At 39.6% G+C, this 230,686-nt stretch carries 224 protein-coding genes, 5 tRNA genes, 1 other RNA gene, 5 pseudogenes and 1 riboswitch (1 of these 236 cut by a window edge); of the genes and pseudogenes, 110 read left to right on the forward strand and 125 right to left on the reverse strand.

Translation table 11 applies throughout. The features are described from left to right. Positions 1 to 15 precede the first annotated feature (15 nt). From NMG88_RS06470 to NMG88_RS06520, 11 genes are all read right to left on the reverse strand, one after another. Positions 16 to 267, reverse strand: coding sequence for a UPF0175 family protein (locus NMG88_RS06470; RefSeq protein ID WP_254035228.1), 252 nt, complete (start codon positions 265 to 267; stop codon positions 16 to 18). A 27-nt stretch (positions 268 to 294) separates the two neighbouring features. Next, a complete protein-coding gene (locus NMG88_RS06475; RefSeq protein WP_254035229.1) occupies positions 295 to 540 on the reverse strand; it encodes a hypothetical protein in 246 nt (81 codons plus the stop codon). Beyond that, positions 537 to 800: a BrnT family toxin gene (locus NMG88_RS06480; protein WP_254035230.1), complete on the reverse strand. Its 264-nt coding sequence runs from the start codon at positions 798 to 800 to the stop codon at positions 537 to 539. The genes NMG88_RS06475 and NMG88_RS06480 overlap by 4 nt, the downstream gene beginning before the upstream one ends. Positions 801 to 929: 129 nt before the next feature. Further along, entirely contained in the window at positions 930 to 1,304 is a 375-nt protein-coding gene (locus NMG88_RS06485) for a clan AA aspartic protease (RefSeq protein WP_042152820.1), read from the reverse strand. After that, positions 1,301 to 1,747 (reverse strand): addiction module protein, encoded by a 447-nt coding sequence (locus tag NMG88_RS06490; protein WP_042152825.1) that lies wholly within the window; start codon positions 1,745 to 1,747, stop codon positions 1,301 to 1,303. Before NMG88_RS06490 ends, NMG88_RS06485 begins: the two co-directional genes overlap by 4 nt. A gap of 179 nt (positions 1,748 to 1,926) precedes the next feature. Continuing rightward, positions 1,927 to 2,322, reverse strand: a complete 396-nt coding sequence (locus NMG88_RS06495; protein ID WP_042152828.1) for a hypothetical protein — start codon at positions 2,320 to 2,322, stop codon at positions 1,927 to 1,929. Continuing rightward, positions 2,319 to 2,693: a DUF433 domain-containing protein gene (locus NMG88_RS06500; protein ID WP_227350292.1), complete on the reverse strand. Its 375-nt coding sequence runs from the start codon at positions 2,691 to 2,693 to the stop codon at positions 2,319 to 2,321. Before NMG88_RS06500 ends, NMG88_RS06495 begins: the two co-directional genes overlap by 4 nt. 314 nt (positions 2,694 to 3,007) lie before the next feature. Further along, positions 3,008 to 6,091 carry a type ISP restriction/modification enzyme gene (locus tag NMG88_RS06505; protein WP_254035231.1) on the reverse strand — a complete coding sequence of 1,028 codons (3,084 nt, stop codon included), beginning with the start codon at positions 6,089 to 6,091 and terminating at the stop codon, positions 3,008 to 3,010. Between the two features lie 117 nt (positions 6,092 to 6,208). Further along, positions 6,209 to 8,440 carry a hypothetical protein gene (locus NMG88_RS06510; RefSeq protein ID WP_254035232.1) on the reverse strand — a complete coding sequence of 744 codons (2,232 nt, stop codon included), beginning with the start codon at positions 8,438 to 8,440 and terminating at the stop codon, positions 6,209 to 6,211. An 88-nt stretch (positions 8,441 to 8,528) separates the two neighbouring features. Then, positions 8,529 to 10,406 (reverse strand): GtrA family protein, encoded by a 1,878-nt coding sequence (locus tag NMG88_RS06515; RefSeq protein WP_254035233.1) that lies wholly within the window; start codon positions 10,404 to 10,406, stop codon positions 8,529 to 8,531. 45 nt (positions 10,407 to 10,451) lie between these two features. Further along, the gene (locus NMG88_RS06520) at positions 10,452 to 12,206 is read right to left on the reverse strand and encodes a hypothetical protein (RefSeq protein WP_254035234.1); all 1,755 of its coding nucleotides are present in this window, start codon (positions 12,204 to 12,206) and stop codon (positions 10,452 to 10,454) included. 254 nt (positions 12,207 to 12,460) lie between these two features. Here NMG88_RS06520 and glmM point away from each other — a divergent pair, with 254 nt between their 5' ends. The 6 genes from glmM to NMG88_RS06550 all read left to right on the forward strand — a co-directional run bounded on the left by glmM (position 12,461) and on the right by NMG88_RS06550 (position 19,624). Further along, positions 12,461 to 13,936, forward strand: a complete 1,476-nt coding sequence (gene glmM, locus NMG88_RS06525; RefSeq protein ID WP_254035235.1) for a phosphoglucosamine mutase — start codon at positions 12,461 to 12,463, stop codon at positions 13,934 to 13,936. 275 nt (positions 13,937 to 14,211) lie between these two features. Next, positions 14,212 to 15,279, forward strand: a complete 1,068-nt coding sequence (locus tag NMG88_RS06530) for a 2OG-Fe(II) oxygenase (RefSeq protein ID WP_254035236.1) — start codon at positions 14,212 to 14,214, stop codon at positions 15,277 to 15,279. Between the two features lie 38 nt (positions 15,280 to 15,317). Continuing rightward, positions 15,318 to 16,934 (forward strand): hormogonium polysaccharide biosynthesis protein HpsL, encoded by a 1,617-nt coding sequence (gene hpsL, locus NMG88_RS06535; RefSeq protein WP_254035237.1) that lies wholly within the window; start codon positions 15,318 to 15,320, stop codon positions 16,932 to 16,934. Positions 16,935 to 17,030: 96 nt separating this feature from the next. Continuing rightward, a complete protein-coding gene (gene hpsN, locus NMG88_RS06540) occupies positions 17,031 to 18,017 on the forward strand; it encodes a hormogonium polysaccharide biosynthesis glycosyltransferase HpsN (protein ID WP_042152850.1) in 987 nt (328 codons plus the stop codon). Positions 18,018 to 18,110: 93 nt separating this feature from the next. Beyond that, the gene (gene hpsO, locus NMG88_RS06545; protein ID WP_042152851.1) at positions 18,111 to 19,283 is read left to right on the forward strand and encodes a hormogonium polysaccharide biosynthesis glycosyltransferase HpsO; all 1,173 of its coding nucleotides are present in this window, start codon (positions 18,111 to 18,113) and stop codon (positions 19,281 to 19,283) included. A gap of 267 nt (positions 19,284 to 19,550) precedes the next feature. Continuing rightward, positions 19,551 to 19,624: transfer RNA gene (locus tag NMG88_RS06550), tRNA-Val, on the forward strand. Positions 19,625 to 19,682: 58 nt separating this feature from the next. On the opposite strand, the gene NMG88_RS06555 is transcribed toward NMG88_RS06550, so the two are convergent. Continuing rightward, positions 19,683 to 20,405, reverse strand: coding sequence for an N-acetyltransferase (locus NMG88_RS06555; RefSeq protein ID WP_235751194.1), 723 nt, complete (start codon positions 20,403 to 20,405; stop codon positions 19,683 to 19,685). Between the two features lie 155 nt (positions 20,406 to 20,560). Here NMG88_RS06555 and NMG88_RS06560 point away from each other — a divergent pair, with 155 nt between their 5' ends. The 4 genes from NMG88_RS06560 to NMG88_RS06575 all read left to right on the forward strand — a co-directional run bounded on the left by NMG88_RS06560 (position 20,561) and on the right by NMG88_RS06575 (position 26,064). Then, on the forward strand, positions 20,561 to 20,866 hold the full coding sequence (locus NMG88_RS06560; protein ID WP_026789122.1) for a YkvA family protein: 306 nt from the start codon (positions 20,561 to 20,563) through the stop codon (positions 20,864 to 20,866). Positions 20,867 to 21,328: 462 nt separating this feature from the next. Then, a complete protein-coding gene (locus NMG88_RS06565) occupies positions 21,329 to 24,721 on the forward strand; it encodes a response regulator (protein WP_227366076.1) in 3,393 nt (1,130 codons plus the stop codon). Positions 24,722 to 24,838: 117 nt separating this feature from the next. Continuing rightward, positions 24,839 to 25,660 carry a hypothetical protein gene (locus NMG88_RS06570; protein WP_042152854.1) on the forward strand — a complete coding sequence of 274 codons (822 nt, stop codon included), beginning with the start codon at positions 24,839 to 24,841 and terminating at the stop codon, positions 25,658 to 25,660. A 20-nt stretch (positions 25,661 to 25,680) separates the two neighbouring features. Next, positions 25,681 to 26,064 carry a phage holin family protein gene (locus tag NMG88_RS06575; RefSeq protein ID WP_026789120.1) on the forward strand — a complete coding sequence of 128 codons (384 nt, stop codon included), beginning with the start codon at positions 25,681 to 25,683 and terminating at the stop codon, positions 26,062 to 26,064. A gap of 54 nt (positions 26,065 to 26,118) precedes the next feature. On the opposite strand, the gene NMG88_RS06580 is transcribed toward NMG88_RS06575, so the two are convergent. From NMG88_RS06580 to NMG88_RS06590, 3 genes are all read right to left on the reverse strand, one after another. After that, the gene (locus tag NMG88_RS06580; RefSeq protein WP_227350300.1) at positions 26,119 to 26,550 is read right to left on the reverse strand and encodes an acyl-CoA thioesterase; all 432 of its coding nucleotides are present in this window, start codon (positions 26,548 to 26,550) and stop codon (positions 26,119 to 26,121) included. Between the two features lie 259 nt (positions 26,551 to 26,809). Further along, entirely contained in the window at positions 26,810 to 27,223 is a 414-nt protein-coding gene (locus NMG88_RS06585) for a tellurite resistance TerB family protein (protein WP_026794349.1), read from the reverse strand. Between the two features lie 83 nt (positions 27,224 to 27,306). After that, on the reverse strand, positions 27,307 to 28,626 hold the full coding sequence (locus tag NMG88_RS06590; protein WP_227366072.1) for an ATP-binding protein: 1,320 nt from the start codon (positions 28,624 to 28,626) through the stop codon (positions 27,307 to 27,309). 191 nt (positions 28,627 to 28,817) lie between these two features. On the opposite strand from NMG88_RS06590, the gene NMG88_RS06595 reads away from it, so the two are divergent. Continuing rightward, positions 28,818 to 29,141 carry a TMEM14 family protein gene (locus NMG88_RS06595; protein ID WP_042152863.1) on the forward strand — a complete coding sequence of 108 codons (324 nt, stop codon included), beginning with the start codon at positions 28,818 to 28,820 and terminating at the stop codon, positions 29,139 to 29,141. Positions 29,142 to 29,477: 336 nt separating this feature from the next. Continuing rightward, the gene (locus NMG88_RS06600) at positions 29,478 to 29,849 is read left to right on the forward strand and encodes an Hpt domain-containing protein (protein ID WP_214560665.1); all 372 of its coding nucleotides are present in this window, start codon (positions 29,478 to 29,480) and stop codon (positions 29,847 to 29,849) included. Positions 29,850 to 30,123: 274 nt separating this feature from the next. Here NMG88_RS06600 and NMG88_RS06605 read toward each other — a convergent pair whose 3' ends face one another. Beyond that, positions 30,124 to 30,843 carry a response regulator gene (locus NMG88_RS06605; protein WP_026789114.1) on the reverse strand — a complete coding sequence of 240 codons (720 nt, stop codon included), beginning with the start codon at positions 30,841 to 30,843 and terminating at the stop codon, positions 30,124 to 30,126. 126 nt (positions 30,844 to 30,969) lie between these two features. On the opposite strand from NMG88_RS06605, the gene NMG88_RS06610 reads away from it, so the two are divergent. The 4 genes from NMG88_RS06610 to NMG88_RS06625 all read left to right on the forward strand — a co-directional run bounded on the left by NMG88_RS06610 (position 30,970) and on the right by NMG88_RS06625 (position 34,887). Next, positions 30,970 to 32,121: a sensor histidine kinase gene (locus tag NMG88_RS06610; protein WP_227351467.1), complete on the forward strand. Its 1,152-nt coding sequence runs from the start codon at positions 30,970 to 30,972 to the stop codon at positions 32,119 to 32,121. 176 nt (positions 32,122 to 32,297) lie between these two features. Further along, positions 32,298 to 34,088 carry an aspartate--tRNA ligase gene (gene aspS, locus NMG88_RS06615; RefSeq protein WP_227350302.1) on the forward strand — a complete coding sequence of 597 codons (1,791 nt, stop codon included), beginning with the start codon at positions 32,298 to 32,300 and terminating at the stop codon, positions 34,086 to 34,088. Positions 34,089 to 34,165: 77 nt separating this feature from the next. Continuing rightward, positions 34,166 to 34,474, forward strand: coding sequence for a BMC domain-containing protein (locus NMG88_RS06620; RefSeq protein ID WP_042152872.1), 309 nt, complete (start codon positions 34,166 to 34,168; stop codon positions 34,472 to 34,474). Positions 34,475 to 34,545: 71 nt separating this feature from the next. Beyond that, on the forward strand, positions 34,546 to 34,887 hold the full coding sequence (locus NMG88_RS06625) for a carbon dioxide-concentrating mechanism protein CcmK (protein WP_026789109.1): 342 nt from the start codon (positions 34,546 to 34,548) through the stop codon (positions 34,885 to 34,887). A 129-nt stretch (positions 34,888 to 35,016) separates the two neighbouring features. Here NMG88_RS06625 and NMG88_RS06630 read toward each other — a convergent pair whose 3' ends face one another. Continuing rightward, complete coding sequence (locus NMG88_RS06630; protein ID WP_042152875.1) at positions 35,017 to 36,351, reverse strand: dihydroorotase; 1,335 nt, start codon at positions 36,349 to 36,351, stop codon at positions 35,017 to 35,019. A gap of 128 nt (positions 36,352 to 36,479) precedes the next feature. Here NMG88_RS06630 and lepB point away from each other — a divergent pair, with 128 nt between their 5' ends. The 3 genes from lepB (at position 36,480) to NMG88_RS06645 (ending at position 38,113) form a co-directional block, all read left to right on the forward strand. Then, the gene (gene lepB / locus NMG88_RS06635) at positions 36,480 to 37,082 is read left to right on the forward strand and encodes a signal peptidase I (RefSeq protein ID WP_042152877.1); all 603 of its coding nucleotides are present in this window, start codon (positions 36,480 to 36,482) and stop codon (positions 37,080 to 37,082) included. Between the two features lie 110 nt (positions 37,083 to 37,192). After that, positions 37,193 to 37,276 (forward strand) — tRNA-Leu (locus NMG88_RS06640). A 57-nt stretch (positions 37,277 to 37,333) separates the two neighbouring features. Continuing rightward, positions 37,334 to 38,113 carry a TrmH family RNA methyltransferase gene (locus NMG88_RS06645; protein ID WP_026797240.1) on the forward strand — a complete coding sequence of 260 codons (780 nt, stop codon included), beginning with the start codon at positions 37,334 to 37,336 and terminating at the stop codon, positions 38,111 to 38,113. Between the two features lie 6 nt (positions 38,114 to 38,119). Here the strand turns inward: NMG88_RS06645 and NMG88_RS06650 are convergent, their stop codons facing one another. Next, entirely contained in the window at positions 38,120 to 38,386 is a 267-nt protein-coding gene (locus NMG88_RS06650; RefSeq protein WP_026794358.1) for a hypothetical protein, read from the reverse strand. 339 nt (positions 38,387 to 38,725) lie between these two features. On the opposite strand from NMG88_RS06650, the gene NMG88_RS06655 reads away from it, so the two are divergent. The 3 genes from NMG88_RS06655 to NMG88_RS06665 all read left to right on the forward strand — a co-directional run bounded on the left by NMG88_RS06655 (position 38,726) and on the right by NMG88_RS06665 (position 41,337). After that, positions 38,726 to 39,136 carry a hypothetical protein gene (locus NMG88_RS06655; protein WP_081846341.1) on the forward strand — a complete coding sequence of 137 codons (411 nt, stop codon included), beginning with the start codon at positions 38,726 to 38,728 and terminating at the stop codon, positions 39,134 to 39,136. Between the two features lie 78 nt (positions 39,137 to 39,214). Then, positions 39,215 to 39,550 carry a hypothetical protein gene (locus NMG88_RS06660; RefSeq protein ID WP_158442878.1) on the forward strand — a complete coding sequence of 112 codons (336 nt, stop codon included), beginning with the start codon at positions 39,215 to 39,217 and terminating at the stop codon, positions 39,548 to 39,550. Beyond that, positions 39,547 to 41,337: a putative bifunctional diguanylate cyclase/phosphodiesterase gene (locus NMG88_RS06665; protein WP_042152884.1), complete on the forward strand. Its 1,791-nt coding sequence runs from the start codon at positions 39,547 to 39,549 to the stop codon at positions 41,335 to 41,337. Before NMG88_RS06660 ends, NMG88_RS06665 begins: the two co-directional genes overlap by 4 nt. 109 nt (positions 41,338 to 41,446) lie before the next feature. Here NMG88_RS06665 and folB read toward each other — a convergent pair whose 3' ends face one another. Further along, entirely contained in the window at positions 41,447 to 41,797 is a 351-nt protein-coding gene (folB, locus tag NMG88_RS06670) for a dihydroneopterin aldolase (RefSeq protein WP_026789102.1), read from the reverse strand. 55 nt (positions 41,798 to 41,852) lie between these two features. Between folB and NMG88_RS06675 the strand changes: the two genes are divergently transcribed. Continuing rightward, a tRNA-Arg gene (locus NMG88_RS06675) sits at positions 41,853 to 41,925 on the forward strand. Between the two features lie 112 nt (positions 41,926 to 42,037). Here the strand turns inward: NMG88_RS06675 and NMG88_RS06680 are convergent. The 3 genes from NMG88_RS06680 to NMG88_RS06690 all read right to left on the reverse strand — a co-directional run bounded on the left by NMG88_RS06680 (position 42,038) and on the right by NMG88_RS06690 (position 44,048). Further along, complete coding sequence (locus NMG88_RS06680; RefSeq protein WP_042152887.1) at positions 42,038 to 42,295, reverse strand: hypothetical protein; 258 nt, start codon at positions 42,293 to 42,295, stop codon at positions 42,038 to 42,040. Positions 42,296 to 42,572: 277 nt separating this feature from the next. Next, entirely contained in the window at positions 42,573 to 43,337 is a 765-nt protein-coding gene (locus NMG88_RS06685) for a DUF1350 family protein (RefSeq protein WP_026789099.1), read from the reverse strand. Positions 43,338 to 43,457: 120 nt separating this feature from the next. Next, entirely contained in the window at positions 43,458 to 44,048 is a 591-nt protein-coding gene (locus tag NMG88_RS06690; protein WP_042152891.1) for a rhomboid family intramembrane serine protease, read from the reverse strand. A 114-nt stretch (positions 44,049 to 44,162) separates the two neighbouring features. Between NMG88_RS06690 and NMG88_RS06695 the strand changes: the two genes are divergently transcribed. Beyond that, the gene (locus NMG88_RS06695; protein ID WP_042152894.1) at positions 44,163 to 44,732 is read left to right on the forward strand and encodes a hypothetical protein; all 570 of its coding nucleotides are present in this window, start codon (positions 44,163 to 44,165) and stop codon (positions 44,730 to 44,732) included. A gap of 190 nt (positions 44,733 to 44,922) precedes the next feature. Continuing rightward, positions 44,923 to 46,266: an AAA-like domain-containing protein gene (locus NMG88_RS06700; RefSeq protein ID WP_254034334.1), complete on the forward strand. Its 1,344-nt coding sequence runs from the start codon at positions 44,923 to 44,925 to the stop codon at positions 46,264 to 46,266. 44 nt (positions 46,267 to 46,310) lie between these two features. Here the strand turns inward: NMG88_RS06700 and dnaN are convergent, their stop codons facing one another. Then, the gene (gene dnaN, locus NMG88_RS06705) at positions 46,311 to 47,486 is read right to left on the reverse strand and encodes a DNA polymerase III subunit beta (protein WP_227350304.1); all 1,176 of its coding nucleotides are present in this window, start codon (positions 47,484 to 47,486) and stop codon (positions 46,311 to 46,313) included. A gap of 196 nt (positions 47,487 to 47,682) precedes the next feature. On the opposite strand from dnaN, the gene NMG88_RS06710 reads away from it, so the two are divergent. From NMG88_RS06710 to NMG88_RS06730, 5 genes are all read left to right on the forward strand, one after another. After that, the gene (locus tag NMG88_RS06710) at positions 47,683 to 48,963 is read left to right on the forward strand and encodes an HhoA/HhoB/HtrA family serine endopeptidase (protein WP_042152899.1); all 1,281 of its coding nucleotides are present in this window, start codon (positions 47,683 to 47,685) and stop codon (positions 48,961 to 48,963) included. Positions 48,964 to 48,992: 29 nt separating this feature from the next. After that, on the forward strand, positions 48,993 to 49,535 hold the full coding sequence (gene def / locus NMG88_RS06715; protein ID WP_227366066.1) for a peptide deformylase: 543 nt from the start codon (positions 48,993 to 48,995) through the stop codon (positions 49,533 to 49,535). 199 nt (positions 49,536 to 49,734) lie between these two features. Next, on the forward strand, positions 49,735 to 50,304 hold the full coding sequence (locus NMG88_RS06720) for a TerD family protein (protein WP_026789092.1): 570 nt from the start codon (positions 49,735 to 49,737) through the stop codon (positions 50,302 to 50,304). A 55-nt stretch (positions 50,305 to 50,359) separates the two neighbouring features. Then, positions 50,360 to 50,929: a TerD family protein gene (locus NMG88_RS06725; RefSeq protein ID WP_026789091.1), complete on the forward strand. Its 570-nt coding sequence runs from the start codon at positions 50,360 to 50,362 to the stop codon at positions 50,927 to 50,929. A gap of 22 nt (positions 50,930 to 50,951) precedes the next feature. Beyond that, positions 50,952 to 51,548, forward strand: a complete 597-nt coding sequence (locus NMG88_RS06730) for a TerD family protein (protein WP_026789090.1) — start codon at positions 50,952 to 50,954, stop codon at positions 51,546 to 51,548. Positions 51,549 to 51,691: 143 nt separating this feature from the next. On the opposite strand, the gene NMG88_RS06735 is transcribed toward NMG88_RS06730, so the two are convergent. Beyond that, positions 51,692 to 52,444 carry a phycobilisome rod-core linker polypeptide gene (locus NMG88_RS06735; protein WP_026789089.1) on the reverse strand — a complete coding sequence of 251 codons (753 nt, stop codon included), beginning with the start codon at positions 52,442 to 52,444 and terminating at the stop codon, positions 51,692 to 51,694. 283 nt (positions 52,445 to 52,727) lie between these two features. Between NMG88_RS06735 and NMG88_RS06740 the strand changes: the two genes are divergently transcribed. The 4 genes from NMG88_RS06740 to NMG88_RS06755 all read left to right on the forward strand — a co-directional run bounded on the left by NMG88_RS06740 (position 52,728) and on the right by NMG88_RS06755 (position 55,138). After that, positions 52,728 to 53,459, forward strand: a complete 732-nt coding sequence (locus tag NMG88_RS06740; protein WP_052369390.1) for a DUF3120 domain-containing protein — start codon at positions 52,728 to 52,730, stop codon at positions 53,457 to 53,459. A gap of 115 nt (positions 53,460 to 53,574) precedes the next feature. Then, the gene (locus NMG88_RS06745) at positions 53,575 to 53,952 is read left to right on the forward strand and encodes a translation initiation factor (protein WP_042152912.1); all 378 of its coding nucleotides are present in this window, start codon (positions 53,575 to 53,577) and stop codon (positions 53,950 to 53,952) included. 15 nt (positions 53,953 to 53,967) lie between these two features. Further along, positions 53,968 to 54,582, forward strand: a complete 615-nt coding sequence (locus tag NMG88_RS06750; protein WP_254035238.1) for a 7-carboxy-7-deazaguanine synthase QueE — start codon at positions 53,968 to 53,970, stop codon at positions 54,580 to 54,582. A gap of 88 nt (positions 54,583 to 54,670) precedes the next feature. Next, complete coding sequence (locus NMG88_RS06755; protein WP_235751201.1) at positions 54,671 to 55,138, forward strand: 6-carboxytetrahydropterin synthase; 468 nt, start codon at positions 54,671 to 54,673, stop codon at positions 55,136 to 55,138. Between the two features lie 55 nt (positions 55,139 to 55,193). Here the strand turns inward: NMG88_RS06755 and NMG88_RS06760 are convergent, their stop codons facing one another. Continuing rightward, positions 55,194 to 55,970 (reverse strand): hypothetical protein, encoded by a 777-nt coding sequence (locus tag NMG88_RS06760; RefSeq protein ID WP_227350307.1) that lies wholly within the window; start codon positions 55,968 to 55,970, stop codon positions 55,194 to 55,196. 135 nt (positions 55,971 to 56,105) lie between these two features. Between NMG88_RS06760 and NMG88_RS06765 the strand changes: the two genes are divergently transcribed. Next, positions 56,106 to 56,579, forward strand: a complete 474-nt coding sequence (locus NMG88_RS06765) for a type IV pilin-like G/H family protein (RefSeq protein ID WP_227366058.1) — start codon at positions 56,106 to 56,108, stop codon at positions 56,577 to 56,579. A gap of 62 nt (positions 56,580 to 56,641) precedes the next feature. On the opposite strand, the gene NMG88_RS06770 is transcribed toward NMG88_RS06765, so the two are convergent. From NMG88_RS06770 to NMG88_RS06820, 11 genes are all read right to left on the reverse strand, one after another. Continuing rightward, positions 56,642 to 57,019, reverse strand: a complete 378-nt coding sequence (locus NMG88_RS06770) for a HEPN domain-containing protein (protein ID WP_026789083.1) — start codon at positions 57,017 to 57,019, stop codon at positions 56,642 to 56,644. Further along, a complete protein-coding gene (locus NMG88_RS06775) occupies positions 57,016 to 57,339 on the reverse strand; it encodes a nucleotidyltransferase domain-containing protein (RefSeq protein ID WP_027249075.1) in 324 nt (107 codons plus the stop codon). Before NMG88_RS06775 ends, NMG88_RS06770 begins: the two co-directional genes overlap by 4 nt. A 74-nt stretch (positions 57,340 to 57,413) precedes the next feature. Beyond that, positions 57,414 to 58,772 carry a hypothetical protein gene (locus NMG88_RS06780; RefSeq protein WP_254035239.1) on the reverse strand — a complete coding sequence of 453 codons (1,359 nt, stop codon included), beginning with the start codon at positions 58,770 to 58,772 and terminating at the stop codon, positions 57,414 to 57,416. Continuing rightward, the gene (locus NMG88_RS06785; RefSeq protein WP_254035240.1) at positions 58,772 to 62,443 is read right to left on the reverse strand and encodes a CHAT domain-containing protein; all 3,672 of its coding nucleotides are present in this window, start codon (positions 62,441 to 62,443) and stop codon (positions 58,772 to 58,774) included. The genes NMG88_RS06780 and NMG88_RS06785 overlap by 1 nt, the downstream gene beginning before the upstream one ends. 111 nt (positions 62,444 to 62,554) lie before the next feature. Continuing rightward, positions 62,555 to 62,956, reverse strand: coding sequence for a type II toxin-antitoxin system tRNA(fMet)-specific endonuclease VapC (gene vapC, locus NMG88_RS06790; protein ID WP_227350308.1), 402 nt, complete (start codon positions 62,954 to 62,956; stop codon positions 62,555 to 62,557). Next, positions 62,953 to 63,192 (reverse strand): AbrB/MazE/SpoVT family DNA-binding domain-containing protein, encoded by a 240-nt coding sequence (locus NMG88_RS06795; protein WP_227382585.1) that lies wholly within the window; start codon positions 63,190 to 63,192, stop codon positions 62,953 to 62,955. The genes vapC and NMG88_RS06795 overlap by 4 nt, the downstream gene beginning before the upstream one ends. Positions 63,193 to 63,283: 91 nt before the next feature. After that, a complete protein-coding gene (locus tag NMG88_RS06800; protein WP_042152927.1) occupies positions 63,284 to 63,799 on the reverse strand; it encodes a hypothetical protein in 516 nt (171 codons plus the stop codon). A gap of 204 nt (positions 63,800 to 64,003) precedes the next feature. Then, positions 64,004 to 64,207, reverse strand: coding sequence for a hypothetical protein (locus tag NMG88_RS06805; RefSeq protein ID WP_227350310.1), 204 nt, complete (start codon positions 64,205 to 64,207; stop codon positions 64,004 to 64,006). Between the two features lie 100 nt (positions 64,208 to 64,307). After that, positions 64,308 to 64,916 (reverse strand): hypothetical protein, encoded by a 609-nt coding sequence (locus NMG88_RS06810; protein WP_052338649.1) that lies wholly within the window; start codon positions 64,914 to 64,916, stop codon positions 64,308 to 64,310. A gap of 116 nt (positions 64,917 to 65,032) precedes the next feature. Then, positions 65,033 to 65,413 carry a response regulator gene (locus tag NMG88_RS06815; RefSeq protein WP_027249072.1) on the reverse strand — a complete coding sequence of 127 codons (381 nt, stop codon included), beginning with the start codon at positions 65,411 to 65,413 and terminating at the stop codon, positions 65,033 to 65,035. Further along, on the reverse strand, positions 65,410 to 70,206 hold the full coding sequence (locus NMG88_RS06820; RefSeq protein WP_254035241.1) for a PAS domain S-box protein: 4,797 nt from the start codon (positions 70,204 to 70,206) through the stop codon (positions 65,410 to 65,412). Before NMG88_RS06820 ends, NMG88_RS06815 begins: the two co-directional genes overlap by 4 nt. Before the next feature lie 313 nt (positions 70,207 to 70,519). On the opposite strand from NMG88_RS06820, the gene NMG88_RS06825 reads away from it, so the two are divergent. Beyond that, a complete protein-coding gene (locus tag NMG88_RS06825) occupies positions 70,520 to 70,945 on the forward strand; it encodes a hypothetical protein (RefSeq protein ID WP_042152931.1) in 426 nt (141 codons plus the stop codon). A gap of 23 nt (positions 70,946 to 70,968) precedes the next feature. Here the strand turns inward: NMG88_RS06825 and NMG88_RS06830 are convergent. Continuing rightward, positions 70,969 to 71,157: pseudogene (locus NMG88_RS06830) on the reverse strand (GNAT family N-acetyltransferase); the annotation flags it as partial. 335 nt (positions 71,158 to 71,492) lie between these two features. Between NMG88_RS06830 and NMG88_RS06835 the strand changes: the two are divergent. Continuing rightward, entirely contained in the window at positions 71,493 to 73,763 is a 2,271-nt protein-coding gene (locus NMG88_RS06835) for a RelA/SpoT family protein (protein ID WP_042152934.1), read from the forward strand. Positions 73,764 to 73,859: 96 nt separating this feature from the next. On the opposite strand, the gene queG is transcribed toward NMG88_RS06835, so the two are convergent. The 6 genes from queG to NMG88_RS06865 form a co-directional block, all read right to left on the reverse strand. After that, positions 73,860 to 74,789, reverse strand: coding sequence for a tRNA epoxyqueuosine(34) reductase QueG (gene queG / locus NMG88_RS06840; protein WP_042152937.1), 930 nt, complete (start codon positions 74,787 to 74,789; stop codon positions 73,860 to 73,862). Positions 74,790 to 75,268: 479 nt separating this feature from the next. Beyond that, positions 75,269 to 75,700 carry an ATP-binding protein gene (locus NMG88_RS06845; protein WP_254035242.1) on the reverse strand — a complete coding sequence of 144 codons (432 nt, stop codon included), beginning with the start codon at positions 75,698 to 75,700 and terminating at the stop codon, positions 75,269 to 75,271. Beyond that, the gene (locus NMG88_RS06850) at positions 75,690 to 77,381 is read right to left on the reverse strand and encodes a SpoIIE family protein phosphatase (protein WP_227382593.1); all 1,692 of its coding nucleotides are present in this window, start codon (positions 77,379 to 77,381) and stop codon (positions 75,690 to 75,692) included. The genes NMG88_RS06845 and NMG88_RS06850 overlap by 11 nt, the downstream gene beginning before the upstream one ends. Before the next feature lie 90 nt (positions 77,382 to 77,471). Then, the gene (locus NMG88_RS06855; protein WP_042152943.1) at positions 77,472 to 77,729 is read right to left on the reverse strand and encodes a hypothetical protein; all 258 of its coding nucleotides are present in this window, start codon (positions 77,727 to 77,729) and stop codon (positions 77,472 to 77,474) included. A gap of 15 nt (positions 77,730 to 77,744) precedes the next feature. Continuing rightward, entirely contained in the window at positions 77,745 to 78,011 is a 267-nt protein-coding gene (locus tag NMG88_RS06860; protein WP_042152946.1) for a hypothetical protein, read from the reverse strand. Between the two features lie 75 nt (positions 78,012 to 78,086). Beyond that, positions 78,087 to 78,332: an HNH endonuclease gene (locus NMG88_RS06865; RefSeq protein ID WP_042152948.1), complete on the reverse strand. Its 246-nt coding sequence runs from the start codon at positions 78,330 to 78,332 to the stop codon at positions 78,087 to 78,089. 452 nt (positions 78,333 to 78,784) lie between these two features. On the opposite strand from NMG88_RS06865, the gene plsX reads away from it, so the two are divergent. The 4 genes from plsX (at position 78,785) to NMG88_RS06885 (ending at position 82,646) form a co-directional block, all read left to right on the forward strand. Then, complete coding sequence (plsX, locus tag NMG88_RS06870; protein ID WP_026789062.1) at positions 78,785 to 79,828, forward strand: phosphate acyltransferase PlsX; 1,044 nt, start codon at positions 78,785 to 78,787, stop codon at positions 79,826 to 79,828. A 47-nt stretch (positions 79,829 to 79,875) separates the two neighbouring features. After that, complete coding sequence (locus NMG88_RS06875; protein WP_042152954.1) at positions 79,876 to 80,868, forward strand: beta-ketoacyl-ACP synthase III; 993 nt, start codon at positions 79,876 to 79,878, stop codon at positions 80,866 to 80,868. Between the two features lie 58 nt (positions 80,869 to 80,926). Continuing rightward, positions 80,927 to 81,784: an ACP S-malonyltransferase gene (gene fabD / locus NMG88_RS06880; protein WP_026797222.1), complete on the forward strand. Its 858-nt coding sequence runs from the start codon at positions 80,927 to 80,929 to the stop codon at positions 81,782 to 81,784. A 70-nt stretch (positions 81,785 to 81,854) separates the two neighbouring features. Further along, positions 81,855 to 82,646, forward strand: coding sequence for an alpha/beta fold hydrolase (locus NMG88_RS06885; protein WP_042152957.1), 792 nt, complete (start codon positions 81,855 to 81,857; stop codon positions 82,644 to 82,646). 20 nt (positions 82,647 to 82,666) lie between these two features. Here NMG88_RS06885 and proX read toward each other — a convergent pair whose 3' ends face one another. The 11 genes from proX to NMG88_RS06940 form a co-directional block, all read right to left on the reverse strand. After that, on the reverse strand, positions 82,667 to 84,610 hold the full coding sequence (gene proX / locus NMG88_RS06890) for a glycine betaine/L-proline ABC transporter substrate-binding protein ProX (RefSeq protein WP_227357827.1): 1,944 nt from the start codon (positions 84,608 to 84,610) through the stop codon (positions 82,667 to 82,669). Between the two features lie 136 nt (positions 84,611 to 84,746). Next, positions 84,747 to 85,940, reverse strand: coding sequence for a quaternary amine ABC transporter ATP-binding protein (locus NMG88_RS06895; protein ID WP_254035243.1), 1,194 nt, complete (start codon positions 85,938 to 85,940; stop codon positions 84,747 to 84,749). Between the two features lie 38 nt (positions 85,941 to 85,978). Continuing rightward, entirely contained in the window at positions 85,979 to 87,565 is a 1,587-nt protein-coding gene (locus NMG88_RS06900; RefSeq protein ID WP_254035244.1) for a mechanosensitive ion channel family protein, read from the reverse strand. A 98-nt stretch (positions 87,566 to 87,663) separates the two neighbouring features. Then, positions 87,664 to 88,995 carry a 5-histidylcysteine sulfoxide synthase gene (ovoA, locus tag NMG88_RS06905; protein WP_254035245.1) on the reverse strand — a complete coding sequence of 444 codons (1,332 nt, stop codon included), beginning with the start codon at positions 88,993 to 88,995 and terminating at the stop codon, positions 87,664 to 87,666. Positions 88,996 to 89,040: 45 nt separating this feature from the next. Next, positions 89,041 to 90,165 carry a mechanosensitive ion channel family protein gene (locus tag NMG88_RS06910; protein WP_042152969.1) on the reverse strand — a complete coding sequence of 375 codons (1,125 nt, stop codon included), beginning with the start codon at positions 90,163 to 90,165 and terminating at the stop codon, positions 89,041 to 89,043. A gap of 316 nt (positions 90,166 to 90,481) precedes the next feature. Further along, a complete protein-coding gene (locus tag NMG88_RS06915; RefSeq protein WP_026789054.1) occupies positions 90,482 to 91,237 on the reverse strand; it encodes a metallophosphoesterase family protein in 756 nt (251 codons plus the stop codon). A 45-nt stretch (positions 91,238 to 91,282) separates the two neighbouring features. Next, complete coding sequence (locus NMG88_RS06920; protein WP_254035246.1) at positions 91,283 to 92,026, reverse strand: DUF1995 family protein; 744 nt, start codon at positions 92,024 to 92,026, stop codon at positions 91,283 to 91,285. Between the two features lie 52 nt (positions 92,027 to 92,078). Continuing rightward, positions 92,079 to 92,633, reverse strand: a complete 555-nt coding sequence (locus NMG88_RS06925) for an ApaLI family restriction endonuclease (protein ID WP_227350318.1) — start codon at positions 92,631 to 92,633, stop codon at positions 92,079 to 92,081. After that, positions 92,633 to 93,949: a site-specific DNA-methyltransferase gene (locus tag NMG88_RS06930; protein WP_227366035.1), complete on the reverse strand. Its 1,317-nt coding sequence runs from the start codon at positions 93,947 to 93,949 to the stop codon at positions 92,633 to 92,635. The genes NMG88_RS06925 and NMG88_RS06930 overlap by 1 nt, the downstream gene beginning before the upstream one ends. 32 nt (positions 93,950 to 93,981) lie before the next feature. Beyond that, positions 93,982 to 95,157: a cysteine desulfurase family protein gene (locus NMG88_RS06935; protein ID WP_254035247.1), complete on the reverse strand. Its 1,176-nt coding sequence runs from the start codon at positions 95,155 to 95,157 to the stop codon at positions 93,982 to 93,984. Between the two features lie 81 nt (positions 95,158 to 95,238). Beyond that, the gene (locus NMG88_RS06940; RefSeq protein WP_026797214.1) at positions 95,239 to 95,640 is read right to left on the reverse strand and encodes a DUF7682 family zinc-binding protein; all 402 of its coding nucleotides are present in this window, start codon (positions 95,638 to 95,640) and stop codon (positions 95,239 to 95,241) included. A gap of 457 nt (positions 95,641 to 96,097) precedes the next feature. On the opposite strand from NMG88_RS06940, the gene NMG88_RS06945 reads away from it, so the two are divergent. Both NMG88_RS06945 and NMG88_RS06950 read left to right on the forward strand, forming a co-directional pair. Continuing rightward, entirely contained in the window at positions 96,098 to 97,753 is a 1,656-nt protein-coding gene (locus NMG88_RS06945; RefSeq protein WP_042152979.1) for a DUF655 domain-containing protein, read from the forward strand. A 229-nt stretch (positions 97,754 to 97,982) separates the two neighbouring features. Next, positions 97,983 to 99,077, forward strand: a complete 1,095-nt coding sequence (locus NMG88_RS06950) for a sensor histidine kinase (RefSeq protein ID WP_042152982.1) — start codon at positions 97,983 to 97,985, stop codon at positions 99,075 to 99,077. A 256-nt stretch (positions 99,078 to 99,333) separates the two neighbouring features. Here the strand turns inward: NMG88_RS06950 and NMG88_RS06955 are convergent. Beyond that, positions 99,334 to 99,696: pseudogene (locus NMG88_RS06955) on the reverse strand (transposase); the annotation flags it as partial. Positions 99,697 to 100,158: 462 nt separating this feature from the next. Here NMG88_RS06955 and NMG88_RS06960 point away from each other — a divergent pair. Then, positions 100,159 to 101,535 carry a cation:proton antiporter gene (locus tag NMG88_RS06960; RefSeq protein ID WP_042152986.1) on the forward strand — a complete coding sequence of 459 codons (1,377 nt, stop codon included), beginning with the start codon at positions 100,159 to 100,161 and terminating at the stop codon, positions 101,533 to 101,535. 94 nt (positions 101,536 to 101,629) lie between these two features. Further along, positions 101,630 to 101,752, forward strand: a complete 123-nt coding sequence (locus NMG88_RS22470; RefSeq protein WP_268951526.1) for a type II toxin-antitoxin system Phd/YefM family antitoxin — start codon at positions 101,630 to 101,632, stop codon at positions 101,750 to 101,752. Between the two features lie 57 nt (positions 101,753 to 101,809). Here the strand turns inward: NMG88_RS22470 and recF are convergent, their stop codons facing one another. Then, positions 101,810 to 102,967, reverse strand: coding sequence for a DNA replication/repair protein RecF (gene recF, locus NMG88_RS06965; protein WP_042152991.1), 1,158 nt, complete (start codon positions 102,965 to 102,967; stop codon positions 101,810 to 101,812). A 233-nt stretch (positions 102,968 to 103,200) separates the two neighbouring features. Here recF and NMG88_RS06970 point away from each other — a divergent pair, with 233 nt between their 5' ends. Continuing rightward, positions 103,201 to 104,826, forward strand: coding sequence for an adenylate/guanylate cyclase domain-containing protein (locus NMG88_RS06970; RefSeq protein ID WP_320060326.1), 1,626 nt, complete (start codon positions 103,201 to 103,203; stop codon positions 104,824 to 104,826). Between the two features lie 41 nt (positions 104,827 to 104,867). Here the strand turns inward: NMG88_RS06970 and NMG88_RS06975 are convergent, their stop codons facing one another. The 3 genes from NMG88_RS06975 to NMG88_RS06985 form a co-directional block, all read right to left on the reverse strand. Further along, positions 104,868 to 105,926 (reverse strand): glycosyltransferase family 4 protein, encoded by a 1,059-nt coding sequence (locus NMG88_RS06975; protein WP_254035248.1) that lies wholly within the window; start codon positions 105,924 to 105,926, stop codon positions 104,868 to 104,870. Between the two features lie 206 nt (positions 105,927 to 106,132). Next, complete coding sequence (locus NMG88_RS06980; protein WP_254035249.1) at positions 106,133 to 108,328, reverse strand: sulfotransferase; 2,196 nt, start codon at positions 108,326 to 108,328, stop codon at positions 106,133 to 106,135. Positions 108,329 to 108,382: 54 nt separating this feature from the next. After that, positions 108,383 to 109,468: a glycosyltransferase family protein gene (locus NMG88_RS06985; RefSeq protein ID WP_042152996.1), complete on the reverse strand. Its 1,086-nt coding sequence runs from the start codon at positions 109,466 to 109,468 to the stop codon at positions 108,383 to 108,385. Between the two features lie 161 nt (positions 109,469 to 109,629). On the opposite strand from NMG88_RS06985, the gene NMG88_RS06990 reads away from it, so the two are divergent. Together NMG88_RS06990 and NMG88_RS06995 are read left to right on the forward strand one after the other, a co-directional pair. Beyond that, positions 109,630 to 111,219 (forward strand): tetratricopeptide repeat protein, encoded by a 1,590-nt coding sequence (locus NMG88_RS06990; RefSeq protein WP_227382600.1) that lies wholly within the window; start codon positions 109,630 to 109,632, stop codon positions 111,217 to 111,219. Positions 111,220 to 111,247: 28 nt separating this feature from the next. Then, positions 111,248 to 111,448 (forward strand): hypothetical protein, encoded by a 201-nt coding sequence (locus NMG88_RS06995; protein ID WP_227366028.1) that lies wholly within the window; start codon positions 111,248 to 111,250, stop codon positions 111,446 to 111,448. A gap of 66 nt (positions 111,449 to 111,514) precedes the next feature. Here the strand turns inward: NMG88_RS06995 and NMG88_RS07000 are convergent. Continuing rightward, a tRNA-Pro gene (locus NMG88_RS07000) sits at positions 111,515 to 111,588 on the reverse strand. 91 nt (positions 111,589 to 111,679) lie between these two features. Here NMG88_RS07000 and lipA point away from each other — a divergent pair. The 3 genes from lipA (at position 111,680) to NMG88_RS07015 (ending at position 115,051) form a co-directional block, all read left to right on the forward strand. Next, positions 111,680 to 112,549, forward strand: a complete 870-nt coding sequence (lipA, locus tag NMG88_RS07005) for a lipoyl synthase (RefSeq protein WP_254035250.1) — start codon at positions 111,680 to 111,682, stop codon at positions 112,547 to 112,549. 128 nt (positions 112,550 to 112,677) lie between these two features. Continuing rightward, on the forward strand, positions 112,678 to 114,612 hold the full coding sequence (locus tag NMG88_RS07010) for a serine/threonine-protein kinase (RefSeq protein WP_235751219.1): 1,935 nt from the start codon (positions 112,678 to 112,680) through the stop codon (positions 114,610 to 114,612). A gap of 220 nt (positions 114,613 to 114,832) precedes the next feature. Beyond that, the gene (locus NMG88_RS07015; protein ID WP_202807008.1) at positions 114,833 to 115,051 is read left to right on the forward strand and encodes a type II toxin-antitoxin system HicB family antitoxin; all 219 of its coding nucleotides are present in this window, start codon (positions 114,833 to 114,835) and stop codon (positions 115,049 to 115,051) included. A gap of 112 nt (positions 115,052 to 115,163) precedes the next feature. Here the strand turns inward: NMG88_RS07015 and NMG88_RS07020 are convergent, their stop codons facing one another. Both NMG88_RS07020 and NMG88_RS07025 read right to left on the reverse strand, forming a co-directional pair. Further along, a complete protein-coding gene (locus NMG88_RS07020) occupies positions 115,164 to 115,550 on the reverse strand; it encodes a type II toxin-antitoxin system VapC family toxin (protein WP_227350327.1) in 387 nt (128 codons plus the stop codon). Continuing rightward, complete coding sequence (locus NMG88_RS07025; RefSeq protein ID WP_042153010.1) at positions 115,547 to 115,759, reverse strand: hypothetical protein; 213 nt, start codon at positions 115,757 to 115,759, stop codon at positions 115,547 to 115,549. Before NMG88_RS07025 ends, NMG88_RS07020 begins: the two co-directional genes overlap by 4 nt. Before the next feature lie 148 nt (positions 115,760 to 115,907). Here NMG88_RS07025 and NMG88_RS07030 point away from each other — a divergent pair, with 148 nt between their 5' ends. From NMG88_RS07030 to NMG88_RS07040, 3 genes are all read left to right on the forward strand, one after another. Further along, entirely contained in the window at positions 115,908 to 116,237 is a 330-nt protein-coding gene (locus tag NMG88_RS07030; RefSeq protein ID WP_227350328.1) for a type II toxin-antitoxin system RelE/ParE family toxin, read from the forward strand. Next, positions 116,224 to 116,583 carry a hypothetical protein gene (locus NMG88_RS07035; RefSeq protein WP_042153014.1) on the forward strand — a complete coding sequence of 120 codons (360 nt, stop codon included), beginning with the start codon at positions 116,224 to 116,226 and terminating at the stop codon, positions 116,581 to 116,583. The genes NMG88_RS07030 and NMG88_RS07035 overlap by 14 nt, the downstream gene beginning before the upstream one ends. A gap of 112 nt (positions 116,584 to 116,695) precedes the next feature. Further along, the gene (locus NMG88_RS07040) at positions 116,696 to 116,911 is read left to right on the forward strand and encodes a hypothetical protein (protein WP_042153017.1); all 216 of its coding nucleotides are present in this window, start codon (positions 116,696 to 116,698) and stop codon (positions 116,909 to 116,911) included. Between the two features lie 262 nt (positions 116,912 to 117,173). On the opposite strand, the gene NMG88_RS07045 is transcribed toward NMG88_RS07040, so the two are convergent. After that, positions 117,174 to 117,247, reverse strand: a tRNA-Asp gene (locus NMG88_RS07045). Positions 117,248 to 117,405: 158 nt separating this feature from the next. On the opposite strand from NMG88_RS07045, the gene glsA reads away from it, so the two are divergent. From glsA to NMG88_RS07085, 8 genes are all read left to right on the forward strand, one after another. After that, on the forward strand, positions 117,406 to 118,326 hold the full coding sequence (gene glsA, locus NMG88_RS07050) for a glutaminase A (protein ID WP_042153018.1): 921 nt from the start codon (positions 117,406 to 117,408) through the stop codon (positions 118,324 to 118,326). Between the two features lie 175 nt (positions 118,327 to 118,501). Further along, positions 118,502 to 119,410, forward strand: coding sequence for a pentapeptide repeat-containing protein (locus NMG88_RS07055; RefSeq protein ID WP_227366019.1), 909 nt, complete (start codon positions 118,502 to 118,504; stop codon positions 119,408 to 119,410). 27 nt (positions 119,411 to 119,437) lie between these two features. Then, complete coding sequence (cutA, locus tag NMG88_RS07060) at positions 119,438 to 119,761, forward strand: divalent-cation tolerance protein CutA (protein ID WP_042153022.1); 324 nt, start codon at positions 119,438 to 119,440, stop codon at positions 119,759 to 119,761. A 496-nt stretch (positions 119,762 to 120,257) separates the two neighbouring features. After that, positions 120,258 to 120,743, forward strand: coding sequence for a helix-turn-helix domain-containing protein (locus NMG88_RS07065; protein WP_254035251.1), 486 nt, complete (start codon positions 120,258 to 120,260; stop codon positions 120,741 to 120,743). Next, positions 120,743 to 121,312 carry a PIN domain-containing protein gene (locus NMG88_RS07070; RefSeq protein ID WP_278047053.1) on the forward strand — a complete coding sequence of 190 codons (570 nt, stop codon included), beginning with the start codon at positions 120,743 to 120,745 and terminating at the stop codon, positions 121,310 to 121,312. The genes NMG88_RS07065 and NMG88_RS07070 overlap by 1 nt, the downstream gene beginning before the upstream one ends. A gap of 157 nt (positions 121,313 to 121,469) precedes the next feature. After that, the gene (locus NMG88_RS07075; RefSeq protein ID WP_254035253.1) at positions 121,470 to 123,182 is read left to right on the forward strand and encodes a DUF262 domain-containing protein; all 1,713 of its coding nucleotides are present in this window, start codon (positions 121,470 to 121,472) and stop codon (positions 123,180 to 123,182) included. Between the two features lie 208 nt (positions 123,183 to 123,390). Next, positions 123,391 to 123,639, forward strand: coding sequence for a DUF2281 domain-containing protein (locus NMG88_RS07080; protein ID WP_254035254.1), 249 nt, complete (start codon positions 123,391 to 123,393; stop codon positions 123,637 to 123,639). Beyond that, positions 123,636 to 124,052 carry a type II toxin-antitoxin system VapC family toxin gene (locus NMG88_RS07085; RefSeq protein ID WP_254035255.1) on the forward strand — a complete coding sequence of 139 codons (417 nt, stop codon included), beginning with the start codon at positions 123,636 to 123,638 and terminating at the stop codon, positions 124,050 to 124,052. Before NMG88_RS07080 ends, NMG88_RS07085 begins: the two co-directional genes overlap by 4 nt. Here NMG88_RS07085 and NMG88_RS07090 read toward each other — a convergent pair. Further along, positions 124,039 to 124,278: a hypothetical protein gene (locus tag NMG88_RS07090; RefSeq protein WP_254035256.1), complete on the reverse strand. Its 240-nt coding sequence runs from the start codon at positions 124,276 to 124,278 to the stop codon at positions 124,039 to 124,041. The two genes, NMG88_RS07085 and NMG88_RS07090, sit on opposite strands and share 14 nt — an antisense overlap. Next, on the reverse strand, positions 124,271 to 124,570 hold the full coding sequence (locus NMG88_RS07095; protein WP_254035257.1) for a hypothetical protein: 300 nt from the start codon (positions 124,568 to 124,570) through the stop codon (positions 124,271 to 124,273). The genes NMG88_RS07090 and NMG88_RS07095 overlap by 8 nt, the downstream gene beginning before the upstream one ends. On the opposite strand from NMG88_RS07095, the gene NMG88_RS07100 reads away from it, so the two are divergent. From NMG88_RS07100 to NMG88_RS07110, 3 genes are read left to right on the forward strand one after another with little or no spacing between them, the layout of a single operon-like run. Next, complete coding sequence (locus NMG88_RS07100; protein WP_254035258.1) at positions 124,569 to 124,712, forward strand: hypothetical protein; 144 nt, start codon at positions 124,569 to 124,571, stop codon at positions 124,710 to 124,712. The genes NMG88_RS07095 and NMG88_RS07100 overlap by 2 nt on opposite strands. A 44-nt stretch (positions 124,713 to 124,756) precedes the next feature. Next, positions 124,757 to 125,116, forward strand: a complete 360-nt coding sequence (locus NMG88_RS07105) for a restriction endonuclease subunit S domain-containing protein (protein WP_227350331.1) — start codon at positions 124,757 to 124,759, stop codon at positions 125,114 to 125,116. After that, positions 125,113 to 125,532 (forward strand): HNH endonuclease, encoded by a 420-nt coding sequence (locus NMG88_RS07110; protein ID WP_254033364.1) that lies wholly within the window; start codon positions 125,113 to 125,115, stop codon positions 125,530 to 125,532. The genes NMG88_RS07105 and NMG88_RS07110 overlap by 4 nt, the downstream gene beginning before the upstream one ends. A 267-nt stretch (positions 125,533 to 125,799) precedes the next feature. On the opposite strand, the gene pruA is transcribed toward NMG88_RS07110, so the two are convergent. Then, on the reverse strand, positions 125,800 to 128,775 hold the full coding sequence (gene pruA / locus NMG88_RS07115) for an L-glutamate gamma-semialdehyde dehydrogenase (RefSeq protein WP_235766204.1): 2,976 nt from the start codon (positions 128,773 to 128,775) through the stop codon (positions 125,800 to 125,802). Between the two features lie 329 nt (positions 128,776 to 129,104). Between pruA and NMG88_RS07120 the strand changes: the two genes are divergently transcribed. Then, positions 129,105 to 130,025 (forward strand): transposase family protein, encoded by a 921-nt coding sequence (locus tag NMG88_RS07120; protein ID WP_042154442.1) that lies wholly within the window; start codon positions 129,105 to 129,107, stop codon positions 130,023 to 130,025. A 211-nt stretch (positions 130,026 to 130,236) separates the two neighbouring features. On the opposite strand, the gene NMG88_RS07125 is transcribed toward NMG88_RS07120, so the two are convergent. Beyond that, on the reverse strand, positions 130,237 to 130,419 hold the full coding sequence (locus NMG88_RS07125; RefSeq protein WP_026789021.1) for a hypothetical protein: 183 nt from the start codon (positions 130,417 to 130,419) through the stop codon (positions 130,237 to 130,239). Positions 130,420 to 130,580: 161 nt separating this feature from the next. Between NMG88_RS07125 and NMG88_RS22805 the strand changes: the two genes are divergently transcribed. The 7 genes and pseudogenes from NMG88_RS22805 (at position 130,581) to NMG88_RS07150 (ending at position 134,203) form a co-directional block, all read left to right on the forward strand. Continuing rightward, a complete protein-coding gene (locus NMG88_RS22805) occupies positions 130,581 to 130,712 on the forward strand; it encodes a helix-turn-helix domain-containing protein (RefSeq protein WP_488168649.1) in 132 nt (43 codons plus the stop codon). Next, positions 130,705 to 130,770 (forward strand): annotated as a pseudogene (locus NMG88_RS22810) (hypothetical protein); the annotation flags it as partial. The gene NMG88_RS22805 and the pseudogene NMG88_RS22810, both read left to right, overlap by 8 nt. A gap of 303 nt (positions 130,771 to 131,073) precedes the next feature. Next, the gene (locus tag NMG88_RS07130) at positions 131,074 to 131,988 is read left to right on the forward strand and encodes an NB-ARC domain-containing protein (RefSeq protein ID WP_254035259.1); all 915 of its coding nucleotides are present in this window, start codon (positions 131,074 to 131,076) and stop codon (positions 131,986 to 131,988) included. 27 nt (positions 131,989 to 132,015) lie between these two features. Further along, entirely contained in the window at positions 132,016 to 132,345 is a 330-nt protein-coding gene (locus NMG88_RS07135; protein WP_026789019.1) for a hypothetical protein, read from the forward strand. Positions 132,346 to 132,371: 26 nt separating this feature from the next. Continuing rightward, a complete protein-coding gene (locus NMG88_RS07140) occupies positions 132,372 to 132,587 on the forward strand; it encodes a type II toxin-antitoxin system HicB family antitoxin (RefSeq protein ID WP_043937990.1) in 216 nt (71 codons plus the stop codon). Positions 132,588 to 132,652: 65 nt separating this feature from the next. After that, the gene (locus NMG88_RS07145) at positions 132,653 to 132,889 is read left to right on the forward strand and encodes a type II toxin-antitoxin system Phd/YefM family antitoxin (RefSeq protein ID WP_026797191.1); all 237 of its coding nucleotides are present in this window, start codon (positions 132,653 to 132,655) and stop codon (positions 132,887 to 132,889) included. Between the two features lie 447 nt (positions 132,890 to 133,336). Continuing rightward, positions 133,337 to 134,203, forward strand: a complete 867-nt coding sequence (locus NMG88_RS07150; protein ID WP_346732942.1) for an alpha/beta hydrolase — start codon at positions 133,337 to 133,339, stop codon at positions 134,201 to 134,203. A gap of 164 nt (positions 134,204 to 134,367) precedes the next feature. On the opposite strand, the gene NMG88_RS07155 is transcribed toward NMG88_RS07150, so the two are convergent. The 3 genes from NMG88_RS07155 to NMG88_RS07165 all read right to left on the reverse strand — a co-directional run bounded on the left by NMG88_RS07155 (position 134,368) and on the right by NMG88_RS07165 (position 136,860). Continuing rightward, the gene (locus NMG88_RS07155) at positions 134,368 to 134,547 is read right to left on the reverse strand and encodes a hypothetical protein (protein ID WP_254033362.1); all 180 of its coding nucleotides are present in this window, start codon (positions 134,545 to 134,547) and stop codon (positions 134,368 to 134,370) included. A gap of 37 nt (positions 134,548 to 134,584) precedes the next feature. Next, a riboswitch (Glutamine riboswitch) is annotated at positions 134,585 to 134,673 on the reverse strand. Positions 134,674 to 134,968: 295 nt separating this feature from the next. Further along, positions 134,969 to 136,189 carry an HhoA/HhoB/HtrA family serine endopeptidase gene (locus NMG88_RS07160; protein ID WP_235753723.1) on the reverse strand — a complete coding sequence of 407 codons (1,221 nt, stop codon included), beginning with the start codon at positions 136,187 to 136,189 and terminating at the stop codon, positions 134,969 to 134,971. A 236-nt stretch (positions 136,190 to 136,425) separates the two neighbouring features. Then, the gene (locus tag NMG88_RS07165) at positions 136,426 to 136,860 is read right to left on the reverse strand and encodes an Hsp20/alpha crystallin family protein (RefSeq protein WP_042153056.1); all 435 of its coding nucleotides are present in this window, start codon (positions 136,858 to 136,860) and stop codon (positions 136,426 to 136,428) included. Positions 136,861 to 137,205: 345 nt separating this feature from the next. Here NMG88_RS07165 and NMG88_RS07170 point away from each other — a divergent pair, with 345 nt between their 5' ends. Next, the gene (locus NMG88_RS07170) at positions 137,206 to 139,068 is read left to right on the forward strand and encodes a chloride channel protein (RefSeq protein WP_042153059.1); all 1,863 of its coding nucleotides are present in this window, start codon (positions 137,206 to 137,208) and stop codon (positions 139,066 to 139,068) included. A gap of 82 nt (positions 139,069 to 139,150) precedes the next feature. On the opposite strand, the gene serS is transcribed toward NMG88_RS07170, so the two are convergent. The 4 genes from serS to NMG88_RS07190 all read right to left on the reverse strand — a co-directional run bounded on the left by serS (position 139,151) and on the right by NMG88_RS07190 (position 143,951). Beyond that, positions 139,151 to 140,428: a serine--tRNA ligase gene (serS, locus tag NMG88_RS07175; RefSeq protein WP_042153062.1), complete on the reverse strand. Its 1,278-nt coding sequence runs from the start codon at positions 140,426 to 140,428 to the stop codon at positions 139,151 to 139,153. A 142-nt stretch (positions 140,429 to 140,570) separates the two neighbouring features. Beyond that, complete coding sequence (locus NMG88_RS07180) at positions 140,571 to 141,917, reverse strand: YegS/Rv2252/BmrU family lipid kinase (RefSeq protein WP_042153064.1); 1,347 nt, start codon at positions 141,915 to 141,917, stop codon at positions 140,571 to 140,573. Positions 141,918 to 141,956: 39 nt separating this feature from the next. Next, positions 141,957 to 143,090, reverse strand: a complete 1,134-nt coding sequence (gene ruvB, locus NMG88_RS07185; protein ID WP_227350340.1) for a Holliday junction branch migration DNA helicase RuvB — start codon at positions 143,088 to 143,090, stop codon at positions 141,957 to 141,959. Positions 143,091 to 143,465: 375 nt separating this feature from the next. Next, positions 143,466 to 143,951, reverse strand: a complete 486-nt coding sequence (locus NMG88_RS07190) for an allophycocyanin subunit alpha-B (protein ID WP_042153071.1) — start codon at positions 143,949 to 143,951, stop codon at positions 143,466 to 143,468. 791 nt (positions 143,952 to 144,742) lie between these two features. Here NMG88_RS07190 and rlmD point away from each other — a divergent pair. Beyond that, the gene (gene rlmD, locus NMG88_RS07195) at positions 144,743 to 146,134 is read left to right on the forward strand and encodes a 23S rRNA (uracil(1939)-C(5))-methyltransferase RlmD (protein WP_042153073.1); all 1,392 of its coding nucleotides are present in this window, start codon (positions 144,743 to 144,745) and stop codon (positions 146,132 to 146,134) included. Positions 146,135 to 146,275: 141 nt separating this feature from the next. On the opposite strand, the gene NMG88_RS07200 is transcribed toward rlmD, so the two are convergent. Both NMG88_RS07200 and NMG88_RS07205 read right to left on the reverse strand, forming a co-directional pair. Continuing rightward, positions 146,276 to 146,383: a type II toxin-antitoxin system HicA family toxin gene (locus NMG88_RS07200; protein WP_254035260.1), complete on the reverse strand. Its 108-nt coding sequence runs from the start codon at positions 146,381 to 146,383 to the stop codon at positions 146,276 to 146,278. Continuing rightward, positions 146,380 to 146,589 (reverse strand): hypothetical protein, encoded by a 210-nt coding sequence (locus NMG88_RS07205; protein ID WP_042153078.1) that lies wholly within the window; start codon positions 146,587 to 146,589, stop codon positions 146,380 to 146,382. The genes NMG88_RS07200 and NMG88_RS07205 overlap by 4 nt, the downstream gene beginning before the upstream one ends. Before the next feature lie 119 nt (positions 146,590 to 146,708). On the opposite strand from NMG88_RS07205, the gene NMG88_RS07210 reads away from it, so the two are divergent. Continuing rightward, entirely contained in the window at positions 146,709 to 146,888 is a 180-nt protein-coding gene (locus tag NMG88_RS07210) for a hypothetical protein (protein WP_227350341.1), read from the forward strand. Here the strand turns inward: NMG88_RS07210 and NMG88_RS07215 are convergent. Both NMG88_RS07215 and NMG88_RS07220 read right to left on the reverse strand, forming a co-directional pair. Beyond that, positions 146,856 to 147,071 carry a type II toxin-antitoxin system HicB family antitoxin gene (locus NMG88_RS07215; protein WP_042153080.1) on the reverse strand — a complete coding sequence of 72 codons (216 nt, stop codon included), beginning with the start codon at positions 147,069 to 147,071 and terminating at the stop codon, positions 146,856 to 146,858. The two genes, NMG88_RS07210 and NMG88_RS07215, sit on opposite strands and share 33 nt — an antisense overlap. A 40-nt stretch (positions 147,072 to 147,111) precedes the next feature. Continuing rightward, positions 147,112 to 147,714, reverse strand: coding sequence for a Uma2 family endonuclease (locus NMG88_RS07220; RefSeq protein WP_227366007.1), 603 nt, complete (start codon positions 147,712 to 147,714; stop codon positions 147,112 to 147,114). 273 nt (positions 147,715 to 147,987) lie between these two features. Between NMG88_RS07220 and NMG88_RS07225 the strand changes: the two genes are divergently transcribed. Next, positions 147,988 to 148,173 carry a hypothetical protein gene (locus NMG88_RS07225; protein ID WP_227398286.1) on the forward strand — a complete coding sequence of 62 codons (186 nt, stop codon included), beginning with the start codon at positions 147,988 to 147,990 and terminating at the stop codon, positions 148,171 to 148,173. Positions 148,174 to 148,616: 443 nt separating this feature from the next. On the opposite strand, the gene NMG88_RS22570 is transcribed toward NMG88_RS07225, so the two are convergent. Continuing rightward, positions 148,617 to 151,403: an SUMF1/EgtB/PvdO family nonheme iron enzyme gene (locus NMG88_RS22570; RefSeq protein WP_346732943.1), complete on the reverse strand. Its 2,787-nt coding sequence runs from the start codon at positions 151,401 to 151,403 to the stop codon at positions 148,617 to 148,619. 109 nt (positions 151,404 to 151,512) lie between these two features. Beyond that, positions 151,513 to 152,214: a hypothetical protein gene (locus NMG88_RS07240; RefSeq protein WP_227366005.1), complete on the reverse strand. Its 702-nt coding sequence runs from the start codon at positions 152,212 to 152,214 to the stop codon at positions 151,513 to 151,515. Between the two features lie 284 nt (positions 152,215 to 152,498). On the opposite strand from NMG88_RS07240, the gene lpxD reads away from it, so the two are divergent. Next, positions 152,499 to 153,548: a UDP-3-O-(3-hydroxymyristoyl)glucosamine N-acyltransferase gene (gene lpxD, locus NMG88_RS07245; RefSeq protein ID WP_254035261.1), complete on the forward strand. Its 1,050-nt coding sequence runs from the start codon at positions 152,499 to 152,501 to the stop codon at positions 153,546 to 153,548. Positions 153,549 to 153,900: 352 nt separating this feature from the next. Here lpxD and NMG88_RS07250 read toward each other — a convergent pair whose 3' ends face one another. Beyond that, positions 153,901 to 154,161, reverse strand: coding sequence for a hypothetical protein (locus NMG88_RS07250; RefSeq protein ID WP_254035262.1), 261 nt, complete (start codon positions 154,159 to 154,161; stop codon positions 153,901 to 153,903). Between the two features lie 251 nt (positions 154,162 to 154,412). Here NMG88_RS07250 and NMG88_RS07255 point away from each other — a divergent pair, with 251 nt between their 5' ends. From NMG88_RS07255 to NMG88_RS07265, 3 genes are read left to right on the forward strand one after another with little or no spacing between them, the layout of a single operon-like run. Beyond that, on the forward strand, positions 154,413 to 154,811 hold the full coding sequence (locus tag NMG88_RS07255; protein ID WP_026788990.1) for an AbrB family transcriptional regulator: 399 nt from the start codon (positions 154,413 to 154,415) through the stop codon (positions 154,809 to 154,811). Positions 154,812 to 154,834: 23 nt separating this feature from the next. Then, on the forward strand, positions 154,835 to 155,728 hold the full coding sequence (locus NMG88_RS07260) for a CPBP family intramembrane glutamic endopeptidase (RefSeq protein WP_254035263.1): 894 nt from the start codon (positions 154,835 to 154,837) through the stop codon (positions 155,726 to 155,728). 6 nt (positions 155,729 to 155,734) lie between these two features. Then, entirely contained in the window at positions 155,735 to 156,556 is an 822-nt protein-coding gene (locus NMG88_RS07265; RefSeq protein WP_042153098.1) for a radical SAM protein, read from the forward strand. A 136-nt stretch (positions 156,557 to 156,692) separates the two neighbouring features. Here NMG88_RS07265 and NMG88_RS07275 read toward each other — a convergent pair whose 3' ends face one another. From NMG88_RS07275 to NMG88_RS07300, 6 genes are all read right to left on the reverse strand, one after another. Next, positions 156,693 to 157,733, reverse strand: a complete 1,041-nt coding sequence (locus tag NMG88_RS07275) for a tRNA guanosine transglycosylase family protein (RefSeq protein ID WP_227365999.1) — start codon at positions 157,731 to 157,733, stop codon at positions 156,693 to 156,695. 7 nt (positions 157,734 to 157,740) lie between these two features. Then, entirely contained in the window at positions 157,741 to 159,333 is a 1,593-nt protein-coding gene (locus NMG88_RS07280) for a hypothetical protein (protein ID WP_254035264.1), read from the reverse strand. Then, positions 159,323 to 159,799 carry a DUF6884 domain-containing protein gene (locus tag NMG88_RS07285; RefSeq protein ID WP_254035265.1) on the reverse strand — a complete coding sequence of 159 codons (477 nt, stop codon included), beginning with the start codon at positions 159,797 to 159,799 and terminating at the stop codon, positions 159,323 to 159,325. Before NMG88_RS07285 ends, NMG88_RS07280 begins: the two co-directional genes overlap by 11 nt. 106 nt (positions 159,800 to 159,905) lie before the next feature. Next, positions 159,906 to 160,334 (reverse strand): type II toxin-antitoxin system VapC family toxin, encoded by a 429-nt coding sequence (locus NMG88_RS07290; protein WP_254035266.1) that lies wholly within the window; start codon positions 160,332 to 160,334, stop codon positions 159,906 to 159,908. Beyond that, positions 160,331 to 160,582, reverse strand: coding sequence for a hypothetical protein (locus tag NMG88_RS07295; RefSeq protein WP_026794448.1), 252 nt, complete (start codon positions 160,580 to 160,582; stop codon positions 160,331 to 160,333). Before NMG88_RS07295 ends, NMG88_RS07290 begins: the two co-directional genes overlap by 4 nt. 32 nt (positions 160,583 to 160,614) lie before the next feature. Next, entirely contained in the window at positions 160,615 to 160,782 is a 168-nt protein-coding gene (locus tag NMG88_RS07300; protein ID WP_235758083.1) for a hypothetical protein, read from the reverse strand. 117 nt (positions 160,783 to 160,899) lie between these two features. Between NMG88_RS07300 and ssrA the strand changes: the two genes are divergently transcribed. Next, positions 160,900 to 161,290, forward strand: a transfer-messenger RNA (tmRNA) gene (gene ssrA / locus NMG88_RS07305). A 113-nt stretch (positions 161,291 to 161,403) separates the two neighbouring features. Here the strand turns inward: ssrA and NMG88_RS07310 are convergent. From NMG88_RS07310 to NMG88_RS07325, 4 genes and pseudogenes are all read right to left on the reverse strand, one after another. Further along, on the reverse strand, positions 161,404 to 161,640 hold the full coding sequence (locus tag NMG88_RS07310) for a hypothetical protein (protein WP_227350347.1): 237 nt from the start codon (positions 161,638 to 161,640) through the stop codon (positions 161,404 to 161,406). A 407-nt stretch (positions 161,641 to 162,047) separates the two neighbouring features. Beyond that, a pseudogene (locus NMG88_RS07315) lies at positions 162,048 to 162,489 on the reverse strand (IS701-like element ISPlag1 family transposase); the annotation flags it as partial. Between the two features lie 22 nt (positions 162,490 to 162,511). Next, entirely contained in the window at positions 162,512 to 163,078 is a 567-nt protein-coding gene (locus NMG88_RS07320; protein ID WP_042153108.1) for a Uma2 family endonuclease, read from the reverse strand. 344 nt (positions 163,079 to 163,422) lie between these two features. Then, the gene (locus tag NMG88_RS07325; protein WP_158442881.1) at positions 163,423 to 163,584 is read right to left on the reverse strand and encodes a hypothetical protein; all 162 of its coding nucleotides are present in this window, start codon (positions 163,582 to 163,584) and stop codon (positions 163,423 to 163,425) included. A 100-nt stretch (positions 163,585 to 163,684) separates the two neighbouring features. Here NMG88_RS07325 and NMG88_RS07330 point away from each other — a divergent pair, with 100 nt between their 5' ends. The 4 genes from NMG88_RS07330 to NMG88_RS07345 all read left to right on the forward strand — a co-directional run bounded on the left by NMG88_RS07330 (position 163,685) and on the right by NMG88_RS07345 (position 170,070). Continuing rightward, positions 163,685 to 164,194 carry a hypothetical protein gene (locus tag NMG88_RS07330; protein ID WP_227350348.1) on the forward strand — a complete coding sequence of 170 codons (510 nt, stop codon included), beginning with the start codon at positions 163,685 to 163,687 and terminating at the stop codon, positions 164,192 to 164,194. A 341-nt stretch (positions 164,195 to 164,535) separates the two neighbouring features. Then, positions 164,536 to 166,263, forward strand: coding sequence for a bifunctional 3,4-dihydroxy-2-butanone-4-phosphate synthase/GTP cyclohydrolase II (ribBA, locus tag NMG88_RS07335; protein ID WP_254035267.1), 1,728 nt, complete (start codon positions 164,536 to 164,538; stop codon positions 166,261 to 166,263). Between the two features lie 251 nt (positions 166,264 to 166,514). Further along, the gene (locus NMG88_RS07340) at positions 166,515 to 168,281 is read left to right on the forward strand and encodes a helicase HerA domain-containing protein (RefSeq protein ID WP_042153113.1); all 1,767 of its coding nucleotides are present in this window, start codon (positions 166,515 to 166,517) and stop codon (positions 168,279 to 168,281) included. Positions 168,282 to 169,071: 790 nt separating this feature from the next. Continuing rightward, entirely contained in the window at positions 169,072 to 170,070 is a 999-nt protein-coding gene (locus NMG88_RS07345; protein WP_042153116.1) for an RNA polymerase sigma factor, RpoD/SigA family, read from the forward strand. Between the two features lie 240 nt (positions 170,071 to 170,310). Here the strand turns inward: NMG88_RS07345 and NMG88_RS07350 are convergent, their stop codons facing one another. Both NMG88_RS07350 and cobQ read right to left on the reverse strand, forming a co-directional pair. After that, entirely contained in the window at positions 170,311 to 170,544 is a 234-nt protein-coding gene (locus NMG88_RS07350) for a 2Fe-2S iron-sulfur cluster-binding protein (protein WP_026788975.1), read from the reverse strand. Between the two features lie 36 nt (positions 170,545 to 170,580). Beyond that, on the reverse strand, positions 170,581 to 172,047 hold the full coding sequence (gene cobQ, locus NMG88_RS07355) for a cobyric acid synthase CobQ (RefSeq protein ID WP_042153119.1): 1,467 nt from the start codon (positions 172,045 to 172,047) through the stop codon (positions 170,581 to 170,583). A gap of 115 nt (positions 172,048 to 172,162) precedes the next feature. On the opposite strand from cobQ, the gene upp reads away from it, so the two are divergent. The 3 genes from upp to NMG88_RS07370 all read left to right on the forward strand — a co-directional run bounded on the left by upp (position 172,163) and on the right by NMG88_RS07370 (position 173,558). Then, on the forward strand, positions 172,163 to 172,840 hold the full coding sequence (upp, locus tag NMG88_RS07360) for a uracil phosphoribosyltransferase (protein ID WP_042153122.1): 678 nt from the start codon (positions 172,163 to 172,165) through the stop codon (positions 172,838 to 172,840). A gap of 31 nt (positions 172,841 to 172,871) precedes the next feature. Further along, the gene (locus NMG88_RS07365; RefSeq protein ID WP_042153125.1) at positions 172,872 to 173,168 is read left to right on the forward strand and encodes a ssl2009 family thylakoid membrane protein; all 297 of its coding nucleotides are present in this window, start codon (positions 172,872 to 172,874) and stop codon (positions 173,166 to 173,168) included. Between the two features lie 102 nt (positions 173,169 to 173,270). Then, positions 173,271 to 173,558, forward strand: coding sequence for a YggT family protein (locus tag NMG88_RS07370; RefSeq protein WP_026794466.1), 288 nt, complete (start codon positions 173,271 to 173,273; stop codon positions 173,556 to 173,558). 140 nt (positions 173,559 to 173,698) lie between these two features. Here the strand turns inward: NMG88_RS07370 and trxB are convergent, their stop codons facing one another. Further along, entirely contained in the window at positions 173,699 to 175,060 is a 1,362-nt protein-coding gene (trxB, locus tag NMG88_RS07375; RefSeq protein ID WP_254033355.1) for a thioredoxin-disulfide reductase, read from the reverse strand. Positions 175,061 to 175,493: 433 nt separating this feature from the next. After that, a complete protein-coding gene (locus NMG88_RS07380; RefSeq protein WP_254035268.1) occupies positions 175,494 to 175,670 on the reverse strand; it encodes a hypothetical protein in 177 nt (58 codons plus the stop codon). Between the two features lie 318 nt (positions 175,671 to 175,988). On the opposite strand from NMG88_RS07380, the gene NMG88_RS07385 reads away from it, so the two are divergent. Both NMG88_RS07385 and NMG88_RS07390 read left to right on the forward strand, forming a co-directional pair. After that, positions 175,989 to 176,171 carry a CsbD family protein gene (locus tag NMG88_RS07385; protein ID WP_027255065.1) on the forward strand — a complete coding sequence of 61 codons (183 nt, stop codon included), beginning with the start codon at positions 175,989 to 175,991 and terminating at the stop codon, positions 176,169 to 176,171. 230 nt (positions 176,172 to 176,401) lie between these two features. Next, the gene (locus NMG88_RS07390) at positions 176,402 to 177,016 is read left to right on the forward strand and encodes a GerMN domain-containing protein (protein ID WP_235751230.1); all 615 of its coding nucleotides are present in this window, start codon (positions 176,402 to 176,404) and stop codon (positions 177,014 to 177,016) included. Here the strand turns inward: NMG88_RS07390 and accB are convergent. Then, the gene (accB, locus tag NMG88_RS07395; protein ID WP_042153134.1) at positions 177,013 to 177,549 is read right to left on the reverse strand and encodes an acetyl-CoA carboxylase biotin carboxyl carrier protein; all 537 of its coding nucleotides are present in this window, start codon (positions 177,547 to 177,549) and stop codon (positions 177,013 to 177,015) included. The two genes, NMG88_RS07390 and accB, sit on opposite strands and share 4 nt — an antisense overlap. A gap of 118 nt (positions 177,550 to 177,667) precedes the next feature. Next, the gene (gene efp, locus NMG88_RS07400; protein ID WP_042153136.1) at positions 177,668 to 178,225 is read right to left on the reverse strand and encodes an elongation factor P; all 558 of its coding nucleotides are present in this window, start codon (positions 178,223 to 178,225) and stop codon (positions 177,668 to 177,670) included. Between the two features lie 134 nt (positions 178,226 to 178,359). Between efp and NMG88_RS07405 the strand changes: the two genes are divergently transcribed. The 5 genes from NMG88_RS07405 (at position 178,360) to NMG88_RS07425 (ending at position 180,969) form a co-directional block, all read left to right on the forward strand. Next, the gene (locus NMG88_RS07405; protein ID WP_042153138.1) at positions 178,360 to 179,493 is read left to right on the forward strand and encodes a peptidylprolyl isomerase; all 1,134 of its coding nucleotides are present in this window, start codon (positions 178,360 to 178,362) and stop codon (positions 179,491 to 179,493) included. Between the two features lie 86 nt (positions 179,494 to 179,579). Beyond that, a complete protein-coding gene (locus NMG88_RS07410; RefSeq protein WP_042153141.1) occupies positions 179,580 to 179,894 on the forward strand; it encodes a hypothetical protein in 315 nt (104 codons plus the stop codon). Between the two features lie 27 nt (positions 179,895 to 179,921). Continuing rightward, positions 179,922 to 180,158, forward strand: a complete 237-nt coding sequence (locus tag NMG88_RS22815) for a hypothetical protein (protein ID WP_488168650.1) — start codon at positions 179,922 to 179,924, stop codon at positions 180,156 to 180,158. A gap of 35 nt (positions 180,159 to 180,193) precedes the next feature. Beyond that, positions 180,194 to 180,517 (forward strand): hypothetical protein, encoded by a 324-nt coding sequence (locus NMG88_RS07420; protein WP_042153144.1) that lies wholly within the window; start codon positions 180,194 to 180,196, stop codon positions 180,515 to 180,517. A gap of 227 nt (positions 180,518 to 180,744) precedes the next feature. Next, the gene (locus NMG88_RS07425) at positions 180,745 to 180,969 is read left to right on the forward strand and encodes a hypothetical protein (RefSeq protein WP_026788959.1); all 225 of its coding nucleotides are present in this window, start codon (positions 180,745 to 180,747) and stop codon (positions 180,967 to 180,969) included. Positions 180,970 to 181,015: 46 nt separating this feature from the next. On the opposite strand, the gene NMG88_RS07430 is transcribed toward NMG88_RS07425, so the two are convergent. Then, the gene (locus NMG88_RS07430; RefSeq protein ID WP_027255070.1) at positions 181,016 to 181,240 is read right to left on the reverse strand and encodes a ferredoxin-thioredoxin reductase variable chain; all 225 of its coding nucleotides are present in this window, start codon (positions 181,238 to 181,240) and stop codon (positions 181,016 to 181,018) included. A gap of 190 nt (positions 181,241 to 181,430) precedes the next feature. After that, entirely contained in the window at positions 181,431 to 181,712 is a 282-nt protein-coding gene (locus tag NMG88_RS07435) for a DUF3288 family protein (protein WP_026797164.1), read from the reverse strand. Positions 181,713 to 181,874: 162 nt separating this feature from the next. Between NMG88_RS07435 and patX the strand changes: the two genes are divergently transcribed. After that, positions 181,875 to 182,054, forward strand: a complete 180-nt coding sequence (patX, locus tag NMG88_RS07440) for a heterocyst-inhibiting protein PatX (RefSeq protein ID WP_227350352.1) — start codon at positions 181,875 to 181,877, stop codon at positions 182,052 to 182,054. 194 nt (positions 182,055 to 182,248) lie between these two features. Beyond that, positions 182,249 to 182,485 (forward strand): hypothetical protein, encoded by a 237-nt coding sequence (locus NMG88_RS07445; RefSeq protein WP_227381738.1) that lies wholly within the window; start codon positions 182,249 to 182,251, stop codon positions 182,483 to 182,485. Between the two features lie 65 nt (positions 182,486 to 182,550). On the opposite strand, the gene NMG88_RS07450 is transcribed toward NMG88_RS07445, so the two are convergent. Next, positions 182,551 to 183,951 carry a TldD/PmbA family protein gene (locus NMG88_RS07450; protein ID WP_227397654.1) on the reverse strand — a complete coding sequence of 467 codons (1,401 nt, stop codon included), beginning with the start codon at positions 183,949 to 183,951 and terminating at the stop codon, positions 182,551 to 182,553. Positions 183,952 to 184,262: 311 nt separating this feature from the next. Here NMG88_RS07450 and NMG88_RS07455 point away from each other — a divergent pair, with 311 nt between their 5' ends. Next, entirely contained in the window at positions 184,263 to 186,458 is a 2,196-nt protein-coding gene (locus tag NMG88_RS07455) for an O-linked N-acetylglucosamine transferase, SPINDLY family protein (protein WP_254035269.1), read from the forward strand. Positions 186,459 to 186,683: 225 nt separating this feature from the next. Here the strand turns inward: NMG88_RS07455 and NMG88_RS07460 are convergent, their stop codons facing one another. From NMG88_RS07460 to NMG88_RS07475, 4 genes are all read right to left on the reverse strand, one after another. Further along, the gene (locus tag NMG88_RS07460) at positions 186,684 to 188,426 is read right to left on the reverse strand and encodes a trypsin-like peptidase domain-containing protein (RefSeq protein WP_081846344.1); all 1,743 of its coding nucleotides are present in this window, start codon (positions 188,424 to 188,426) and stop codon (positions 186,684 to 186,686) included. A 36-nt stretch (positions 188,427 to 188,462) separates the two neighbouring features. Then, a complete protein-coding gene (locus tag NMG88_RS07465; protein ID WP_026788951.1) occupies positions 188,463 to 188,726 on the reverse strand; it encodes a hypothetical protein in 264 nt (87 codons plus the stop codon). 43 nt (positions 188,727 to 188,769) lie between these two features. After that, entirely contained in the window at positions 188,770 to 189,003 is a 234-nt protein-coding gene (locus NMG88_RS07470; RefSeq protein WP_042153154.1) for a DUF167 domain-containing protein, read from the reverse strand. Positions 189,004 to 189,085: 82 nt separating this feature from the next. After that, complete coding sequence (locus NMG88_RS07475; RefSeq protein WP_313658186.1) at positions 189,086 to 189,472, reverse strand: dTDP-4-dehydrorhamnose 3,5-epimerase; 387 nt, start codon at positions 189,470 to 189,472, stop codon at positions 189,086 to 189,088. Between the two features lie 225 nt (positions 189,473 to 189,697). On the opposite strand from NMG88_RS07475, the gene NMG88_RS07480 reads away from it, so the two are divergent. The 6 genes from NMG88_RS07480 (at position 189,698) to NMG88_RS07505 (ending at position 197,122) form a co-directional block, all read left to right on the forward strand. Beyond that, positions 189,698 to 191,479, forward strand: coding sequence for a peptide ABC transporter substrate-binding protein (locus NMG88_RS07480; protein WP_254035808.1), 1,782 nt, complete (start codon positions 189,698 to 189,700; stop codon positions 191,477 to 191,479). 65 nt (positions 191,480 to 191,544) lie between these two features. Next, the gene (locus NMG88_RS07485; RefSeq protein ID WP_254035270.1) at positions 191,545 to 192,501 is read left to right on the forward strand and encodes an ABC transporter permease; all 957 of its coding nucleotides are present in this window, start codon (positions 191,545 to 191,547) and stop codon (positions 192,499 to 192,501) included. A 9-nt stretch (positions 192,502 to 192,510) separates the two neighbouring features. Further along, a complete protein-coding gene (locus NMG88_RS07490) occupies positions 192,511 to 193,428 on the forward strand; it encodes an ABC transporter permease (protein ID WP_235760440.1) in 918 nt (305 codons plus the stop codon). Positions 193,429 to 193,690: 262 nt separating this feature from the next. After that, positions 193,691 to 194,218 (forward strand): pentapeptide repeat-containing protein, encoded by a 528-nt coding sequence (locus NMG88_RS07495; RefSeq protein WP_081846345.1) that lies wholly within the window; start codon positions 193,691 to 193,693, stop codon positions 194,216 to 194,218. 85 nt (positions 194,219 to 194,303) lie between these two features. Further along, positions 194,304 to 195,095 (forward strand): SDR family NAD(P)-dependent oxidoreductase, encoded by a 792-nt coding sequence (locus NMG88_RS07500; protein WP_227365981.1) that lies wholly within the window; start codon positions 194,304 to 194,306, stop codon positions 195,093 to 195,095. Between the two features lie 458 nt (positions 195,096 to 195,553). Continuing rightward, on the forward strand, positions 195,554 to 197,122 hold the full coding sequence (locus NMG88_RS07505) for an NAD(P)H-quinone oxidoreductase subunit N (protein WP_042153167.1): 1,569 nt from the start codon (positions 195,554 to 195,556) through the stop codon (positions 197,120 to 197,122). Between the two features lie 380 nt (positions 197,123 to 197,502). On the opposite strand, the gene NMG88_RS07510 is transcribed toward NMG88_RS07505, so the two are convergent. From NMG88_RS07510 to NMG88_RS07530, 5 genes are all read right to left on the reverse strand, one after another. Next, a complete protein-coding gene (locus NMG88_RS07510; RefSeq protein ID WP_026788929.1) occupies positions 197,503 to 197,730 on the reverse strand; it encodes a ferredoxin family protein in 228 nt (75 codons plus the stop codon). 125 nt (positions 197,731 to 197,855) lie between these two features. After that, entirely contained in the window at positions 197,856 to 199,088 is a 1,233-nt protein-coding gene (locus NMG88_RS07515; RefSeq protein WP_027255075.1) for an ATP phosphoribosyltransferase regulatory subunit, read from the reverse strand. A gap of 255 nt (positions 199,089 to 199,343) precedes the next feature. After that, entirely contained in the window at positions 199,344 to 200,252 is a 909-nt protein-coding gene (locus tag NMG88_RS07520) for a J domain-containing protein (RefSeq protein ID WP_027255076.1), read from the reverse strand. Between the two features lie 177 nt (positions 200,253 to 200,429). Continuing rightward, entirely contained in the window at positions 200,430 to 200,573 is a 144-nt protein-coding gene (locus NMG88_RS07525; protein WP_026788925.1) for a hypothetical protein, read from the reverse strand. A 78-nt stretch (positions 200,574 to 200,651) separates the two neighbouring features. Further along, on the reverse strand, positions 200,652 to 201,443 hold the full coding sequence (locus NMG88_RS07530) for a mechanosensitive ion channel family protein (RefSeq protein WP_235751237.1): 792 nt from the start codon (positions 201,441 to 201,443) through the stop codon (positions 200,652 to 200,654). 114 nt (positions 201,444 to 201,557) lie between these two features. On the opposite strand from NMG88_RS07530, the gene NMG88_RS07535 reads away from it, so the two are divergent. Further along, a complete protein-coding gene (locus NMG88_RS07535; RefSeq protein WP_202806319.1) occupies positions 201,558 to 202,121 on the forward strand; it encodes a GAF domain-containing protein in 564 nt (187 codons plus the stop codon). 22 nt (positions 202,122 to 202,143) lie between these two features. On the opposite strand, the gene NMG88_RS07540 is transcribed toward NMG88_RS07535, so the two are convergent. After that, positions 202,144 to 203,421, reverse strand: coding sequence for a sensor histidine kinase (locus NMG88_RS07540; RefSeq protein ID WP_026788923.1), 1,278 nt, complete (start codon positions 203,419 to 203,421; stop codon positions 202,144 to 202,146). 49 nt (positions 203,422 to 203,470) lie between these two features. Next, the gene (locus NMG88_RS07545; RefSeq protein ID WP_042153182.1) at positions 203,471 to 206,239 is read right to left on the reverse strand and encodes a hybrid sensor histidine kinase/response regulator; all 2,769 of its coding nucleotides are present in this window, start codon (positions 206,237 to 206,239) and stop codon (positions 203,471 to 203,473) included. A gap of 316 nt (positions 206,240 to 206,555) precedes the next feature. On the opposite strand from NMG88_RS07545, the gene NMG88_RS07550 reads away from it, so the two are divergent. Together NMG88_RS07550 and NMG88_RS07555 are read left to right on the forward strand one after the other, a co-directional pair. Then, entirely contained in the window at positions 206,556 to 208,394 is a 1,839-nt protein-coding gene (locus tag NMG88_RS07550) for an aspartate kinase (protein ID WP_254035271.1), read from the forward strand. 227 nt (positions 208,395 to 208,621) lie between these two features. Then, positions 208,622 to 209,464, forward strand: coding sequence for a metal ABC transporter permease (locus NMG88_RS07555; RefSeq protein WP_026788920.1), 843 nt, complete (start codon positions 208,622 to 208,624; stop codon positions 209,462 to 209,464). Between the two features lie 39 nt (positions 209,465 to 209,503). Here the strand turns inward: NMG88_RS07555 and thiS are convergent, their stop codons facing one another. Together thiS and NMG88_RS07565 are read right to left on the reverse strand one after the other, a co-directional pair. Then, positions 209,504 to 209,716 carry a sulfur carrier protein ThiS gene (gene thiS, locus NMG88_RS07560; protein WP_026788919.1) on the reverse strand — a complete coding sequence of 71 codons (213 nt, stop codon included), beginning with the start codon at positions 209,714 to 209,716 and terminating at the stop codon, positions 209,504 to 209,506. 13 nt (positions 209,717 to 209,729) lie between these two features. After that, positions 209,730 to 210,800 (reverse strand): thiamine phosphate synthase, encoded by a 1,071-nt coding sequence (locus NMG88_RS07565; RefSeq protein ID WP_227350358.1) that lies wholly within the window; start codon positions 210,798 to 210,800, stop codon positions 209,730 to 209,732. A 296-nt stretch (positions 210,801 to 211,096) separates the two neighbouring features. On the opposite strand from NMG88_RS07565, the gene NMG88_RS07570 reads away from it, so the two are divergent. Next, on the forward strand, positions 211,097 to 212,890 hold the full coding sequence (locus NMG88_RS07570) for a DUF1565 domain-containing protein (protein WP_254035272.1): 1,794 nt from the start codon (positions 211,097 to 211,099) through the stop codon (positions 212,888 to 212,890). Between the two features lie 85 nt (positions 212,891 to 212,975). Here the strand turns inward: NMG88_RS07570 and NMG88_RS07575 are convergent, their stop codons facing one another. The 8 genes from NMG88_RS07575 to NMG88_RS07610 form a co-directional block, all read right to left on the reverse strand. Beyond that, positions 212,976 to 213,809 carry a carbohydrate ABC transporter permease gene (locus tag NMG88_RS07575; protein ID WP_430204114.1) on the reverse strand — a complete coding sequence of 278 codons (834 nt, stop codon included), beginning with the start codon at positions 213,807 to 213,809 and terminating at the stop codon, positions 212,976 to 212,978. Next, positions 213,809 to 214,387, reverse strand: a complete 579-nt coding sequence (locus NMG88_RS07580; protein WP_042153194.1) for a 5-formyltetrahydrofolate cyclo-ligase — start codon at positions 214,385 to 214,387, stop codon at positions 213,809 to 213,811. Before NMG88_RS07580 ends, NMG88_RS07575 begins: the two co-directional genes overlap by 1 nt. A gap of 135 nt (positions 214,388 to 214,522) precedes the next feature. Then, a complete protein-coding gene (locus NMG88_RS07585) occupies positions 214,523 to 215,410 on the reverse strand; it encodes an alpha/beta fold hydrolase (protein ID WP_227351474.1) in 888 nt (295 codons plus the stop codon). 140 nt (positions 215,411 to 215,550) lie between these two features. After that, positions 215,551 to 215,748 (reverse strand): hypothetical protein, encoded by a 198-nt coding sequence (locus NMG88_RS07590; RefSeq protein ID WP_026788914.1) that lies wholly within the window; start codon positions 215,746 to 215,748, stop codon positions 215,551 to 215,553. Positions 215,749 to 216,399: 651 nt separating this feature from the next. Continuing rightward, complete coding sequence (locus tag NMG88_RS07595; RefSeq protein ID WP_254035273.1) at positions 216,400 to 217,701, reverse strand: hypothetical protein; 1,302 nt, start codon at positions 217,699 to 217,701, stop codon at positions 216,400 to 216,402. 38 nt (positions 217,702 to 217,739) lie between these two features. After that, a complete protein-coding gene (locus tag NMG88_RS07600; RefSeq protein WP_227397660.1) occupies positions 217,740 to 218,315 on the reverse strand; it encodes a DnaJ domain-containing protein in 576 nt (191 codons plus the stop codon). Between the two features lie 308 nt (positions 218,316 to 218,623). Continuing rightward, positions 218,624 to 219,376 carry an ABC transporter ATP-binding protein gene (locus NMG88_RS07605; RefSeq protein ID WP_329604055.1) on the reverse strand — a complete coding sequence of 251 codons (753 nt, stop codon included), beginning with the start codon at positions 219,374 to 219,376 and terminating at the stop codon, positions 218,624 to 218,626. A gap of 220 nt (positions 219,377 to 219,596) precedes the next feature. Next, positions 219,597 to 220,850 (reverse strand): FtsX-like permease family protein, encoded by a 1,254-nt coding sequence (locus tag NMG88_RS07610; RefSeq protein WP_042153206.1) that lies wholly within the window; start codon positions 220,848 to 220,850, stop codon positions 219,597 to 219,599. Between the two features lie 597 nt (positions 220,851 to 221,447). Between NMG88_RS07610 and NMG88_RS07615 the strand changes: the two genes are divergently transcribed. Further along, positions 221,448 to 223,679, forward strand: a complete 2,232-nt coding sequence (locus tag NMG88_RS07615; RefSeq protein WP_227365976.1) for a hypothetical protein — start codon at positions 221,448 to 221,450, stop codon at positions 223,677 to 223,679. 75 nt (positions 223,680 to 223,754) lie between these two features. Here the strand turns inward: NMG88_RS07615 and NMG88_RS07620 are convergent, their stop codons facing one another. From NMG88_RS07620 to NMG88_RS07635, 4 genes and pseudogenes are all read right to left on the reverse strand, one after another. Further along, on the reverse strand, positions 223,755 to 225,587 hold the full coding sequence (locus tag NMG88_RS07620) for an ABC transporter ATP-binding protein (protein WP_254035274.1): 1,833 nt from the start codon (positions 225,585 to 225,587) through the stop codon (positions 223,755 to 223,757). A 227-nt stretch (positions 225,588 to 225,814) separates the two neighbouring features. Then, positions 225,815 to 226,552, reverse strand: a complete 738-nt coding sequence (locus NMG88_RS07625; protein WP_026788907.1) for a 16S rRNA (uracil(1498)-N(3))-methyltransferase — start codon at positions 226,550 to 226,552, stop codon at positions 225,815 to 225,817. A gap of 63 nt (positions 226,553 to 226,615) precedes the next feature. Further along, positions 226,616 to 228,617, reverse strand: a pseudogene (gene sir / locus NMG88_RS07630) (sulfite reductase, ferredoxin dependent). A 243-nt stretch (positions 228,618 to 228,860) separates the two neighbouring features. Then, positions 228,861 to 230,686: the 3' portion of an Eco57I restriction-modification methylase domain-containing protein gene (locus NMG88_RS07635; RefSeq protein WP_235751243.1), read on the reverse strand. The gene runs 1,780 nt beyond the window's last position; only the last 1,826 of its 3,606 coding nucleotides appear in the window; its start codon lies beyond the right edge, outside the window; the stop codon is at positions 228,861 to 228,863.

Here is a 230,686-nt window from a genome sequence, read left to right on the forward strand (position 1 = left end):
ATTGGTGAAGTATTACTAACTACGAGCATAAGTCAAATCATCATCTAATTCTTCTGGTGTGTAGTGTCGTAAAACTCCACGCTCTCCCAATAGTTGCCCAAATTCATATTTATCCATAACAGCCAGTTCTCGTGCTTTACCAAAGGATAATAGATCCTGGGTATAGAGAGCGATCGCTAATTCTTGTCGTAATTCCTGTTCAACACGCTGTTCTGGTAAACGAATTGCTTGTAGAACAGAATCAGAAATTGAAATTTGTATTCCCATAAGCGCGATTATTTCTATTAATAATTGTTATTCTGTTCGCGTAATTTTGGTATTTGATTGCTGGCGCTGTGCAATTTCAATTAACATTCTTAATGCCTCATTGACAGCTTGGTCATTGGGAAAAGCTTGGGCAATATCGGGGTCTAAAAGCACTAAGTTTGTCCCAGCACGATACCGCTCAACATACTTACCTTTAACACCTCCTTCCAATTGCTGAAAATCATACTCAGACAGCAATTCATCTTCCATTTCGTTCGGTTTATCCTTGTTCATAAAACCTCTGCTCCTGTCGCGAGCGCTTTTCGGGCGCTGATGATTCGTACCCTTTCTAATCGATCAGTGTGTGCAACAATTAAAAGTTGCCCAAACCTAGATATACCTATGATAATATAGCGGCTTTCTCCGATGGAATGGTTAGGATCGGGAAAAGTTACAGAAAGGGGATCATTAAATACAGTAACAGCTTCCTGAAAGGAAACACCATGTTTATCTAAGTTTCCTGTTGCTTTATCTGGATTCCACTCAAATTCCATACTTAGCTTGCTTCATGACAGCTTGGATGTATTGAAGATTCTACCTTGAAATACTAATCCTAGAGCGATCGCTTTTATTGATATAAAAGAAGCGATCGCACCCAAAATTATAATCAAATTCATCCTCACTCACGATCGCAAAATATCATCCACAAGAACCGTACCACCATCACAGAAGTCTATACTGAGATGATAATCTTCAAGTAGCGCAGTCCCGATGAGCGGACGATGACCCATTCCTAGCACTGCAACATCCTTTTCTGCACCATTCCACAGAATAGTTGCCAAATAAACGTTAGTTGCCACATCGGAATTATCGGCTAAATTTGCATTAATTTCGCCAAGGTAAGGCAACCCAAGTTTGGCGATCGCAGAAGATGGCAAAGTCAAGAAACCTTCAAAACCTGTATCAACAACACACTCAATTTCTATATCTAAATTTTCTGGCAGACGCAAAATTAAACTAATTCGAGCTTGTCGCCCAACTACATTTCCTTGTATCATTCTGCCGTCCTGACCAATGTACCACCAACGGCATAAACCGCATTAAAACCAATCCGTTCCGCCCAAATTATTGCATTAGCCTGTTTAGCCTGTAATTTGCGACTCGTTACTACCAAGTCTTCACCAATTTCATATTCACCCGTCTCCACATTAATTGAAACAATCTTGCCAATATTCTCCGGTGTTTCTACTTGAGCGCGGATAACATTCTCATAAAGTTCTTTACCCCGTGTTTTATCAAAGACTTGTTCGGCCGGAATGCCAGTAACTTCACCACTATCCATTTCGCGATCGCGTCTTTGGGCTTCCTCACTCCAGCTAGATACAACTTCTGCATCGTTTTCCCTACTTTGTCCCAAGTGTTTTAGAAGTCGCGAGAGCAATATTACTTGAGCATCCCTTGGCAATGCCATAACTTGAGCTTCCAGATTTTCAATAGTCATAGTATTTAAGGATTTTATCATAGATCAATTCTATCATACTTGGGAATCAACAACTGCTGATTACTCCATTAACTGCTTTTCTCGTTTCAAGATTCTACCTTAAAATACTAATCCTAGAGCGATCGCATTTATTGATAGAAAAGAAGCGATCGCACTTTTTCAAAAACCTCAACTTCACTTTATGGGATAAAAAGCCGACTTACACCCATATAACTATTAATATTAAGCATAATCTCAATTAGACGCTCAACACAACGTTCTCGATATTCCGAATCATTCAGTAATCTATCAGCGTTTCCAATCGTAATCACAGGTAATGAATTAGGGGTATTTTCTTCGCGCATTACTTGTTCTAAAGAATCCTTGCCTTTCATACTGCGATTAGCTGTGAGCAAAATCATCTGATTTTCTTGAGCCAGTCGCCAAACAACTCTATCATCGCTATCAATAGGCAATTCCATTTGTGCAAAGGTAACAAAACGCATGGGAATGATATCAAGCCAACCTTGATTAGCAATAGAGCCAAAGAAAATCATGGCGTGTCCATTGAGATTATGATCTATCAAAAAAATCATGCTCTAGCCTCACGTTTTGCCTTAGCTGCTCGCAGTTTTTCCCATGCAGCTTCGGTTCCAGGTTGGGGAGGTTGCACCGCAATTCTAGCAATCAGATCACGATTTTTTTCTTCATAATATAGTCGCAGTTCTTCAGCTTCTTTAAGAACAATTTGATACTCAGCTTCAACATCAGGACGATTTGCTTCAATATAAGCTAAAGCCGCGTTAATTTGTGCCTCCGTCAAATCAAATAATCCCCTGATAAATTTAGGTGGATATTGAGCCGTTACATAGTCCATAATATCGTAGATAGTGATGCGTGTACCTGCGATTGTTAATCCTCTTTCTGTACGAATAATAGCTGTTTGTTCGTTAGATAAGGTTGTCATACTTATAGTCTCCTAGAAGTTATTTATATTTTAACTCACCGCGACTCCAACATTTCCTCAACTGTCAAGCCAATATCAATTGCAATTTTTCTTCTAGGATACGATAAAATAGAGAGTAAGAAAACTTGGGCAAAATCACCCGACGAACAAAACTTCTAACGTTTGAACCAGCTTCAGGATATAGCATGAGGAAGTTTACTGTCTCTTTGACTTCTCCTAAAAACTCTACCCAAGCCCAGGTTTTTGTTCCTCGTAATAAGCGGTGGAATCAATTAAAAATAATAAAAGTAGTAAGCCCTTTAGGGCTTTCTCCATCAAACTAATCCCAAATCGGGCAAACTATCAACAATTTTAACGGTTTCTAAACTAACAGTGATCACTTGACCAATTAACCTAACAATATATTGTTCATCATCTAAACGGTTAGGATCATTGACAATTCCACTGCGTTTATCGGTTTTAATTTGATATTGATCAATTATCCAATCTAACGCCGAACGATTTCCTAAACGATATTGAAAGACTTCAGGAGGAATACCACTCAAGGTGAGAAATTCATTATAAATAATTTGGGTTTTGTCTTTACTAAGTTTCATTTTTTCCACTCGCCAATCTAAAGGAACTTGATCATTTTCAATAAATTTAAGCGGATATTCGGGTTTTTCTTCATAGTTAAGATGCAGGTCTGCTAATTGTTGTCCCGCATCAGCAAAACCGCGAAAATCTGGGGCGTAGGGAATGCGAGGAAGTTCCCGTTTTAGGTTGGCGGCGTAGCGTTCTCGATAGCTGGGATGATGCAATAATCCATAAGTATAATAGAAGATATCCCATTTTGTAATAGTCTGATCTTGGTAATAATTTCTAAATTGTTCAAGTGACCAGTCGGTGATATTTTCTTTTCGGTTTGTTCCGTCTTGGTCGTAGGTGTAGAAAGGGAAACATTGAGCTTTTTCAAAAGCAAAGTCTAAAGCAATAATAAATTTACTGATAAAACAACCAAATTCTTTTCTATTTCCAACTCCTGGAATAGTAATAACTAAATTTTCTTTTTGAGTATCGGGTGTAGGAAATATGTAAAGAAAGTGACCTCTACGATCATTTAAAATTTCATCGAAGTATAAAAACTGATTACAAAAAGGACGATATAAAGATGATCTAATTTTGGAAAAATCAGATTGGTGTAATTTACCCCTTTTAAGATATATTTTAAGAGTGCTACTCCAACTAATTTTTGTATCATCATAATTTACAAAATCATCGATTGTAAGAGATTGATTAGCTTTTTGCTTCCATCCCATTACCTGTTCATTATAAGTGTCAATTGTTCGTTGAATATTTGTTTCCAACTTTTGAAGGCTATAGTTATAAACCCAAGTATCACGGCTTGAATGCACAGCATTACTAAATAGTTTGAAGATACAATTTATAACATCTCCTTTTTCATACTTAGCATCTTTATTCCCGATTGAAATAAAATCATTGAATTCATCTTCTAAGCCATTTGTAAGCCAAATATGTTTCCTATCTGGTCTAATTTCGATCCAGTCTACATTGCCAATATTTTCAAGATTTTCTAGTTGATCTAATTTTTCTTGTTTTCTCCAAAATTCGTCCATTCTAGCATAATATATTTTGAGTGATTTATGCTTAGAGCATTTCACAAAAATATTAATACTCACCCCAACCTGAATCCCAAATACATTATGAGTTGTACCTGATAGTTTTGGATTTTTTCTAATATTTCCTCCTAAATCCAGCACATAAATTTTATCAAATTCTAACTCTAAATATTGACGCATTCCATCAAAAGCAATACCATCAATGAAACTATTATTGGTTACCAAAGCAACAATGCCATCATGTACAAGACGATCTGAAGCCCAACGAATTGCTTTAACATAAGGATCAGAAAGCGAATTTTTTAAAGTTGCCTTTGAAACTTTGGAATAAGTTGCTGCAACTCGATCATCAATTCCGGTTTTATCTTTATTGGTATATTTTCTATTTTTATTATTATCATTTTCATTAACCTGCCAAGCATTATAAGGAGGATTTCCAATAATTACAAAAATCGGTGAACTTCTTTGACGGTGAACCCTGGCGGTATTTTCAGGCGTAAATAAAGATAACTGTTGAACCTGTTGGTCAGAAAAAGTATCCACTAAACAAATACCTTCAAAAGCTTTATAACCTCCCGTTGCTTCAAAATATTGATGCTCAATATTCATCGAAGCAATATAATAAGGCAATAACATCACCTCATTGCAGTGTAATTCCTGCTCATATTTATAGGGAAGGGCAGTTTTTCTAATTTCCTGCATCACCCGTAAAATAAAATTACCCGTCCCCACAAATGGGTCAAGAATATGCACTCCTTTGTCATTTAAGGACTTCCCAAACTCTTTTTGTAAGATATCCTCAACACTTTTTACCATAAAATTAACAATGGGTTGCGGTGTGTAAACAATTCCGTGGGTATCCGCAACTTTAACCGCAAACCCTTGAAAGAATTTCTCATAAACCGTATTCAGAAAATGCTGTTTATCGCTAAATTCATCAATAGTTTGAGCCGCATCTTCCAAAGCGCGGTAAAAATAATCAACTTCCCCTAAAAAATGATCTCGACTAAAAGATTTAGAAGTTAATGCTTGAATTACCTTTTCAATTTCCACCGCAATAATATTGCGACGGGTGAAATCAGGATTATTAAAAATTTGTCTAAAAATTCGTTCTGTCAGCAGATGTTGGATTAACATTTCTTCCACCGCAGCTTCAGAAAGATTCGGGTTAATTGCTTGACGGCAAATTTCCGTAAATTCACTAAACGCTTGAATAAATTTCGGGTTAATTTTGCGTTGGGTTTCGATTAAATCAATCAATTTACCCGATAAATCTTTAACCCGTCCGCCAAATTCTGCCGCCGCTATTTCCCATTGGGCAATTTCCGGGGTGCGATATTCAAAAAATAACTTTAACGTCTCAACTAAAATCTGCGGTTTTGTGATATCTTGATCACAGATTTGTTTTCCTCCTTGCCATAAAATTACTCGTTCAGGAGATTGAAAAATAATATTTTCTTTAGGATAACCTAACGCAAACTTTTGTTTAACTTCGCGCTCTAATTTATCGTGACCATCTTTCGCTTCCCAAACGCCATATCTAATACTTCCATCCCGAACTAAAGCACCATCAACCCGAATACTTTTACCGTTGGGTAATTTAATTTGTTTTTCAGGAATCAAGGTTAACTCAAATTGCGGACAACAGGCTTTTAACAGGTCTGCAAAGGCGTCTTTAACCGCTAATTCGTGGGAAACTCCCAATTTTGCAAACTGTTGTAAAGCGTCATAATAAGCTCTAATGGGTTTATGGGTGGGTTTCAGGTTTAGCGTCGCCATAGGAAACAATCTTTCAGATTTTCTCTGTTAATTATGTCATATTAAACTCAATAAAATGTTTAATTTAATAAAAGTTATTTTATTGAGTAAGAGTGCGCTCAAGCGCAACAACGGGGGTTAGGAGAGAATTTCTAAATTGAAACCTTTTCCAATTTGAGTAAGTTGATTTTTTTTAGAGTCATAACTCCAGACTTTCATTTGATTATTTCCTTGGGGTAAAATTGCTGTTGGAACTCGAATTATCCAGCCGGATTTTTCATATTTAGGATTAGATAAAACTTGGACTACATCGGGTCTAGGAATATTAACTTGACCAACAGTAATCAGTTGATTTTTTTTCCCTAAACTTAAATAAACTGCATCCGCAGGTTGGGAAGATTCAGGAAGAATTGACCAACCACCAATGGATAAATTATCACGTTGATGAATAGGTTGGGTAGGAAGGGATTCTATATTACCATTTAAAGATTGAGTTTTAGTTAATTTTAATGGTTGATTATTACGTTTCCAAAACCAATGGGATTGAACGGTTTTATAGGGTCGATAGGTGGTTAAAACATTCTGATAAATTAAAGAAGCGGATTCGGATTTTAAAATCTCATCCCAAGGATTTTGATACCACATTTCATTAGTTAATAATAGGATATCGGGTTTAGTTTCATTAAGTTCTTGAATAACTTCCTGTTGAGCAACGGTAGGTTTAGCATAGAGAACATAACTATATTTAGAACAGGATGGTTTATCAAATAAATAATACCATAATCCCTCGGAAGTTAAGGTAAAAAAGCAAGATTGTTGCTCAATTTCGGGTTTCAGGGTATTCCATGCTTCTAAATAATCTGGTTTTAAGAGTTCTTGATTAGGAGTTGATAAAGCGTCAGGGAGTTGAGTTATTTTTTCCATCCCTCTAACTAAATTAAAACCGGGTTCTGATAAAATAATTACAATCAAGAGAAGAACGGTTAAACTTTGTTGAATTGGAGTTATATTAAGTTGGGATAATTGCGGTTCTATTTCATGTTTATATACCAGATAAATTAGGTAAATAACTAAAAATGTGGTAATTAATGCGCCATGATAGGCGTGTCCGATATCACTTCTATCAAGGGTAATTCTCATGTAAACGGATGCAGGAATTAAGAGTAAAATAATTAAAGTATTTTTTTGAACAAAGGGACGGAGTTTTAATTCTTGATTTTTAAAGTCTAAAATTAGATAAACTAAAACCCCACTTTGAAAAAACATTGATAACCAAAAGGTTTGGGAAGTCGAGCTTAATTCTAAGGGGGGAAGGGGAATAAAAGAAATATAGCGTCCATATTTTCCCCAATATAGAACTTGAGAGATAATGGCATTAATTTGTTCAAAACCCAGGAATATTATACTAATAATAGTAACAGAAATAATACCAATTAACGTTCCTCTAAGCCAAATAATTGTAGTTTTTTTATCAAGAAATAATGATAAAATAGAAGCACAAAGATAAACGGCAATAAAATAAATAGCCCGGTCATAGATATAGAAAAAACTACTGGGAATTGAAGCACCAATTAAAACCGATAACCACTGTGCTTGTTTGGGTTGAGTTTTAGCTATTCTAAAAAAACGTAAGGTTAAAGCTAATTGAATAATGAAACTGGTTCCCCTGCGTCCATCGAATTTATAGAAAATTCCATCAAAAACACAAAAAATAATACAAGAAATTAAGAATATTTTTAATTTATTTTTATTGATTTCTGCCAGATTAATTAATTCCCATAATATCCAAAAATAGCCTACACAGGTAATTACATTTTCTAAGTTTACGAATAACCGAGTTAAAGCAATTCCATTATTTTGAGTAGCGAGATTTTTGGCTAACCAACTGGGAAGAACATCTACGCCATATCCATGAATTAAAACGGTATCAATAAAGGGTTGTTTGAGTTGTATAAAGTTAGGTAAAAATCCTAAAAATTCCCCTTCATGGAAAGAATCAATTAAGGTTGAATTAATTCTAAATTGGTTAAAGGGAGTATTAATTAACCAAGTTAGTAATAGAATAGAACTAATTCCTATCCAAGTATAACGATGGTTAAGAATCTTTAAAAGTATTCCCAGGGGTTTTTGATTTAGGTTTAAAACTAGAGTTGCAATTAAGGGGGGAGTTAGGAGTAAAATAATATATTTGAGATAGTCGGTATAGGGACTAATATTATTAATACTAGCTAAAGAAATGACTCCTTTTGTATTTTCTCCCAAGGGAATTTTTATCGAATTAACGAAGGGAACTAGAATTAACCAAGTGGCTAAAGTAATCGTAAAAATAGCGATTAAATTCACTTTAGCCTGTTGTTTTTGTTCAGACATTTTTAAGAAGGGAACAGGGAAGAAAGGTATTTACTATCTGGTTTGCTAAATCAGTCTATTTCCTAGCTGCAAAGGACGACTACTATAGTTAAGATTGCAGTTCGGAAACTTGATTATTTGATTGATTTGAGGATGAGAAGGAATATAATTTATGTCCGGTAAAACTAATTGTGGCGACACAAGCCGCACTGACTAAACGGGATAGGGTTGGATGCCATCCTAATTCATTAATTAACAGTTGTAATAACCCTAAATTAGCGAGTAAACTGTTTAAAGCAACGGTCGCAAACACGCCATATTGAACAAACCAGTTTTTCCAATAAATCCCAAATACAAACCGACGACTGAGCCAAAAGTTGGTACTTAATCCGATAAAATAACTAATTCCTAATGCGAAAACATACCATAATTCTGAATGGATGAGAATAGAAAAAATCAGAACATCGACAATAGTAGCCGCGCCACCTGTGAACAAATAGCCACCAAATTCTCGTAAGGTTTTTAAGGTTTGGCGACGTCGGGATAGACGAGTATTTGTGGCGGCGGTTGTGGCGGTTTCTGCACTAGCTTCTTCCACATATTCGCTATCACTATTGACATTCCAGAGGTTATGTTTACCCGGAGTTAAAACGTTCTCCGCCGCAAAAATTCCCATTAATAAACTATGGTCTTGGTTATTATACTTAAATGCACCATAGCGTCCGACTAATTGCAAGTTTTGGAAGGTTTGTAAATAGCCTTGAATTTCCGATAACGCCGCTTGATAATTTCCCGCATAGATAGGATAAGTACGGGGTAAACGAAGAATAAACCCATCGGAAACCGCTTGATTTTTTAATAACCCAATTTTGCGTAAGTCTTTTTCAGCTAATATTCTCAATTCATCCTCTGGACATTGCCATAAATCATCGCCAAAATTACACCAATATTCACAACAGAGGGGAGTTTGTTCGGTATTGGCTAACATTTCTGGCGACCAGTTAGCGAAATTTGTCACTCGTCCAACTTGCACCCTGGGGTCATTAATATATAACCAATTATCAGGGAAAATATTGCCTCCTTCTACAATTAAATAGACTAAAATTGTATTTCTAAATTTCAGAGATTTAGCAGCATCAATAACTTTTTCAGGAGGGGAAGATTGCAATTGTTGAACCAAATGGGTCAGAGGAATAGAGGAAATTAATCCTCCACAAGCCACGGTATTTTCCTTTTTGGTGATGCGGTTTTTTAGGGTAATATGGGTGACTTGAGAATTGTGATGATGAACTTGAATTACTTCTGTATTTAATAAAATTGGTTGTTGATGTTGTTGTAAATAGTCAGCGATTTTTTCATACAGTTGACCCGAACCCAAACGGGGAAATTGAAACTGGTCTATGAGGTTTTTAACTTTCCCATCATTGCCTAAAATAGCGTTTTTAATTGCTTTTGATAAGGATAATCCTTTAATGCGTTGGGCGGCCCAGTCGGGACTAATTTCTGTACAAGGAATACCCCATAATTTCTCGGTGTAACCTTCAAAAAATATCTCTGATAGTCGTTTGCCAAATTTATTTTCTACCCATTCAGCAAAATTATTAGTTTGGGGTTTAGGAAATAATCTAACAGATAAATAGGATAGCACAATTCTTAAACTTTCAATTAATCCTAATGCGGATAAAACTTGTTTGGCTTTTAAGGGATAACTAAAATATTTTCCCCCATAATAAATCCGAGTTAAACGATTAACTGTAACTTGTTCATCCCCTAAAACTTCATCCCAAAGTTGCAAAACCGGAGCAATTTTTGTATAAAATCTATGGGGGCCATAATCTAAGATAAAGCCTTGATATTCTATACTTTTGGCTAATCCTCCGACCTGACCATCCCGCTCAACCACAACCACGGACTGACCTTGCTTGGTTAAAGTATAAGCCGCCGCGAGTCCGGCTGGGCCAGCACCTAAAATATAAATTGGTTCCATCACACCTAATATTATCGTTTGATAAATTGTTTCTATAATACAAGATTAATCGGATAATTTAACAAACTCTCCCGACGAATACAATAATAAATCCTGAAAACGGTTAGGATTGTTGAGGGTTAGGGTATAGCTTTGGGGTTGTACATCACTAACTTGATAGTCTTTGGTGACTAATGTATTTTTTGGGGTGGGAAAAAATAGGGTTTGGGGATTGGATAATTGAAATTGATATTGGTTAGGTTGGGGGGAATTAACAATAATTTTATCGCTGGGTTCTCGTAGGGTATTCATCATTACTAATAAAATATTATTGCTATAAAATCTCACGGTTTCAAAGGGTTTATCCGTGGATTTCTGTTCAAATTGAACATTAAAACGATTATTAAGATCAAAAAGATAGAGTCCTTGAATTAATCCGGTTCTGTATAGATAAGCTCCTCTAAAGTTATCAGGAACAGTGGTAATAATAGGGGATTCTATCGTTGTTTTTTGCATACTGGTTAATAAACCTTGGGAGAGTTCTCCGGCGAATTTCCAGTTTTGGTTAACGGTATTGAGGGATAATCCCAAACTCACTAATAAAATTGAGGATAGAATTAAACAGAGTTGAAAATGACTGACCAGAATGGTAAAAATTAAGGCGATATAAATAGAGGTAAAACTAGACGCCCAATATAAATACCTTTCTCCTTGACTATCAAAAGGAGAGACGGAAACATTAATGGCGGGTAAAACACAAATCCAAAATCCTACAATAATTAAAAGTAAGGTTTGAGGAATTTGAGATTTTAGTTGATGTTTATAGTAACCTAAAATTAGAGCAAATATGGATATTAAAACTAAACCTATAAAAGTTAAAATCCAGAAGGTTAAACTAGAGTTGAATTGTCCAGTTAAAACGCTTCGTGTTGGATAAATAATTAAGTTATATAAAATTTGTATGGGATTAAATTTAAGATGAATTCTTTCTCCATATCCTCCCACTAATGTTCCTAATTTGAGATATCGCCAAATAAAATAAAATCCCAAAACTGCTATATATAGTAAACAATTAATTAAAGGTTTTTTGATATTTCTGGACTTTGTTTGGGAATATTGATAGAGTTCATAGGCTATAATTAAACCTGGAAAACTAACAATAGATTCTTTACATAATAAGGCGGCTAAAAAAGCAGTTAAGGAGATAAGGGTTTTACCCCCCCTAACCCCCCCTTGGTAATGGGGGGAATTGGAAGGAGTTTTAGTTCCTGGTTGGTAAGGGGGGGAACTGGAAGGAGTCAGGTTAGGATAATTAATTGGTATTAAATAGATGGAAAAGGATAGTAAGGCGAAAAAAGTGGCGATAACGTCTGTTCGGGCGGAAATCCAAGAAACAGCTTCCGAATGGGATGGTAATAATAGAAAAATAAATCCCGCGAAATAGGGAATAAACCGTTTTAATTTTAAATCTAATCTTAAATTTAAACTGAATAAAAATGCTATACTTCCCACCAAAAAAGAATTAGCTAAATGAAAGCCAAAATTTGTCAAATGATAGCCGAAAGGGTTCAAACCCCAGATTTTATAGTCTAAAAAACTAATTATTCCCAAAAGAGGACGAAAAAATAATGATTTACCATGCTGTTGATTGAACCATAACCCAAACGGCCCTAATTTAGATAATAGTGCAATTAAAACAAAATCATCCGAGAGAAAAAAACTATTCAGGATATTAGCATAAGCAATAAATCCAGTTAGGGCAATAATTCCGATTAAAATAATTGAATAAAAAGATATTTTTGGAAAAGATTTTATTTTCATTACCGTGTTAAAATTTAGATAACCCGATGCAAAGTAAGTTTTTTAAGTATCTTGTTTTGGGGCCATCCTGTCAAGGGATTGATTTTCCATAATTGATTTAAACTTAAAAAAATAGACCGAGAACGGATAATATAAAATCAGTCAATTTTCACCCTCGTAATTTACATCACCTTGGTTAAGATATTTGACCTATGTTCCTGACGTGCTATGCTCCACATTGAGTGTGTGAATATATATTAAGAGGAGTGAATTTTATGGTCGCAACACCCGCTCGGACTCAGAACTTTAGTTCCCCGCAAAAAGAAGCTAACACCGCCCAACCTCGAACCATATCCCATTTCGGCTTTATTGATCAAGTTGGGGAACTCCCCACTACCCCACTATTTGGAACCGATGGTATCCGAGGACGGGTGGGAGGACTCCTAAATGCGCCCCTAGCTTTACAAGTCGGGTTCTGGGCGGGCCAAGTTCTCCGACAGCAAGCCCACCATCCCGGCCCAGTAATATTAGGCCAAGATACCCGCACCTCCGGCAATATGTTAGCCATGGCCCTCTCCGCCGGATTAATTGCTGCGGGGTTGGAAGTTTGGCATATTGGGGTCTGTCCCACCCCTGGAGTTTCCTATTTAACCCTAACCTCCGAGGCTATTGGTGGAGTGATGATTTCCGCCAGCCATAACCCCCCGGAAGACAACGGAATCAAGTTTTTTGGAAAAGATGGTACAAAATTATCCACCGCTTTACAAGGGCAAATAGAGGCGGGAATTAGAGGAAATTCCGATTTTCCGATTGTTTATGGCGACTGTGGCCAACACTATTATCGGCCAGAACTGATTAGAAATTATGCCCAATCTCTGCATAGGCCATTACTCCCAGTCACGAATTTACAAGGGATGCGGGTGGTTTTAGATTTAGCATGGGGGGCGGCAGTTCCCTTAGCAGCCCAAGTATTTACAGAAATGGGGGCGGAGGTGATTTGTCTCCATGATCAACCCAATGGCCATCAAATCAATGTAAATTGTGGTTCTACCCATCTACAAGCCCTACAACAGACGGTTTTAGAACACAATGCCGATCTCGGATTTGCCTTTGATGGGGATGCGGATCGGGTTTTGGCCGTCGATGGCCAAGGTCGGACGGTGGACGGGGATTATATTCTATATTTTTGGGGCCAAACCCTCAGCAAAGCCGGACAATTACCGGAAAATTTAATTATTTCAACGGTAATGGCCAATCTGGGTTTTGAACGGGCTTGGAAACAGTTCGGGGGTAAAATGATTCGGACTCCCGTAGGCGACCAGCACGTTCACGCGGAAATGAAACGGACGGGGGCGATGTTAGGGGGTGAACAGTCGGGACATATTCTCTGTCACCATTATGGAATTAGTGGGGATGGGTTAATGACGGCATTACATTTGGCCACATTAGTTAAAAGTTCCGGTCAGTCTCTAGCGGAATTAGTTAATAATAGTTTTCAAACCTATCCCCAACTGTTAAAAAATATCCGGGTTGAGGACGTTCATAAACGGCGCAATTGGAAACACTGTGAACCTATTGTTAAAGCTATTGAAACCGCAGAAAAAGCCATGGGAGATCGGGGTCGAATTTTAGTTAGGGCGTCGGGAACAGAACCTTTAATTCGGGTAATGGTAGAAGCTGAAGGTGCTGATTTAGCTAACCATTGGGCCGAAAAGTTAGTATTAGTAGTTCGGCAATATCTCACCTGTTAAGCGGGTGAACAATCTATCCGGGCCAGGAAACACACTTGCCCTACAAGGGTTTGAGGATGATCCAACAGATGATTTAGAGGTTCACCGAGTTAACCCTTTAATAATTGTTTACAAACCCATCGGGTAGGTTCCCAATCGGAATTAGGATAGGCGATCAGCGTCGGCATTTCTTCTTCATACCGGGGCTGATATCGCCCAATTTAGCTTTGCAGAAGGAACAGACAAAATAGCATCTTGGTCGTACCAAGTTAAAGTTGATCGCCAGGAGTAGCAAAATGCCTATATCCGTAGGGGAACCTGCACCTTGGTTTACCGCCGAGTCTACCACCAATCCTAAATATCATTTTCAATCTGTTGCAGGACGCTATGTGTTCCTGTCTTTTATCAAGTCGGCTAGAGATCCCGCCGGTCGTCGGGTACTGGAGGATTTAGCTACCTATCGAACTGTTTTTAATGATGAATTCTGTTGTTTTTTTGGGGTGAGTATTGACCCAGATGATCAACAAACATCCCGACTCAAGGAACAGATTCCGGGGATTCGTTTTTTTTGGGATTTCGATCTTAATATTAGTGAAAAGTTTGGTGTGATTGAAGGCGATCGCTATCGCCAATATACCTACATTATTGATGAACGTCTCCGGGTTTTTGCCGTGATTCCCTTTGGGTCTCAACCAGAAAATCATCTAGCGATTTTGATGGCAATTCTCTCCCGACTTCCTGAAATTCCCCCCCCTCAACCCGCCTCAGTCCAAGCCCCGATTCTAGTGGTTCCCCGGGTCTTCGAGCCGGAATTCTGTCAAGAGTTAATTGCTTACTATAATCTTCATGGGGGGGATGAATCGGGATTTATGCGAGAAGTAGAAGGACGTACCATTGGGATTCAAGACCCCACCTTCAAACGTCGCCGCGACCAAAATATCTTTGATGAAAGATTGCAACAAGCCGCCATAATCCGCATTCATGATCGGTTAGTGCCAGAAATTCATAAAGCCTTTCAATTCAAAGCTACCCGCATTGAGCGACATATTGTAGCTTGCTATGATGGCAAGAGTGGAGGATTTTTCCGCCCCCATCGCGACAATACCACCAAGGGTACTGTCCATCGAAAGTTTGCTGTATCCCTGAATCTGAATACGGGACAGTATCAGGGGGGGCTACTGCGATTTCCAGAGTTTGGCCGTCAGACCTATACTGCCCCTGCGGGGGGAGCCGTGGTCTTTTCCTGTTCCTTGCTGCATGAAGCGACCCCCGTAACTCAGGGACTCAGGTATGCTTATCTACCGTTTTTATATGATGATGCGGCTGCGAAAATTCGGGAAATGAATCTGCAATTTCTGGGTTAACTTTTTTCCTCCTCTGCCGACTCCTATTCCTGATTAAAATGGTTACAAAAGCCAAAAAAAAACCGAAAAAACTCAAAAAAAAGTCGAAATCCAAAAAACCGACTTTAAGTAAAACAGAGATTAAACTTCGGCAAAAGCAACGGTCAAAAGCGATTAAGAAAGTTATATCTTCATCGTCAGGAATTATTACTGCTGCTGCTGTTATTGGGGGGATTTTATTTGTTATTGCTGGCCCGAAATTAGCGATCGCCGGGGGAGGAGGAATTTTAATTGTAGGCCTATCCTATCTTTACCCTGACATGGCATTATGGGGGTTTTTAATTTATTTACCATTTAGTGGCACAGTCACCTACTGGATTGGTGGAGGTAGCCCCATATTTCAACTAGCTAAAGATGGCTTTTATTTTCCCGCCTTATTTGCCAAATATAAGGAATGGAAAAGCAAGCGAATGCCGATGATTGTTCCCAAAGCATTAAAGCAACCTTTGATGGTACTTCTCGCCATTTGTGGTTTAACTTTATTGTTAGTAAATGGATTACAACAACTAAAACCCGAAGGTGGCGACAAACCGATTTTACTCGGACTAATGGGGTTAAAATCATTTATTGGATACCTGCCCTTAATTACCTGTGCCTACTATCAAATTAAAGGCAAAAAAGAACTATTATTTTTAACTCGTTTAACCCTAGTTTTAGCGATTATTTGTTGTTTTTTGGGAATGATGCAATATCAATTTTTAGCCAGTGGTCGCTGTCAGGGAACCGATCACCTCACCGGAGATGATTTATTCAAAGCCACTCTGGATGCTAAATGTTTAGTGGGCGGGTCTTTAGTCTTTAGCCCGTCACAAAATATGATTCGTTTACCCGGAACCTTTGTCGCACCTTGGCAATGGGCTTGGTTTTTAATTGCCAATGCCTTTTTTACCTTTGCAAGTGCCTTTAGTGACCCTTCTCCCCTCTGGCGAATTACGGGTTTAGTGGGCATGGCTATGGTATTTATTAATGCCGTAATTTCCGGTCAACGAATTGCCTTAGCATTGGTTCCAGTAGTCACAATTATTCTATTAGTTTTAACCGGACAAGTTGCCAACTTAAAACGATTTCTTCCCATCCTCGCCGGACTCGGTTTAATATTAGGAATTGCGGCGGCGGCCAGCCCAGCATTTTTACAAGAACGAGTCGATAGTTTTGTCGGCCGTTGGAATGCTTCCCCCCCCACAGACTTCATCTCAGAACAGTTTGGACAAAGTAGCGGAGGGCAAAAAGGGATTTTAGGAAAAGGACTCGGACGAGCTACCAATGCCGCTCGGATTTTTGGGAAAACCGCTTTAATTGAAACCTACTATCCCAAAATGATTTTTGAAATTGGGCTAATTGGAGTCGCAGGTTTTCTCTATTTAGTTACTACCATGGTCGTGATTGGGTTTAAATCCTATCGTTCCGTTAAAGATAAAAATTTACGCAGTTTTGGCGCTAGTTTTTGGGTTTTTGTGTTAATCATTAGCTACAATACCTATTATTACCCCCTAGATGTTGATCCAGTCACGGTTTATTATTGGTATTTTGCCGGGGTACTCTTTAAACTACCCGAAATTGATCGGGAAGAACGAAAAAAACTGATCGAAGCAGGTGAACTAGATCCAGATATCTAAATGATCCTGTTAATAATTAGGTGGGGGCATTTAGATCAATTTTTTTAGACAAACTATCAAATCAATAATTCAAACCTGATATGAGGAAAAAAACTTATGAATTTACCTTTAATTTCTGTGATTATTCCCACCTATAACCGTGAACAAGTATTACGGGAAACCTTAGCAGAAGTATTACAACAAACCTATCCAAATTTTGAGATTTTAGTCGTCGATCAAACCCAAACCCATGAACCCGAAACCCAAGCCTATTTAGAACAATTAACCCAAGCCGGAAAAATTAAATGGTATCATTTAGAATGGGCAAGTTTACCAGGTGCCAGAAATTATGCTGTTCGACGTTCTCAAGGAGATATTCTATTATTTATTGATGATGATGTGCAACTCCCAGAAGGATTTTTAATGGCTCATGCTCGCAATTATATCCCCGGAGAAACCTCCGCACCAGAGAAAATTGGAGCCGTTGCGGGACGAGTTTTTGATCGGATGAAATTAAGCGATTCTGGCGGAGGATTAACCATTAAAAACTTACCTCCCGAAGCTCAAGATCCTGGTATTGCTTGGTATCATCTTGATTTAGTTCATACGATTAAACCCCAACAAGTTATTTCCGCCAGAGGATGTAATATGTCCTTCCGACGAGAAATTTTTGAACAATTTGGTTTAACCTTTGATGAACGATTTAAAGGTAGTGCAGTTCGAGAAGAATCGGATTTTTGTTTAAGAATAAGACAAACAGGTTATATTATTTGGTATGATCCAGAAGCCCATTTAATTCATCTAGGAGAAGAAGCCGGAGGCTGTCATGATATGAGTACCCGTTCTGTACAATATCAGATTACCTTCTACCATAATCACTTCTTTATGGGGTTAAAAAACCTAACTCCGGGTCAATGTTTCCACTTTTTTGCTAAACTATTTGATTGCCACGTTTTAGGACATCCTCCCTGCAATAAAAGTGGTTCTCCCCTCAAAATTATTAGTCGTTTATTCTTCTATAAATTAGGCTTAATTAAAGCCCTAGGAACCTGGATCACCTCCCTCTGGGATCAAGGACAAATCTACACCCAAAAAGACCCTTAACCCGTTGTTGCACCGTTGTTGCGCTTAAGCGCAAATCTTCTAAGAGGGGCTAAAGCCCAACAACAGTAAAAACATTAAAAATAGAAAAAACCTATGAGAATTTTAGTAGCCAGCCATACCTATATTGTGGACTTAAATCGGGAAAAATTTAGAGCATTAGCCCGTTTACAACCCAATATAGAAGTAACAATAGTTGTTCCCAAACGTTGGCGACCCGGAGGAGTTCAGAATAAAATTATTGAATCTGAATATTTAGATGAAGGAAATTTTAAAGTAGTTCCTATTTCTAATTTTAGTCAAAATAATCAAGGTTTACTTACCTTTGGTTTAGATTTAGTATCTCTCCTAAAAACCTTTAAACCCGATATTATTCAAGTGGAACAGGGTTCTAAAGCCCTAACCTATAGTCAATTTATCACCTTAAATCATCTTTTGGGTTTAAAAGCAAAAAACATCTTTTTTACTTGGTGGAATTTGCCTTATGATTTGAAATTTCCCGTTTCTCTCCTAGAAGGATATAACCTGAAATATACTGATGGAATTGTAGTTGGAAATCAAGATGGCAAAGATATTTTACACCAAAAAGGATATAATAAACCGATTGAAGTCATGCCCCAATTAGGCATTGATGAACAGTTATTTAAACCCGAACCTCAACCGGAACTAAAAGCCGAATTAGGGATTAAACCCGATGAATTTGTCGTTGGATTTGTGGGGCGTTTTGTTGAGGAAAAAGGATTAATAACTTTAGCCAAAGCCTTAGCAGGATTAAAAGAATATCCTTGGAAATGGGTATTATTAGGTCGGGGAGAATTGCGATCGCAACTCCTAGAAATAGCCGAAAAATTTGAATTTAAAGATAGATTAATATTAATCGAAAGTGTTCCCCATGATCAAGTACAACGCTATATTAACCTGATGAATACCCTAGTTTTACCATCCGAAACCACCTACAAATTTAAAACCTTAACCGCCGCCGGATGGAAAGAACAATTTGGTCATGTTTTAATCGAAGCCATGGCCTGTCAAGTTCCCGTCATTGGCTCCGACTCCGGTGAAATTCCCCATGTTATTGCAGATACCGGATTAATATTTCCAGAAGGAAATGATCAAGGCTTACAAAACAGTTTAAAACAGTTAATGACAAATCCAGAATTAGCAAAACAGTTAGGAGAAAAAGGTTATCAAAGAGCCATGACCCACTATACAAATAAGGCACTTGCTCAAGAATTGCTAATCTTTTATCAACAATTACTTGATCAATGATTAGGCAATGATCCATAGTATATCCCTCTTTTATCACTACAGGGAATTTGTATACCGCTACCAATTAAGGTGTTGGACAATACTAAATCTTGTAACCTGCTCATAACATACTCTTGCCTGTCCCCTAGAGCAATATGTAGCTACATTTAGGGATTTCATATAAACGACCAGCTAAAACCCATCTGCTCTCCTGGTTACCCACGCAGAAAAAAAGATCTGGAAAAAGCTTGCATGATCTGGGTGGTTGTGCTACATTAATAAATTGTCGGACGCATAGCTCAGTTGGTTAGAGCACCACGTTGACATCGTGGGGGTCGGTGGTTCGAGTCCACTTGTGTCCATTAATTTAAAACTCCTCGGATTCCTGCACAGTATGGATTCTTTCTGTCAAGTATCAAATTATATCAAAGCAATATTATCCTGAATATCCTCAATCCAATTAAAAATAGGTTGATCGGGATGCAGATGATAAACTTCTATATATAACTCTCTAACTAACTTTTGAATAACCTTTTTTTGGATATTTTCTGAATTACTATTATCAATAATCATCAAGATCATTTCTGTAGTTTTAGTTCCATCTAAAGCAGGAAAAATATAAATAATATCTTGTAATTCTTTTGCACCCAACCGTTTATAAAAAGCAATTCTACGCTGCTTTAATTCTCGATTATCTCCAAAATCAGGATGTTCAACTTCTAAGACTAAGGTTTTTGACTCTTTTTTAACTAAATCTATCAGATAATTTAAAAATTGAGAACCGATTTTAATATTTCTCAAATGGGGGACTGTTGCTAAATAAGCTAATAAGATAAAATTGGAATCAGGCAGGGGATATAAAATTGATATTAAAGCTAATTCTTGTTGAAAATAACCTAACCAGAGTTGAGTTTTTTGAGTTAAAACTCCTTCCTGTATCCAAGGTATCGGAATTTGTCCTGGAGATGGGAATGTTTGTTCATAAAGTGCGATCGCGCTTTCAAAATCAGGGTGATCAAGATGCTGAATTGGCTTAAATTCAATTTGAGAATTAGTTGGGTACATAGGATATTTATACAGAAACCCGGTTTCTAGTTTACTTAACTGAACCCTACCATAAATCCGCACACCTCTTGACAACATACTACAGATGTAATATAATAGAACAGTTGAACGTCCAAGGATTACGGAAACAGCAGGGGTGGAACATCCCTACAACCATACAGGGTTTTCTACACTTCTCAATCCCCATAGAATTTGTCATCTTAGATACAGGTAGGCAATATTAGGACTGTAAAATGAAAAATCTGATTCAATCTTTTTATAATTGGTATCGTGTGACGCTACGGAATACAAAATATCGTTGGGTTGTAATTTTAGGAAGTTTAATTTACTTGGTGAGTCCCCTGGATATTTCTCCTGACTTTCTACCGATTGTCGGATGGTTAGATGATGGGATTATTGCTACAATTTTAGTTACCGAAGTATCTCAATTACTGGTTGAAGGGTTAAACCGTCGCAAACAAACCCAGAAGGCGACCGAGGTGAATCCAGTTGATGCAATGGGTCATAATCAAACCGTTGTGGATGTTTCCGTTAGCTAAATAGGGTTGCAATCACTGATCGGATTTCCTGATTATAATATAAATCTAAAAATGCAGTAGAGATAGATAATTGATGATCTCTACTGCATTTTTTATCAGTTTTTGATCTTTATAAATTTTAGATAAAAAAATAAGTCTATCTTTAGGTAGATGCTAAGGTTAACACAATATCTGGTAAATTGCATCTAATGATTCATGATTTTTACATTATTTTATCAATGTTAAAGATCAACAAGCAGTAGTACAATTAACCGATTAAACTCCCTATTGCTTGAATTTATTCCCAGTCCAACTGGCTTTAGAATTGGGTGTGTATTTCTACAATCTTAATCGAGGGCAAAATAGCCAAACTGAACCTTTTCCATTAGGATAAAATTAGATTAGGCAATAATGACATCAAATTAGTCAAGATCTTCCGATCCAATATTTTTCTGAATCACCGAGCAAAATGGGGCCGAACCTGTGAACACTAACCTCTCGAATGCTCAAACCTACGAAGCCGAAAGGCAAAGGGCAGAATTCCTAGGGGAACTCAACCAAGTAAAAACGGCGTTTTTAAGCAGTATTAGTCATGAATTTCGCACCCCATTGACCTTAATTCTGGGTTCAGTTGAAGAAATTCTCCAGGGTGAAGACTGTCTTAACTTCTCTCAACGGGAACAGTTAACAATCGCCAAACGCAATAGTTTACGATTACTCAAACTGGTTAATACCCTCGTTGATTTTTCCAGTATTGAAGCAGAACGAATTCAAGCGGTCTATGAACCTACGGATTTAGCCACTTTAACAATTGAACTGGTTAGTATGTTTCGTTCGAGCATCGAACGGGCGGGAATACATTTGATTATAGACTGTCCGCCCCTACCCGAACCTATTTATATAGATCGAGAAGTGTGGGAAAAAATAGTAATGAATCTTTTTTCTAATGCTCTTAAATTTACATTTAAAAGTGAAATTATACTTTCTTTGCGCTGGGTCACAAATGGTATTGAATTAGAAGTACAAGATACCGGAATCACCACGGCAACCTATTTAGATGAAGTCAAGAGTTGGTCTGCGGAAACCAATGTTGTGGTTCAGGTTCAGCAGATGCCCCCCCCCCAATTACCCCTTCCCCAGATATTGTTAGTGGATGATAATCCGGATCTGTGCAATTATATTCAGCGTTTACTGAGTCAAAAATATCAGATAAAATCGGTGAATAGTGGGTTAGCCGCATTAGAGAGCATTCGGGAACAAAAACCCGATTTAGTGATTACCGATGTGATTATGCCGGAATTGAACGGCTTGGAACTGCTACAAATTCTGCGCCACGATCCTGATACCCAAAGGATTCCAATTATTCTGCTCTCAGCCCGGGCGGAGGAAAATGCCAGGATTGAAGGCCTAGAAGCGAAAGCCGATGACTATCTGATTAAACCCTTTTCTGCCCGGGAACTCCTGGCTCGTGTCCAGTCGATTTTGGAAATGACCCAACTCCGCCAAGAAGCCACAATTCGAGAACAGGAATTAATCAACACCAAAGCCCGGGTGACTGATATTCTCGAAAGCATTACCGATGGCTTTTTGTCCTTAGACCATCAGTGGCGATTAACTTATGTGAATGGAGCATCGGAACGGCTCTCTGGTAAAACCCGAGAGGAATTGTTAGGGGGTAATTTTTGGGATATTTATTCTCATTTAATGGGCTTTGAAGGTGAGGAGAAACTGCGTCAGGTAATCCAAACTCAGGTGGCTGATAATTTTGAAACCTGTTTGGCTCAAGACAACCTCTGGTATGAAGTTCATGTCTACCCCTATGAAAAGGGTTTAGCCATTTATTGGCGAGATATTACCAAACGCAAACAGGCAGAAATAACTTTACTCAAAAGCGAAGAACGATTACGGGTTGCCCTGAAAAGTGCGCCAATTACCTTATTTAATCAGGATCAAACCCTCCGCTACACCTGGGTTCATAATCCCACCCTCAACCAATCCGATCAGGAGATTATCGATAACACGGATTTTGAGTTGTTCCCCGAGGCGGGAGTCGCTCGACTGACTCAACTCAAACGCCGGGTGCTGGAAACCGGGATCGGGACGCGGGAGGAAGTTCCTATTTTCGCCGACGGACAGCAATACTGTTTTGATTTAACCATTGAACCCCTACACAATCCTAACCATGAAATTATCGGGATTACTTGTGCGGCTGTTGATATTTCCGACTACAAACGCATAGAGTTAGCCCTGCGCCAAAGTGAAGCCCAGGCAAGGGCAAGGACTGAGGAGTTGAAAACTTTTATGGAAACCGTTCCAGCCGCGGTCTGGATTGCCCATGACCCCCAATGCCACCAGATGACGGCGAACTGGGCAGCCCATGAATTGGTGCAGTTAGCCTCGGGATCGTTGGTGACGGCGACCCCCGAGGATGGCTCCTATCCCTTTGAATTCAAGATTCAACGCCAGGGCCAAGATATTCCTCCAGAAGATTTGCCCATGCAGCAAGCGGGACGGACGGGAGAAAATATTGAATCGGAATTTGAGTTTGTTTTTGAAAATGGGGAAGTTCGTTATATTTATGGTCGGGCCGTACCGTTGCGAGATGAAGCAGGGGAGATTCGGGGGGTAATTGGGGCGTTTTTGGATGTCAGCGATCGCAAACGAGTCGAACAGGAACGAGAACAACTCTTAATCAGGGAACAGGCCGCCCGGGAGCAAGCCGAAATGACCAACCGGATTAAGGATGAGTTTCTCACGGTTTTATCCCATGAATTGCGATCGCCCTTGAATCCGATTTTGGGTTGGACAAAACTCCTACAAACTCGTAAATTCGATTCCCAAGGCACAGCCCAAGCCTTAGAAACCATCGAACGGAATGCTAAACTCCAAACCCAACTGATTGAGGATTTATTAGATATTTCTCGAATGTTGCGAGGAAACATGGTCTTACATAAACAACCCGTCAATTTAATTACAATCATCACCTCGGTAATAGAAACTTTTAAATTAGCTGCTGAAGCCAAAGGCATTCAAGTCAGATTTGAAATCGCTCAAAATTCTGGTTTCTCCTCTCTTTTAATCTATGTTTTGGGGGATGAAACCCGACTGCAACAGATTATCTGGAATCTATTATCTAATGGAATTAAATTTACTACCCCCGGAGGCATTGTCGAGATTTATTTAAAATCTGGGGAAGATCACGTCCAAATTCAGGTCAAAGACACCGGAATTGGTATTAATCCTCAGTTTTTACCCTATGTCTTTGACTATTTTCGTCAACAGGATGGCACAAATACCCGCAAATTTGGGGGTTTGGGACTGGGACTCGCCATTGTCCGACACCTAACGGAATTACATGGAGGAACAGTCAGCGCCAACAGTTTAGGCGAAAATTTAGGGGCTGCGTTTTCGGTGCAGTTACCCTTAATGAAATCTGTAGAGACGTGCCATGGCACTTCTGTACAACCTCAAAATCCAGAGATCAACTCCATTAATTTAACTGGCTTGCGAGTTTTAGCCATTGATGATCAAGCCGAGACTCGGACTCTAATTGGATCGATCTTAACCCAGGCCGGAGCCCAAGTAAAAATGGCAAGCTCCGCTCAGGAAGCACTCTTGATGATTCAAGAGTTTTCCCCCGATGTCTTAGTCTCAGATATAGCGATGCCGGACATGGAGGTTTATATATTTAGAGATGAGGTCAGAAACACATCATCAATTCCCGTGATCGGATTAACCACAAATCCAGAAGAAACCAACGCCTCTCTCACTAGGGACACCAGATTTCAAATCCACTTAGCTAAACCCATTGTGGCTGATGAATTAGTCGCTTGTGTTGCCACTTTAACCCATCGCATTCGCAACTCCGCAATTTGATCAATATCTGTTAGAATCAAATGACTATTATCCAGAGTGTAGAAATCTTTACTTACACAATCGGAAAAATTTGTTTATCATAGAGGGGAACTGGAGCCTATTATTGAGGATATAGCCATGTCAGAACCCACTCAAAATAAACTCGCCTCGGATTTAGAAAAAGCCCAATCTGAAGGTAAATTACGCGCTGAACGAATTCGGGAAATTGTTAAATCTTCCATCTCAGAAGTTGGTTCAGAATTTAAAGGCGGTTCTCAAGAAATTCGAGATTTAGTTAAACAGGTTGTAGGAACCGTTTTAGAAACCGTCAAAGGAAAAGGCGAGGAAGTTCAAGAAAATGTGACCGCTTCTATTGAAGGAGTAATTGATGGTATTAGTCAAGCAAAACAGGAGTCAATTGCTAAAACTCAAGCGGAAGTGAAACAACTTCAAGCTCGAATTGACCAACACGAACAGGAGTTACAAAATAATATTAATTTGGCTTTAAGCGATATTCAAGAAGTTGGAACTAATAAATCAGATCAGGTTAAAACGGCGATTGAATCCGCGATTACAACCATTAAAAATAGCGAAGAATCTACGTTAATGCAGAAACGTTACGCCCAACTTAAAGCGCAATTGGCAATCGTGAATGCTAACTTAGTTGGACGTTATGGACAACGTTATCAGGAGGTTAAAGATTATTTAGAAGAAGCACAATCTTGGTATGAAAAAGCCAAAGATGAACCCGAAATTCATACCGAAAAAATTGATCATAAACGCAAAGATTTTGAAACTAAATTAGGAGAATCGGGAACGGCGATCGCTCAAAAAGAAAAAGAAATTAAACAGCGTTTAAACGATCTGTGGAAGTCAATTTCTGAAACCTTTACTAATAATCAGTCCCAACCTGATGAAAAAAAAGAGGATTCATCTGATATCAACAAAGATACCCTTTAAAACAATCTGAGGCAAAATTTATGATCGCATCATTATTAACGTTGGTAGCAACAGCCCTAAGTTTATTAGTGGTTGATTTAGTTGTACCTGGGGTAAATTTATCTACTTTTTTAGCAGCTTTAATTGCGGCGGCGGCTATTGGTGGAGTCAATGCTTTTATTAAACCGATTTTATCAACATTATCCATTCCCCTAAATATTTTAAGTTTAGGTGGTTTTTCATTCATTGTGAATGGTTTTTGTTTCTGGTTAGCTTCGGTTTTTATTCCTGGATTTCAAGTACAGGGTTTATTAGCTTTTATTTTAGGCCCTGTAATTTTATCCGCCGTGAATGCTTTTCTCAATGGCTATTTTGTAGAAAAATATCCCCAATTCTTTAATTCTCAGAAGTCTTTAAACCCATAAAAGATTACTGATTAATCAGTAGAGACGTTGCCTGCAACGTCTCTACCGTAGGGGTTAAGAGATCCAACCCTCTTTGTATTTTTCTAACCAGTGAATAATTGCGTGAGGTAAAGGTTGGCGTTGACGAGTTTTAGGATTAATACAAATATGTTTTGTTATCGCTTCAGCAATTAATTGATCAGAGTTATCTAATCTAATTTTATATTGAATTTTGAAAGAATTTTCATTAATTATTTCAGGATTTAGCTCAATCAAAACTTGATCTCCACAGAATAAGGGAAACCGAAAATCAACACTCGCATGAACAATTGGAATCGCAAAATCAGGATTAACAAAAAAACTTTTAAGATTAACTTCTGCCTGATTTAGAGATGCTTCATAGGCTTCATGACCCATAGCTAAAATATTAGCAAAATAAACCACCCCCGCAGCATCCGTATCTTGAAAACGAATAATTCGCTTATAAATGTATCCCAAATCAGTCATCAGTTATTAGTTAAGTAGTTACACAAAATAAATTACCTAGTTGAGAGAGGGAACATCGGAACAGCTCCCCCTAGCCCCCCGTGCACGGGGGGCTAGGGGGGGAGGGAACAGGGTGGAGGATGTGTAATTAATTTTGTTTAGGTACTTATTAGTCTATTACCGATCACGGATTTAAAAGGATTACGCAGATTAACACAGATTAACACAGATTAAATCCGTGAAATCCGTGAAATCCTCTTAAATCCGTGATCAGCTTCTATTATCCTTTATTTTTGATTAACATCACATCAATAATGTTATTAGCCATCGGTTCAGAAATCTCTAAAACATTAAACAGCTTATCTAATAAGGCTTCTTCTTCTTCGGTAATAACTCCATCGGCTAAAGTAATATCAGTAACCACAGCAAAGGCAGTTTCTCTGAGTTCATGGGGCAATTTTTTCACCGCCTCTTTTAATAATATATCCGCTCCTTGTGCTTGTAATTGATTTAGGAGTTGATCAATCATTCCTCGCATTTTTTCCCCGGAATAATCACTAAAAAGCTGCATTCGAGAGAAGGTTGTGGTAATAGCTTGGGATTCACTTCCAGTAATATAACCATCAGCAGCTACCGCAATTAATGCGATCGCTGCAAACGCTTCCGCAGAGTTGAATTGAATCGCGCTTGACATTGTGAAAACCTCCTGAGGTGATTTCGCGTTATCGTAGATTTTTCCCACGTTTATGATTACACTATCTGCGGTTTTTTTCCAATTTATTTTCCAAAAACCGCCAATTCCGCCGTCAAAAAGTCAACAAATTGCCGCGCAGTTCGTCCCGAACGTCCATTATGACGAGTCGCCCATTGTAAGGCGCGAAACTGCAAATCTTCGGGACTGATTTTAATTCCCCCTTGACTGGCTAAATGTCGTACCATATTCAAATAGGTATTCTGGTCAGCAGGTGGAAAGGTTAAGGTTAAACCAAAGCGATCGCTAAAGGATAATTTTTCCTGTACCGTATCCCAAACATGAACCTCATCTTGATCTTTCGGGGAAGGTCGATCTTCAAAATATTCTCGAATTAAATGACGACGGTTAGAAGTAGCATAAACAATCACATTTTGTGGACGGGCGGTTAGGTTTCCTTCTAATACAACTTTCAAGGCTTTAAAAGCATCGTCATCTTCTTCAAAGGATAAATCATCGACAAAAATAATAAATTTCTGCGGCACCCCTCGTAATTGTTCCACCACTAATGGTAAGTCTTTTAAATCGGATTTTGCCACTTCAATTAAACGTAAACCGCGATCGCTATATTCATGTAATAACGATTTAATTAAGGAGGATTTACCCGACCCCCGACTGCCATATAATAAAACATTTAAAGCTGGATATCCGGCTAATAATATTTCTGTATTTTTTAATAAAAGATCCCGTTGATTTTCATATCCGATTAACTGGCTTAAATCTACCGGATCTGGGTGATTAATAGTCAGTAACTTGCCATTCTGCCAACGAAAAGCATCGGCTTGGGCAAATAAACCAGTTCCAAATTGATGATAATGATTTACTAAATTTTCTACTGCTTCCGACCAATTTTCTAGGGTTTTTAATTGATTGCGTAAGGGTGATTCTTGGATTTTTTCTAACGGTTGCGGTTGCGGCTGCCAAATTATGGGGTTTTCCGATAACTGGGCGACGGTTCTTAACCAATGGCTGATTTTTCCCCCATTATATTGATAGAGACTTTGGAGGATTTTTAAATCTTGTTTTGCCGCTTCAATTAATACCGGAGGTAATTGATCAAAAGTAGTTTGTTGGGCCTGTTGGGTAAAGGGATTATCCGCCCTTAAAATTTGATTGATTAGATGTTCCTGCCAACTTTGTTGATATTTGGCTTGGACTTGAAACCAAGTTCCATAGGCTTTTAAACAATTTAAAATACTCGATTCATTATGATGAAATGTTTCTAAAAGATATAGAAATGCTTGGCCAATTTCATGATCAAAAATATCTTGATACAGTAGTAAAGTGGCAACCTGACGCTGTAGGAACCTAACCTGTGAAATAATAGGGCTATTCAGAGAAGACATAAAATAGGATTAAAAAGTAACACATAGTAATTAATGATTCACTTTGCATTATAGCAAAGATTGAGTCAATAATACCATAAACTTTTATAACGTCAAATTTTAATTTTTGATACAATTTAGAAGAATTGTTAATCAATAGATTCCCAGAAGTTGTATAAACAAACTTTGTAATTGTTTTTTGGGCATGGGTTATGATTGATTTTGGAGTAATTGCGGCGATCGCTTACGGTTTATTGGCTTTTATCGGTGGTATTGTGGGTTATACTAAAGCCAAAAGTAAAATCTCTCTATTTGCGGGTTGTTCCACTGGAATTTTGCTAATTTTGGGCGGTATTATCCAAATCCAAGGCGTAAGCTGGGGATTAATATTTTCCATTGTGCTATCGGTTTTTCTGATAATTACTTTTATTTCTCGTTTACTCAAAACCCGTAAATTCATGCCATCTGGATTAATGATTGTTGCCGGATTTGTAGCTGTTACAATGATGGGATATCAACTACAAATGGTTTTATAATCAAATTTTATTTGCTAATCATTCAGGGAAAATATACTTTTTAATTTTCTCTGAATGCGAACTATCACAAGGCAATATTCAATGAGCTTTTAGCAATTTTACCAATATTTTAAATCATTAAAAGTCTGATAGAGATTGCCATATAGCAATCCTAAATGATTTGTGAAAAAATTCCGTAGGGGTTTGGTCTCCAAACCCTCTTTGCTTTCTATAGTATATTAAAATAATAAAATATTACAATATATTCAGGAATTGCTACATGATAGACAAAATGTCTTAGTACGGTTAACCTATAAGCACTGGGATATTACTTTTGCGGAGTTTGAAAGATAAATTATGAATATCTTAAGCATTCCAATTCTTCCAGTGAATTTAGAACGTCTAAATCGTTTACTCAAAGGAAACTTCCCACTTCAACAAAAATTGCTATACCTGTTCCTCAAACAAGCCGAAATCCGAATTCAGAGCTTGCGCCAAGGGATTATCAATGGGGATTTCATCAGTATTAAAGAACAAGCTCATGCTTTAAGAGGATCAAGTGCAACCGCAGCAATATTAATGATCCCAGAAATTGCTAAACAACTTGAAGATCTCGCCGAAGCAGAAAATTTAGAAGGAGCAATGGAGTTAGTCGAAAAACTAGAACAGTGCTTAATTCGAGTTCAGCTTTTTGTACAAGAAGGAATTTTATCTGAATCAACTATTTAATTAAAAAAGTCTCCCAACCCAGGAGCAAAGATGGTTGGGAGACCCAAACCCTACGATAAAATGTACAACCTCAGTCTCGAAGGCAGCGATTGCGATATATAGCAACCGCCAAGGCAGTTAGGACACCAGACGGATCTTAGAACCCAGACAGTTAAGTATTTTCCCCCCTGTTTCCTGTTCCGGTGTTCCCTCCCCCCCTAGCCCCCCGTGCACGGGGGGTTTGAGGGGGGTGTTCCCTGTTCCCTGCTATAACTCAAATTAACCCCAAAAAACCCTAATCAATCCAACCGGAACGCAAAGCCCGAACCGCAGCCTGAGTACGATCATCAGCACAGAGCTTATTCAGAATACTGCGAACATGGGTCTTAACCGTTCCTACCGTAATATAAAGTTTTTCGGCAATTTCAGCATTACTCCGTCCAGCCACAATTAATTCTAAAACCTCTAATTCCCTTTCTGTTAAAGGGCAAGATTTTAAAAATTCTTGATACTCAGGTTCTACCGCATTAATCATCACGGTTTTCTGATCACCGGGTGTCGGAATATCCGGTTGTTTATTCTTCGCTTGCTTGAGAACTGTACGAGCAATTACAGGATCAATCCAAGCATTTCCTTCATAGGTAGTATGAATCGCATCCTTGAGTTTATCAAGACTCACATCCTTAACACTATAGGAATCTGCACCCGCCGCAAAAGCTCCCATAACCGCATCCTCATTATCGTGCATAGTCAGGATCAGAACTTTGGTTTCCCGCGCCCCACTGCTGGCAATATGTTGCTTAAATTTTTGGGTTAATTCAATACCATCCATATCAGGTAAACCAATATCAATAATCGCAATATCGGGCTGGGTTTGTTTGAGAATTTCCAAACCCTTTTTCCCATTAGCCGCCTCCCCAACAATCTTGATATTACTGTCCTGTTGTAACGCCGTTCTCAACCCCACCCGGGTTAAATCATGATCCTCTACTAGAACAATATTGATTTTAGTCATGACATAATTCTCCTAATTGTTGTAAAGTTCTTTATTATTCGCTAATTCGTTGTTAAAATTAATCCCAAATTCAAGGCTGATATTAACCTCATCATAATGTTTATTTCAGAAAAAATTTTCAAAATTATGCCCCGTTCTATTACCCCCCCTGCAAAATCCATTGATCGAATTTTAGCCGTTGATGATTCCCCCGATAACCTATTTTTAGTGGAAGCTATTTTAGCCGAAGAAGGATACGAAGTTATCTGTAAACCCGATGGCATTTCTGCCTTAGCTTTGATTAAAACCGAGCCTCCTGATTTAATATTATTAGATGTAATGATGCCGGGAATTGATGGCTATGAAGTCACTCGACGGATTCGCAAAAATCTCGATCTTCCCTTTATCCCCATTTTATTAATTACTGCCCATGATCATTCTAGTGTGGTTGAGGGATTAGATGCCGGGGCGGATGACTTCATTCGCAAACCCGTTGAGGTTGATGAATTACTCGCCCGGGTACGCTCGCTCCTGAGACTTAAACATAGCATTGATCAACAGAAAGCGATGTCTCGACAACGGGAAGACTTCGTTTCCCGCCTGACCCATGATCTGCGGACGCCTTTGGTAGCAGCCGATCGAATGTTACATTTATTCCAACAAGGTGCCCTAGGGGAAATTTCTTCTACGATGGGAGAAGCGATCGCATCCATGATTAAAAGTAACCAAAACCTTCTGCAAATGGTTAATACCTTACTGGAGGTTTATCGGTATGAAGCGGGTCGAAAAACCTTAACCTTCTCCTATTTTGATATAGGTCAATTAGTCCAAGAAGTAATTGCAGAACTCAGCCCCCTGATTCAAAATAAAGAATTATCCCTAGAATTTACCCCTTCCCAGGATTGTCTAACCCAGACTTCAGTTATTATTGGCGACCCCTTAGAAATTCGGCGGGTTGTCACTAATTTAGTCGGAAATGCGATTAAATTTACCGATCGGGGGAGTGTCAAAATTCGTCTGTATCTAACAGAAATGCAACTTAATATTAGCAATCAACCTCAAAAAGTCATGGTTTTGGAAGTTGAAGATAGCGGAATTGGTATAGCTCCCGAAGATCAAGTTCTCATCTTTGAACGATTCCGTCAAGGCAATAATAAACGTTCCGGTAGTGGATTAGGATTACACCTAATTTCACTAATTGTAGAAGCCCACAAAGGCATGATTCAAATGGAATCCCAAATCGGTCAGGGAAGTCTATTTAGAATTTGTTTACCCATCAACCCCGAATTCGGCAGTTGATATTTTAACTTACACCAAACTGATTCCCAATTCCCTATTCCCAATTCCCTATTCCCAATTCCCAATTCCCTATTCCGGTGTTCCCTGTTCCGGTGTTCCCTGACGAGTGATGTCTCATTGACTTATACTGATAAGTTGCCCTAATTTAAACCTTAGTTTAACTTTCATTAAGAGTCATGCGAACCCACTACTGCGGCAATCTCCGATCCACCCATCTTGGCGAAACTCTCACCCTCTGCGGATGGGTTGATAGGCGTCGCGATCATGGGGGTGTAATATTTTTAGATTTACGCGATCGCACGGGTATTGTTCAAATTGTCAGCGACCCAGAACGAACCGCCGACTCCTACAAGGCCGCCGAAGGTCTGCGAAATGAATATGTAGTTAAAATCACCGGGCGAGTCTCCCAACGTCCCCCCGAGTCCCTCAACCCCAAATTAGCCACCGGGGAAATCGAAATTTACGCCGATCAAATCGAACTACTCAACGGACTCGGAAAACAATTACCCTTTCAAATTTCCGCATCAGAAACCGAAACAGTTCGGGAAGATTTACGCCTCAAATATCGCTATTTAGATTTACGTCGGGAACGCATGACTCGCAATTTACACCTGCGTCATGAAGTGGTCAAAGCCATGCGGCGGTTTTTAGAAGATCAAGAGCATTTTATCGAAGTTGAAACCCCAATTCTTACCCGTTCAACTCCTGAAGGAGCGCGGGATTATTTAGTTCCGAGTCGAGTCAATCCTGGGGAATGGTTTGCTTTACCCCAATCGCCCCAACTGTTCAAACAATTATTAATGGTATCAGGATTTGATCGATATTATCAAATCGCAAGATGTTTCCGAGATGAAGATTTACGCGCCGATCGCCAACCGGAATTTACCCAATTAGATATGGAAATGAGCTTTATGACCCAGGAAGGAATTCTGGCGTTAAATGAAGCCTTAGTTGCTCATATTTTTAAAACCGTTAAAGGTATAGAAATTCCCCTTCCTTTCCCCCGTTTAACCTATAAAGAAGCCCTAGATCGTTATGGGAGTGATAAACCCGATACTCGCTTTGGTTTAGAGTTAGTGGATGTTTCTGATATTGTTAAAAACTGTGGATTTAAGGTATTTTCAGGGTCGGTAGCATCGGGAGGAATTGTTAAAATTTTACCAATTCCGGGAGGAAATGATGCGATTTCTAATATGCGAATTAAACCCGGTGGCGATCTGTTTAAAGAAGCCTGTGAAGCGGGGGCTAAAGGGTTAGCATTTATTCGAGTACGGGAGGATGGTATTGATACCATTGGCGCGATTAAAGATAACCTAACCGCCGAACAAAAACAGGAAATATTAACCCGCACTAATGCTAAAGCCGGAGATTTACTATTATTTGGGGCGGGGGATATTGCCACAGTTAATAAAACCTTAGACCGTTTACGTCTATTTATTGGGAAAGAATTAGAACTAATTGATCCGAGTAAAATTAATTTATTGTGGATTGTTGAGTTTCCCATGTTTGAATGGAATGACGAAGAAAAACGTTTAGAAGCCCTACATCACCCCTTTACGGCTCCCTATCCCAATGATATTAATGATTTATCCCAAGCCCGGGCGCAGGCCTACGATATAGTTTTAAATGGCTATGAAATAGGCGGTGGTAGTCTAAGGATTTATAAACGGGAAATTCAAGAACAGGTATTTTCAACTATTGGATTAACCCTGGAGGAAGCCTACAGCAAATTCGGCTTTTTATTAGAAGCTTTTGAATATGGAACTCCTCCCCATGGTGGTATTGCCTACGGTTTGGATCGATTGGTTATGTTATTATCTGGAGAGGAATCTATTCGAGATGTGATTGCATTTCCCAAGACCCAACAAGCGGGCTGTCTATTAACTAATGCCCCTTCAAGTGTTGATCAAAAACAGTTAAAGGAACTCCAAGTTACTTCAACTTACAAACCCAAAACTGACAAATAAAACAGTCGGAGGGTCTTGAAAGTGTCATTGAGTCGTACAATGATATTGATCGGTTCCGTTTTTACTAGGAGACTTCAATGCCAGAGGCAGTGGGTGTCATACAAACCCTGGGTTTTCCAGGGGTTTTAGCCGCAGCAGATGCGATGGTCAAAGCTGCGCGAGTTACCCTTGTTTACTATGATTTAGCAGAACGGGGTGAATTTATAGTGGCAGTTCGTGGCCCAACATCGGAGGTGGTTCCTGCTGTAAAAGCTGGTGTTGAAGCAGCCGAAAAGACGTTTGGCTGTTCACTAATTACTTACTATGTTGTTCCCAACCCCCCTGAGAACATTGTAGATGTTATGTCTATTGGTTACACAGAACTGAGTGAACGTTTTCGCACTTAATATAATTTCTATTTTGCGAAAAATATTCAATTGCAACACTTTTAAAGTCTAGTTAATTTGGGAGAAATTTAATGGCAGAACAAGCAGTTGGAGCTTTAGAAACGAAGGGATTTCCGGGGGTTTTAGCCGCCGCCGATGCAATGGTTAAAGCGGGTCGGGTGACTTTGGTGGGCTATATTCGGGCAGGAAGTGCACGGTTTACGATTATGATTCGAGGGGATGTTTCCGAAGTTAAAACCGCGATGGATGCCGGAATTGCAGCCGTTGATAAAGCCTATGGTGCGGCATTAGAAACTTGGGTGATTATTCCCCGTCCCCATGAAAATGTTGTTGCTGTTTTACCGATTGATTTTAATGAGGATGTTGAGGAATATCGGGCGGCGGCGGAAGGGTTTACTTTGCCCAGATATTAATATTTACCCTTTTTTCTAGCGGGAAGGGACAACCTTGATTTATCGGTTGCCAGGCTGTCACTTCCCTCAAATTCCCTAAATAAAAGGGGGATTAAGCTATTCAGATTAGAATTTCTTATATTCCCCAAGTTACCCATCAAACCTTAACGCCTGACCTCGAACCTCTGGATTAACTTTTCCATTTCCATAAACGACTTTTCCCCCAACAATCGTATATTCTGGCCATCCGGTTAACTCCCAACCTTCAAAGGGACTCCAACCACATTTACTTAACACTTCTTCCCGCAAAACCGGACGATAATTGTTTAAATCTACTAACACTAAATCTGCATCATAACCCACTTCTATTTTACCTTTATTGGGAATTTTATAGGCTTTTGCCACGGCGGTAGACATCCAATTAGAAACTTGTTGAACGGTGCATTTTCCGGCGATCGCTTGTGTTAACATTACGGGTAAAGAAGTCTCAACTCCGGGCATTCCAGATGGCGTATTTGGATAGCCTTTTGCCTTTTCTTCTAAGGTATGGGGGGCGTGATCGGTAGCAATAAAATCAATCACTCCATCTAATAACGCTTGCCATAATATTTGATTATCTTGAGGCGATCGCAAGGGGGGATTCATCTGGGCTAAAGTGCCAATTTTAGCATAATCTGTTATATTTAATAACAAATGCTGAGGCGTGACTTCTGCTGTCACCCATTCTGGTTTTTCTTGACGTAATAATTCCGCTTCTTCCCCCGTTGATAGATGCAGAATATGTAACCGTCGTTGATATTTTTTAGCAAGTTTTAAGGCGAGTTGACTGGCTTCTAATGCTGCTTGATTATCTTGAATTGTAGAATGAATTGCCGGATCAGTAATTCCAGCAAATTCCTGACGGCGTTGATTAATTCGGGCTTGATTTTCCGCGTGAACTGCAATTAAGCGATCGCCCTTTGCAAAAATACTCTCTAATATTTCTTCTTGATCAATTAATAAATCTCCGTGCATCGACCCCATAAATATCTTAATTCCAGGGGTAGGATTAGCTTCTAATAAATCGGGTAAATTCTCCGCCGTCGCCCCAATAAAAAAACCATAATTAACAATACATTTTTCCGCAGCCCGTCTTAATTTATCATCTAAGAGGGCTTGAGTTGTAGTTAAGGGGCGAGTATTGGGCATTTCTAAAAACGAAGTCACTCCCCCTTTGGCACAGGCACAACTGGCCGTATATAAATCTTCTTTATATTCTAAACCCGGTTCTCTAAAATGTACCTGGGGATCAATCACACCGGGCAATAAAGTCAACCCTTCTGCATCAATAATTTCCCAATCATCTTCCCCTATGGCATGATGATCAATTTCTGGAGCTATCTCAAGGATTTTCCCATCAACAATAGCAACATCTCCGAGTAAAAAATCACCATTTGGCAACAAAATCCGAGCTTGATTAATCAATACACTGTAAAAGTCAAACATAATTACCTTGATCTAATCTGCTATAAAACTATTTAACCACGAATTTGTCGCCGGAGGCAACTATCACCGCCCAATTGTAGACAAATTTGATATAATAAATATAGTTTTTTGTTCTGTGACCACCGATTATGAGTAGCCTACCCAATCAAGAACCAGATCCCTTTAAATCTTCCCCTCAACAGCAAGAAAACCCCTGGGTAGAAATCCTGAAAACCGTCAGTTTGAGTACTTCCTTAGCCTTGGTGATTCGGACATTCGTTGCAGAAGCTCGTTATATTCCCTCTGGGTCAATGTTACCGACTTTAGAAATTAATGATCGATTAATTATTGATAAGGTCGGCTATAAGTTGGTTAACCCCCATCGGGGTGATGTCGTGGTCTTTAACCCCACAGATGAACTAAAAAAACAATATAAGGACGCCTTCATCAAACGAATTATTGGTTTACCTGGTGAAACGGTGGAGGTGAAAAACGGCTCTGTACTTATTAATGGTCAACCTCTCCCAGAAAAGTATATTGCCGAACGACCCGAATATAACTGGGGGCCGGGGACTGTTCCCGAAGGACAGTATTTAGTTTTGGGAGATAACCGCAATAATAGTTACGATAGCCACTATTGGGGTTTTGTCCCCCGGGAAAATATTATTGGTCGGGCAACGGTGCGGTTTTGGCCCCCTGACCGGGTGGGTGGACTCGGTGATCCTGATTATCCCCTAAATGAACGGCAATAGGCACAATTTTCAGCCTTTTCCCCAGTGTTGCCTGAAATTTGTCGATTCTGGGGGATTGACAAATTTCAAAAACTATGACAGGATTAATAACTGTGCAATTAAGTAAAAAAGCGGAACTGGCGGAATTGGTAGACGCGCTAGATTCAGGTTCTAGTGTTTGCAAAGACTTCCGGGTTCAAGTCCCGGGTTCCGCATTGAACGGTTAGGGGTGTGATTTTCGCGCCCCTGTTGTTGTTTAGCCATCAGGTCTTATGTTAACGAGTCTGCAAAATCCATTGGTGAAGCAAATTCGCAAGCTGCATCAAGCCAAGGGACGCAAAGAACACCAGTTATTTTTACTCGAAGGAACCCACTTAGTAGAAGCCGCCTGTGAGGTAGGCTATCCCCTCACCACGGTGTGTTATACCTCCTTCTGGCAAGGGCGTCATCAACCGCTCCTTGAACGTTTAAGCCAAGATACCCCCCGATGTGAATGGGTGAGTCCAGAAGTATTGGAGGCGATGGCCACAACTGTTCATCCCGATGGCGTGATCGCCCTCGCACCTCGAATTCCTTCTAAACCCCAGACCCTTGAGGGTTTAGGGATTGCTTTAGAAACCCTGCAAGACCCGGGTAACTTAGGAACTATTATTCGGACAGCAGCAGCCACGGGGGTAGAGGGGTTATGGTTGAGTGCCGATAGTGTAGATTTAGACCACCCGAAAGTATTAAGGGCTTCTGCGGGGGCTTGGTTTGGTTTAAATAAAACCGTTAGCCCTAACTTAGCCAGGGATATCAGCCATTGTCAGCAACAGGGATTACAAATTGTAGCGACAGTCCCCCAGGCTTCGATGTCCTATTGGCAATTGGATTTGACCCGGCCGACCCTGCTGGTATTTGGGAATGAAGGGGTTGGACTTTCTCCCGATATTCAAGCCCTAGCAGACCATCAGGTTCAAATTCCATTACAGCGAGGGGTAGAATCTCTGAATGTGGGGATTTCTGTCGCCCTTATGCTCTATGAAGCCCAACGCCAACGCCAAGCTATTTAGGGAAAGTTATTCTTGGGGGTTGTCTGAAGTTGAAATGTTTTGATCGTGTAGATATTGTTCAATATCAGAGATCGCAGCCTCCAAATCCGATAGGCTAATGGCTTCGCGGACTTTGGGGGGAGAAGGAACAGAAACAGTTTGTTCTGGCGGTGCGGGCCGAGGGTTAGGAGTCACTGCCTCCGACTCTTGAAATGCACGCAATAATTCTTGATCAAAAGACTCAATAAATTTTTCGGCGGCACTACGACGAAGATCCTGGGGTTTTTGATTCATGACGGGGTGACTCCTGAAACGGTGAATCTTTGCTGCTTGCTACAAAAAACAACCCGATTAACTCAGATTCCGAAAGATAAAACGGTCGGGGAACAGCAAGGCGAGGAAAAAAGGTATAAACAAGCTTATTGCCTAAAACTAACCTAGCACGTTTATCAGGGCAAATTTGTTTTGGTGTCGATTCAAATAGACCTGATATACAATTGGGGGGCATCGGTGGAGGGAAAAATCCTCGATTTCTTAACAATTGGGCTTTTTCAGTCCGTGTGTTGGATTAGAATATTAATCTGAACCTGAACCTGGATTTGTGATATTCAATTTTGATGGAGCCGTTTATTCATGGATGAGAAAACCCCAGCAATTATTAGACCGAAACCGGCACTGGAGATTCGACTCACACCTGCTGGAAGCGAAAAGTCAGTCCGTCCCACCGATTCGCCATCTGATCGGGATAAATCTTCGTTTGATCGGGATAAACCTTCGTTTAGTAAACCCCGTCGCCCCGATGTGACCCCGCCTAAACCTTGGATTGAACTCGAAGAAGCCCAAAATCAAGGGGGTGAAGTGTTTCATTTGGGGGATCTAATTGAGGTGAGAGCGCCCTGGGGAGATGTGGCGATCGCAGAAATTCAAAATTTCTACGAAGTATCTCCGGGCAGTCTGTGGGCCTGTTTTGTCCCCACCGAAGAACGGGAGAACTGGTCATGGAAAGGCGGATCAATTCGGACAGAACTCTTAAAAAAAGCCTAAAATCAGTTATCAGTTATCAGTTAACAGTTAACAGTGTAAGAGTTATCAGTCATTAGTTGACAGTGTAAGAGGTATCAGTTGAGTAAAATAGGTGAATATTTAAAGGTGCAGTATCAATATGCGCCCCCATTTTTATCTCAATCATCGGGATTCCTTACCCAGTCTGATACTAATACTATGGCTCAACCTCTGGTTACTGCTACAGCCTTGGTGATGCCACCCGAATGGGTGAAACAACTCTATCACGTAGCGGCCCAGTGCAGCGATCACTTATTACTCCAGTTGATTAATCAAATTCCTTCTGAATATGAAGCAACGACTCAATATTTAAACCATTTAGTGGATAATTTCCACTTTGATCAAGTAATGGAATGGGCGAAACAACCTGAAGATTCTGGGAAAAACATACAATGATTGAAAACCAATCCGAGATTTCTAAAGGCAATATTTTGATTGTCGACGATAATCCTGAAAATTTGCGTCTACTATCTATAATGTTGATCCGCCGAGGCTATGAAGTGCGTCAAGCGTTGAATGGAATGATTGCCTTGAGAGCAATTGAAATTCAACGACCCGATATCGTTTTATTGGATATTATGATGCCTCAGATAGATGGCTATGAGGTATGTAAACAGATTAAAAATAATCCTGAAACCGCCGATATTCCAGTGATTTTTTTAAGTGCTTTAGACGAAGTTCAGAATAAAATTAAAGGCTTTGCATCTGGGGGGGCTGATTATATTACTAAACCGTTTCAATTTGATGAAGTTTTAGTCCGGGTTCAAAATCAATTGTCGTTACAATTTGCTCGACAAAAAATTGTAAAATTGAATATGGAATTGGAACAACGAGTTAAAGAACGTACCCAAGAACTGGAAGATGTTCATGCTCAATTACTGAAAAAAGCCCTTTATGATGAGTTGACTGCCCTTCCCAATCGAGTCTTATTTATTCGACATTTAGAATTGACTATTAAACAATTACAAGATTGTCCCAATTATCTCTTTGCGGTGTTGTTTTTGGATTGCGATCGGTTTAAAGTGATTAATGATTCTTTAGGACATTCCGTTGGGGATCAATTATTAGTTGCTATTGCCCAACGGTTACAATCTATCGTATCTAATATTGATATTTTATCTCGATTTGGGGGAGATGAATTTGCGATTTTATTAAGGGATTTAACTGAACCGGAAATTGCGATTCAAACGGCCGAGAAAATTATTGAAGTTTTGGCTGAACCGTTTTCTATTCTCTCCTATCCCATTTATATTAATGCCAGTATTGGAGTTGCTTATAGTCAACCGGACTATACCCAACCGGAACAAATTTTACGCGATGTGGATACGGCGATGTATCGGGCAAAATCCCGAGGCATTTCCTATTATCAAGTTTTTGATTCCAGTATGTATAAAAATGCCCGATCTTTTTTACAGCTTGATGTGGATTTACGCACGGCAATTAAAGAAAAACAACTCAGAGTGAATTATCAGCCTATTGTTGCATTAAAAACCGGAAAAATTGTGGGATTTGAAGCCTTAGTTTGTTGGGAACATCCCCAACGAGGTTTAATCTCTCCTAATGAGTTTATTCCTGTAGCCGAAGAAACGGGTTTAATTACAGAAATCGGCAATTTGGTTTTGCGACAAGCGGGAGAACAAATCTATTGTTGGCAACAACAATTTTCGGAAATTCCCTTAACTGTTAGTATTAATCTTACCCCTCGACAATTTACTCAAAATAATTTAATTGCTCAATTGGATGAAATTGTAGAGCAAACCCATCTCAATTATAATTGTTTAAAATTAGAAATTAAAGAAAGTGCAATTATGAATAATGTCAAAGGCGCACAGATTATATTAAATCAGTTACGAGAGCGAAAAATTCAACTCAGTTTAGATGATTTTGGTACGGGATATTCTTCTTTAAGTTATCTGCATTCATTTCCCGTTGATACCTTAAAAATTGACCGCTCTTTTATTCAGGAATTAGACGAAGATCCTCAACAATTTAGCCTAGTTCCCGTGATTATTAATATTGCTCAAAAAATGGGGATGAATGTGATTGCAGAAGGCATAGAAACCGCCCAACAATTAAAAAAATTAAGACAGTTAAATTGTGATTTTGGCCAGGGGTATTTCTTCTGCGCCCCACTCAACCCCGAACAAGCCTTTAAACTACTCCTATCACCGCCCCAATGGTAATCAATTATCAGTAAACAGTAATCAGTAATCAGTTCATTGATCACTGATTATGGTTAACTGATCACAAATCAAATCTCACACTGATAACTGATGACTGATAACTGATGACTTAACGGGTGATATCAATTTGGATTTTTCCACTAAAATCGGGAATGGGGGGGGCGGGTTTGGTTAACTGTACCCGGACTTTTTCTACTAAGGGTTGTTGTAATAGGGTGTCGGTAATTTCCGTGGCTAATCGTTCCAAAAGGGCGAATTTGCTGGTTTTAATCACGTTCTCAACGGTTTTGATCGTCTGGCGATAGTCGAGGGTATCGGCGATCGCATCACTACTACCCACGGGTCTGAGATCTAACCACAGGGTGATATCGGCTTCAAACCATTGTCCCAAAACCTGTTCTTCGGGTAAATATCCGGTATAACCGTAGCTGCGAATCCCTGAAATGTGGATTGAGTCCATAATTCTAAAAATAAAATGATATTTTCTCAAGAATATGCTATATTAACAAAAGTTTGGGTATGTAGCTCAGTGGATAGAGCATCAGGTTCCGGTCCTGAGGGTCGGGGGTTCGAGTCCCTCCATACTCGTTAAGGTTAAAAGCTTACTGTTTAAAAGTTACAGGTCATCTTTTCCCTGTCGTTTTAGGAATTTTTCTATTGGGGTAATCCTAAAACTGCATTTCCAATATATTTCTAAAATTTATTCTTTGAGATGACCATGTTCTCGTAATAGGGCTCGAGTTTCGGCTAACCAACCCGTTTCATTCGAGGCTGAAAAATCAGTATTTCCCGATGATAGATGGGTGGGATTGAGTTGTTGAATAGCCACTTGATAGGCTTGTTTATAATGGGCGATCGCAGCTTCTAATTCATTTTGCTGTTGTAACCCCTGGGCTAACCGTTGATGGGCAATAACGTGCTGGGGATCACGATCTAATACCCGCCGATAACAGATCATCGCCTGACTAATTTGTCCCCGTTTTCAAAGTGCATTTCCTAAACTAAAATAATCCTCTTTTAGAAAATCTTCCCAATCTGAATAGATAATAGCAATTAAGTTTCAAAGACTTATGAACCAGATTGAAAATGAAAAAAAGATTAATTTTCTCTTAACTTAGCTGTAAAAATATTGACACCATAAATCAACCTTAACCCAAATAATCCTCAGCACCAGACTGAATTAATCCCAATTAGTTCCCCAATCATCTTAACTTAATGTCTTAGTGCCTTTGTGGTTACTTTAATAAAGGATTTAACCAATACAAAATTTGTTTTTTCAGTTGGTTTAAATCTTGATAAACTGCTTGTTTAATCCATTGGCCAATAGCATCTAAAGGGGTAAAGGTTTCTCCCACTGACCAGTTGATATTTTGGCCCAGGGGAGTTTGATGATCGCCATTTAATTTTTGTAAAGTAGTTAACCCTGGGAACTTTTGATCTAAAATATGATGTAAATTAGAGGTTTGATCGAGGGTATCTTTAGAGAATTTAATTAAAAGGTTTCTTCTAATTTGATAGCGATCGCTAACTAAAAGGTTCGTTTCTTCGGGAGAAGGTGTAAACTCTACATCCATGAATTGTGAAATTTGTTCAACTAAAGGAATAGATTGACTGGCGGCATAATTATTAAAGGACATTAAAATATTTCCTGAACGTTCGACAGGAAATAAAGAACCAATTAACAAATGAATTTTACACCCCATACTATGTCCTAATCCATAAATGGGTAAACCGCGCCGTTTTAAGAATTGCAAATCATATAAATCATATAATCCATCTTCAAATATCTCGAAAACTTCTTGAGCGATCGCTGTATGATCTAGGTTATTGATAAAAGGAGTGGCCACAATTGCATAACCTTGATGGGCGAGTTCTTCGAGTAAACAACGATAGGTTAAATGGGGTAAAGTTGCTACAAAAGCACCCCCCAAAAAATGCAGTATTGCTTGAGGGCGCGGGGGAATTAACACCCAATTTCCTGAAATAGAAAGCCAGTCCATTAGATTTTTAGATTATTATTTTGATGTCACACTAACACCCTCTATAGTAAGAATTTTAACTCTATTATAGAGGGCTTTATATTTATTTTACCTTAATTTATGAATTTTTGGAAAATCCAATTAGGCTTTAGTCCGATGGAATTTAGTCAGTATTTGTGCCGCGAAGACACCGCCGATAAATCCGAATAAATGTCCCTGCCAAGAAATCCCATATTGTGAGGGTAAAACCCCCCAAATTAAGCCCCCATAAAGCCAACCAACCACTAAGGATAAGGCAATAGAAACAAAACTGCGTTCAAAAAATCCTCTTAACAGTAGAAATCCTAAGTATCCAAAAATAACTCCACTCGCCCCAATATGAATTGTATTAGGTGAACCGAATAACCACACTCCCAAACCACTGATAATCATGGTTATGAATGTGACAACAAAAAAGTCTTTAACATCCCGCAGCATCACAAACCAACCCAGTATGATCAAGGGTAAGGTATTGGCGGCTAAATGGTTGAAATTTCCGTGTAAAAAAGGAGCAAAGAAAATACCTTGTAACCCTTGAATATGATGGGGACGAATTCCTAAACCATTTAACGAGTCTCTAAATACAAAAAAATCAATAATTTCAATTATCCACAGGAAGGCAACAATTCCCCCTAAAATTAGGATATGGCTTTTGAGTTCCTGAGTCAGTGATGTTTCAGTTCGGTTAGACATAATTGTTTAGGGTTGTAAAATAACGGGATTTTAGTTAACTACAAAACTAGATCCCGTCGTTTCTGATTCGGCTAAGATTAATTATATGATAGTCAAAAATCTAGTCAATTGTCCATGAAAAATATTAAATTAGGAAAATACCTCAGCTTAAATGATTTTTGTACCTGTACAAATACTTATCAAAAATATTCAGATAAAATTAGTCCTTATCCTACTTCCGAACAATCAATTCAGGCATTAAAAAACCTAAATTATTATATTGTTGATCCGGTTATTGATTATTTTGGTTTAGCTAAATTTAAACTAACCTATGGTTTTTGTTCCCATAAATTAAGAATTTATTTAGACAAAAAAGATCCGATTACCGGAATAAAAAATGGTCGCGTAGCTCCTAAATTGGATCAACATATTGGCCATGAAGTTAAAAAAAATGGAGAATATTACTGTAAAAGGTTAGGGGCGGCTTGTGATTTCCTAATTTTAGATTTAGATAGTGATCAATTAGTGGATTGGATTTTAAAACAACAACTTCCTTTTGATTCTCTATATTTTTATGGCAAAAATCGACCGATTCATATCAGTTATGGCCCCCAACATAAACGAAGCATTTGGGCATTTACTCCCACGGGAAAACCCACTCAAAAAGGAATTGAACTTTGGATTAAATATAGCAATCCTAAATAGGTTTTGGTAGGGGCAATTCATTAATTTCCCCTACCACAAAGTTTAGTATTGTCCTAAGCTTAATGGGTAGCTCTATACAAAGATACAATTTTTGTATATAATATAAGAATATAAGTATATTAGTTAAAGCAGTCTTAAAATACTCAGATTGATTAGTCTAATTTATTGATATAAAAATATTGGGGTTAACATGGTCAAAAGTGTTGAGGAAATTTTAGAATTAATAGAAGCGTTAATTATTGCTAAAGGGAAAAACTCTCTGAGTTATATCCAGAAAATTATTTTAAAAGAAGCCCTATTAGAAAATAAAAAAACCTATGATCAAATTGCTGAAGAAAATGGCTATTCCCCCAATTACTTAAAAAATGGAGTTGCTCCGCACCTTTGGCAACTTTTATCGGATATAGTGGGGGAAAAAGTCGGTAAAACCAATTGTCGCTGTTTATTAGAAAGAGAATTAAGCGAGAAAAATAGCCATGAAATATTTCCAAAAATCAATTTTAACGAACATAATATTTTAGAATCCCCACAGGGTCAAGTTCCGCTTAATTCTATATTTTATATTGAGCGATCGCCCATTGAATCAACTTGTTATCAAGAGATTCAAAATCAAGGAGCATTACTGCGAATTAAAGCCCCTAGGAAGATGGGTAAAACCTCCTTAATGGCCCGAATTTTAGATTATGCTCAACAACAAGGTTATCATCCCGTTCGTTTAAGTCTCCATCTGGCTAGTGGTGTAGTCTTTACTTCAACGGAAAAATTCCTCCGTTGGCTGTGTGCAAATGTGACTCAACAGTTGAAATTAGAGTCTAAAATAGATGATTTTTGGGATGAAGATGTGGGAACATTAGTCAGTAGTTCCCTCTATTTTCAAGGATATTTATTAGAATTAATTCAAGAACCGATTATTTTAGCTATTGATGAAGTGAATCAATTATTTGAGTATCCGTCCTTAGCTCGGGATGTCTTAGCTTTATTACGATCTTGGCATGAAGAAACTAGAGATATTAGTAATTGGAAAAAATTAAGGTTTGTAATTGTCTATTCAACGGATATTTATATTCCTTTAGATACGAATAAATCTCCGTTTAATGTAGGTTTAGGAATTGATTTGCTTCCGTTTAATATTAGTCAAATTAAAACTTTAGCTCAACGATATGGATTAAACTTAACAGATCAAGAGTTAACACAATTTACAGAATTTGTAGGAGGATTTCCTTTTTTAGTTAGATCAGCCCTTGATCATAGTGTCCGTCATAATTTTTCTATTCAAGAGTTACTAGAAAAAGCCACCAGTGATACAGGAATTTATGCAGATCATCTGCACGAACAGTTATGGCTACTTGAACAAGATCCTGATTTAGTTACTGCTTATCAAGAAATTATTAGTACAAATCAACCTATTAAAATTGAACAAGTGAAAGCGTTTAAACTAAAAAGTATGGGACTGGTTTATATTGATGAAAATTTAGTTACTCCCAGTTGTGAGTTATATCGTCAATATTTTCAAGAATGTTTTAGGGAAGTTTGATAATACAGAAACCGGGTTTCTCCTAGAAACCCGATTTCTATGAATTAATTCCTTAATTGTACAGGCATGACTAAATAAGTCATTTTAATCCCGCCTAACGGATTAACAATAACTGGAGTTGTGGCGGCATTCAATTGCAGGGAAACTTCTGAGGTATTAAATACTTTCAAACCCTCTAATAAGTATTTAACATTAAACGCTAACTCCTTGGGTTCATCCCCAGAAATTTGAGCGGGCAGAGATTCCAAAGCATTTCCCACATCGGCGGCTTCTACGGATAAAGCAATGATTTGATTAACATGATCAATACTGCATTTAACAATATCATTCTTTTGGGAAGCTAAAACCGCAATCCGTTCTAGGGCCCCGATAAATCCCCGCCGATCTAAATTAATTTGATTTAAAAATTGATGGGGAATTAACTGTTGATAAGCCGGATAAGCCCCTTCTAATTTACGGGTATTTAACCGTTGTTCCCCCAGTTCAAAAATCACTTGACTCTCATCAAATCGCAAGGTAATCACCACGGGAGAATCATCTTTAGAGCCGCCGTGATTGTCAACAGTTCGCATCGCCACCATGCGTTCTACTTCCCTTAAAGCCCTAGCTGGAACTGTTACCTCAAATTCCTCTAATTCCTCATCGGGATCGGTTTCACTTAAATTTTCTGTTTGCACAACTGCTAATCTGTGACCATCCGTTGATGCAAATTCAATCGTATTATTTTGAACTTTTAAATGTACTCCCGTTAACACCTGTTTAGTTTCATCGGAACTCGTAGCAAATAACGTACCCTTCAATCCCGAAATTAAAGATTCCGCCGCTAAATGAATAGAATCCCCCGTTTCAATAGAAGGTAATTCGGGATATTCTTCCGCCGCCATCCCTCGAACTTGATACTTTCCTGAACTGGAAGTTAAATTAACAATTGCTTCCCCAACTTCATCATCAATGGTAATTTCTCCCCCAGGTAAACGGGAGACAATATCATTAAATAATTTAGCCGGAACAGTTAAGGTTCCTCCCTCCGTGACCGTCGCCGACATACTCGCCCGAATCCCCAAACTTAAATCAAATGCGGTTAAATTTAACCGTTGATTTTCTGCATCAGCATCAATTAAAATATTCGATAAAATTGGATGATTCGGGCGGGATGGAATTGCCCTCGATACCCAAGATAAATTAGAACTTAATTTGTCCTGCTCAACAATAAATTTCATAGTTAACCTCCATTAGTATGTGTTAGCATAATAATAATGCCGACAATTTCTGACGTTCACGAGAGAACCAAACCCCTGATTATAACCTAAAAACCTCTCGATATCTTTTTTGATTACAGTTAATACCGCAAACCGGGGGCTTGGAAAAACCCAGCAAGCCGAGGAAATACCTCAAAACTACTGATGTTATCAATACATGAAAATTACATCTGACAAAGAAAATCGTAAAAGCCCTCTCTGGAGCCTGTTTCTGTTGATAATTGGAGGTGGGTTAGCCTTGATGGGCGATCGCTGGTTAGCCACCCGTACCGCTTCAACTGTTCCGCCCTCAATCGCTGAAACTCCTGTCGAAACTGCCCCCGCCCCTGCTGCTAATTTCAACGGTCAGGCTAATTCTGCCTCCAGTCCGACTAGCTGGTTAGCTCAAAAAGTGGCTGCAAAGCCCGTAGATTCTAACTTTATTGTCGATGCTGTTAACGAGATTGGGCCGGCTGTGGTTCGGATTAATGCCTCTCGTCAAGCCAAGCGCCGAGGATTGGAGCAGTTTGGAAATGGCTTTCCCGAAGAATTTTTTGGGGCGACTCCCCCCAAACGCCGCTCCGATGGCCCGATTGAACAGGGGACTGGTTCCGGGTTTATTCTCTCGGCCGATGGCGTGATTATGACTAACTCCCACGTTGTAGAGGGAACTGAGCGGGTGCAAGTGGTTTTAAAAGATGGTCGTCGCTTCGATGGCAAGGTATTAGGATCGGATGCGGTGACGGATGTGGCCGTAATCAAAATTGATGCTGATAATTTGCCTAGCGTAAAAATTGGCAATTCTGAGGCCCTATCCCCTGGGGAATGGGCGATCGCCATTGGCAACCCATTAGGATTAGATAATTCGGTGACGGTGGGAATTATTAGCGCCACCGGACGGTCAAGTAGTGATATTGGCGTTCCTGATAAACGGATTGGTTTTATTCAAACCGATGCCGCCATTAACCCCGGAAATTCTGGGGGGCCACTATTAAATGCCAAGGGAGAAGTGATCGGAATGAATACCGCTATTATTAGTGGTGCTCAAGGTTTAGGCTTTGCCATTCCGATTAATAAAGCTCAACAAATTGCCCAACAATTAGCTACAACTGGACGGGCAGAACACGCCTATTTAGGTATTGAAATGGTCACACTCAGCCCGGAATTATATCAAGAATTAAAAGAAATCCCCGATTTAGATTTCCCCATTACTCAAGATAATGGTGTGTTAATTATGAAGGTAATTTCAGGTTCCCCGGCGATGAAATCTGGATTAAAACCAGGAGATATTATTGTAAAAATTGACGAAAAACCTATTACAAAATCCGATAATGTTCAGGAATTAGTTCAAAATAAAAATGTCGGAATACCGATGAAAGTAGAGCTAAACCGTCAAGGAAATTCCCTAATCTTAGAAGTTAAAACTGGCAATATGCCGCAGGAGCAGGGGATTAACTAAGCTGTTTATTGTTGAATGGAAAGAGATTTATGAGTCAAATTTTAGGCATTTTTGAATTGGGCAACCAAGTTTTACGACATTATGCTGATCCGATTAATAATGTTAGGGAGGAGCGAATTCAAACCTTAATTGATAATTTAATTATCACCGCATCTCAAGCTAATGGAGTGGGGATTGCCGCGCCTCAAGTGGGAATTAGCAATCGCTTATTTATTATTTCCTCCCGTCCCACATTGCGCTATCCTAACGCACCCTTGATGGAACCCACAGCCATGATTAACCCTAAAATTCTTAACCATTCTCACGAAACAATTAAAGACTGGGAAGGCTGTTTAAGTGTCCCTGGAATTAGGGGATTAGTTCCTCGGTATCAGGCTATAGAAATTGAATATACCAACCGAGAAGGAGAATTATGCTATCAACAATTAACAGATTTTGTCGCTAGAATCTTTCAACATGAACTCGATCATTTGAACGGAATTGTATTTGTAGATCGGGTTGAAAGTAACCAAGATTTAGTTACCGAAGCCGAATATCAAAAACAGATCGCTGATTTTCACGGATTTCGCTGATTTCACAGATTAGATTTGTTTTAATCTGTGAAATTTATCAAAAACGGATCGCTGATTTTCACGGATTTCGCTGATTTCACAGATTAGATTTGTTTTAATCTGTGAAATTTATCAAAAACGGATCGCTGATTTTGCGGAATGGTTCCATTGATTATTGTAGAATGTTTGTAAGTCAATTTTAAGGAAAATAATTAACGCCATGACCATTAATTTAAGTAAAGGTGAACGAGTTAGTCTATCTAAAGAAGCACCCGGTCTCAAAAAAGCCGGAGTGGGATTAGGATGGGATACTAACGCTTCTGATACTGGGGCTGCTTTTGACTTAGATGTGTCGGTATTTATGATCGGGAGTAATGGTAAAATTCCCAACGAACAATATTTCGTATTTTATAATAACCTAAAATCTCCCGATGGTTCAGTAGAATCTTTAGGAGACGATCGCACCGGAGAAGGAGGCGGAGATGATGAAACAGTTTTTGTTGAGTTAAATACTGTTGATCCTAATATTCAAGAAATTGTCTTTGTTGTCACTATTTACGAAGCCGAAAACAGAAGACAAAATTTTGGACAAGTTCGTAATTCCTATATCCGAATTTATAACAATGAAACCGACGTCGAGATCACTCGCTATGATTTAGAGGAGGACTTTTCCAGAGAAACCGCCATCGAAATCGGTCGCCTCTATCGCAAAGACGGTGAATGGAGATTTCAAGCCGTTGGACAAGGTTATAATTCAGGTTTAGAAACCTTTGTTAAACAGTATACCTAAAAAGATTAACCCCAAAACCTAGTTTTTTGTTCACAATTTCAGGAATTGATTAACCATGTCAATTAATATTAAAAAAGGCGAAAGGATCAGTTTATCGAAAGAAGCTCCAGGGTTAAAACGAGCCTCCATTGGTTTAGGCTGGGATGTCAATGCTAGTGATACCGGAACAGCCTTTGATTTAGATGCTTCTCTGTTTATGTTAGCAGGAGATGGTAAAATTCCCATTGATGAATATTTCGTATTTTATAACAACTTAAACTCTCCTGATCAATCCGTCAAACATTTAGGAGATAGTCGCACCGGAGAAGGAAGCGGGGATGATGAAACCATCGTTGTTGATTTAGCAAAAATCAATCCTGAGATTCAAGAATTAATTTTTGTGGTGACTATTCACGATGCTGACCAACGGCGTCAAAACTTCGGACAGGTGAAAAATTCCTATATCAGAATTTATGATGGCGACACTCAAACCGAAGTCACAAAATATGATTTAGAAGAAGACTTTTCCAGGGAAACCGCCGTGGAATTTGGCAGATTATATCTCAAAAATGGTGAATGGAGATTTCAAGCCGTCGGACAGGGATATAATGCGGGTTTACAAAGTTTTGTAGACAAATACGTTTAATTTATTTTGAGGATTCTAAACAATGGCGATTAATTTAAAAAAAGGTCAAAGCATTGTTCTTGATAAAAGCGAATATGACCTATCAAAAATGGTCATGGGCTTAGGGTGGGATGTCTCTAAAAAAGGAATGTTTGGCGGAATATTTAGCGGATCTGCTGATTTCGATTTAGATGGATTTGCCCTATTATTAGATGAGCGAGGAAAATTAAGAAATCAGCAAGAAGATGTGATTTATTTCGGACATTTAGCCACCAAAAATAATACCGTAGTTCATTCAGGAGACAACCTCACCGGGGAAGGATCGGGAGATGATGAACGAATTATTATTGATTTTAAAACCCTTCCTAAAACCTATCAACAAATTATTTTAGGAGTGAATATATACCACGCCGAAGACCGCCAACAAAACTTCGAGATGGTTAAAAATGCCTTTGTCCGAGCCATAGATGCTAAGGGTAAAGAAATTGCTCGTTATAGTCTTTCGGGTGAACCTGCTTACTCAGGACAAACTTCTATGTTACTGGGGGAACTCTCTCAAGAAAACGGACAATGGAAATTCAAAGCATTAGGAACACCCTTAAAAAGTAATTTAAACGGGGTTATTCGTTCCTTTGTGTAATCAATATTCTCAAAAATTAGGGGCGAAGGATTCAGATATTAAATGATGGTGTTCTCATCACTTTAGATCCAAATTCTCCGCCCCTAGAATTGATCAATTTTCAACAATATTTTAATAATATTTGTGTTGAAAATCGGTTTACCTTAGCGTTTGCGGTAGGGAACCATGGTTTCAATATTGATATCACCTAAAGCAATGCGAGTCACAGGGATAACGGTAGGAGTAACTAAACCCAGGAACTGTGCGGGATCGCCAGCTTTGATTTGTTTTTCTTGGGGAATAAAACGACGAACCGCATTTTGCCAAACCAGTTGGGGGAAGCCCAGTTGGTTCCGGTGGTACTCGTTGTAACGAGGGGTTTTCAGGTTAAAGGGAACTTCACCTTGATTGCGTTGAAGTAGTACCCGACGACGTTGGTAGGGAACCGTATCATACCCGAAGTTATCTAGGTATTCATCGCTATCGAGTAACTCATCAATAAACCCTTTAGGGCCTTTGTTAGCAACGACGATAGACCATGCGATCTTTTCACGTTCGCTGTAAACGTCCCGTCCGAGGATGCGTTGGACACACATCTCGACAAAACGGTAATTGCTATTGGTTTGGTAATTGCGACGCAGGAAAGGATCGGAAGTCGCTAAACCCCGAATAAAATCCCGCACGTTAATTTGACCAAACTTAAGCTGAGACTCTAAGCAAGTTTGAACGTTGCTTTTGAGCATTTGATGTTCACTGAAAATCTGGCGATAAGCAGCCCAAATGATCTCATTCCACTCAGAAGCCGAAGGCAGATTTTCCGTCGTAAATACTCTGGGTTGTTCATCACCCGCTACTTCAAAGCCAGCCACGCGAACATTGCGGCTGGTCGGGCCATAACTTAATAAAGGAAGCGCCACCTTAAATATCTCCTTAATTTTGAAGGTCAACTTTATTTTTTATCTTGTGGTCGGGTGTTGCCCCGATCGCTCAGGGCTTTAGAGCGACAGGCTTGGCTATAGTACAGATTAGGGGATTTCGGCAACTCATCTGGCGTTTTTCTGAACCCATGCAACAATATGTAACATTTTTTGACACCAGATACCCGATCCCCATTATGCTAAATTAAAGATTAAATCCCCTAGGGGGGGATAATTGTCAAGATATATTAAATTATGATAACCTACTTAATAAATCTTAAAGATATTGCTCAACATCCTACTAGGTTCTATTTTGACTACCACTCAACCGATTCAACCCACCTCTGGATTCCTTCAGAGAGTTCTGGCCAAAGTTAGGATCTCCCAGACTTGGCCGGTATTTTTCGCGTCGGTATTTCTCGTGACTGTCCCGGTGTTTTTTCAAGCCCCCCTAGTCCGACAATGGCCAGAATTTAGCGTGATTTTGACATTGGGATGGCTAGGAATTAGTTGGAGATTAATCAGACAACCCGCCACTTGGGTTTGGGGAGACCTATTATTAGGATTTAGTTGGAGTTGGTTTACGGGTGCAATCTATTGGGGTTGGTTACGCTGGGAACCCCTCTTACATTTACCCGTAGAAGCTATCGGCGTCCCCTTTGCCATCTGGTGTTTATATCGAGGTTGGGGAAAGGTCGGAAACTGGTTTTATTTGGGTTCCCTATTTGGTACGGCGGTCACGGACGGATATTTTTATATCGCCGGATTAATTCCCAGTTGGCGCCAACTGATGCACGTTGAACCCGCCTTAGCCTTACCAATATTTCAAAACGCCCTGCAAATAGTGACTACCCCCTGGGGGATTAGTTGGGCCGTCGGATTTGCCCTATTTTTATTTGGAGTTGGTGTTTTTCCGTTACAATCAAAAGAACAACATTGGTGGGCTTTTGGGGGAGCGGTATTGAGTACAATTTTGGTGGATAGTTTATTTTTGGTTGCGGCTTGTTTAGCCTAATTTAACGACAAAGACACAAAGAATACAAATCTGTTGTCAATGTGCGATGATCAGGAAATTTTTATCTTTGTAAAGATTGTTTTTTTACCCTTAAATATAATTCTTGCTCTGGCTTATGGCTACATCAAAACGGGATTCTGAGAATAAGGTTAACTCTGGGGGAAACCCTGTGGTTTATTCGGAGTTTGGGACGGGAACAAATTCAGTGGCTTTAGAACGTTCTCAAGGTTTTGTTCCTGAACTCCCCCCCAATCAACACAATCTGAAAGTCCAAGCAACTCGTTCAGGACGCAGGGGAAAAACTGTAACGGTAATTAGTGGATTTCAAGTTAAACCGGAAACTTTGGAATTGTTAGTTAAACAGTTAAAATCCCAATGTGGGGCGGGGGGAACGGTTAAAGAAAATACGATTGAAATTCAAGGTGATCATCGTCCGAAAGTGATGGAAACTTTGATAAAATTAGGATATAAAGCTAAAATTAGTGGGGGATAAGTTGTTAAAATATTAATGCTTGAAATTCCAGTTCATGAAACTTTTCAATCGACGATTCAAGGAGAAGGATATTGGGTCGGAACTCCTGTAGATTTTATTCGGTTAGCAGGTTGTCCGGTTCGTTGTCCTTGGTGTGATACGGGTTATGGAGATGGGGGAATGAATTTACCCCGTAAGGTTAGATCTTTTGATTCGTTAATCGCAGAATTGCGATCGCCAAGGGTGGTAATATCAGGGGGAGAACCGTTGATATATGCTCAACTTCCCCGGTTAATTCAAACTATTGAAGCGACGGTCAGAACTGTTGCGATTGAAACATCGGGTTCTTTTTGGCAAGATATTCCTAATTCTGTTTGGGTAACTTTCAGTCCTAAACATCATGTTAGTCCCAATTATCCTGTAATTCCGTTAATATGGAAACGAGCAAACGAGATTAAAATAGTGATTGAAACCGGATCGGAATTAGAGTTTTATGCTGAATATTTAGAGCTTAATGATCAAATTCCCGTGTTTCTACAACCGGAATGGAACCAACGCGATCGCACTTTACCTTTAGTTTTAGAATTATTAAAAAAATTTCCTCACTATCGGTTATCAGTCCAAATTCATAAATGGTTACAAGTTCCTTAATTTAAAATTATTTTGTTCAGGTCTAAAATCCTATTTATTTACCAATTCGTAATTCGTAATTCGTAATTACCTATTCCCCGTTATAACTATGAAACCAGAATTCCGTTCCCACTATCCTCCAGAATGTCTAGAAAAACAAACTATTCCTTATCGGAATATTGTTGGGGTGAATGAACAGATATATCGAGAATCCTTAACCTTTAATTATACCATTAAAACCACTTTACACCGTCAACATTTTAATCCGCCGATTTGGAAAGATTGCCATTTCCATAATTTTGAAATTAGCTTAGAATTGCAAGCAGTTAGACATCCTGAAGATTTGTATGGGTTGGATATGGTAGAAATGGAAAATCAATTACAAATTTGGGCAAAACAGTTACCCGAAATTGTTAATGATCATCCCCTATGTCCCCATGGAACTACGGAGGAAATGTGTTTATATTTTTCACGCATTCCCATTGATAATCATATCCAAATTATGCGGGTGAGTGTGTCAGAAACACCCAACCGAGTTACGACTTTAGAAGTTTATATAGCAGGGAATAGGGAATAGGGAATAGGGAACAGGAAACACGGTAGAGGATGTGTAATTAATTTTGTTTAGGTACTTATAAGTGAATCCAAGGAGCAACTTTACGACCCAGAAACCGAATATTGAACTTGAATTTCTCCACTGGACTATTATAATCTTTTCCTTGAAAATGACCTGCAATGCCATAAAATTCAGGTTCTATTGGGAAACGTTCTATCAACTTCTGGTCTGGTTTTGCCGATTGAATTCCTTGATAAATTTTACTTTCCATATAAAAACATCCGTTTTGATGATTATAGAGTAAAGGTTGAAAATATTTTAAATAAAATTCTTTTTTAAAGACTAAAAATCGAGTGTCAACATAAGGAGATGCTGTTGTTTCTTGAAATAGATATTTTTTGATGACCCATCCTTGATCTTTGACATCATATAGACAGTCATAAGAAGCAGGTACACTTTCAAGAATTTCTGTTAAATTTAATAGCTTAATTCGTCCGGTGATTTTGGCAACACAATTAGCTTTTTGAACTAATTCAGACTGTTTAAATCCTTGATCAATTAAAGAAATTTCTCCATATCCTTTGCCATAAGAACGAGGGAAGGTATTACTATTGATAGAAATAAATTCAATGTCTTTATTATAAGGGTTTTCTAAGGTTGCCTCTTGGACTCTTGCTAAAGACCATCCTGAATTTTCAACGAATAAAATTTTTTGAATTTTAGGATGATGATTAATATAATATTTCAAAGTATGAAAATAATCCTCTTGACGGGTTTCTGGGTCAGCAGGATAAGCCTTTGGCATTCCCTTAATATCAATTGTTGCACTTAACAGCAAAACAATGTTATTCATAAAATTATGGGGATCGATTGTATGAGGCATATTCAGGTCAATTCCAAGTCGAGTTGAATTTCAGGAATCCTCTAGTTTTACCCTGTAGATGGGAATAACAAACATTATACCCGGTGATTACAGGTTAAGGTAAATATGGATAAGTCTTTAATAAAATGGCTTTCGGGAGTTCTCCTCGTTGCTCCTGTCCTGTTAACGAGTTGTTCTCTGAATTTGTCCTTACCGAAATTTGATGAAAGCAATAAAGCCGAATTTGTCATGCAAACTATGACCACAGGACAACAGGCTTATTATCAAGCCAATGGTAAGTTTGCGAACTCTATTCAAGGGTTATCTTTGAATGCAAATTTAGACACCGGAGAATATCGCTATAGCGTGAATACCGAAGGTCAATATGCGGAAACCGTATTGATGACGGCGGCGGCCAAACAAGACGGACTCCCTAGTTATGCTGGAGTCGTGACTGTCAGCCACACAGCAGGCGGTGTAATGGCTTTAGCTAATATTTGCAAAACCGATCAACCCTCCACCGAACCCCCGGCTTTGTCCTCAACTCCCGTACCCGGAGAAGGTTTAAAATGTCCTGCGGGTTCGAGTCCGGTCAGATAGGATTTCTCTGTATAACTTAAAGTAGCTTGTCCATCGGCGCGTTGTTGTTTGGCTTGATCTATTTAATTCCCCTGATAAGTTTCCCAAAAATTCATAAATTGTTTAGCAATATCAATTTGTTGTTTAGCTTCAGATGTGGTAATGTTAACATCTAAATCATAATCACTCCGGTTTCGCATATCCTGTGCATCAATCAAAGCCCTGTGAAATTCTCGAAATTTTTGATTGTCCTTAGCAAATTCTCGACCGAAAGCACTAATCACAGCAGAATGGCTAGAAAAACTTAAGTTTTTTGCCAACAAAAAGGCAGAAGCAATATAAAACATTGCATAATAAGCACGGGACGTTGCCAGTTCTGCTAGATTATTTTCCACCAATAAATCTGCACCCATTAGACTCCGTTTAGCTTTTTCTAGTAGTAATTTTTGTTCATCACTCATAGAACAATTCCTTCCCGATGAACATTCAAAATAAATGGACTTTTTTCTTGATTAAAACGCTGCTCAGAGACAAAAGCACGGGAGATAACCGTATCATATTTTAAGGATAATTCTTGAATAAACTCACTGGTTTTTTTGATTTCATCAGAGTAATTAAACGCGGATTTCATCACAATCAGTAAGTCAATATCTGAATCAGGTTTAGCTTCCCCCCTAGCTTGAGAACCATATAAAATAATTTGAACAACCTGTTCAGAATAATGGGTTTTAAACCATTTTTTAATAAATTCTATAATCTCTGGTAATTTTTGATGTTTCATTTTATTAAATAAATAGGGTATGCAAGATTTCCTTAATGGTACTGTTATCCAATGTCCTCCGGGTTCGAGTCCGGCTAGGTAGAATTTCCCTCTTTTTTAAGAGCGGTTTTTTGTGAGGTAGTTTTTAGCGATCGCTTTCTCTGACTCTCAATTCGCCATTTCATTAACTTCCATGCACCCCAAGAACAGAATGCACTGAAAAGCAGGGCGATAATAAAAGGGGGAAGGGGAAAGGATTTCATCCAGTTATCGCGTGTGGGAGGACTCCAGGGTGCTGTCATCAAACCCGATGTAGAAGCAATTATCGCCCCGGCTGCAATTCCCACACCAATAGATTGAATATGGTCTTGCAAATCTTGGTTGCTTTTCGCCTGTTCAATTTCCGTCCTGGCCCTAATTGTATTAATCAAATCACTAAATAAATCTTTTCCTGGTTCCAAATACTCCAAATAAGTCTCGATTTGGCGCAGATAAAGAGGATAGGTTTTTTCAGCTAAACGTGACCATACATCCAGCTTATTTCCCGCCTCTAGTAAAGAACTCAAACAGGTTTTAAAATTATCAGAATTAGTTTTAATTGTGGTATAATGAGTTTTTAAATCCCGCAAACAACAATTATAATATAATAAATCTTGGGGAATTTTCTGAACCATTGTATCTAGTGTATCTAGGCGATTTAGCCGTTGTTCGGGGGTTTCATCAGAAATTTTATAGAATTCTGGCACGTTCTTCTCTAATTTACTATAGAGTTCCCTCGCTTTTTGATAAGACTGTTTTGCCTTTGAGTAGGTTGCCACAATCTTTTTTTGACACCAAAATAAATCCCTCAACGACTCATAGTTATCATTAGCTTTTTCTAAATCTAACTGTTTGGGTTTTGCTAAAGAAATAATAATCGTTAAATCCCTGGCTTCAAACAGAAAACAGGGACAATTAAACAATTCCAACTGATAAATAAATTGTGGATTAAATGACTTATCCTCACATAAAGCACATAAAGCATTTGCCCATTTTTCCGCTTCTTCAAGTTTTGGTTTTGATGTTATCCAATAATTTTGTTCCCCATGTATAGTTAAAACTTTGCCTAAATCGGCTTTAATTTGATTCAGGAAAACCTTGGGTTGAAAAGCCGAAAGTTGTTCAACTTCAATTTCTACATTTTCCCCTTCCGGCTTGAGGGTAATATCCACACAATAGGTATCATTCAGGAGAAACCCTTGCAAATTTCCCTCCAACTTAAACCCGAAATTAGTCGGAATTGCTGTTAACTCAACTTCCCCATCGGGTTGAGACTTGATATTTTCGAGTTCAGGAAAGGGGAGAAATGTTAAACTTTTCCAGAGACTATCTGCCTTCGGATTAGGGACATCGGGGGGATCGTCAAGGCGTTGTTGCAGGTGGAAAGCGAAGCAGCTAAAGGTGATATTTTTCATCAAGACTGTGGGGGTTTTTCTTCTGGATTTTTATGCAAATTTGTATTATCTTTTGTGGTGTTTTCAATCAGTTCTTTTAGGGATAAATTGGGAGTTTTATGATTAGGTTTACTGCCACCGATTCCTTTTTCTCCGGTGACTCCCAGGAGGGGATTAATAGAGGTGATAGATTTTAATTGTTCCTGATAAGCTGTTAAGATTGACTTACGCTGATCGGTATTTAACCATTGCTCTATTGCTTCGGCATTTTTTTCATCATCATCACCCAGTTGGGGTTTTAATTCCTCTAAATCTGGCAAATAGTCAGCTAAAAGATTATGGCTCAATAAATGAGTAAAGGCTTGAATTTTATCGCTATCGCTTGCCATTTTTTGTTCTCCTTGTCCAACTACACAGAATGCCGCCCAGTGATAGGGAGACTGATAGGGGCGGTCATTAACCCCCTTTTCATTTTGCCCTAGTTTTTGGAAAAATTCGGCTAAATGTTTTTGCCAATCTCCTCCTACTAATAGCTGGCATTCTCGCACCCAGTCTTGAAACCCCTTAACGGTGGTATCCCGGAGCCAGATTTGAGCGGTTTTGAGGGCGATGGCGAGTTGTCCGGGGTGGTTTTGGAGGGTTTCGTAGGTTTTAATCAGCAGCAGGGCGGTGGAAACTTGGTTAACTGACCAGAGACTAACCAGGACGCTAGGACTACCCGCCAGGATGAAGCCACTGGAGAGGCTGATATATTCGTCGGTGGTATCAATGGCCACTTGTCCGGTTTCGCAGGCGGAGAGGGTAACAAGGCTGCACTGACTCAGGTTGAGGGAGGCGATAATTTCCTCTAGGGTGAGGATACCGTCGGCGAGTTGCAAGCCTGAATCTAGGGGAGAATTGCGGTTAAAGCCTGCGTGACAGGAGAAGAAAAGATGATGAGTTTGGCGGAGGTCTTTGGCGAGGAAGTTGGCTTTTGTGGCGTTGTGTTTTTGGAGACTGTTGGGGTCGAGGAAAAGACGGCGAATGGTTTCTACTTCCAAATCAGCATAACTTAGGTCTTTGGTCGGGTTTTGGACGGCAAACAAGCGTTTAAAATTCGGACGGTGGCGGGTTTGGGCTTGTTGCAGGAGTTGGCAGTTGGGGGCATAGGTAACACCCTGTTCAAATAATTCCTGTAGGGATTTTACCTCACTTTCTCCTGTGGGAATGGGTAAGGCGTGGAGGGGGAACAGGTGCAGATAACGGTGGGGGATGAGAATGAGTTTTTTACAGTTGGGGAATTTTTTAAAGAGGTTTTGCAGAATTTCTGGCAGGTGGAGGATTTCGGCGAGGGTTTCTAGCCGTTGAGAGAGGTTATCGTGCCATTCAGTTTTGTTGCTGTAGTAGTCTTTGAGGTAGGCGTTTCCCCAGTCGATGAGTTGATCTCGGTCTTCCTGTGAAGATTGCCAGATTGTGATCCCCCCTGCCCCCCTTAAAAAAGGGGGTTCTGAGGGGTCTGCCTCTTGTTCCCCCCCTTCTGAATGGGAGGTTAGGGGGGGATCAGGCATTAGGGTGAAGGTCAGGAATTTATCCCCCAGGATATACCATTCTAGGATGGCGGTTTCTTTATCCAGTAACTCTTGCATCCCCTGGAAATGCAGGGGTTTGTAGGGTTCGAGTTGCCGCTTTTGTTGCCGCAGTTGGTTGAGGTGGGTCGGGTCGGGGTTCTCCCCGTCTTGGATGCGACGTTCTGCTTGAGCAATGGCGATTTTGAGTTGCTGCAACTGTTGGCGGTCGTTATCGGGCATCACGCGCCCCGGATATGCGTCACGGGTGGCGATGAGTTCCACTAAGTTGCGGGCTTTGCTGCGGTCTACATATTCAATCGCATCCTGGTATCGACCCAACTCTAGGCAGACTTCCACCATGCCGCGATAAACTTGGTTCCATTCTTCATTAAAGTTGCGTTTATAGCCCTCACTATCCGCCCCAATTTCCCCCCGCAGATATTCCACCCGTTCCAGGGCTTCTTGAAAGCTACGGTAGGAATTTTCTAGGGCTTGTTGTTTCTGGGTGGAACTGTTCCCCGCTAGGCGAGATTGAGCTTGGTAGGCAAAACCAAAGTTATTCAGGGTTGTTGCTAAGTAGCGGGCTAACCCCAACCGCCGCCGAATCCCTGCGGCTTCATCGTAGGAGGCGATCGCACTTTCGAGATTGACGGCCGGGTTGATGCCCATCTCGGCTTGGGTGAGGCGGGCATTTCCTAGGTTAGTCAGGGTATCGGAGAGGTCTTTGTCTAACTCCAACCGTCGCAGAATTTCTGCGGCTTCATCGTAGGAGGCGATCGCCCTATCGAGATTGGCGGCGGGGTTGATGCCCATCTCGGCTTGGGTGTGGCGGGCATTTCCGAGGTTAGTCAGGGTAGAGGAGAGGTCTTTGTCTAACTCCAACCGCCGCCCAATCCCTGTGGCTTGATCGTAGGCAGCGATCGCACTATCGAGATTGGCGGCGGGGTTGATGCCCATCTGGGCTTGGGTGCTGCGGGCATTTCCGAGGTTAGTCAGGGTAGAGGAGAGGTCTTTGTCTAACTTCAACCGCCGCATAATTTCTGCGGCTTCATCATAGGCAGCGATCGCACTTTCGAGATTGGCGGCCGGGTTGATGCCCATCTCGGCTTGGGTGCTGCGGGCAATTCCGAGGTTATTCAGGGTAGAGGAGAGGTCTTTGTCTAACTTCAACCGTCGCCGAATTTCTGCGGCTTCATCGTAGGCAGCGATCGCACTTTCGAGATTGGCGGCCGGGTTGATCCCCATCTCGGCTTGGGTGAGGCGGGCATTTCCGAGGTTATTCAGGGTAGAGGAGAGGTCTTTGTCTAACTTCAACCGTCGCCGAATTTCTGCGGCTTCATCGTAGGCAGCGATCGCACTTTCGAGATTGGCGGCCGGGTTGATGCCCATCTCGGCTTGGGTGCTGCGGGCATTTCCCAGGTTAGTCAGGGTAGTGGAGAGGTCTTTTTCTAACTCCAACCGTCGCATAATTTCTGCGGCTTCATCGTAGGCAGCGATCGCACTATCGAGATTGGCGGCGGGGTTGATGCCCATCTGGGCTTGGGTGAGGCGGGCATTTCCCAGGTTAGTCAGGGTTTGCGCCCGTTTTTCCGGGTTATCCGCCCGCAGTTCCAGCACCACCCCATAGCCGCGAATGGCAATCTCTAAGGCTTCTGCATACCGACCATAGGGGAATTGTTGAATACTGATGCAGGTATCTTGTACTAAGCCTGCCGCTCTTTCGGGTTGGTCGGGATACTGAGCTAGAAGTCCTGGTATTGACTGGACAATGGTATCCCCCAGGTTGGGAACAATCAACCCCATATATTGCCGCATCACCTGATGGACTGCGACCTCATTCCCCCCGCTTTCCATTTCGGCATTGAGCAGTTGTTGCCAAAACTGTTGTAATACTTCTTGCTGATTTCCGCCAGTCCCCTGCCTCGCCAAAAACGCCCCCAACTGTTGCGCCAGATTTCGCAGAAAACCCGCGTTATTCTCTTGTCCGTCACTCTGCAATTCTTCTGCCACCTGTTCGCACACCTGCACAAATGCCCCATCAATCAGTTCCGGGTGTTGGTTGAGGATTTGGTTTTCTTCCCCACTGGGACAGTCGAGGAGTTCTTGAATTAGGGACAGATGGGCCTGTAGGCGTTGTTCGTTCATGGCACTGGGCAGGGTGGAAATATTGTTGCTATTTTATCCCATTCAGTAGGGTTAAAATGTCCTGCGGGTTCGAGTCCGGTCAGGTAGAATGCTCCTATTCCCCCAGAAAATCTACTCTACCCAGTTTTCAACCCCTAGATTGTTGATCCGGCTGAACTCCTTCACATTATTTGTCACCACCGTCAGACCGCGACTGAGAGCTTGGGCCGCAATCAGCAAATCATAACTACCAATGGGTTGTCCCCTTTTCTCTAAATCAGCCCGAATATTGCCAAAAATTCGTGCATCTTCTGGATTCAAACCCACGATCTCGAAGGGAGCACAAAATATAGCTAAAGTCTGGCGGTTGCGTGAGGGATTCTGACTTTTTGCTGCCCCATACTCAAGTTCCCCAAGGGTGACAATAGAAATTCCCATATCAGAGATATCAAAAGATTGAAAACGCTGCTTTACTGATATTGGCTTTTGTTTGATAATGTAGATACAAATATTCGTATCTAGCAGATACTTCATTGAAAAATATCCTCTCGCGGAGGGAGTTCAGGCTGTTCTCGCTCATCGAGAAAATCAGGCGTAAATTGAGACAAATTATCCCACCAGTCTTCGTCTAAACTTGCTCTTAACTCCGGTTGTTTCTCCAACCGGAAAAAATGACGATATTTGATGAAAGTAATGTAATCTAAAACTTGATCAATGAGTTGATCGGGAAGGTTTTTGAGTTCTTGAGTCAGTCGATCTTTGGAAGTCATTTTACTCCATTTGGCTCCTTATTTTTGTTTAAGTCCTAAGAGAGTCTCAAGATAGAGAGACGCGCCGTGGCACGTCTCTACAAAGGAATAATTAAGCTAGAACAAAATCGACGTCGTTACTGCCGCCTGTTTCTCCTTTACCAGAGGTTAATTTTTGACCATTGACTTCCACCGCAAAGGGGGTACTATCCAGGCCGGGAAGGTTATAATCGGTTTTTGCAGAAGTATAGCCGACACTGGCAATCATTTTCCGGCCAGTATCAGTATATTGGAAGGCCATCATTTGATTTTTTTTGTTTTTATTATCTTCGGCCCAAATCACCATATATTGTTGATCTTGATAATCAAAAACTTTGGGTTCTCGAAGGGGAACATAACGACCGGGTTCGCCAAAACTGGTATCTAAAAAGGTCTGGACTTCACTGGGTTGAACTACAGCATAACTGACTTGTTCTGGAGAAGCGGCGATCGCATCTCCTTGACTTGCATCTACTACTTCTTCTTTGCCCTTGTTCCGAAAATAATCAACGGCGACTTTAGTTCCAATAGCACCCGCAGTGGCAATTCCGGCACCAATTAAAAAGTTACGAAGTCTGTTATCAGCCATTTTTTCTCCTAATTAAAATTTAATTGACTTTTGTGTTTTGGAATTGATTCCATTAACATGGGAATTTTAACAAATTTTGCTCTATCTGTCATGGAACTTTCGATGGAGAAGGGAAAGATCAGTTGAAGATTATAGCAACCCTAAATAGGTTGTAACATTAAATCAGGCTGAACTAGCAATTTTTAACAAATTATTTCGATTGATTCAACAAATATAATTAAACTTAAAATTTGGCAATTCTTTCACCGAAGATAATGGAACAATTTCCTTATATTTCTCTTTTTCTATAGGATTCAGGGACAAATCAGGCATTTCTTCATGGCAACGACTACAATACCAATAAACTCCTGTGTGGCGAATATGGCGCAGGAGTGTAGATGAACAGCAGGGACAAATCACGTTAGACATAATTAACTTCCTCAAAGTCAGGATTGGAAATAATAACAATTAAAAAAATTCAAGAAATTCAAGATTAGAACTGGATTTAAACCCTGATGAAAAATACAATTTAGGAGTCATGAATTTTCAAAATTTCTTCTATAATTAAGCGATCGCCGATAGAAACATCCTGCCATAATTCCAGTTCAGCATTTTTCGTGAGTTCGAGTTGCAAAGGGGCTGCAAACCAAAAATCTTGATTGAAAATAAATCCCTGGGATTGGAGTTTAAAACAAACCGATTGCACCGCATAATTGTTGACATCCAACTCCGGCATCAAATAGGAAGAATGATCCAAAACCCAACTGCAAGCGTCCCTATCAATTTCGGCAAGTTGATAAATCGCCTTGATTAAAACCAATTCAATCCAGCCAGGATTGGGCAAAACCGTTAAAAAATTCTTTAATGCTTGGATATATTCCCGGTTTTGAGCACGGAGAACATCAATGGTCAATTCTACATAGGAATGATCCATCTCACCCTGATTTTCCCTTTCTTGATCCGATGAGTTAATCATATTTTCCTGTCCCGAATGACTAAGGCTGTGAAAAGGTTGATTTAAAGATGAACAGGTGGAAAAGCTAACAATGGAACACTTACTTTTGACGAATTCAGGAAGGGGATCAATCGAAGTCGGGGTGTTGTCAACCGAAGTTAGACTTTTAGAGTTTAAATACATGGAACACAGTTGAACCTAAAAAAAAGCAATTGCCTATGGTTGAACTGTAACTAATAAATTTGAAGATTTTGTGAAGAAAAAATTCCCATGCTGATTTTGCAATAATTTGTTACAGTTCACTCCGTCCATTGCAGAAGGGTACGAATTTGATTCACTAAATCCATGGCTTCAAAGGGTTTAGTAATCACTCCCGTTACTCCTAACTGAATAAATTGCTGTTTTTCACTCATTTTTGCCTTAGCAGTTAACAAAATCGTGGGAATATGCTGGGTTTCGGGATTAGCTTGTAAATACTTAAAGGTGGTGGCTCCATCCATATCGGGCATCATCACATCTAAGAGAATAGCATCCGGTTGCGCTTTCTGAGCTAAATCCAATCCATCACTCCCACAGCAAGCGGTTATGACTTCCCAACCCCCGGCAACTTCCAGGCAAATTTGGATAATCTCCCGCACCCCATCATCATCATCAATAATCAGAACTCGTTTTGTTGTCATGAATCCACTTCTGTTGATATTGCCATCGGTAGGGTGAAGTAAAAACAACTGCCCTGATCTACTTTACTGCGTACCCAGATCTGCCCACCATGTTGTTCCACAATCGAACGACAAATGGCCAAACCCAACCCGGTACCACCTTTTTTGCGAGAGTCTGAGGCATCGACTTGATGAAAACGCTCAAATATTCTTTCAATTTTATCAGAAGGAATACCTCGACCTTGATCTTGAATTTTAAATAAAATCTTGGGTATTTCTTCGAGATTTTCTGGAAGTTCCGTCTCCACACTCAACTTAATATTACCCCCCCCGGACTCGGAAAATTTGATCGCGTTACTTAATAAATTAGTTAGCACTTGTAACACCCGATCAGGATCGGCATAGAATTGTAAACTTTTGCTACTAACCTCCAAATTAATCCCGCTTCGATTAGCCATAACCTGCATTTGTTCCGTAGCCTGCAAAAGTAAATCTGCCGCATTCACAACTTGTTTATTCAGACAAATTTTTCCCGATTCTAACCGTTCTAATTCTAAAATATCATTCACCAATCTCACTAAACGTTCGGCACTTTCGGCGACAATTTTCATAACGTGGACTCCCCGTTCGGACTGGGGATTAATTAATCCTGTCGATAACAGATTTAACCCGCCATGAATGGAAGTTAAGGGAGTTCTCAATTCATGGCTAACCACGGAAATAAATTCATCTTTCATTCTTTCAATAGCGTATCTTTCGGTAATATCCTCCCCAATACTCATCATCCCGATCGCATTTCCTTGTAAATCTTTTAACAGGGTATGATTCCAACTAATAATTTTTTCCTCGCCTAATTTTGTCTCAATCAACTGTTGACTATAGGGTTTAAAATCATATTCTAATAGTTCTGCAAAGTCTGAGGCACTCAGCCTTTGAGCCGAATTTTCTTGAAAATCTGATAACCAATTTTTTCCTAAAACTTCCGTTTGGGTATAGCCCATGACTTCCAATAAAAAGGGATTAACATATTCAACTTTCCCATTCCGATCTAATCCGACTACTAATAACCGGACATTTTCTAATAAACTCCGCCACCGTCTTTCGGCTTCGAGCAAATTCGCTTGACTTCGTTTTTGTTCGGTAATATCCCGAGCCATCGTAGATAAAAGATACACCTGTCCTTCCTGATTTTTATGGGCAATAATCAATTGAGATAGGGGAATTTCTTGCCCATCATAGCTGGTCAATGCGGTTTCACCGATCCAAGATCCGTCTCGAATTGCCGCCGGCAATCCTTGATTTTCAATAATTTCAACTGCCCATTGGGGATGATGTTGAGGAATATATCGATTGCTGATTTTTTCCTCTGGATCTAATCCAAAAATTTGCCGAGCCGACCGATTATAATAAACCACTTCTCCTCCAGGTTTTGCCGAGCAAATAAGGTCAGGCGTGGCTTCAATAATAGCAATCAATTTATCTCGTTCGGCTTCGGCTTGTTTGCGTTCGGTAATATCTTGCATCACCACCATTCCCGCAAAAATTTCTTCCTGTTCGTTGCGAACGGGTAAGGCTTGATGATAATAAATTCGTCCATCATATTCTACTTCGGAAATTGTTATTTCCCCAGCTAAAGCCGAGCGATATAGGGGTTCAACAATCTCTAATAGGGCTGGGGGTAAAACTTGCCAAATGGTTTTTCCTTCTAATATTTTTCGAGATAATCCCTTGAGGACTAAGCCCATACCATCGGCAATGGTATAACGAAAATCCAGATCGACTAAAAACACCGCTCCATCGGGAAAATTCTTAACTAAGGTGCGATATTGTTCCTCACTTTTTCGCAGTTTAAATTCCGTCCGATGGCGCTGCATCAGTTCAAATTGTAAGCGCTCATTGGCGGTTTCTAATTCGGTTGTGCGTTGAGTGACTCGTAATTCTAATTCTTGATTATTTTTTTGCAATAATTGTTCGGTTTCTTTGCGATGGGTAATATCTTTGGCAATTCCCCCCCGACGCTCTAATTCTCCGGTTTCATTCAAAATTGGAAATCCCCGATCCCAAATCCAACGATAGGAGCCATCGGGACGCAGGATGCGATATTCTAAATCAAATCCCCGACCATCGGGATTTTGCCGGGCGCGTAAAACCCGATTTTGATCCTGGGGATGAATGGTATTAATAAAGGCTGGGAAATTCTGATAGAGGGCGTTAACATTTCGATTCCAAATTTGTTGATATGCAGGACTCACATAGATAAACTGATTACCTAAAGCATTGGTAATCCAAAAAACATCATCAATATTTTCAGCAAGTTGGCGAAATTTTTTCTCGGTTTCGGCATGGGAGGCTCTAATTCTTAATGCTATAATTCCATAGACAATATCATCTACTAATTCTTTGAGTAATTTAACTTCGGCTGGATCAAAGGCATTAGTTTGAGTGGAATATAAATTCAGTACGCCAAAGGGAATTGATAAAATCTCTCCGTTCAATTTTGGTTGTAAATGTTGGTTGTGAGAGTCGGTCGCCATGATTAAAGGCATGGCAATCGAGGAGGTATAACCCCGTTCTTGGGCCTGTTGTTTCCAGGGGGCATAATCGCCATTGGTTTCAAAGTTTTGAAAAACACAGGTTTGCCCGGTTCTAACGGCGGTTCCCGAAGGCCCCTGACCCCATTCACTGTCATCCCAAGTTACGGTTAAATTATCTAAATAGCCCGCTTCAAATCCGGCTTTAGCAATCGGAATAATTTGTTTGTCTGAGGTATATTGGGTATAACCAACCCAAGCAAAATGGTAGCCTCCAATATTAATTAAAATCTGACAAACATCATGGAGTAATTCGGTTTCTGTGGTAGCTCTGACTAAGACTTGATTACAGTCGCTAATGGTTCTTAAAGCTCGATTAACTCGATGTAATTCTTCTTCGGATTGTTTGCGATCGCTGACATTTTGCGCCAAGGACAAAAGGGAAACTAAATTCCCGCCTTCATCTCTAACCACGGAATTATACCACTCACAATCAATCACTCTGCCGTCTTTAGTGCGATTTTGAGCTTCAATAATTTGGTGATTATTGGTGCCATCAATCAGTTGAATCATTTCTTGATTCACTTGCAAGATATTTGTGGCAAAAACTTCTTGAAAGGTAAACCATTGTTGACCTAAAACTTCCGCCGATGTCCAACCAAAAATCCTTTCAGCTTGGGATGACCAGCGTTTAATTTTGAGTTGCTGATCCCATTCAATCACCACCAAGGGAGAATTATCAAAATGACAGGATAAACATTGATGAGCCTGTTTTAATTCGGCAATTAATTGAGCCTGTTTTAAGGCAATTCCGACTTGATCAGCCAGTTGTTTTAAAAAGTTAGTTTCTAGGGTTGCCCATTGGCGAGGTTCTGCACATTGATGGGCCATCATAAATCCCCATAATTTCGGTTTAGGGTTGGAGGAATCATTCGTTGATTCTGGATTTTTGGGTGGGGTGATCATTGAATCAATTTCTTTTTTTTCTAACCAAATCGGAACAATTAAACTCGCCTTAACTTGGAAAAATTCCATTAATTCTAAATAGCAAGCATCTAAATTTTCTTGACTCAAATTGCTAAAAATAAGCACTCGATCCGGTACGGCAGCATCGGACAGGTAGGGGATTAATTCCGGGGTATAAATTCTATGGGATAATAGGGATAACCATTGGGGTATAACCGATTCTTGAACTACGGTTCCTCCCCTCTGGGAATCTAATTTTAACATGATCACTCGATCAACATTTAAAACTTTCTGTACTTCCTCAACGGTGGTTTTTAAAATTAAATTGATTTCTAAAGATTGCCTAATTTTTGAGGTGATTTCGGTTAATAGGTTTAAAAATTGATTTTGTTTCTGAGTTTCCGCAAAGGTGCGTTTTTGTTGGGTAATATCCCGTGTAGTTGCTAAGAGGGTTTTAACCTCTCCCCCCTGTTGAATTTCCGGCACAATTAAAGTCTGAAAGGATCGCAGTCCTTCGGAAGTTTCTAAGTCAAACTCAAATTGTTGAGGCTGTCCTGTATCTAATACCTGTTGACAATTTTGATCCCATTCTTGAGCGACCGGATCGGAAATTCCTAATTCCCAATTCGTTTTTCCAATAAATTTTTCTTGAGTAATTTGAATCAGTACAGCGGTGCGACGGTTAACAAAAACATAGCGTAATTTTTTATCCAGGCGAACAATAGAATCCCCCGCATTATCCATTAATGTTTCTAGTTCGGTTTTGCGAGCTTGAAGTTGAGTTTCAATCCGTTTTCGTTCTTCAATTTGTTTTTTTAAGGATTCTTTAGTTGTTTGAAGTACGGGGGTGGGAGTTGGAGTTGGGGAATGGGTTTTTTCAGATACTTTTTGCAGAACTGCTTTCACCGTTGAACATTGACTTAGATCTTTAATTACGGCTATAACTTCTGTTGTTGATAGGGGATAAATCTCAACTAAAATCTGATAATCTGACCGATCCTGATCACATTTATAAATAATATTTTGGGCTATTTGAGTCTCGATCACCTGTTGAATTAGATGGGGAAACTCAGAGGATTCCTGGCAATTTTTTAACTCTTGTAAAACCCGAGAAAATGGGTTCGATTCCGAAGATAAATTAGGAGACGCCTTCGTGGGTAAAACATGAATTTGTTGCTGTTCACAATCAATAATCATGATCAGATCATGAATCACTCCTAAAAATTGATTAATCTGCCATCGTGCATCCCAGGTTGGGGACTGGAACACTTGATATCCCTCATTCGGCAAATCAGAACAAATTTCTGAAGTCGTCATAGTAAAAATTAAATCAATATTAAATTTTGTAAAGACTTTTGGAATAATCTACTTTACTAATTATATCAAATTATATGGGATTTTAAACCCAAATTTTCGATAAACTGATACTCAAACTGAAATCTTGATCTTACCCACTACCGAAAACCCATTCCCGATCACGGATTTAAGCGGATGACGCAGATTAACATAGATTAAAACCCGTGAAATCCGTGAAATCTTCTGAAATCCGTGATCCCCATTACCCATAACCTATAGTTAATCTAAGTTAATTCCAGGTACTCAGACAGTTGTTTTTAAGGAGAGTAGGTTCGTGAATGCTGCTGAACAGGCGAATAACGTGGTGGTTGCCAGCAAAATTGCATCGGTTGTGACTTTATTTAAAACTCAATTTCCCGACGCCCGGGTCGATCTCAAACCCTGGACAAATGACCCAGAGACGCGAGAACTGGTTGATCCTGATTCTATTGATATTGGTTTCCACTTCCCGGGTCGGAGTCGGTTATTGCAAAGTCGCTGCATTTTAATTGAAATTCGATTTTATCACGATCCGATTGATCAAACCCGTCGGGTCATTGGTGTTGAAGCCGCCGGATATGACCATCAAGGACAACAGTGGAAACTCTCCACCATTGAAAATTGGAATTTTGTCGGCAAAACGGAACCCAAACCCGAATCGGCGGAAAAATTAAAACTCTTTTGTCGGCAAATTTTCCAACTATTTAATCCTAACTCGTAGTGAGTCCTGAAGGACTCAATCTTTTATATAACCATTTTTCTATAAACCAAATCACAACGTTTGGTTTCGACTCCCGTTGTAGGTTCATAACCAGAATGTTCATAGAGTTGTACCGCTTCGTTTAAAACCGATGCGGTTTCGATCCAAATTTCCTTAAACCCTTTTTGTTTAATGGTTTGTTCTAATTGTAATAACAGAAACTTTCCTAATCCCTTTATTAAGAAACTTGTCTACAATTATTAAATAATAAATAAGTATTGTGATCGGGTTTTTGCCCGTTTTTAGCTAAATCCGATCCGCTACCCCCCAGACCAAATCCTGATATTAAGAGAGATTGGCGGTTGATCATCTGCTGTAAAAATGGATTAAGAGGCAGATTAAGCCTACCTTAAGAGGTGTTATTCTTCTATAAAGTGCAATTCAATTCCGTGAAACTTAACCCTTTCACTCGTTGGGGACTTTATCCTTTACACAAGTATAAAAAAGCACATAACTTTTAGTTATCTGATCGTTTTATCAGTATTATTACCCTTTAGGTGGAACTATCATGAATATTAAAACCCTTGCCAAAAAAGACTTTTCCTATGATTGTAGCATCCCCGATTGGTTGCAACAGTGTATGGAGATATCTGGAGATCTAGTCAAATCTGATACATCTGTTTCAAAAAACGGCGATTTAATTGTGCGGGCGTTTCAATTTGCCTATCAATTGCATCGGGGACAGTATCGCAAATCAGGAGAACCCTATATTAATCATCCCATTGCCGTAGCGGGTTTATTGCGCTATTTAGGAGGGGATTCGGCGATGGTGGCGGCGGGTTTTCTCCACGACATTATTGAAGATACCGAAGTCACCCCGGAAGAACTAGAACAGCATTTTGGGGCGGAAGTTCGCCATTTAGTCGAAGGCGTCACCAAACTATCTAAATTTAATTTTTCTAATACCACAGAACGTCAAGCGGAGAACTTCCGGCGGATGTTTTTAGCCATGGCGAAAGATATTCGGGTAATTGTAGTTAAACTCGCTGACCGACTCCATAATATGCGAACTTTAGACTTTTTACCCGAACATAAACAGCGTAGCATTGCCTTAGAAACCCGCGAAATTTTTGCCCCCCTAGCTAACCGTTTAGGTATCGGTCGGTTAAAATGGGAATTAGAAGATCTATCCTTTAAATATTTAGAACCGGAAGCGTACAAAAATATTAAGGAATTAGTTTTTGATCGCCGAGCATTTAGAGAAGAAAAATTAGCCCAACTTGCTCAAGTTTTACGAGACAGACTAGAGAAAGCGGGAATTAAATGTTATGAAGTTAGTGGACGACCTAAACATCTGTATGGCATTTATAAAAAAATGAACCAAAGACAGAAACAGTTCCATGAAATTTATGATATTGCCGCTTTACGGGTGATTGTTGAAACTAATGAAGAATGTTATCGGACTTTGGCAATTGTTCATGATGCTTTCCGCCCGATTCCGGGTCGTTTTAAAGATTATATTGGATTGCCTAAACCTAATCGCTATCAGTCCTTACATACGGGGGTAATTGGTAATACGGGAAGAGCCGTTGAAATCCAAATTCGTACCGTAGAAATGCACCATATTGCTGAATATGGGATTGCCGCCCATTGGAAGTATAAAGAAAAGGGTAATTCCAATATGGGTGAAGTCACCGGAATGGATGATAAATTTACTTGGCTACGGCAATTATTAGAGTGGCAAAGTGATTTAAAAGATGCTACAGAATATCTGGAAAGTGTTAAAAGTAATTTAGAGTTTGATGATGTTTATGTCTTTACCCCTGAAGGAGATGTCATCGCCTTAACTCACGGGGCGACCCCGGTAGATTTTGCCTATCGGATTCATAGTGAAGTTGGGAATCATTGTAAAGGAGCAAAAGTCAATGAGCGAATTGTGACTTTAGATACTCCCTTGAAAAATGGCGATATTGTGGAAATATTAACCCAGAAAAATATTCGTCCCAGTTTAGATTGGTTGAATTTTGTTAAAACCAATACGGCTAAAAACCGGATTCGTCAGTGGTATAAGCGATCGCACCGGGATGAAAATATTGACCGAGGACGGGAATTATTAGAGAAAGAAATGGGGAAAAATGGCTTTGAATCCCTGCTCAAATCTGAACCCATGTTATCGGTGTCTAAGCGCTTTAACTATCATAATGTTGATGATTTATTAGCCGCATTAGGTTATGGGGAAATCACTTTAAATTTAGTCGTGAATCGTTTGCGGGATGTGTCGAAATCCCAGAATCAAATTCAAACGGTTTCTCAAGAACTGACTACCACTTCTTTACAGGTTCCTCACCTACCTTCCTATTCTCAACTTCCGTCTTCTTCTCCCAGCAATTCTCCAATTACGGGGGTGGAAGGTTTACTTTATCATATTGCAGGATGTTGTAATCCAATTCCAGGGGAACCGATTATTGGGGTTGTCACCCGCACAAAAGGGATTTCCATTCATCAACAAGGGTGTTCTAATACCTTAACCGTGGAGGGAGAAAGATTCGTTCCTTTGAGTTGGAATCCTAACTATCAACAGGGCGGACGTCCTCAAACTTATGGAGTAAATATTTGTATTGAAGTATTGGATCGAGTGGGGGTTTTGAATGATATTTTATCCCGTTTGAAAGATAATAATATTAATGTTTGTAGCGCCCAAGTTAAGACTTTTCGCGATGCTCCGGCGTTAATTGAATTGGGAATTGAAATTTGCGATCGCGAACAGTTTGAACGCACTTGTACCCAAATCAAAAATATCAGCGATGTATTAACCTTGCGTCGAATTAATAGTAAATAAGTCGAAAACTGGTGATTACAGCCGTTTGGTCGATTCCCCTACAAACAAAATTGGGGACTCGAATTGAGTCCCCAATTTTCTCCGATTTTTTTTGTATTAATAATCCAAATTTGCTCGCGCATTCCGACGCCACATTTGCGGTTTAATTCGTCGTAAAGCAGAAGCGCGAAATCGTTGATCCCATTCGGTTTCAGAAAGTTCGGCTAATTCGGTTAATTTAGGAGCAATATTTTCAGGATAGGGCTGAAATTCTGGAACATCAGTTTCCTGGGCAAAACTTTGATTCCAAGGACAAACTTCTTGACAAATATCACATCCAGCGACCCAACCGTTTAAATTTTTGCTAATATTTTCTGGTAAGGTTTCTGCCCGATTTTCGATGGTATGATAGGCAATACAACGGTTAGCATCTACCACAAATGGTTGAGTAATTGCCCCCGTGGGACAGGCTTCTAAACATCGGGTACAAGTCCCACAATGTTGATTATGGGGAGGATCGGGAGTTAGAATTAAATTAGTTAAAATTTCCCCTAAAAATACCCAAGATCCGTATTTTCTGGTAATCAGATTACTATTTTTAGAAATCCATCCAATTCCGGCTTTTTCCGCCCAAACTTTATCTTGAATTGGCCCGGTATCGGCATAATATCTAGCTTGAATTCCTGTTGCTTGTTGTTGTAACCATTCGGAAAAAGTCTTTAATTTTTTATGTAAAACCCTATGATAATCTCGTCCCCGAGCATAACGAGAAATTTTACCCAATTCGGGATTATCGGGTACTTGATCGGGGGTATAATAGTTAAGTGCTACACAAATAACCGATGCCACTTCTGGCATTAATTCACGAATATTTTGGCGTTTGGGGCTATTCATCCAAGCCATATCCGCCGCATATCCTTGATCCAACCAAGATTGTAGGTGTTGACGGTTTTGTTCAGTTTCAGTAATTGCTGCAATCCCAACTTGATGAAATCCCAAATCTAGGGCTTTTTGTTTAACTAGATTGGTGTTAATTAGTGAATTCATAAAGACAAGCAGGAACCACAAAGACACAAAGAAAGAGAAGGGGATACAGAAGGAGAAAATTTAACATTCCTTCTGTCTCCTGTTTGTATTGATTGACATCCACTCCGCCGTAAACGGACTGGGATTCATCACCACGCCATCTTTTTAGGATGGTCGCTAAATGGGGTTGACGCTTCGCGGACTGTTGCTACCTTAGCAGTAGTCTTACACTGTCTCCACGTCCGTTTTAAGTCTCGGAATGCCCTCCCGCGACTAAACACAAACAAATGCTTGTTATGTTTTGATTTGCGTTCAAGGTTGGACTTATTTTTACACCATTGCCTTACTTCCGCTTTCCCAGATCTCCTTCAGGCTCGGTTTCACATCTCCGTAGATGGTATATCGACTGCAAAGTTGGGCGGGTTGTTTAGACCACTAACATTCTAACACAAAGCCGTCGTAGAACGACGGGGTTTTAAACCCAAATCTTCGATAAGCGCCTATGCTTTCGGGGTTTTATCGGGCAAACTCGCTTGTAATTTTAAACAATTGCCACCTTCAATTCGTAAAGAATAATCCACCCGATCCATTAATCGATTCATAATTAACCAACCATAACCATTTTCTTGTTTATCTTGTGGTTTGGGTGGATTATAATTATCGACTTCATAACCAGTACCGTGATCCCAAATTTCTAAGGAAATATCTCGTTCTTGTAATTCTAAACGAACCATCACAGGAAGATGGGGTTGATCGCGGTGAGCATGACGGATGACGTTGGAGTAAGCTTCTGCAAGGACAAGGCGAAACCGATTTGACTGACGGGGCCAATCGACGTGATCTCCTAGCTCGACTTCCAAACTGCTCAATAACCAGTTTTCAACGATGGTTAAAAACCTAATATCGCTCGGCACTTGAAGCTCAGTTTTCATCGGTCAACAAAACCTCCAGAGAGAGTATAGTCTGATCATCTTCCTGAACGGGATTATGTTCTCGGATAGCGGCTAATAAGCCATCTAAATTTAGTTTTTCCTGCTGTTGGAGTAACTTCCAAAGTCCCTCCTGTTGCAACATTGAACGAATGGCGGGACTGCCATCGCTTGTTTCTTGCACCACTGTAGCTTCAGTAATCCCATCACTGGTGACTAAAAATATATCACCTGGATTCAGGGTGAGACTGTCTCCTTTGCCTCTCCAGACGGGAAGAATTCCTAAAGGAATCCCACGGGTCTTGAGAAACAAAGGTTCGACGGGAACAGATAGATGCGGGTGATTTTCCCCCAGGTTACTATTCAGCCTTGACCAAACCAATGGATAAATATGTCCGGCATTGGCATAGGCTAAATGTCCCGTAGAGGGGGTGTAACGAGCCACAACCATCGTAATAAAGTGATTATTACTGACTAAATCATCCGACAAAATGCTATTCAGATTTTGCATGACTTGATCGGGTTCTGGGGAAGTTTCCACGGAAAGCTCCCGACGCATGACGGAAATCGCACTAGCCATAAATAGGGCCGCCGGAACTCCTTTACCCGATACATCTCCCAAACCTACCCAAATATCTCCTTGGGGATGGGTAAAGACTTCAAAGAAATCTCCCCCGACTTCCCTAGCCGGATGACAACAGGCTTGTACTCGCAGGGTCTCAAACTCTGGCCAACTTTGACGCAGGAGATTATTTTGAATTTGGCTGGCGACCTTGAGTTCATTTTGCATCTGTTCGGCTAATTCTAGCGTGCGTTGATAGAGTTTGGCTTGGGACAGTGCTAAGGAGGCTTGTTCGGAAACTACTTCTAACAGTTGAATATCATCCTCTGACCAAGGAGAGGGACTGTTTTCTTGATAAATGGCTAAAACCGCCAGTAAATCATGTTGATAGGTCAGGGGCAAAACGATTTGACTGACTGGGTTGGAGTTTTCTCTCTGTTGAATTTTAATTTCTCGACTTTCTAAGACCCCTTGCATTGAGGTTTCGAGTTGAGATAACCAAGTTTGGACATTCTCTGTTTCTCCCCCATAAGAAAAAGTTTGAGCAGAAAGTTTCCCCGCTTCGGCAGAGCGAATACAGCAGCCCGTGGCATTAAAGGTTTCTCCCAGGGTACGAACAATCGTCTGGAGCATACTGGAGTGGTCTAGGGACTCTCGCAGGGCGCTGACGACATCGTTATAGAGAGATTCCCGACGCAGGGCGCGCCGCAGGGTGTTTGTCCGTTGTTTGAAGAATTTGTATGTTTCCGAAGCTTGTTGAATTACAGACTTGAGTTCTTCGGGATTCCAAGGTTTGGTGATATATTTGAAAACTTGGCCAGAGTTAATCGCTTCCACAAGGTCTTCGACATCCGTATATCCGGTTAACAGAATCCGAATGGTGTCTGGAAAACGTTCGACGGTTTTACCGAGAAATTCGGTTCCGTTCATTTCTGGCATTCGTTGATCAGAAATAATCACAGCCATTTCACCCTCGTCGTCGAGAATTTGCAGAGCTTTGAGGGCGCTGTCGGCCTTGAACACTTGGAAGTCCCGGCGAAATGTCCGAAACAACAAATCTAAGTTGTCTGGTTCGTCATCGACGACCATGAGTTTCAGCTTTCGACCGTCTCCCCGACTCATGCGATTCTCTACTCCCAGATGAACAGATCAGGTGTTACCCATCTTACCAAAGAAACGGGTGCAAAACCCCGAATCAAGAATCCTCCTACTTTATAGACGCGGTTTCGGTAAAATACGGACAAATTTAACAATTTGACCGGTGACTTCAATTCCGATTAAATGATTTTCTAAAGTAAATCTATAAAAAATAGCACTGGAACCTAAAGATTTAAGTTCCGGTAAATCTTTGATATTGTTAACATTTTTAAATTCCAAAAACACAAAATGATAGACCCTAGAATAAGCTGATGCTTCTAAGTTCATCAGATCATGGACAAAAGAACGACCATAGCGAACATCGAGAGTCACGACAGGGTTATTTATTTACTCATTCACTTTTGGCATGGGACGATAGGTAGGATGTTCTGGATGGGTAGTGGTAGATCGATTATACTCAAAATTTAGCATTTGCAAGGCTTCATCATAGGTTAAGGAATCCCCTGGTCTGAGATTTTCCTTAGCTTCTTGAATGGCTTTGAGCATATAGGTATCATAAATTAGGATTTGTAAGGATTTCCATGCTTTTCCTAAGTCTTCTTCGGAGATCTGATCCACTAAGTAGTGCAGTTTTTTTCTAAGCGGATTTATCATCTTTACAAGTTCAAATCACGACTTTTGTAGTCTGCATCTACTATTTTATCATTTTTGGGATCATGGAATAAATTTTCAATTTGTGAAGTGCCGTTTGAAACGGGGATCAAGATCGGCTTTCTTTGTTTGATTACATTGAAAACACAAGGTTTGTAAATTACTAATATCGTTAGATCCTCCCTTGGCTAAGGGAATAATATGATCAACAGTTAGTTGAGCTTCATTTTCCATTTTACCACAACTCTTACACTGATAATTGTCCCGTCCAAATACATATTTTCTGACTTCTGGGGGAATAAAAATTCTAGGGGTTTTATTCATGGTTTTATCATCATCCAACAATTGTTCTATTCTTTAATTAATTATATAGCAAACAGGTAACAGGGAACAACCCCCCGTGCACGGGGGGCTAGGAACACCGGATAATACTTAGGGTTGTTTCATATCAGTATTAAAGTGTTACAACCTATTTAAGATTGCTATATTTCCTAACACCCTCCTTTAAAACTCCCCCAATTTTTTCTATATTGTTCATGGCTATTGTTGAAAGTAGGGGAAAATGACATCATAAAATATCAATTTTTCTATGCGCTACATATAGCGTAATAGCGTAAGTCCTGATTCATTTATTATGCCGTTGATCGTGCCAGCACCAGATCAAGATTGACTCGATCACGCCAATTAAAAAGCCATCCCCCGTATTCGCGAGGAAAAGACAGGGCTTTAGAGCCGTTTTTTTGGTAAAATCCTGAAGGTTTCTCAAAAGTTGGTCAATGAGTTCAACTCGCGCACGAATTGCAATTGACGCTATGGGCGGAGATCATGCTCCTGCCGACATCGTTGCTGGAGCGCTAATGGCACAGGAAAAATGGGATGTAGAAGTCTTGTTGGTTGGCGACCCCGATCAAATTGAAGCAGCCCTCAAACACCACCATAGCAAGCTCCCTCTGTCTCAAATTATTCCGGCTGAAGGCACGATCGAAATGCACGAAGAAGCCTTGAGTGCGTTAAAACGCAAACCCAAAGCTTCGATTAACGTGGCTATGAATCTAGTTAGGCAAAAAAAAGCCGATGCTGTCGTCTCGGCGGGTCATTCCGGTGCAGCCATGGCCTCGGCTCTGTTGCGTTTAGGACGCCTACCGGGGATTGATCGCCCGGCGATCGGGGCCGTTTTACCCACCATGAAGCCTGATTCCCCGGTTTTGGTGTTAGATGTGGGGGCGAATGTCGATTGTCGGCCCAAATTTTTAGAACAGTTTGCTGTAATGGGCTCGATTTACAGTCGTTATGTTCTGGGAACTTCTGAACCCAAAGTGGGGTTACTCAATATTGGTGAAGAATCCTGTAAGGGCAATGATCTGGCCATTCGTACCTATCAACTCCTAGAAAATCATCCTGAAATTGCCTTTAATGGAAACGCTGAAGGGCGGGATGTCCTGACGGGGAAATTTGATGTGATTGTCTGCGATGGTTTCGTGGGGAATGTGCTTTTGAAATTTGCTGAAGGAGTTGGAGAAGCGGTTTTACAAATGCTCAAGGAGGAATTAACCTCTGGATTACAGGCTAAATTAGGGACTACTCTGCTTAAACCCAGTTTAATGCGGTTTAAACAACGGGTGGATCATGTTGAACATGGGGGCGCCTTACTCCTTGGGGTGGCGGGGGTTTGCATTATTAGTCATGGATCTTCTAAAGCGGCAACGATTGCGAATGCGGTTCGTTTGGCCAAAGAAGCGATCGATAACCAAGTCCTAGAAAGGATTCAATCCCAATATCAAAAACACCCTCAACCGGATGAAAAGGTGATCAGTGGTTAATCGCTATTTCAGGGAATAGGGAACACCGGAACACCGGAACAGAAACAATGATAACAACAGGCATTTCAATTACGGGTTGCGGATCGGCTACACCCTCGGTTTTACTGGATAATCATGGACTCTCTGAACGGGTCGAAACCTCCGATGAATGGATTACTTCTCGCACCGGAATTACTCAGCGACGTTTAGCTGACCCTGATACGTCGTTGAGTCAATTAGCAATAGCGGCGGCTCAAAATGCGATCGCCATGGCAGCAATTGACCCGGCGGATATTGATTTGATTATCTTAGCTACATCCACGGCTGATGATCTGTTTGGCAGTGCTAGTTTTATTCAATATCAATTAGGTGCAACTAAAGCGGTGGCTTTTGATATGACCGCCGCCTGTTCGGGGTTTGTATTTGGGTTAGTCACCGCCTCCCAATTTATTCGCACTGGAGTCTATCAAAATGTTCTTTTAATTGGGGCGGATATTCTCTCCCGTTGGGTTGATTGGTCAGATCGCAGAACTTGTATTTTATTTGGAGATGGGGCCGGGGCGGTGGTTTTACAAGCGGATGAACACGATCGCTTATTAGGATTTGAAATTAGAAGTGATGGTAGGCAAAATCAGTCTTTAAATTTATCCTATCGACCCGAACCACAGGAAATATTAACCGGAATTACGATTGGTCAAGGAACCTATAACCCGATTACGATGAATGGTCAAGAAATCTATAAATTTGCGGTAAAAAAGGTTCCAGAAGTCATTGAAAAAGCATTATTTAGAGCCAATTTAACCGTCGATCAAATTGATTGGTTAATTCTCCATCAAGCCAATCAACGTATTTTAAATGCGGTCGCAGAACGATTAAATATTCCCCCGAAAAAAGTGATTAGTAATTTGGCAAAATATGGTAATACTTCTGCGGCTTCGATTCCCTTAGCCCTCGATGAAGCGGTGCGAGAGGGAAAAATTAAACCGGGTGATCGGATTATGATATCTGGTTTTGGTGCGGGATTAACCTGGGGGGCGGCTTTGTTTGAATGGGGGAGGTAGGGGGGTGTCCCCGCTCATTAACAATTGACTATTAACAATTAACAATTGACTAATAAAAATGACAACAACAGCATGGATTTTTCCGGGTCAGGGTTCACAAAAAATTGGGATGGGATCGGATTTATTTGAACAATCTGAACATCAAGAACGATTAAAATTAGCTGAAAAAATTCTGGGTTGGTCTGTTCCTGAAATTTGTCAACATCCCGAAGATAAAATATCTCAAACTTTATATACTCAACCTAGTTTATATGTGGTTGAAAGCCTATTAGTTGATCATTTAAAAAAACAAGGACAATCCCCCGATTATGTTGCAGGTCATAGCTTAGGGGAATATGTGGCGTTATATGTTGCGGGGGTGTTTGATTTTGAAACGGGTTTGAAATTAGTTCAATGTCGGGCTGAATTAATGAATAGTTCGGTCGGGGGACAAATGGCGGCGTTAATTGGTTTTGATCGAGAACAACTGGATCAACAAATTCAACAAACCCCAAATATTGTTCTGGCGAATGATAATAGTGCCGCCCAGGTGGTAATTTCTGGAACCCCAGAAGCGGTTGATCATGTCTTAGCAAATATTAAAGTCAAACGGGCGGTAAAATTAAACGTTTCCGGCGCTTTTCATTCCCCCTTAATGCACCTAAGCGCCACACAATTTCAACAGGTTTTAGACGGAATTGCCTTTAATAATGCCAAAATTCCAGTTCTCTCCAATGTTGATCCCACACCCACAACTGATGCTACTCTGTTAAAACAACGTCTCACCCAACAAATGACGGGTTCTGTGCGATGGCGAGAAATTTGTTTACAATTATCAATATTAGGGGTGACACAAGTTGTAGAAATTGGCCCTGGAAACGTCCTTACAGGCTTAATGAAACGGACTTGTCCCGAAATTCTGTTACAAAACATATAACAACCGTTGTTGCCGTTGTTGCGCTTCAGCGCAACAACGGGGAATATTAATTAGAATCACCTAAAATACTTTGAATTTTCTTAAACCCACTGCTCCCAGACCCGATTTACCCCTATTCCTCTTTTTTCCAGGAATGGATGGGACAGGTCAACTATTCACAGTTCAAATTCCTCGGTTAATGGATGCGTTTGAAATTCGTTGTTTAACTATTCCCCAAACCGATCAATCTAACTGGGAAACCTTAGTTAAAAAAACTATAGATTTAATTGAAATAGAACGTAAAACCAACCCCAAACGGGAGATTTATTTATGTGGAGAATCCTTTGGGGGATGTTTGGCGTTATTGGTGGCAATTTTTGCCCCCCATTGGTTTAGTCGCTTAATTTTAGTTAATCCCGCTTCATCTATTAAACAACAGCCTTGGTTACAATGGGGTTCCTATTTAACCCAATGGCTTCCCGATTGGTTTTATCCCAGTTCTATTGTTGGTTTATTGCCCTTTTTAGGAGCTTTAGGACGGATTGAAGCTTCAGAACGTCAAGCCCTATTAACAGCGATGAAGTCCGTTCCCCAAGGAACTTCAGTTTGGCGATTAGAATTATTGCGCCTATTTAAACCCAGTAAATCCGATCTGAATCGGGTTAATATTCCGGTTTTAGTAATTGCCAGTGGTGCTGATAGATTATTACCTTCTGTGTTAGAAGCAAGATTTTTAACCCAAACTTTACCTAATGCTCAAATGGTGGTTTTACCCGATAGCGGTCATGCCTGTTTATTAGAAAGAGATACTGATTTATACACAATAATTCAGGCTTATTCTGTTGCTGAAGAATGCGATCGCCGGGTTCAATATCAGAGCTAATTCTCTACAAAATAGAGATCTCAAGAGTTATTTGATTTTCCCATGGCTTGAGTAATCCGGTCAAGCAGAATTGCTAACAAAACAATTCCTAATCCTCCCACTGCCGCCATCCCCACATCCAAACGCCCCATTCCTTGTAATACAGTTAAACCAAGTCCGGGTACTGCAATCATGGAAGCAATTACCGACATTCCCAAAGCAAATAATACTGTTTGATTCACTCCTGCCAAAATTGTTGGTATGGCCAGAGGAATTTGCACTTCCCACAGGATTTGTCCAGGGGTTGAACCAAAAGCATAGGCCGCCTCCACAACATCTGCCGAGACTTGTCTAATACCCAAATTAGTAAACCGAATTAAGGGGGGAAGGGCATAGATAATCGTGGCAATTACCCCCGGAACTTCTCCAATCCCAAATAGCATCACCACGGGAACTAGATAGACAAAAGTTGGTAGGGTTTGCATGGCATCGAGCAGGGGTCTAAATGCTTGCTCAAAGCGATCGCTCCGGGCACAGGCCACACCCAAGGGAATGCCGACTATAATACAGAATATAACCGCCGTAACCACCAAGGCAAGGGTAACCATGGCGGCTTCCCACAGCCCAAGAAAACCAATCAAAGTTAGGGCAAGCAGGCTATAAATTCCTATACTTTGTCCGGCAATTTTCCAGGTCATCAAGCTAATTAAAAGTAAAGAAATCAGAGGGGGAATTGCCAGCAATAAACCGTGAATTTGTGTTAATACCCAACTGATAGGAATACGAATGGTTTGGAAAAAGGGACGAAAGTTATCCACCAGGAAATTAATGCCGCCTGTAATCCACTTATCTAAAGGAATGGTGTAAAGTTGGAAGGGATTTAGTAAAATATTCAGTCCTTGTGGATTTTTGCTGTTAGTATTATTTCCTATGTTTGATGAATTTTCTACTAAATTATTACTGCTCCGATTTATTTGAGCTAACCAGCCATCAAAAACATCTTGATTTTGCTTAACCCATTCTTCGGCATGACGACGAATATCTTGGGGTTTATTTTCACCGTTTTTAATCCGATAGCTTTCCTGAATCATATCTTCATAAGGAATTTCAACCAGTTCCAAGAAATGTTTTACCGATGGATTTTTTGCCAAAAATTCCTTATTGGCAATCACTCGATATTTACCTTGAACCATCCCCAGATTTTTCCCATTTACAGATGTATCTTTGGCGGTAAGATTTTCAATATTAGAGGCAGTAAAAGGAACTTCTAACCAAATAACATCTTGACCGACTTTTAGCACCTGACCCAGCCAGAAAGGACTATAAGCATAGGAAAAAAACGGTTTTCCTTGTTTGTAACGAGTTAAGGCATCGGCAAGTAAGGCGGTATAATTTCCCTGATTGATTTTCACAGTATCCCGCAATTTGTAAGCATCCAAATGATGCTTCATTTCTAACTCACAACTCCAACCGGGATCGCAACCAACCAGATCGGCTTTGCCATCTCCATCGCTATCAAATAGTTGGGCAATTTTTGGATCTTGAAATTGTTGTAAGTTAGTAATCCCATATTTATCGGCAGTCTTTTTATCAATTTGATAGCCCTGTGTGAGAGGAAAAAGTAGACCGACTTTCTCTAACTTTTTTTCACCGCCAGCATTTTTATAAAATTCGTTATGTCCGGGGTCTCCAAAGACAGGAGCAATATCTAAATCACCATTAGCGACGGCGGTATACAGGGCTGGATAGGCTACCGCCACCAGTGGGGCTGTTTTGTAGCCGAGTCTCCCCAACCCAATATTAACAATCTCAGTTTGAAAAAAATCCTCAATCCAATCACTTGTCCCTAAACGAATAGTAATAGCATTTCCGGGTAGAGCAGAATTTGTAGTCGTTTGTGCGCCGGAGGAAAAACTGATTAAACCGATCAGAAATATAGTTGTCAGAACTAACAAAATTGATTTTTTTAGGCGTTGTTTGATCATCTTTATGAATTATGAATTACGAATTACGAATGGGAATAATATAGCAGTCCCCAAAGCAGGGGGAGCAGGGGAGGCAGGTAAACTCTTTCTATTGCCTATTGCCTATTGCCTTCAATTGTAAATTATTACAATCTATTTAGGTGAACTTACTAATACTAGCAAGGACATCTGCCGATTCTAAAACTCCCTTAAACTTTCCGGTTTCATCAACCACAACTAGGCTTTGTTCGTTGCGGTAAAGGTGAAAAATATCTTCTAAAGGCACTGTGGATTTAACCTGGGAAAAGTTGGTTTGTATCAATTTATTGGTAATATTTTTAATATCTTGCTGAATTGCTAGATCAAGCTGTTCTGGATCAATAAAACCAATAGGTTCTTGATCAGAATTGAGTATATAGATGCGCTGGAGGTTTTGGTTCTGTATCTGTTTGAGTGTTCCTGGCTCCAAATCTTCACCAAGAATTAAACAAATAGTTGGACGGGCAATGGTTCCTGCTTTGAGGATTTGCCCGCGATTAACATCTTGAATAAAATCACGGATATAGTCATTAGTTGGTTGATTTAACAGTTCTTTTGGTGTCCCAAGTTGAACAATCACCCCCTCTTTCATCACCGCAATTCGATCGCCTAATTTTAGGGCTTCTTGAGTATCGTGAGTAATAAAAACTATGGTTTTATTCAACTCTTTCTGAAGTCGTAATAATTCATTCTGCATCTCCCTGCGAGTTAAGGGATCGAGGGCACTAAACGGTTCATCCATCAGCAAAATCTCGGCATCCGTTGCCAAAGCACGAGCCAGCCCAACCCTTTGCTGCATTCCCCCACTCAAAGCAGAGGGTCGATAGTCTGCCCATTGAGCTAACCCCACGACTTCCAAGGCTTCCAAGGCTTTGTTCCGGCGTTGGGTTTTGCTCATCCCAAGTAACTTCAGCCCGTATTCTACGTTATCCGCGACGGTTCGATGGGGAAATAACCCAAAATGCTGAAATACCATTGATACTTTAGTAAGACGAATTTGACGAATTCGTTTTTCATCTATATAAGCAATATCCTCATCATCAATATAAATGTGTCCCCGGGTTGGTGTAATCAAACGATTAATACAACGAATAAGAGTCGATTTACCCGAACCGGACAAACCCATCACCACAAAAATTTCCCCTGGGTTAATGGTAAAAGATACATCGGCAATGCCGAGAACCTGACCTGTGGCTTGTAAGATAGTTTCTCGGTTAGCTCCCTGTGAAAACAGCTTCAGGGCGGCAGAGCAATTATCTCCATAGATCTTGATCAGATGTTCGATGCGGATTTTGGGTTTAGGATCACTCATAACATTTTAAGATTTATAACATCCCCAATAATACCCAATTAATCTTCACTAATTTTAGGGTTAGCCGGAAGTAAAATCCCTTCTTGTAACAAGGTATCCATAAAATTCTTTCGCAAAATACGCTGAATCTGAAGATGTTTTCCGGGCTTGACTTTGGTTAATGTCCGTAACAATAAGTTAGACTCGCTCAGACTTTCTACGCCATCAATTTGTGTGAGTTCGAGTATATCTGTAGAATTGGCTTTTAACTGTTGTCCTACCTCCTCAATAACTTGATAAACATGAGCCAAATTAGAATCATAAGGGACGCTAACATCTACTACGGCAAAAATATATTGTTTGGAATAATTGGTAATTGAACCCATATCACCATTGCGAATAATTTGTAATTGACCATTAGGATGTCGGATGCGGGTTGTTCTCAATTCTATCGCCTCCACCGTACCCTCTACTACTTTTTCTTCGGCTTTCCCCGCTTCAATATAATCACCGACTAAATAGTAATTTTCAAACAGAATAAAAAAGCCACTGACGATATCATTAATTAGGGTCTGGGCTCCTAAACCCACAGCGATACCGACAATCCCCGCACCCGCTAATATAGGAGTGGGATTAATATCAAGGGTATAAAGGATAAAAATTCCAACGGTGAAATACACTAAGTATTGCAATAAACTCTTAAATAAGGGAATTAGAGTTAAGCGTCTACTTCTTTGAATTTCCGTCAAATTCTGCTCTTTAAATACAACTTCTTCTACCAGTAAGTGGATGACTTCAGATAACACCTGACTCAAGAAAACTATGGCAATAATCTTAATAATTCGTAGACCAAAAGTAGAGAGTTGGGCGATTAATTGGATTTGTTGTGTTACTAATGTGGCAATGCAGACATAGATAACAAATTCCAGACACCGTTTTAATAATGGAATCAGGTGTTGGAGACGAGCATAAAATCGTAACAGGTTATCCGAGTTGGAGTATTTGAGAGTGAGAATATCGAGGGTATCGACAATGGCGGCGACGGCTTTTAGGATCAGTAATCCGACTGCAATAATTAGATAGATTCGCAGTGCGATATAGAGATATTCAGAAATGATTGCAGGTAATTTGAGAAATTGAGTACAGGAAATTATTACCCACAGCCATATTCCGCCTCGGATTCTTTGATAAAGGGCGGTAAAGAAAGCATCTATACTTTCATCGTCGGCGGTGCTTCTTTCAATGTTTTTGGCGCGAGTGCTGGCTATTTTTAGCCAATATTTCAGCAGTTTTAGGGAAATTACTGCTACAACAACAGCACCAATACTTTCAGCAATACCAATGCCAAAGGTAATCCAAAATCCTGGGGGAATACGGCTAATTAAATTGAGTGTATATTGTTGAATATTTTTACCTTGATATAGCAAAAAACTATTCGCACCGACAATTACAATACACAACACTAAGCCAATCAATACCAACAATCGGGTGATGTTTCGACGCAGATTTTTAAGTCGAGAATCGTCACTTTTAAATATTGAAAATTTAACTAATAGTTGGGATGAATTTCTAACTAACGCAATCAAGAATAGAAAAATAATGATCACTAGGCTGACTTCAGCCAAGATAATTAATATGTCGCTCATTTCGTTTTCAGAGTCAAGAGTTTAATAGACTATTTACTGATAACTGCTAACGGGTAAAGACGGGCCATGGCACGTCTCTACACTGATGACTGTATTAATTAAATATCTCGAACGATCCGAAAACCAGCGTGTTGATAGAAATTAGGACGGAACCAATTGCGGTAATATTTTAAAGCTTCCGTGCCATTTGTTATCCAACATCCCCCTAACATCATTTGATGTTGGGTATCAAAAAAGATGGCAGAATTATCTTCATACAAAAAATGGGGTTCATATCCTGAAAGGGGGTTTAAATTATCACTCAACCATTCCCAAACATTCCCCCGCAAATCATAAAGTCCAGAGGGACTTTTGGCAGTTTCTAACATTCCAACTGGACTCGGTGAACCGAATTTTAAATTGAGATTATAATGGTCTACATCTTCTACTAAACCATTACCATAAGTTGCTAGATTGTACTCAGCTTCACTCATTAAACGAGTATCTTTACCTTGCCAACGACAATAAGCCATTGCTTCATAATAATTGACTTCCACAGGCCAATCTAAAGGTAAATCAATTTCATCAAACTGGGCGCGATATTTATAACTCCCATTTTGTGAGCTCCAAAATTTTGGATGTTGGATATTATTTTCAGTTTTCCATTGCCAAGATTTTTCATCCCAATACTCTTGATTTCCATAGCCACCCGCCTTAACAAAATCCAGAAATTCGCTATTGGTAATTAGATATTTACTAGCTAAAAAAGGTGCAACTTCAACGGTGCGTGACCCATAATCAATATCCCAACCATAGGTGGAATCATCAAAATCTTTACCAAGTTGGGCAATTCCCCCGGCAACTTTAAGCATTTCATTCTCTGGAATATAACTTTTAGAAGGTGCATATTTCCAGTTTGAGGGGCGTTTGACTCGCTCTAGGGGAAGCTGGCGAAATAACATCGAAGACGTCTCGACATGAATGCGCTGGTGTTCAATTCCCATGATTAAGGCCCACAGGGGAGAATCGGGAAGAATCGGCAGAGTAATCGGCGTTTTTTGAATTAATTCTGATAGGATTTTATAGGCTTGTTCTCGATATTCCCAAGCTGAGGAAACTTCTGGCCATTCCATGTGGGCGATCGCTTGATTTAACTCCTCTGGTATTTCGGGATCGACGCCAACTCCAAACAGAATTTCGTAGTCCTGATTCAGACATTTTTCTAATAATCCCACCTGAACTAATTTATTGATATAGAAAGATGGCGAATGTCCCAGATAAAAAATTAACGGATTTCTCAAAGGGTCGGGATTCAGATAAAATGTGTCTTCCCCGACTAAACTTTTTAGGAGCATATCTTCGAGTTGCCAAGCCTCCTGAAAATAATTAATCAGGGTTTGGCGATCGCAACAATTAAGTTGAGGAGGACAATTAGATACGAGAGTGTTCATAGTTAATGGGAATAAAGTTGGTTAGACTGAATAGGATTGCTAGATTTAATTGTTCGCAGCTTTCTGACTTTGTTTATAGTTTTCGGGATCGGTTCGCAGATCCACATACAAGAAATCAATCCCCTCTTGTTCTAGCATTTCTAATATAGCTAGGTTCAAATTTTTCTCGGCATCAAAGTAGAGATTATCATCATTAACAAAGGCAACAATGTTAATCACACGGGCATTATTTTCAATCTTGCTAAACCGAACAATCATCTCTTTAGATAACCCCGGAATAGATGGAGGCATTTCTCGAATAGCATCGCAGATTCTGGCGGTTTGCTTGGCTGAAATACCATCAATTTTGAGGGTTAAACTAATACCCCACTTTAATTCCTCACCTGGATTTTGTGACCAATTTTCTACGATTCCAGTAATCATCCTGGAGTTGGGCATTTTCACAATTGAACCCCATTGATAGACATGGAGAGTTGTAGTTCTAAATCCAATACTCATGATCTGCACAAAACCCTGTAATCCTGAGACTGAAACCCAATCTCCTTCTCGATAGAGACCATCAGAATAGATAATAACTGTACAAAACCAGTCATAAACAATATCTTTCAACAGCAAACCCAAAGTAATCCCAGCACCCCCTAATAGACCCACGAGTGCCGCTGCTGATTGTCCTAAAAATATCTCACTGACTTTAATTGCGATGACGATAATTGCTGTCGATTGAAAAATCTTGGGCATCAATGGTCTGAGTAACTCATCGAGTTCGGTTTCAGTCCGCAGCACGACATTAGCAATTAGCTGCCCGAAGATCGAAGCACTGCGATAAATCACATAAGCAACGATGAAAAAAACAATTAAGTTGAGAACTTTAGTAATTGCTTCGCCCAATTGTGGCCCAATATTTGTCGCCAGAATCTCCTTGACGAGCCAAAATCCACCAATCAGAATCAGCCAACTTAAGGCGGGTTTGAGAATAGCAATTAATTCATCATCCAGTGTACTCTCGGTTTTTCGGGTTAAATACTCAATGCGTTTAATAATTGCTTCGATCAAAAATCGTCTGAATACCTGTGTTATTGTCAGGATCAGAATGACTAGAAGAATTTTGCCGACGGGGACACCTGAAACATCAATATTGATGTTTTTTAGGGTGTTTAAAAATTGTTCCATAATTAGTTTGCTTCCCGATATATTGTTGACAGGTGATTGCCCAATATTCTGGAGGTAATCACCCTAGTGCTTTCCATGTCGGAAAACTTAGCATGATTTAGAGATAAGATTAGCTGATAATATAAAAATTTAACAATACTTTACTTCTGCAACATCACTAACTCCTGGTTGCAGCTTTTAACACACGGATTCTTTTTCTACAGGACTTACGCAGAATACCCAATTATACACCATCTGTAGGGGCTAACGGCCGTTCGCCCCTACTAGATATGGTTGTTTTGCGTAAGTCCTGTTCTAAAAACTTCTTGCCACATCTTTATGGTCTAACATAACCCAATCGGGCCAAGAAAGAGGGCGGTTTTAAATGGGTAACAGCCCGATTTAAAGGTAAAATCCGAATTTGATTATGGTGCATCACATTCACTTGATACACCTTTTTATTCGTAATATCTAATCCAGTTAACCAGCCACTTTTTGCGTGATAAACTCCCGTATCAATTCCTAACCATCCCTGACCTTGAACTAACTGTCCTGGTTCAATGCCATCAAAAGTAAAGGTAATGGTATGACCAATAATAATTAATTTATCAGCAAAATATGGTTTGGGGATATTATGAAATTCTCGCCGTATCCAACAAAATTCTTCCTCATTTTGTTCTTTAATTGACATTTTGGGATGCACCCCCGCATGAACTAGCCAAACATCCCCTAAATCTAAATATAGAGGTAAAGAAGCCATCCAATGCACGTCATCCCTGGGAATAATTCCTAAATCCTGATAACTGGTAATGGTCGTTAAACCGCCGCTATATAACCAAGCCTGCCAAGCTTGGGGATTTTTCCCTTCATCGGGCAACGCATTTAACATCAGTTGTTCATGGTTGCCCCGTAAACATTGATAGGGACTATTTTTGACAAAATTAACCACTTGGGCACTTTTAGGGCCACGATCAATTAAATCCCCTAAAAAATAGACCTGATCATTTGCATTAGGAGCAATACGATCCAATAGGGTCATTAACCCATCATAATGGCCATGTACATCACCAATAACAATGCGTCGAGTCAGCATTTTTTATTTAATTGCACACACATAAGGTGTTCTTCAAACTAGAAATTATCGACTTAAGGCGCGAATAAAACTCTGAAGTCCAGATAAAACACCTTTTTTGGGCCGTTGTACAGATTGTGTCACTGACGAGTCACCTCCGGGGGTCGCCTGTGCCAAAATCAGATCCAACTCATCGCCGACGGGTTTTGTCGGTTGTTCAGTAATTAACTGGTACTGTCCATCCACTTCTAACCAAACTTCCCACATTGAAGGATAACAACGCCTGAGTGCTGCACCTTCTAGGGACTTAAGGTAATAGCAAGATTCAATGGTCTTGATAAACCGTTCTCGCAACTGACGAGCAGCATATCCTATTCCTATAATAGCAATATCTTCTAGTTTTGGATTAAGTAAAATTACTGGACGGTCTCCGGCAAATTGGGACAATTTTTCCATCTGTGCCACTTCTATCGCCGAGGGAGATACAACCAAAAATTGCTGATCTTCGGGTTGTAAACGAGTTTCCACTGGAGAACGAGAAGTTCCTAAATCCGTTACCCGAAAGGATGTTTGTCCCCAGTCCCGACGGGCTAAAGCGGCGGCTCCGGTATCGGGAAATAAGACGACTAATTGACTATCGGGTTTTTGAATAACCGGAATAAATTCTAGGGCAATAGATTGGGCTTCAAGTTCAATTTCAGGAAAAACTAATTCGATTTGAATTAATTTATAACCATCATTTAAAGCGGCTTGAGTGGCTTGTTTAGCTTGTTCAATTGCTGCTTCTAAACTGTTAGGTAACTGCGACATAGGTATGATGTGACTATTAATTGTTTTGATTAAGTTGCCGTCGTTTGTTAATTTATCTTAAGTATAACCCTCTTAGGGCTTGTAACCAAACTTGTAAATCGAAACCTGTTGTTTGAGATAAATAGTCAAAGGCATCTTGCCCAGATAGCACTCTCCACCCTCCAACACTACAAGTATTGACAGCTTGAGGTAAACTATCAGTTCGCAAAATCAGTAAAACAGGTGTATATCCTCTATTCTTTAATCGTTCAGCGTGTCCTCTGAACTTTTTTAAAGTTCCTGAATCTCCTGATCCAATTCTATATTTTGTATCGATAGCATCAGTTCCGATCACTAAATCACATAATTCATCTTTTCCATCTCGGATAGCTGGGGAAAAGTCTGCACAACCTTGTCTGCAAACCTCAATAACCAGACGTTCCCAACATTTCCCTAACTCTCTCCCCCAATACTGTTTATTGAGATCTTTGATTTCTTGTGTTAAGCCAAAAACCATCATTAAATCATCTTCTCCCGACAATTTGTTTATAAATTTTTTGTCAGTGAATGATAGACTATACTTTTGTAAAATTGATTTAAGTTGGTCATCATCTATTGAATTAGACATTAATTTATTTTCTCCATAACAATAGTAGTATCATGTTTAATCGTCCCTGCCCAATCAACGTTTCTTGGAAGATTCAAACGTCGATTTTTCAACAGAAGATTAAAAGTGAATATTTGCTTAAAACCTAAGTCAAAAGCTATTTCTGACAAAAAATAAGCAACGGGTATCTCAACACCACAAATATTACTAACATCTCCCACGGAAAAGCAATAATATCCTCCTTGTTTTAATACCTGTAAACTCTGTAAAAAATGCTCTTTCATGTCCATAAAATATTGATAAACAACTCTGGATCTAAGTTGATTTTGACCCGAAGTTGCTTGATATTTTTTCCCAAAATAGATATCTTCGATCAACTGATCTAAATGCAAATAGCCAGTTTTTCCTAATTCTTTACACTCTTGCTTAGGTATTCGTTCAGTTCCGATTTCTTGAGAGTATAAATTTAAACGTTCTTGGTCATGACCTACTAAGCCCAACCAATGCAGTTCAAACTTAGAAGCCCAAACATAATCAATTGCATTAATATAGGGTGGAGAAGTAATAATTGCATCAACTTTTAAAGGTTCTGGAAGTTGTCGAGCATCTTGAGATGAGAGTTGTTGAATTTGAGCCCCAAATCTTTTTAAGAAAGGGTTCCATTCCACAAACGCTTCAATGGATTGTTTAACATAGTGTTGAAAATATTGAAATACATCTAAACGGGAACGATCAGGGATTTTCTCAATATGGGGACGTCTGGCTGCCAAAATCATCCCATCATTCATATTGGAAGTCTTTCTAACTGTAGAGGCAAACGCTAACCAGAGTAAGGGTTGAAGGGTAGATTTGGCTAAGAGGATATGTTCTCTTAAAATTTCCAAACCTTCTTGTACGGGTTGTTGGAACCAAAAATCCTTATTTGCAAAATTGATAGTCGATGACGCAAACTTTTGGGTCGATGCTTTTTCAATAATTTGGGTTGTTGCTTCTAAAACATCTAGGGGTGAAAATACAGTGGTTTTGACCTGGCAAATTAAACGACTGAGAGGATGATAGTCCAACCAATAACCTGAAATATGCTGTTGAATTGCTTCCAATAAAGTTGTACCTGATCCACAAAATGGATCAAGTACAGTAAAGGAAGGCGAAGCATATTTTTTGAGAAACCAACGGGGAATCTCGGGAATAAATTTGGCAGGTTGAAATCCTAAAGAGTAGATTTTTAGAGGTGGCTTTCTCTGAACTGTTATAAATTTTTCTGACTCCAGATTACAAGGAATTTCCCCTGCAATATGTTCATAGGAAAAAAACTGTTGTTCAAGTGCATTGATCATACTCTTTAGAATTCCACAAACTTGATTTTAAGTTAAATACTCATAGCCAACAACTGATTTGGAATCAAACGCTTGAGGACTTGTTTCACTACCATTGCTGTCCAATCAATATCGGCTTCGGTGGTATCCCGTCCCAGGGTAAAACGAATCCCCCCGAGGGCGGTAATGTCGTCATATCCCATCGCCAATAAAATCGGACTGGGACTGAGTTTACCACTACTACAGGCCGAACCTGCACTAATCCCAATTCCGGCTAAATTCAGTTGACGGACTAGGGTTTTTCCCGTTAAAGTTGCGGGATTAATGGGTTTTGGGGTGACACAGAAACTAACGTGATGGGGTAAACGATTTAAACGATCACCTGTGGGTAATAAGTACGGCACATCGGTCAATAAGTCAAATAGGTGATCGCGTAACCTAATTAACCGAGAGGTTTCTGTCACCATATCCTGGGCTGCTAATTGGCAAGCTAACCCAAATCCGGCCAGAATAGGAACAGCCTGTGTCCCAGAACGCAATTGCAATTCCTGTCCACCTCCAGCCAACACAGGAGTTAACCTTACCCCTTCGCGGACATATAAGGCCCCGGCTCCTTGGGGGCCATATAATTTATGACTGGATAGGGATAATAAATCAACGGGTAACTGCTGGATATCCAGGGGTAAACGTCCCGCCACCTGTACCGCATCGGTATGAAATAAAGCCCCGTGAGTATGGGCAATTTTGCCTAAAGTTTCAATGGGTTGCAGGGTTCCCACTTCGCTTTGGCCATAAATAATCGATACTAAAACCGTATTCGGTTGAATGGCCGCCTGTAAGTCCAGGGGGTGAATGCGTCCGCGACTATCCACGGGTAAGCGGGTAATTTGCCATCCCGACTGCTCTAGGAGTTTTGCGGGTTCAGAAATAGCCGAATGTTCCACCGCAGAAATAATCAGATGTTGGGGTTGGGAATATTGACGGGCGACCCCCATAATAGCTAGATTATCGGATTCGGTTCCCCCGGAGGTAAAAATAATTGATTCCGGTGGAGCGTTAATCAGATGGGCCACCTGTATTCTCGAGCGTTCTAAAATCATCGCGGCTCTGTTACCCCACTCATGAATACTAGAAGGATTTCCCCAATTTTGAGTCATCACCGTTTGCATAAGGGCGATAACTTCATCTGAGGGAGGAGTGGTAGCGCTATGATCGAGGTAAATTTGCATAAATTTTTATCAATCAAAAGTTGAGTTTTATTTTCCGCAAGCACAATTAAAAATCGTTAAAATTGAAGGTGTTTAAGTTAATTAATCTCCTGGTTTACAAACGTTATAATCTTCATGGGAAAGAACTTTTTGAGGAACGAGTAAATTACCGCTATCTTGACAAAGCATTCGATAATTTCGGGTTACGGGAATACTGATAATAAAACGATTATGGCGCAGTCGCTTCCCTCCAAAGTCTCGATAATTTTTTTGGTCATTTAAGCCCGCTAAAATAGTCCTGGCCTTAATCACAACATAATCGGGTAAGCCTCTGAGATCAATGATATCCTGAGTAAAGGAGGCTTCCCATTCTAGTTTTTTGGTTCGTTTGTCCTCTATAGCCTGACTGTGGGAATCCTGTGTCACCTCTTGTTGATTACAACGATGACAGATTTTCCCATATCCTTTATGGCCACAGGGAAATGTCCTCTTTCGTTTTGGCATAGCACAGCAGTGAGGGTGATTACCCGCGCCTACAAGCTCTGAGCAAGTGCTTACGGCGCTGACAGACTGTTACATCTTTTTCCGTCGGTGACTTGGCAGAAATTAAGTTAATCTCGTCCTATTAATAGATTACCTGAATCATGAAGCTAGGCAATGGTTAATAGGCAATGGGTTTTAGAAAAATGGGCAATGGACAATAGTTGTTTATTTTTTGATTGTTATCTAAAATCTCGGTTAAAAATCAATGTCCCCGAATTGAGTTTAAGGTCTATTCTGATAAGTAGTTACACAAAATAAATTACCTAGTTGAGAGAGGGAACACCGGAACAGCCCCGCCAAACCCCCCGTGCACGGGGGGCTAGGGGGGGAGAGAACAGGGTGGAGGATGTGTAATTAATTTTGTTTAGGTACTTATTACAATCATTAGTTAATATAACAGAAAAGCCCCGATTTTTTTATGGTCGTGCGTCAACTTGTCAAGATATCTTTGCAGATCAGTTTAACTCTATTATTAGCTTTGGGTCTGGATGCTTGTGTTAAAACATCATCCGAATCTGTCTTAAAACCCCGTTTAGAACCCCTTACTCAAGATTCTTTAATTCAGGTTTATTTTAATCATTCAGAAGCCTCGGTTTATACCGAACCTTATCGGCATATATCTCGGTTTGGAGATAATTTAGAACAAATTATTATTGATACTATTAATCAATCTACATCAACAATTGATGTAGCGGTTCAAGAATTTCGTTTACCGAATATTGCTCAAGCATTAGTTGAACGTCATCAAGCCGGAGTTCAAGTTCGAGTGATTTTAGAAAATAATTATCGCCGTCCCTGGGGTCAATTTACCCCCGCAGAAATTCAACAGTTACCTGAACAAGAACAGAATCGATATCAAGAATTTATCTTACTAGCTGATTTGAACCAAGATGGAAAAGTTAGCCCGGAGGAAAGTCAACAACGGGATGCTTTAATTATCTTAGAAAAGGCTGGGATTCCGATTATTGATGATACTGAAAATGGTTCTAAAGGTACGGGGTTAATGCACCATAAATTTATGGTAGTAGACAAAAAAAATTTAATTGTAACTTCTGCTAACTGGACAACCAGCGATGTTCATGGAGATTTTCAAACCATAGAAAGTCTAGGAAATGCCAATAATTTATTAAAAATTGAAAGTTCAAAATTAGCAAAATTATTTTCCGAAGAATTTAACTTAATGTGGGGGGATGGAGTTGGCAAAAAAAAGGATAGTCTATTTGGGATTGAAAAAACCTTTCGCGGGGTGCAGAATATTTCAGTTGGTAATACTCCGGTAAAAGTTCAATTTTCTCCTACTTCTCAAAAACAACCTTGGGAAAATAGCACTAATGGTTTAATTAATCAAAAATTACTGAGAATTAATCAATCCTTTGATTTCGCTTTATTTGTTTTTTCCGCCCAAGATATTGTTAATACTTTAGAAAGAAAACATCAAAATAACGTCTCAATTCGGGGATTAATTGATCCTAGTTTTGCCTATCGTTTCTATAGTGAAGGTTTGGATATGATGGGAATTTCTTTAGTTAATAAGTGTCGTTATGAATCGGGAAATAATCCTTGGAAACAGCCGATTTCAACCGTAGGAATTCCTAATTTACCAGAGGGCGATCGCCTACATCATAAATTTGGAATTATTGATGGTAAAATTGTAATTACAGGTTCCCATAATTGGACAGAAGCCGCTAATACCCAAAATGATGAAACTCTAATTGTAGTAGAAAATCCAACAGTTGCGTCTCATTTTCAGCGAGAATTTGAACGTTTATATCAAAATTCCGCCCTAGGGATTCCCAATTGGCTATTAACAAAAATCGAAAAAGATTTAAAAGCCTGTGGCAATTTTGTTGTCTCTCAAACCCCTCCTGCAAAAGCAAATCTAACTACTAAAATCAATCTAAATACTGCTACTCAAGAGGAGTTACAAACCTTACCAGGAGTCGGGGAAAAGTTAGCTAAAAATATTATAGCAGCTAGACAGAAAAAACCCTTTACTTCCCTAGAAGATTTAGATCAGGTATCTGGTTTTGGGCCAAAATTATTAGAGAAAATTAGCGATCGCGTTATTTGGTAAACTAGAATGGGCAATAGTCAACAGTTATTACTGTACAGCTACCAATTAAGATGTTTGACAATACTAAACCTTGTAAAAAGGGATAACCTACTGTTTGCTTGTTCCCTGTTCCCTCCCCCCCTAGCCCTCCGTTCACGGGGGGTTTGGGGGGCTGTTCCCTAGCTGGGTTTATTTGTGATTGAGGTGGTTAACAAAGATTTAATAAAGCCCTGAAGGGCTTACTACTGATATGAATAAAATTGGTTTGCGAGGGCGTTTATTTTTATCCCATTTGTTAGTAATGTTAATTGGGGTAACATCCTTAGTAATTATTGGAAAAATATATTCTCCTAGGTTTTTCGTCAGTAATTTAGAACAACTCGAAGGCCCAGGATTTCGGTTACAATATATTAGAACTCGTCTGGTCAAAGGCTTTGAAATAGCCTGGAACCGTAGCACCTTTTGGTCAGTTTTAGCCGGAACAACTGCCGCCGTCGGACTCAGTTATTGGTTAACTAAACGTATTACTAAACCCCTCACCGAAATGGAAGAAATTACCCAGAAATTTGCTTCCGGGGAATGGTCAGAACGAATGTCTTTTAGTGATATTCCCGAATTAAATCAATTAGCTATTAGTTTCAATCAAATGGCGGCTAGTTTACAAAACGTTGAAAAAGGTAGACGGGAATTGATTGGTGATTTAACCCACGAATTAAGAACGCCCTTAACTATTGTTAGAGGTTATTTAGAAGAAATAGCCGATGGAAATATTGCTCCTTCCCCAGAAATTTATCAACAATTAGCCAAAGAAACAAAACGTTTAGAAAGGTTAGTGAATAACTTACAGGAACTCTCAAAAGTCGAATCTGGTTATTTACCCATCCATCAAAAACCAGTTAATTTATATCCTTTATTAGTATCATTAGTGCAACGGTTTTCCGATCAAATCTTAGAAGATGGGCCGATTATCCAGTTAGAATCACCATCGAATTTACCCTTAGTTTTAGCAGATTTAGATCGAACCGAACAAATTTTAGTCAACTTATTAGGAAATGCAATTTGTTATACAGAAACCGGAACCATTACTGTTAAAATAGGTTATGATTTAAACTTTTTGTGGATTGGGGTGATTGATACCGGAATCGGCATTTCTCCCGAAGATTTACCCCATGTTTTTGAACGTTTTTGGCGGGCTGACCGTTCGCGTTCTCGACATTCCGGGGGAACTGGAATTGGATTAGCAATTACCCGTCGGTTAGTGGAATTACAGGGCGGAAAAATTACGGTTTCCAGTCATTTAGGAGAAGGAAGTATTTTTAGATTTTCACTTCCCTTAGCCAAATAAACCGTAGGTTATGAGAATTCTCGATTTTTATTGATCATTCTGTCATTTTTGTCAACAGTATAATTTATACAGGACTTACGCAAGCACGCTATATATAGCGTACTAAAAGTAGGCGATCGCATACCAATGATAATAGCAATCACCCTAAAAAGTCCTGATTATTCATTTAAAAATAAACCCAAAAGAATCAAACAAGTTCCATTTTTATCGAAGGACAATTCAGTTCTTTGATTAAATAACTGGACAAAGATTCAGCTATGCAATAATCAATTACCCAAAATAAACCCAGTTCTGGATTAACATAAACACAGTTAACCAGCCCAATACCTGACAGTACACGATGTTCTGTTCCGCTATATTGACGACGGACTAATTCAATCTTTTCCCCGAACCTTTTATCCAATACTGTATCATCAAAAATGATCGCACTATTTTCACTGATTTGGATATCTTTTTTGACATTTTGCCACAAAGATTCCGAGGTGAAATTTTCTTTAGTTAAGTAACGATTTATGGTATCATGGCTAACATTTTCTAAGTGTTTGGCTAAGTTATTTAAGGTATAATTGTTTGGGCTGCTCAATAGATATTGGCAGTAATCTAGTTGTCTAAACGACATATTTTTCACCCCAAATTAACTTCATCAGTTTAGCATAAATATTGACTGTTAAATATCTGTCAATCAGCATAATTTTTGTATCTAAATTTTATATTGCTGGCGCAGATACTTGAACAATTGGCAGCGTTCGCTGGCTTACTGCACACTATATATAGTGTGCCTGCGTAAGTCCTGTACATTCAATTTATTAAGACGTTCAAGTTGGTGTTATCAAAAATTGAAGTAATATCATGTCCTGTCGTATTTGTTTGTATATAATTCAGAGATTTTATTAAACAGCAGTGCCAGCGTCCTCGCTGTTTATAAGATTTTGAATATTTTTGCTTCAAGTCAGGTCTCTATTGTATCTATTGATTTTTCTCATCCCCCTTTCTTACTGTACCTGTTTTCGCTAAAGTGATTTGGATGAGTTATCTGGAGCTAACTGTGGATCTAGTTACAGGATTTTTCTCACCGGACTCGATGTTCTCAAGCCTGGGATTAAATTTCTTGCCGATTTTGGGGACAGCAACGGAAGCCTGTCCGACCGTTGAAGCAGAACCAACCATGGTACTCCTGGGAGTTCTGCTGAGTTTAGTCGCTATTTTTGTAGCCAGTAAAGCGGGGGGAGAATTTGCCAACTGGTTAGGGTTTCCGCCAGTTCTGGGAGAACTCCTCGGAGGCGTGATTATCGGGGTTTCGGCCATGAATTTGGTCGTTTTTCCAGAAGGGGGTATTGATAGCGCTCAGTCTGTAATTATCAGTATTCTGGAAAAAACCGCCGGGTTAAGTCCAGATGCCGCAGAAGCGACTTTTAAAAGTCAAAGCGAAGTTTTAGAGATTTTATCGGAACTGGGTGTCATTATTCTGCTGTTTGAAATTGGCCTTGAATCCAATATTGAACAACTACTAGCGGTTGGCATTCAAGCCTTTGTTGTCGCTTCTTTGGGGGTTGTGGTGCCCTTTGTCGTCGGCACAGCCGGATTAATCGTTATTTTCCATGTTCCTGTGATTCCGGCGGTTTTCGCCGGGGCAGCATTGACCGCTACCAGTATCGGCATTACCTCTAGGGTTTTATCAGAAATTGGTTGTTTATCTACCCAAGAAGGTCAAATTATCTTGGGTGCGGCGGTAATTGATGATGTTTTAGGAATTCTAATTTTAGCCGTTGTTGCCAGTTTAGCTAAAACCGGTGAAATCGATGTGACTAATATCATTTATTTGATTATTAGTGCCACGGTTTTTATTGTCGGTGCAATTGTTTTAGGGAAGTTTTTTAACGGGACTTTTGTGGCCCTGGCTTCCCAATTTAAAACCCGGGGTCGGGTTGTAGTTCCAGCGTTAATTTTAGCGTTTACTCTAGCCTATATTGGGGGCGCGATTCACCTGGAAGCAATTTTAGGGGCATTTGCAGCCGGGTTAGTGTTAGATGAAACTGAACCCGGTAGGGAGTTAGAAGAACTAATTAAACCCATTGCAGATGTAATTGTTCCGGTATTTTTTGTGGCGGTGGGGGCAAAAACCAATTTAGGGGTTTTGAACCCAGCAGTCCCTGAAAATCGGGAAGGGTTAATTATTGCTACCTTTTTGATTGTGGTGGCTATTGTGGGCAAAATTGCCGCTGGTTGGGGGGTATTTGGTTTGGATAATCCCAACCGTCTTGGCATTGGCGTCGGCATGATTCCGCGAGGAGAAGTGGGATTAGTATTCGCGGCTGTTGGTTCGGCTAGTGGTGCATTATCTCCCGCGTTGGATGTGGCAATTATTCTAATGGTCATTATCACTACTTTCTTAGCACCTCCTTTACTGCGAATTGTGTTTAAAACCGACACTCCGCCGCCATTATCGGAAACAACTTAACCGAATTAAAGATGGTTTTACGGATTGAAGTTGGGTAAGAAAACGAGGAAGCAGTGCGAGCGTCCTCGCTTGCTAGATATCAACATCTCAATATATGTTATCTTGGCAAGAAACACTATATTTATTATCAAATCCAGCCAATGCAGAACACCTATTAGAATCAATTAAACAAGCCGAATCAGGTAAAAAATCCGTTAGACAATTAGTTGATGCGTAAGTTATAACTATAGCAAGATTCCCGATTCGTAATTCGTAATTCCCAATTCGTAATTCCCTAATATATAAACGGACTAATCTCCCCAGCTTTAACATTTAAAATTTGAGTATGTTTTAACCATTGAGCATCAAAAGCACCTAAATGAGTAGTTGTAATTAAAGTTTGAAACCGATCTTGAATCGCATCTAAAAGTTGATTTTGTCGGTTTATATCTAATTCAGCTAAAACATCGTCTAAAAGCAGTAAAGGCGGTTCCTTAACTACTTCTTCAATTAGTTGTAATTCCGCTAATTTTAGGGCTAAAACTAAAGTCCGTTGTTGACCCGATGACCCATAACTTCGGGCTGGAGTTTGATTGATACTAAAAATCACATCATCTCGATGGGGCCCCACTAAGGAAATTCCTTGTTGTTTTTCAGCGATCGCCCTGGTTCTAATTTTATCAAAAAAAGCCTGTTGAATTTTTTCTGGTGGAGTTATTGATAAACTGTAATTTGGTAAATCTAAATTAACATTAGGTTGATAGGTAATATCCAATAATTCCGTATTTCCACTAATAGATTCATGCCAAATTTTAGCCAGAGGGACTAAACGTTCTAAAACGCGATCGCGACGGCGGATAACCCTAGTTCCAGCTACAGCTAATTGAACATTCCAGAGTTCTAATTCCTCTTGTTTATGGTGAATTTCTGATGTTTCTGGATTTTGTTTAATTTGTTTTAATAGAGCATTTCTTTGGCGTAAAACTTGATTATATTGTTGTAAAATATAAGCATAAATTGGTTCTAACTGCACTAATAAACGATCTAACCAATTGCGCCGATATTCGGGACTACCCCGGACTAATTCTAAATCTAAACTAGAAAAATGCACTACATTTAATACACTCAAAAAATCTAACTGTCGGCGCAGGGATTCCCCATTTAAACAAACAGTTCTCCCCCCTTGGGAACGCAAAGTAATCCCTAAATCTAATGTGCCTAAATCCCGTTTTAAAGTAGCTGTAATTTGTGCGGTAGGTTGGGTATCAAAAATCAAATCCCGATCTCGACTAACTCGATGACTTTTGAGGGTAGAAAGTAATTCAACTGCTTCTAATAAATTAGATTTCCCTTGGGCATTATTTCCTAATAAAATTGTTTTAGGAGCTTCAAATATAACTTTTTGATCGGCATAATTGCGAAACTGTCGTAGATATAATAATTTCAAATACATGGCAAGAGGGAATAGGTAATTATGAATTACAAATTACGAATTACTTTACCATAGTATCTAATGAAGTTTTGAGTTGTTACCCAATGCTAATTCGGTGCTACGATGCTATAAACTAGATAAATCGGTGAATTGGGGTTACACTGGAAGGGGGAAGGGATGGAAACCGTAGAAATCACCGATACGGACGCGCCATCGCACGTCCCTACTGATAACTAATTACTGATAAGAGGACAGTGCCATATTTAATTTATAATCCCGATACAACCGGGGCTATGACCTTTAACCTACAGTTCGGTGTAAATACCATCGGACGGGGGCGGGATAACACAATTTGTTTAGCAGATGTGAGTCTTTCTCGTCATCACGCTCGCATTGATGTCAGCGAGGGAAAAAACACGATTACCGATATGCAGAGTAGTAATCATACCTTTGTGAATGAGGTGATAATTGAACACGCGAATCTCAAATCTGGAGATTTAATTCGTTGTGGTCGTGTAGTGTTTAAATTTATGAATGTTTCCCTCACACCCTCTTTAAAATCGGAGGCTGAAAATCATCAAACCTCGGTTATTCACGAATTTGCTACCGATAATAGTTATACCATTATTCAAGATTTATTAGGAACTTCTCAAGCCATAAATTCAGTTTTAAATATTCGACAACAAGATGCTAATTTAAGAATTGTTGATAAGTTAAAAATTTTATTAGAAGTTAGTAAAGAGTTATCTTCTCCGAATGAACCCAATAAACTCTTAGATAAAATTTTAGATCTATTATTTCAAATAATGAATCTGGATCGGGCGGCGATTTTGTTAGTTAATCCTAAAACCAATAACTTAGAAAATAAAGCCGTTAAATTTCGGGAGGAACCCCTCGCCGATGAACATTTTTATAGTAAAAAAATTACCAATATTGTCAGAGAAACAGGAAATGCCGTATTAATAGATAATGCTCAAGCCGATGAGCGATTTGAAGGGTCTGAGTCGATTCTCTGTCAAGCTATTCATGCCTCGATGTGTGTACCGTTAAGATTACGGGATAGTGTGATTGGGGTTTTGTATGTCGATAATTTATCTTTATCTAATCTTTATTCTCCCGAAGATGTAGAATTTTTAGCCGCCTTAGCTAATCAAGCGGCGATCGCAATTGATAATGCCGAACTTTATAAAAAAATGCAGGAAGAAGCCGTAATTAGAAATAAATTAGAACGGTTTTTTCCTCCAGCAGTGAGTCGAAAACTTCGGGAAGAAGGAAAATTTGATGCCATTGTAGAAAGTGAAGTTACCGCCCTATTTTCTGATATTACTAGATTTACAGAAATGTCTTCTCGAATGCAGCCTCGTCAAGTTATTTCTATGTTAAATGAATATTTTAAACTGATGGTGGAGGAAATTGTTTTTCCCTTTGAAGGAACCTTAGAAAAATACATTGGGGATGCTTTAGTTGCGGTTTGGGGATCTCCCTATTCCCGCCATGATGATGTGGATCGAGCGGTGCGAGCCGCCATTGAAATGCAGTGGACGGTAGATAGAATGAATCAAAAATGGAAACAGCGTTATGGAGAACCAATTTATATTCATATTGGACTGAATACCGGACAGGTAGCTGCGGGAAATATTGGTTCAGAAAAACTGATTCAATATACCCATACTGGGGATACCATGAATGTCGCCAGTCGAATTTGTTCAGCAGCTAATAAAAATGAAATTTTAATTTCTCAATCAACTTTTGATCAGTTAAAAGATCGGAGTTTGCCTTTAGAAACAATACCTCCTGTTATTGTTAAAGGGAAAACCGAACCCCTGCAACTTTATCGTTTACATTGGCAAGAAGTTCAATCAACTGCTCTTTCTTTTTGAATTAAATAATTAAGAAACCCTTGAAGGGGTGACTACGGTTGTTATAACCTAGCTCGTTTTAAGGCTTGCCAACTGGTATATCCTAATAATCCTGTTGCACCTAAAAGATATGCTAAACCACTGGGTATTCCCGAAAAAGCCAGGGCTAAACTTCCCACCCAAAGCGTGAGAGAATAGATAAATAATACTGTTCGGCGTTGGGATAAACCCGCGTCTAGGAGTCGGTGATGCAGGTGGCGTTTATCCGCAGCAAAGGGTGATTCTCCATGGCGAATTCTATCCAAAATCACCGCCGACATATCTAAAATCGGAACTGCTAAAATTAAATAGGGCAGAATCACCGAGGTCACGGCTGTTACTTTGACTAAACCAATCACCCCCACTCCAGCTAGGGTAAAGCCCATAAAATAAGCCCCCCCATCCCCCATAAAAATTTGGGCTGGGTTGAAGTTATACCTTAAAAATCCCAGGGCACTTCCGGCTAAAGCCGCTGCAATTAAAGCCGCGGCGGGTTGATTCATAAATAAACTGACAATCAACATCACGACGGCGGCAATACCACAAACCCCCGCCGCTAGTCCGTCTAAACCATCAATCCAGTTAATCGCATTGGTCATTCCCACTAACCAAATAACCGTAATGGGTAAACTCAACCATCCAATCTGAACTAGACCCAAATTCGGGATCGTTAAAAAGTCAATGCGGACACCTACCCACCAAACCAAACTGGCTACACCGGTTTGTAACAGGAGGCGAGTTAAAGGGGAGAGGTTAAATAAATCATCCGCTAGACCAATCAGAAAAAAAGCAATACCCCCAATGACCACGCCCCAAATTTCATATTCATCCCGTGGGCTTAGGGGTTTTCCCGTGGCATCAATAAAGCCACCTAACCCCCAAACCAATAACAGAGCAATTAAGGCGCCAGCAAAGATGGAAACGCCACCTAAGCGCACCATCGGTTGTTGATGAACTTTTCGATCATTGGGTAAATCAACCCGTCCTGAACGGATGGCGATTTTCTTAACAATCGGCGTACTCCAGATCACAACTAGAGCCGAAATTACAAAAGCGAGTAGGTGGTACAGATGGTGGGGCATCTGAGGTTACAGGTGCAAGAAGTTCTTTGGGTGTCAGCCAGAGTTTACTACATTTAGGAACCTTTCTCGCAAAAAAAAATTCCGGTCTGGGGTTGGGGACGCTGGTTTGGGGTGTCTGAAATTATAGAAATTCCGGCGATTGAAATCGCTACTACACAAACGATGTCCGCCTACGCGGACAAATAATGTCCACAGCATCCCAATCTTCAACCCGCATCGGCGGGTTTTGCTTGTGTAGCGGTTTCAACCGCCACTTGATTGATTGCTTGATTGCTTGATTGATTGATTGCTTGCTTGATTGATTTTTCGGTCAGGTTAACACCTTTTTTAGCGGTCATTTGTCGGACTAACTGTTGCCATTCCTCGGAATTTGTTAAACTTTCGGAATCTAGTTCTATGCCTTGGGCTAAGGACAATTTAGAGAAACTTTCTAACCAGGTTAAAATGATTTCGCTAGGGGAAGCTGTCGTTAATTTCAAGGCTTTTTGCAGGTGGGCTTTCATTTGAAGGAGTTTACCGTTTCGATAGGCGTTCCAGGCATCCCAAATTAAGAGGTTATAGTCCATCTCAGTATGTTTTTTAGGATCATTGCTGAGGCTTTGTTCCAGTTGTTGCCGCTCTTGGATTTGTTGAATTTGCAATTGCGATTGGGCTAACTCAATCTGAAGTTGATACATTTGAGATTGCGATCGTTTTAATTCGGTTTGTAGTTGGTTGACTTGGGCTTGTTTTTGTTTTAATTCTCGCTTGGTTTCCTGGAATTGAGATTTAATTTCGGTTAATTCGGTTTGGGTTTGTGACCATTGAGACTCGGACTGTTGTAATTGAGAATGGGACAAATCAAACTCACTTTCGACTTGATATAGTTGAGAATTAGAACGTTTTAAGTCTCGTTTGAGTTGTTTAACTTGATTGTTTGATTCCTGTAAATTATCTTGATCTTGTTGGAGTTTAATTTGAGTTTTCTCTAATTCTTCTAAACTTTGATGCAGTTGAATTTGAAAACGTTCTTCCCGTTTTTGGGTTTGTTGTAACTGAGTTGTTAATTCACTTAAACTTACTTCGACTTGATCTAGTTGAGATTGAGCATCTTCCCACTCCTGGCGATGAAGTTCATAATATTCTAATTCCTCTTGAGTCTGATGTAACTGTGATTGATACCGTTGCACATCCCACTGAATTTTCTGAAGTTGAACCTTATTTTCTTCCAACTCATGGCATTGAAACTGATAACGCTGAACTTCCCATTGAGCTTGATAAAGTTGTCTCTTAGTTTTCTCTAACTCCGAATTAGTCTGGTTCAATTGATCGCGATTTTGATGCAATTGTTGTTGAGAGGTTTCTAAGACTGACTCACTTTTTTGCAATTGTTCTTGAAATTGTTGTAAAACAGATTCGATTTCTTGTAACTGAGATTGAGATTGTTCTAATAGAGATTCTGCTGTTTTGAGTTGGGTTTTTGTTTGCTCTGCTTCAGCTTGAATTGCTTTGGCTTCTTCTAATTCAACTTTTTCCTCCTGCAATTGAGATTTTAGGGATTTATTCTCTATTTCTAATTGACGTAAATTGACCCATTCTTGAAATGCCCAAGTTTTGTATAGAGAAGGTTTTAATAATTCTTGCCAAGAAAAATCCGGTGTTTGTTCAGGATGCCATCCTCTCCCTTCTAGTTCTTGATAGAGTTCAATAGCTTCGGGAAAGTAATGGTCAATTAAAGTGGGTCGCTGACTATTAGATGAAATCTCTGTTCTCAATAATGAAGGATCGTAAGCTGTGGGAGCAGGATGACTTAAATTAACGTTAAACTTATGATTAATGGTATCAATATAGGCGGTTTGATATTGAACAATTGTTTTTAGGTTGGTCAACAAGCAACGATGTTGTTCTTGATTATAAAAATCGAGAATTTTTTGATTATAATGCTGCCAATATTTGATCGCTAATTCGGGTTGAGTTTGAAAAATTTCATCTCCCCTTCGATACAAGGAGTCAGCCACTTCCCAAGGCGATCGATAGATTAATAAAAATCTGGCTTCGGGTAACAGTTTTGCCCAAAAGTCTAAAAATAAGGTAGTTCGAGGTTCTTTCCATCCCCAAATTGAACTTAAGGAATTTTGTTCTATGAGTTGTTTTGCTCGGTCAATTAAGGGTTCATCAATCTGTAGATTTTCTTGAAGTGTCCATCCATCAATATTAACTCCCAGGGAGCGAAAGACATCTAAATGAAATTCAAAAAAATCTAGGTTTTCAAAATGTCCCTTGGCATTAAATTCGGTCGCTTCCATTAAACGACGACCAATATGAACCCCCGCACTTTGCAGAATTGATGCAGCTAAGGATGTTCCCGAACGGTGCATTCCGGCGATAATGAAAACGGTTTGTTCTGTGTTAGACTTTTGCATGATCTATGAATACTATCTCAAGAGAATAATTTTAGGTTAAATTGGTAATCTATCTCACCAAATTTCATGAATATGATCGAGAATCTCTAAAAAAGCCTGACGCTCTTTTAGTAGATTATGTTCATTGGCGGTTTGTTTCCCATGGGTTAACATTTCCTGAACTTGAGTATGAGAATATTGTAATGCTTGTTGGATCACATTCAATATGCTTTCTACCCGATAGTCAGGACGAAAACAATTATACCCTGAAATGCAAAAAGAACGATTGCCAATACAGTCTGGACAAATTACCATTGTTCCTACAACCATCCCTTCTAAAGCAGGAAGATAAAAACCCTCTCCTTCTTTTTTGTTGGGGAGAAACACGGTCATTCTAGCACGATTTAGCTGCTCTAAATAGTCTTTCCTCGGAAGTTGAGTGGTTAAGAGTTCTACTTTTTGACCCGTTATTTCCAATTTCTGTTTTAACTCCTGTCCTAGTTCTGGTTCTTTTAAAGCTGCAATTAAAATATCATAATCTTTTTGATCCCAATCTAACGACTCAGGAATTCGAGTTAAATCTAAGCCACAGGGAATCACTAATAATTCACCATTAACTTGAGCATGAGTTTCTAAATATTGTTTAATTTCAAGGCTCACACAAATCCGAATTGCTTTATACTTAAGAAAGGGATAACGGGGATTATCCGGGTATCCATGTCTAAAGGACTGAATTAGATTAATAATGGGAACAGGTGAATTATGTTTATAGTTTTGATCTAGTAACTGCCAATCTAACCCTTCCATAAAAATTAGATCGGGATTAGCTAAAGGTTGAGATAAGATAAACTTTTTATCTAAATTGAACCAAGGATTATTTATATCCCAACTACTTTGGGAGGTAAAATAAATAGAGGGACAATGATTTTTTGAAAATCTGACATGATTAAAGTAATCCCAAACTTTTAAATGTCCCCCGGTGAACCCTCCATAATCTCGGTAAAATAAAATTGACGATTGAGGAGGTTGAGTCAGGATAGGGGTTGAAATCGGTAGAGTGGATTGAGAAGATTCTATCTCAGATTGAATTTCCTCTAACCAAGATTGCGATCGCTCTAGTTGATCTTGAATTTTTTTTAATTGGGAAGCAGACAATGGCATAAATTCGGTGTAGAATTGAAAATAGGTATACTAGAGCGTAAACTCTGTTAGAACAATTAGGTCGTGATTAACTTCTCAATTCCTAAGTGTTTGGCTTAAGTTTTCATCCTCCGGTAAAATCTACCTTTAATTAAATCATAAAACTTATTGAGATTTTTGGTATGAGTGTTAGCTATTTTGAGACCGCCAATCAACTGTTAAGAAAAAGTCAGTTTGACAATGCCATTGAAAGTTACCAAAAAGCCATTGAGGAAAACCCAACATCGGCTTGGTCTTACTATAATTTAGGGGAAGCTCTGGTTAATACCGGAAGTATTAAAGGAGCGATCGCAGCTTACCAAAAAGCGGTGGATCTCAACTCTAATTCCCCTTGGTTTCATGATCGCTTAGGTAGTATGCAACTGCAAGCTGGACAGTTGAGTGAAGCCATAAGTTGCTTTCAAACAGCCATTGCTCTCGATCCCAGCTTTTCTGAATTTTACACCAATTTGGGTATGGCTTTGACTCAACAAGGCAATATTTCAGAAGCTATTTCTTCCTTCCATAAGGCATTAGCCCTAAAGCCCAATGACGGGGAAACTTATTACTATCTCGCACAGGCTTTCACACAACAAAACCAAAAGCAAGAGGCGATCGCAGCTTACCATCAAGCCTTAGAAATTAATCCCTATTGGTCGGAATGTTATTTAGAATTAGCTAAACTTCAAGATAACTTAGGTCAGACCGATGAAGCTATTAAGAATTATCATCGGAGTTTTCAACTCAATCCTAATTTAATAGAATCTTATCAGAGTTTGCGAACTATTTTAGAACAGCAGGAACAATGGGAAGAAATTATTAAACTCTCCCGTCGTTGTTGTCAGGTGAATTCCAACTCCGCCGAAGCCTATTATGATTTAGGAACAGGATTAATTCACCAACAGGAATCGGAAGAAGGTATCATTGCTTTGCGTCGAGCTTGTGAACTTAATCCTGATTTTGTAGAGGCTTATCAACAGTTAGGACAGGCTTTATTTCAACAAAATGAATGGGAAGAAGCCGTAACAGTTTATCGCCGTTGTGTTCAACTTAATCCTGATTCTGTTGAATATCAATGGAGTTTAGCTAAAGCCTTAGTTCAAGTTTATAACTTGGAAGAAGCGATTCAAGTTTATCGTCAAACTTGTTATTTAGAATCTTCTTCGGCTGAGTTATATGATCAATTAGGACAAACTTTAGCACAATTTTATCAATTTGAAGAAGCGATCGCCACCTATCGCCAAGCCTTAGAATTGAATCCTGAAAATCAGGGTGAAATTCAAGCCCGCCTACAACAAATTTTAGAGAAACAGCGTCAATTTGAAGAAGTGATCGCCATCTATCGTCGTACCCAAGAGTTTAATCCTAATTCCTTTGAATCCTATCAAAATTTAGGACAAACTCTCCGACAACAAGGCAATATTGAAAATGCTATTGTGGCTTTCCGTCGCGCCTGTGTTCTCAACCCCGGATCTCCAGTAGCTTATCACCTTTTAGGTCATACCTTTGCCATCTTACAAAAGTGGGATGAAGCCATTAGTTGTTATCGCCGGGCTTGCGAGATTTATCCCCATTCTCCCGATATTCATTTACATTGGGGAGAAGCCTTAGAACAGAAAGAAAACTATCAAGAGGCTCTGGCTTATTTGCAGAAAGCAATTAACCTAAAACCAGACTTTGATTTAGCCTATGAAGCCATGGGTCGCGTGATTTCAAAAAAAAAAGGGAGTTAACTTAGATCCCCTCTCTCGATATCGGGAAATGCAGAAAAACCGTCCTACAGATCCTGAAACTTATCAGGATCTAGGACAACAATTACATCGTCAAGGCTATTTAAAAGAGTCAATTAATTGTTATCAAAAAGGGATAGAATTACGAGGAGAACCGATTCATTTATGGTTTTATCGGAATTTGGGAGAAGCATTAATCAGTTATCAGTCATCAGTTATCAGTTATCAGTGAAGGGGGACTCTGGGACAATTTCTTTCTTCTTCCTCTAAATAATTTGACACTCGACAACCGTCAAAATCGGGATGATAGGATTTGAACCTACGACCCCCTCGTCCCGAACGAGGTGCGCTACCAAGCTGCGCTACATCCCGATGCCTTAATTAAGACACCTTTAGTGAGTATAACACAGAAAAGATCAGTTAGGATCTATAAAGATGTGAATTTATTAGGAAAAGGTAGCCCGTGGTAGTCAAGCCAGACTGGTTAAGAGTCAAAGCCCCTCAATGGGAGCGTGTTGGCAACGTCAAAGGGATTTTGCGGGATTTAGGCTTAAACACCGTCTGTGAGGAAGCCTCCTGTCCCAATATTGGGGAATGCTTCAATGCTGGAACCGCTACATTTTTAATTATGGGGCCAGCTTGTACCCGGGCTTGTCCCTACTGTGATATTGATTTTGAGAAAAAACCCCAACCCCTAGATATTACTGAACCCGAAAGATTAGCGGAAGCGGTGCGACGCCTGAACTTGAATCATGTTGTGATCACTTCTGTGAACAGGGATGACTTACCCGATGGCGGTGCGTCCCAGTTTGTTCGGTGTATTGAGGGGGTGCGATCGCTCTCTCCCCAAACGACTATTGAGGTTTTAATTCCTGATTTCTGTGGTAACTGGGACGCCCTAGAAATAATTTTGCAGGCTAAACCAGAAGTTCTCAACCACAATACCGAAACCATCCAACGTCTGTATCGTCGGGTTCGTCCCCAAGGAGATTATCAGCGCAGTTTGGAGTTATTAAAGCGATCGCGCCAACTCAGACCCGAAGTTTATACTAAATCTGGGTTAATGGTGGGACTGGGTGAAACCGATGCCGAAGTTCGGGAAGCCATGCAGGATTTACGGGCCGTTGATTGTGATATTTTAACCTTGGGTCAATACCTACAACCCACACCTAAACATTTAGCCGTTAAGGGATTTATCCCACCCGAACAATTTGATACTTGGCGGGATTTTGGTGAGTCTATCGGTTTCTTACAGGTGGTGGCTTCTCCCCTAACCCGCAGTTCCTACCACGCCGAACAGGTACGAGCCTTAATGCAGCAATATCCCCGTTAATACCGTAGTGAGTCCTTTAGGACTCTCTCTCAAGGTTCGAGCCTTAATGCAGCGATATCCGCGTTAATACTCCAGTTTCCCAAAATTGAGACACAATAGAGATAATATTCTAACCCTTGAGAACGATAATGAAATGTTGCATCAACCCCCAATGTCCCAACCCAGACAACTCAGATGGTACGGTTTACTGTCAAGCTTGCGGTGTCCCCATACCCGACTTGCTGTACAGACGGTTTCGCATGATCAAATTTTTAGGTCAAGGGGGGTTTGGTCGCACCTATTTAGCGGAAGATACGGATAAACTGAATAAGAAATGTGTGGTTAAACAGTTAGTCGTTAATAATCAACGAACAGCAGGACTACAAAAAGTCTTAGAATTATTTCAACGAGAAGCTGAAAAACTGGAACAACTGGGAGATCATCAGCAAATTCCGAGGTTAGTGGCTTATTTCTCAGAAAATAATCAACTGTATTTAGCTCAAGAATATATTGAAGGGGAAACTTTAAATAAAGTTTTAGCGAAACAAGGAGTTTGGACAGAAGCGCAAGTCAAACAACTGTTAGAGAGTTTGTTACCTGTGCTGACGTTTATTCATCAAGAAAAGGTGATTCACCGTGACCTCAAACCCGATAATATTATGTGTCGTCGGAATGGGGAATATGTGTTAATTGATTTTGGCATAGCGAAAGATTTAGCCGCAACGGTGGTACAAACTAAAGTGGGAACCCGTGTTGGGACGTTTGGTTATTCAGCGCCAGAACAATTACAAAACGGAGAAGCATACCCCGCCAGTGATTTATATAGTTTAGGGGTGACTTGTTTTTATTTATTATCAAAAATTGAGCCGTTTAAGCTATTTACAAAATATGGTTACAGTTGGACAACCCGTTGGCAACAATATGTGTCACAACCTTTGAGTCCAGAATTAAAGAAAGTTCTCGATAAACTATTACAGGAGCAGATTCAATACCGCTATTCTTCGGCTGCTCAGGTCTTGCAGCATTTACGACCTACACCAACACCACCACCTCCACCTCCTCCAGCCCAAAATAATCATAACTTCTGGGTGGGTTTATCTATTGGGATATTGCTGTTAGTCGGATATGGAATATTTACTAATAAAAATACTCCTAATCAAAATTCCTCACCCAGCGCCCCATCAACCCAAATTTCTTGGCAAAACCCCACCCGGGTTGCCACTCTCATCGGACATTCAAGTTCTGTCTACTCTGTAGCCTTGAGTCCCGATGGTCGGACGTTAGCCAGTGGGAGTCAGGACGAGACGATTAAATTGTGGGATGTTCCGAGTCAACGGGAAATTGCCACGCTCACCGGACATTCAAGTTTTGTCTACTCTGTAGCCTTCAGTCCTGATGGTCAGACGTTAGCGAGTGGGAGTTTTGACAAGACGATTAAATTGTGGGATGTGCAGAGCCAACGGGAAATTGCCACTCTCACCGGACATTCAAGTCCTGTCACCTCTGTAGCCTTCAGTCCCGATGGTCGGACGTTAGCCAGTGGGAGTCACGACAACATTAAATTATGGGATGTGCAGAGCCAACAGCAAAGTGCTACTCTCACCGGACATTCACATCTTGTCAGGTCTGTAGCCTTCAGTCCCGATGGTCGGACGTTAGCTAGTGGGAGTTTTGACAAGACGATTAAATTATGGGATGTGCAGCGCCAACGGGAAATTGCCACTCTCACCGGACATTCAGATAATGTCAGGTCTGTAGCCTTCAGTCCCGATGGTCGGACGTTAGCCAGTGGGAGTGAGGACAACACGATTAAATTGTGGGATGTGCAGAGCCAAGGGCAAATTGCTACTCTCACCGGATATTCAAATTGGATCTATTCTGTAGCCTTCAGTCGTGATGGTCAGATGTTAGCCAGTGGGAGTCAGGACGAGACGATTAAATTGTGGGATGTTCCGAGTCAACGGGAAATTGCCACGCTCACCGGACATTCAAGTTTTGTCTACTCTGTAGCCTTCAGTCCTGATGGTCAGACGTTAGCTAGTGGGAGTTGGGACAACACGATTAAATTGTGGCGAGCACCGTAGGGGTGGGTTCGAGTAGCAGAAACCGGGTTTCTCAAGATATCTTGATTTGTTGCAATTAACTTAATTAGAAACCCGGTTTCTTTGGTATTTGCGATCGCATTTGGGGCGGGTTTAGCAAAAGGGAGTAATTTAATCAAGATTGTCTCGAACCTGCCCCTACGATATAGAAAAATTTCTGTTATTCTAAAACCAGGAAACAATATTATTAATTACTGTGATTATGATTAGACGAATAACAATTTATTCCGGTGAGGATGGTTACTGGGTGGTTGAATGTCCGAGTTTACCCGGTTGTGTGAGTCAGGGGAAAACCCAAGAAGAAGCATTAATCAATATTAAAGAAGCAATTCAAGGCTATATTTTAGCTTTAGAAGAAGATGGTTTACCTGTACCCCTGGAAAATGTTGAGACTTTAGAAAATTTACTATTAGTGGTATGAGCTTTCAGAAACCGGGTTTCTCAAGATATCTGGATTTATTGCAATTAACTTAATTAGAAACCCGGTTTCTTGGGGTATTTGCGATCGCCGATAGGTGTAACCGAGACGTTGATCATGGTGTTTTGTTCTTAAAATAAGTTAATATTTTTTCATCCTGAGTAATTAATGATAAGGCGTTAATCTTAGCCGTTGCGACGATAATTTGGTCGGCGGGATCTGCATGAAATCCAGAGAGTCGAGTAGATTCTAGGATAATTGGCAGGTTTAATGGTAGCAATTGAATACCGGGGTATTTTAGGGCGAGTTCGAGCCATTCTTCTATAGAAGACTCAAAAGTTAGTCTATTTTTTTCGACTAATTTGGCAATTTCCCAGCAAGAAATGATACTGATTCCTATACCACTTGTTTGATGTGCTTGAATGATGTCGCGGTTTTGGGGTGACAGTTTAGGATGATCATCAACCCACCAAATCCAGATATGAGTGTCTAGGATAATCATGTTAGCGCCTCCCAGTCTTCTACGGCTACGGGTTCGTAGGGATGTTCATAGCGAATGACTTTTCCGCGCAGGGGATGTTCAGAGGTAAGCTGTGGTAAGGAAGTTGAGCGCATATCATTTTTGACAGTTTGTAAAATGGCTTCAATGATTAGGATACGATCTTCGATTGATGTTCCTTGCAGTTTTTCTAGGATATCTGATTCAATCATTTGTTTATTCTTGTATGATTAGGGGTAGGTTTAGCATTCGGGGCGGGTTTAGCCAGATTTATACTAATTAACAGAGATTGTCTCGAACCCGCCCCTACAATTGAGGGATTTGATAATAGGGGAAAGTGCGATCACTATAAATAATATTATGGAAAGTCAACCCAGGGAGATTCAACGTTATGTGACACCAGATGGTAAAATTCCCTTTGATCAGTGGTACGAATCCCTAAGCGACGCTAAAACTCAATATAAAATAGATGCAAGGATAGAACGAATTGCGTTAGGTAATTTAGGAGATTACCGTTTTCTAGGAGCAGGGGTTTATGAGTTCAGAATTAATTATGGCCCTGGTTATCGCCTTTACTTTGGACAAATCGGATTAAAAATTGTGTTATTGCTGTTTGGGGGAGATAAAAGCACCCAAAAACAAGATATTCGTCAAGCTCAGGAGTATTGGAAAGATTATGACAAACATTAAAATACCAACTTCTAAACCCTATCATGATTTTATCATTGAAAAGCTGAAAAATTCTGAACACGCTGCGGGTTTTTTGACCGCAATATTAGAGGAAGAAAACCCCGAACCTGAATTATTGAAAAATGCGATCGCTAAGGTAATTGAAGCAAAATATCAAAATCAAGATTTATCAAACGAAGCCAAATTATGTTATGAAAAACTCAATCATCTGTTAACAAAATCAGGTTGTGCTGAAATTTATGGTTTTATTGAGTTATTGAATAGTTTGGGATTTGAGATTTCAATTCATGTTAAAGAATATATTACAGAAGTTGAGGAAGAAGAACCTGCGATCGCTTGTTTCTAAATCAACCCGATCTGTTAAGAGATTAACAAACAAATGAATCAAATTAATGTTACTATCTCAAATCCTTTCATTTGGCTAATGTCTGTTTTTCAAACCAAAGGAGAATCTAACGATGACATCCCTTGAACTTCGAGAAAAAGGCTATCAAATTTTAGTTGAACACTTAGGTCAAGTCGCTACCCTTCGTTTTCTACAAGAATTTAATTGGGGGCGAGGTGACTATACAAAAGAGAGAGAAACCTTGTTAAAACAGGTGACACGGGAAAGTTTTTGGCAAGATGTGGCAACCCTTCGTGCAGAAAAAAACAAGATTAAATCAGCCCTCTAATTAATCTTACCCAAACCGTAGGGGCGGGTTCGCGTTAATCTTTGTTAATTAGCAGAAATCTAAATAAACCCGCCCCCACCTATCAACAATTGTCAGAAACCGGGTTTCTCAAAATATCTTGATTTGTGGTAATTAATTTAATTAGAAACTCGGTTTCTTGGGGTATTTGCGATCACCTTCAGAAACCGGGTTTCTCAAGATATCTTGATTTGTAGCAATTAACTTAATTAGAAATCCGGTTTCTTGATTATTAACTTTAGAACGGGACTGACGGGGCTCGAACCCGCAACTTCCGCCGTGACAGGGCGGTGCTCTAACCAATTGAACTACAGTCCCTTGCTGTCGTTCTTTTTTTTGCGACAATTTTTATTATTACTGCTTTTTTTTTATTTGTCAAGCCTTTGCTGGGAAAATTTTTTTGACGGGGCTTTTGGCGGAGTCTTCCCCGCAAAGCTAGACTAAAGAAAACAAGCTGGAAGGGATTCTCAGTGAATATGGAGTTTAATCCATTAGACAGGTTAACTCAGGAACAGGTCAATACTTGGGTTCAGGAAGGACAACAACGGAGTCAATTCGGCCAATTACCCAGCTATATTCCCCAGTTAGCCCAGGTTAACCCCCAGGAATTCGGGGTCAAAATCCTGACGCTCCAAGGCCAATCTTACCAGGCGGGGAATCAAACCCTCCGGTTTCCCGTGATGAGTGTGATCAAGTGCTTTCTATTATTAAATCGACTGCTGGAATTAGGGCAGGAGCGGGTTTTTCAACAAGTGGGGGATCAGCCTTCCGATCAACCGTTTAATTCCCTCGAACAGTTACAATCCGATGGCGGATGGCCGCGTAATCCGATGATTAATAGTGGGGCGATCGCCCTAGCTGGATTGCTTCCCGGTCAGGATGCTAATTCTCGCTGTCAGTATCTCTGTTCCTGGTTAAATCAATTCGCCGATTGTCAGTTAGTTTTAGACCAGGATATTCTGGAGTCCGTGCGTTCAGCCCCCAACCCCAAAAACCTGGCCCTGGTTTCCACCCTGGCGGCTTCGGGTTATCTGGAGCATCCCGATATCACCTTGGATACCTATAACCAAATTTGTTGTTTATCGGCCACAATTTCAGATTTAGCCAAATTGGGTTGGTTATTGCTACAACCAACTAACCCGGAATGGGAAAGCGCCATTCGCATCGTCAAAACCTTAATGATCACCTGTGGGTTATACGAAACATCGGGACATTTTGCGCTGAAGTTGGGAATCCCGACTAAATCAGGGGTGAGTGGGGCGGTATTATCAATTATTCCCCTACAGGGAGCGATCGCTTGTTACAGTCCCCCCCTTGATCCCCAAGGAAATTCGATCGGGGGTTTATTTTTTCTGGAAAAAATAGTTAAAACCCTAAATTTAAGTCTGTTTAATTAGTTTCTACATACCCTATTTAGAAGATTAACAGCCTATTAAACTAAATCAAAAATAATCGAACCCGATTGCCAAAATTAAATTATTAAAAAATGTTAAACACAAAAATATAAAAACTTTCTTAAGATTTTATGGTTATATTGAAAATAGCAGCAGAAGTAACTGGAGTGAGACACCCATGGAAGTTAGTCAACTGTTGAGGGAATACGAAGAAGGGGAAAGAGAGTTTACGGGGGTAGACCTCGAAGGTGCAGACCTATCCGGGGTAATTTTGATTGGGGTTAACCTTTCGGGAGCTAACCTAATGGGAGCCAACTTGAGTCGAGCCTTCCTGAGTCGGGTTAAATTCAATGGGGCGTGTTTGCATCGAGTGAATTTGAGTTATGCCAAAATGAATGAGGCACAAGGGGGGGATGCAAACTTAACCAAAGCTAATTTGACGGGGGCTTTTTTGGTTAAAGCTAAACTTCCCAATGCTAATTTAAGCGGTGCAACTTTAGCCGGAGCTAATTTAAGATGCGCCAGCTTACCGAATGCTAATTTATGCTCGGCTAACTTGCCATTCTCGAATTTAAGAGAAACAAACTTAACTGGAGTTAATTTAAAATGGGCAAATTTAGTGGCGGCAAAACTCAGTGGGGCTAATTTATTTGGGGCGGAATTAACGGGAGTTAATTTACAAAGAGCCTACTTAAATGGGATTAAATTAAGTTGCGTTAATCTTGAGGGTGTTAATCTGCATGAAGCTAGAATGAATGGGGCTGATTTAGAGGAAGCAAACCTGATAAATGCTAATCTAAGTCAAGCTCAAATGCGAGGTATTAGGTTAACTAAAGCTGATTTAACCGGAGCTAATTTAGAACAGGCTAGTCTAATGTGGGCAAATTTAAACTGGGCAAATTTATCACAAACAGACTTGAGAGATGCGGATTTAAGAGATGCGTCATTATTGGGAGCTAACCTTGAAAATACTCAATTCCAAGGAGCGCAATTACCGCAATCTTTAAAACTTTATCTGGATTTAGCGATGACCTGCTCTAATTTATATCAAGCTCATACTCAGAAGTGTGATCTTGAGTTAGGATAATTAAAATTCAGATTTAACGGCGCATTCATGGAAACAGATTATACTGTGGTTTTTGTTACGGCAAGTTCTCGTTTGGAAGCGGAAAAAATTGCTCAAGTGTTAGTGGAAGAAAAACTAGCAGCCTGTGTAAGTTTAATGCCAATTCATTCTATTTATACCTGGGAATCAAAATTATGCCGAGCAGATGAATGGCAATTAATTATTAAAACGGATCTCAGAAAATTTGAGCCTTTAACCATAAGGGTTAAACAACTTCACTCCTATGAAGTACCTGAAGTTATCGCTTTACCTATTGTTAATGGTTTAGTAAGTTATTTAGACTGGATTGCTGCACAAACTCAGACCCTTTAAAAAATTTGTTTTCTCTTAATAATTTTATTTACTTTTATAAGGACAAGCATTGATAGGTGTCCTTGTGGATTCCCACCATCTAAATCTTTCACCTATGATGCGTTGTCTTCTGTGGCCTACGCAACGGAAGAAATTCTCTTGGTTTTAGTGGCCGGATAGTAATATTGGAGATATTTGATATTCTAATATTAATTTTGTTGGGTGTAGAGCGATCGCCCTTTTTAAAAGAGCGATCGCTTAGAGTCGCGCACCCATCGCAACTAAAAACTAAGCAACCTCTTGAAAAACTGTAATTTTAACTATTCATAATGGTGGTAAGCGGATGGGGACGAGAGCAAAAGCAAGACTGATTTCGCTCATTTCGTTTATTGCGTTTATTTCGCAAAATTGCTAACATAGGTTATAGCCAATTCTATCCGACCTCTCATTTGCAGAAGTTGGAGACACTTTTGTAGTAAACGCAAACCTTTATATTAGATAGTGAGAGGCTGAATCAATGACACTTACAGAGGCTCCAAACTTGCGGTCTGTTCTACCTACGGAAGAAGAAGCTACGATTGCACAAGCCAGTAGCTCGTCTTTGGCACGGTACATCAAGAACCAAGACGGATGCACCCGTACCATCAAGCTTGTGCAAGATGACAGCCAAGATGAAGTTGTTGTCATACCTGCTGAAGCTTTTCGTCTACTGCTTGAGATGTTGGCACAGATGGCGAAGGGAAATGCTGTAACGCTGATTCCAATTCACGCAGAACTTACCACCCAAGAAGCTGCTGACATTTTGAATGTTTCCCGTCCCTATTTGGTGCAACTGCTGGAGTCTGGAGAAATCCCTTTTCGTAAAGTGGGTACGCGCCGAAGGGTGCGTTACCAAGATTTAATGGACTACAAAAATCGAGTTGATGCAGCACGACGGAAAACTCTTGATGAGCTTACTACTCAAGCTCAAGAACTGAATATGGGATACGAAGGAGTCATGTAGTGGCTAATTTTTCCGTTGTCTACGATGCTTGTGTTTTATATCCAGCACCGCTTCGTGATTTTTTAATGGAACTTGCCATCACTGACTTATTTAAGGCACTTTGGACAGATGCTATTCACGATGAATGGATCAGAAATGTTCTCAAAAATCGTCCTGATCTTACACTTGAACAGCTTACCAGGACTAAAACTCTGATGAATTCTCATGTTAGAGATTGCCTGGTTACAGGATACGAAGACCTAATATTAGGATTACAACTTCCTGATCCAGATGATCGTCATGTTCTTGCTGCTGCCATTCGCTGTAATGCTGATGTAATTGTCACTTTTAATCTTGATGATTTTCCCAGTCAAGCACTTCAACAATATGGTGTTGAAGCGCAGCACCCGGATGAGTTTATTCTACACTTACTCGACTTGAACCCAGCAATGGTCTGTAGAGCAGCCGAAATACAACGAATCAGACTTAAAAATCCACCTAAAACACCTGATGAATATCTGGACACGCTTCTAAAACAAGGACTTCCGCAGTCCGTGAGTACGTTAAGGGAGTTGTGTTATGGAATTTAGCGATCGCTGCTTGTAGTTGCACTTTAGTGCGGCAAAGCTGACAATTCTCATTGTAAGCAGCAAATATAACAGTTCTAAAGATTATGGTAAAATCTTAAAGATTAACTGTTTTATCCAAAACAGAAAAATAAAACAACATCTTGATTAAATCAACAACATGAAAGCTACAGAAACAACTCTTAGGAATCTATTAGAAGGTACTAAACAATTCCAAATTCCCCTTTTTCAAAGACCCTACTCTTGGACTACAGAAAACTGGGAAAATCTTTGGGAAGATGTGATGAAACTTTATACTAATGAAGTAGAAGGTTCATATTTTGTGGGGGCTATTGTTACTCAGGCAATACTTGGAACAGCAGATGGCATATCTCCGTATCTGGTAATTGATGGGCAACAACGCTTGATTACTCTCACTGTTTTATTAGCTGCTATGCGTCAGTATTTGTTGAAAGATAAAAATCAAACAATTAAGGATAAAAATCAAAAACTTGCTGGAGAGTTGTATGATAAAATTTTAACCAATCAATATAAAGAAGGTGAAGATTTTTACAAGGTATTACCGACTCAAGGAGATCGGGAAACTTATCAAAGCATTGTCACAGCCACAAAAGAGAAAGAAATGAAAAAAGAAGGCATGATATACCAATGTTATAATTTTTTTAAAGGGAAACTTAAAAACCCCAATCAAGAAGAAGGTTTGGCACTAGATTTAGCAAAATTCAAGACTGTTATTTTAGAACGTTTAATTCTAGTTAATATTACTTCCGATGAGCAAGATAATCCGTATCTGATTTTTGAAAGCTTAAATTATAAGGGAGAAGAACTAACTCAAGCTGACTTAGTGCGTAACTATATTTTCATGAAATTGCCTCGTGAGAAACGAGAAGAAATATATCATAATAAATGGTTGCGTCTTGAAAATCAATTCAAGGCTAATGTAGCTCCAAAAGAATATGCGAGTGAATTAACAACTGCATTTTGGTTTTATTTGCGTAAAGACGGAGAAGCAGTCAGTGAGAAAGAAGTTTATAAAGTCATCAAGAATCGTTTTGATAATGCGGCTAATGAAATTGAATCTAAGTTAGAAGAAATTATACAATTTATTAACTACTATCAGCGATTAAAATTTTATAGTAAAGAATCAGAAGGTAAGCTACGTTATTGGTTCGAGCGGTTAATGCGCTTGGATTTCACAACTTGCCATATTTTCCTACTTAACGTTTATCACGAGTATGAAGATGAACAGCTTTCTCTTAAACAGTTTGAAACTATTTTGCGTTACTTAGAGTCTTATTTTGTGCGACGTTGGTTTGTTGATGTTTCTACAAAAAGCTTGGGTATAGTATTCAATAATTTGTACAAAGAAGTTCAAGCAGCAAACCCTGATGACTTAGTAAATGGACTACAGACAGTCCTGCGCGGATATGAAAAAGAGAAAAGGTGGCCTTCAGATGAGGATTTCCGTAAAAAAATTATTACTAAGTCGTTGTATACTTCAAAGAATTCGGATCGAATTAAATTAGTTTTGGAAAGTTTAAATTCTACGCTTAGTAAAGAAACAGTAGATCCTGGCAATCTAACGATTGAACACATTATGCCTCAAACATTAACCCCTGAATGGGAACAGATGCTAGGTAACAATTCTAGCCAAGTAAAAAAGGAATTATTACATACTTTGGGAAATCTTACGCTAACAGGATACAATCGTGAGATGGCAAACAAACCCTTTGATTACAAGAAAGGGTGGTATCGGGACTCTAATGTTTCGCTTAATAAATATTTTGAAGAGATAGTAGCTTGGAACGCTGATGAAATTAAAGCTCGTGCTGACAAATTAGCTGATATAGCAATTAAACTTTGGCCTCGATAGGTTTATATTCTCCTTGCCAACTTTCCCTAATATTCCCATCAAAATTGCAATCATTTATCTAATTAAGTTAAAGCAGAGAATAGTGATCGCCCTTGAACTCAAAAAGTGCGATCGCTTTTCTGACTGGGTTCATGTGTTGGAATGCGATCGCCGATCATACAATTTACTAAGATGGTATAATTAACTTACGTTAATCAATAAAAACACTATGACAACCAAAGAAATAATTCTAAACGAATTAGAACAAATTCCTGCTTCTCAACTGGATGAGGTATTAGATTTCATTCGCTCTCTTAAGCAAACCGTTAAACCGACAGAGAAACCGTATAAACCAATTTGGGAAGTAGCAGATGATATTATTAAAGATATTCCTGAAGAAGTTTTAAGTCAATTGCCAAAAGACGGGGCGGAAAATCATGATTTTTACCTATCTAAAAACCTCCATCAAGAATTATGAAAACTTTTTTTGTCGATACATTTTATTGGGTTGCTTTAATTAATGTAGCTGACTCATGGCATCAGTCCGTTAGGGATTATAGTCGCAATCTTAATAATATTCAATTGGTAACAACAGAAGAAGTATTAACAGAAACAATTAATTTTTTTGCCTCCTTTCCATCACCTATGAAAAAAGCTGTTTTTCAGTTACTTACTCAAGTGGTGACTGATAGCCATATCAATGTTATTCCTCAAAGCCATGAATCTTTTACAGCAGGTTTAGAGTTATTTAGTCAACGATTTGATAAAGGATACAGTTTAACAGATTGTATTTCTATGGTAACGATGAATCAACTTAATATTACTGGAGTTTTAACCCATGATAAGCACTTTCAACAAGAAGGTTTCATCATTGTATTTAAGCATAGTTGAATATCGTTGAAGGTTTGTGTAACCCAGAGGCTGTAAAATCAGGGTGATCTATATTTAGTAAAACATCTGCTTCTGTTATATTAGTTGGAATTGTACTGGTAATCAACGCTAGAATAATATGATTATACTGCCCAATTGGATTGGTAAGACAAGCCGCAGGACGGACTTTTGTTGCCGATAAATCATCAAATGGAAAAGGCACTAATACAACTTTACCTTTAGTCATAAAATGGCTTTCCATCAGTAATGGTGTAAATATCTTCTTCAGGGTCTTTTAGAAAGTCAAAGGCGGAATTGTTAGCAACTGCATGAAGCCATTCTTGAGCATTAGGTTCACTATAATTCTGTAAATCTTCTCGATCTTTCCCCATTCCAACGCAAAGATTATCTTTAATAGAAATAGAAGACTGTTGAATTGGTAGTTGCTGAATTGCTAACTTTTTTTCTAGGTTTTGTCTTTCTTCCGGTGTTAATGAAGAAATGATTTGAACTAAAGAATCGATGAGTTTATGGTTCATGTTCCTTCAAGTCCTGAATAATAGTATATTAATTATAGCGCGATCGCCCCTTCTTAACAAAGAGCGATCGCTTCGCTCATTTCGTTTATTAGGCTTGTTTGGCAAAATTGCTAACATTTGTGACCTCAATTTACAAAATTAGTGCTACGATAACACAAATCTCTTTAAGTGTTGCAAAGTTCGATCATGCAGATTAAAGTCGAAGTTCCAGATGAATTGGCGATGCGGTTAAGTCCACTGCAAGAGCAGTTAACACAAATTTTAGAACTGGGTTTGCGGGAATGGAGTGCAGATGCTCAATCTGGATTTTCTGGGTTGGCAGATGTATTGGAATTCTTGGCAAATCTTCCGACTCCAGAGGAAATTTTGGCGTTGAAGCCGTCGGAAGCATTACAACAACATATTAACAATTTGCTGGAAAAAAATAGAACCGTTGGGTTGACGGCTGAGGAGGAACGATCGTGGCAACAATATGAATATATTGAACATTGGGTACGGGTGGCTAAGGCTAAAGCATTGCTGAAACTTAACGAAGCTAAAAAATGAGTAAGGCTTATGTTTCTGCTGCTCTCAAACGCTTGATTTGTAATCGCGCTGATTTTGCTTGTGAGTATTGTTTAATGCCAGAAATTTCTGTTTTTGTACCTCATGAAATCGATCATATAATTGCCGAAAAGCACGGCGGACAAACAAACGAAAATAATTTGGCGTTGGCTTGTACAATCTGCAACAAATATAAAGGAAGCGATCTGGCTTCAATCGATCCCATGAATGGGGAAATTGTGAGATTGTATCATCCTCGTCGCGATCGCTGGCGGGAGCATTTTAAATTAGAAAAAGGCGAAATTATCCCGTTAACTTCGATTGCACGAGTGACAGTAAAATTGTTACAGATAAATCGTCCAGAGCGAGTTGAGGAAAGAAGGTTACTATCACAAGCAAATATTTTGGATATTCCATAATTCTAATTTTACTATAAAAAGTAGGTTAGGTTGAACTTCATTTTTCTAGGTTTTGTCTTTCTTCCAATGTTAATGAAGAAATGATTTGAACTAAAGAATCAATGAGTTTATAATTCATGTTCCTTCAAGTCCTGAATAATAGTATATTAATTATAGCGCGATCGCCCTTTTTAAAAGAGCGATCATCTTCTTCCCTCCCATTAATAAGGGGAGGGTTAGGGTGGGGTTATTCCCTCCATTAATAAGGGGAGAGGGTTAGGGCTGGGGTTATTCCATCCCTTCAATCGGGGCAAAACCCTGACGTTGGATGTTTTCTGTGATGTGACGGGGTTCTAAGAATTGTAATAAATAATCTGGGCCCCCCGCCTTAGAACCGACACCGGAAAGTTTGAACCCACCGAAGGGTTGACGGGAAACAATTGCCCCCGTAATGCCTCGGTTAATATACAAATTTCCGACTTCAAATTCCGCTTTAGCCTTGCTAATATGGGAGGGAGTTCTTGAATATAAACCCCCAGTTAAAGCGAAATTAGTCCCATTAGCAATATCCAAAGCTTGCTCAAAATTCTCAGCTTTAATTACTGCTAAAACCGGGCCAAAAATTTCCTCTTGGGCGATTTTTGCCGTCGGTAAAACATTAATAAAAACCGTTGGCCCGACAAAATAACCGATTTCCGGTGCAGACACTTGGATGGCAAGTTCAGCCTCTTGTTTGCCAATCTCAATATACTCCTTAATCTTCTGTTGAGCATTGGCATCAATCACTGGCCCAACTTGCGTACTTAATAACGCCGCATTTCCCACATTTAAAGACCGTACCGCCTCATTTAAACGGTTCACAAAAGCCTGATAAACAGGTTCCAACACCACCACCCGGGAACAGGCGGAACATTTTTGCCCCGTATAGCCAAAGGCAGAATAGACCACACCCCCCACTGCTTGGTCAAGGTCGGCACTTTCATCAACAATAACGGCGTTTTTGCCCCCCATTTCAGCAACAACCCGTTTTAGGTGTTTCTGTCCTGGTTTCAGTAGTGCCGCCTCAGCATAAATCCGGCACCCGACTTCCTGGGAACCCGTGAAGGTAATCATGTGAACGTCCGGGTGTTGTACCATATAGGAACCTACCGTCGATCCTTTTCCTGGCACAAATTGAAACACACCTGGTGGCACACCCGCATCCACTAATACTTCCGTAATTTTAGCACCGATCACCGATGACACTTCCGCAGGCTTGAGTAACGTGCAGTTACCCGTTACCAAAGATGCTACCGTCATCCCAACGGGAATCGCCAGGGGGAAATTCCAGGGGGAAATAATCAGAGAAATGCCACGGGGTTGATAGTTATAACGGTTGGTTTCTCCAGCAGTGTCATACTGGTAGCCCTGATCTAACCGTTCCATTTCATCGGCATAATAGCGACAAAAATCAATCGCCTCCGATACCTCAGCATCACACTGATGCAGGGGTTTACCCACTTCATACACCATCCAAGCACTGAACTCCGCCCGCCGTTGTTCAAACAGTTCGGCGGCTTTCCGTAGCACACCCGCCCGTTCTCGCACAGGGGTATGCCGCCATTTTGGAAACGCAGTTTTAGCGGATTGAATTGCTGTTTCCGCCTGTTCAACATTAATTAACCCGACTTTTCCAACAATTTCCGAGGGGTCAGAGGGGTTTACCGAGTCTATAATTTGGGTGGTATTAACATATTGACCATTAATTAATGGGTTATAGGTTTGTCCTAATTGGTTATGGACAATTTCTAAAGCCCGCACCCCTTTATCGCGTAAAGCAGCATTAGAAAAATTGGTATCGGCTGAATTAGGAAATACAGGTTTCCAAGTCTCAAAAATATTGCTATTCGGGTTATCTTTGGGGGGAGATAATAACTCGTCAACCGGGCGATTTTCCGAACTTTGACGGATAAAAGAACTATTAGCGGTATTCTCTAATAACCGCCGAATTAAATAGGACATTCCGGGTAATAAATCTCCATAAGGGCAATACATTCTCACCCGATATCCTTTCTGAACTAAGGCTTTAGCTAGTTGGTCGCCCATGCCATATAATACCTGCATTTCAAAGGCACGACTGGGGACATTTAGAGTTTCAGCAATCGCGATCGCCCTAGCTTGAGAACGGACATTATGGCTACCAATAGCCGAATAAATATATTGATGATTTTCTAACATCAATTGCGTCAATCGTTCAAAATTAGCATCCGTTGCCGCCTTATCATTATAGACAGGTTGGGGCCAGTCATTCTGCATGGATTTAATTGTTTCTTGATCCCAATATGCTCCTTTTACCAGTCGCACACTAACGGGATATCCCCGCAATTTCACCCATTCAATAATTCCTTCTAAATCCTTTTGAGATTCCCGTAAATAGGCTTGTACCGTCATCCCAATATCCGTCCGGCTACGAAATTCTGATTCCATCAACAGATTTTTTAAAATGCTGAAGGTTAAATCTTTATAGGCATATTGTTCCATATCAAAATGCACCGCCGCCCCCAATTCCTGCGCCCGACGCAATAAAATACGAATGCGTTCACCGACTTTTTCTTCACTTCCTTTAGCATCTAAAGGATCAAATTGGGAATAAAAAGCAGTTAATTTAACCGATACTTGAACTTTAGAAATCGGGTTGCCATCGGCTTGATCAATTTGGGGAATATTTGACCATTTTTTTGCCGCTTCACTGAGTTTTTCCATCAATTCTAAATAATTATTTAGATAGGATTCTGCTTCGGTTTCCGTAATAACAGCTTCCCCTAATAAATCAACAGTAAACGCCATTTTATCTTTGCGTAAATGTTCTAAAGTTCTAATTATTTTGGGAATATTTTCCCCAGCAATGTATTTTTGAGCTAGGGTTTCCACCGCCGGGGCTACGGTGGTTGCCGCCACTTGTCCGGCTACGGAGTCGGGGTTAGCAAAGTTGAGTAATTTTTTCAGCATATCGGGAAGTTCAACTTCTGCCGTTGTCAAATATTCCTGTAAGTGTGCCGCTATTTCGGGTTTACTTCGCAACGCAGGTAAACAGTCAATAAAATGAAATAACTGCACCCGTAAACCTGGATTTGCCATTGTCCAGTCGAGGAGTTTATCATCTAAACGCATTTGGTCTTGTAACTGACCAAACAAAGAGCGTTTTTTCTCCTGGGTCGCCGCTAGTAATTGTTTAGCAATTTCTAGGGTTTTGGCTTCGTAGGTGTCAGGGTATTGTGCAACCACTGTTGAATGTCTCCAATTAAGATACAGCATGACAAAAGAAGGGAAATGTCAGGATATCCTAACAATTATTTCCCCTCAATTGTGTTTAGGTTCATTTCTTCTATTGTACGTCGAAACGGGGTGACGGGATTAAATCAGTTCTCTCGGCTTTAATGAAGGGATATTTTTAGGCATAGACCTTCCTTAATTCATAACTATTTGATTTATTATCCTCATCAATGGTTAAAAATTCATGGAGTTCTGAAATCGAAATAGGAGATTAGACATCTCCAAAATAGAAACGGGGAGGGATAGCAAGATGGTAAAATTGGATTTTACCCCAATGAGAGATGAGTAAATTAAGAGACTATCTGGACAAGAATCCCCAGCAAGCAAAAAGGCTATTAGGGATGGAATACGAACAGCTAATAAAACTTATTCAAGCCGCGGAGTTATTAGAGCAAGAAAGACGGCAGGAACAGGAAAAAGCTAAGATCAGGTTGATTAAAGCAGGCGGGGGTCGTCACCAGAAATTGTCTGTGGAGGAACAAATCTTACTAACTCTAATTTATCTGCATCAGATGCCGACATTTCAAATGTTAGGGTTACAGTTTGAAGTGAGTGAATCAACAGCGAATGATATTTTCCATAACAAGATAAAAATCTTGAGAGAATTACTGCCAGCCAGTTTAGTTGAGCAAATAAAAAAAAACGAGAGTGATTGGGAGTGGGTAGAAAAAATTCTGCTGGAATTTGAGTTAGTAGTAGATAGCTATGAACAGCCCATGCAAAGACCAACAGACAATGAAGAGCAAAAAAAATATTACTCAGGAAAGAAAAAAACACATACCTTTAAAAATCAAGTCATTGTCATGCCAAACGGGAAAGAAATAGTGGATATAGCTGTGGGTTATACCGGAGCAACAAGCGATCTAAAATTGTGGAGAGAAAGAAGGGAGGAATTGGGGAATAATCAAAAATACAGAGGGGATAAAGCTTATGTAGGGGAAACAGCAATTAATACACCATATAAGAAACCGAGGAATCAAGAAATATCGCTTGAACATCGAGAAGAAAATCGGTTAAAAGCCAAACAAAGGATTGTAGTCGAACATTTAATAAGACTGATAAAAATTTATCGAGTTGCTTCAGAAAGATTTCGGTTAAAGAGCCAAAATTATGAAGCAGTAATCTTGACAGTATGTGGACTAATAAGATGGCGAATAGGAGCGATTGTATTATTATCTAAGAATTGCCCAGAATGCTTTTAAAAAATGATTGAATATCAGAGATAAAATTCATTAATTATTATTAATGTAACTGAAAAAGCCTATGAATCCGTTACTTTGGGAGAACCAGGCACAGGAGTGCTAGAGGTTCAAAAAGTAGCGATAGAGAGCATTTGGGAATTTTCGGAGATGTCTAATAGATAACTTCATACGAAACTATTCCCTCATTACTAATGTAGTTACTAGCAGATTATTAATCTTTCCATTGTTTCAGCGTAGTTGCATAATAGTTAGCTTTACGCCAAGCGTCCTCTGACGTGGAGGCTTTACCCGCAAATTCACTACCTACATGAACTTCACCCGTCTTATCGTCCCAATAATAGAAGTACGCAGAACCTGTTGGTGTCTTAACTTGACCCATTTCTTTTTTAGCCATAACTTCCTTACCTCACACGCTTCTCTTAATAAGAATAGGTCAAACTCAAATCAATGTCAGTCTGAAAAGTAGGAATTTTGACAAAGTTGCAAAAGTACGCAAAGTACGAATAGTATTAAAAGTAGGGTAAAATATGATCACCTTTAACATCTTCTTGGCTTATGGATATTGAAGAAGTCCTAGAACTGGCAGATCATCTCATTTTTACCAAGACAGGAAAACACTTAGATCATCTCCAACAAGCGATTTCTGCGAGGTACTATACAAAACTGTACATACTCGGAAATTGCTGAAGATCATTATGCCAGTGAAAGTCATGTTAAATGGGTAGGTTCAGAATTATGGAAAATTATCTCTGAAGAGTTAGGAGAAACTGTTAAAAAATCTAATTTTAGAGGTATATTTGAGAAAGGAAGAATTTATAAGAATCATCAATCAGCTATCGTTAAAAATATAACAGGCGAAAATGTTACAGTTAATAATCATCTAAATGTTTCTTGCAAAACAGAAAGAGCTAAAGCTCAACAACAAAATGAATCAAATCTAAATGATACCCAAACTACTCTTAACCAACCGCATATTGACTTAAACGACGCACCAAAAATAACAAAATTTTACGATCGCACTCAGGAACTTTCTACCCTAGAAAAATGGATGATAGAAGATAAAGTTCAATTAATAACCCTTTTAGGTTTAAGTGGAATTGGCAAAACAACCCTTTCCCTTCATTTGATAGATGGAATTAAAACTAACTTTGATTATATTATTTATCGTAGTCTTAGTTTTGCTCCTACCCTAGATGAAACCTTAACTAACTTGTTGGAAATATTCTGTAATCAAGATAAAATAGAAATTCCCCTAAAGCTAGAAACAAAACTTTCTCAACTGTTCAATTATCTGCGTCAATATCGCTGTCTTATTATCCTAGATGATATCCAAATGCTATTTTGTGAGGGACAATTAGCAGGTTACTATCAATCTGGTTATGAGAATTATCAACTATTTTATAAAAAAATTGCCGAGGTTTGTCATCAGAGTTGCGTTATCTTAAACAGTTGGGAAAAACCTAGAGAAATTGAAAAAATTGAATTTGAAAATCGTCCTGTTCGTACTTTAATATTAGGAAGTTTAAGTTTAGCTGCTCAAGATATTTTCAGAGATAAAAATTTATCTAATCCTGAAACATGGGATATCTTAATTAATACCTATCAAGGCAACCCTTTATGGTTAGGAATGATAGCAACTCTGATTCAAGAATTATTTAATAGTAGAGTAATTGAGTTTTTGTACTATGATGAGCCGATTTTATGCGACTCCCTGCAAGAGCAACTTAAGCTACATTTTCAACGTTTATCTCCACAGGAAAAAACGGTGATAACTGTACTTTCTAATTCTCCTGAAAGCCTGAATTTGCAGTCTGTTTTAACTCAGACTAAACTATCAAATTCAGAGTTATTAAATACTATTCAATCTCTAATTAGGCGTTTTTTAGTGGTCAGAGAAGAAAAAGATAATATGACATTTTTTATTGTGAATCCTCTCTTAAAAGAATATGTTAAAAGGGTTTAAAGTTGGGGTTTTATTTTAAAAGTTCCCATGTTTACCATTGCTGATGTTGATGGGATTATTAATCAACCCGAATTCTATCAGAATGGACGCTATTATTTTACCGGGGTTTGGCAACAAGCGGGGGAAGGTTCTCCAGGTCAACAACAGATTATAAAAGCGATCGCACCTCACCCCACCGGACTCGATTTTAATACCCTAAAAACGGTTACAAATTTAGATCCTAATTCCCTACAAAATGCCCTCGATACCCTTTCGCGCCATGATGTTATTATAGAAACTGATAACCATTGGCGGATCATTGTAGAACTATTTCGCCGTTGGGTCATTAATAGTGTTAAACTAAACCTATTGACTTAATGTAATAGCAGGTGATTCAGAAAATTATGCTAAAAAACATTGAAGTTCGGTTAGAAATATTTCAAGAAGGTAATTTTTATGTAGCCCTTTGTCCTGATTTAGATGTTTCTAGTTTTGGTGAAACCCTGGAAGAAGCAAAACAATCTGTTCAAGAAGCATTAGAAGCTTTTTTTGAAGAATGCGAAATAATGGGAACATTAAGCATTGTTTTGGAAGAAGCAGGTTTTATGCAACAGAATTGAAGTATGTCATAATATTGTTAAATATCGCTTTCCGTTATTTATGAACTTAACAAAGAGGTTAAACCATGTATCACGTTACAGGAGAATATGCTAAAAACAACTTCAGTGAAGTTTTAGAAAAAGCCAGTACGGAACCGGGAGGAGTTGTTATTGTTCAGGAAAATAAAAGTTTCATTCTCATCAGTCAGGAAGAATTAGAAAGCTGGATAGAAACCGCCAAACTCCTTCAAGATAAAACTTTAATTGCTGATATTGAAGCCTCTCGTCAAGAATATAATCAGGGGGAAGTTTTTACATTATAATTAGAACAAAAACCCATTACGGCGATTAATTTTAGTGATCAGTGCGATCGCATTTTACTTTTTATTGTCGAACTGTTTTGCCATTGAGTTATTAATAATTGACCCCTCCTAACTTCCTATTGAATAGCAGTGCGAACGTCCTCGTTCGCTGATTTAATTTTATCATAAGGAATTACTAGCGAGTGAGGACACTCGCATTGCGATCAGATCAGGATTATGGAATTGTATTTTATGGGTTTCCGTTCGCTAATTTTATTCTATGCAGTAATCGTTATTAATATTCTAGGGTAGTTCAAAATTCTTGCGAAATTAAGCGGAAATGGGTTGATCTCCACCGAAAAGAATAGGGTTGTGTGCAAAAAACCTTTTTTCTCTTTTTAACTTAACTTATTTAAGAGATAAAAAAGATTAAAAAAGGTGATTCTATTCAGAATGGGAGGGGTTAAAATGATGTTACATTCAATTTTAATAATTCTGTTTCAAGGAGGACTAACTCTTTTAGCTGTTGGTGCGATCGCTTATTTCTGTGCTTGTCTATTCCTGTTTTTAAGACAAACTCGATTTATTTTTTTCCCCTCTCGTTTAATTTCTATGACCCCGGATGATGTGGGTTTATCCTATCAAGATATTGAGTTAAAAATTCCTACTCCTTCAGGAAAAATAGAAATGATACATTGTTGGTGGATTCCTTCAGAAACTAATCCTAATCAAAAAGTGATTATTGATTTACATGGAAACCGCAATACTATCGGGGCAAATGTAGGATATGCTGAACAATTTCATCAAATGGGTTTATCGGTTTTATTAGTTGAATATCGGGGATATGGACGCAGTACAAATCGTTTTCCCTCGGAAAAAATAGTCTATGAAGATGTGGAAACTGCCTGGAATTATTTAGTTAATGAACGCCAAATTAATCCTAATAATATTTATATATTTGGACATTCATTAGGAGGAGCGATCGCAATTAATTTAGCTTTAAAACATCCTGAAATTGCTGGATTAATTATTGAAAGTTCCTTTACTAATATTCGAGAAATGATTGATTATAAAAAGAAATATTGGATGTTTCCAATTAATTTAATTTTAACCCAAAAATTCGATTCTATTGCTAAAATTTCGGCATTGAAAATGCCTATATTATTGACTCATGGAACCGAAGATGAGTTAATTCCCAAAACCATGAGTGAAGACCTGTTTAACGCCGCCATAGAACCGAAACAGCTTTTAATTGTGGCGAGTGCGGGTCATAATAATGTTAGACAGGTTGGAGGCGAAGAATATTGGAAAACAGTACAACAATTTTTAACTTGATATAGTAGGGAACAGGGAACAGGGAACAGGAAATAGGAACATAGACAGTTTTAAAACAGGTAAGGGCGACTCATTAGTCACCCCTACAAATAATATTATCGAATAGAAAAATAGTATAAAACTCAATAAATTGAGATTAACCGTTTTCCTCGAACCCTAATTCCTTATAATTCGGATGGGGTTGTTTGAGCATCGTTCTGAGAAAGTTCGGGAGCTACTTGGTGATTTAATGCCGCCACAAGCTGACGTCTCACTTTTGTTGCCCACAAATCAAAATCGAAACTTTCACTGGTCGGAATATCCTCTAAAGAAGTTTCGCGCACAGTTTCTTTACTTAAAGTCATGGTTTTTCGCCTCCTGTTTCAACTCGCAGTGAAGACAGGCGCGTTCCTTCGGGAGAAGTCCCTACTTCCGTCTTTTAGTAGTCATTTTGGTATGCGAGAATCAAAGACTACCAAGAGATGAACGATTTCACTACTCCTTCTGATCGTAGCGCTAAATCCAATTAATATCAAATTATCTTATGCTGATTTTACATAATTATTATACGTTTTTTGCTCTATCTCTGTTAATAACCTCAATCTTTGCTTTTACATCTATCCGATGAGATATCTTTGTTGCTCAATACCAAATAAATTGATTACAATAGGAACATCGGCTTTTCTGATGAAAAAATATTTTAAAGTTTTCTCCTGATAAATGCACCCTTCCTTGAACTTCATTCAGAAAGAGTGCATTTTTTTTGTTAGAGAAAAACCACAACGCTTAACGCAAAGCGGCTTCATCCAGTTGACTCGGACGCACAGAAATTTGTTCAGTTTTTTGTCCGCGATGGAGAGTGATTTTAAGGGGTTGACCAATTTTGCTTTTTTCCACCAAACGCTGCAATTGGTCGGCGCTACTAATAGCTTGTCCATCAATTTCTGTAATCACATCTCCTCGACGTAAACCCGCATTTGCCGAGGGACTATTGGGAATAATTTGTACTACTAATACCCCATTAAATTCAGGAATTAACAGTAAGGAATTAGGGTTATTATTCAGTTGTTTTGCCATATCTGCCGTTAAGGTTGCCATGCGAATCCCAATATAGGGGTGAGCAATTTTTTCTCCTCTAACTAACGCGGCTTCAATGGCTTTAGCGGCATCAATAGGAATGGCAAAACCAATCCCTTGACCATCGGCTCGAATAGCGGTATTAATTCCAATTACTTCCCCCTGAGCATTTAATAACGGCCCCCCAGAATTACCTGGATTAATGGCGGCATCGGTTTGAATAAAATCTAATCGTTTATCGGGAATCCCAACTTGAGAACTGGGACGATTTAAGGTACTAACAATTCCTAGGGTAACGGTATTATCTAATCCCAAAGGATTTCCTAAAGCAATCGCCCAATCTCCGACTTGAACTTCACTGGAATTTCCTAAAGGAGCAACGGGTAAATTATTACCATTAATTTTAATCACGGCTAAATCTGAGGGGTCATCACTGCCTCTAACTTCTCCTTGAAATTGACGACCATCTTTGAGGGTAACGGTGACTTTATCGGCTCCTTTAATTACATGGGAATTGGTTAAAATAATCCCACTACTATCAATAATAAATCCCGAACCCTGTCCCCGTTGTTGATATTCTTGGGGAGTTTGGGGCATTCCTTCCCCAAAGAAACGGCGGAAAAAAGGATCATCAAAAAAAGGATCGGAAATATTAGCAGAAACCGTGCGTTCCGTATCAATTCTAACAACGGCTGGCCCGACTCGATTCACCGCAACTGAGACAAAATTTCCGAAGAAATTAGGGTTAGGAATGGCGGTAACTGTTGGGGGTTGAGTTTGGGTTGGGATGGGTTCAGCTTGGGCAGAAGTTATCAAAAAATGCGGGAAAATCTGTATACTGATTAAGGTTAAGCTTACACTTAAAACCGCAACCAAAAGATAACTAATAATGGAATTAATAGCAACGGTTTTTGGCTGTATTTTCTCCATAGATTCATCCTCAATGCTCTCATTTTCATTCTGAGGCTGAGATTCTGATTCGTTAATACTCAAAGCAACTATCCTCAATTTTAACATAAAAATCAATAAGAAGAAAAGCGGAAATATTGTCATAAATCCGCCTTCCTCTTTTTTGATTATAGTCGAAATTTCCTAAAAATTCGACTATAATCGACACTATTTTTGTTTAGCCTACCTTGAGCAAAGGTTGATGCAATTGCTAATCCCTAACCAACGGTTATTTTCACTACTTTATTTTTTTCTGCTTCCGCTTTGGGTAAGGTTAAGCTGAGAATCCCGTCTTTATATTCAGCCTGAACTTGAGTGTTTTGAATCCGATTAGGAAGGGGAATCACTCGGCGGAATTTTCCATAACGGAATTCGCTGCGACTGATGCCTTTTTCTTCGGTTTGGTTGGTTGATTTTCGTTCTCCCGTAATCGCAACGCCATCAAGACTGACTTGGACATCCAAATCCTCTGGATTTACCCCAGGAACTTCCAGTTTCAGGATAATTGCTTCGGGGGTTTCTTCGAGTTCAGCCGGAGGAAAGAGGGACATCGCGGCTTTTTCCGAAGGAAGGGCCAAACTATCAAACAGACGATTCATTTCTCGTTGTAGAGAATCAATTTCTTGGAAGGGTTGCCAGCGTAATAACTGCATAATCGTTACCTCCATTGACAAATTATTTGATACAATATTTATATAGGCTTGACTACAGCCTTGATGATTCTAAGGATAGTAAATCGGCCGCCGGAATAAATTCGGTTTTAACGAATAAAAAACGGGAAATAGCCGTACTTAAGAGAAAGAGTAGAAACCCAGGACGGGTAATCAGTAGCAGGCGGGATACAGTGGTGTATTTTTTTCTGTGTATAGTCTTGGGAATTTAATCTATAAACCTCAAGTATCTGTTCTGTATGAATGAGTACGTTATTGAAGTTTTAATACTTCCCAAGGTTAGAACTTGTTTTAAATTTTATAAAGATTATTCGTGAATTAATCCTAATGACAACCACTCTGCCCAACAATCAGGGCATTCTGCCGCAGCAACCTGAACTCCCCTCAGTTTCTGACCGCCTAACCAGTTTATTAAACCGTTTACAACCGCCCCCACAAATATTAATTTTAATCTTTGCCCTTGTAATTGGCGGGGGGACGGGATTAGTAATGGTAATGTTTCACGGATTAGTGGAACTATTACAACGGTTAACCCTAGAAGATTTCATGGGATTAATGATGCCATTTGGTCTATGGACATTGGCATTAATTCCACCGATTGGGGGTCTAATTGTGGGGTTAATTCGCTATCGTTATCAAGAGTTTTTTGGCGAGGGGATTTCTTCTTTAATTAATACTCAAAGAATCCAAATTATTTCTCCTTTCAGACCCTTTATTAAACTTTTAGCTGCCGCCATTTCTTTAGGTACGGGTGCTTCCTTAGGCCCGGAAGGGCCGAGTGTAGAAATTGGGGCGAATTTAGGAGCAATTTTAGGGCAAAATTTTCAAGTTTCTAAAGAGCGCTATCGTCTATTATTAGGAGCCGGAGCCGCCGCCGGATTAGCCGCTGGATTTAATGCTCCCATTGCTGGGGTTTTCTTTGCTTTGGAAGTAATTTTAGGTTCAAGTTTTGCGGCTTCGGGTGTGGGTTTAGTCCTATTATCATCGGTGGTTTCTTCTGTAGTTGCTCGAATTGTTTTTGGTGACCATCCGGCCTTTTCTCCCCCGGTTTATGAGGTTCGTAGCAATTGGGAATTATTACTTTATTTAGGATTAGGCTGTTTAGCCAGTTTTGTTTCCTTAGCTTATACCCAAGCGATTAAATTTTCTCAACGTTGTTTTCGAGGAGAAGTTCCGGCTTTCTTCTGTTTAACCAAAATTCCCCGCATTTTACATCCGATGTTGGGAGGTTTATTTGTCGGAATTGTAGCCATTCAATTTCCCCATATTCTCGGCCCGGGTTATGGCACAATTCAAGCCCTATTACAAGAGGGGCGATTTTCCTTAGATTTATTGATGATTTTATTAGTCCTTAAAATTATTGCTACTTCTGTTAGTTTGGGTAGTGGATTAGTGGGGGGAATTTTTGCTCCCGCGATGTTTATTGGGGCAACATTGGGAGCAACTTATGGGCAAGCCGTAGGGGGATTAGTACACCCTTTTTTACCAGATATTGCTCCCCCGGCTGCCTATGCAATGGTGGGAATGGCGGCGGTATTAGCGTCGAGTGTGCGAGCGCCTTTAACGGCGATTTTATTATTATTTGAAATGACTCAAAATTATCTAATTATTTTACCGTTAATGGCGGCGGTGGGGGTAAGTGTTTTAATTGTGGATGTGGTGCAATCTAATCAATCGACTTCTGGATTAAATTTACAACAAATGGGGGTTTATTTAGAACGACCCAATGAATTAGAAATCTTACAAACTATTAGAATTTCTGAAGTTATGGGTCAATCCTATTTAACCCTTCCCTGTTCCATGCCTATTTTAGAGGCAGGTGCGGTGATGGTACAACTGAATTGTCATACGGCTTTAATCTTAGATGAAACCTCTCAATTAGCCGGATTAGTAACGGTTACAGATATCCGTCGTTCCATTTTTCAGGCTACAAACCCCGATTCTTCTTTAGCATTAGGACAGCAAATATTAAAGGAAATTTGCACAACAGAAATCCTCTGCGCCTATGAAGATGAACCCGTTCAGGTCGCATTAGAACGGATGGCGGCGCGAGATTTGCCCCAATTACCCGTTGTCACTCGTGAACATCCGCGTCAACTGGTTGGCATTATTGAAAAAGAACAAATTGCTTTAGCTTGTAATATTGCTGTTACCAAAGACGCCTTACAACCCTATTTACCCAACTCGTAGTAACCCCTTTAGGGGTTAGTCAATACTTGTAGTAACCCCTGAATAGGTAAGAGATAGAGAGCCCTTCAGGGCTCACTACGAATTAGAGGATTTCCCTTCTTAAATAGGGTTGTAAAACATCAGGAATACGGATGGTTTCATCGGGTTGTTGATAATTTTCTAAAATCGCGGCCATGGTTCGACCAACGGCTAACCCGGAACCATTTAAAGCATGAATATATTGTGTGCCTTTCTTACCCGCTTCTTTAAAGCGAATATTAGCCCGTCTAGCTTGAAAATCCCTAACATTGGAACAGCTAGAAATCTCTCGATAGGTTCCGGCCGAGGGCAACCACACCTCAATATCATAACATTTTGCCGCCGAAAATCCTAAATCCCCCGTACATAATTCTATCACCCGATAGGGTAATTTTAACGCCTGTAAAACCCCTTCTGCATCCTGGACTAATTTCTCATGTTCTGCTTCTGAACTATCAGGATGAACCAGTTTTACCATTTCTACTTTATTAAATTGATGTAACCGAATTAACCCCCTAGTATCCCGACCATAACTTCCCGCTTCTCGACGAAAACAAGGGGTATAAGAACAGTGATAAATCGGTAATTGTTCCGCTTCTAAAATCTCATCTCGATACAAATTCATCACTGATACTTCCGATGTCGGAATTAACCATAAATCATCAGCATCACATTTGAAACTTTCTTCCGCAAATTTAGGCAATTGTCCCGTTGCTGTTAAGGAGGTACTATTCACTAATAACGGCGGTATTACCTCAAGATAACCATTATTTGTATGGCGGTCTAACATAAACTGAATTAACGCCCTTTCTAGGGCCGCACCCGCTCCTTTTAAGGCTACAAATCGCGCTTGGGCAACTTTAACCGCCTGTTTAAATTCCAATATATTCAGTTTTTCCCCAATATCCGCATGATGCAAAATATTAGGATTTGTAGGAATATATTTATCTCCCCAACGTCTAATTTCTAAATTTTCCCGTTCATCTTTTCCCACGGGAGTTGATTCACTGGGTAAATTCGGAATTGGTAATAATAATTGATTGATTTGAGCATCAATTTCTTTCTCTTTTGGCTCCAATTCACTCAACTTAATTTTAATTTGTTGACCTTCCTCTCTTAACGCTTTAATTTCTTCGCCTTTGGGGTCACATCCCGACTTAATTTTATCCCCAACTAATTTACCAATATCGTTACTCCGGGTTTGTAATACAACTCGTTCTTGTTCGAGTTGGCGACGTTGTTCATCTAAGGTTAAAATAGGTTGCAAATCATACTCGCCCCGCAAATTTAGGCGTGCTTGCACTGTGGCTGAATTTTCCCGAATTAATTTGATATCTAACACGGCATTTCCTTTAATATTGCTTGATTTTTGATTATTGGTTCATCTTTATAGTTTACTGCATTCAGGGAACATCTAACAAGGGAATCATGGTAAGAAAAGATAAGATATTAAGGGGCGATCGCCTTCTCTAAAAACAATGTTATCAATCAGTTAAGCTATTCCCTATTTGATCAACTTTAACCCCATCAATAGCTTCTATACTTTCAACCATTGGTAAAGATGAAAAAGCCGGAGTCATAATTATTAATCCCCTGGGAACACATTCCACTTCTATCGGTGTTGTCCCAATAATTTCTCCATCTACAACTACTTTTTGGGGTGGATTTGTAGAAATTCTAATCCGTTGAGTTCTAAATCCAATCAAATTATCCCGTTGAATTTCTACCTTCAGTAAACCCGCCCCCAATAAACCCATCATTCCCGCCACCGCCTGCATTTTATTCGCCGGAGATGTATAGATTAAAACCTCTAATAATCCATCATCAGGAACAATTTGTCCCAAACCTTGGGCTAAAACCGAAGTAGGAGGGGCGACATTAGCAATGGTAATGGCGGCGGCTTCAACTTGATTAATTTCGCCATTAATTTCAATTGTTGTTTCAAAGTCTTTTTGTTCTTTTAATTGTTGCCATCCCGCCATAATATAAGCTAAGGGCCCCCAGCGTTTTTTTGCATCTCGATCCGCCTTATTAACTGTTTCCGCTTCAAACCCAATTCCCGCTAATAAAATCATCGGTAAACTGTTACAATAAGCCATATCAACGGTGCGGGTTAATCCGGCAATAATTACTTCACAAGCTCCTTGAATATTAGTCGGAATTCCCAAAGCCACCGAAAACGCATTAGCAGTTCCCCTAGGAATAATTCCCAAGGGAATATTAGTATTAATCACGGCTCCAGCTACGGCGGAAACCGTACCATCTCCCCCCGATGCGATGACTAAATCCACATTTTCTGCGATCGCGTCTTGTGCTAATTGAGTCGGATCATTTTCTCTGGTTGTTAAGCAAACTTTTAAGTGAAAATAGGGTTCTAATAATTGCCGAATTAATAATAAATCTTGATTGGCATTTCCTACCCCAGCAACGGGATTAAAAATCAAATGAGCCGAACGAGTTCGTCGCAATTGCACAACAATGGCTTCGGCGGTTCCAATATTAGTAGCGATTGGAATATTATAGATATTGCAAACTCTTAATAAATTTAAAAGCGGGAATTCATAAAGGTGGGTTTGGGTGGATTCTACTAAATAAATAACAGCTACAATTTCTTCTCTTGCAGTGATTTTAGAGGCGATCACCATATCTCCCCCTTGTCGCAAAGGCAAAACCGTCTCAACCTTTAACCAGGTCTGTTGAGTTAAAGCCGTTGCGATACTGTCTAAACCCGCTAGATGATAATGGGACAGAACATTCGCGTGTTGAGTCACAAAGTCAACCAGAGTTTCTTGCTGAGTCTCATCAGCTAAGAGGAAAATTGTCCCTGACATAATTCACTCATTATTATTGCAATTATTATTATAGCTAATTTAACTATTTTCAGGATGATCTAATCCCAAATGTTTCCAAGCCGCAGGCGTCGCCACACGACCCCGATTTGTCCGTTGAATAAACCCAATTTGCATTAAATAGGGTTCATAAACTTCTTCAATAGTTTGGGTATCTTCCCCCGTAATTGCCGCCATGGTTTCTAATCCCACTGGCCCCCCTTTGAATTTCTCAATAATAGCCGTTAACATATTTCGATCCGTCCAATCTAATCCCAGGGGATCAACATTAAATAATTCCAAAGCAATATTCGCCACTTCTGCATTAATTTCCCCCGTACTTTTGACCTGAACATAATCTCGAACTCGACGTAATAAACGATTAGCAATTCTAGGTGTTCCCCTAGCCCGTTGGGAAATTTCGATCGCGCCTTCTGGGGTTATAGGAGTATTTAATAACTTCGCACTTCGTTGAACAATTAAACTTAATTCGTCTACTTCATAAAAGCGTAACCGTTGAATAATTCCAAAGCGATCGCGCAGGGGAGCCGTTAAGGAACCTACCCGGGTTGTAGCACCAACAATGGTAAAAGGTTTCAGGGGAATACTCCGAGTTTTTGCCGATCTTCCCTGACCAATAGTAATATCTAATCGACAATCCTCCATCGCCGGATATAAAATTTCCTCCGCCACTTTAGATAAGCGATGAATTTCATCAATAAATAATACTTCCCCTGGTTTCAAACTGACTAATAATCCCGCAATATCCCTGGGTTTTTCTAAGGCTGGAGCCGTGGTAATTTTACAAGTCACCCCCATTTCCGAAGCTAAAATTAGGGACATGGTGGTTTTTCCTAATCCTGGGGGGCCATATAATAATAAATGATCTAAAGGTTCCTGACGGGATTTCGCGGCCGCGATCGCAATTGATAAAACCTCTTTTAAATCCTTTTGTCCCACATAATCTTCTAAACGATGGGGTCGGATTTTCTCATCCTGTTGACGATTAATTTCTTCTTCGGGTGTCGCTTCCGCTTCTAACAAATAATCCAATTCATCCGTCGGCTCACTATTCTTGGATTTTCTGGATTTTTTAGCCATGGGAGTCGCCAACCCAGAAAACTCATCAGACGGTTCGGGTTCAGGGGACTGCTTTTTTGAAGAAATAATCGCCATAATAGACCTATGCCATACCGGGGCTACAGGTTCCAACTTTAGCAGGTTTTGGGTGAAACTAATCCTATTATTAGTTTCCAAACCAATATAAAATAAGAACTGAATAAGGGAATAGGCAATTAGGGAATGGGTAATAGCAAGAGTTTACCTCCCGGTAATCCCTATTAAAAGCCTTAAAAGATCCCCAGCAAGCAGTTAAGACACCAGACGGATCTTGGAACCCAGACGGTAAAGTGTTTCCCCCCCTGTTCCCTGTTCCCTGCTATAATACTTCTAGTTATTTCATATCATTCGTAATTCCCCGCCATATACAAAAAATCTGTGAAGACAGACGCTAGGGACATCTTCACAGATACCTGAAAACCAGGCTCAAAATTACGACATGGCTTGAATGATAAAGTCAAAGTAGGGGGATGCTTCCTTAGCATCTTCGTCATCGAGTAACGCCAGAGACGCTTCCTTGAGACAACGAACCGCTTCCACCATCCCAGGCATCGGAACACCCAAAGAGTTATACATATCTTTGACGCCGATTAAACCAATGTCTTCTATAGGATCTTTATCACCCGAAAGAATTCCATAGGTAATCAGCCGCAGATACCAACCATAGTCCCGAATACATAGGGCTCGTTCCCGTGATCCTGAAGCATTACCACCTGGGGCAATAAAATCAGGGCGTTTTTTCCACAGTTGGTTACTAGCACGGTCTACAATCTTCTTTTCATTATCCGCAATGGTCGAAGCAATTCGCACGCGCTGTTCACCCGTTTTTAAAAAGTCATTGATGTTTTTGAGTTCACCAACGCTAGGATAACGGAGTTCATCATCAGCTTTGAGAATAACTTGGCTAACTACTGTCATCTAAAACCTCAGAGCTATTAAAGTTTTTCAAGATACCATTAAGTAGTTTAGCGACTTGAGGGGAACAGGGGAAGTCATAACCCCGTAAACTTTCGCCTATGGTGATCAAAGTCGGGTGGAAACACCTGTGCAAAGTCGTGGAGAGCAGGCAGGGTCAAGAGTTATCTGCTCAGGTTCAGTATGAATACCCTTAACAATTCTTAATTTTTAACCCTCAACGGTTAATCAGTCATCAGTCATCAGTGATCAGTGATCAGTTAAGAGGTAGTTAGCAGTTATTTGGAATAAAATAAATCTTTACTTTATAAGACAAGTCTGGGAAATTGAAAACTCAGTGTCTTCAGACCACCAGATGAAAAGCGACTCAAGGGAATTTATTCCCCGTGAATATTTCTTTAATCTATGTTAATATTAACATAGGTCGAAATTTGTAATTGTGGATGTGAATTGCATAGAGATACAAATGCTGCGATAAATATTCTGAATCTTGGTAAACAAGCTAGGGGAGGGCATCCCCAAAGTAACGCTAATGGACTAGAAACCTCTACTTTTCTTGGGGAAACCCTGGTCGCAGCACGTATCTAGGTTCAAGTTAGAATCTCAGTGTCTTTAGACCTGAGAGTGTCAATTCACTGTTTAGCGTGTAGAGGCAGGTTCTGGAGAGATTTTTTTAAATCAACTAAAATCTTGATCAACCCAATTACGACTGATAACTGGTACAAACGCGCCCATAGGGTGAAGGCAGTCTCTACACTGATAACTGATAACTGATAACTGATAACTGATTAATAATGTGGCAGCAAGGGCAACAAGTTGAAGTCGAAATTACAGATTTGACCGATGAAGGTAGTGGCGTCGGTCGTTACCAAGATCGGGTTATATTTGTTCCTGATACGGTTCCTGGGGATATGGTGCGGGTGCGGTTAGTGCGGGTTAAAAGCAAATATGCAGAAGGCAAGTTAGACCGACTTTTAAGCCCATCAAACGATCGCATTTCCCCTCGATGTATTGTGGCGGATAAATGTGGGGGATGTCAGTGGCAACATATTGATTATGCGCTGCAACTGCAAAGTAAGCGAAATTTAGTGGTTAAAACCTTAGAAAAAATTGGGGGATTTATTGATCCTCCGGTGGATCAGGTGTTAGCAGGAGAGTCAGAATTAGGATATCGCAATAAAGTTACCTATCCCCTAGGACGGTCAGCCACGGGTCAAGTTCAGGCGGGTTACTTCCAAAAACATAGCCATCGTTTGGTTAACTTAAATCAATGTCCGGTACAGGATCAACGGTTAAATCCTTTATTAGCTAATATTAAACAGGATATTCAAAACCGGGGATGGTCGATTTATGATGAAGCCCTACATCGGGGCAAACTTCGCCATCTCTCCCTGAGAATTGGACGGCGTACAGGGGAAATGTTATTAACCTTAATTGTCACCCAAGCTAGTTTACCCGGACTGACGGAACAAGCGGAAACTTGGCTAGAACAATATCCTGGTTTACAAGGGGTTTGTTTAAATCTAAATCCCGATCAAACTAATGTGATTTTTGGTCAGGAAACACGCTGTTTAGCGGGTCATCCTTATTTAAAAGAAGAATTTGGGGGGTTAACGTTTTTTCTAGGCTCCGATACGTTTTTTCAAGTGAATACGGAAGTGGCGGAAGGGTTATTAGAAATCATGCTCCAGCAACTTAATTTACAAGGAACTGAACGCATTGTTGATGCCTATTGTGGCATTGGAACCTTTACTTTACCCCTAGCTTCCTATTTATTGAAAAAACAAGGGGGTTCAATTCAGGGCTCCGATCTTCCTCAAGTCATGGGTTTAGAAGTCCAAGAAACTGCCATAGAGCAAGCTCGAAAAAATGCGATTTTTAATCAACTTGATCAAGTGGAGTTTAAATTAGGAACGGTGCAAAAGTTATTACCCAATTTGGGGTATAAACCTGATATTGTTTTGCTTGATCCTCCCCGGAAAGGATGCGATCGCACGGTCTTAGAAACACTGCTAGATATGCAACCGCAACACTTGATTTATATTAGTTGTAGACCCGCTACTCTAGCACGAGATCTGAAGATTTTATGTGAAACCGGAGTTTATGAATTAGTGCGGGTACAACCTGCGGATTTTTTCCCACAAACTTCCCATGTTGAGTCTATGGCGTTTTTAAGACGTTTATAAACAATTCGGATCTATGTGCTCAGAAATCAGGTTTCTTCAGCTATCTTTCTATTAGGCAGCAAAAGTTATTGCAGAAACCCGATTTCTCGGAATACTTATAAAAGGTGATCAGAAATAATACCTGATCCAATTATCAATTAATCAAATAATAAATCGAATATGGCTCCCAGTTTGATGGCTGACTTCATAACCTATGATTTTAAGGGCTTTTACTAAATCCTGACCTGATAAATCTCTGGGTAATTTCATGAAGCAATCACCTCTTCCTGAACAATATGCAGTCGGATGATTTTAGGACGTAATGCTTGATCGGGAAAATGACAGTGAACCGCATCTTTAATTTCTTGCTTTAAGCTTTCTAAATCATCAGCTTGGGTAATAATTGATTCCCCTAATGCTTGGGCAATATACCCCTGCTCAATATCAGATTCTACTAAGAAAATGATTTCAGTCATGGTTGAAATAACCTCTAAGTGCTATAGTTATTATTGGTAATCTTTGAGATATCTTTTAGGAATATGACCGAGTTACTTGAACGTGCGTTCGCGCAGCGTGCCGTAGGCGGATCGCCCAATTGAAAATTTTATCCCCCACTGAACAAGATGCGATCGCTACTCTAATTTTACAGGAACTCGAAGCAGAAATGCGCTGGGATACTGCATTTACTCAATCACCCGATGCTCTTGCTAAACTAGCAGCAAATGCAATGGCTGAATACCATTTAAGCAGCAACAGAAATTGCCTTAACGGTTAGAGAAGGTTCGGGAATAGCTTGACCATCTTCCCGCAGAGTGTCAATATACAGTTCAATCGCTTCTTTAATATTATTTTCGGTTTCTTCTAAGGTTTTTCCTGTAGAAATACAACCGGGTAAGTCGGGAACATAAGCAGAATAGTTACTCCCAGCCCATTCAAAAATTGCAACATATTCTTTCATGGTTTCTCGTTTAATTCATACCGTACAGAAACAGATTTTTTTAAGCATTTAACACCTGTTCTGCTGTTAAGGATAATTCTGAAAAAGTGGGTGATATAATCCGATCATTTCCTCTAAATTGAGTTTTTTGATACTGACTTTTTTCATCCAGACAGTAAACAAAGATAGTCGGAATTTTAGGATTTCCTAAGTAAGCCCTGGAAGCGATCGCTAAATAGTCTACAATCCAATATTCAGAAATTCCCAACCGTTGATATTCTTCTAATTTATCTACATAGTCATCTTCCCAATTCGTTGATGTCACTTCTACTGCTAACTGAATTGGCACTTCTAAGGCATTATAATCAGAACGATTAGAACGCCAAATTGTTCGGTCAATCACACTAACATCAGGATTTCTACCCTGTTCTAAGCCATCTTTTGTTACCGTTTTGATCACCGCAGTATTAGTTACAACTAAATTAAGATTAAGTCTTCTAATTTCATCATTGAAACAGAATAAAATAAAATTAGCGATATCATCATGGTTTCTTGTTGCTCTCACTTCTACAATTTCTCCCTTCACAAATTCATAGATTCCTGTTTCTGGACATTGTTCTAAAAAGTTGTCAAATGTTAGTTTTTGTACCTGTGTTGTTGTCATAGTTTGGTTTCCTATAATCATAAGGTAGAAGTTTCTAAAAAAGAGGGCTGGTTTATTCAGGTTATTACTGAGTAACACAGTTTTTTGATCAACCCGCCCCTACAAAAAAATTTTACCTTGTTATGCTGCAACAGAAATTGCCTTAATATTAAGGGAATGTTCGGAATTAGTGCTATAATTGCTATCAGTAATCTTTGAGATAATATCTTTTAGGAATATGACCGAGTTACTTGAACGTGCGTTCGCGCAGCGTGCCGTAGGCGGATCGCCCAATTGAAAATTTTATCCCCTAGTGAACAAGATGCGATCGCTACTCTAATTTTACAGGAACTCGAAGCCCAAATGCGCTGGGATAGTGCCTTTACTCAATCACCCGATGCTCTTGCTAAACTAGCAGCTAATGCAATGGCTGAATACCATTCTGGACAAACCCAAGAGTTAGATCCAGAAACACTGTGAAGTCACGAACAACCTTTTCTTTTCGTAAAGCATTTGCCACTCTGCCAAAGCAAGTCCAAAACCAGGCTCGTGAAGCCTATCGACAATTCAAACGAGAGCCCAATTATCCCAGCCTTCGTTTCAAAAAGGTACATCCAGAATTACCCATTTATTCGGTTAGAATTAACATAGATCTAGCCAGCGAGACGCTGGCACTACTTTTTTTACCAATAATATCAAATCAAGAATTGGTAGTGTGAGCGTCCTCGCTCGCTAACTGCTCAAAAATACCTAATAAACGGATAAAAAGAGGGCAGGTTTATTAAAATTATTGCGGGTTGACACAATTTTCTAACAAAACCCGTCCCCTGAAAAAAAAAATTTTAAACGCGCTGACGCGCGAAAAGGGAAGAAGGGAAAAGAAGAAAGAAGGGTAAAGGGCTAAAGGGCTAAAGAAAACAGGGCTAAAAGTCCTGCACACTAACCAGGGACGCACCAACAACCCAACAAACCCGAAAGCCGATGCTGCTGACGAAGACGTCGGGGCGTTCGGCGTAACGATTAGCAGAACGGCAGATATCAGGAACGTAGATCCACGAACCGCCCCGCACACACCTTAATTGAGTATTTCCGCCCGACTCCCAAACACTTCCATTATCTGGCGCACCAGTATAATTTTCATGCCAAGGGTCAGCGCACCATTCCCAAACGTTGCCGTGCATATCGTATAATCCAAAGGCATTTGGAGGGAAACTACCGACATCGGTGGTTTGATTACGATTACATTCATAATTAGCTAAATCGGCTGTAATGGTTTCACCAAAATGGAAAGGAGTTGTAGTTTTAGCGCGACAGGCGTATTCCCATTCCGCTTCAGAAGGTAAACGATAGGTTTTACCTGTTTCTTGGGAAAGTCGCTGACAAAATTCCTGCGCTTGATGCCAATTTACATTCTCAACGGGTCGGTTTGCGCCTTTAAAATTAGAAGGATTATTTCCCATAATAGCTTCCCATTGAGCTTGAGTAATGGGATATTTTGCCATAGAAAATGCAGCAATATTAACGGGATGTTGGGGATATTCGTCGCTACTCGCATTTGCTTCATTTTGGACTGCACCCATCATAAAAGTTCCCCCTGGAATGGATACCATTTCTAAACTGATATTATTGCCTAAATCTTGTTTAAAAAATTCAGCCCGACAGCATTCTCGTTTGGTTTCTTGTCCTTGGGAGTTAACGGTAATTACATCAAACTCAAATTCTCTTTCTCGACGGCGTTTTTCTGCTTCCTGACGGCGTTTTTCATCCCAAACTCCTTGAGCTACATCCCGATTATGGGCGACATCGGGTAAATTAGGATTAAGGACGAGACAGGAATTATAATCGGCGATCGCTTTTTCATATTCTCCTAATTTATAATAAGTATTAGCACGATTATTGTAAGCTCTGAGATAATTCGGATTCAGTCGCAAGGTTTGGTTATAATCCTCAATGGCGGCGGAATATTCCCCTAATTTACCATAGGCTAATCCGCGATTATAATTAGCATCGGGGGAATTAGGTTTTAGTAACAAAACTTGGGTAAAGTCATCAATGGCGGTCGTATATTCTCCCTGTTGATAATGGTTTTTTCCCCGTTGATAACAAATTTTAACAATATTAACGCGGTGAGTTTCTCCCAAGGATTCTAACAAATTATTGATTTTTTCAATATAGTCTAAATCCTCAGCTATGACTACAGAATTAACTCTATCCCATAATTCAGAAACCTCAGAAACCGGGTTTCTTAAATTCAACCAAGATTCTACAGAATTAATTAATTGATTTTTAGCCCAAGATTTATTGGGTAAATTGACTAAACCCTGGGCTAATTCTAGGATTAATTCAGGAAGACGGTGAGAACTTTCTGTTTCTAGGATTTTGTAGATTTGTTCATAGCCAGAAATTACCATACCTATTACTGAATCTGCAACTTCTCCTTCTGGGATATTCTGAGTTAAATCTGGGAGTAATTGGGGTGATAAAGGCGTGAAATCATGGAGAAACAAATGATGAGTGTCAGCTATCCAACCTGCGACCAGACAATGACAGGTTATTAAAAACTGATACAAATCCTCAAAATGCTTGCTATTAATTTTATAGTGAATTTCTAACTCATCATCGTCTATTCCCTCCTCCCGTAAACTTTGTTCTTCTTCCCAAATTTTCAGATTAATTTCATTATCCCCGCCCCGTTTATCAATATCAGCTTGGGTTTTTCCCAGTGCTAATAGTTTGTCTTTCGTAACTTTCCATTTGCGGGCGCGAGTTTTAGCAGAATCATATAAAATATCCCGATAGGACAGTTGAGAAATAATGGTTTGATAGGAATAGTTAGGTTGTCCTATTGTCCAATAGGCGATTCTGAAATTAAGATAATCTCCATCAAATTCCGACTCTAATATTAATGTCGGTTCTGATTTTAGCATCCCGAATAAAGCTTTAATACTGGCTTCGCTATGAAAACGTTTACTTTCCCAAGCGCCTGCTAAAAATTCGATAGGTCTTCCCTGTTGAGAATACTGATCAAAAAAATCACGCATTTTTTGATTTATAGTTAATTCAATATCAGGGAAATTTTGCGGCGTGGTGGCAAACTTTTCAAACTGAACTTTAGGGGGAGCGATAAAAACTCGCATGGGAATTAAACTATTATTGTAAGATTCTAAAATTTGCGCTGGAGGCAATGTTAACGGCCAATTAGCAAAAATTTTCTGAACTTCTGCTTGGTTATGGGCAACTTTTATCGCGGTTTCTCGTTGATATTCGGCCACCATTAATTGCGTTTCTCGGCCATAGGTTGTTAATTCTTTTTGGAGAGTTTTTTCCTGTTCAAAACGCCAGCGTTGAAACTCGATATTACTTTTATTAATCGCTAAATTAACGCTTTGGATATATTCTTGTAGTTCTTTTTGAAATTCTCGATTTTTTTGATTTTCGATATATTGTAATTTAATTTGTTCTAATTGAATCTCCTGTCGTTTTTCCTCTATTATAGCATTATTCGCAACTTGTACACATTGTAATTTATACTGTGCTAATTGAATTTGTTGTCGTTTTTCCTCCATTTCAGCATTGTTGGCTACTATTATTTTTGTATTTCTTTCTTGGGTATCAGCGATGTATTTCTGAGGAAGAAATACAGATTCAAACCCTCTCTTGACTTTATCCCAAAGTCCCATTTTTGCATCTCCTGGTAATAAGCGTGTCATTAGTTAATCTCCTGTTAATAAATTTCCCCCGTTGTTGGGCTTCAGCCCATTCTTCTTGAGGGTTTAAACCTAACAACAAATCCAGAGGGGGCTAAAGCCCAACAACGTTTTAAGCGGGACTAGAGAGGTTATAAACTAACACCGTCGCCGCCCAAATGGGTGTCTTTCCTTCAGCAAAAACCGCCCCATCTAAAGTATAGGCGTGACCTTTGTTATCAACCCAACCAATACATTTTTCATGGGCATCATAGACCTTCATATCAGCACCTAAATGCCCGATATAATGGTTGCCATTGTTATAAAATTTTTGCCCCTCAATATGTCCGGCTTGTCCTCCACGACCCCAATAAACATCACCATCTGCATAAATTGTGACACCATTAGAATCTCCCTTTTCTACAGGATCGGAACTTTGCATTACGGACAAGGTAGACATTTGTTGCGAGTGATCTTCCATGCCTCCAAAATGGTGATCGGTTTGATATCCTGTGGAGTAGTCCGTCTGTTCGGGTAGTTGATAGGGATTAAATTGTTCTAAGTCCGTCCCACCTGGATGAAATTCTGGAGTTTGAGGGTCAAGGTCGGAGATAAAAGATGAGTGTAAACCTTGATAATATTCCCCATTTTCACCGGAGTTAGAGATATCAAGATGATGGGGGTCGTAACCGTTGAAATCAGGTACAGACATAATATTATGGTGTGTCTGTTCAGGAATGGGGTGTTGATGGGGGTCGATTTCTAGGGATTGGATCAGATGATCAAAGATAGAATCTAGGTTATATTCGGAGCCGTTGTCGATGGGATTATTCATATTTATTAGTCCAGTTCGTTGACACTCTACTGCCTAAAGGTAAGTGGATTCTTGGTGAGCGCGAGTCTATTTAATATTATAGGATCACTCTTTTAATACTAGAGATGGTTTTCTCCCCAAGGGTTTTGCTTGATTGCAATTGAAACTCTGTTCCCAGCACCGGATACCTTTGTTTATTTTTTTTGATCAAAATTTGTTAACAGAAGATCAAATTAATAATATAATTGATCCGATTCCACTGCGGTGAAATTTTAATTTCCTACCTCTGGTATTTTTTCCCAATAATGAAGTTTAGTGAACTGGTAGAAAAACTTAACACTGGAATTACCGCCCATAGTTTGATCCATGATCCCACCCTTAATCCTGATATTCAAGGAGTGGCGGCGGTAGATACAGCAACTTCTGGAACCCTGAGTTATATTGAGGGGTTAAAATTTGCGTCTTTTGTGTCGGTTTCTGCGGCGAGTGCGTTGATTTTGCCCCTAGATGAATCTTTACAAAATCAAGCCACAGCAGGGGGTAAGGCGTGGATTTCTGTGGCAAATCCTAGGGCTTTTTTCGCCCAGGCGATCGCTTTGTTTTATCAACCTTATCAGCCCCAACCCCAAATTCATCCTAGTGCGACTATTGATCCAGATGCCCAGATTGGAGCGGAGGTTTATATTGGCCCCCATGTTGTGATTCAAGGGGGAGTTACCATCGGAAATCAGGTTTGTTTACATCCAAATGTCGTAATTTATCCAGGGGTGAAAATTGGCGATCGCAGCATTTTACACGCCAATTGTACTATTCATGAACGCGCCCAAATCGGTTGTGATTGTGTAATTCACAGTGGGGCTGTAATTGGCGCTGAAGGTTTTGGTTTTGTGCCAACGGATGCGGGTTGGTTGAAAATGGAACAATCGGGAATTACGGTTTTAGAAGACGGGGTAGAAGTCGGATGTAATAGCACAATTGATCGTCCGGCGGTGGGAGAAACTCGCATCGGGAAAGCCACAAAATTAGACAATTTAGTTCATATTGGTCACGGTTGTACGATTGGACAAAATTGCGCCTTTGCCGCCCTAGTGGGATTAGCTGGGGGTGTCACCGTTGGTAACGGGGTGTTACTCGCGGGTCAAGTTGGCATTGCTAATCAAGTCAAAGTAGGGGATGGGGTAATTGTTACGGCTCAATCTGGGGTTCATAATAATATTTCACCCGGAGAGGTGGTTTCCGGTTCTCCGGCGCTCGCCAATAAACTCTATTTAAAGACTGCTGCTATTTATAGACGATTACCCGAACTCTACCGCTCTTTAAAAGCATTAGAACAAATCATTAAGTCTAACCGTTGAGCTATTAAGTCCGGGGAGGCAGGGGAGGCAGAGGGAGCAGAGGGAGCAGTGCGAGCAGAGGGAGCAGGGGAGGCAGGGGGAGCAGGGGAGGCAGGGGGAGCAGTGCGAGCGTCCTCGCTCGCTGAATATCACCCAAAACCGATTACCCGCTCGTAATTCGTAATTCGTAATTCCCCAAAACCGATTACCCGCTCGTAATTCGTAATTCGTAATTCCCCAAAACCGATTACCCGCTCGTAATTCGTAATTCGTAATTCCCCAAAACCGATTACCCGCTCGTAATTCGTAATTCGTAATTCCCCAAAACCGATTACCCGCTCGTAATTCGTAATTCGTAATTCCCCAAAACCGATTACCCGCTCGTAATTCGTAATTCCCCAAAACCGATTACCCGTTCGTAATTCGTAATTCGTAATTCCCCAAAACCGATTACCCGCTCGTAATTCGTAATTCGTAATTCCCCCGTGGTATTGATCTGCTTTGACGGTGGATCTTTTTTAATGGGATGGGGCGGTGAGGACAGAGCATTTTTACCTGGGACAGAAAACTTTCTCAAAAAATGGCTTAGGTCTAACTCTGAAGCACCAAAAGAGAATGGCCATATAAATTTCAAGACAAAAACAACAGATGGGTTCAAGTACCATCGAATAAGTCAATCTTGCCCGGTTCAATGATAATGGGATTTTTAAGTCCGGCTTTTTTCCCCTGGGGGAAGATGGTGATTCGCTATATGGAAAGATTTGTAACTGAGAAAAAAAATATTTGTCAAATTGATGTATTTAAGTATATATTATTTCTTATAACTCCAAAAAGTTTAATTGGATAAAAATTACCCCATAGAGAAGTAAGGAGATTAAGAAGAACATGAATAAACCTGCACCCACTCCCTTAACCGGAAAGGCTCTGCTTCAAAAAGTAAAAGAACTGTCTCATATGCCTCGGCGTGAAACAGCAAAGCTGTGCGGTTATTACAGCACGACAAAGGACAGCCAAGTTCGGGTCAATCTCACAGATTTTTATGACGCAGTGCTCAAAGCACGGGGTATTCCGCTCAGTCCCGATGGTACAAAAGATGGTCGGGGTCGGGAAGCAACTTATATGGTGAGCGTTCACAAAAACGGTCAAATTGTGATTGGCTCAACCTATACCAAAGAAATGGGACTTAAACCGGGGGATGAGTTTGATATCAAGCTCGGATACAAGCATATTCACCTGATTCAAGTCGAAAATGGTAAAGATGCTGGCGGTGACGAAGAAGAGTAAATTCTACCACCTGAGCCATTAAAATGACGTTTTCATGGCTGGTAAATGCACCAACCCCGATTAAAATTATAATTTTTTTTGGGGTGTGGATGGGTCTATGGATGCCAATTGCTGTTATTAGTGCGATCGCTCTGAATTGGCGTCCTCCTGCACCCCTAAATGAAACCCAAAAATTGGGGTTACTGGCGCCTCTTTATGGAATTGCCCCGATAGTTTTGTGGAAAATTAGCCAAGTTCAGGGTCAATCCTTCTGGGATTATGGTTTAAGTTGGCGATCGCAGTTTTTTCAATCCACTGCCATTGGTTTCAGTCTAGCTGTTATCAGCCTGATCCTATTGTTTGGATTTCAATTTGTTCTGGGTTTGAGTCATTGGCGACCCCAGGAATCTGTGCAAACCGATAAACAGTCCTCAACCTTGAATGCCGATCTGCACCCTAGAAATAAGTGGATTCAGTTAGGAAAAAAAGCATCTATTTTACTGCCGATTTTGCTGATTGCTCTGTGGATTAGCAGTACAGAGGAGTTAATATTTCGAGGATTTTTACAAAAACAATTACAGCAAGATTATTCCTGGTTTGTGGCGGCGACCATCGCCAGCTTGATTTTTGCCCTCAGCCATCTGCTTTGGAAAGTCCGCAACACCTTACCGCAATTACCCGGACTGGGGTTAATGGGAATGGTGTTGGCTTTCGCTTGTTTGTGCGATCAAGGTTCTTTAGGTCTAGCCGTCGGCTTACACGCGGGTTGGATTTGGGGAATTACGAGTATTGATACCCTTGTGGGTGTTACGGCTTCTGGGAAGGTTCCAGAATGGTTAACAGGATTAGGAGGTAAACCCTTGGCTGGTTTGTTGGGAATTGTGATGTTGCTGTTTGTGGCTGGCCTATTGGGAATTGTTTATCAAGAAATGGGTTAAGTTAATATGACAACTATAAAACCATCCCCCTCAGAATTTACCCCGGTTTATGGCCCCGTATCTTCATGGCGATATGGGAAATCCTTGGGAATTGATCCGATTGGTGAGATTTCCACCTGTTCGTTTAACTGTGTTTATTGTCAACTTGGAGAAATTGAAATAAAAACCGAGCAACGCCGAATTTATGTTCCGACGGAGCGGATATTACAAGCATTAACAGAATTTTCCCCGTGGGATGTGGATGTGATTACTTTAAGTGGGAGTGGAGAACCAACTTTGGCGGCGAACTTAGGGGAAATTCTGATAGCAATTAAAATCTTAACTCATCGTCGCACATTAGTATTAACCAATGGTACAACTTTATATGATCCGCAAGTTCGAGAACAATTAGCTTTAGCCGATCGCGTATCTATCAAACTCGATGGAATTTCTACCGCCCAACTGCAAAGAGTTAATCGACCCGTAACGGAAATTAATCTCACCGAGTTGCTTAGTGATATTCAAGAATTTAGTCGAATTTTCCCTGGAGAATTGGGACTACAAACGATGCTTTTATCTCCTTGGTCATTGTCAGAGCGCCAAGAATATCTCCGTTGGGTAAAAGCGATCGCACCCACAGAAATTCAACTGAATACTCCCACCCGTCCCAAACCGTTAAAACATGAATTAGCTGGACGAGAAAATCACTCCCCACTAGAAAACCTACCCTATCAGACCATAAAATTAAAATCTGTTAGTCCGTCTGTTTTACAAAATTTTGCCCAAGAAATTCAAGATCAGACAGGTATTCCCGTCCGTTATGCTTCGGTTCCATACCTTCGTATTTAATAAATTTCTACAAGATCTCAATTAAATTTAGCTGGGGTGAGTAGGTAGGTAGCCAAAATTGTTTTAAATTCTTTTGCTCCCATTCGGGTAATTTTGAGAGAAAGCAATTAATGCAACACTACCAAATTTTTATTAGTTAATTTGTAAATAATTTAAGTTCTAAAATTAGTTCCTGGATTAAAGGGCGATAAGTTGTATTATCTAAATGTTCTTGATACCAAGTTTCATAATCTTTTAATATGTGTAAATGTTCTTGAATTTGTCTAGCTTCTTCTAGTAATACCCATAAATTATGAGTTGCTCGATTATAAAAACCAATTCCTCCACTAAGTTTAAGCCCTTCTAAACCACCTTGTTTACAACCTGGACACTGACATTGTTTCAGCTTTTCTTCTTCCTCTTTACTAATAGTTCTCCCTCGCCAATTTCCTAGTTGAGAAATTATGCGATCGCCTGTTCCGGGTAGTTGTATTAAACCCCTGGCTGCACGATTGCGCCACCCACTAGAATCAACCGAATTAATACCTAATAATCCAGCAAGATGTAAGGTTGCTGTTCCCCCAATTCCAAAAATATGTAACTTTTGATCTGGAAATTGTTGGCGAAAATGAATTAAATTATCTATAATTTGTTTATGGGGAATTGCTTTAGATGCTCTTAATAAATTGGGGACAATTCCTCCTAAAGCAATATAAGGTTTATTTGATAAAGCTTTACTTTCAATGATTTTCTCAATATATTTTTCTAAAAAATTACTAATATGAACAACAGGAACATAATCACCTTGATAATAGCGAAAGTTCATATTCATTGTTTTATTAAAACATTCTTCTTGTTCCTCTAATGTCATTTTTGGAGTAGGAATAAAATCTTGAGGAATAGGAAACCAATCTGGTTTTGCTTCTCTGACAAATTCAGCATATTCTTTAACGGGTACTTCTTGATTATTTTTAACAAAAGAAAAAGCCCCATTATCAAGATAAAATTTCACATTTTTAGGTACACCTAAATGTTCATGTAAACCTTTTTCCATTGCTTGTTTTCTTTGACTAGGCATTTTATGAAAATCAGCATAAGAAATCATCACCGCTTGTAAGTCTTTTAAGTAATGCGGTGATGTTTGATCCCACACACGGGGTTTTATTCCTTTTAAACCAAAACCAGCTACAATTTGCACTAATTTTTTAAACTATTGTTTTAATAAAAGATTGATATTTAGATAATAATTGCTGTTTAACATTTTGAGTTAACCATTTACCTACATCTTTAGAATAGATATGAGATTGCTGTGTAACAGATGGGATTAAATAAGTAATAGCTTCATCACTCATAAAAGAATGATCCTCATCAACTTCAAAACTACAGTATTTTATAGCTGTTAATATCTTAGCAGATATTGTTTCAATACTATCATTATTTTCTGAAAAAAATTCATAACGTGGTAACAATTTACTTGGGGTTTTAGAATGTCCAATAAAAAACATATAAGTATGAAAGATTTTACATAACTGTTGATATGGAGCTATATCAATACGGCTTCCTTCTTCTTTAATCCGTTTAATATAACGATCAAAAAAAGGTTCTAGGTTCTTTAAATTAGCTTTTTCATTCAAAGTTGCTCTAGTTGTAAATGATCTACGAATTAAACAAGTAGAAATAGCTTTTTTTAACCCATTTTCAAAACAATCTGGAGAAGCTAATAGTAAAGTCATTGCTTGTCCATCTGTTAGCGTATAGTTTCCTATTTCCCAGTTTTCATCTATATTTTTAGCAATATACCAGTCTAAAACAGCACTATATACCTTTAAACGAACATTTTTGGAAACTCCACAATAAATACGGTTAAAGTCTCTAGCAGAATTTAGACATTTTAAGAGTTCTTGAATTGCTTTTTGTGTAAATTTCCCACGTTCATTATTAATGATAAAATTATCTAAATAAGCATCTTGAGGAAATAAACTGCCATCTCTAAGAATAATATCAGGACAATCTCTACCAGCGTTTAATAAATATTCATGATCAAAAATGTATTGTCCCACATCCATCGCTGAAGCAGTACAACGGTGAAAATCTTCAGGCTCTAATTCATCTTGATAAGATGGATCAATTAACATCCATTTGAGTAACTCTTGATTAGGTTCTGGATTAAATCTACCCTGATCAAAAATAGCTTTGCCATTGTTTACTCTAACAATTGCACCAGCAGCATTATTTAATAAAAAAGGAACAGTGCGATTGAAAAAACGAGCCGGATAAGGTACTGAACTACGATGTTGACTAACATCTGAAGAACCGATTAAAAAATTGCCATTATTCCATAAACTATCATCACTTTCAATGAAATTAAGAAAATATTTACCGACAATATGACTAGCAAGATGTTCTTTAATTAAGTCTTCATTTAATTCTATTCTCCACTTACGGCTTCCTTTTGCTGGTGGATTAATATTTACTTGTTCCTTTGTCATTCCAAAACCACGAATAGCAACTTGTTTTAGTAATTTTGCTAAACGTTCTGATTGTTCTGCATTTTCTCTTATTTGTTCTTGTAAATCCTTAAAAAATTCAAGATACAATTCTCTTGGATCTTTTTGTAGTAAATCCTCTCTTGCTCTTTTAATAGTTGTTTCCCACTGATCTTGGGCTTTAACTAATTTAGTCATATACTCAAGAGTTTCTGCTAATGGATCGTGATTTTTAAAAGTATCATAACTATTGACTTGATCACGATCTAAAATTTCAGAATTTTCTGGATTAAAAATGTCGTCAAAATTCATTTTGTTTTTTCTCTATTCCTAAAACCTTGACTACTTCACTAGAGTCAGCAATAAAAACCTCAGCACCAGAATTAGGTAAATTTTGAGGTGATCTAATTTCTTTTCCAATAATTTCTTCTATTAAATCAGCTTCAATTAGTCTATAAATATCTGTACTATGTTCTTCTGGCATATCGGGAGTAGAAAGTGCTAAGTTATCACTAACTGTTACACCAGCTACACTTTTATTTGGGTTACTTTCATACTTCTGATCATAATTAGGGATCAACTGATAAGCAGGTATCAGTCCAAACTTAGCAGATAAAATAAAAATATCTAAATAATCAGTTGTTTGTTCCTGTAAAAACTTTCGTACAACTCGAAAAGCCACGCCATTGTAACGTTCAATTGCTGGTAAAAATTCTAGTTGTGAATATTTAGACTTAGAACAATTGATAATTAATAAATCTTTTAAGTAATTAACCATTTTTTCGTGAATTTTTAGTCAGTCTTGAGAATAATATAAGAGATAATTACACTAATTTACTTAATAAAAAGTTGTTTTTATATTTGATATTGGATTTTACCCGCCATTAAAAATTTTCTCCGTCGCCAAAAATTAAATCTATTATCTGATTTTTATTCTTTCGATAAACGACAAAATCGCTATCTAACGTTAATACACAACTACCGGAAATTAACTCACTCATTCTGACTAAACAAGCATCTGCTAAAGACATCGGCACATTTTGATACCGTTTCATCAATTCTCTTATCGCTTCGCTGTCATCATTCAGTTGAAAAGGAATTGAAATGATTTTTTGACTGATTAAATTCATCACTGCTTCCTCACCTTCATAGACATCTTGCAGTAGAAAACAAGCCTCAGTTATTACCGCTTCACAAGTTAATAAAGGCAGTTCAATCTTTTTCCATTGTTCCTTTGTCCAGGGATGTAGTTTTTCTCTTTTATTAATAAATGTCACTAACACCCCTGTATCTAGTAATATGTTTCTTTTCATTTTTTACCCATACCTTTTAAATATTCTTTATTTGTCCCCAAATCACCAGGGCCAAAGTCTACACATCCCGCCCACTCTTTCGCTGCTTCATAAGCAGAAATTGGTTGTTTTTCTTCTACCTGTTCCTCCTGCTTTTGCGCTTTATATCGCAAAAATTCAATAAATTCTAAAACTGCCTCCTGTTGTTGTACTGTTAGAGTTTCGATGTTCTCTAAAATTACATCTTTTTTATTGATAGCCAAAATCATAGTTAAATCCTCTTGAAATTAAAACTTTTAACCTATTCTAGCATAGATCCAGAAACCGAGTCTCTTAAGTTAATCGAATAATCTTCAAACTTTCTTTCAATCCCTCGATTATCTATAATCTTAACAGCAACTTGTCGATACTCTCCCATGTGATTATATTGGGCGATTGGTTTTTTGTCGGGTTTCTTTTGTCTTAGCATACCATTTCCTTAATCCTCAGACTCTCAATTTACAACTTTTTACTTGTTTTAACAGTGTGGACGAGAGGAGAAAACTTGACAATCGCAAAAATATTGTGTATGATAGTAAATAAGTAAGGGGCATTACTGGTTTCGACAGGGTAAGGAAAGCTACCAAGTGATGCAGGCCGAGAGTGAGTCAACTCTCGTAAATCAAGACTCAAACAAAAACGTAACTGCGAACAACATCGTTCCTTTTGCTCGTAAATCAGCCGCTGTTGCTGCCTAAACACCTCTAGTAGGTTCGAGCGTCTACTGTTTGACTCCGTTAAGGACAATAGACAAACCCCCAACGGATGCTCTAACTTAGTTTCTTTGGTTGAAAAGTTAGTTAAGATTTAACCATTGCATCCCACCCTTCGGGATAATGAGGGGTTCCCGCCTTGAGGATTAGAAGGGCTAAGTCTGTGAATGAGCGAGGAGTAAATACTTGTTCTGGACATGGGTTCGATTCCCATATGCTCCATTCCCCTATACTCTTAAAACCACTTTGGAATTTTCCGAGGTGGTTTTTAGTTGAGGTTATATGAAATCTAGTTATAGATGATCCCCCTAACCCCCCTTTTTAAGGGGGGAATCCTATTAGTTTGGGATGGAAACGGACGGAGTGGTTTGATTTTGCTGATAGTGACTGGCGACTTTCGAGCTATGGGAAAGGAAATGACGCACCAAGATTTCCTTTTCAGGTGTGGGGGAATAGGAATTAAACCAGTCGGGTAATTTTGTCAGAGTTACAGAGATTATACAGGCAGTGATCACCAAAAGACCATATTTGAGGATAGGTCGATTCGAGAGTCCCTTAACATGGAAAGACAGCATAGGAATTTCAAACTAAAAAAAAATCTCCCTATCAGTTCGTACTGCGGGAGATAAATTCAGGGTGCATCTACTTAATAATTGAACTATAACACATAAAATGATGGGTGTAACCCCCCATTGGTAAAACCCCCTTATTTTTTGATCATTCAGCCTGAAAACTCTATCCTGTATCAGTTTGGGCAAGTTATAGCACTACGCGCTAGGGAACACCGCAACACCGCAACAGTAGGTTATGACCCTTATTACAAGGTTTAATATTGTCCTAACCTTGTAACCTAACCTACAAAGACAGGACTTACGCAAGCACGCTATATATAGCGTACTAAAAGTAGGCGATCGCATACCAATGATAATAGCAATCACCCTAAAAAGTCCTGATTATTTATTTAAAAATAAACCCAAAAGAATCAAACAAGTTTCATTTTTATCGAAGGACAATTCAGTTCTTTGATTAAATAAATGGACAAAGATTCAGCTTTTAACTGATAGACTGTTTTCTTTGTCAGATGAGCTAATCTTTTCAATTGATTGGTATTTTTCTTTTCCTCCTGTGTCATCTACTAAACGATTCTTTTTCAATGGGCAATAATAAATTTTTCCTAATTCTTCAATCATTGCCATTAGTTTTTGTGACCCATACCAGCTATCCATAAGGACTTTTGCGAAGAGGAGTTGTTTTTCTGTCACCAGATTATTCAACATATCAGCTACATGATCTAGTTTGGTTTTATTATCATATTCTGGATCATATATGCGATAATCAATTACCCAAAATAAACCCAGTTCTGGATTAACATAAACACAGTTAACCAGCCCAATACCTGACAGTACACGATGTTCTGTTCCACTTGGCTAAAGGACAAGAAAATCTTTATTGAAATTTTAACAACCCCAAAACATCGGCTGCTGAAATGTGCCAACTTTCTATCACACTGAGAACAGGTAAAATATCGGCATCATATTTAACTTCTGGTAATTGATTGGGTTGAAAAACCATCACAGATTTATCATCTGGGTCAATGAACCAACCTAACTTTGTTCCCTGTTTAAGAGAGAAAATAATCTTGTTAATCACGCGGTTAGGAGACTGTTCGGGGGAAAGAATTTCAATGATCCAATCTGGGGCAATTTCCACTCGGTTTGAAATTTCTCCATCTTCATCAACAGGAATGCGCGACCACTCGAATACGGCAATATCTGGGACAAGAGAACGCCCAGCAAAGGTGCATCGTAATTCTGTAAGTCCATAAATTAATTGCTGCGGTTCGCCAACTTGATTAATAATGGTTACTAAGCGAGTTTGCAGAATACTGTGTTTTCCTTGGGGCATTGGTTTTTGATAAATTTGACCGTCAATGTACTCGCAAGCGGGTTTAGTTTCCGGCAATTGCAGGAACTCTTCTAGGGAAAAATTTGTAGTTAATTGAACTGATGTCATGGTAATCATTAATCCTTTGATTCAAATAATCCTAAAGAACAAATAATTTGAGGTTCTCGTTTTTCAGTTTCTTCTGCGATCGCCATTCTGAGTTAGTGATGCAGCAAAGCTAGACGGTGAAGTCTTTTCCTCCGGTGTTCCCTCCCCCCCAAGCCCCAGGGCTGTTTCATTTTCCATTGCCAACCCCTAAGACCTAACCCCCCAACCCCCTTCCCTAGTAGGGAAGGGGGAGTAATAAATAATTTTTTATGTTTAATAGTAATAATTAGTCCCCCCTCTCCCCCTCAAAAGGGGTTGGGGGAGAGGTCACACAGTTTTTCCTAGAGAATGAAACAGCCCTGCCCCTAGCCCCCGTGCACGGGGGGTTTGGGGGGTTGTTTGAATTCTTGGTAAGTTTCTTCGCTTTGAGCGATTTTAAATGTAAAAGATTCATGGCTTTGAGGAATAACATTTTGAGAAGCAGGAATTTGTTCTAATTCGTGTAGAATTATTTCTTTGGTTGTCATAGTGTTTTTATTGATTAACGCAAGTTAATTATACCATCTTAGTAAATTGTATCAGAGGCGATCGCATTTCAACACATGAACCCTTGTTAATTCATTAACCTTGATTCAGCTTTTAGAAGATTATGGACTGAGTGAAAATACAGCTTTAGGTATAGAACTATTATTAGATAGACAGGAAAATCATCTAAGAGAATTAATTAGCCTTCACAACAATCGGGATCAAATCAGCTTATCCCTAGATCAGATTTATATTATCTACTCAGCTTATATAAATTTATTCAAAGCTTATCTGACAGCGATTTACTTAAAACAGCAAAATCTAACTAGACAGAAAAATCGGATTCAAGAAGCTCGTGAAATTAATAATCTTTTATCATCTAAAGCCATTATATATTTTATTTATCAAGAATGTTTATTTAATCCTCGAAGAATTTTAACTGAGTCAGACATACAAGAGGTTATTACTTTGTATCAATTATATTGCCAGAGTTATACTGATAATCTCAAAAATCATTATGATTTTTTAATTAAAACTCCTTTAGATAAGTATCACAATTTTCAGCAAAAAACCAATGATGCTTATCAGCCTATGATTTGGATTAAGCATTGAGTTATTGCACAAACACAATAAAGATTAACCTTCTGTTTCTTTCAAAATAATATAAATTTGAAACCCTAAAGCATTATTAATCAAGATCAAAACTAGATATATGAATATGAATTGGACAAAATCCTTATCAACAAATGTTGAAATACCGACAGTTTTATAAATAAGGAATAGATATTCAGGTTGAGGTAAATATAAAAGTAGCATAAAAGTGTTTTGAATTCGTCAGTTGAGATGTTTTTCTGCAACTACCCCGGCAAAATCAAATCCCTTTCAGTTAGAATAGGATCTCAATTGATCAACAGCGTTACAATTAATCAATAAGCGTTGATGAGAAAACGATTTTGAACGAGTCCGTGCTACCGACAAACCCCTACCAATTCGATACTATAGAAGCCGCCTTAGCCGATCTCAAAGCCGGGCGCTGTATTGTGGTAGTGGATGATGAACACCGCGAAAACGAAGGCGACCTAATTTGTGCCGCCCAATTTGCTACCCCCGATATGATTAACTTCATGGCGGTGTACGCCCGGGGATTAATTTGTTTGGCCCTAACTGGAGAGCGTCTGGATCAGTTAGACTTGCCCTTAATGGTGACTAAAAACACCGACGCCAACCAAACCGCCTTCACCGTTAGTATTGATGCGTCCCCTCAAATGGGCGTTTCTACCGGAATTTCCGCCGATGACCGCGCCCGCACCATTCAAATAACGATTAACCCAGGGACTCGTCCCGAAGATTTACGACGTCCGGGCCATATTTTCCCCCTGCGGGCTAAAGATGGCGGGGTATTAAAACGGGCTGGACATACGGAAGCCGCCGTGGATTTATCTCGGTTAGCGGGGTTATATCCTGGGGGCGTGATTTGTGAAATTCAAAATCCCGATGGGTCAATGGCGCGACTTCCCGAATTAATTGAATATGCTAAAGTTCACCATTTAAAATTAATTACAATTGCGGATTTAATTAGTTATCGCCTCACACATGACCGTTTTGTGTATCGAGAAACCGTGGCTCAATTACCGACACAATTTGGGGATTTTAAAATTTATGCCTATCGTAATTCCTTAGATAATACGGAACATATTGCATTAGTTAAAGGTGATCTGGAAAAATTAAAAGAAATGCCCGTAATGGTGCGGGTTCACTCCGAATGTTTAACCGGAGATTCCTTCGGATCTTTGCGTTGTGACTGTCGAATGCAGTTACAAACAGCGATGAAAATGATTGATTATGCCGGATCAGGAGTGATTATTTATCTCCGCCAAGAAGGACGCGGTATTGGATTAATTAATAAGATTAAAGCCTATTCTTTGCAGGATATTGGATTTGATACCGTTGAAGCTAATGAAAGATTAGGTTTTGCTCCTGACCTACGGGATTATGGCATGGGGGCGCAAATGCTGAATGATTTAGGGGTGCGTAAAATTCGTTTAATTACTAATAATCCCCGTAAAATTGCCGGGTTAAAAGGCTATGGGATTGAAATTGTGGATCGGGTTCCCTTAATTATTGAAGCCACGGATTATAATACGGTTTATTTGGCTACAAAAGCAGAAAAATTAGGGCATTTATTATTACAAACCTACTTAATTACTGTGGCTATTAATTGGGATGAATCTCAACCTTTAGTTGAAAATCCAGAAGCAGAATATATGGAGTCAAAACGCAATAAAACCTCAATTCTCAGCAGTTATGAACGGTTAGAAAAGTTGAGATTTTTAGCTAAAACCAATGATTTACTATTACAAGAAGAAGCTCGACCCGTAACAACCGCTTTATTTGATCAAGCACAATTAATTGTTAATTTAGGCTTTGATCAAGCCGGAGTCGCCGATCCCCATTGGTATCAACAACTAGATCATCCCTACCTGAAAGCCATTACCCAAATTTTAGATCAAATTACTCAATGGCCCCATCTCCAAAAACTACAATTTATCATTTCTTCCGGGGTTGATCCCCTAACCAATTTACAGGTACAACTCCATCGGGAACAATTTCCCCTAACTCAACTTCCTTGTTCCATTTGTCAACAATTACAACCCCAAACCATTTATAGTTTTTCATCCTAAATAATAGGAAAAAATAAACAAATATCAAAAAATCCCCCGTTGTTGGGCTTTAGCCCTAACAGGATGGGCTAAAGCCCAACAACGAAGTTCTTTCAATCTCTTGACGAAAAACAATAAACATTCTTATTGTAAAATGTAAGTTGTAATTAACTTTATGGCAAAATGTTGGAGTATGAACAATACAACAACCAGCTATAAACCCCCAATGCGTAACCAAAGTTACCCATTGCTAACCCCCAAAAAACTGCACTATGACTACTGAAAAACCCCTGGGTTCTGTCATTCAAGGTTCCTTAACAAAAGGTTTAGAAGTTCGCTTACATCCCGATGTGTCTGTAGAAGAAATGCGGGTAGGAAAATTTTTAGTCGTGCGAGGAAAGCGATCGCATTTTTTCTGTTTATTAACTGATGTCTCTTTAGGAACATCCAGCTTGCGAATTATCGCCAACCCTCCTCACCCCGATGATGATTTTTTACAAGCAATTTTAGCCGGAAATAGCACCTACGGAACTATTGAACTCAGCCCGATGTTAATGTTAAGTCGGGAAGTCTCAGAACGAGAAGAAGAAATTATTCGTGTTATCGCCCAACAAGAAAAAACCGTAGGGGCGAGGTCTTCTCGCCCTCTTAATAATGGAAAATCTGCGATCGCTTCATTCCAAACTCAAACCAATAACACCGAAATTGAACTCTTACCAGTAAAAACCATTCCCGTACATTTTTCCCAGGTTTATGAAGCCAGTGAACGGGATTTTAGAATCATTTTTGGTTGGGAAGATGACCCCACTCGGCGGAATTTTGCCATCGGTAAACCCCTGGATATGGATGTGCCAGTTTGTTTAGATTTAGATCGGTTTGTAGAACGTAGTAATGGAGTTTTCGGAAAATCAGGAACCGGAAAATCCTTTTTAACCCGGTTATTATTATCGGGAATTATTAAGAAGAAAGCCGCCGTTAATTTAATCTTTGATATGCACTCAGAATACGGCTGGGAAGCGGTATCGGAGGGTAAACAATTTAGTACGGTTAAAGGGTTAAGACAACTGTTCCCTGGTCAAGTGGAAGTCTATACGCTTGATCCTGAATCTAGCCGACGCCGAGGGATTAAAGATGCACAGGAATTATATCTAAGCTATGCTCAAATTGAGGTAGAAGATATTATGTTAGTGCAACGGGAATTAAATCTTTCCGAAGCTAGTATTGATAATGCTAATATTCTCCGTAGTGAATTTGGCTCATCTTGGATTTCTCAATTGTTATCCATGACTAATGAAGAAATTCAACTATTTTGTGATGAACGCCGGGGACATAAAGGTTCAATTATGGCGCTCCAACGGAAGTTACTACGGATGGATAATTTAAAATATATGCGTCCCAATTGTCCGTTTAATTATGTAGATAGAATATTACAATCTTTGGACGCGGGAAAAAATGTCGTAGTGGAGTTTGGATCGCAATCCGATATGCTATCCTATATGTTAGTAACTAATATGATCACTCGCCGGATTCACCACGCTTATGTTAAAAAAGCCGAGAATTTTTTAGCCTCTAAAAATCCCGTAGACCGTCCGACACAATTAGTAATTACTATTGAAGAAGCTCACCGTTTTTTAGATCCAGCTATTGTACGTTCTACTATTTTTGGAACTATTGCGCGAGAGATGCGAAAATATTTTGTGACTCTATTAATTGTTGATCAACGTCCCTCTGGTATTGATGCGGAAGTCATGTCTCAAGTTGGAACCAGAATTACAGCTTTATTAAACGATGATAAAGATATTGATGCAATTTTTACCGGGGTTTCTGGAGGACAAAGCTTGCGGTCGGTGTTATCAAAATTAGATTCCAAACAACAAGCATTAGTCTTAGGTCATGCTGTCCCGATGCCCGTTGTAGTTCGCACCCGTCCCTATGATCAAACATTCTATGAAGAAATTGGAGAAACGGACTGGACACAACAATCCGATGAAAAGGTATTAAAAGCAGCGGCTTTAGCTAAGGATGATTTAGGATTTTAAAATTTGGAAACCAAAAATTAAGATGATTTTAATATTTCCTATTGAAAAATAAAACCTTATAGCTTATAGTGTTATTATACAAAAAAACAGTTCATATTTTCTCTGTTTTATACCGTCGGTTTTGATACTCGAAAAGATTCTAATAATATCGGGGCAGTTTTAGCTTATAATCCCCTAACAGGTGTTCCTATTCCTAATCCTAATAACCCCAATTCTAATATCTTTGTTGGCCCAGATTCCCGCTTAAATCGACCCATTGGAATTACTTCTTATACACCACCACTATTTAGCGGGAGTCAATTTAATGAAACTTTCTCAGTAATCAGTCCCAATCTCGCTGTAGTCTAATTTATTGGCTGTCAAAATTTGTTTGCATGGGCATGGGAGAACCCATACACCCTGAAACCGATACCTGAAAGTTCGGTTATTACTCAATTACTACAGTTGTACTATCAAAACAATCAGGGCATGATGAAAATATGTTAATAAAATTGGCTACGATGGGAGGTTGCGCCATGAAACCCTTGACTTTTAACCCTAGTTATATGTCATAATCCTGTCAGGACGTTTATTAGCCCTAGGCTCTGGAGAGGAATCCTCTATTCAATCCTAACGAAAAATCAAGATAGGACAGAATTAGTCTTTACGGAGACAGACAGAATTCGGAATCCTTCCCAGAATCAAAGTGCGGGGGAGCCTTTGTTGTCGATTCCGGTATAAGTTCCTGTAGAGAGATGAAAAAAATTTGCTGCCCCTGTAAATTCTGTTTTTAGGAGTGTAATTCATAGTCATGCCAACTGTCAATACTACATACAAAGAGCAAGTGGCTTCCAGAAGCACTCGACCTGCAACTACCGACGCAGTTCGTACCTATTTGCATGAAATTGGGCGCGTTCCCTTACTGACCCGAGAACAGGAGATTACCTACGGTAAGCAGGTACAGACCATGATGCAACAGTTGGAAGCGAAAAATACTCTCGCAGAACAACTGGGTCGGGAACCGAGTCAGCAAGAGTGGTCTGATGCGGTAGAAATGAGTCAAGATGAACTTCAAACCATCTTGAAGCAAGGACGTCGGGCTAAGGGAAAAATGATCGAGGCCAACCTGCGTTTAGTGGTCTCCATTGCTAAGAAATATCAAAAACGCAACATGGAATTTTTGGATTTAATCCAAGAAGGAACCCTGGGTTTAGAACGGGGTGTGGAAAAATTTGATCCCATGCGGGGATATAAATTCTCGACCTATGCTTACTGGTGGATTCGTCAAGCTATTACCCGCGCCATTGCCCAAACTTCTCGCACCATTCGTCTGCCGATCCATATTACCGAAAAACTGAACAAAATTAAAAAAGTTCAACGGGAGTTAGTACAGAAATTAGGCCGCAACGCCACTCCGGGGGAGATTGCTCAGGCGTTAGAGTTAGACCCGGCTCAAATTCGGGATTATCTGTTGGCGTCTCGTCATCCGGTTTCTTTGGATTTGCGGGTGGGGGATAATCAAGATACGGAATTGCAAGATCTCCTCGAAGATCATAATACCTCCGCCGATGCTTTTGTCACCCAAGAGTTACTGCGTCAGGACTTGAAAAATTTACTGGCGGACTTAACAGCCCAACAACGGGAAGTTATTACCCTGCGCTACGGGTTGGAAGATGGTAAGGAGATGTCCCTGTCTAAAGTGGGGGTGCAAATGAGCATCAGTCGTGAACGGGTTCGTCAACTGGAAAGCCAAGCGTTGAGCCACCTGCGCCGTCGTAAAGCTCAAGTTCGAGAATATTTAGCTAGTTAGTCATTAGTTAAAAAAACACCTCTAGGGGTTGGGTTTCCCAATCCCTATTTTTTTGATAGGTAATAGGTAATAGGTAATAGGTAATAGGTAATAGGTAATAGGTAATAGGTAATGAGTTTGCACAGATTTAGAAGTGTCCTAACTGTAATGCGTAGCACTATAGCACTAATTCAAACAGTTAAGATATTAACAAGACCGTTAAACCCATTACCCATTACCCATTCCCCATTACCTAATATCCTACCAAGTCGGATCACTATAAATATTAATAGTCATTTCAGTTTTTCCGGGGGGAACAGCAGAAATACAAGCACAGATAAAATTATCTTCGTCTATTTCCACTTCACAAGCATGACAAGACCCCATTAAACACCCGGTAGGAATCACCACACCTGCCCGTTTTGCGACGTCTAATAAGGGTTCTCCTGGTTCGGCTTCAATAGTAACTTCGTCGGGTAAAAAATGTATTTTCATAATTAGTTTTAACCGCTAAAAATCAGATTTTTAAACTTAACCCAGAATAGATTTAAGATCCAAATGAGCTTCTACCGTATCTGCTAATACATCTAATAATATTTCTCGCTGTTCTCGATAATTAGCAATACCAGTAGGTAAAGGATTTAAACCCCTGGCTTTTCGCAGATGATTTAGCCAAGTTCGTCTCCAAGATCCGTTATCGAAAATTCCATGTAAATAATGACCCCAAATAGATTTTTGACCATTGACATATCCTAAATTTTGGTCATCAAATAAAGGAAAAATATCATTAGAATCTAAGAGTTGAGTTCTTCCCTGATGAATTTCATAGCCTTCAATGGGTAAATTTTTCTGGGGATAATTAGAAGTTACTAACCGTTGACGGGAGGTTTTTTGATTAGAAATTACTGTTTTTAGGGCTAATAATCCTAACCCTTCATAATCTCCTTGCTCGCCTTCTAAACCATAGGGATCAGATACGACTTTTCCTAACATTTGATAACCCCCACAAATTCCCATAACTTGCCCCCCGGCTTTAATATAATTTTTAATTTGATCAGCCATTCCCGATTCTTTTAATACTTGTAAATCTGATATAGTAGTTTTAGAACCGGGAAGAATTACAGCATCGGGATGTCCTAAATATTCAGCCGGGTTAACATACTTAATACTGACCGTTGATTCCGAATCCAAAGGATCAAAATCGGTGAAATTAGAAATGCGAGGAAAACGGATCACGGCAATGGTTAATTCCGTTTGGGGAGAACTAGAAGCACGATCTAATAAACTTAAAGAATCCTCTGCGGGAAACGGATTATCAATCCAAGGAATCACCGCAACTACCGGAATTTTTGTATATTCCTCTAACCAGATGATCCCAGATTCTAAGAGCGATCGCTGTCCCCTAAATTTATTGATCACAATACCGCAAATTAACGCCCGTTCATCGGGTTCTAATAATTGTAAAGTTCCCACAACATGGGCAAAGGCGCCACCCCGATCAATATCAACTACTAATAAGGTTTTCGCATTTAAGTATTTAGCCACCCGCATATTAGTTAAATCTCGATGTTTGAGATTAATTTCCGCCGGACTTCCCGCACCTTCACAAACTAAAATATCAAATTCTTGAGTTAAATAATCCAAACATTCGGTAATTGCTTTCCAACCCCGATCAAAATATTGTTCATAATAATCACTAGCTTTCACCACCCCCACAGATTTGCCTTTAAAAATCACCTGAGAGGTCATATTCCCTTGGGGTTTCAATAAAATCGGGTTCATCGTCACCGAGGGAGTAACTCCCGCCGCCCAAGCTTGCACCGCTTGAGCATAACCCATTTCCGATCCCCCCGGAGAAACATAGGAATTAAGAGCCATATTTTGCCCTTTAAACGGGGCCACTTTCACCCCGCGACGATGTAAAATCCGACAAATGGCCGTAACCATCATTGATTTTCCGGCGTGGGAAGTCGTTCCCACAATCATAATTGCTTTCATAAAGATAATTCTAAAGGCAGAACAATATTTTAATCCGTAAGGATAACTTAAAAACCTTTAACAATAGCCTAGCAATGTTATGGGATGATAGTTGAGAATTTCCAACAGTTTTGATATGGCCCCTCAACTGCGTATTTATGTCCCACCCCATCCCCTGATTAAACATTGGTTAGGGGTTGCTCGTGACCAGGCGACGCCTCCGGGTTTGTTTCGGACGGCGATGACGGAGTTAGGACGTTGGTTAACCTATGAAGCGGCGAGGGACTGGTTACCGACCCTGGAAACAACGGTACAAACCCCCTTAACCGAATGTAATGCAACTTTTGTAAATCCTGAAGTTCCCCTAATTGTAATTCCAATTTTACGCGCTGGTTTAGCCTTAATGGAGGGAATTCAAAGCGTTGTACCTCTATCTTCGGTATATCATTTAGGCATGGTACGCAACGAAGAAACCTTAGAGCCTACTTGCTACTTAAATAAATTACCCGCCCAATTTGACCCCCAAACCCGGGTGATCATCAGTGAACCCATGTTAGCAACCGGGGGAACAATTATGGCGGTGATGGCCGAACTTACCCAACGTCATCTTGACCCGGCTTTAATTAGAATTATTTCCATTGTCGCCGCCCCCCCAGCGTTACAAAAGTTAAGTCAAGCCTATCCCAGTTTGCAAGTATATACCGCTATTATTGATTCGGAAGTTAATGCACAGGGATTCATTATACCAGGGTTAGGGGATGCGGGAGATCGCACCTTTGGCACTTTTGACCGTCTGCCTACCCAATCGGAGTAAAATCAAGCTATTGTGAAATATTGGTTAAATTATGGGTAATCGAGACGGCTTTACCAGTGGCTTCTTCCTCGGTGCAACCTTAGGAGGTTTGGTTGGGGGGGTATTAGGGGTGGTACTTGCCAACCGCATCAACAATCAAGATCGGGTTGATTCCTTATTAGAAATACAAGGAAAATCGGGGAGGGCGACTAAATTGACCGGGGACAATATGGAAACCGCCCGTTTGGGTTTGGAGGATAAAATTTCTCAACTCAATCAAGCCATTGATGATGTCCGTCAACAGTTAGGCAGTGTAAATGGTAATAGTGGGTCAGAAACCGAAAATTAATTGATTCTAGCTGCTGGTTTGAATCTATCCCCTGGTTTCCAATGTGGTACACTGGGGAACATAACTTTATGTCAAATTTCAGTCAAACATCCAAAAAATTTTATGGCACTTCCTTTAGGTTTACTCGCTAGTACCCTGGCACAGTTCCTGAACATTTATATGTTGATCCTATTTGTTAGGATTCTATTAAGCTGGTTTCCGACAATTAATTGGTATGATCCGCCCTTTTCTATCTTAAGCCAATTAACTGATCCCTACCTCAACCTATTCCGGTCTTTTATTCCCCCTTTAGGTGGAATTGATTTTTCTGCGATTATTGCTATTTTTGCCTTACAATTTGGTTCCCAAGTCATTATTGCTTTATTAGGAAGTATGCAGCAAGTATTTTAACTCAAACGTAGTAAGCCCTTCAGGGCTTATTTCTTCCCAATTTAAGTTAGGAGTCCTAAAGGACTTACTACAGTAGTAAGCCCTTCAGGGCTATCTTTTCCCCATTGAGTTAGGAGTCCTGAAGGACTCACTACATTGTTCTATGAATTCTTCTCAATTAATTCTCGATATAAACTCTTGGGTTTAACGCCTTTGAGGTTTTCAATTAAATCCTTATTTTTGAAAAACTGCACCGTCGGAGTCCCCACTACCCCTGCATTTTGGGCAATTTCAGGATCTTCTTCAATGTCAATTTCAATATAGTGAATCTTACCCTCAAATTCAGCCACGACTTTATCTAAAATCGGTTTGAGGGCATGACAAGGCCCGCAGGTTGGCGAAGAATATTTTACCATAATTAGGCGATCGCTATCATGGTAAAGTTTCCGCAACGCATAACCCCCGATATGGCGAGTATTCTGGATATCGAAATTCTCCGAATTAGTATTTTGAGGTGGAGTTGACTTCGGGGTTTCCACTTCCGGGGTTTCCGTCTGTTGAAATTCCTCCCCTAACCCATTTAGCGATAACCAACGTTCTGCTAACATCGCCCCCATACAACCACTACCCGCCGCCGTAATTGCTTGACGGAATTCATGATCCTGGACATCCCCGACGGCGTAAACTCCCTCCACGCTCGTTTCTGGAGTCCCGTGTTTCGTAACAATATATCCCACTTCATCCAGTTCTAACTGTCCTTGGAAAATTTGGGTATTAGGAGTATGACCGATAGCATAAAATAAACCCTGTACAGGTAAATCTTGCTGTTCTCCCGTCTGATTATTCTTAATTTTAATCCCCCCTAATTTGCCATTTCCATAAACATCCAGCGCCTGGGTATGCCAATGTACAGTAATTTTAGGATGGGTTAAAACCCGTTGCTGCATAGTTTTACTCGCCCGTAGTTCATCCCGTCTAACTAATAGATGAACATGGGTGGCGTATTTAGTTAAATAAACCGCTTCCTCGGCGGCCGTATCTCCTCCCCCAATTACCGCTAATTCGACTCCTTTGAAAATTGGACTCGCCCCATCACAAATAGCACAGGCGGAAATTCCCGCATTCCAAAAGGTTTCTTCCTGGGGTAAATTTAACCGTTTCGCCGTTGCCCCGGTAGCAATTACAATAGTATGGGTTTTGATTTCCCGGTCTTCCGATTTAACCGTAAAGGGACGTTGACTCAAATCAACGGAAATCACATCCTCAGTAAATAATTCCGCCCCCCACCGCTGGGCTTGGGCTTTGATTCTATCCATGAGTTCTGGCCCGGTAATGCCTTCGGGAAAACCTGGGAAGTTCTCAACTTCTGTAGTGGTCATTAACTGCCCCCCCGGTATCCCCCCAATTTGATAGCCTTCAAAGACCACGGGTTTCAAATTCGCCCGTCCTGCATAGATGGCGGCGGTATAGCCCGCAGGCCCAGAACCAATAATAACAAGGTTTTCAACGGTTGGGTTTGTCATGTTTATTTCAAACTCATAACGACTTCATGTAAGGAGATTATAGCAATTTATTTCCTAATCTGGCGAGGTCATAATCTGGAGGATGATTTGTTCATATTTCTTGCCTTACGGTTTGCGTTAAAACACTGTTTTCCTTATTTTGCAAGGGTTTTAAGTTTTGATGGTTACTCTTATGGATTTGCGTTAAAACACTTTTATGCCCAAAAAGGGAGATAACAGGCATAGCGAGTAGAGGTTGATTCAGATTCATCTGTCTTGATCAAGCCAGCTTCTTTGGTAGCTCCTAAATGGAGTCGTAGCAGTAACCAGCAATCTATACGATGGCAAAAAAAACTTACCATTAGATATAGAATTATATCAAAAAGCCGAGTTTGCAGCCTACAAAGCAAGTTTAGGCTTGATTTGGGCTTGATTTTTGTTTAAGTCCCACTAACTACACATAGTTAAAATAAGTCCCCGATAAGCGTAAATTTTTCACGTCTGAGACAACGCCAATTAACTCATCCTGAGCATCAAAGATATTATTCCGATTGGTGTCTCGGAAAATGCCCGTGTCAGAAGCATGGAAAGGAGATGCCCCTAAAACATAGTCCTTAGAATCGCCAAACAATTGAATGGTGTCTTGATGTTTTTCAAAATCTTTAAGATGAATATTCTCATATTCTAGTCGAATAATTATAAATACCTATAACTCTTATATTTTCTTAACTTAACTTTTAGGGAAACATGAGAATGCTGAAAAGCTAAAATCTTGATCCGAACTCATTCATTATATTTTGGATTAATTGAATAGATATCTGTCTTAAGGAAGACTCTTTTTCGGTGTGCTTGCTATTAATATTTATACAGATAACTAAGCCAACTGTAAAAAATTAGTATAGTTCAATTCGGTTTATTTAGCTGTAATCAAGCCAATACGGAGGATATCATGAGTTTAGAAAATCGTGTTAAAGCAACGGCAAAAAATATTGAAGGTAAAATTCAAGAAACCGTGGGGGATATAACTGGAGATCCTCAAACTCAAGCGGAAGGAAAAGCCAAGCAAGCCGAAGCAAAAGTCCGTCATACGGTTGAAGACGTGAAGGATGCAACCAAAGACGCCATTAACTAATCAGTTATCAGTAGAGACGTGCTATGGCGCGTCTCTGGCAGTTATCAGTTAACGGTCTATTAAATATTAAACTGACTACAGATTACTGAATTGAATATTTTAATGTCAATATTTTAAGGGTAATTATAGTATATTATTTTTGAGGCTGGCTTGGTTTATCCCTAGTCAGGTTTTTTGATGTTAGACCTTGATCAGAATTTCAGTTGCTACAAAAATAAAATTTAAAATCAATGGAAGATCCCCAAAAGACTCGTGTTATTCCCGTTGGAATTATGGCAGGAATTGCCGCCTGCTTAATTGCTGTGGGCGCAGGGTTAAGCTGGTGGACATTAAGCTCCCGTTCTCCCAAAGAACCCGTTGTTTCCTCCCCAACCCTAACCTTACCACAGCCCACTCCCTCGCCATCGGAAACCGTTGAGAAAACCCTCGCTATTTATTGGGTAGAGGATAAAAGCGGTAAGTTGGCGATTATTTCTCAACCTGTACAAATTCAAGCCCAAAATGACCCGACGGTATTTTTAAATATCGCCCTGGATCGATTATTAGCAGGGGTTTCCGACCCGAATCAATTTAGTGAAATTCCTAAAGGAACAAAACTTCTGAACTTAACCACCAAAAATGATGAAGTTTATGTGGACTTATCCCCCGAATTTACCCAAGGCGGGGGGAGTGCATCCATGACTGGACGCTTAGGACAAATCGTTTATACTTCTACGACCCTTAACCCCAACAGCAAAGTTTGGCTATCCGTTGCCGGAAAACCTTTAACGGTATTGGGGGGAGAAGGCTTGGAAATTGCGCAACCGATAACTCGCTCAACTTTTGATCGGGAATTTCGGTTTTAATCCGGCTTAATTTTAATTAATGGCTGGCCATATTCAACGGGAGAACCATTTTGAATTAAAATTTCCATTACTTGGCCAGAAAATTCGGCTTCAATTTCATTCATCAACTTCATGGCTTCAATAATGCAAACGCTCTGACCCGTAGAAATGCGATCGCCAATTTCCACAAAAGGCGCTTCATCAGGTGCAGGAGAACGATAAAAGGTTCCCACCATGGGGGAAGTAATTTCGACCCACTTCGATTCCGGCGAAAGAGGTGGAGGAGCAGCCACTGGCGTTGCTGGGGTCGCTGTAGTGAGATTTTCCCCAACTGGAGGAACAATCGCAGTGGGTACCACCGGAGACGACACCAACTGTGAACCAACCCCCGCAGCCGTTAACAGAGTTTCAACCGAGGATAAAGCCTGAGATCCGGGCGAAACTTCTTTACGAACGGTCAGTTCAAAATCTGCGCTTTTGAGTGTTAGCTCTGAAATATTAGTTTTATCGAGATCAGCCAGCAGTTCACGAAGCTGGTTCAAATCTAGTTGCACAGTTGGTATGTCTCCCCTAAATTTGCAGTCTATCTTGATTCAGTCCGTTGGGTGTATGTTTGACCCATCGCCCAACAGTCTAAACCGCTTAAATATGAAATCATAGTTCGGCGAGTTTTCACTCTCGACCTTGGTAGCTGTCGGTACGGGTATCAATCCGAATTCGTTCCCCTTTAGTAATAAATAAGGGAACCATCACTTGAGCACCTGTTTCCACAATAGCGGGTTTTGTACCCCCCGTGGCGGTATCTCCTTTGACTCCGGGATCGGTTTCTACCACTTCTAAGATGACGGAGTTCGGGAGTTCCACTTCCAGAACCTGTTCTCCCCAACGAACCACGCTAACGGTCATGCCATCTTTAAGATATTTAACCCGATCGCCAATTTCAGATTCCTTCAAACTGGCTTCTTCATAGGTTTCCATATCCATGAAAACGAAGTCTTCCCCATCTTTATAGGTATGTTGCATTTCACTTTTTTCCAGGGTCGCTTGAGGAACAGTCTCTCCCGCCCTGAAAGTGCGTTCTACTACACTACCGGTCTGTGAGTTTTTGAGTTTTGTCCGCACAAAAGCAGAACCTTTTCCGGGCTTAACGTGCAGAAATTCTATTACACGCCAGACTGAACCATCTAATACAATCGTGACACCTGTGCGAAAGTCGTTACTGGAAATCATGCAAACACTAATACCTGGGCAGAATAATCGGCATCCTATTTTACCCCAAAATCGGGAACAGGGGATTAATTTTTTTCCTGCGACAACGGGCTAAATAGTGGCAAGATCAGTATAGAGAACAAAAGTTAAGATTTATGTTGCATTTTTCCAATTCCATGAGAAACACCTATAAACATTGGTTGAAAACGGGTTTAGTGGCTGTGCTGCTATTTTCCCTATCCGTGGGTCTGAGCGCCGCTTGGTGGGACGGTGACAGTTCCCCAAAACGGGAAAGTATCCTCCCCCAAGGCAATGCCATCACCGATGGTCAAGCCCTCTTACGCTATGCTCTGCCCATTGATAACGAAGCGGCGAGAAAAATCCAATTGAGTTTAGAAGGGATTAAGTCCCAACTTCGGGGAAAACGTTGGAGTAATATTAACGGCAATATCACCACCGCTTCTCGGGTTTTGAGCACCAAAGAGGCAGAATTATTAGCTAATATTCCCGAAGAACGCCAACCCCAAGCTCAATTATTAGTTGAACAAATTAAACAGGATATTGATAGTTTGCGGGCGGCGGTTGAATTCAAAGATCCGCAAACGCTTTTATTAACCCAGGGTAAAATATTAGATAACATTGGCACATTAGAAGAATTAATGGTTCAGGAATTTCCCTTTGAAGTTCCGGCAGAATATTCTAATTTGCCTCAATTGAAAGGTCGGGCTACCGTTGAAATCAAAACCAATAAAGGTAACTTAACTGTTGTCGTGGATGGTTATAGTGCCCCGGTGACGGCGGGTAATTTTGTTGATTTAGTGGAACGGGGATTTTATGATGGCTTAAAATTCATTCGTTCAGAAGAATCCTATGCCCTACAAGTTGGAGATCCTGAAGGTGCAGATGATGGTTTTATTGATCCTAAAACTGGAAAATATCGGGGCATTCCTCTGGAAATTTTAGCTCAAGGAGATCAAGAACCGATTTATAACACCACTTTTGAAGAAATTGGTCGTTATCAAGATCATCCAGTTTTGCCCTTTTCTGCTTTTGGAACTTTAGCCTTAGCCCGTCCAGAAGCCATTCCCGACGGCGGATCTTCTCAAATTTTCTTCTTCCTATTTGAACCGGAATTAACTCCGGCTGGACTTAATTTATTAGATGGTCGTTATGCTGTCTTTGGCTATGTCACCGAGGGGAAAGAAGTATTAGAAGAACTGCGAAAAGGAGATGTGATTGAATCAGCAAAAGTGATTCGAGGGGCCGATAATCTTGTTCAACCCTCTTAATTTAGGGTAAATTATTAACAATTAACAGAGCCAATAAACTGTTAATTGTTAATCTCATATTTCGTTTAATTTATCTATTATTAATTATGGCTATCCTAGAGTTAATTTCTGTTGCTGGTTTGGGTGTATTGATGACTTTATTAATTGTCAATTTAGGAAATAATCGAGAACAACAACGTCAATTAGATTCGGCGTTTTATAGATTAGTTGCCGCCCAAGGAGGCAAAGTATCCCTAATTCAACTATCAGCTTTAGCCGGAGTTAGCCCCGAAGTCGCTCAAAAATATTTAGATCATCAAGTTCAACTTTTTTTAGCCTTTCCCGAAATTGATGACGAGGGAAACACCTTTTATCAGTTTCCTAAATTGCGTTTACCCCCGCGTTTAGAGCGTGAATGGTAAGGGGTAATTACGAATTACGAATCGGTAATTCGAGAATATTTTGAGCAGAATCCCTTAGTTGATATTAACACAATTCAACACTATATTGAGTTAACTCGTTTTCCGGTTCCTAATGATGAAGAACATCGAGGTACCAGTGATTATCCTGGTTTAATTCGGGCGGCGGATTTAATTGGTCAGTTAGCTGATCCAAGGTATATTACTACTGTCCTATTTCTCATCAAAATTCTTCGATTGCTTGAAATGACTCAATCTGATTTCTGAACTAGGAAATAGGCTCCACAAATTTGACAAAATCTATGTTAAAATCATCAATAGTGTTTCGTACAGGATTAGGATCAGGATTATTTTTTACCCTCTGTTTCATCGGATTAAATAATTCAATATTAAGCAGTTTAGAGTTAGGGATTGTATCGGGATGGTCTGTAGGTTGTTTAGTCAAATGGTGGCAAATTGATCAAAAACCAGAATCGACGGAAATTTTTAAAATTGAAGCGATCGCCGATAATCTTTCCGGTATTCTGGCTAAATCAAAACTATTACCAACTGCTTCTAAATCTACTCCTCGTCCCACCGAAGCTACAACCCTTTTAGGTTGGATTTTTAAACGGAATAAAAGTTGATTTTTTGCTATGTTTCTATTCTTATCTAAACTTTTACCCCTATTTATTTATCCCTTGGGATTAGGAGTTTATCGGTTGCGAGGTTGGTTGTAGGGAATTATGAATTACGAATTACGAATAGGGAATGGGTAATAAATCAATTCTTACACTGATGACTGATAACTGATGACTGATAACTGATTCCTGTGTTAAGGTAAAAGCATTCCTTAATCTAGGATTGTGTAATCATGCCATTTGAATGGGAACAGACTGTTAAACAACCCGATCACGCTGTGGTGGCTGCGCTCCAAGCTCATCAACTTACGCGGGAATTCCATCAAGAAGTTGAATATCGGGATGAATTTGCTCAATATTGTTCCTGGTATTATCAAACCGCCGCACGCCACCGTCAAGAAATCGAAAAAATGCGAGGAGATATTAATATTTTAGGTTGGTTTTTGGGAAGAAAATAGGAGACTAGGAGAAATTATTTATCTAATATTCTCCTAGCTTCTCAAACTATTCTATCAATTCTAACTCGTCTTCTCGGAAATGGGCCTTGAATTTATTGCCAAAATCCACAACAATAGGCAAATTCGGGCTTAGGGGTCTTCCCTGCCAATCAGTAATCACAGATACAACATTCCCCTTCAATCCCTTAGTCTCAAATGTCTGATTCCGATGTTTGGGATGGACATAAACGACAACAGATGTTTTAACCGAAACGCGATCGCCAGCCTTCATAAATTGTAACCTAGTATTTCCTCTCTAACTCCCCGGTAATAGCACCTGTAAGTGTCACTGGCACTCTTATCAGACAGTCTTTCCATATTTGCACAAAATCGCCACAAAACTCGCAGTGGCACAGGAAAATTTTGTTCTGGATTTAGCCGGAGAATCTGATCTTGACCGTGAAGAAGAAAGAATATACCCTTCAAATCCAATCTTCTTGATCGTTTTTTTTGCCTCTATAAATTTGACCTGTGGCGTGAATTTGGCGAGTTTTTTCAAATAAAGTTTCGTCGGTATATCCCCAGGTTTGTAAGATTCTTTCTAAATCGCTTTGAATATCCTTTGCACCCGGAAAACCTCGATAGCGAATTTTTAAACGGGCTAATTCTACTAGATTATAGTCCGTTGCTTCTTGCTCTAAAAGACTCAGAACAATCTTTCGATCAGTATTGTATTGAGGATGTTTTTGTTCTTGAGTTGTCATAACTAGCGATCGCTTACTTGATTCTTGATCACAAGATTTATCCCTTTTATTATAACACTATTACAGGACTCAAAAGCAATCTAGGGAAAGTTTGTCTTTTTTACCGGATCAATTTCATTCAACTTGTATTAGAGAATGGACACTCTAATACGGACAACTCTTATGCGAATCTACAGCACCATTTTATTATCGACTTTGTTAGTCTCTGTCATGACTCGTCATGCTTTTAATCCTATTAACGTTAATTTATCTTCAAAAAGTGAAGTTGTGGCTTTTCTTGCAACTGAAACCAGCACAGATATTGACACACAAGGACTTCCTCATAGGGGAAGTGGACGTTAATTATCATGATTAAAACTACAGAGGAGTGAGTCAAGAAAAAATAGAATCATATCTATATATTTCTTGGAACTTGAGACTCACTCCATTTTTTTTACCTTTGATAAGGGAATGATCAATCAGGATTTTATTGATGATCCGGATCAGTAATTAAAGCATTGGTATTCAGGAATAGTCGTCCCAATACTCAGCCAAAAATGTCTAACTTTATTACCGTCTTAATGATCAGTACCATTGTGGGTTTGCCTCAGAGTTTTGACCCTCAACCTCAAATTATGCAACAGCGTGATCCAGAACAAATTCAATCTTCCCAGTCCGGATCAGTCTTCATATCTCTGAACCCCGATCCCATAAAAGTTACACACCACAACTATAATGATCAAAATACCAATGATATTTCTCCTAAACGCGGTGATGGACGGCGGGAAAACTGATCACCGAGTGACAGAATTTGTCCGCGACGCAAGCCCACCCCTGAAGGGGTGGGAGTATCAAATTCTCAATCTATTGCTTCCCCTCCGACAACGACATTGCTAAGGCGTAAACTAGGGCCTCCGCAACCAACAGGTAAACCATTTTGTCCTCCCTTTCCACAACCCCCCGATTCATCCCAATAAAAGTCATCACCAATCGCTTCGATATCTGCTAGGGTGGTAAAAACATTTCCCGATAAAGTCACATCTCTAACAGGTTCTTCTAGTTTGCCATTTCTAATCATCCAGGCTTCTCCCGCAGTGAATGTAAACATTTCACCATTGGTCATTCCCCCCAACCAATTGCGAGCATAAACCCCTTCTTTAATATCACTTAATAAGTCCTCAACGGCAGTATCACCCCGTTCGATCCAGGTATTTGTCATTCTAACTAAGGGCGGAAAATGATAATTCAAACAACGGGCATTTCCGGTGGGGACTTCTCCTAATTTACCTGCGGTTTCACGGGAATGAAGGCGACCAACTAAGGCCCCATCTCGGATCAGTTGGGTGGTGGTTGCTGGAGTTCCTTCATCATCATAAAAATAGCTTCCCCGATGTCCGGTCGGGGCTGCACCATCAAAGATTTGCAGATTTTTCGGGCCAAATTGACGGCCCAAGGTCATAACTTCTAATAAATCAGGATTTTCGTAGGTCATATCCGCTTCTGACAAATGACCGAAGGCTTCATGGACAAATAAACCCGACAAAATGGGGTCAATCACAACGGTATAAACATTCCCCTTAACGGGGGGAAGGGCTAGGGAATTCACCGCCCGCAACGCTGCACTACGAACCTGCTGATCGAGATTTGTCAGGTCTTGGTATGCTTTGCGGGAACCTGTGGTTTCCCGTCCAGTTTGTACGGTTTCCCCATTTCTGGCTGTGGCTGCAAAACGCATTTCCATATCGACCCAAGATTGTTCTAATAGAGTTCCTTCGGAGGTGATCAGAATTATTCTTTGGGTACTATCGTTGTAGCGGACGGAAATAGTGGCAATACAGGGGTCAACACTGCGAAGAATTTGGCCGTAGCGATCGCATAATTCTTTTTTTTCAGCTAAGGGAATTTGACGGGGATCGGTTCCAGTTAGGGGTAAGTTACAGCTATCTTGAATAATCGGAATTGGAGCGAGAATAGTTGTTTCTGTACCAATAAGTTTGGCGGCGGTGATAGCTTCACCAATGCGATCTTCTAGGGTTGAGAGGCGATTAAAACTAGAAAATCCCCATCCGCCTCGATAGCAAGCCCGAACTTGACCGCCGATGGAAAGTCCTTCACTCAAGGTTTCAATTCGATCTCCGCGTAATAATATATCTGTTTCTTCGGCTTCTTCCAGACGAATGGCTAAATAATCAACTTGGGACTGGTAACGCCCCATTAAATCGGCCAACAGATTCTTCACATCAGCAAGCAAGCTAGGCATAGGGGTCGGCAAGGTTGACTGTATTTCCCTATTTTGCCTTATAAGTAGTTGCACAAAATAAATTACCTAGTTGAGAGAGGGAACACCGGAACAGCCCCCCCCAAACCCCCCGTGCACGGGGGCTAGGGGGGGAGGGAACAGGGTAGAGGATGTGTAATTAATTTTGTTTAGGTACTTATTCGGATATTGAAGATTGACACCCAAGGATGGAGATAATTTTTCCCCTTCTTTCCCTGCTCCCCTACTTCCCCCTTTCCCCTGCTCCCGTTAGCCGTTAAAATTATAGGTGATACCTTCATTGCACTGTCCTAATGTCCGTGAATCCGAATCAATTCTCTGATCCCTCTACCGCAATACAGCCTGATAGTCCCCAAGGGTGGACACAATTGGCGGAAACTTACTATGTTCAGAAATTGTATTCTGAGGCGATCGCAGCCTGCCAAAACGCGATCGCCCTTGAGCCGAATGAGCCATTAGCCTATGTGACCATGGGGAATATTTATCAAGCCCAGGGTCAAATACAAGAGGCGATTCGCTCCTATCAACAAGCATTAGCAATTAACCCGAATTTACCCCAAGCCCATGTTAATTTGGGGAGTATGTTTTACCGACAAGGACAACTGGAATCCGCGATTAATAGTTATCGCCAAGCGGTGAATTTACAGCCGGATTTAGCTGCCGTCCATTGGAATTTGGCGCAGGTTTTAAAACACTTAGGACAGGACGGGGAAGCCCAGATTTCAGAGCAACGAGCCTTAGCCTTAAATCCCCAATTGGGCGGGGCGGATGTTCTATTTAATCAAGGGAATCAATTAGCGCTCCAAGGCAAGGTTGAAGAAGCGATCGCCCTTTGGCAAAAAGTTGTGGAGTTGAAGCCAGATTTTGCTGAAGCCTATGGTCAAATGGGGATGGTTTTACGACATCAGGGAAAATATAAAGAGGCAATTCCTTTATTACAAAAAGCAATTGAAATTAAACCTAATTTACCCCTAGCCCATCAACATTTATGTGGCATTTATCGCGATAGTAGTAATTTAGCTGCTGCCCGTAAAGCGGTGGATCGCTATATCGAATGTTGTCATGAAATTGACCCGATTATGGCAGCAATTTATGGGATTAGCACCTATCAGGTATCGGGATTAAACCATATCGCTAAGGATCGGTTTTTAAAGTTAGAATCTCAACTTTATTCTAAATTAGATCGGACGACTTTAGTAGAAATTAAATCCCTGTATTCTAATTTACTCTTTAGTATGCCCTATTTAAGAGATGATTTGGATAAAAACATTAAGCTCCATCATCGAATTACTAAAAAATATATTGAGAAAATTCTCAAGCCTAAATATCAATCAATTTCCGATACTATTCCCGCTACATTTCCCCATTCTCCGTTAAGAATTGGCATCTTATCTAGCCATTTTAATCGTCATTCGGTGGGTTGGTGTAGTTTGGATGTTTTACGCGAATTATCAAATTTACCCGTTAAGCTCTATCTTTATTGTACTGATCGCCTCCAGGCGGATGATCGTACCCCATTATTTGAAGCGATCGCAAATAAGTTTTTTATTCCTAAACACTATCCCAATGGATTACCCACACCGGAAGAAATTATTCAAGAAATTACTAATGATCAAATTGATATTATTTTAGATTTAGATGCGTTAAGTTTACCTATTCACAGCGATATTTTTTATTACAAACCTGCCCCTATTTGTATTTCTTGGCTGGGGTTTGATGCCTTGCAAGTCTCCAATCAAACTTATTTTTTAGGGGATGAATATACCCATCCCAAAGGGACGGAAAAATACTACACGGAACAATTATTAAAAATGCCGCAGTCTTTTATGGCGGTTTCTGGGTTTGAGCGAGTTGAAACTAATCCGATTCAATTGCGACAAACCTATCGAATTAGTTCGGATCAAATTGTTTATTTATGTGTGGCGTCGGGTCGGAAATTCAATGTGGAATTAGTCAAGGCTCAAGTCGAAATTCTTAAACAAGTTCCCGATAGTATTTTAATTTATAAGGGTTTAGCGGATCAAGATGTGGTAATTTCAACCTATCGTCAAGTTTGTGATGGGTTGGGTGTGGGGAAACATCGGATTAAATTTCTCCCCCGTTTTCCCAGGGAAGAAGAACACCGTCAAGTGTATGGGATTACGGATGTTTTCTTGGATTCCTACCCCTATAATGGTGGGACTCACACTTTAGAAGCCCTCTGGTTTAATGTTCCTGTGGTGACTTATAAAGGGGAACAATTTTTATCGCGGATGGGTTATTCTTTTTTACAAGGATTATCAATTGAAGAAGGAATTTCTGAGTCTTGGAAGGACTATATTAACTGGGGGGTGCGTTTAGGTCAGGATCAGGTTTTGAGAACTTTAGTTCAAGAAAAATTGATTAAATCTAAGCAATCTGAATCCTTGGTTCCTCTATGGAATCCTCAACAATTTGCTCAAAATTTATATGGGATTTTCCAACAATTAATTAAGCAGAAAACTGCCTAGATATGGGGGGAATTGATGAATTCCTCCGAAGGATTGTAAATAATTGAAACGTTCTCTTGTTTATCCGTATTCAACAGAATAAATATTTAAGTACCTAAACAAAATTAATTACACATCCTCTACCCTGTTCCCTCCCCCCCTAGCCCCCCGTGCACGGGGGGCTAGGGGGGCTGTTCCGGTGTTCCCTCTCTCAACTAGGTAATTTATTTTGTGCAATTACTTAGATTAGGGATGCTTCCAAACCTTTACTTGTCCATCCCATCCCCCACTAACTAGGGTATTACCATCGGGACTAATCCCAACTGCATTTATATAACCGGAGTGACCTCTTAAATTCCCTTTTAATTGACCCGTAGCTAAGTCCCAAAGTTTGACGGTTTTATCCCAACTTCCACTAATTAATGTTTTCCCATCCTTGGTAATTACGATTGACCAAACGCCATCGGTATGACCACTTAACTTACGAATGGGTTGACCTGTTTTTAATTTCCATAATCCAATTGTTCCATCGGCGCTGCTACTGGCTAAAGTCTCTCCATCAGGACTAATTGCTAAGGATAAAACCGATAATTCATGACCTTTTAAGGTACGAATTAATTCTCCAGTTTGAATATTCCATAATTTGATACTACTATCTTTACTTCCACTGGCTAAAATTTGACTGTCGGGACTAAATGCGATCGCGCTAACTAACTGTTCATGTCCGATAAAGGTTTTTAAAAGTTGACCCGTTTGCAGATTCCAAAGTTTAATAGTTTTATCCCAACCTCCACTGGCAATCATTTTACCATCAGGGCTAATTTTTACTGCTAAAATGGGATTATTATGGGCTTGAATCGTTTGAAGTAAGGGCAAAGTTGAAGATTGTAAACCCGTGGCTAAATCCCAAATTTTAATTAATCCATCTTCCCCTCCTGTAACTAAATATTTGTTATCTTGACTGAGGCTAATGCTATAAATTGATCCTTGATGAGCGGGTAAAGTTCGAGTTAGTCCACTGGTGGTAATATTCCAAATCGAAATATTTCCATTACTATTGCCAATAATAGCATAGGGAAAGACTAAAGCGATGGATAATATTTCTCCTGATTCTTCGGTTAAAGTCGTAGCTAAAGAAAAGGAATTAGTGACCGAAGCGATATTAATAGGGGGTTTTGCGGGTGAATTTGAAGTATTCAGATCGGGATTATTGGTAATCGGTGCAGAGGGATTAGTGGAGGAAATAATTGAAGATAATGTTGCTGTTTTTCGCCAATTAAAAAAATAATTGATCGGGATTCCCGCAGAAACAATTTTATCAGGATTAGTGCCTAGCTGGACAATTCCATTGACTCCAATAACCTTTCCTTCCCCATCTAAAATTGGGCCGCCACTCATCCCACTTCTGACTAAATTTGTGTAAACTAAACTATACCCCAACCGAGGTTGTTGACGTTGGCTAAAGGTTCCACTGGTACTTAAAAAAAGTCTTTGTCCTAGGGAACTTCCAGAACGGGGCCATCCGGCTACATATAAAGGACTTCCTGACTGAATATTATTAGCATCGGCGGGAATTGCTACTCGATATCGTTGGGAACTACTAAAGGGAACTAGGGCTAAATCTAGGTTGGGAAGTTGTTGAATTAAACTATAATAAACAAAGTGGCGTTCACCATCGGGGGTGACGATTTCATAGTCTCCCACGCGATCGACAACGTGCCAATTTGTCAAAACATAATAGGTATTTCCTTGTTTTTCTACAATAAATCCCGATCCGCCTTTTGGCCCGTCAATTCTAACGGTAATTTCTCCAGCAATGGTATTAATGTCGGTGGGAGATAGGGCTATTTTTTCGGCAATTTGTAAGGGGAAAGAGGACAAATGGGGTAGAAATAGAACCGGAATTGTTAGGAAAGGAATATTTAAAGCGATCGCCAATAAGTTTTTAGGAGAAATTTTAAAGTATTGGGACAGTAAATTTAGATTCATTCTAGTTTTTGAGATTAAATTATTGATTTGAGAGGATCAAAAAATATCAGAATCTTCAGGTTGAGGAAGCAAATTAGACGGGGGGCGATCGCTACTCCAAGCCCACCAAACACAGCCACATTGACAAGTATAAAATTCCTGCCATTTGCGATGGTTATTTTCGCTGTACACTGGAGAACGACGATTAATCCAAACCTTTTGGGCTTCTAAACTACTCGCGGAACATTCAGGACAGCAAAACTCAGAAGCGTGAATTGCATCAGTCGTCCAATCTGGAGGGGTGGGTTGAAACGCATCCATTGGCAAAAATACTGAAATTAATGATGTCTACTCACCGATTATACTAGGAATTAAGATCAGGAACTTCTACAAATTTATGACGGGAGAATAGGCCCGATTTAATGGTAATTTGGGATTTGGGAACTCCTAAGTGTTTGGCTAAAAATTTAATTAATTCTTGATTGGCTTTTCCTTCGACTGGGGGAGATTTAAGATTAACAGTAAAACTTCCATCAATTTCTTCATGGAAAACTTGCTGTTTAGAATTGGGTTTAACTTTAATTTTTAAGAGTGCCAAAGGTTTAAAGAATTGCGATCGCTTATATTAATATAGGATACAGCAATTTGGTATCCTATATTGATATAAGATGATTTTAAAATTAAGCTGTCAGGGGATAATCTAAACTTTCTAACGCCCGTTTTACCGCGACTAAATTGTAGGGAAAAGGGGGGTTTAAGGGGCGATAATCTAGTTCATGGGGTTCCCCATGTCGCAGTAGCGCATTCACCATTAAACAGTCTTCTGTACCCAGATTAACTGCACCGTGAGGAACCCCTGGGGGAATTTTAACCACAGTTGGAACCCGATCACTCAAGGGAATATAACGATATTGACGATTCTGTAAAATCACTAAGACAAATTGACCTCGGACGACCAATAATTGATCAGTTTGAAAACGATGGACAAATAACTTCTCTACCGCGCCCGCTTCAACCTGTACTGTCATCGTTTCATCGCTGGTTTGAGGAGTGAAAAATTCAACCATCCCAGACCTCATTGAGTTGAGTCTGCGAACTTCAACTTGGTGGATCAGACCCATATTGATAGTCCTCACAATGCAAAATGTTATGCTTTTGTCAAGTATAAGCGGTGTTTTTGTAAAATTTTGTAATAAAATTAACGAAATTCGAGAATAGAGGCATAAATGCCTCACTACGGTAATAGAATTAACGAAATTCGAGAATAGAGGCATAAATGCCTCACTATGGTAATGAAACATACTCAGTACAGAATGCGATCGCCCTTTTCTACAATTTCTATGAATTTTTATAAATTTTCTCTGTTGATTTCTCTGATTAGTTTAACCCTAAGTTCCTGTGGGTCTTCTCCAAATTCTAGCTCAACTAATCCCACTAATTCTAATCAGCAACCCGCAGAAAAAAACCTAAAATTATTATATTGGCAAGCACCAACTATTCTGAATCCCCATTTATCAACAGGGTTCAAAGATTCCGAAGCTAGTCGGATTACTTTAGAACCCTTAGCCAGTTTCAACAATGAATTAGAATTAGTGCCTTTCTTAGCCGCAGAAATTCCGACCTTAGAAAATGGAGGAATTGCTAAAGATGGTAAATCAGTGACCTGGAAACTGAAAAAAAATGTTAACTGGTCTGATGGTAAACCCTTTACAGCAGATGATGTAATTTTTACTTATGAATTTATTAGTAATCCCAAAGTTGGAACTACCACATCTGGGACGTATGAGATTATTAAAAATATTGAAAAAATTGATGATCACACCATAAAAATTAACTTTAAATCCGTAACCCCTGGATGGTATTCTGTGTTTGTAGGAACTGAAGGAATGATCTTACCTCGTCATATTTTTCAAGGCTATAATGGAGAAAATGCTCGACAAGCACCTGGTAATTTAAAACCCATAGGAACTGGGCCATATCGAGTAGTAGAATTTAAACCTGGGGATGTGGTTGTTTATGAAGCTAACCCCAATTTTCGAGAAGCCAAACAGTTAGAATTTGAACGCTTAGAGTTAAAAGGGGGAGGGGATGCAGCATCAGCAGCCAGGGCAGTCTTGCAGACAGGAGATGCGGATTATGCCTATAATCTTCAGGTAGAATCTAATGTTTTAAAACCCTTAGAAGCGACGGGAAAAGGTAAGATTGTTTCTAATTTTGGAGCATTAATGGAACGAATTTTGATTAATCAAACCGATCCGAATAAAACTACACCCGATGGAGAAAGATCGAGTTTAAAATTCCCCCATCCTTTCTTTAGTGATCCTAAAGTACGTCAGGCTTTAAGTTTAGCAATCAATCGAGAGATTATTGCTAATCAACTCTATGGAATTTTAGGAAAATCTACTTCTAATTTTGTAGTTAATCCGGCTCAAGTTGTTTCTCCTAATACCACCTATAAATTTAATTTAGAAAAAGCCGCAACACTATTAGATGAAGCGGGATGGAAAGATACCAATAATAATGGGATTCGAGATAAAAATGGGGTAGAAATGAACTTAGTTTTTCAAACTTCCGTTAATCCTTTACGGCAAAAAACCCAAGAAGTGATCAAACAATCCTTAGAGAAATTAGGAATGAAAGTAGAACTCAAAAATATTGATCCCAGTGTATATTTTTCCGGTGATCCTGCTAATCCTGATACTACAGAAAGATTTGCGGCGGATTTACAATTATTTAGTACCGGAAATACGAATCCCGATCCTACATCTTATTTAAAAACCTATACCTGTGATCAAATTCCGCAAAAAGCGAATAATTGGATAGGGAATAATTATTCTCGCTATTGTAACCCAGAATATGATGCACTTTGGAAACAAGCGACCACTGAAATTAACCCCGAAAAACAAAAAAAAATCTGGATTAAAATGAATGATATGTTAGTTAATAATTATATTGTGATTCCCTTAATTCATCGGGCGGAAGTTGAAGGAGTCAATAAAAATTTAACGGGCGTAGAATTAACCCCTTGGGATTTAACCGTCTGGAATATCAAAGATTGGAAAAAGACCCCCTAGTAAGCCCCGTAGTAAGCCCTTCAGGGCTATCTTTTATTTTATTATTATTTCTTAATTAACCCACCATGACCCGATACCTAATTAACCGGATTTTAACCTCCATTCCCACCCTAATAGCTATTAGTATGGTAGTGTTTTTAATCCTAGCATTAGCTCCCGGTAATCCGATGGGAGAATTTGCTAATAATCCTTCAATTACACCCGAAGTTAGAGAAAATATTAAGCGATCGCTAGGTTTAGATCAACCGATTCCGATCAGGTATTTAAAATGGATTTGGGCATTTTTACAAGGAGATCTAGGCTATTCCTTTACCAGTCGTAGCCCGGTTTTGGATTTAATTTTCCAACGTTTACCGACAACTCTTTGGATTATGGGCGCGGCTTATAGTTTAGCGGTTTTAATCGCCTTTCCTTTGGGGATTATTTCGGCATTAAAACGCTATTCTTTTTGGGATCAAATTATCACAACGGTTTCCTTTATTGGGTTTTCCTTACCCACATTTTTTACCGGGTTACTATTTATTATTATTTTCAGTGTTCAACTTAAATGGCTTCCTTTTATTTATAATAGTACCTTAGAAGTGACAAATTTACAAACATTTTGGCAACAAATCCAACAGTCTATTATGCCCGTTTGTGTGTTAGGATTCTATCAAGCTGCAATTTTAATGCGGTTTATTCGTTCTTCTTTTTTAGAACAGTTCAATCAAAATTATGTTCGTACCGCTTATGCTAAAGGTTTACCAAAATTGAATGTAATTAATGGTCATATTTTGAGAAATGCCTTAATTCCGGTCGTAACCTTAATTGCTTTACAAATTCCAGGTTTATTTGCTGGATCATTAGTCACCGAACAGGTGTTTAGGATTCCCGGTATTGGAGCGTTATTAATTGATTCAATTTTTCGCAGTGATACCCCGGTAATTATGGGAATTACGATGGTTTATGCAATTTTAGTGGTAATTTTCAACTTATTTGCTGATATTTTATATGGATTTTTAGATCCTAGAGTTAAATATTAATTATTAACTATGACTGTAATTAAACCTTCAAAAACAACTTCCAAAAACCGCCAACCTAGAAGCCTAATTCAGACTGCTTGGCGACAGTTTAAACGGGATAAAATCGCCTTTTTAGGATTAATTATTTTAGGATTAATGATTTTATCTGTAATTATTGGCCCTGGGATTTATGGAATTTCTCCGACAGAAATTGATTTTGTTAATTCCCTTTCTCCGCCAACGGGAAAACATCCTTTTGGAACTAATGATTTAGGACAGGATCAATTAGCCCGTTTATTAATAGGAGGACGAGTTTCTTTAACCGTTGGTGTCGCAGCCATGGCGGTAGCAATTTTATTCGGAACATTAGTAGGGGCGATCGCCGGATTTTATGGAGGAATTATTGATAGTTTGCTAATGCGATTAACAGATTTATTTATTTCTTTACCCCAATTACCTGTATTATTATTAGTAATCTATTTATTTCGAGAATCTATCAAACAAATTGTCGGGCCAGAAGTCGGGATTTTCCTATTAATTATTATAGTAGTTGGTGGGTTAAATTGGATGTCGGTGGCGCGATTAGTTAGGGCGAGTTTTCTAACCACAAGAGAACAGGATTTTGTCACCGCAGCTAAAGCTATTGGTGCGTCTTCTCGGCGATTAATTTGGGTACATATTCTCCCGAATGTTTTAAGTCCGGTAATTGTAGCAGCGACTTTAGCGGTGGGAACTGCGATTATTACAGAATCAACTTTGAGTTTTTTAGGATTAGGATTTCCCCCCGATGTTCCTACCTGGGGAAGAATGCTTTATGATGCTCAAAACTATTTAGAAACCGCTCCCTATTTAGCTTTATTTCCAGGGTTAGCGATTTTTTTAACGGTTTTGAGTATTAACGCAGTAGGTGATGGTTTAAGGGATGCTTTAGATCCCCAATCTCATTAATTTATTGTTATGTAAAATACACAATTTTTTCTAAGATGATTTCAAGACCAGAATTCGCACTCTTGCGAAACGCTATCGTAGTTTAATTATAGCTTGTAATTCAATATTTGCACCCGATAAGAAAACTTCTAATATTCTTAAAGTTGCCACCGATCCCGCTTGTCCCCCCTTTCAATTTCAAGAAAATCAAGTTTTACCTAAGAATTGACATGATGGATTTTATGTGTTATTAATTAAGTTATAAAATTAAACATAGTCAACCATGAAATATAAATTATTGGCAATTTTAGCCATGTTTACACCCGTTATTTTTGCAGCCTCAACGGTGGCTCAATCTAATACAACTGATCCGGCTGTTTTTTTAAAAGGTAATGCTCGCTCCTGTCAAGGATGTAATTTACAAGGGGCAGATTTAAGCAAGCAAAGCCGAGTTAATGCTCAACTGAGACAAGCTAATTTGAGCAATGCTAATTTTAATGATGCCAACTTCCGAGGAGCATTTTTTACCTGTGCAAACCTCTCCAATAGCACCATGAGAAACACTAATTTTTCCTTTGCTAATTTTGTCGATGCTAACTTAAGTGGAGTCGATTTAAGTGGCGCAGATTTAAGTAGAACGGACTTAAGTGGAGCAATTATTGATGAAAGAACTAATTTTTCTGGAGCTAACTTAACTGGAGCAAAACTCTGGGATGCAGCCACAATTTTCCGACCCGGAATGGATTTAACCCGCATTCCGCGAGATTACACAATAGAAAGTCAGCGCGTCAAATGTAATAACAGAAGATAACATCAGTTATCAGTTATCAGTCATCAGTCATCAGTTTATTACCCATTACCCATTACCCATTACCCATTACCTATTACCTATTTATATGACATCAACAGTTTTGATTACAGGTGCGTCTCAAGGAACGGGTAAAGCAACAGCTTTATTATTTGCAAAAAAAGGCTATAATGTAATTTTAGCTGCCCGGGAATCGGAACGTTTAGAAACCCTAGCCAATGAAGTTTTATCTTTAGGGGTTTCTACCCTAGCGATTCCGACAGATGTAACTAATATTGAGCAGGTTAAATATTTAGTCAATCAATCCTTAGATTATTATGAAAGTATTGATGTTTTAGTAAATAATGCTGGAATTTGTTTGACCGCATCGGTGGAACATACAACCCTAGAAGATTGGCATGAATTAATGAATACAAACTTCTTTGGTTATGTAAATATGATTCATACATTATTACCCCATTTCTTGAAACAGAAACAAGGAACAATTGTGAATGTTGGTTCTTTTGGCGGGAAAATGCCCCTTCCCCAAATGGCAGCTTATTGTGCTAGTAAATATGCGGTGACAGGACTCACAGAATCCTTGAGGTTGGAAGTGCAAAAAAAAGGAATTAATGTCTGTGCTGTTCATCCGGGGATTATTAATAGTAATTTCCTCGAAAGAGCGCAATTTCGGGGAGAAGATGGGTTAGAAATTGAACAACTACGTCAACGCTTGGACTCCGCTTTAGCTTCGACTTGGGTAAGTCAACCGGAAGATATTGCTCAAGCGATTTGGAATGCGGTGCAGAAAAAACAAGCTGAAGTGGTGGTAGGGCCAGCCCTATTAGCAACAGAAACCTATCGATTATTCCCTGGATTAATGCAGTTAATTTTGAATTAAAAATACCCAAATTGTATTATATCAAATGGCTAAAAAATATTTAATTTTTGCTAGTCCTTATATTTTTAGGATTACAAGTATGGAAGTTCAGCCATCAAGTCATCATCCTTATACTTTAATGGGCGCAATTTGTTTTGATCGTTATGAAGGAGAAAAATGGTTTGAAAAAGCGATATCTTGCCAATAAATGTATTTTTATTAAAACTATTACAATTCATTAAAGTAGTAATCCCTTTAGGGCTTCATTCCCCAGAATTAGTAACAAAACCCAAAACCAATAACAAGAAATTAAATTTATTAGTATTAGGTTTAGGGGATTAAGCCCTGAAGGGCTTACTACGGAGGCCCCTGTCTGCTATCCTTAAACAGATGTTAAAACGTGGTCAAATTATTGGGAATTGAGAGGAATTCTCAAAGTCCCATTAGTTGTAAACGGTATTATCCATTTAGGTTAGACTATGGATTTTTCGACTCTTGTAGCCCAGTTGAATACTGGGGTTATTTGGCCAGAAGGGATTGTGATTATTACCCTCTTGGTGGTGTTGGTGGGTGATTTAATTGTCGGGCGCAGTCGGTCTTCTCTGTGGACACCTTATGCGGCGATCGCGGGTTTACTGATTTCCGTCGGGGTATTATACACTCAATGGGACAATAGGAATACCATCGCCTTCCTCGGGAGTTTCAATGGCGATGATCTAAGTATCGTGTTTCGGGGGATTATTGCCATAACTTCAGCCGTCACTATTTTAATGTCCATTCGCTACATTGAACAGACGGGAACCGCCTTAGCTGAATTTATCGCCATTCTATTAACCGCAACATTAGGGGCAATGTTCCTCTCCGGGGCGAATGAATTAGTCACCATTTTTGTGGCTTTGGAAACCTTAAGTATCTCCTCTTATTTATTAACAGGATATACCAAACGTGACCCCCGTTCCAATGAAGCTGCGTTGAAATATTTATTAATTGGAGCCGCCAGTTCCGCCGTATTTCTTTATGGTTTATCCCTACTATATGGACTATCGGGCGGTCAAACCAATTTAACCGAAATTGCCAAGGTTTTAGCCCAATCAAATGGCGAATCTTTAGCGGTGGTTATCGCTTTAGTTTTCGTAATTGCTGGAATTTCTTTTAAAATTTCTGCGGTTCCCTTTCACCAATGGACACCGGACGTTTATGAAGGTTCACCAACTCCAGTGGTGGCATTTTTATCCGTCGGTTCCAAAGCCGCAGGATTTGCCCTAGCCATTCGTTTACTAATTAACGCCTTTCCCACCGTTGCCGACGAATGGCGTTTTGTATTCACCGCCTTAGCCATCCTGAGTATGATCTTAGGAAACGTGGTAGCCTTGGCGCAAACTGGCATGAAACGGATGTTAGCCTATTCTTCCATTGGCCAAGCCGGGTTTGTGATGATTGGGTTAATTGCCGGAACCGAAGCGGGATATTCCAGCATGGTATTCTACCTGTTGATTTATCTGTTTATGAACTTGGGTGGCTTTATTTGTGTGATTCTATTCTCCTTGAGAACCGGAACCGATCAAATTAGTGAATATAGTGGATTGTATCAAAAAGATCCCCTATTAACCCTGTGTTTAAGTATTTGTCTATTATCCCTGGGTGGTATTCCCCCCTTAGCTGGATTTTTTGGCAAAATTTACCTGTTTTGGGCAGGTTGGCAAGCGGGTCTATATAGTTTAGTATTGCTGGGTTTAGTCACCAGTGTGATCTCGATTTATTACTATATTCGAGTCGTAAAAATGATGGTGGTCAAAGAACCCCAAGAAATGTCGGATGTGGTGAAAAACTATCCCGCAGTTCAGTGGAATTTACCTGGAATGCGTCCCCTACAAGTGGGTTTAGTTTTAACTTTGGTAGCAACTTCTTTGGCGGGGATTTTATCAAATCCGTTATTTACCTTATCCACCGAAGCTATTACTCATAGCACCATGTTTGACGGTGTATTGGTGAAAACAAAAACCGTTGCTCATCTAACAAAATCTCCGTTAATTTCCCAACGAGATTAGATACCCTTAAATTCCTATTAACAATGGGGACTTTGATCTTTTGTTTCCCCCCTCCCCCCTATTTTTATTTTAGGGGGGTTTATAATAGGAATTAAAGTTTAAGGATAAAACTATCAGGTTTGTATTTGTTGGTAGAAAGAAATCTTGCGATCGCCTCGCCTGCAAAAGCTCTATAATCCAGAAATGGCAAAAGTTTTGGGAGAGTGACAGAAGAGGGATATCATGTAGATAACCTTTAAAAGACATATTCTTTAATTTGAGTTAGGAGTTAATCATGGGACTAATGGATGGATTGTAAGGATAGGATTAAATATTTTGATAAAAATCCGACAAGGATTGTTTGACAAAACCGGGTTTCTGGGATTAAATTTTAGCGGATTTTATTTGGGAGTTTTCTGTAATTCGGGGCGTTCTTCTGCTACAATTGCCCCTTCTACTGGACAAACTTGTAGACAAATTCCGCAGTCAATACAGGTGGAAAAATCAATCCAATACCAATCTGTTCCTTTGATATTTTTTTCCGGCCCTTCATGAATACAGGCAACCGGACAAGCCTCAACACAATCGGCAACACCTTCACAAATATTAGTGACAATACTATGGGGCATGGTTAATTTCTCCGAGTTGAAAATAAGATTTAATTTTGGTTAATTATTAGAGAATTTGTTAGGGAGAGAAAGGATGGAATTGTTCTAAACTGAATTAGAAATTTCTCCCTTTTCCCACTCTAAACTTAAAGAATTTCTTCAATTTTGGGGTCGCCGTTAATATTAATCCAGGCAATTTGACCAATACCTCGACGTCGAGCATAGTCGCGGATATCTTCGGGGGTTTCCCGATGTCCTAACTCCACTTCCACCCGTAATAAATCACCAGAACACCTTAACTGACTGGCATAGGCAAAGGCGGCTGCATATGCTTCGGGAGTTTGCGCCACCACTAACCATTCGCTGGCGGGGGTTTGATGGGGGAGTTCACCCCGTCCTAATAATACTTGATGCAGGTTTTCAGTATTCAAAGAAAACCCAATTCCCGGTTCGCTTTGTCCTTGGGGATGATACAGTCCTAGTAGTTGATCATAACGGCCTCCCTGTCCCAATACCCTTGCTCCAGATGCGGTATCACTCACGGCAATAAACACAATTCCGGTATAATAATCAAAGGTTTGAACTAAACTTAAATCCAGGGTAATTGAGGGTTGAACTTCAGAATTTTCCCAACATTTGTGCAATAATTCCATTAAGGATTTTAGGTTATTAACTGCTTGCCGTTGGAAAGAATCTAAATCTAGTTGAGAAACTTGGGATAATACTGTTTCGGGACGACCGCGTAAATCAAATAAAAATAACGCTCGCTCTCTAAGTTCCGAAGAAAGTGATAGGGATTCTAAACCAATTCTATCTAAATTAGCGATCGCAGTTCTAACTTTTTCCCGTTCTTTAGCAGGAAAAGGTGATAATAACGATTGAGTTAAACCCGCTTCTCCGATAATTAAATCGGCATTATTTAGCCCCAAGGTTTGCAGACAGTCCCGCAACAATAACAGAATTTCTGAATCAGCGCGTAACCCACCAGCGCCCAAAAGTTCCACACCCGCTTGATAAAATTCTAACTGTTGTCCGTGGTCAAGGGCTTTGCCTTTACGGAAGACATTGGCACTGTAATAGAGGCGTTGGGGCCATGATGGTAGTTTGCCCATACGACTCGCAATGGCTCTGGCGATGGATGCGGTTAATTCGGGGCGCAGTCCTAGACCCTGATTTTCAGCATCTTGCAGTTGAATGACGGTTGAGGGTTGTACCGCACCTCCAGCCATGAGGGTGTCCAACCGTTCTAAAGTGGAGGTAATAATTCGATGATAGCCCCAAAGGTGAAACACCTGTTGTAAGCGCCTTTCAATCCAAATTTTTTGAGCAACATCGAGGGGAAGTAAATCTCGCGCACCCGACGGGGGTTGATAAACCATACTTGAGAATTAAGAATTAACATAGAGTTACAAACCGATAAATTTGTAACTTTCCCTACGATACCCTATTCTGTTACCCACAAACTAAAAATTAATTAAAACTGTGATTTTTAATCATTGGAGCCATAGGCAATATTCAAACTCACCCAAAAAATTAAACTAGAAACTATAATAATCAATGTTGCCCAGAACCAGTGGGGGAAAAATAAATATTCGGCTATTTTCCCTGTATCAGAAACTAACTGGCGATAATTTTTATTTTTTCTTCCCGCCAAATAGCCCACCAAATAACCCACCACCGGAGGATTTATCGGACTTTTTAGCAGTTTGTTGACCAGTTTTGGATTTTGTCCCGGCTGAAGTTGTGGACTTTTCTAGTTCTTTTTTAGCTTCTAGGGCTTGGGGTTGTTTGGGATCAAGTTGTAAAGCCCGATTAATATGGGGAGTAGCTAGTTTGGGTTGATTTTGTTTTAAATAAACTAACCCTAATAAACCATGACAATGACTATTATCAGGTTCCCGTTTAATGGCGTCTTTTAATTCTGAAGCCGCTTGGGTATAGTTTTGACTAGCCATTAACTGTTCGGCACGGTGACAGGCTTGTTCAACAAAGGAATCTTTTTTAGGTATTGCTGAGTGCTGGGTGGGAGTTGTTTCAGGAACTTTAGGAGATGGAGACGCGGCACTTTTTTGATTTTTACGAAGCAAGTAAACCAGGTTTAAATCACTAATTTGACCCGTAATATCTAAGACTTTTTCAGGGGATTCATATTGATGTTTTGCTAAGGCTTTAATTGCGCTTTCATAGGCATTTTGATAATCGGAGGCTTGGAGAAGTTTTTGACCGGCTTCTGTTTGAGGTTTGAGGTGATGCTGTTCTTTGACAATGCGATCGCCAATGGTTTTTAATAGCAGTGTATATTCCTTACGTTCAGCTTCCTTAGAAAACTGATTATAGGCCGGACTGACTAATTTAGCTAACAATTGCTTGGCTAAATCACGATCTTGGGGGTTCTCAAAGGGACAGGTATCAGGATGCAAACGACGGGCGATCTGCATATAGCGTTTGCGGATATCGTCAAATTCGGCTTCTAGGGAAACCCCTAAAATCCCGTGATTATCCATAAACTCAAACTGAAATAACCCTTGTTTAATTTCAAACATACTGTTTTGCTTTCCTTGCCTAGATTTACGACGAAGATTAATCGCACCTATTGATCTTAATATAACCCGTTTCCAACAGTTATTATTAAAAAAAAACCGGATTTCTGTTAGAAACCCAGTTGCTAAAATAGTAATGGAGATTGATTTATTAATATCAATATCCGTTATAGTTCCTGATCAAGACAGAGAATAGGCTGTTTGCATTGCCCACCAAACTAGAACGCCGATACCTCCCAAAACCAGCACAGAAGAAATAATAATTGCCGTGGGACTGTCCGCCCCTTTAAATTTCATGATTCCACGATCTAAGTCGGATGCCATATTTTATGCCTAACTCTTATGAGTAGTTATAACACAAATAATTCTAATTTTGGCGATCGTACCTTAACAACAAAGGGATCAAACCAATTGAATCTCACTCCCATCTAACATCTGTTTCAGGCTTTGATTCAGATCAGAACGTACCCGAAAATAGTCAGAATTAATCACCCAAACCGTTAATAATGTTTTAATCCCACCCGCAGCTATTTCCTGAATCTCCATATCGGGTATCGGTTCTAATAAAACCCGTGGATCAGTTTGAACTAAATTAGTAAAAAGTTCTCTAACTTGATCCAGATCCGTATTATAACTTAAATTCAACTTAATATCAACCCTACGGATAGGTTGAATTGAGTGATTTACTATTTTATCCCCGTAGAGTTTACTATTGGGAATAATAATTGTTTTATTATCGGGTGTTTTTAACAGGGTAGTAAAAATTTGGATTTCCTCAACTATTCCCTCTACTCCCCCACCTTCAATATAATCATGGACTTTAAACGGGCGAAAAACTATCATAAATACACCCGAAGCAAAATTAGATAAAGACCCCTGCAAAGCTAAACCAATAGCTAACCCAGCAGCGCCTAAAACCGCAATAAATGATGTGGTTTTAATTCCCAGTTGTCCCAGTGCTGCTAAACTTACAAAGGTAACAATGGCAATATAAATTAAGTTGACAAAAAATCTAATTAGAGTTGGCTCTAGTTGAGCCTTGATCATCAGATGTTTACTGAGATTTTGGATAAATTTTGCCGCCCATAAACCAATTAACAGGATCAGAATTGCCATTAAAAATTGAATTCCTAACCCGATAATTGATTCAGCTAATTTAATCAATAATTCCCTTTGTTGTTCGGCTGTTAGCATAAGTTATAAATCTAAAGAAAAGCTAAAATTTAATTCAAGTTCGCTGATTCATTAGCTTAATATTATCAGTTTATGATATAATTTTCAACTGAAATATGATTTTACTGGTTCTACATGAATTCTTTTCCAACCCCTAACGGATTCAATAGTATCGAAGATCGAGAAAATCAACCCGATTCAGGTGATCCCGGTTTACAACGGTTTGCACTGCGGTTAAAAAACAGTATGGGACGAGATATTTTAGTCCAAACAGAATTGGATAAACTCAGAACTCAACTGCAATGTGATCGAGTAATTTTATATTATCTTTATTATCAATGGAAAGGACAAGTTACCTTTGAATCTTCGAGTCAACCAATCTTCTCAATCTATGGTTCTACGGGTGCAGATGATTGTTTTAATCAGGAATATGCTCAATTGTATCAACAGGGAAGAATTCGAGCGATCTCCGATATTGAAACCGCAGCTATTCATCCCTGTCATCAAAACTTTTTACGCAGTATTTATGTGCGGGCTAATTTAGTTGTTCCTGTGATTGTTGATAACGAACTCTGGGGTTTATTAATTGCTCATCATTGTCGATTTCCTCATCTTTGGAGTGCTTCGGAATTTGAACTGTTGAAAACCGCCGCAGAAACCCTATCTACTGCACCAGAAATTCTGAATTTAAAGAGGTAGGAACAAAGCCAATATTAATATTTTATATCCTGTCTATTGCCTGTTGCTCATTCAAAGGAAGTATAATTTCTAATTTTGTTCCCTCTCTTGGTGTTGAATATAGATTGAGTTTACCATGATGTCTTTCAATAATTTGATTAACAATTAGTAATCCTAATCCAGTTCCTTGACCGACAGGTTTTGTAGTAAATAAAGGTTCAAAAATTCGCTGACTAATTTCCTTGGTCATGCCAATTCCATTATCAGAAATTTTAATTAAAACTGATTTTGAATCGGGTTGTGTAGTTTCAACTTTAATTATAGGAATATGATGATCAAATTCTCCATTTTTACCCGCTTCTTCAATCGCATCAATAGAATTTGCTAAAATATTCATAAAGACTTGATTCAGTTGACCAGGATAACATTCAATAAGCGGTAAATCACCATATTCTTTAACTAATTGAATAGCGGCTCTTTCTCCTAATGGCTTGAGGCGATGACTCAAAATTAACAGAGTGCTATCAATACTTTTATGAATATCAAATAAAACCTTAATTGAGGCATCAGAACGGGCAAAATTCCTTAAAGAAATTGAAATATCTTGAATTCGATCAGTGCTTAATCTTATGGAATTCAGCAGTTTGTTTAAATCATCCAAAACAAAATCTAAATCCGTTGCAATTATCGCTTTTTGTATGGGTTTTGGTAGCTGATCATAATGGCTTTGACATAAAGTTAAAATATGATTTATATCGAGAATATATTCCTGAGCCGGAGGAATATTATTGACAATACAGCTAATCGGATTATTCATTTCATGGGCAATTCCTGTCACTAATTGTCCGAGAGTTGAAAGTTTTTCTTGTTGAACTAATTGAACTTGAGCTTGTTCTAAAACTGCCGTCCTTTCCGCAACCAGTTGTTCTAGGTTTTCCGTCAAATTTTTGAGTTGTAAATGCACCCGCACCCTAGCTAAAACTTCCTCCTGTTCAAAGGGTTTAGAAATATAATCAACCGCCCCCAAAGAAAGTCCCTTGACTTTATTTTGAACATCCGTTAAAGCCGTTAAAAAAATAATCGGAATTGCTTGGGTTTTTGGATCAGCTTTTAATTTTTTGCAAGTTTCAAACCCATCAATACCAGGCATTTGTACATCTAATAAAATTAGGGCGGGTGGTTTCCGTGCAACTAATTGTAAAGCGCTTTCTCCATCTTCAGCTACTCGCACAGCAAATCCTGCACTTTTTAGAGTTTGGGATAAAACGGCTAAATTAGTGGGATTGTCATCAACAATTAAGATAAAACCAAGGTCTTGCATAGATAAAAGTTGGGAATTTTATTTGAATTGTATGAGAAATATCCAGGGTTTAAGATTGGCTGAGGGTTTGACTCAACAACTCTCGCAGCTTTTTGAGTTGAAAGTTTTCTGTAAGTTGGATTACTTGTTGAGTAAAGGCAGAATAAACTGGATGACTCGTTTCAATCAGAGCTACCTCCGCTAGTATACCATCTACATCCCCTTCTTGAGCTAATTCATATAATCTGGATAGGATTTCAACCGGAATTTTCGGATTTTCTGGTTGAGTATCTACGGATTGATTCAGATTTTTAACGAGAGGGTCAGAGGAAATATAAATCCACTCTAATTTTAGATGAACTTGCAATAAATCCAGTAATAAATCGGCTGAAATTGGTTTAGGTAAAAACCCATCCGCTCCGGCATTTAAACTGCGGTGTTGATCGCTATCAAATACACTAGCAGAGGAAGCAATCACCATAATATCTTTTAGTTTTGGCGATTGGCGCAACAGATTAATAAACTTAAATCCATCCATCACAGGCATGACTAAATCAGTAATAATTAAATCGGGGAGAATTGCGATCGCTTGCTGCAATCCTTCCTGACCATTATTGGCTTCTATAACTTTAAATCCAATCGGTTCTAATAAATTTATAATCACAGAACGATTTGCCAAATTATCATCAGTAATTAGAATAGTTTTTTGTTCTCCTTGATATCCGGTAACGTTTCCTTTTTGAATATTACGAGAGGTATTTGCCCATTCTTTGGCTTCTGATAATTCCACATCAAACCAGAAAATACTCCCTTCTCCTTCTTGACTTTGTACCTGAAGTTGGCTTCCCATTAAGGAAACAATTTGTTGACTAATCGCTAATCCTAAACCTGTTCCTTCCGTGTTTCTTTTTATTTCTCCTACTTGTTCAAATGGCATAAAAATTCGGGATAATTGTTCTGAACTCATCCCGATTCCAGTATCTTTAATTTGAAAATTTAGGCGACATATAGAAGATTTTGGGATAAATATAGCTTGGATTGAAAAGGTTACACTGCCTTGATCCGTAAATTTAATTGCATTTCCCAATAAATTAATTAATACTTGTCTCAGACGTTTTTCATCGGCTTTAATTCCAATTGGAAGACCCTCTTGAGGTCGATAATTAAACTTAATTTTTTTCTGTTCAGCTTTGATATTACACATTTCGACTACCCCTTCTAAAAATGCCGGAAAATGAAAATCCGAGGGGTAAAGTTCCATTTTGCGAGCTTCAATTTTGGATAGATCTAAAACATCATTAATCAGGGTTAATAAATGATACCCACATTGTTGAATAACTTCTACCCCTTTCTGTCCTTTAGCCGTCAGAGGCTCTAATTGTTGTAAAATTTGAGCATAACCCAAAATTCCATTTAAGGGAGTGCGTAACTCATGGCTCATATTAGCTAAAAATTCACTTTTTGCTTGATTAGCAGCGTCGGCTTTTTCCTTGGCGGTTTTCAGTTCAATTGTCCGTTCTTCTACCCGTTTTTCTAGGGCTTTATTTGCCTGTTCTAAGCTAACAAAAGCATCTTGTAACTGTTGAATCATTTGATTAAAAGCATGGGCTAAAATTCCTAATTCTTTAATTGTGGGTTCTTCTACTCGAGGTTTAACTAAGTCACCTCTAAACCCTTGTTCAGCTTCTTTGGCAATATTTTTTGATGCAGCACTCAAGTGTAAAATCGGTTGAGTAATTCGACGAGTGGTATAAATTCCCGATATAGTTGCTAATATTAATGCTCCCAAACAAAGTAAAATTGTGGTTTGAGTATTCCTATCAATTTCTGCCATAAAATCCGATTGTGGAACCACCACAACCACTAACCAATCTAACCCTAATGGATCTCGCCAAGGGGTAATTTCCACAAATTGTTGATAATTATTCCAAGAAAATTTGAGATTTTGAGTTGTTTCAATAGTTTGAAAATCTTTAATCTGTGATTCTAAATAATTTGCTGTGGCTTTAATTAAAGGTTGTTGACTATCTATGGCTTTTAATCTTTGCGGTTTTTGTCCAGGTTTAATTATAAAAGGTTTTTGATCACCAGAACTAGCAATTAGTAATCCATTCCGTTCTATAATAAAAGTTTGACCGGAAGGACTAACTTTCAATTGTTCTAAAAAATTACTCACTTCGGATAAGCGCATTTCTACACCCAAGACACCAGTTAATTTTTTATTATCATCAAATAAGGGATGACTAGCCGCAATACAAAGGGGAAAGGGTTCAACTTCCCAGTTATAAACTTTACTCCAGGTGGGTTTTTCTAATTGGGCTCCGGCGGCATACCATCCTTCTTTTTTAAAAAAATGATCTTTCTGGCTTTTTAAGATGAGTTTTGATGGTTTTCCCTGAGTATTGATTTCAAAAGTGTGCATCAAAGAATTGCCATAATTTTGGAGGTCAGTAGTATCGAAGGTAATTCTTTGATCTCCAAAATAATTACCAACACTAGAAAAAATTCCCGTCGGTGTTCCTAATAATACATAACCAATATCAAAAGTAACTCGCTGTTTCCAAAAAAACTGTACGAGTTGAGTTAAATTATCGGGATCAAGGATTCCTGTTTCGATCGCATTAGCATTGATTTGATTTAGTTGTGGTGCAATAGAAAGATAACTATTTAAGTGTTGATAAATGCGACTACTGACTTCATTCTGTAACTTGCTTGCTAAATTATTTACCGCTTTTTGACCATTTCTTAGAGACAAATATCCCGTCAAACTAACCGCAGCAAAAATTTGTAAGACAAATGGAACAATTAAAATAAAGCGAAGGGGAAGTTTTTGAAACATTGGGTATTCAAAATTAATAATGTTGCCTCTAAAATACTAAAACAGAAAAACCTCAGTCAGAGTAGATGAATTATATAAAAAATATCAACATTTGGCAACTTAGATCATGAAAAGATCGGGGTTTCCCTTTCTCTGTGCTATGATATTAACATCCCAAATCCCAACTTCCATCTCCTTTATGTCAACATTCCCTAAAATATTTTTCAAAACTTGAGGATGATTTTATCCTATTTTCCTGTAGAATACAATAGGTTGATTCAGCCTAATCTTAAATTAGTTTAATTGTCAAATCCCAATTGCTAACTCTGAAGTTAATATGCTAATTATTCAAAAATACGGTGGTAGTTCTGTGGGTTCCGTTGAACGCATTCAATCTGTTGCTCAAAGGGTGTTAAAAACAGCCCAAGATCATCAAGTGGTTGTCGTTCTTTCTGCTATGGGAAAAACCACTGATCAATTAGTTAGTTTAGCTCAACAAATTTCTCCGATTCCTAACCGTCGAGAGATGGATATGTTACTCTCAACCGGAGAACAAGTCAGTATTGCTTTATTCAGTATGGCATTGCAGGAATTAGGACAACCTGCAATTTCTTTAACAGGCGCTCAAGTGGGAATTGTCACCGAAGCCGAACACACTCGCGCCCGAATTTTAAATATTGAAACTGAACGGATAGAACGTCACTTAAATCAAGGACAAGTGGTAGTTGTCGCCGGATTTCAAGGGGTTAGTAGTCAAGATTATTTAGAAATTACTACCCTAGGAAGGGGCGGTTCTGATACCTCGGCGGTGGCTTTAGCGGCGGCTTTAAAAGCGGATTTATGTGAAATTTATACAGATGTTCCAGGGATTTTAACCACCGATCCCCGCTTAATTCCTAATGCTCAATTGATGACAGAAATTACCTGTGATGAGATGTTAGAACTTGCCAGTTTGGGGGCAAAAGTTTTGCATCCTCGCGCCGTAGAAATAGCCCGAAATTATGGGGTTTCTTTAGTAGTTCGTTCCAGTTGGACAGATGACCCAGGAACAAAAGTTATTCCTCCAAAATCCCAGCCTCGACCCCTAGAAGGATTAGAATTAGCTCGTCCGGTAGATGGAGTCGAATTTGATACGGATCAGGCATCGGTTTCTTTATTAAGAATACCCGATCGCCCCGGAATTGCGGCTAAATTATTCGGCGGAATTGCCTTACAGAATTTAGATGTTGATCTGATTATTCAATCAATTCACGAAGGCAATATTAATGATATTACCTTTACTGTAGAACGGAAATATTTTACTAAAGCGATCGCCGTTGCTGATGCCTTATTACCCGCTTTAGGAAAACCCAATAGTTCCGATACTGGTAATGCAGAAGTCACGGTCGATGATAGTCCCATTGCTAAGGTTAGTATTGTGGGGGCGGGAATGATTGGTCGCCCGAAAGTTGCCTCTCAAATGTTTAATACCCTCGCCGAAGCCGGAATTAATATTCAGATGATTTCGACTTCCGAAGTTAAAGTTAGTTGCGTCATTGCCGCCCAAGATTGTCAACGGGCTGTGGCGGCTTTATGTCAATCCTGTGAGGTGAATATTTCCGAAAAAAAATCCGGTAATTCTACATTAGAAAAAACCCAACTTGATCAATCTTTACCCCCCGTGCGTGGGGTGGCATTAGATGTTAAACAAGCCCGTTTAGCCGTTCGTTATATTCCTGACCGTCCGGGGATGGCGGCAAGAATATTCTCCCTTTTAGCCAACCATAATATTAGTGTGGATATGATTATTCAATCCCAACGCTGTCATCAAATTAATGGGATTTTAACTAGAGATATTGCCTTTACCGTTGCCCAGGGAGACGCCGATGAATCTCAACAAATTTTAGAACAAGCCGTATCTGAATTAGGCTGTGGTGAAATTGTTGTGAATAAATCCATTGCTAAACTGAGTATGGTGGGTTCAGGAATGTTAAATCATCCGGGGGTGGCTGCTAAAATGTTTGAGGCTTTAGCTAATAAAAATATTAATATTTCTATGATTGCTACTTCTGAAATTAAAGTCAGTTGTTTAGTGGATGAAGACCAAGGCATAGAAGCCTTAAAAGCGGTTCATGAAGTCTTTGAATTATCGGGGGAGCGAACCTTTATTGTTCCTGAACGCGCTCCTGTTGCTTAATATGATTCCCCCTTGATTATAGCAGGGCTGTTTCATTTTTCCTTCGTTTAAGACCTAACCCCCCGACCCCCTTCCCTCGCAGGGAAGGGGGAGAAGAATTATTCTCCCCTCTCCTTGTAGGAGAGGGGTTGGGGGAGAGGTCACACAAGTTTGTGATCAAAAATGAAACAGCCCTAGATCATGGAGGATATAAAAATAATCTAATTTCTTTTGTGAGTTTAAATCAGATGATTAATCTTTTTATTGAACCTTTGCAGTATAGTTTTATGCAGCGATCGCTAACCGTAGCGATTTTAGTTGGTATTATTTGTGCCGTTGTCGGTAGCTATTTAATGGTGCAACGACTGGCATTATTAGGAGATGCCATTAGTCATTCGGTCTTACCCGGTTTAGCGATCGCATTTATCCTCAATGCTAATATCTTTATCGGGGCTTTTATTGCTGGGATTATAAGTACAATTTGCATGAATATTATTAGAACCTATTCCCGAATTAAAGAAGATGCCGCGATGGGAATAGTATTTTCTGCCTTCTTTGCTTTAGGAATAACCTTAATTACTTTAGTTCAAAAAGACAATAAAATTGACTTAAATCATTTTCTATTTGGTAATATTCTCGGAGTAACAGGAGAGGATGTTAGGGATACATTTATTATTGCTATGATTATCCTAACAGTAGTCACCTTAATCTATAAAGAACTACTGTTTTATACCTTCGATCCCCTGGGTGCAGAAGCCACAGGTTTACCCGTTAATCTGCTCAATTTAGGATTAATGGGATTAATTGCCTTAACCATTGTTGCCAGTTTAAAAGCCGTCGGTGTTATCCTAGTATTATCCCTATTAATTACTCCCGCAGCCACAGCTTATTTATTAGTAGAACGTCTGCATTTAGTCATGATATTAGGAGTAATAATTGGGGTAATTTCCAGTATTAGCGGAATGTACCTCAGTTACTTTTATAACCTCCCTTCCGGCCCAGCCATTGTGTTAGTAACATCGAGTCTATTTATCCTAGTATTTTTATTCAGTCCCACCCAAGGATTATTAAGAATAAAACCTTACAAGTAGGGAATGGGTAATAGGTAATAGGTAATAGGTAATAGTAAATTATCCCCCGCCAACAATAGTTACTATTTCCAAGATATCCCCAGGTTGGATTTCGGTAGTTTCCCAAAATTGGTGATGGAGAATTTCACCATTATATTCTATGGCAATTAAACGAGAATTTAAACCTTGTTCTTGTAAAAACTGGGGAAGTTTTAACCCCGAAGAACAGGTTTTTAATTCCCCATTAACTTTAACCGTCATTGTTTCTTTCATGCTTAATTTTCGGTTAATTAGGTAAAACTTTGTGGGTGCGGAGGTTTCTAACGCGATGCAATTGGGATAGAAAATATTGGGTGACTAAAGTAGGTTGTTCAGCGTTCATAATCGAACGTACAACGGCAACCCGTTCGCACCCGGTCGCCATCACATCATCAAAATTATTCATATCAATTCCACCAATAGCGAACCAAGGAAGGGTAGAATTTTTAACCGCATGACGAACATATTCTAAGCCCGCAGCCGCCTTCCCTGCCTTGGTAGGAGTCTCATAAACCGGGCCGACCCCGATATAATCTGCACCCTCTTGAATGGCTCGTTTCATGTCTTCAGGACTATGGGTAGAACGACCAATTAATCGTTGAGGGCCAAGGACTTGTCGGGCTAATTGAATCGGGATATCGTCTTGGCCTAAATGAACTCCATCGGCGTCAACGGCGACGGCAAGATCGACCCGATCATTAACTAAGAATAAAGCATCATAGCGATGACAGAGTTGACATAATTTCTGTGCAGTTTTTAATCGAATTTCGTCATTAGAAGTCTTATCCCGATATTGAACTAAAGTTAATCCTCCTTGTAGGGCTGCTTCGACAATGGCGAATAATTTTTCCCCGGGGGAAGTAACTAAATAGAGATAGGAATTTTGTAAAACCTTATGACGTTCATGGGCGAGTAAACGGCTTTCTAAGGTATAAACTTGATAGCGCATTTGTTTAAAGGTGCGCCCCATTTCGGGATGATATAATTTCCCGTATTCTTCAAGCACTCTTAAGGCTTCTTGTACCCGACAGAAATTGGCTTGTAACAGTTGTTCAATACCTGACCGTTGTTCTTCTTGGGGATGGGTTAATTCTGTGCCAGGATCATCAGTGGTATTACGATAGGAACGTAAGGACATCGTATGCCAACGGGCGATTTCTTGGCGCAGATGTTTACATTCTTCCGCGAGTTCCCCACTATTTAACCCAAACCGACACCACTCCTCGATAATTCTCAAGCCCTCCCGGGTGCGGTCTAGGTTAGCATCTAAAATCCGATAAAGAATCGGCTGTGCTAGGGGAGTGTATTGTTGATCCATTCAATGTTCCTCTGTTGTGTAATTTGGTGAGATTCGGGGTATAATTCCCCCAGTTCGATTTTAATGCTGGGTGCGTGTGAACAAAGTTCAAAATTCTTAACAGCCAAAATGTTAAGTTTAAGGTAAAATTGAGGCTGATTTGACGCAAATGACATTTTAAACTAAATTCAGTCCGTCAGACTCCTTGAATTTCCCCTCCCGGTTGTAGTGCTTGGGCACATCCATAATTAATGAGAAGATGCGCTGAAGCGCAACAACGGTTAATCAATATCAGTTTTATCTCCCCCCCCCCAACAATGACAAGGTTATCTGATATTTCTCAACTTGGTTCATCTTTTCCCCGAACTGCGATCGCATTGACTTCTCCATTTTCATTAATGGTACTGCGATCTTTTTCGCCATTTTTATTAATCAGTTTGGGATTAGGACTATTTAACCCCCTCTGCGGGTTAGCCATTCCCCCTAGAAATCAACAAATGGCCCCAGCGACTAATAATCGTTCTATTCCGGTGATTTATGTAAGTTCTACCCTGGGAAATGATGGGGGACAAGGGACGCAACAATCCCCGTTCAAAACAATTACAAAAGCCGTAAGTATGGCGCCCTCAAATACGGCAATTATTTTAGCGCCGGGAACCTATAGCAGTCAAACGGGAGAACAATTCCCGATTATTTTACATAATAATGTCACCCTTCAGGGAAATCCCAATACCAAGGGAAAAGATGTGATCATCACGGGGGGCGGCTTTTACACCAGCAAGACTTCGGCTCAACAAAATATTACGATGTTGGGGGCAAATAGCTCCAGAATTAGTGGCGTCACAATTACTAATCCTAACGAGCGAGGTTATGGACTTTGGATCGAATCGAGTTCTTTAATTGTCTCTCAAAATACGTTTACTGGAAATAGCCATGATGGGATTTCTATTGTCGGAATTAGTGCGCCAATTATTCAAGATAATTCTTTTATTCAAAATGGGGCTAATGGAATTACGATTTATGGAAATTCTCGCCCAGAAATCAGAAATAATGAGTTTCAGAATACCGGATTTGGGATTAATATTTCTCAAAATGCCGCCCCTTTTGTGATTGGAAATCGGGTTTTTTATAATAAAGACGGGATTGTAATTCAAGCGAATGCTCGACCGATTTTAAGAAATAATCAAATTGAAAGAAATCAACGGGATGGAATTGTAGCGATCGCTGAATCCTTACCAGACTTAGGAAATACCCAGGAACCCGGAGGAAACGTGATTCGTAATAATGGTCGTTATGATCTCAATAACGGCACAAAGGGTCAACAAATCCTGGCCTATGGGAATCAACTGGCGGCCAACAAAATTATTGGGCCAATTCAACTGTCCCCCTACCAAACGACCATGGCGGGGACATCTCCCCTAGCCCGTCAACTCTCGAACCCTACCAGCAGCCCAGGGTCTCGGACGGTGGTGGCCAATGATCCTAGCACCATGACCCCAATTAATACGGCTTCTTCCCTTCCGGTCTATCTTCCAGAATCCAATCCGGCTAACCCTAACAGCATTCCGATTCCGGTTCCCCCCCCGGAGTCTTCCCGTTTACCCCCCCAACCTGCCCCCAGACCCCAGAGTTCCGGTGACCGGGTGCTGGGATTATTAGTTCCAGTGGTTTCTGATTTGATTTCGGGTCGTCGGGCCTCGGTTCCGGTTCCCCCCCGTACCCAACCCCGCCAAACCCCCCAAGCAATTACTCAACCGCCCCAAGCTCAACCGACTTCCGTAGCCTCTATCGGGATTTTAGCGGTTCCAGGGCCGGATATTCCGATTGGGTCGGGGGGGGGTTTACTCCCAAATGAGGTGGCGAGTGGGAATTTGGGGAATATCCCTCTGAGTCCGATGGCTTTGGGGTTACGCTATCGGGTGGTGGTGGAAAGTGGTAGTGATGCAGACCTGCGCCGTGTGCGGTCGGTTGTCCCCGAAGCGTTTACAACGGTGGTACAGGGGCGCTCTGTGGTGCAGGCGGGGGCGTTTCGAGATCAATATCGGGCAAATTACCTATTACAACAGTTAACCCGCAGTGGGTTACGAGCCAGAATTGAGATGATGAATTGATCTGGTTTTTGCCGATAACCTGGTTGAAATCACCTATAATCCCTATCAGGGATTGAAACGAATCTAGTAATTCGTAATTCGTAATTCACCCTTTTACCCCTGACCCGGCATCTGTGGGTACAATATAGCGTTGTAATATTAAGAATAATAGCAAAACGGGGGCAATAGAAATTACAGAGCCCGCCGCAATTAATCGCCAGTCGAGGGAGAATGTTCCGGCTAGGGTTGCTACTCCTAAAGGCATGGTATAGAAGTCCGGTTGGTCTAAAACTAATAGGGGCCAGAGAAAGTCACTCCACGACCCAATAAACACAAATATTGCTAGGGTAATTAAGGCGGGTTTAACCGCAGGTATCATCACATTCCACCAAATTCCTAATTCTGAACAGCCATCAATTCTAGCGGCTTCTTCTAACTCTTTAGGGACAGTTTGAAAGGCTTGTCTTAACAGAAATATACCAAATGCCGAGGCAATACTGGGAAAAATAATTCCCAAATAACTATTTCTTAATTCTAATTGTACGGTTAGTATATACAAGGGAATCATCACAATTTGAAAAGGAATCATGATGGTGGCAATAATGGCTGTAAAAATGCCATCTCTGCCTTTAAAGTTTAATCTCGCTAGGGGATAGGCGGCTAAGGAACAAAATAATAAATTTAAACTAACTGTTAATAGGGCGACAAAAGAACTATTAAATAAATACCGCCCAAAAGGATTAGTTTGCCAGACCTTAATAAAATTCTGAAATGTCGGTTGACGGGGAATAAATTGGGGTGGAAATTGAAAGATATTTTCACTGGGAGATTTAAAGGCGGTACTGACTAACCAAACCAGAGGAAATAGCATTAATACGGCAATTATTCCGAGAATAATATAAATAATTACTGTTTTTATGGTTTTACTGTTCAAGTTAATTAAGCGGGTAAACAATAGGAAACATTAATAAATTGAGAGTCTGTACAAACCGCGTTTAAAGGTTTATCCCAAGCATCAATTGGTAATTGAGGAACATAAGCAAAATCAAAAATAATTCCCACCGTCGGAATTAAATTCCATTCGGATAGACTTAACATTCGGTCATAAAATCCACCTCCATATCCTAACCGATATCCTTGAGGATCACAAGCAACGGATGGTACTAAGATTAAGTCAACTTCACTCGGATGTAGTTGCATTAAATTAGCATCGGGTTCAATAATACCATAACTATTAATATCATAGGTTTCCCCATGTTGCCAATAATGCCAGCTTAAAGATTGTTCAACACAACGGGGAAACCCCCATTTTTTATCGGTGTTATTCAATAATAAACTTAAATCGGGTTCTTGGCGAAAACTGAAATAGGATAAAATAGTTTTTGCTTGTTCAAATAGGAGATTTTTTTGTAAGTTTTGACAAATGCGATCGCTTTTTTCCTGATATTCTCTGGTTGCAATTGAACGACGTTGTTTAATTAATAAACGTCTTAATTCGGTTTTATTTTGATTAAACATTAATTTTTTATCGCCTATATCAGTAGATTTCACCCTGTTTTAATGTATAGCAGTAGCCATTAGGAAAAAAAGGGCAGGTTTATTGAGTTCTTTTGAGAGTATTCAATATTATTGAATAACCCGCCCCTACAAGGTTTAATTTTTCACAAAATCTAAAATATATTGTGCCGTGGTTTGGGGTTGTTCTAAATGGGGAACATGACCGGAGTTTTTAACCCAAATCAATTGAGAGTGGGGAATAGCTTTTTCAAATTTATACGCATCTTTAGTTCCTAATATCTTATCATGATCTCCCCATAAAATCAAGGTTTGTTGTTGAATATTATTCAATTGCTTACCAAACTTTCCATATCCCCCGGTTTTACTAAACCTAATCAAGCCTTGATTCCAACCCATAATTTCTAAATGCAAGGCGGCACAAATTTGAGCATCGACAGACGCAAAAGTTTTATCAAAATAAGCACTTTCACTAATCGCTTGACGAACTTTAGGATTCCTTAAAAATTCCGTAGCTAAATAATCAAAAGGCGGTAATAAAAACTTACCCATGACTGGCCCTGGTTTCATACCAGCACTGTCTAATAATACCAGAGACTTCACCGCTTCAGGATACAATAGGGTAAAATCCAAGGCAACTGCACCCCCCATGGAAGCCCCAACCAAAATCACAGGTTGATTAATTAAATCTTGCCAGAATGAATATAAATGAGTGGCTATTTCCGAGCGATTTAACTTAAATTCTGTTCCCCGTTCTGTGAATCCAAACCCTAAAATATCCACGGCAAAAGTTTCATTTTCTGTGGCTAATAATGGTAATAATCGCCGATATTCAAAGACAGAACTATCAAATCCATGAATTAATAAAATCGGGGTTCCCCCCTGACCTTGACGAATATAAGTGGTTTGAATCGGTTGCTCTCGTAAAGGAGTAGAAATGGGTTCACATCTGAGATTTTGAGCGAAGGCGATGGAAGTGGCTTCGGTTAATTTCTGTACAGATTCAGGGAGAAAACTCGGAAACATATTATCAGTCATCAGTCATCAGTCATCAGTCATCAGTTTATCGCAAAATTCCCCATTCGTAATTCCTAATTCCCCATTGTGAGTTTGTCGAGTTCACAAAATATGGGTTATGGTTTTAAATTGAGGCGATCGCAACAGACTTAATTCACAATGGCAATTTTTCCGCGCAGTAGTGACCGTAACACCCGGTCAACACACATCCGTTCTTCTTCGGGTAAGGAATCGTCCAAAATCGCGGCCATTAATCCGTAGCGGTCAGCTTGGGTTAAACAGTGGTTATCGGCGATAGAAGCAACCATTTCAGTAATCGCACCGGGGAGAAGATTAACGTAGGGCATCATGGCAAGACCTTGAACTCGACACTTTTATCATCTCGTGTTTACCCGATTTGGGGGGTGATTGATTTAGGTCTGCTGAAGTGATGTTTCCATAGAAATTATGTGACTAATATCACAATAAGCGATTAAGCACCTAAAATTAAATACGAAAATAGTAATGTGAACTAAAAATTATACTACTTTGCGTTTGTTCATATCTGCCAGAAATAGCTGTTGATATTTCAAGAATTTGTCATGCCATTCTTTAAAACGGCGATCGCCATCACGGACTAACATCTGACGATATTCTTAGGAAGGGATATAACGCTTTTTAGTTGCCATAGTGCTGATCCATTAAATTATTTTTAGATTCTATTTATATGCTAAAATAGTAGCATGATCTCACCCAATTTATCTCAGTCTTCAGGATGATTTTTAGGCTTAGAAACCGGGTTTCTGGTTGATTAATATTCCGCAACTCAACTTTCAACCACTTCTAACCTCCAAGCGAAACCGAAATTGTTCACGGTAATCCGGTTTTGGTTAGATTCATTTAACTGTTTTAATAATTCCTGATTGAATTATTCGGAGCAACAAAGTTAATTTTTCGTTACATATTTGTTGATTTTCCCACCCACTTACTTACAACCTATTTAGGATTGCTATAATCACTTATTCATTAATAAAAGCAGATTCAGGAAGCCAGATTCCTAGTTCACCTTCTTTTATTTGAAAACACACTCTTTTCTGTTCTAAACTAGAAGTTGCTAAGATCTTACCTTTTACTTTTTGATTATCAATAGTCGCAAAAGTAGCTTTTCCCAGAATATCTCTATTAATCGAACCTTTAGAAATTATATCAACAGTTTCCAGTTCTGAGAACGATGTTGTGTTAGTTTCTTGGGTTTTAGATGGTTCAGTTTTAGAAGGTGCTATCGGTACTGGGGTTGGTGTCGGTGTGGGTGATGAGGCCGGTAGTGCTAAGAACTTTGAACTTAATTTAGTTTCTAAAGTTCTTTTGCGGTCATTAAGTTCAGTTAAAAGTTCATAATTACTAGAATATTTTACTTCAATAAATAATCTAAAATCACTGATTGTACAAGGTTTCATATAACCTTCATGCCAACAATGAAACTCTTGATGAATTTCTTGTTTAATAACTAAAAGATTATCCTGTTCAGCAGCTAGTTCAGGATATGTACTTTTATTATAAAGATGATGTACGGCTAAGGTCATCGTTTTTGACATTGATTCTCCTGTGATTTGACATTGATTCTTCTGTTTTTTGAGTGCTGCTTTAATTGCACTATCAATCTCAGCTTTTAAAGGCAGCTTCGGTGTTGCTTTGTATTTAATAATTGGGATAGCAACTTTATGAACCCTAGCAGCATATAGACGTTCTAATCTATCAGTTAATTTCTCAGATAATTCTAGGCTAATTCGTTCTAAACCCGAAAAAGAATAATGACGATCATCCTCTATATCTTCAAAATCCACCTCTATAATTAAGGGGAGATCAGACCTTGCAATATCTTCAAATGCTTGTTCTAAGCGATCTGTATTGGTTTTAAGTAGTTTAAGCACATCCCGAAAATTTATCCAATAACGATTCCGCCTTAGCAATATTTTGCTTGAATTATCACTTAGAATTGAAAGGGTGCTTTCTACAATCTCAAGATCAATTTGTTTCTTTTCTTCTTCACTGATTTTTTTTGTCAGTAACTCAAGAACTTTTGTGGCTTGCTTTGATTGCTGATTAGTTTCAAAGTATTCCCCTATAACAATTAGAGCTAATCGAGAAAAATCTCTTTTTTTATGACCTTTATGGACATATCTAAAATGTGTTTCTTCTTCCCAGACAAACTTGTCTTTCTCCTTTTCTATTGCTGATATTATTTGCTCTAATTCTGGTTTTTGTAGGTCAAGACCTTGTAAAACATCTTCTTCAGTAATAAAGAAATCTGCTAGTGCCATTTTAAAATCCCTCTGGTATTAGATTATGATAGGTTTGCTTAAGACTTTTTAGGTATTGCCGCAATTAGACTATTAGACATTTGCGTCAGACGTTCAAATATTTTGCGATCGCCTGTTTCTTGATTGTCTGGATGATAAATTTTAGATAATTGACGAAATGCTGCTTTAATATCATCTTGGGTTGCCGTCTTAGAATCTAAATTAAAAACTCGCCAAGGTCGAAAGTATTTAAAAATGTTAATACCATTAATACAACCATAGCCTTCTTCATTGGTTTCATTTGGTAAAATATCTATCCATTTACGATATAACATTTCCCAAGTTTGTTTTTCGGCGAAATTTAATTCATCCATGCCATCAGTTGCCATTTTGAATCGTTCTGATTTTTTTAATTCATCAGTATTTTTAACGCCAAAGTGTTCATATATCGCTTCTTTAAGGTCTTGAATTTTAAGTGGTTGAATTTTTGAAGGTTTTTCTGAGGGTGTCTTTAATATCCTGTCATACTTTTCAGTAAGTTCCTGATCTTTTGAAAAGGTTTCTGATTTCTGAGACTTTTGGGAAAGTTTGGTAATTTCTTCTTGTACTTTTGGAGTTAGAGGTGTAGTTGCCATAATTTTCAGGTGATTTTGTGTTTAAATTTTAGGTTGTCATATTTTAGAATAAACCTGACTAGGATTCCGTGTTATTGATTATACGTTCCTCTGTTTAAAAGTGTCAAGTCTCACAAAAACCCTCTATAACTCTGATGATAAATGAGAAAAACCCCCTTAGCAGATGAGCCACTAAGGGGAAATTAAGTTGATAAGCTGTTCAGCATCTAAATTGGTCATGCAGAAATCTTGAAGCTTATGGAGTGCGAGCGTCCTCGCTCGCTGGAATATACAGTTTAAATGCACAACAGCTTACTGACCTTTGGATTTTAATTTTTAATCCTGCCATCTTCTAAGGTCAAAATACTATCAGCCACATCCATAATTCGGGGATCGTGTGTCACTATTAATACCGTAGTATTTCCTTGTTTAGCTAAGGTTTTTAACAGATCAATTACTCCCCTACCACTGGTAGAATCTAAAGCCGCCGTAGGTTCATCAGCCATAATTAAGGGGGGCTCTCCTGTTAACGCTCGCGCCACTGCTACCCGTTGTTTTTGACCACCCGATAAATCCTGGGGTAGCAGATGAATTTTATCCCGTAAACCAACTTGTTCTAAGCGAGTTTTTGCCTCTTCTTTCGCATTTCTTCGCCTAATTCCTTTGAGGTGAAGGGCTAATTCCACATTTTCTAAAGCCGTTAAAGCGGGAAATAAATTAAATCCTTGGAAAATAAAACCAATATTATGTAAACGAAATTCTGCCAATTGAGTCCGAGACAATTTGGTAATTTCTTCACCTAATAAAAATACCTTTCCAGCCGTCGGGGTTAAAAGTCCCGCAATAATTGATAGCAATGTGGTTTTACCCGATCCACTTGGCCCCATTAACAGTTGAATATCACCTTGTTCGACTTCAAAATTAATATTTTCCAGGACTTTAACAGTTTGTCGTCCAGATTTATAAGCCATTTCCACACCACAAGATTGAATTCCAATCGGCTTAACTTTGGTATTAGGTGAATAGTATGCAGCCTTGGGGGATATAGTGGATTGTGCCTCGTTAACTTCAGTTGGTATCATTGTTCCAAATTAATTATGATGTGGGCTTATGACGTAAATTGACGGATCTAATAGACTAAATTACAAGGGCTTATTATCAGTTTACTGAATAAATCCGGGATTGTCCGAGAAGGAAGACTGAACATTAACTATCCTGTACAGTTTAGTATTACCATTCTAAACTTAAATGTTCTCAATTGCCTATGATCTGACTCAACAGAGCAACAAAAGCTCAATCCTATCAAGCTTTAAACACAATCGCCGGATCAACTTTGGTGACTTTTTGAATAGCAAAAAACGCCGACCCGGTACACATAACCACCGTTAACCCGAATACCCCTAAAGCCGATAACGGGGTAATTAAAATCAAAATTCCCTGGGTCGCACCCGCCCAGTACGCAACACCAAAACATAGGGCCATACCTGGGATATAACCTAAAACTGCCATCCAGAGAGCCTGTTCTAAAATAATTCCATAAATCACCCAGTCGGAGGCTCCCATCGCCTTTAGAGTCCCAAATTCTTTTAAGTGATCACTGACAGAAGAATAAAGAATTTGTCCGACTACCACCATCCCGACTAATACTCCGATCGCCGCCCCCAAACTGAGAACAAATCCGACTCCTGTGCGTTTTTGCCAAAAGGTTCGCATCACCATTGACATTTCTTCCCTGCTCAAAACTTGAACATCATTGGGTAAAGTTTGCTTTAGTTTTTGCTTGAGTTGGGTTAAGTCTTGATCGGGTTTAGCTTTAATTAAAACATAAGTAATTGGATCAGCTAGATTTAAAGGTCTTGGGGGCGGAGAATTAACGGGTTTTTGAGTAGAAGATTGATCCTCATAACTTTGAGTACATTGTAAATCATCATTTTGAAGTTGACACAGGGTTTGAGTTTTTACGGGGCTATTAACATAAGCATTAGCATTTTTTAAAGAAGTAAAGATAAAACTATTACTTACAATTGATTGGGTTCCCTGGGTAATTCCTCCTAATTTGGCTTCTAATCCTCCCAGTTTAGCAATATCACCAATATTTTTAATTTTCAGAGCATTTAATTTGCTCTCATCGACCATAATTGTATAGGGATTTTTTAAAGTATTAGCATCTCCTTGAATAATATTCCAAGGAGAAAATAATTTTCCATCGGGGTCGGAACCTACTACGGTAACGGCATGAATTTTATTCTCTAAGGGATCACGCCAACGGGCATTTCTAAAAATAAAGGCTTCGGCTCGTTCAACGCCCTCAACAGTCTGGGATTGGGTCATCCGTTCTAAAGAAATTGGCATGGTTAACTCTAAGTGAATCATATCCTTAGAAGCAATCCAAAAATCTGCTTTCGAGTGATCAATTAAGATAGAAGAAGACCGAATAAACCCGGTTAAAATTCCATTTTGAATAGTTACTAAACTAACAGCAAACATAATCCCAGCTTGCGCGACCAAAAAACGGGGAATGTCTTCAAATAGGTTTTTTCGAGCAAGGGAAGCCATAGGTTAGAGGGCAGGGACAGGGCTATTATATAAGGATAACAGTCGTTAAGTAACCCCGGCCCTCCTTCCCTTCCTTGATCCCCTTGCTGTTTGAGTCACCGTAATGCTATAACACCCAAGAACCACCTTGTGTACCCCTGGCGTTGAATGGGGGTAAAATATTAGTTTGCTTCAAGCTGTTTGAGTTAATTGTGTTCACTAACCCCGCCCTAAAAGTGCGGGGATTGCTTAAACCAATTTAGGCAACGCAAGAAGTGAATAGCTGATTGAGACTCAATTGGGTACAGACTTCCGAATACTTCTCTAGTTCGGACAAAATCTAAACCTGATTGGTTCAGGTGTTGGGTAAAGCTAAGACATCTTAATTGAGTTGAGCTCATAGACTTAAACATTTATGGGTTATACCAAAATGCGAATCCCAGTAGTAGCTCAAGACACAAGTATCTGTTAGCGATGCTAACTGGAAACGGTTAGGGCAGATTACTTATAGTAAAGTACAGTTAATTCGTCGTTCTAACGGGTTGATTGTTACTTAGAAGATTGTGTAAAGCCGTCCTTCGCTTCGCTAAGGCACGGGGTTTCAAACCCATTTTTTTGATGAGCGAAAACCAACAAGAACAAAGTCAAAGCCAATCTTCTAACACGACTGCTTCAGGGAGTTCACCCCAAATTCCCATTCGTTCCCTGGTGAGAAAAAGTCGTGCCCAATGGCTCAAAGAACTTTGCACGAGTTTGGAAACTGGCAATACCCAACCAGCAACGGTTGATGAAACTCCTAGTTCCCCTGAATTAACCGAAACAGCCAGCCAGATTGTTGTTTATCAGCCATCTCAAGGGTCATCTTCTCCTCAACCCGAAAAACGCAAACGCTTTGTTCTACCCAAAACCATTCCGGCTAATTTAGTTCCCCTGGTTTTGGCTCTGTTGATTTTAGTTCCGGGGGGGATTGGGGTTTTAGCGATGAGTCTGTTGTTCCGTTTGCCCGCTTTACCCAATTGTCCTAAAATTTTCTGGCCCATAGCCTCGGCTTCCCTGCGGTTATATTGTGCAGAATCCGCCGCCAATAAACAAACTGTTCAAGATCTATTGGTTGCCATTGATTTAGTTGATAGTTTATCAAAAGATCATCCCCTACGTCCTGAAATTAATCGCCAAATTGAAAAATGGTCAATGGATATTTTGAATTTGGCAGAGGAGATGTTTCAAGCCGGACAACTTTCAGAAGCCATTGCCTCCGCCGAAAAAACCCCCGAACATACCCCGGCTGCCGCTCAAGTTTCCAAACGCATTGACCAATGGCGTGAAATTTGGGATGAAGCGGAACAAACCTATCAAAAATCCGAGGAATTAATGCGCCAAGAAAAGTTAAATTTGGCGTTTAAAGAAGCAACATTATTATTGAATTTAGGAAATAATTATTGGGCAACCACTAAATATCAAACACTAACAGATTTGATTGCCATTACCCGTGAAGATAGCCAAAAATTAGCTAAAGCCAGAATTTTGATCGCCCAAAGCAGTTTAGATAGTTGGATAGAGGCGGCCGGGTTAATTGAAAAACTTTCTCCTGAGAGTTATTTAAAAGATGCCGGACAAAAAGAAATTACCACTATTGGTAGTAAAATCATGACTTTAGCCGAAGAAACCCTAAAAAATGGCAATTGGCAAGAAGCGATTAATATTGCCAATAAAATTCCGGGTAGTGCGAATTTACAAGAAAATGTTAAGGATTTTACTGTCTTAGCAAAAGCCAATGTTCCGGCTTTATTAGATACGGTTGTGGGCTTAAAAAATGCGATCGCCCAAGCTCAAAAAATCGGACAAGATCGACCCCTCTATCAAAAAGCCCAATCCTATATTCGCAATTGGCAAGAATCAATTGCTGATGTTGCTACCCTAGAACGGGCGCGACAATTAGCCCAACCCGGAGGCGTCAGTGACCTGCGGGCGGCCATTGCCCAAGTCCAAACCATCCCCGCCTCTAACCCTAGGGGCACCGAAGCCAAAACCGAAATGGTCAGTTGGACAAGGCGGATCGAAGAAATTGAAGATCGACCCCTATTAGACACGGCGGAACAATTAGCCAGTTTTGGCGATGCCGATTCCCTAAAACAAGCGATCGCCCAGGCTCAAAAAATTGGTCGCGGCCGGACATTATATGAAAATGCTCAAAATCAGATTGGCGAATGGACAGATCGCAGTCAACGATTACAATATCAACCCATCTTAGATCGGGCGGAACAGTTAGCATCCGAAGGTAGTTATGCCGAGGCGATCGCCCAAGCTCAACAAATTAGTTCGGGTGTAGTCTTATATAACACAGCTAAAACCAAAATTAGCCAATGGAATAGTCAACTCCGAGATGCCGAAAATCTCCGCAATTCAGAAGTTCTGGCTTCCCCCGGAACCCCTGACTCCTACGCTGCGGCGATCAAAATGGCGAATCAAGTCTCCAATTCCAGTAAATTAAGAGGTCGGGTTGAGCAACTGATTGATCAATGGGGTCAAAATCTATTGCAACTGGGTTTAGATCAATCTACCTATGATGTTCCCGGTGCGATTGGGATCTTAAAGAAAATTCCCCCCCAGAGCACCGCCTATTCCCAAGCTCAAACCCAAATCCAAGATTGGCAAGAATGGTTAAATCCCCCCGCACCGCCACCGAAATATCAACCCCCCGTGGACACCTACGAACCTCCGGTAGAAAAGGCACAACCCCCCGTTGAACCCGATCAACCTGCCCCACAGCCGACCCCCACCCCAGAGGGAGAAAATCAACCTCCGATTGAGTTAAATCAACCCCTAACCACTCCATCAACAGGCATATAAATCAGTTATCAATCATCAGTTATCAGTCATCAGTTTATTACCCATTCGTAATTCGTAATTCGTAATTACCTATTCCTATATTGTTAACATTTGCAGGCTGTATAAACTGGCATATAACCCATTTTGTGCCACGAGTTCATCATGACTTCCCGACTCAACTAATTGCCCCCGTTTTAATACTAAAATTCGATCCACATTTCTAATCGTTGAAAGACGGTGAGCAATAATAATAGCGGTACGTTCTTTTAACAGACGTTCTAAGGCTTCTTGAATTAAAACTTCCGTTCCCACATCTAAATTAGCCGTTGCTTCATCTAAAACTAAAATTTGAGGATTCCGAATCGCTGCCCGGGCAAAGGCTAACAGTTGTTTTTGACCACTGGATAAATTCGTTCCCCGTTCTCGTAATTCGGTATTATATCCTTGGGGTAACTGTTCAATAAAACGATTTATATTGGTTTTTTCCGCCGCCTGTTGAATTTCTGCCAAACTATAGGATTCTCCTAGGGTAATATTACTTTTAACATCTCCAGCGAATAAAAAACCATCCTGTAAAATCACCCCGATATGACGTCTAAGTTCGGTTTGACGTAACTCTCGAATATCAATGCCATCAACTAAAATTCGTCCTTGAGTGGGTTCATATAATCGACACAATAGCCGAATAATCGTACTTTTTCCGGCTCCTGTTGGCCCGACTAAAGCTACTTTTTCCCCTGGACGAATAGTTAAATTCAGGTTTTTGATCACATAGTCATCATCTTTATAGGCAAACCAAACATTTTCAAACCGAATTTCTCCCATTTGTACCCAGTTATGATCATCAGAATCTAAGGTGGAAAGATGGGCGGTAATTTGATCAAGATCCTGAATTTCTATGGGTTCATTCAGAATATTATTAATCCGTTCAATGGCTGTTAATCCTGCTTGAATTGCTGTAAATTTTTCGGCAAATTGTCGTAGGGGATCAAATAATCTTTGGGCATATAAAATAAAAGCCGATAACGTCCCAAAACTCAAGTCATTTTCTATAACTTGTCGGCCCCCAAACCAAAGAACAACGCCAATCGCAATTAAGGCAATCCATTCCAAGGTTGCGGATACCGCCGAATCATAAAAAATAGTTTTATCAACTGCTTTAATATATCGAAGATTAGTAGCCCGAAATAATTCAGAATTAAATTTTTCTCGACGGAATAATTGTACAACCCCAATTCCCACCATATTTTCTTGAAATTGGGAATTAAGATTAGAAAGTTCGTCTCTTGATTTATAGTTCTCTTTCCGGTATTGTTGTTGAAAATAAACAATTACAGCCGTTACCGGAACCATCATTAAAACCAAGATTAATGCTAATTTCCATTCCATCATAAACATCAAAATAGCAATGACTAAAATGGAAAATAAATCATTAACAATCCCAATTGCACCCGTAGAAAATACATCCCCCAAGGCATCAACATCACTGGTTAAACGGGTAATTAATCGTCCGACGGGAGTGCGATCGAAAAATTTTACAGCTAAAGAAGTGACATGATAAAATAAATCATTCCGAATATCGGTCGTCATTTGTTGACCTATTTTTTGCACCCAATATCCTTGAATGGCTTGCAATAAAAATCGGAATAAAATAGTAATTAGAAGAATAATAACTAAAACGTTCAATCCATCCGATAGAGACATTTCTCTAAGGAAGGGAAGGGCTGTCGGTTCTTGACGAATTAAAGAAATCGCTTGTCCAATTAAAATCGGTTGAACTGCACCGGAAACCGAGAGGGGAATTAATAAAATTAAGCACAAAATTAATAACCGTCGATTCCGTTGTGCATACCCCGCAACCGCGCCGAGTAAGCGCCAATCTGTTTCACGGGATTGAGGGGAATTGTTAGGAGAAATTAGGGTAGTCATTCTAACTTAAAATTTAAGTGATTTTCACTTCACAAAAGTTTAACACGCCTGATGGTAAAACTGCCGTTATAGCAGGGAACACCGGAACATCCCCCCCAAACCCCCCGTGCACGGGGGGCTAGGGAGGGAGGGAACGCCGGATCTGGGGGAAAACACTTCACCGTATGGGTTCCAATATCTGTCTGGTGTCTTAACTGCCTTGGCGGTTGCTATATAGGTTTTTGAGGCTAACTTTCAATGATTCCTACAATTTGAGATACGGCTACAATGGGTGCGGTAACGGCTCTTAATATCCGCTTTCCCAGGGAAATAGGTTGAAATCCGACCGCGATGCCTCGGTGAATTTCCTCCTCCGTCCAGCCCCCTTCTGGCCCCGTTGCTAGGATAATTTTATTCAGTCTTTTTTCTGCTGCTAGTGGGATTAATTCTTGGGTTAAAGAGGGATAATTTCCCCGACCTTCACAAATATATTGATCACAAGAATGATCGTTTTTTTCTAATCCTATTTGAAATGAAACCGGATCAAAAATATTAGGAATAATCAGACGTTCCGATTGTTCGGCGGCTTCTCTAGCAATTTTTCGCCACCTTTCTACCTTTTGTGGACTGGGTTTTAATACCGTTCTTTTACTAATTACCGGGATAAATTGTGTCACCCCTAACTCCGTACAACAACGCACAATTTCCTCAAATCCATCGGCTTTTGGTAAGGCAACTATTAATATAACTTCAATCGGTAATTCAGTTTGAATCGAGACTTTTTCAATTAATTTAGCCTGGGGAGAAGATGCAGGTAAATTAACGATTAATTCTGCTATCCACCATTGACCCTGAATAATAATAAAGCGATCGCCCTGTTTCAACCGTAACACCCGACCCAAATAATGCTGTTGTTCAGCCGTTAAAGATAGGTATTCATTTTGAAGTTGTTCTGGGGCGATCGCAATCCGTTGAAGTTGAACCATGAATAAAACCGATTAAATTCTTGGTTAGATACTCTAACCTAAAACCCCCTCAGTTCAACTGGACTATTCTACTTTCAGTTTTTCCAAATATTCTTCAAATCGCTTGGGTGGCTAACTCAACCACTGGTTTTCCCAAACGTTTAGATTCAGCTTTCAACTGATTATAAACAGAATCGCGCACACTGACCCGATGCCGAATTTTGCTCGGATCAACCGGGTTATCAGAATCAGCATCAATCATCTCTGGTAGGGTCTGGCTACCTGTAAAAACGGGTGCTTCTTGAGTTTCAATATTCATTGAGGCAGTCGTTGAGTAAGAGGTCATAAATTTGCGAAGCTCGTCAAAGCCGACACGATCACAAAAATCACCAAAACTCTCCCCAACTTTCCGATCCTGTTTAAAATAAACTAAAATCGGAGTCAGAAAAGTTTCAAGATCGTGAATGGATAAGCGATTAACAAAAGCTTGAGCTAATCGTGTCTGATTCGGAGAGCCCCCCAGCCAAATCTGGTAGGCATCGGGGGCGCTGCCAACAAAGCCTAACTCCGCCATGTAGGGTCTGGCGCAACCATTGGGGCATCCAGTCATCCGAATGACAAAATGCTCTGGTTGCAAACCCACATTGTCCAACAATACCCGAATCCGTCCCAATAGACTAGGGATGACCCGTTCTGATTCTGTGATCGCTAATCCACAGGTCGGAAATGCCGGACAAGCCATGGCATAACGTTCTAGGGGATCAATTTCGGTTTCGGTTTTGATTCCGTGTTCTTTGAGCAGGGTTTGTATTTTGGGTTGAACTTCTGGGGAAATGTCATACAGAATCACATTTTGGTTTCCGGTGACTAACATCGGAATTTCAAACTGTTCTACAATTTGGCGTAAAACTGTTTTAAGGCGGAAATTTCCTTCGTCTTTGATCCGACCATTTTCAATCGAAATGCCCAGAAATAATTGACCATCCCCCTGTTCATGCCATCCCAAATAATCTTGATATTTCCAAGCAGGTAAAGATTTAAAGGGTTTAAAGGCTTTGCCAAAATATTCTTCAGCTTTTGCCTTGAATTTATCCACCCCCCAATCATGAATTAAATATTTCATTCGGGCGTGACGTCGGTTGCTGCGATCGCCATAATCCCGTTGAGTTGCAACAATGGCTTTTACCGCATCATAAATATCTGCTTTATCGACATAGCCAATTTCATCGGCGACCCGGGCAAAGGTTTCTTCCTTATTATGCGTGCGTCCTAAACCTCCCCCAGCTAAAATATTAAATCCTTCTAACTCTCCAGCAGCATTTGTAATTACCACTAAACCCAAATCTTGGGTGTAGATATCAATGGAATTATCCCCCGGAACTGTGACCGCACATTTAAACTTCCGAGGCAGATAATAAGTGCCATAGATCGGTTCTTCCGAGTCGGTATAATTCGTGCCATTGGTATTCCGAATTCGGGCAGCTTTAACCTCCGGGTGTTCTTCGGCGGTAATAACTTTTTCCCCGTCTAACCAAATTTCATAATAGGCTCCGGTTTGGGGAGTTAATAGATCGGCAATATTATTAGCATAAGTCCGGGCATATTCATAATCAGAACGATTTTTATAAGGTGCGGTCGGCGCCATCACATTGCGGTTAATATCTCCACAAGCCCCTAAAGTTGACCCCATACTATTAACAATAGAAGCCAAAACCGTTTTCAGATTTTTCTTTAAAATTCCGTGTAATTGGAACCCTTGACGAGTGGTAGCCCGAATCGTATGGTTGCCATATTCGTCGGATAACTGATCAATCGTTAAATACAATTGAGGCGGAATAAAACCCCCAGGACTGCGGGTTCGCAGCATCATTCCATAGTCTTTTTCTTGCCCTTTTACCCGATTATCTCGGTTATCTTGTTGGTAGGAACCATGAAACTTGAGAATCTGAATCGCATCTTCAGAGAAGTAGTTCAAATCATTTAAAAGTTCTGTGGCGAGGGGTTCTCGCAAGCTGTTACTGCGTTCTTTGAGCCCTTCTACTTTTGAGGGTTTACTGACCTTGGGAGGTGTTGTGGATAAAGTCATGCGTGGGATACCTATTTCAATAAAAAACTCTACGAGTTAAGCGTTTTAGTTACAGCTAACCCGCCAGTTAAACCCGCTTTTTTTCTAACCCATGTAATTCGGTCGGAATTATCGGTATTGAATTTGATTTTAACATGGGACTAACCACAAATCATACCACTGATGTAAATAGCATGAGAGTTTGGGCGCTTAGGTGGCTTTAGCCCAGCAGAGGAAAAATGACTTGGGGAATATTTAACGCCTTTAAGTCCGGTCTAAATCACTCAACCCATACAGCCGCGCCACTATTTCATCTATTTCCTGTTCCCATTGCCCAACATTTTGACCTTTAGCTTCAAGGCATTTCTGGACTAGGGTTTCTATAGTTTTTTGTTCTGCTTCGGTGGCGGTGGGGATTGGGATTTGAGAAACATAGATAGATTTGAAGCGCCTAAAATTTCCTCGAATAGCCGGAAAAATTTGACTAATAAAAAATTGAATAATACTTGAATTAAGAAATCCTAACAAATATTCTGATTCTGATGGAATAAAAAAGAGGGTACAGTCAGGAAAAATAGAATTATTATCAAATGCAAACTCACAGCTAGATGCAATATCAGGATAAACAATTTTTCTACGTTCAAAACGATTTACTTCAGCAGGAGAGGCTTGTAATTCAAACCATTTAGAATCTCCAGCCCTGATTTCAAGCCTATTTTTATATTGACTAAGATAATTCTCAATTGCAGGATATTTTTTAATATCAATTCCTTTCTTTGTAAAAATTAAATATAAATCTTGATATTCCATTCTCCATCTTTTAACGTCACGACCTCGTAAAAAGGGCTTAATTATTTCAGCAGATGATGAATGTTCAGCAATTAATTTATCTCTTGTTGCTCGATCGATCACAAAAGCCTCATTAAATCCTGTCTTAATCCCATAATAAAACTTACCGTTTACATATTCCCCCAAAGGTTTACCAGCATTTCTCAACTTTGCCAATAAATCTAAAACCTGTGTATTTTCCAACCGCCAACCATCAGCTTTAAGTGCAGATTGGGGCATTAAGAAATTTTGAGCATCAAATACACTTGGAAACTGATTTAAAGCCTCCGTTTGTTGCCAAGAAAGAGCCTTTAACTTTGCATCCTTACTAGCCTTTTCCTTACTGAATAAAATAATACTGGGATAGGCGATCGCTGTAAAAACATCCGTATCCCCAAAATCAATAAGCTGCTGAATTGTTGTATTTTTACCCAGAAAATCCCGTAACTTTTCCCCATAACCCGAACGGAAATATTTATTCGAGCAAATATAACTCAAAACGCCGCCAGTATTTAGTAACTGATAACCCCGTTCAAAGAAATAAACAAACAAATCAGCAACGCCTGTATAACAATCAAATTGCTTTTGTAAAATTGGCTTAAATTCCTTAATTTGTTCCTGTCTCACATAGGGCGGATTGCCAATCACAATATCAAAACCATCAGCAATCCCAAACATCCACTCAGGATCGAAAAAATCCGCCGAAGTATTTTGATTGTAAGGATTCCAGGTTGCCAAACTATCAGCCAAAGCCACCTCCAACCCCGTCGCCTTCAACAAATCCCCGATCGCCTTCCGCAACTCCTGATCCCGCTCACGATACTTATCCTTAGTCGCCTTAGACCGCGCCGTAAAATGCTTTTTCTGCACCTCCTTTAGCTCTTGCTCCGTTGCTATTACCTCATTACTCCGCAAATTCAACTGATCACTAAACCTAATCAAACTATTCGCCGCCACAAACTTAGTTTCCAAATTTGGCAAAGGCAAAATCCCCCGATTAGGTTGATTATTGTCCACCTTCTGCTCCACAATCAACGAAATAAAACAGCGTAACTTGGCAATCTGGAGAGCGATCGGCTGAATATCCACGCCATAAATGCAATTCTCAATCAAAAACAACTTACGCGGATAGTCCTTTTCATTATTAGCAAAATCATCCTCAATCTGCCCCAAACGCTCCTCTAATTGTCTAACTGCCGCCTCCCTTGCTTGCTCATAACTAATCTTTTGCGCCTGCCGTAAATCCTCCAAAACAGGTAAAA

This window comes from Planktothrix agardhii, assembly GCF_904830935.1.
Lineage (GTDB): Bacteria > Cyanobacteriota > Cyanobacteriia > Cyanobacteriales > Microcoleaceae > Planktothrix > Planktothrix agardhii.

Excerpts from the sequence above, each read along its gene's own strand:
- NMG88_RS06470 (WP_254035228.1), bottom strand. The coding sequence starts at position 267 with ATGGGAATACAAATTTCAATTTCTGATTCTGTTCTACAAGCAATTCGT.
- NMG88_RS06475 (WP_254035229.1), bottom strand. The coding sequence starts at position 540 with ATGAACAAGGATAAACCGAACGAAATGGAAGATGAATTGCTGTCTGAG.
- NMG88_RS06480 (WP_254035230.1), bottom strand. The coding sequence starts at position 800 with ATGGAATTTGAGTGGAATCCAGATAAAGCAACAGGAAACTTAGATAAA.
- NMG88_RS06485 (WP_042152820.1), bottom strand. The coding sequence starts at position 1,304 with ATGATACAAGGAAATGTAGTTGGGCGACAAGCTCGAATTAGTTTAATT.
- NMG88_RS06490 (WP_042152825.1), bottom strand. The coding sequence starts at position 1,747 with ATGACTATTGAAAATCTGGAAGCTCAAGTTATGGCATTGCCAAGGGAT.
- NMG88_RS06495 (WP_042152828.1), bottom strand. The coding sequence starts at position 2,322 with ATGATTTTTTTGATAGATCATAATCTCAATGGACACGCCATGATTTTC.
- NMG88_RS06500 (WP_227350292.1), bottom strand. The coding sequence starts at position 2,693 with ATGACAACCTTATCTAACGAACAAACAGCTATTATTCGTACAGAAAGA.
- NMG88_RS06505 (WP_254035231.1), bottom strand. The coding sequence starts at position 6,091 with ATGGCGACGCTAAACCTGAAACCCACCCATAAACCCATTAGAGCTTAT.
- NMG88_RS06510 (WP_254035232.1), bottom strand. The coding sequence starts at position 8,440 with ATGTCTGAACAAAAACAACAGGCTAAAGTGAATTTAATCGCTATTTTT.
- NMG88_RS06515 (WP_254035233.1), bottom strand. The coding sequence starts at position 10,406 with ATGGAACCAATTTATATTTTAGGTGCTGGCCCAGCCGGACTCGCGGCG.
- NMG88_RS06520 (WP_254035234.1), bottom strand. The coding sequence starts at position 12,206 with ATGAAAATAAAATCTTTTCCAAAAATATCTTTTTATTCAATTATTTTA.
- glmM (WP_254035235.1), top strand. The coding sequence starts at position 12,461 with ATGGTCGCAACACCCGCTCGGACTCAGAACTTTAGTTCCCCGCAAAAA.
- NMG88_RS06530 (WP_254035236.1), top strand. The coding sequence starts at position 14,212 with ATGCCTATATCCGTAGGGGAACCTGCACCTTGGTTTACCGCCGAGTCT.
- hpsL (WP_254035237.1), top strand. The coding sequence starts at position 15,318 with ATGGTTACAAAAGCCAAAAAAAAACCGAAAAAACTCAAAAAAAAGTCG.
- hpsN (WP_042152850.1), top strand. The coding sequence starts at position 17,031 with ATGAATTTACCTTTAATTTCTGTGATTATTCCCACCTATAACCGTGAA.
- hpsO (WP_042152851.1), top strand. The coding sequence starts at position 18,111 with ATGAGAATTTTAGTAGCCAGCCATACCTATATTGTGGACTTAAATCGG.
- NMG88_RS06555 (WP_235751194.1), bottom strand. The coding sequence starts at position 20,405 with ATGTTGTCAAGAGGTGTGCGGATTTATGGTAGGGTTCAGTTAAGTAAA.
- NMG88_RS06560 (WP_026789122.1), top strand. The coding sequence starts at position 20,561 with ATGAAAAATCTGATTCAATCTTTTTATAATTGGTATCGTGTGACGCTA.
- NMG88_RS06570 (WP_042152854.1), top strand. The coding sequence starts at position 24,839 with ATGTCAGAACCCACTCAAAATAAACTCGCCTCGGATTTAGAAAAAGCC.
- NMG88_RS06575 (WP_026789120.1), top strand. The coding sequence starts at position 25,681 with ATGATCGCATCATTATTAACGTTGGTAGCAACAGCCCTAAGTTTATTA.
- NMG88_RS06580 (WP_227350300.1), bottom strand. The coding sequence starts at position 26,550 with ATGACTGATTTGGGATACATTTATAAGCGAATTATTCGTTTTCAAGAT.
- NMG88_RS06585 (WP_026794349.1), bottom strand. The coding sequence starts at position 27,223 with ATGTCAAGCGCGATTCAATTCAACTCTGCGGAAGCGTTTGCAGCGATC.
- NMG88_RS06590 (WP_227366072.1), bottom strand. The coding sequence starts at position 28,626 with ATGTCTTCTCTGAATAGCCCTATTATTTCACAGGTTAGGTTCCTACAG.
- NMG88_RS06595 (WP_042152863.1), top strand. The coding sequence starts at position 28,818 with ATGATTGATTTTGGAGTAATTGCGGCGATCGCTTACGGTTTATTGGCT.
- NMG88_RS06600 (WP_214560665.1), top strand. The coding sequence starts at position 29,478 with ATGAATATCTTAAGCATTCCAATTCTTCCAGTGAATTTAGAACGTCTA.
- NMG88_RS06605 (WP_026789114.1), bottom strand. The coding sequence starts at position 30,843 with ATGACTAAAATCAATATTGTTCTAGTAGAGGATCATGATTTAACCCGG.
- NMG88_RS06610 (WP_227351467.1), top strand. The coding sequence starts at position 30,970 with ATGCCCCGTTCTATTACCCCCCCTGCAAAATCCATTGATCGAATTTTA.
- aspS (WP_227350302.1), top strand. The coding sequence starts at position 32,298 with ATGCGAACCCACTACTGCGGCAATCTCCGATCCACCCATCTTGGCGAA.
- NMG88_RS06620 (WP_042152872.1), top strand. The coding sequence starts at position 34,166 with ATGCCAGAGGCAGTGGGTGTCATACAAACCCTGGGTTTTCCAGGGGTT.
- NMG88_RS06625 (WP_026789109.1), top strand. The coding sequence starts at position 34,546 with ATGGCAGAACAAGCAGTTGGAGCTTTAGAAACGAAGGGATTTCCGGGG.
- NMG88_RS06630 (WP_042152875.1), bottom strand. The coding sequence starts at position 36,351 with ATGTTTGACTTTTACAGTGTATTGATTAATCAAGCTCGGATTTTGTTG.
- lepB (WP_042152877.1), top strand. The coding sequence starts at position 36,480 with ATGAGTAGCCTACCCAATCAAGAACCAGATCCCTTTAAATCTTCCCCT.
- NMG88_RS06645 (WP_026797240.1), top strand. The coding sequence starts at position 37,334 with ATGTTAACGAGTCTGCAAAATCCATTGGTGAAGCAAATTCGCAAGCTG.
- NMG88_RS06650 (WP_026794358.1), bottom strand. The coding sequence starts at position 38,386 with ATGAATCAAAAACCCCAGGATCTTCGTCGTAGTGCCGCCGAAAAATTT.
- NMG88_RS06655 (WP_081846341.1), top strand. The coding sequence starts at position 38,726 with ATGGATGAGAAAACCCCAGCAATTATTAGACCGAAACCGGCACTGGAG.
- NMG88_RS06665 (WP_042152884.1), top strand. The coding sequence starts at position 39,547 with ATGATTGAAAACCAATCCGAGATTTCTAAAGGCAATATTTTGATTGTC.
- folB (WP_026789102.1), bottom strand. The coding sequence starts at position 41,797 with ATGGACTCAATCCACATTTCAGGGATTCGCAGCTACGGTTATACCGGA.
- NMG88_RS06680 (WP_042152887.1), bottom strand. The coding sequence starts at position 42,295 with ATGATCTGTTATCGGCGGGTATTAGATCGTGATCCCCAGCACGTTATT.
- NMG88_RS06685 (WP_026789099.1), bottom strand. The coding sequence starts at position 43,337 with ATGGACTGGCTTTCTATTTCAGGAAATTGGGTGTTAATTCCCCCGCGC.
- NMG88_RS06690 (WP_042152891.1), bottom strand. The coding sequence starts at position 44,048 with ATGTCTAACCGAACTGAAACATCACTGACTCAGGAACTCAAAAGCCAT.
- NMG88_RS06695 (WP_042152894.1), top strand. The coding sequence starts at position 44,163 with ATGAAAAATATTAAATTAGGAAAATACCTCAGCTTAAATGATTTTTGT.
- NMG88_RS06700 (WP_254034334.1), top strand. The coding sequence starts at position 44,923 with ATGGTCAAAAGTGTTGAGGAAATTTTAGAATTAATAGAAGCGTTAATT.
- dnaN (WP_227350304.1), bottom strand. The coding sequence starts at position 47,486 with ATGAAATTTATTGTTGAGCAGGACAAATTAAGTTCTAATTTATCTTGG.
- NMG88_RS06710 (WP_042152899.1), top strand. The coding sequence starts at position 47,683 with ATGAAAATTACATCTGACAAAGAAAATCGTAAAAGCCCTCTCTGGAGC.
- def (WP_227366066.1), top strand. The coding sequence starts at position 48,993 with ATGAGTCAAATTTTAGGCATTTTTGAATTGGGCAACCAAGTTTTACGA.
- NMG88_RS06720 (WP_026789092.1), top strand. The coding sequence starts at position 49,735 with ATGACCATTAATTTAAGTAAAGGTGAACGAGTTAGTCTATCTAAAGAA.
- NMG88_RS06725 (WP_026789091.1), top strand. The coding sequence starts at position 50,360 with ATGTCAATTAATATTAAAAAAGGCGAAAGGATCAGTTTATCGAAAGAA.
- NMG88_RS06730 (WP_026789090.1), top strand. The coding sequence starts at position 50,952 with ATGGCGATTAATTTAAAAAAAGGTCAAAGCATTGTTCTTGATAAAAGC.
- NMG88_RS06745 (WP_042152912.1), top strand. The coding sequence starts at position 53,575 with ATGGCTACATCAAAACGGGATTCTGAGAATAAGGTTAACTCTGGGGGA.
- NMG88_RS06750 (WP_254035238.1), top strand. The coding sequence starts at position 53,968 with ATGCTTGAAATTCCAGTTCATGAAACTTTTCAATCGACGATTCAAGGA.
- NMG88_RS06755 (WP_235751201.1), top strand. The coding sequence starts at position 54,671 with ATGAAACCAGAATTCCGTTCCCACTATCCTCCAGAATGTCTAGAAAAA.
- NMG88_RS06760 (WP_227350307.1), bottom strand. The coding sequence starts at position 55,970 with ATGAATAACATTGTTTTGCTGTTAAGTGCAACAATTGATATTAAGGGA.
- NMG88_RS06765 (WP_227366058.1), top strand. The coding sequence starts at position 56,106 with ATGGATAAGTCTTTAATAAAATGGCTTTCGGGAGTTCTCCTCGTTGCT.
- NMG88_RS06770 (WP_026789083.1), bottom strand. The coding sequence starts at position 57,019 with ATGAGTGATGAACAAAAATTACTACTAGAAAAAGCTAAACGGAGTCTA.
- NMG88_RS06775 (WP_027249075.1), bottom strand. The coding sequence starts at position 57,339 with ATGAAACATCAAAAATTACCAGAGATTATAGAATTTATTAAAAAATGG.
- NMG88_RS06780 (WP_254035239.1), bottom strand. The coding sequence starts at position 58,772 with ATGAAAAATATCACCTTTAGCTGCTTCGCTTTCCACCTGCAACAACGC.
- NMG88_RS06785 (WP_254035240.1), bottom strand. The coding sequence starts at position 62,443 with ATGAACGAACAACGCCTACAGGCCCATCTGTCCCTAATTCAAGAACTC.
- vapC (WP_227350308.1), bottom strand. The coding sequence starts at position 62,956 with ATGAAGTATCTGCTAGATACGAATATTTGTATCTACATTATCAAACAA.
- NMG88_RS06795 (WP_227382585.1), bottom strand. The coding sequence starts at position 63,192 with ATGACTTCCAAAGATCGACTGACTCAAGAACTCAAAAACCTTCCCGAT.
- NMG88_RS06800 (WP_042152927.1), bottom strand. The coding sequence starts at position 63,799 with ATGGCTGATAACAGACTTCGTAACTTTTTAATTGGTGCCGGAATTGCC.
- NMG88_RS06805 (WP_227350310.1), bottom strand. The coding sequence starts at position 64,207 with ATGTCTAACGTGATTTGTCCCTGCTGTTCATCTACACTCCTGCGCCAT.
- NMG88_RS06810 (WP_052338649.1), bottom strand. The coding sequence starts at position 64,916 with ATGTATTTAAACTCTAAAAGTCTAACTTCGGTTGACAACACCCCGACT.
- NMG88_RS06815 (WP_027249072.1), bottom strand. The coding sequence starts at position 65,413 with ATGACAACAAAACGAGTTCTGATTATTGATGATGATGATGGGGTGCGG.
- NMG88_RS06820 (WP_254035241.1), bottom strand. The coding sequence starts at position 70,206 with ATGACGACTTCAGAAATTTGTTCTGATTTGCCGAATGAGGGATATCAA.
- NMG88_RS06835 (WP_042152934.1), top strand. The coding sequence starts at position 71,493 with ATGAATATTAAAACCCTTGCCAAAAAAGACTTTTCCTATGATTGTAGC.
- queG (WP_042152937.1), bottom strand. The coding sequence starts at position 74,789 with ATGAATTCACTAATTAACACCAATCTAGTTAAACAAAAAGCCCTAGAT.
- NMG88_RS06845 (WP_254035242.1), bottom strand. The coding sequence starts at position 75,700 with ATGAAAACTGAGCTTCAAGTGCCGAGCGATATTAGGTTTTTAACCATC.
- NMG88_RS06850 (WP_227382593.1), bottom strand. The coding sequence starts at position 77,381 with ATGAGTCGGGGAGACGGTCGAAAGCTGAAACTCATGGTCGTCGATGAC.
- NMG88_RS06860 (WP_042152946.1), bottom strand. The coding sequence starts at position 78,011 with ATGATAAATCCGCTTAGAAAAAAACTGCACTACTTAGTGGATCAGATC.
- NMG88_RS06865 (WP_042152948.1), bottom strand. The coding sequence starts at position 78,332 with ATGAATAAAACCCCTAGAATTTTTATTCCCCCAGAAGTCAGAAAATAT.
- plsX (WP_026789062.1), top strand. The coding sequence starts at position 78,785 with ATGAGTTCAACTCGCGCACGAATTGCAATTGACGCTATGGGCGGAGAT.
- NMG88_RS06875 (WP_042152954.1), top strand. The coding sequence starts at position 79,876 with ATGATAACAACAGGCATTTCAATTACGGGTTGCGGATCGGCTACACCC.
- fabD (WP_026797222.1), top strand. The coding sequence starts at position 80,927 with ATGACAACAACAGCATGGATTTTTCCGGGTCAGGGTTCACAAAAAATT.
- proX (WP_227357827.1), bottom strand. The coding sequence starts at position 84,610 with ATGATCAAACAACGCCTAAAAAAATCAATTTTGTTAGTTCTGACAACT.
- NMG88_RS06895 (WP_254035243.1), bottom strand. The coding sequence starts at position 85,940 with ATGAGTGATCCTAAACCCAAAATCCGCATCGAACATCTGATCAAGATC.
- NMG88_RS06900 (WP_254035244.1), bottom strand. The coding sequence starts at position 87,565 with ATGAGCGACATATTAATTATCTTGGCTGAAGTCAGCCTAGTGATCATT.
- ovoA (WP_254035245.1), bottom strand. The coding sequence starts at position 88,995 with ATGAACACTCTCGTATCTAATTGTCCTCCTCAACTTAATTGTTGCGAT.
- NMG88_RS06910 (WP_042152969.1), bottom strand. The coding sequence starts at position 90,165 with ATGGAACAATTTTTAAACACCCTAAAAAACATCAATATTGATGTTTCA.
- NMG88_RS06915 (WP_026789054.1), bottom strand. The coding sequence starts at position 91,237 with ATGCTGACTCGACGCATTGTTATTGGTGATGTACATGGCCATTATGAT.
- NMG88_RS06920 (WP_254035246.1), bottom strand. The coding sequence starts at position 92,026 with ATGTCGCAGTTACCTAACAGTTTAGAAGCAGCAATTGAACAAGCTAAA.
- NMG88_RS06925 (WP_227350318.1), bottom strand. The coding sequence starts at position 92,633 with ATGTCTAATTCAATAGATGATGACCAACTTAAATCAATTTTACAAAAG.
- NMG88_RS06930 (WP_227366035.1), bottom strand. The coding sequence starts at position 93,949 with ATGATCAATGCACTTGAACAACAGTTTTTTTCCTATGAACATATTGCA.
- NMG88_RS06935 (WP_254035247.1), bottom strand. The coding sequence starts at position 95,157 with ATGCAAATTTACCTCGATCATAGCGCTACCACTCCTCCCTCAGATGAA.
- NMG88_RS06940 (WP_026797214.1), bottom strand. The coding sequence starts at position 95,640 with ATGCCAAAACGAAAGAGGACATTTCCCTGTGGCCATAAAGGATATGGG.
- NMG88_RS06945 (WP_042152979.1), top strand. The coding sequence starts at position 96,098 with ATGGTCGTGCGTCAACTTGTCAAGATATCTTTGCAGATCAGTTTAACT.
- NMG88_RS06950 (WP_042152982.1), top strand. The coding sequence starts at position 97,983 with ATGAATAAAATTGGTTTGCGAGGGCGTTTATTTTTATCCCATTTGTTA.
- NMG88_RS06960 (WP_042152986.1), top strand. The coding sequence starts at position 100,159 with ATGTTCTCAAGCCTGGGATTAAATTTCTTGCCGATTTTGGGGACAGCA.
- NMG88_RS22470 (WP_268951526.1), top strand. The coding sequence starts at position 101,630 with ATGTTATCTTGGCAAGAAACACTATATTTATTATCAAATCCAGCCAAT.
- recF (WP_042152991.1), bottom strand. The coding sequence starts at position 102,967 with ATGTATTTGAAATTATTATATCTACGACAGTTTCGCAATTATGCCGAT.
- NMG88_RS06975 (WP_254035248.1), bottom strand. The coding sequence starts at position 105,926 with ATGCCCCACCATCTGTACCACCTACTCGCTTTTGTAATTTCGGCTCTA.
- NMG88_RS06980 (WP_254035249.1), bottom strand. The coding sequence starts at position 108,328 with ATGCAAAAGTCTAACACAGAACAAACCGTTTTCATTATCGCCGGAATG.
- NMG88_RS06985 (WP_042152996.1), bottom strand. The coding sequence starts at position 109,468 with ATGCCATTGTCTGCTTCCCAATTAAAAAAAATTCAAGATCAACTAGAG.
- NMG88_RS06990 (WP_227382600.1), top strand. The coding sequence starts at position 109,630 with ATGAGTGTTAGCTATTTTGAGACCGCCAATCAACTGTTAAGAAAAAGT.
- NMG88_RS06995 (WP_227366028.1), top strand. The coding sequence starts at position 111,248 with ATGCAGAAAAACCGTCCTACAGATCCTGAAACTTATCAGGATCTAGGA.
- NMG88_RS07010 (WP_235751219.1), top strand. The coding sequence starts at position 112,678 with ATGAAATGTTGCATCAACCCCCAATGTCCCAACCCAGACAACTCAGAT.
- NMG88_RS07015 (WP_202807008.1), top strand. The coding sequence starts at position 114,833 with ATGATTAGACGAATAACAATTTATTCCGGTGAGGATGGTTACTGGGTG.
- NMG88_RS07020 (WP_227350327.1), bottom strand. The coding sequence starts at position 115,550 with ATGATTATCCTAGACACTCATATCTGGATTTGGTGGGTTGATGATCAT.
- NMG88_RS07025 (WP_042153010.1), bottom strand. The coding sequence starts at position 115,759 with ATGATTGAATCAGATATCCTAGAAAAACTGCAAGGAACATCAATCGAA.
- NMG88_RS07030 (WP_227350328.1), top strand. The coding sequence starts at position 115,908 with ATGGAAAGTCAACCCAGGGAGATTCAACGTTATGTGACACCAGATGGT.
- NMG88_RS07035 (WP_042153014.1), top strand. The coding sequence starts at position 116,224 with ATGACAAACATTAAAATACCAACTTCTAAACCCTATCATGATTTTATC.
- NMG88_RS07040 (WP_042153017.1), top strand. The coding sequence starts at position 116,696 with ATGACATCCCTTGAACTTCGAGAAAAAGGCTATCAAATTTTAGTTGAA.
- glsA (WP_042153018.1), top strand. The coding sequence starts at position 117,406 with ATGGAGTTTAATCCATTAGACAGGTTAACTCAGGAACAGGTCAATACT.
- NMG88_RS07055 (WP_227366019.1), top strand. The coding sequence starts at position 118,502 with ATGGAAGTTAGTCAACTGTTGAGGGAATACGAAGAAGGGGAAAGAGAG.
- cutA (WP_042153022.1), top strand. The coding sequence starts at position 119,438 with ATGGAAACAGATTATACTGTGGTTTTTGTTACGGCAAGTTCTCGTTTG.
- NMG88_RS07065 (WP_254035251.1), top strand. The coding sequence starts at position 120,258 with ATGACACTTACAGAGGCTCCAAACTTGCGGTCTGTTCTACCTACGGAA.
- NMG88_RS07075 (WP_254035253.1), top strand. The coding sequence starts at position 121,470 with ATGAAAGCTACAGAAACAACTCTTAGGAATCTATTAGAAGGTACTAAA.
- NMG88_RS07080 (WP_254035254.1), top strand. The coding sequence starts at position 123,391 with ATGACAACCAAAGAAATAATTCTAAACGAATTAGAACAAATTCCTGCT.
- NMG88_RS07085 (WP_254035255.1), top strand. The coding sequence starts at position 123,636 with ATGAAAACTTTTTTTGTCGATACATTTTATTGGGTTGCTTTAATTAAT.
- NMG88_RS07090 (WP_254035256.1), bottom strand. The coding sequence starts at position 124,278 with ATGACTAAAGGTAAAGTTGTATTAGTGCCTTTTCCATTTGATGATTTA.
- NMG88_RS07100 (WP_254035258.1), top strand. The coding sequence starts at position 124,569 with ATGTTCCTTCAAGTCCTGAATAATAGTATATTAATTATAGCGCGATCG.
- NMG88_RS07095 (WP_254035257.1), bottom strand. The coding sequence starts at position 124,570 with ATGAACCATAAACTCATCGATTCTTTAGTTCAAATCATTTCTTCATTA.
- NMG88_RS07105 (WP_227350331.1), top strand. The coding sequence starts at position 124,757 with ATGCAGATTAAAGTCGAAGTTCCAGATGAATTGGCGATGCGGTTAAGT.
- NMG88_RS07110 (WP_254033364.1), top strand. The coding sequence starts at position 125,113 with ATGAGTAAGGCTTATGTTTCTGCTGCTCTCAAACGCTTGATTTGTAAT.
- NMG88_RS07120 (WP_042154442.1), top strand. The coding sequence starts at position 129,105 with ATGAGTAAATTAAGAGACTATCTGGACAAGAATCCCCAGCAAGCAAAA.
- NMG88_RS07125 (WP_026789021.1), bottom strand. The coding sequence starts at position 130,419 with ATGGCTAAAAAAGAAATGGGTCAAGTTAAGACACCAACAGGTTCTGCG.
- NMG88_RS22805 (WP_488168649.1), top strand. The coding sequence starts at position 130,581 with ATGGATATTGAAGAAGTCCTAGAACTGGCAGATCATCTCATTTTTACC.
- NMG88_RS07130 (WP_254035259.1), top strand. The coding sequence starts at position 131,074 with ATGATAGAAGATAAAGTTCAATTAATAACCCTTTTAGGTTTAAGTGGA.
- NMG88_RS07135 (WP_026789019.1), top strand. The coding sequence starts at position 132,016 with ATGTTTACCATTGCTGATGTTGATGGGATTATTAATCAACCCGAATTC.
- NMG88_RS07140 (WP_043937990.1), top strand. The coding sequence starts at position 132,372 with ATGCTAAAAAACATTGAAGTTCGGTTAGAAATATTTCAAGAAGGTAAT.
- NMG88_RS07145 (WP_026797191.1), top strand. The coding sequence starts at position 132,653 with ATGTATCACGTTACAGGAGAATATGCTAAAAACAACTTCAGTGAAGTT.
- NMG88_RS07150 (WP_346732942.1), top strand. The coding sequence starts at position 133,337 with ATGATGTTACATTCAATTTTAATAATTCTGTTTCAAGGAGGACTAACT.
- NMG88_RS07155 (WP_254033362.1), bottom strand. The coding sequence starts at position 134,547 with ATGACTTTAAGTAAAGAAACTGTGCGCGAAACTTCTTTAGAGGATATT.
- NMG88_RS07160 (WP_235753723.1), bottom strand. The coding sequence starts at position 136,189 with ATGGAGAAAATACAGCCAAAAACCGTTGCTATTAATTCCATTATTAGT.
- NMG88_RS07165 (WP_042153056.1), bottom strand. The coding sequence starts at position 136,860 with ATGCAGTTATTACGCTGGCAACCCTTCCAAGAAATTGATTCTCTACAA.
- NMG88_RS07170 (WP_042153059.1), top strand. The coding sequence starts at position 137,206 with ATGACAACCACTCTGCCCAACAATCAGGGCATTCTGCCGCAGCAACCT.
- NMG88_RS07180 (WP_042153064.1), bottom strand. The coding sequence starts at position 141,917 with ATGTCAGGGACAATTTTCCTCTTAGCTGATGAGACTCAGCAAGAAACT.
- ruvB (WP_227350340.1), bottom strand. The coding sequence starts at position 143,090 with ATGGCGATTATTTCTTCAAAAAAGCAGTCCCCTGAACCCGAACCGTCT.
- NMG88_RS07190 (WP_042153071.1), bottom strand. The coding sequence starts at position 143,951 with ATGACAGTAGTTAGCCAAGTTATTCTCAAAGCTGATGATGAACTCCGT.
- rlmD (WP_042153073.1), top strand. The coding sequence starts at position 144,743 with ATGTGGCAGCAAGGGCAACAAGTTGAAGTCGAAATTACAGATTTGACC.
- NMG88_RS07200 (WP_254035260.1), bottom strand. The coding sequence starts at position 146,383 with ATGAAATTACCCAGAGATTTATCAGGTCAGGATTTAGTAAAAGCCCTT.
- NMG88_RS07205 (WP_042153078.1), bottom strand. The coding sequence starts at position 146,589 with ATGACTGAAATCATTTTCTTAGTAGAATCTGATATTGAGCAGGGGTAT.
- NMG88_RS07215 (WP_042153080.1), bottom strand. The coding sequence starts at position 147,071 with ATGAAAGAATATGTTGCAATTTTTGAATGGGCTGGGAGTAACTATTCT.
- NMG88_RS07220 (WP_227366007.1), bottom strand. The coding sequence starts at position 147,714 with ATGACAACAACACAGGTACAAAAACTAACATTTGACAACTTTTTAGAA.
- NMG88_RS22570 (WP_346732943.1), bottom strand. The coding sequence starts at position 151,403 with ATGACACGCTTATTACCAGGAGATGCAAAAATGGGACTTTGGGATAAA.
- NMG88_RS07240 (WP_227366005.1), bottom strand. The coding sequence starts at position 152,214 with ATGAATAATCCCATCGACAACGGCTCCGAATATAACCTAGATTCTATC.
- lpxD (WP_254035261.1), top strand. The coding sequence starts at position 152,499 with ATGAAGTTTAGTGAACTGGTAGAAAAACTTAACACTGGAATTACCGCC.
- NMG88_RS07255 (WP_026788990.1), top strand. The coding sequence starts at position 154,413 with ATGAATAAACCTGCACCCACTCCCTTAACCGGAAAGGCTCTGCTTCAA.
- NMG88_RS07260 (WP_254035263.1), top strand. The coding sequence starts at position 154,835 with ATGACGTTTTCATGGCTGGTAAATGCACCAACCCCGATTAAAATTATA.
- NMG88_RS07265 (WP_042153098.1), top strand. The coding sequence starts at position 155,735 with ATGACAACTATAAAACCATCCCCCTCAGAATTTACCCCGGTTTATGGC.
- NMG88_RS07280 (WP_254035264.1), bottom strand. The coding sequence starts at position 159,333 with ATGAATTTTGACGACATTTTTAATCCAGAAAATTCTGAAATTTTAGAT.
- NMG88_RS07285 (WP_254035265.1), bottom strand. The coding sequence starts at position 159,799 with ATGGTTAATTACTTAAAAGATTTATTAATTATCAATTGTTCTAAGTCT.
- NMG88_RS07290 (WP_254035266.1), bottom strand. The coding sequence starts at position 160,334 with ATGAAAAGAAACATATTACTAGATACAGGGGTGTTAGTGACATTTATT.
- NMG88_RS07295 (WP_026794448.1), bottom strand. The coding sequence starts at position 160,582 with ATGATTTTGGCTATCAATAAAAAAGATGTAATTTTAGAGAACATCGAA.
- NMG88_RS07300 (WP_235758083.1), bottom strand. The coding sequence starts at position 160,782 with ATGCTAAGACAAAAGAAACCCGACAAAAAACCAATCGCCCAATATAAT.
- NMG88_RS07310 (WP_227350347.1), bottom strand. The coding sequence starts at position 161,640 with ATGCTGTCTTTCCATGTTAAGGGACTCTCGAATCGACCTATCCTCAAA.
- NMG88_RS07320 (WP_042153108.1), bottom strand. The coding sequence starts at position 163,078 with ATGACATCAGTTCAATTAACTACAAATTTTTCCCTAGAAGAGTTCCTG.
- NMG88_RS07325 (WP_158442881.1), bottom strand. The coding sequence starts at position 163,584 with ATGACAACCAAAGAAATAATTCTACACGAATTAGAACAAATTCCTGCT.
- NMG88_RS07340 (WP_042153113.1), top strand. The coding sequence starts at position 166,515 with ATGACTACTGAAAAACCCCTGGGTTCTGTCATTCAAGGTTCCTTAACA.
- NMG88_RS07345 (WP_042153116.1), top strand. The coding sequence starts at position 169,072 with ATGCCAACTGTCAATACTACATACAAAGAGCAAGTGGCTTCCAGAAGC.
- NMG88_RS07350 (WP_026788975.1), bottom strand. The coding sequence starts at position 170,544 with ATGAAAATACATTTTTTACCCGACGAAGTTACTATTGAAGCCGAACCA.
- cobQ (WP_042153119.1), bottom strand. The coding sequence starts at position 172,047 with ATGAAAGCAATTATGATTGTGGGAACGACTTCCCACGCCGGAAAATCA.
- upp (WP_042153122.1), top strand. The coding sequence starts at position 172,163 with ATGGCCCCTCAACTGCGTATTTATGTCCCACCCCATCCCCTGATTAAA.
- NMG88_RS07365 (WP_042153125.1), top strand. The coding sequence starts at position 172,872 with ATGGGTAATCGAGACGGCTTTACCAGTGGCTTCTTCCTCGGTGCAACC.
- NMG88_RS07370 (WP_026794466.1), top strand. The coding sequence starts at position 173,271 with ATGGCACTTCCTTTAGGTTTACTCGCTAGTACCCTGGCACAGTTCCTG.
- trxB (WP_254033355.1), bottom strand. The coding sequence starts at position 175,060 with ATGACAAACCCAACCGTTGAAAACCTTGTTATTATTGGTTCTGGGCCT.
- NMG88_RS07385 (WP_027255065.1), top strand. The coding sequence starts at position 175,989 with ATGAGTTTAGAAAATCGTGTTAAAGCAACGGCAAAAAATATTGAAGGT.
- NMG88_RS07390 (WP_235751230.1), top strand. The coding sequence starts at position 176,402 with ATGGAAGATCCCCAAAAGACTCGTGTTATTCCCGTTGGAATTATGGCA.
- efp (WP_042153136.1), bottom strand. The coding sequence starts at position 178,225 with ATGATTTCCAGTAACGACTTTCGCACAGGTGTCACGATTGTATTAGAT.
- NMG88_RS07405 (WP_042153138.1), top strand. The coding sequence starts at position 178,360 with ATGTTGCATTTTTCCAATTCCATGAGAAACACCTATAAACATTGGTTG.
- NMG88_RS07410 (WP_042153141.1), top strand. The coding sequence starts at position 179,580 with ATGGCTATCCTAGAGTTAATTTCTGTTGCTGGTTTGGGTGTATTGATG.
- NMG88_RS07420 (WP_042153144.1), top strand. The coding sequence starts at position 180,194 with ATGTTAAAATCATCAATAGTGTTTCGTACAGGATTAGGATCAGGATTA.
- NMG88_RS07425 (WP_026788959.1), top strand. The coding sequence starts at position 180,745 with ATGCCATTTGAATGGGAACAGACTGTTAAACAACCCGATCACGCTGTG.
- NMG88_RS07430 (WP_027255070.1), bottom strand. The coding sequence starts at position 181,240 with ATGAAGGCTGGCGATCGCGTTTCGGTTAAAACATCTGTTGTCGTTTAT.
- NMG88_RS07435 (WP_026797164.1), bottom strand. The coding sequence starts at position 181,712 with ATGACAACTCAAGAACAAAAACATCCTCAATACAATACTGATCGAAAG.
- patX (WP_227350352.1), top strand. The coding sequence starts at position 181,875 with ATGCGAATCTACAGCACCATTTTATTATCGACTTTGTTAGTCTCTGTC.
- NMG88_RS07445 (WP_227381738.1), top strand. The coding sequence starts at position 182,249 with ATGTCTAACTTTATTACCGTCTTAATGATCAGTACCATTGTGGGTTTG.
- NMG88_RS07450 (WP_227397654.1), bottom strand. The coding sequence starts at position 183,951 with ATGCCTAGCTTGCTTGCTGATGTGAAGAATCTGTTGGCCGATTTAATG.
- NMG88_RS07455 (WP_254035269.1), top strand. The coding sequence starts at position 184,263 with ATGTCCGTGAATCCGAATCAATTCTCTGATCCCTCTACCGCAATACAG.
- NMG88_RS07460 (WP_081846344.1), bottom strand. The coding sequence starts at position 188,426 with ATGAATCTAAATTTACTGTCCCAATACTTTAAAATTTCTCCTAAAAAC.
- NMG88_RS07465 (WP_026788951.1), bottom strand. The coding sequence starts at position 188,726 with ATGGATGCGTTTCAACCCACCCCTCCAGATTGGACGACTGATGCAATT.
- NMG88_RS07475 (WP_313658186.1), bottom strand. The coding sequence starts at position 189,472 with ATGGTTGAATTTTTCACTCCTCAAACCAGCGATGAAACGATGACAGTA.
- NMG88_RS07480 (WP_254035808.1), top strand. The coding sequence starts at position 189,698 with ATGAAACATACTCAGTACAGAATGCGATCGCCCTTTTCTACAATTTCT.
- NMG88_RS07485 (WP_254035270.1), top strand. The coding sequence starts at position 191,545 with ATGACCCGATACCTAATTAACCGGATTTTAACCTCCATTCCCACCCTA.
- NMG88_RS07490 (WP_235760440.1), top strand. The coding sequence starts at position 192,511 with ATGACTGTAATTAAACCTTCAAAAACAACTTCCAAAAACCGCCAACCT.
- NMG88_RS07495 (WP_081846345.1), top strand. The coding sequence starts at position 193,691 with ATGAAATATAAATTATTGGCAATTTTAGCCATGTTTACACCCGTTATT.
- NMG88_RS07500 (WP_227365981.1), top strand. The coding sequence starts at position 194,304 with ATGACATCAACAGTTTTGATTACAGGTGCGTCTCAAGGAACGGGTAAA.
- NMG88_RS07505 (WP_042153167.1), top strand. The coding sequence starts at position 195,554 with ATGGATTTTTCGACTCTTGTAGCCCAGTTGAATACTGGGGTTATTTGG.
- NMG88_RS07510 (WP_026788929.1), bottom strand. The coding sequence starts at position 197,730 with ATGCCCCATAGTATTGTCACTAATATTTGTGAAGGTGTTGCCGATTGT.
- NMG88_RS07515 (WP_027255075.1), bottom strand. The coding sequence starts at position 199,088 with ATGGTTTATCAACCCCCGTCGGGTGCGCGAGATTTACTTCCCCTCGAT.
- NMG88_RS07520 (WP_027255076.1), bottom strand. The coding sequence starts at position 200,252 with ATGTTTGAAATTAAACAAGGGTTATTTCAGTTTGAGTTTATGGATAAT.
- NMG88_RS07525 (WP_026788925.1), bottom strand. The coding sequence starts at position 200,573 with ATGGCATCCGACTTAGATCGTGGAATCATGAAATTTAAAGGGGCGGAC.
- NMG88_RS07530 (WP_235751237.1), bottom strand. The coding sequence starts at position 201,443 with ATGCTAACAGCCGAACAACAAAGGGAATTATTGATTAAATTAGCTGAA.
- NMG88_RS07535 (WP_202806319.1), top strand. The coding sequence starts at position 201,558 with ATGAATTCTTTTCCAACCCCTAACGGATTCAATAGTATCGAAGATCGA.
- NMG88_RS07540 (WP_026788923.1), bottom strand. The coding sequence starts at position 203,421 with ATGCAAGACCTTGGTTTTATCTTAATTGTTGATGACAATCCCACTAAT.
- NMG88_RS07545 (WP_042153182.1), bottom strand. The coding sequence starts at position 206,239 with ATGTTTCAAAAACTTCCCCTTCGCTTTATTTTAATTGTTCCATTTGTC.
- NMG88_RS07550 (WP_254035271.1), top strand. The coding sequence starts at position 206,556 with ATGCTAATTATTCAAAAATACGGTGGTAGTTCTGTGGGTTCCGTTGAA.
- NMG88_RS07555 (WP_026788920.1), top strand. The coding sequence starts at position 208,622 with ATGATTAATCTTTTTATTGAACCTTTGCAGTATAGTTTTATGCAGCGA.
- thiS (WP_026788919.1), bottom strand. The coding sequence starts at position 209,716 with ATGAAAGAAACAATGACGGTTAAAGTTAATGGGGAATTAAAAACCTGT.
- NMG88_RS07565 (WP_227350358.1), bottom strand. The coding sequence starts at position 210,800 with ATGGATCAACAATACACTCCCCTAGCACAGCCGATTCTTTATCGGATT.
- NMG88_RS07570 (WP_254035272.1), top strand. The coding sequence starts at position 211,097 with ATGACAAGGTTATCTGATATTTCTCAACTTGGTTCATCTTTTCCCCGA.
- NMG88_RS07580 (WP_042153194.1), bottom strand. The coding sequence starts at position 214,387 with ATGTTTAATCAAAATAAAACCGAATTAAGACGTTTATTAATTAAACAA.
- NMG88_RS07585 (WP_227351474.1), bottom strand. The coding sequence starts at position 215,410 with ATGTTTCCGAGTTTTCTCCCTGAATCTGTACAGAAATTAACCGAAGCC.
- NMG88_RS07590 (WP_026788914.1), bottom strand. The coding sequence starts at position 215,748 with ATGCCCTACGTTAATCTTCTCCCCGGTGCGATTACTGAAATGGTTGCT.
- NMG88_RS07595 (WP_254035273.1), bottom strand. The coding sequence starts at position 217,701 with ATGGCACTAGCAGATTTCTTTATTACTGAAGAAGATGTTTTACAAGGT.
- NMG88_RS07600 (WP_227397660.1), bottom strand. The coding sequence starts at position 218,315 with ATGGCAACTACACCTCTAACTCCAAAAGTACAAGAAGAAATTACCAAA.
- NMG88_RS07605 (WP_329604055.1), bottom strand. The coding sequence starts at position 219,376 with ATGATACCAACTGAAGTTAACGAGGCACAATCCACTATATCCCCCAAG.
- NMG88_RS07610 (WP_042153206.1), bottom strand. The coding sequence starts at position 220,850 with ATGGCTTCCCTTGCTCGAAAAAACCTATTTGAAGACATTCCCCGTTTT.
- NMG88_RS07615 (WP_227365976.1), top strand. The coding sequence starts at position 221,448 with ATGAGCGAAAACCAACAAGAACAAAGTCAAAGCCAATCTTCTAACACG.
- NMG88_RS07620 (WP_254035274.1), bottom strand. The coding sequence starts at position 225,587 with ATGACTACCCTAATTTCTCCTAACAATTCCCCTCAATCCCGTGAAACA.
- NMG88_RS07625 (WP_026788907.1), bottom strand. The coding sequence starts at position 226,552 with ATGGTTCAACTTCAACGGATTGCGATCGCCCCAGAACAACTTCAAAAT.